Genomic DNA, 228,449 nt, shown 5'->3' on the forward strand with positions numbered 1-228,449 from the left:
TCCGAAAGAGGTCGCGTCATCCGATGCTGGCCTCCACTCCAGCCAGCATCTTGAATCACAAAACCGACTGATCCGGAATCCCCTTCGATTCCGTCAAATCAGGAACCGCTCTAGGCGGCTTCTACTTCGGAGTACGGAACCTCGCCAGGTTCCGTACTTTTCAACGCTTCGTGCAGGTCGAGGCGGTAAAGGCGCCGTCTGGCTGCTTCATGATGATGTCGAAGGACGGGGTGGTTCCGCTTTCCAGCGTCGCTTGCGTAAGCGAGATCGAGTTGCCACCGCTGGTGTAGCCGCCCAGCGGACCCAGCCAGGTAATCACGCCGTCTGCATCCATCTGGTAGTTATAACTCTGCGGCGCGGTGCCGAAGCTAACCGGACCGCTATAGACGTTTCCCTCGATGGCGATGTCGCCGAGGCTGAGGAACATGCCTAGCAGATAGACTTCGCAATGATAGGAGCCGTCCGGCAGCTTGCCGTCGCTGAAGCCGGCGCGCGCTACGGTCGTCGTCGCCAGCAGAAGCATGGTGATGAAAATGCAAGACGTTCGGAAGGCCATGGCGTCGCTCGTTTAAGGGTTCGAACTTGCCCCATTTCGCTGCGGCGCTGCAATCCTCGCCAGCGCTCATATGATACTGCTCAAAATTCGGGCATTGGCCTGTATATGAGTAAAACTTAGGCTGATACGAGTGATCTTTTCTCATTTCAAACCTGGCAGGCGAGGTTCATCTCCTGCGGCTAATACATTAACCGACTGACAGGGCTGGGAAATCTCAAACCCTCCGATCTTTCGCCGGTGATTGGCACAGCCGTTGCATGGTCTGTTCCGATGCAGTTAACCAGCTTGGGAGTTTAAAAGTATGAGGGGCAGTTTCTCGACAATAACAAAAATGTTTTCGGCCGGCGTGGTCACCGCCGGCCTGCTGATGAGCGTTCCCGCCAAGGCGGCCGACGACACCATCAAGGTCGGCATCCTCCATTCGCTGTCGGGAACCATGGCGATCTCGGAGACAACGCTGAAGGACGCCATGCTGATGCTCATCGAAGAGCAGAATGCCAAGGGCGGCCTGCTCGGCAAGAAGCTCGAGGCGGTCGTCGTCGATCCGGCTTCCAACTGGCCGCTGTTCGCAGAAAAAGCGCGCGAGCTGATCTCGAAGGACAAGGTCGCGGCGGTGTTCGGCTGCTGGACCTCGGTCTCGCGCAAATCGGTGCTGCCGGTGTTCAGCGAGCTCGACAACATCCTGTTCTACCCGGTCCAGTATGAGGGCGAGGAGAGCGAGCGCAACGTGTTCTACACCGGTGCGGCGCCGAACCAGCAAGCCATTCCCGCGGTCGACTATCTGATGAGCGAGGATGGCGGTTCGGTGAAGCGCTGGGTTCTCGAAGGCACCGACTACGTCTACCCGCGCACCACCAACAAAATCCTCGAGGCCTATCTGAAGGCGAAGGGCGTTGCCGCCGAAGACATCATGGTCAACTACACGCCGTTCGGTTTCTCCGACTGGCAGACCGAAGTCTCGGCGATCAAGAAATTCGGTTCGGCCGGCAAGAAGACCGCCGTCGTCTCGACCGTCAACGGTGACGCCAATGTGCCGTTCTACAAGGAACTCGGCAACCAGGGCATCAAGGCCGAGGATATTCCGGTCATGGCCTTCTCGGTTGGTGAGGAAGAGCTTGCCGGTCTCGACACCGCGCCGCTGGTCGGCCATCTCGCCGCCTGGAATTATTTCGAGAGCGTCGACACGCCCGAGAACGCGAAGTTTATCGCCGACTGGCACAAATTCATCAAGAACGACAAGCGCACCACCAACGACCCGATGGAAGCCCACTATATCGGCTTCAACATGTGGGTGAAGGCGGTCGAGAAGGCCGGCACCACCGATCCGGACAAGGTCATCGACGCTATGGTCGGCGTCTCGGTGCCGAACCTGACCGGCGGTTATTCGACGATGATGCCGAACCATCACATCACCAAGCCGGTGCTGATCGGCGAAATCCAGGCCGATGGCCAGTTCGAAACCGTCTCGCAGACGCCAGGCCTGGTGATGGGCGACGAGTGGTCCGACTACCTGCCTGACTCCAAGGACCTGATCTCCGATTGGCGCGCGCCTCTGTCCTGCGGCAACTTCAACGTTGCCACCGGCAAATGCGGCGGCAAGGGAACCAACTGATCCTCCCGGTCTGTCCTCCCAGACCCGCAAGCCTCCGGGCAGGCTCCTCCTCCAGCCTGCCCGGAGGCGACATTCAACCTTCAAGAGCCACCAGAAACCAATGATCCTGATCCGCGCGATTGGCCTGATGCTGCTCCTTCTCCTTGGGAAGCCGCTGCCGTCGAACGCCAGCGAAGCAGATCTGCGCGTGGTCATCGCCAAATTCGCCACCGCCGCCAATTTTCCGGCGATAGAAGCCGTGGTGCGGGAGCTTGCGGCTTCCGGCGATCCGGCCGTAGAACGGCCGCTTGCCGCGCTTGCGGAGGGCAGCCTTTACGTGCGCAAGGCCGATTCCCTGGTTTTTGTCGGCAAGGAGAGCGGCGACGGCATCGAGCTGCTCGATGCGCTTACCGGCGAAGGATCGGGCGAAGCTGCCAAGGCCGACATCACCAAGATCAAGGTCAACAACACGCTGCGCCGCGTCATTCGCGATGCATTGGGCACACTGACGCTTGGCTCTAAGGATCCGGCCGTGCGCATTGCCGCCGCCGACACAATGTTCAAGACGCCGGACGCGGCAAACATCGAGCCGCTCGACACCGCGATCGCAAATGAGAGCGTGGCAAGCGTCAAGGCGCTGCTAGAACAGGCCCGCGCCGCATCGATTCTCGTTTCCGACGGGCCAGAGGCCGACAAACTGGCGGCGATCGCGCTCATCGGTGCGCGCGGCGACCGCGATGCGGTGTCGCTGCTCACGTCGGTAGAGGCCAATTCCGAAGGTGCGGTGAAGGACGCGGCGACCGCGGCGATATCCAACATCAATTCGACGCTGGCGCTGTGGGATGCCGGCCAGAATATCTGGTATGGCATATCGCTTGGATCGGTGCTGCTGCTGGCGGCGATTGGCCTTGCCATCACCTTCGGCGTCATGGGCGTCATCAACATGGCGCATGGCGAGATGGTCATGCTCGGCGCCTACACGACCTTCGTCGTGCAGGAGGTTATCCGCAATTCCTTTCCCGGCCTGTTCGACTGGTCGCTGGTCATCGCCCTGCCGCTGGCCTTCCTGGTGGCGGCGCTCGTCGGCCTTGTCATCGAGCGCGGGCTGATCCGCTTCCTCTATGGACGGCCGCTGGAAACGCTGCTGGCGACATGGGGTGTGTCGCTGATCCTGCAACAGGCCGTACGCACCATCTTCGGGCCGACCAACCAGGAGGTAGGCAACCCGTCATGGATGTCCGGCTCGTTCAATATCGGCCAGCTTGCCGTGACCTGGAACCGGCTCTGGATCCTGGTATTCGCGCTCGGCGTGTTCGCGGTGCTGCTCTACGTGATGAAACGCACGCCCTGGGGGCTGCAGATGCGTGCCGTCACCGCCAATCGTCGCATGGCCGCCTCGATGGGCATCAGGACGCCTTGGGTCGATGCGCTAACGTTTGCACTCGGCTCCGGCATTGCCGGCATCGCCGGTGTCGCGCTCAGCCAGATCGACAACGTCTCGCCCAATCTCGGCCGCGGCTACATCATCGACAGCTTCATGGTCGTCGTTTTCGGCGGTGTCGGCAATCTCTGGGGCACGCTGGTCGGCGCTTTCTCGCTCGGCATCGTCAACAAGTTCCTCGAGCCTTATGCCGGAGCAGTGCTCGGCAAGATTGTCGTCCTGGTGCTGATCATCCTGTTCATCCAGAAACGCCCGCGCGGTCTGTTCGCGCTAAAGGGCAGGTCGGTGGAAGCATGATCACGGGACGCTTCTTTGCCGCCGGCGCCGACCGCCGTGTCGCCATCACCATCTTCATCCTGCTGGCGGTCGCCATCATCGTGCCGCTGCTCAATCTTGCGGTCTCGCCGACAAGTGCGTTTTACGTGCCGTCCTATATCGTTGCGCTCACCGGCAAATACCTCTGCTATGCACTGCTCGCCTTGGCGCTCGATCTCGTCTGGGGCTATTGCGGCATCCTCTCGCTCGGCCACGGCGCCTTCTTCGCACTCGGCGGCTATGCGATGGGCATGTATCTGATGCGCCAGATCGGCTCGCGCGGCGTCTACGGCAATCCACTGCTGCCGGATTTCATGGTGTTCCTTAACTACAAGGAATTGCCATGGTTCTGGTATGGTTTCGACCATTTCTGGTTTGCCGCGATCATGGTGCTTGCGGTGCCCGGCCTGCTCGCCTTCGTCTTCGGCTGGTTTGCCTTCCGCAGCCGCGTCACCGGCGTCTATCTGTCGATCATCACCCAGGCGATGACCTATGCGCTGCTGCTTGCCTTTTTCCGCAACGACATGGGTTTCGGCGGCAATAACGGCCTGACTGATTTCAAGGACATTTTAGGCTTCAACGTGCAGGCCGACATGACGCGGTCGGCGCTGTTCGCTGTCAGCGCCGTCATGCTGGCGCTCGCCGTCTTCGTCACCTGGGCAATCGTCGGTTCCAAATATGGCAAGCTTTTAATGGCGGTGCGCGACGCCGAAAGCCGTACGCGCTTCCTCGGCTGGCGGGCGGAGAACGTCAAACTGTTCGCGTTCACCGTGTCGGCGGTGATGGCCGGCATCGCCGGTGCGCTTTACGTGCCGCAGGTCGGCATCATCAACCCTGGCGAATTCGAGCCGTCCAATTCGATCGAGGTGGTGGTGTGGGCGGCCGTCGGCGGGCGCGGCACCATCGTCGGGCCGATCATCGGCGCGCTTCTGGTCAATGCCGGTAAATCCTGGTTCACCGGCGTGCTGCCTGAATTCTGGCTGTTTGCGCTGGGCGGACTGTTTGTCGCCGTCACGCTGTTCCTGCCCAAGGGCATCATCGGCATGTGGGATTCTTGGCGCGGCAACGCCAAGGCGCTGCGGGCGGCCTCGGTTGCCGAGGAAGTCGGCATCGATCCCGATGCGCCGGTGCCGCCGAAAACCGATCGCTCGGCGGCGAGAAGGCCGGGCGACTGGTCGGCCTCCGGCGCCGAACCGCAGCCGGCGGAGTGATGGCCTGATGTCGAAGAGCAACACCATCCTCTATCTCGACGGCGTGTCGGTTTCCTTCGACGGGTTTCGCGCCATCAACAACCTTTCGCTGGTGCTCGACAAGGGCGAGATGCGGGCGATCATCGGCCCCAACGGCGCCGGAAAGACGACGATGATGGACATCGTCACCGGCAAGACGCGGCCCGACGCGGGTGAAGTTTTCTTCAACGGTGAGGTCGACCTGACCAAACACGACGAGGCCGAAATCGCCATGATGGGCATCGGCCGTAAATTCCAGAAGCCGACCGTCTTCGAAAGCCACACGATCGAGGACAATCTGATGCTGGCGCTGAAAGGCCCGCGCTCGATCTTCCCGGCACTGTTCCATCGTCGCTCGGCCGCGGACGTGCGGCAGATCGACGACATCCTCGGCATCATCCGGCTTGGCGACAAGCGTGACGAACTCGCCGCCAATCTGAGCCACGGCCAAAAGCAATGGCTCGAGATCGGCATGCTTCTGGCGCAGGATCCGAAGCTATTGCTGGTCGACGAACCGGTTGCCGGCATGACCGACGCCGAGACCGAGGAAACCGCGCGGCTGCTCAGGGACATCGCGCGCGACCATTCTGTCATCGTCGTCGAGCACGACATGCATTTCGTGCGCGAGCTCGGCGTCAAGGTCACCTGCCTGCACGAAGGCTCGGTGCTTTCCGAGGGCAGTCTCGACTTCGTTTCGGCCGACGAGCGCGTCGTCGAAGTCTATCTGGGGAGATGAACATGGTCTGGCGCGTTCCGTTCCATCATTTCGACCTTTCGTTCTTCACGCGTTGGAGAAAGCGCTGACCATGCTCGAAGTCTCCAATGCCACGCTGCACTACGGCGCTGCCCAGGCGCTGCGCGGCGTCTCGCTGAAGGCCGGCGCCGGCAAGATCACCTGCGTGCTCGGCCGCAACGGCGTCGGCAAGACCAGTTTGATGAGATCGATCGTCGGCCATCACCGGCTGACGAGCGGAAGCGTTGCCTTCGAGGGGAAGGCGCTCGACCGGAGCGCGGCGTATGATCGCGCCCGGTCGGGCATCGCATTCGTGCCGCAGGGCAGGGAGATATTTCCGCTGCTTACGGTGCGGGAAAATCTCGAATCCGGTTTTGCGCCGTTGAAGCGCGCCGATCGCAACATTCCCGCTCACGTCTTCGAATTGTTTCCGGTGCTGAAGCAGATGCTCGCGCGCCGCGGCGGCGATCTTTCCGGCGGCCAGCAGCAGCAGCTTGCCATCGGCAGGGCGCTGGTGATGCGGCCGAAGCTGCTGGTGCTCGACGAGCCGACCGAAGGCATCCAGCCGTCGATCATCAAGGACATCGGCCGCGCCGTCCGCTATCTGCGCGACCAGGCCGGCATTGCGGTGCTTTTGGTCGAACAATATCTCGATTTCTGCCGGGAATTGGCCGACGAGGTCAATATCATGGACCGCGGCCAGATCGTCCATACCGGCCCCGCCGAGGATCTCGACCGGGCGGACGTCCGCAAATTCCTGACTGTCTGAATTCTTATTGATTCCATTGGTTTGCAACTCTGGCGCGCCGAAGATTGCGTGCTAGATTTTGCTTGGCCTTGGTGAGTCGGCCGCTTTCCGTACCAGTTCCAATTTGGCAGATCAGGGGAAGGCGCGGGCCGCGCCGGCACGCTTGCGCGCAAGCCGTTCCCTTCCAGCGATCTGTTGTCGTCCAACATTTCGGGTGCTTGGGAGCCAGGGCCAGACGATGGAGCGCTATGTCGAGGACTACCAGAAACGACGGCTCACGGAGCGCGTCGATATCCTGACAGCCATCAACATTCTGAAATCGCAGGGGTATGACCACGACGAATTCATCGCGGAGATCACCAAGGTCTTCTATGTCGATCTCGATGCTTTCAACGAGATCGTCAGGGTTGATCGGCGTCCGGACGAACGCGCCGCATAGCCGGTAATTGAGGACCCGGCCAGGCAGACCACCGACAGCGGGGGCGTCAGCCTGCGACCCGCTTCATCAGCGCGATGGCGCCGAATGGAGCGCGGACCTTGCCCCCTGTGATGAAGTAGACGAACACATCGCGTGGCTTGACCGGCGCGTCGGTTGAAGGATCGGCGCGCGACAGGTCGGCCGGCACCTTGCCTTCCGCCCAGGTTTTTGCGCGCTCCGCCCATTCGTCGAGCGCCTTTGGCGTATAGCAATCGGGATTGTCGTCGCTGCCGGTCTGCAGCCGCGCATAGATGAAATCGCCGGTAACGTCGGCAATCCCCGGATATTTGGCGTGGTCGGCATAGACGATGGCAGCCTTGTGCTTTCGCGCCAAGGCGGCGAACTCCGGCACGATGAAGCTGTCGTTGCGCACCTCGACCGCGTGGCGCAGCGCAACGCCGTCCTGCTTTTCCGGCAACAGCTTGAGGAAGGCCTCGAAATCGTCCGGGTCGAATTTCTTGGTCGGCGCGAACTGCCACAGGATCGGCCCGAGCTTGTCGCCAAGTGCCGCGACGCCCGACCCGAGGAAGCGCATGATCGATTCCCCGGCCTCGCCGAGCACGCGGCGGTTGGTGACGAAGCGGTTGCCCTTCAGCGAATAGACGAAACCATCCGGCGCCTCGTTGGCCCATTTGACGAAGGTCGGCTCCTTGAAGCTCGAATAATAGGTGCCGTTGACCTCGATAGTGAGCACCTGCCGGCTGGCATAATGCAGTTGCTTGGCCTTCGACAATTTGTCCGGGTAGAAGGACGTGTCCCACGGCTCGAAGGTCCAGCCGCCCATGCCGGCGCGGATTGTTCCTGATTGAGTCATGGTTGTCCTCCCGGTTTGCAGAAAAGGATCACGCGATGGCGGTCGTCTCGACGGCTTTCGCCATGTCGACGATCGTCCATCCTGGCCGATATGGATTGGGCCGGCGACCCGTTTCGCGAAAGCCGTAGGCCTTATACAACGAAACGTTCCGTTCCATTCTGGCATTGGTGTAGAGTCGGATTTCCGGCAAGCTCCACAAGCGCGTCTGTCGCTCAGCCCAATTGAGCAGCGCGACACCGAAACCCTTGCCTTGAAAGGCCGGCGCAACGGCGACGCTGAAGATCATCGTGTGGTCATCGTGCCGTTCGAGAACGATCACGCCGGCCGTCTGTCCATCGTGCTCCAAAAGCCAGACCTCGCCGCGTTCGATGCGCGGCGCATAATCCTCGGTGACAGGGATCGGCGGTGCGCCGAGCAGGGCAGTGTAGGGCGCGTAGGCGTCGGTGGTGAGCCAGATCACCATGGGGAGATCATCGGCCCGAGCGGCTCTCATGATCAAAACTGGCCCGCGCCGGCAGCGGCCGCAATCACCTTGTCCATGCCGGCCGCTATCGCGGCGACGGCATTGCGACTGGCGTCGCCCAAGCCGTGGCGCTCGGCGAGCCAGTGCGCGTCATTGTAGGAGAGCCAGACCTTGCCTTGCTCGTCCTCCCAGGCCAGTGCCTTGACCGGCAGATCGATGCCGGCAAGCTGCCGGTCCTGCATCAGCGGCGTGCCGCCTTTCGGGTTGCCAAAAATCAGAAGCTGGGTCGGACGCAGGGAAGCTTCGACACTGCGCGCACCGGCGGCGTGGTCAATGTGGGCGAAGACCAGCAATCCTGCACGTTCCACAGTCCCGACCAGGCGATCGATCGTTTCGGCCACACCAAAGCGGCTTTGGAGCGTGATGAGACCGTTCTTTACCATCACTCCGCCGCTTCGCGCTTGCCTCCGGGGCGCCGCTCCAGCAATTCCCTCAGGAACTGCCCGGTATAGCTGCGTTTTTCGCGAACGATGTCCTCAGGCGTGCCGGACGCTACCAACTCGCCGCCGCCGTCACCACCTTCGGGGCCAAGATCGAGAACCCAGTCAGCGGTCTTGATCACCTCTAGATTGTGCTCGATGACGACCACCGTGTTGCCCTGGTCGACCAGCTCGTGCAGCACTTCAAGCAGCTTGGCCACGTCGTGGAAATGCAGGCCGGTGGTTGGCTCATCGAGAATGTAGAGCGTCTTGCCGGTCGCCTTGCGCGACAGTTCCTTGGCAAGCTTGATGCGCTGCGCCTCGCCGCCCGACAAAGTCGTTGCCTGCTGGCCAACATGGATGTAGCCGAGGCCGACCCGTTTCAGCGTCTCCAGCTTGTCGCGCACGCCGGGCACGGCGGCGAAGAAATCGACGCCTTCCTCGACCGTCATGTCGAGAACGTCGGCGATGGACTTGCCCTTGAACAGGACGTCGAGCGTTTCGCGGTTGTAGCGCTTGCCGTGGCAGACGTCGCAGGTGACGTAGACGTCGGGCAGGAAGTGCATCTCGATCTTGATGACGCCGTCGCCCTGGCAGGCCTCGCAGCGGCCGCCCTTGACGTTGAACGAGAAGCGCCCCGGCTGGTAGCCGCGCGCCTTGGCCTCCGGCAGGCCGGCGAACCAGTCGCGAATCGGCGTGAAGGCGCCGGTATAGGTGGCAGGGTTGGAGCGCGGGGTGCGCCCGATCGGCGACTGGTCGATATCGATGACCTTGTCGAGGAATTCCAGCCCCTCGATGCGGTCGTGCTCGGCCGGATGCTCGCGCGAGCCCATGATGCGGCGCGACGCCGCCTTGAACAGGGTCTCGATCAGGAAGGTCGACTTGCCGCCGCCAGATACGCCGGTGACGGCGGTAAACGTGCCGATCGGGATTTCGGCGGTGACGTTCTTCAGGTTGTTGCCGCGCGCGCCGACGACCTTCAGCCGGCGGTTCTTCTTGGCCTCGCGCCGCGCTGCCGGCGTCGCCACTTCAAGCTCGCCCGACAGGTATTTGCCGGTGATCGAAGCGGGCGTCGCCATGATCTGCTGCGGCGTGCCCTGGGCGATGATGTGGCCGCCATGGATGCCGGCCGCCGGGCCGATATCGACGACGTAGTCGGCATGCAGGATGGCGTCCTCGTCGTGCTCGACGACGATGACCGTGTTGCCGATGTCGCGCAGATGCTTCAGCGTGTCGAGCAGGCGGGCGTTGTCGCGCTGGTGCAGACCGATCGACGGCTCGTCCAGCACGTAAAGTACGCCGGTCAGGCCGGAGCCGATCTGCGAGGCAAGACGGATGCGCTGGCTCTCACCGCCTGAAAGCGTGCCGGAGTTGCGCGACAGCGTCAGATAGTCGAGACCGACATCGTTGAGGAAGCGCAGCCGCTCGCGGATTTCCTTGAGCACGCGCACCGCAATCTCGTTCTGCTTGTCGTTGAGCGAAGCGGGCAGATCGGTGAACCACTGGTCGGCCTTGCGGATCGACAGCTCGGTGACTTCGCCAATGTGCTTGCCGGCGATCTTGACCGCGAGCGCCTCGGGCTTCAGCCGATAGCCGCGGCAGGCCGGGCAGGGCGTGGCCGACATGAAGCGCTCGATCTCCTCGCGCATCCAGGCGGATTCCGTTTCCTTCCAGCGGCGCTCGAGGTTGGGGATGACGCCCTCGAAGGTTTTCGTCGTCTTGTAGGAGCGCAGGCCGTCATCGTAATGGAAGGTGATTTCGCGCTCGCCGGTGCCGTGCAGGACGGCTTGCTTTGCCTCCTCGCTCAAATCCTTGAACTTGTCGCCGAGCTTGAAGCCATAGGCAACGCCCAGCGCTTCCAGCGTCTGCGCATAGTAGGGCGAACTCGACTTCGCCCAAGGGCTGACGGCGCCGGCCCGCAGCGAGACATTCTCGTCGGGCACGACCAGGCTGGCATCAATGGCGCGTTGGCTGCCGAGCCCGTCGCAGGTCGGGCAGGCGCCGAACGGATTGTTGAAGGAGAACAGCCTGGGCTCGATCTCGGGAATGGTGAAGCCGGACACCGGGCAGGCGAACTTTTCCGAGAACAGCATGCGTTCATGCGTCTCGTTCTTCGATTTGTTGACCGAATCCTCGCCGGTCTGGCTGGCGTCGAGCGGCTTGTCGGCAAATTCCGCCACTGCCAGCCCGTCGGCCAGCTTCAGCGCGGTCTCGATGGAATCGGCGAGCCGCGTCGCCAGATCGCCGCGCACGACGATGCGGTCGACGACGACGTCGATGTCGTGCTTGTACTTCTTGTCCAGCGCCGGCACGTCGGCGATCTCATAGAAGACGCCATCGACTTTGACGCGCTGAAAACCCTTCTTCTGCAGCTCCAGCAGTTCCTTGCGGTACTCGCCTTTGCGGCCGCGCACCATCGGCGCCAGAATGAACAGCCGGGTGCCTTCCTCGACAGCAAGCACCCGGTCGACCATCTGCGAGACCGTCTGGCTCTCGATCGGCAGGCCGGTGGCCGGCGAATAGGGTACACCGACGCGGGCGAACAAAAGCCGCATATAATCGTAGATCTCGGTGACGGTGCCGACCGTCGAACGAGGGTTCTTCGAGGTGGTCTTCTGCTCGATGGAGATGGCTGGCGACAGGCCGTCGATCTGGTCGACGTCCGGCTTCTGCATCATTTCGAGGAATTGCCGTGCATAGGCCGAAAGGCTCTCGACATAGCGGCGCTGGCCCTCGGCGTAGATGGTGTCGAAGGCAAGCGACGACTTGCCCGACCCCGACAGGCCGGTCATGACGATCAGGCTGTCACGCGGCAGGTCGAGATCGACATTCTTCAGATTGTGTTCGCGTGCCCCGCGAATGGAGAGATATTTATGGTCGGCCATCGCCGGTCGCCGCCTCAGAATCTGGAATTCGTGGGATGGGCGGGTTTTCCCGACCACCCCCTATGTAGGTAATTTCGCCGCCTTTTCGAGAGACGCCACAACTCTCGACCAAAGCGTTTAACCGCCTTTCGCGCGAACGGGCAAGCGGAAAGAACAAAGGCCGAACACGCTCCTGACAAAAGCTGCCCGTGAGGCCGGCTTCCCAAAGCGTCTCGCGATCACATTTTTCGGCAAATCGGCTATTCAAGGTTGACGTCCCTGTGTCATGGGGGCAGACTCCACACGTCAACGAAGCCGGCCGTCTTTCGATGGCCTCGCGGCCTGGGGCTAGCCTGCGAGACGCCGCGGGTTATGCGATGAGCGCTTCGACGACAGTCGCAACGAACAGAAGGAGAGCAGAGGCATGACTCCACCGGATTGTTCCTTGAGGCTCCACGTGTCGCTGGAGCCGCGGCAGGTATAAGTGGCCAGGGTCAGGCGTTTTCGCTGCCCGCCAAACGGACCTGCTGATCCCCATAAAATCAGAGACTGCTAGTCGGATCGTCGGCTGAATGCCGCGAAGCATCCGAAATAAAAAGCCGGCAGTACACTCCCGGCAATTTGGATTTCAGATCCAAGAAGCCCCGTCAGTTGCAAAGGCAATGGCGGGGCTGTTCGTTTGAAGCGCAATATTTGTGGTTCACACCAGGCGAACTTAGCGGCTGGAGGGCCTGATCCCGCCGGTAGCGACATCGATGGTGATGCTACCGGAAATCCGAACGTCGGTATCGCCGATCTTGAAGGTGCCGTTGCCGCTGCCTGGAGCCACATCGTCAGGCTCAGGCCGCGGCGCTGGCTCGGCGATGCGATAATCGCTGGTCACACCGGGCAGGGCGCCCTTTTGCGAAGACGTTGAATTATCTTGGGCAAGTGCCATACCCACCAGCATGTTCGTGCCGGCAACGGTAGCGATGGCAAGGCATAACAGGCTGGATGAGCGGCTGGCGGTCATCGCCGGACTATAGTGCCGCGATAGCGTCAAGACCAGACCGATGGCGCTGAAATTGCGGGCGCTCAATCGCCTCAGTTCCGTCCGCCGGCCCGGCACGTTCATGCGGCCTGCTTGCGAGTGTCGAAAACATGGTCGACGAGGCCCCAATCCTTGGCCTCCTGCGCGGTCATGAAAAAGTCGCGGTCGAGCGTGCGTTCCACTTCTTCGTAGGTGCGGCCGCAATGGTGGGCGTAAAGATCGGTCATGCGCCGCTTGGTGCGAAGGATGCCCTCGGCATGGCGCTGGATATCGGAGGCTTGGCCCTGGAAACCGCCGAGAGGCTGATGCAGCACGATGCTGGTGTTGGGTAGCGCGATGCGCCGCCCCGGTGTGCCGGCCATCAAAAGGAACGAGGCCATCGAGGCGGCGAAGCCCATACAAACCGTGGAGACCGGGCAGCTGATATACTGCATCGTATCGTAGATGGCGAAACCGCTGGTCACCACGCCGCCCGGCGAGTTGATGTAGAGCGAGACCTCCTTGTCGGGATTGTCGGATTCCAACGACAGAAGCTGGGCGCAGACCAGCGCCGAGGTGCCGTCGTCGATCGCCCCGTTGATGAAGACGATGCGCTCGCGCAGCAGCCGCGAAAATATGTCGAAGGCACGTTCGCCGCGGCTCGACTGCTCGATCACCATCGGCACCAGATTGGCAAGGCCGCTCATCGGTTGTCTCCGTTGACTGTTGTCGTTCAGGCCGCGCGCAGGAAGAGGCGCGGGGTGTTTGCGGCGATCTGCTTGTGCCTGGGAGTGCGCGCTTCAAAGGAAAGCCGGCAACCGGCGCCTGCCATCGCGATCTCCGGCACTGCTGCCCGAGCAAAACCATCATGGACGATGCGTAGATGCGTGCCGCCGGAAACGGTGCGGTCGAGCGTAAAGGTGACGATGCTGTCCACTGGGCTGTCGTTCATTGCGCTGTCCAGGGGACCGCCGGGCGGCACCTGCGTATCGCCGGGCGCCGGCCGCTCCCGCCAGGAATAGCGCAGCAGCCGTCCGGGATCCGCGTCGAGGATTTCGCACTCGATCGGCGCATTCGGCGCTTTAAAGGCAAAACGGTTGCCGATTTCGGGCTTGATGTCGTTCGGCATCATCCAGGCCGCGAGCAGGTCCGGCACCGTCAGCGCCCGCCACACCTTTTCCGGCGGTTCGGGCAGCTCGCACTCGAACTCGATCTTGTCTGCGGCCATTTCGGCGCGTTCTTTGCCTCGGCTGGTCATTGGTCCATGTCCTTCAAAACCGTCTTGAGCCTTTCGATGCGCTCTGGCCAGAACGCACGGTAGCGTTCGATCCAGCCGAGCAGTGGCGCAAGCCCCTTCGGATCGACGCGGTAATAGGCGTTGCGACCGGCCCGGCGCTCGACCACGAGGCCGGCGCCGCGCAGCACTGCGAGATGTTGCGATACCGCCGGCTGCGATACCGGTATGCCAGTGCGCAGTTCCGACACCGTCATCTCGCCGTCGGCGAGCCGCTCATAGACGGCGCGACGCGTTGGATCCGCCAGTGCCCGAAAAATGTCTGCTTCGATCATGTCGAAAGCATAAGTCAATACTTATCGGTTTGGCAAGCCGTGTTTTTTAAGACAGGCGGTGTTTTTTAAGACAGGCGAGGTTTTACAAACTCGCTGGAAGCCAGCGTCTCACCATGTCGGGGGATCCGTTGAACGTCGCCTCGAAAACTGGTGACGCGAGCACAGCATGAATATGAAGCAATTCGGAGCCGACGTTTCGGAAGCCATGTTGCCTGTGCGCGGCAACAACTAGCGACTGTCCGGCAGTCAAGACGAGATGCTCGTCATCGATCCACATCTCGGCTCTGCCAGCGATGACGGTAAGCACTTCCTCGACCGGGTGCCAATGTGTCGGGGCGCCAACCGCGGGTTCGACCCATTGTTCAAATATGCAAAGTTGAGTTGCGCCGTTGCAGGCCGAGACATGCATGCGGGTCTTTACTCCCGTCCGCCATTCTTCTTGCGGCTGATCGTCATGCGCAACCATCTTCATGCGTTCGCCTCGATCCCATGGTCTGTGGAAATTCGACGCCAAGATACTACTTCTTACTGACAACTATTGACAGTGCAGGGCCTCTCCTATAGAACGAAAAGAGAACAAAAACCTTGTGGGAAAAGGCAGCGACGGCAGGCAGGGATTGTCCATAGCCTGTAAGGTGCGGCGACAAAAATTCGGTTTCGGATGAGCGCGGAGAAGTATCATGGCGGGTAGCGTCAACAAGGTCATTCTGGTGGGCAACCTCGGGGCGGACCCTGAAATCCGCCGCCTGAATTCGGGTGACCCGGTCGTCAACATCCGCATCGCGACGTCGGAAAGCTGGCGCGACAAGACATCCGGAGAGCGCAAGGAAAAGACCGAGTGGCACAATGTCGTGATCTTCAACGACCAGATCGCCAAGGTGGCCGAGCAGTATCTGAAGAAGGGCATGAAGGTCTATGTCGAGGGCCAGCTGCAGACGCGCAAATGGCAGGACCAGACCGGCAATGACCGCTATACGACCGAAATCGTGTTGCAGAAATTCCGCGGCGAGCTGCAGATGCTCGATGCGCGGGGCGAGGGCGGCGGCCAGGTCGGCAACTATGCCGGTGGTGGTGCGAGCCGCGGTTCCGATTTCGGCCAGTCCGGCCCGGGCGAAAGTTTCAATCGCGGTGGCGCCAACAAGGGCGGCGGCGGTGGTTCGTCGCGCGAGCTGGACGACGAAATCCCGTTCTGATTTCTCGGGGCGGACTGCCCTTGCGGCGAAAAGCGCCGGCACCTTGGCCACGAAATGGCGTCCCGAAAATCTGTCTTGGATTTTCGGGACGTTGTGCGTTTGAGCGGTGAAAGGACGTATCAGGTGAAGGCAAGGGTCAAATGGGTCGAGGAGCGCACTTTCGTTGGCGAGTCCGCCAGTGGGCACAAGCTGGTGCTAGGCACTGCGTTCGGGCCGGAGGGCAAGACGCCGGGGCCGAGCCCAATGGAACTGGTGCTGATCGGCACTGGCGGCTGCTCGGCCTATGACGTGGTCCATATCCTCGAAAAGGGGCGCGAGGCGGTCGAAGATTGCGTGGTCGAACTCGATGCCGACCGAGCAGAAGCCGATCCCAGGGTGTTCACCCGCATTCACATGCATTTTGTCGTCAAGGGCCGGGCGCTATCACACGACAAGGTGAAGCGGGCGATCGGGCTTTCGATCGAGAAATACTGCTCGGCCTCGGCAATGATGGCCAAGACTGCCGAGATTACCCACGACTTCGAAGTCATTGAAACGACAGCGAAGTAGGGCTGTTCCTACGTCGCCATCAGCGCCTTGATGCCGTCGGCGACGAACTGTACGGCGAGCGCCGCCAGGATGACGCCGAGCAGCCTTGTCAGGATCGAACGGCCGGTTTGGCCGAGGATACGGTCGATGCGCTCTGACAGCACGAACACCAGGTAGGTGATGACGAGGCAGATGGCGATGATGCCGACAAGGGCTGTCTGCGCGCCCAAACCCTGAAACGAGCTTGAGAGCAGGACGGTCGCCGAAATCGCGCCGGGACCGGCAATGAGCGGGATCGCCAGCGGAAAGGCGGCGATGTTGTGGATCATGTCCCTGGTGATGGCGACGTCGCCGATCTTCTCCTTGCGGTCCTGCCGGCGCTCGAACACCATTTCGAAGGCGATGAAGAACAGCAGAAAGCCGCCGGCGACGCGGAAGGCCGGCAGAGTGATGCCGAAGACTAACAGGATCGACGCGCCGGCGATTGCGAACAACGCCATTACCAGGAAGGCGATGACCGAGGCGCGCACGGAGACCTGGTTGCGCTCCTCGCGGTTCATGCCGCGGGTCACGGCGAGGAAGAGCGGCGCCAGGCCGGGCGGATCGATCGTCACCAGTATGGTGACGAAGGCGTTGAACAGGCTGTCGAAGCTCGGCATGCTGACCCTCCCCGCCGGCAAAGCCGGATAACGGGATTGGTAGAGCAAAGCGAAGCCAGTGGAAACCGTGCGGATCAGGGGCTGGCGGCCCGGCGCGCCAGAAACTCGACTTCGAGACGCCAGGTGGCGCCGTCGTCCTGTGAGCGTTCGCCCAGCCAGCGGAACGAATTTTCGGTGATGCGCGAAAAGCTCCAGCGCACAGCAGATCCGGTGCCGTCTGCGCCTTGCTGGATGATGGTGTCGCCCTCGGCACGGCCGAGCTGGCGGCTGTAGTACTGATTGCGCGGATCGCTCCAGAAGATGTGCCAGGCGTCAACGCCGGGATCGTAGACGCGCAACGTCGTGCCATAGAAGGTCCATTTGCCGAGCGAGGGCGAGGGGCCGGCGTCACGGGCAGGCAGGATCCATACGTCCTGGATCGCGCGGCCTTCGAGCACCCAGCCGAAATGCACTTCGCCGCGCCCGGTCAGCACCTGACCGTCCTCGAGATGGCGCGTGGCGTCGAACGTCCAGGCGCCGACGAAGCGGCCATAAAGATTCAGTTTCTCGGCAAGGGCCGGTACGGGCCCATCGCTGTGCAGGACCTTGGCAAAGGAATTGGACATGGCTTCGCTCTCATCTTGTCAGGAGACCGGCAAGCATAGAGGCCGACAGGGGTTCTGCGCTTGGGAAAAGTTGCTATGTTTCGGCGATGACGACGAGCGCGCACAGGCTGGCGTCGGGCCGAGGCTGGCAGGTGTCGGATGTCATCTGCACCGCCAGCGCCGCTGACAGGCCATTCGAGGAGGAGCATCGGGATTTCTGCGTTGCCGCCGTAACCAACGGCACCTTCCGCTATCGTGCACGCGAGGGCACGGCGATGCTCGCGCCGGGCGCGCTCCTGCTCGGCAATCCCGGCACATGCTACGAATGCGGGCACGAGCATGGCGCCGGCGACCGTTGCCTCTCCTTCCATTTCGGACCGGCCTATATGGAGCGGATCGTCGCCGACGTGCCGGGCGCGAAGACGCTCGATTTCGGCACGCCGCGCCTGCCGCCCTTGCCGGCGCTGGTGCCGCTGCTTGCCGAAGCGGAGGCGGCGCGCGAGATGGCCGACACCGGCGCGTTCGAGGAACTCGCCCTGCGCATTGCCGGTGCCGCGGTAACAGCGGCTTGCAGCGCCACGGATCGGGGACGGACGCCGAGCCGCCGTGACCAGAAGCGTGTTGCCGAAGCGGTGCGGCGCATCGAAGTCGATGCCGACCGGCCGATCTCGCTTGCCGAACTCGCCGACGAGACCGCCACCAGCCCTTACCATTTCCTGCGCACCTTCCGGCACGTCGCCGGCATGACGCCCTACCAGTTCCTGCTGAGAGCGCGGCTGCACAGGGCAGCCGTGCGGCTGCGGACGTCGGATCAGACGATTTCGGCGATTGCCTTTTCGGCGGGATTCAACGATCTATCAACCTTCAATCGCCGTTTCCGGCGGCTGATGGGCGAGGCGCCGGGTACTTATCGCGCCCGCCGGCGACGCCCGTGAAAGGGTGCACGGCCATATCGTCGCAATTGGTTTATCCTTTTGAATTTGCCGCTAAAAACCACACTGGAAAACTGCCGCGATTGTTGGAGTTTCAGGCTGGCTTCCTATATAAGCAGCAAGTGATTCCTGATTAGATTGTGATCCGATTTGACCGACCAAAAGACACCGCGCGGCGCCGACGGCGGCCCCACCGGCATCGAGCCGATATCCATCATCGAGGAGATGCAGCGCTCCTATCTCGATTACGCCATGAGCGTGATCGTCAGCCGCGCGCTGCCGGACGTGCGCGACGGCCTCAAGCCGGTGCATCGCCGCATCCTCTACGCCGCCTATGAGAGCGGCTATCACTGGAACCGCAAATATGTGAAATCGGCACGCCCGGTCGCCGACGTGATGGGTAAATACCATCCGCATGGCGACGCCTCTATCTACGACGCTTTGGTGCGCATGGCGCAGGATTGGTCGCTGCGCGTGCCGCTGATCGACGGGCAGGGCAATTTCGGCTCGATCGACGGCGATCCGCCGGCGGCGATGCGCTACACGGAATCGCGGCTGACCAAGGTCGCGCATGAGTTGCTGGAAGACATCGACAAGGACACCGTCGATTTCCAGGACACTTACGATGCGTCGGGCAGCGAACCGAAAGTCCTGCCGGCGCGCTTTCCGAACCTGTTGGTCAACGGCTCCGGCGGTATCGCCGTCGGCATGGCCACCAACATCCCGCCGCACAATCTGGGCGAGGTCTGCAACGGCGCCATTGCCCTCATCGATAATCCAGCGATCGACCTTCCGGCACTGATGGAGATCATTCCGGGGCCGGATTTCCCGACCGGCGGCATCGTGCTCGGCCGCTCCGGTATCTACAGCGCCTATTCGACCGGCCGTGGCTCCATCGTCATGCGCGGCCGCGTCAACGTCGAGGCGCGCGGCAACGATCGTGAATCGATCGTCATCACCGAGGTTCCCTATCAGGTGAACAAGGCGTCGATGATCGAGAAGATGGCCGAGCTGGTGCGCGACAAGCGCATCGAAGGCATTTCCGACATTCGCGACGAGAGCGACCGGCAGGGCTACCGCGTCGTCATCGAACTGAAGCGCGACGCGGTCGCCGATGTCATCCTCAACCAGCTTTACCGCTTCACCCCGCTGCAGACGTCCTTCGGCGCCAACATGGTGGCACTGAACGGCGGCAAGCCGGAATTGCTGACGCTGACCGACATGCTGAAGGCGTTCGTCGCCTTCCGTGAGGAGGTGATCAGCCGGCGCACGAAATTCCTGCTGCGCAAGGCGCGCGACCGCGCCCATGTGCTGGTCGGCCTTGCCATCGCTGTTGCCAACATCGATGAAGTCATCAAGCTGATCCGCAGCGCTCCGGACCCGCAGACGGCGCGCGAGCAGTTGATGGAGCGGCGCTGGCCTTCGGGCGACGTGGAATCGCTGATTCTTCTGATCGACGACCCGCGCCATCGCATCAACGAGGACGGTACCTACAATCTCTCCGAGGAGCAGGCGCGCGCCATCCTCGAACTGCGCCTGCAGCGCCTGACCGCGCTCGGCCGCGACGAGATCGCCGACGAGCTGAACACGATCGGCGACGAGATCAAGGACTACCTGGACATCCTCTCGTCCCGCGCCCGCGTCCAGCAGATCGTCAAGGACGAGCTCATCGCCGTGCGCGACGAGTTCGGCACGCCGCGCCGCACCGAGCTTGCCGAGGGCGGGGCGGACATGGAAGACGAGGACCTGATCCAGCGCGAGGACATGGTCGTCACGGTCAGCCATTCCGGCTACATCAAGCGCGTGCCGCTGTCGCTCTACCGGGCGCAGCGCCGCGGCGGCAAGGGCCGCTCCGGCATGTCGACCAAGGAAGAGGATTTCGTCACCCGGCTGTTCGTCGCCAACACGCACACGCCGGTGCTGTTCTTCTCCTCGCGCGGCATCGTCTACAAGGAAAAGGTCTGGCGCCTGCCGATCGGCAACCCGCAATCGCGCGGCAAGGCGCTGATCAATATGCTGCCGCTCGAACAGGGCGAGCGCATCACCACGATCATGCCGCTGCCGGAGGATGAGACGAGTTGGGGCGAACTCGACGTCATGTTTGCCACCACGCGCGGCACCGTGCGTCGCAACAAGCTGTCGGACTTCGTCCAGGTCAACCGCAACGGCAAGATCGCCATGAAGCTGGACGAGGAGGGCGACGAGATCCTCGGCGTCGAGACCTGCACCGACAATGACGACGTGCTTTTGACGGCAAGTTCCGGCCAGTGCATCCGCTTTCCGGTCAGCGACGTACGCGTCTTCCAGAGCCGCAATTCGGTCGGCGTGCGCGGCATTGCGATGGCCGATGGCGACCGGGTGATCTCGATGGCGGTGATCGAGCATGTCGATGCGCCGCCGGCGGAACGTGCCGCCTACCTCAAGCGGGTGGTGGCCGAACGCCGGCTCGCTGCTGACATCGCGGCCGGCGAGGAGGAAGAAATCCAGCTCACCAATGAAGAGGTCGGCGAAGAGGCGGAGCTTTCCGACGACCGCTATGAGTTCCTCAAGGCGCACGAGCAGTTCGTGTTGACGGTGACGGAATATGGCTACGGCAAGCGTTCATCGTCCTACGATTTCCGCCTGACTGGCCGTGGCGGCAAGGGTATTCGCGCCACCGACGTCTCGAAAACGGCCGAAATCGGCCGCCTGGTGGCGACCTTCCCGGTCGGCAATGACGATCAGATCATGCTGGTTTCGGATGGCGGCACCGTTATCCGTGTTCCAGTGAACGGCATTCGTTTCGCCAGCCGCGCCACCAAGGGCGTTACCATCTTCAATACCGCAGAGGGCGAGAAGGTCGTTTCGGTGGAGCGAATTTCAGAACCGCAAGCGGATGAAGAGATCGAAGAGAGTGTCGATGCTGAAAGCGGCGCTGTTGCCGATGCCGAAGGTAGGGAGCCCGATACTTCCGTCGAGTGAGTTTGCCACGACGACGCCAGCCCTATGAGCCGACGTGTGAAGACACCCCGCAATCTAGAAGTGGCGATAAGGCTTGCGGTTGCCGAAGCCTTCGAACCGCTTGGTATTCGCCTTGGCGCGGACGCGCTGTGCTTCCTGATGCAACCCGAATACGGTAGCGATCAGCATGGCGACGGTCATTGCGGTGGCGAGGATGTAGATCAGCATGTGCGTGTTCTCCTGCGCCTAACAACGATTAGATGGGTGTTTGGTTTCATCTTCTGCAGCGGCAACTTAGTGAACACGGCGTGAAGCTGTTGTGAGCGGCACATTCATCTGTCGTTCACGTCGGCCAAAAGGTTCACGGGGCGGGCTGGCGATCGGATTTGCCTTTAGGGGAGAGGCTCGCTAGAAGCACCTGCCATGACCGAACGCATCGCCCTTTATGCCGGCTCTTTCGACCCGCTGACCAACGGCCATCTCGACGTGCTGAAGGCATCGCTGGCCGTGGCGGATACAATCTATGCCGCGATCGGCATCCATCCCGGCAAGAAGCCGTTGTTTTCCTTCGAGGAACGGGTTGGCCTGATCGAAACGGCCGCGAAGGCGGAATTCGGCAGCGACGGTGCGCGTATCAAAGTAGTCGCCTTCGACGGGCTGGTCATCGATGCGGCCAGGAAGCATGGCGCCTCGATCATGATCCGCGGCCTGCGTGACGGCACCGATCTCGACTACGAGATGCAGATGGCCGGCATGAACGAGACCATGGCGCCGGAGCTGCAGACGGTGTTCCTACCCGCCAGCCCTTCAGTGCGCACCATTACCGCCACACTTGTGCGCCAGATAGCTTCGATGGGAGGCGACATCCGCCCCTTCGTGCCGGCGGCCGTGGCCGGCGCGCTCACCGCCAAATTCGCGAAATAAATGCATGTCACCCAAAAGTGGAACCCGGCTTTGGGTAACGACATGCATGAACGAAGATATTCGGAGAAAGATCCCATGCAGCTGAAAAAGCTTGCCTTCTTGCTTGCCGTGCTTGCCGGTCTTGTGACCGCATCCGTGTCGGCCTTTGCCGCCGATCCGGAAAACACCATGATCGTAACGCTGAAGGACGGCGACGTGACCATCGCGCTGAGGCCCGACCTTGCGCCGAAGCACGTCGCGCAGATCAAAAAGCTGGTGCGCCAGGGCGCCTACGACAACGTCGCCTTTCACCGCGTCATCGACGGCTTCATGGCGCAGACCGGCGACGTCAAGTTCGGCAACATGAAGAGCGGCTTCAATGCCGACGCTGTCGGCACCGGCGGCTCCGATCTTCCTGACCTGCCGGCCGAATTCTCCAGCACCGAGCACTACCAGCGCGGCGTGGTCGGCATGGCCCGCTCCGACGATCCGAATTCCGCCAATTCGCAATTCTTCATCATGTTCGCGCCGGCACCGCCGCTCGATGGCCAGTACACCATCGTTGGCAATGTCGTCGGCGGCATGGAGCTGGTGGACCACATCAAGAAAGGCGACGAGGCGCAGAACGGGACGGTGACCGACCCCGATCGCATGATCAAGGTGCGCATCGCCGCGGACGGCAAGTAACCCCAATTGTTCAAAAGGATATTTCTGACATGGCCGAAATCAAGGACCGCGAGAACGCGCTTATCATGGACACGACCAAGGGCAAGGTCGTCATCGAATTGTTTCCAGATCTGGCGCCCGGCCATGTCGGCCGTATCAAGGAGCTGGCGCGCGAAGGCGCCTATGACGGCGTGGTCTTCCACCGCGTCATCGACGGCTTCATGGCGCAGACCGGCGACGTGAAGTTCGGCAATTCCAACAAGCCGTCTTTCGCGCCATCGCGCGCCGGCACTGGCGGTTCCGACAAACCCGATCTGAAGGCCGAGTTCTCCAACGCCAACCACGGCCGCGGCACCTGCTCGATGGCGCGCTCGCAGAACCCGAATTCGGCCAATTCGCAGTTCTTCATCTGCTTCGACGATGCCGCCTTCCTCAACCGCCAGTACACGGTATGGGGCCAGGTCGTCGAAGGCATGGACAACGTCGACAAGATCAAGCGCGGCGAACCGGTGCAGGATCCTGACAAGATCGTGTCGCTCAAGGTCGCGGCCGACGTGAAATGACCGGCCGGGCTGTCGCGGCCATCGCATTTGTGCTCGTCGCGGCGGCCACTCCGGCGCTGGCGACGGAATCGATCGTCTGCAGCGCCGACGGCGGTGCGGCATCGATTGATGTTTTGATGGGACACACGGCCGTCATTGCGGTGGCGCGTGTGTGGCTGGATGCCGGCGGCAAGACATGGACCACGGACGGACAGCCAGGCTCAACGAAAGTCATCGTTGGACAGGCATTCGAAGACGACGAGCGTATGCTTATCGACCTCACCGACGAAGGCATCAGCTCGATCGTCGCCAGATTGCGGCTGGTCAAGGCCAGCGAGCAGTCCAGTTTCGCGATGGGCGGCACATTGAGCATAGACGGTGTTGGCGCCTGGGCGGTGACCTGCCCGGAACCTTGAGGCGGGGATCTCTTGCGCGTCGACCTTTTCGACTTCGATCTGCCGGAGGAGCGCATCGCGCTTCGCCCAGCCGAGCCGCGCGACAGTGCCAGGATGCTGGTGGTCAGGCCGGGTGAGGGGCTCGAGGACCGGACAGTGCGCGACCTGCCGGCCCTGCTCAAGGCCGGTGATCTGCTGGTCTTCAACGACACCAAGGTCATTCCGGCACAATTGAAGGGCATCAGGCGGCGCGGCGAGGCGGCGGCGCAGGTCGAAGCCACGCTGCATATGCGGATGGCGCCCGACCGCTGGCTCGCCTTCATGCGTCCGGGCAAGCGCATCGCCGCCGGCGATCGCATCCATTTCGGTCATGACGCCAATTCCTGCTTTCTCGGCCAACTCGATGCGACCGTGATCGAGAAGGGAGAAGGTGGCGAGGTGCTGCTCGGCTTCGACCTGTCAGGTCCGTTCCTCGACGAGGCGCTGCATGCCGTCGGCCACATCCCGCTACCGCCCTACATCGCTTCCAAGCGTGACGACGACGAACGCGACCGCAGCGATTACCAGACCATTTATGCCAAGGAGGAGGGCGCCGTGGCCGCGCCGACGGCAGGGCTGCATTTCACGCCGGAGCTGTTTGCGACGCTCGACGCCAAGGGCATAGAGCGCCGTTTCGTCACGCTGCATGTCGGCGCCGGTACGTTCCTGCCGGTGAAGGCGGACGACACCGCCGACCACAAGATGCACGCCGAAACCGGTTCGGTCAGCCCGGAAACCGCCGAAGCGCTGAATGCGGCGAAGGCAAAAGGAGGGCGCATTATCGCCGTCGGCACGACATCGCTGCGCTTGTTGGAGAGCGCGGCCGGCGAGGACGGCAGGCTGGCCGCATGGTCAGGCCCGACAGACATCTTCATCACGCCCGGCTATCGCTTCAAGACCGCAGACATGCTGATGACCAATTTCCATCTGCCGCGTTCGACGCTGTTCATGCTGGTTTCGGCCTTCTGCGGTTTGCAGACGATGCGCGCGGCCTATGCGCATGCGATCGAGAACCGCTACAGGTTTTATTCTTATGGAGATGCAAGTCTTCTGTTCAGGGAGGATACCGATGGACGATGACCTGGAAACCTTCGACCGCGAAGCCTTGATCGCCGAGGTCAGGAAACTGCGCGCCGGCATCCGCCAACACCGCGACGCCACCGGCCATGATCTGTGCTGGCATCATCCCGACCTCTGGTCACTTTTGCCCGAAAAGACCGAGCCGGCGATTGCCGTGCCGCCGTGGCCGAAATTCATGCGCGGCTGCATCCGCTACCGGCAATCACTCGACAAGCAGGCCCCGGACGCGCCGGTATTCGACAAGGACTCGATGGCTAGGGAATTCGATGACTGACGCATTCACCTTCAAGGTGCTGGCGACCGACGGCAGGGCGCGGCGTGGTGCAATCACCATGCCGCGCGGGGAAATCCGCACGCCTGCCTTCATGCCGGTCGGTACCGGCGGCACGGTGAAGGCCATGTATATGGATCAGGTGCGCGGCGTCGGCTCGGACATTATCCTCGGCAACACCTACCACCTGATGCTAAGACCCGGCGCCGAGCGCGTGGCGCGGCTCGGCGGCCTGCATGAATTCGCCCGCTGGCAGCATCCAATCCTGACCGACAGCGGCGGCTTCCAGGTGATGTCGCTGTCGAAGCTGCGGAAACTGACCGAGAACGGCGTTACCTTCCGTTCGCATATCGACGGCGGCGCCTACGAGATGTCGCCGGAGCGTTCGATAGAGATCCAGGGGCTGCTCGATTCCGACATCCAGATGCAGCTCGACGAATGCACGGCGCTGCCGGCCAAGCAGAACGAGATCGAGCGTGCCATGGAGTTGTCGTTGCGTTGGGCCGAGCGTTGCAAGACGGCATTCGGCGAGCAGCCCGGCAAGGCGATGTTCGGCATTGTGCAAGGCGGCGACGTGCCGGATCTGCGGCTGCGCTCGGCGCAGGCGCTGAAGGCAATGGAGCTGAAGGGCTATGCGATCGGCGGGCTGGCTGTCGGCGAGCCGCAAGCGGTGATGCTGGAGATGCTCGACATCACTTGCCCGGAGCTGCCGGCTGACCGGCCGCGCTACCTGATGGGCGTCGGCACCCCGGACGACATTTTGAAGTCGGTGGCGCGCGGCATCGACATGTTCGACTGCGTGATGCCGACGCGGGCGGGGCGCCACGGCCTTGCATACACACGGCGCGGCAAGGTCAATCTGCGCAACGCCCGCCATGCCGACGATCCGCGTCCGCTCGATGAGGAAAGCGACTGCCCGGCCGCACGCGACTATTCGCGGGCCTATTTGCACCATCTGGTGCGCTCGCAAGAGGCGCTTGGGGCGATGCTCCTGACCTGGAACAATCTGTCCTATTACCAGCAGCTGATGCGCGACATTCGTGAAGCGATCGAGGCTGGCAGGTTCGCCGAACAAGCCGAGATCATCACGCAGCAATGGGCAAACGGTGACCTCGCCGTCCGGTAGGCATGCTCGCCAGGAATCCGGCTCCAGGGAGGAGTTGCCCCTGCCATGAACTGTTTTGAAACGACTGCCTAATAAGCATTGCCGGACGACATCGGGCGAGGATCAAGAACCTGTTCGTTTCGGGGCAAGTTTCAGTTCTTGGCACGACGGTGCGGACGAACGGCATCGCCGAGCCTTCGCCTTCGACCCCCATCGCGGTTCAGCGATGGACGGCTGGGTCGTTGCTTGCCATTCTGGCGATCGCAGTGACCGGCCTGGTCTTGCGCTTGCTTGGCGCGCGCGGCGACCTTTGGCTGGACGAGATCTGGAGCTTTGCGCTGATCGAGCCGCTTACCTCGATCGACCAGATATTCTGGCGCGTCAATCACGACAACAATCATTTCCTCAACTCGGTCTATCTCTATCTCATTGGCCCCGATGCTTCGCCGCTGATCCAGCGAGGTCTGTCGATAGCATTAGGTGTTGCCACGATCGGTGCGGCGGCAGCGAGCGCCGCATCGCGCGGACGACAGGCGATGATTGCCACAAGCCTGTTATTTGCCGTGAGCTACCCAATGATCCATTACGGCTCGGAGGCGCGCGGCTATGCCGGCCTTGTGCTGTTCACGCTGCTGTCGGTCGTTTTTCTGGAGCGCCGGCTCGACAGTAGACGGTGGTCTGGCGTGGCCTTGGCAGCGGCGATCCTTTTCGGCTTCCTGTGCCACCTCACCATGATCGGATTGGTGGCGGTCCTCGCAATATGGACCGCCTGGCTCGCCTGGCAGCGTACGGCGAAGGTCGGCCGTGTCGTTGCGGACCTGGCGTCGATCTTCCTGCCGGGCTTGCTTGCCGTGCTGCCGCTGGCTGTCGGCGTGTTTGTCGGCTGCAGGCTGTTCGGCTTCAGTGTCGGTGGTGTTTCGCCGTTCTCGATTGCCGCCTTCGCGCAGGGCTATGGCGGGATGATCCGCTCTCTGTTCGGGCTGCCACCCTGGTTCGGCGACAGGCCCTACATCGTTGCCGCCTGCGGTCTTGTCGGCCTCTCCGCCGGTGTCTGGCGCGGTCGTCGAGCCAGCCTTTATGCCATCGGGATTATCGGACTGCCTTTGCTCATGGCGGCGGCGCATCTGCCCAACCTCGAGTTCCCACGCTATTTCATCATCAGCGGAACATTGCTGCTGCTGTGGGCCGGCGAGATGATTGGCCGCGGCCTGGATGCTCGCGGGACTGCAAGGCTACTTGCGATGGGAGCGCTGGCGATCGTGGTGACTGGAAGCATTTCGTCGCTGCTTCAGTTCTATCAATATGGACGCGGCTCCTACGCCGCTATCGTTGATGAAATGACCAGGAACGGCGCAACCACCTATGCCAGCGACGGTAATTTCCGCACCCCCATTGTCGTCAACTATTTTGCGGCGCGAATGGATCGTCGGGCATTGCTGGTTCCAGACGACGGGATGTGCACCGAACGGCCCACCTGGCTGGTCCTCGAGGGGGACGTGGACAACCAAGCCGAACATGTCGAACCGACGGCCGCATGCGGTCTGGCGTATGAACGGGCCGATGCGTCGAGGCATTGGGGGTTTTCAGGCCTGAGCTGGACGCTCTACCGGCGACAGGATTGAAACACCCCTTTAGGTGCTGAGCGACGTGGACGCACGCAGGCTGCAGCCGGTGATCCGAAAGCTGCCGTCAGGCTGTAGTTCGAGCGTGTAGACCGCCTCGTAGTCCTTGCCATCCGGGCCGACGATCAGCACTTGCTGGATGATCGACGTCGGGCTCGTCTCGCGAACCTTGCCGAAGGAGTAGGTCTGCGGTTGGCGCACCGGCGGATAGCCTTTTGTCACCATGTTCATGAAGGTATCGACGGTCGGAAAGATGCGTTTCACATTCGGTGCGGCAAAGCTGTAGGCCGTCATTCCGTCATTGGCGATGAAGGCCCTCAACTGCCCATCGATGACCGTCTGCGCCGCTTTGACTTCGGCGTCGCCAGCAAAGGCCTGGGATGCGAAAATGAATGGAACGACTGCGAATGCGAAAAACGCGCGGCGCATGGCCTGTCTCCGTTGTCCCTGAGAAATCGCTGCCTGAAGGTACATGATACCATACGCTTTGCAGTGCTTCAGGGTTTCAGCCGAGCGCAAACATTCGGCGTGGCAGTCCGTGTCCGAGCCGAGAAGCATTGTCGAGGCGAGAACAGCCTGAGCGATTGCCGATGCTTGAAAGGCGAACGGCAGTCTGCCACAAGGGCCGCTCGATTATACCTAGAGCGTGCGATGTGAGCAGGACCAGGCAATGAAGGCATTTTTCGTGCAGATAAAGTGCGATCTGGGCAAGGCCTACGACGTTGCCAGCGCCCTGGCCGATGCCGAGATTGCTTCGGAAATCTACTCGACAGCCGGAAACTACGACCTGCTCGCCAAATTCTATGTCGACGACGAGGAAGACATCGGCCACTTCGTCAACGAGAAAGTGCAGATTCTCCCGGGCATCAAGGACACGTTCACGGTCGTCACCTTTCGCGCTTTTTGATCCGCATCCGGCATCTGCCCGGACACCAGGCAAAGCCTGATCAAGGCCCTATTGGTGCTGCCTTAATTTTAGGCAAGTGCGATATACTGATCGCCGGCGCCCAACAAATCACCGATTGCGCTTGATTTTCTCCAGCGAGGCCAGTGAAATGGCGCCACAGGGGAGTATGCGATTGGCAGCGTTCGATGAAATGCTTCCGGAAGTTTCCGGGCTGAGAAAACCGTATTCGGCTTACGATCGCTGGCTGAAGGAACAGGACCCGGCCAGACTTACCGAGAAGATGCAGGACGCCGAACGCGTCTTTCGCAAGACAGGCATCACTTTCGCCGTCTACGGCGAGCAGGAAGCATCGGAGCGGCTGATACCCTTCGACATCGTTCCGCGCATCATTTCGGGCAATGAATGGCGACGGCTGACGCAAGGCATCGAGCAGCGCGTCCAGGCGCTGAACGCCTTTCTCGACGACATCTACCATCGCCAGGAGATCTTGCGCGCCGGCCGGGTGCCGAAGGAGTTGATCGCCAAGAACGAGGCGTTCCTGCCCGAGATGATCGGGGTGCGGCCGCCGGCCGGCGTCTATACCCACATTATCGGCGTCGACATCGTACGCATTAGCGAGAACGAGTTCTACGTGCTGGAGGACAACGCGCGCACGCCGTCCGGCGTCTCCTACATGCTGGAGAATCGCGAGACGATGATGCAGCTCTTCCCCGAGTTGTTCCAGCAGATCAAGGTGCGGCCGGTTGAGAATTACCCGCAGCTCTTGCGCCAGTCGCTGGCGGCAGTGCGGCCGCAAAGCACCAAGGGCGCGCCGACCATTGCCGTGCTGACGCCGGGCAGCTTCAACTCAGCCTATTTCGAACATGCTTTCCTTGCCGACCAGATGGGCGTGCAGCTTGTCGAGGGGCAGGATCTGCGCGTCGTCGATGGCCATGTCGCGATGCGCACCACCGAGGGCTACAAGCAGATCGACGTGCTTTACCGGCGTGTCGACGACTCGTTCCTCGATCCGCTGACCTTCCGCCCCGACTCGGCACTTGGCGTGCCGGGCATTATGGACGTCTACCGCGCCGGCAACATCACGATCGCCAATGCGCCGGGAACCGGCATCGCCGACGACAAGGCGATCTATTCGTACATGCCCGAGATCGTCGAATTCTACACCGGCCGCAAGGCGATGCTCGGCAACATCCCGACCTGGCGCTGCTCGGAGCCGGACAGCCTGAAATACGTGCTCGAACACATCGACGAATTGGTGATCAAGGAAGTCCACGGCTCCGGCGGTTACGGCATGCTGGTCGGTCCGGCGGCGACCAAGAAGGAATGCGAGGAGTTTTCCAAAAAGCTCGCGGCAAAACCGTCGAACTACATCGCCCAGCCGACGCTGGCGCTGTCGACCTGTCCGATCCTGACGGACAAGGGGCTGGCGCCGCGCCATGTCGATCTGCGCCCCTATGTGCTGGTTTCCGACCGTATCCAGATCGTGCCCGGCGGGCTGACCCGAGTAGCGCTCAAGGAAGGCTCGCTGGTCGTCAATTCCTCGCAAGGCGGGGGCACGAAGGATACGTGGGTGTTGGATGATTAGAGTGGAAGTAGCGAGTAGTGAATAGTGAATAGTGAATAGTGAATAGTGAATAGTGAATAGGTAAGGATATGGGTCGTTGATGTTGGTGAAATGCCCTGAAGTGAAGCGCGCGGGATCGTGCCCTGGAATCTGGATAGTCACCATTCACCATTCACCTTTCACTATTCACCACAGGACCGCCTGACATGCTTCTCGGCCGCACCGCCAACGGGCTCTACTGGATGAACCGCTACATCGAGCGGGCGGAAAACATGGCGCGATTGGTGGATGCCGGCCTGCGCATGGCGCTGACTCGTACCCAGAACGCTTCGGAGGAGTGGAATTCGGTGCTGCTCAGCGCCGGTTCAGACGCCAGCTTCACGCAGAAATATTCCGACTACACCGCCGCCAATGTCGCCGACTATCTGCTGCGCGACACATCGAACCCGTCGAGCACGATGTCGTCTATCGAAACGGCCCGTAACAATGCCCGCATGGTGCGCACGGCATTGACGCGTGAAACCTGGGAAAGCATCAACGAAGCCTGGATGTCGCTGAAGCGGATGCTGGCCAAGCCGATCGACGAGCGCGACCTGCCCAACGCGCTCGACGCAATCAAGCGCGAGACGGCGCTGATCCGCGGCTCGTTCTACGGCACGATGCTGCGCAACGAGATTTTCGATTTCTCGCAGCTCGGCACGTATGTCGAACGCGCCGACAACACCGCGCGCATCCTGGATGTGAAATACTACGTGCTGTTGCCGTCGATCTCCTGGGTCGGCTCGACGCTCGACAACTACCAGTGGGAATCGATCCTGCGCTCGGTGTCGGCGCACCGTTCCTATCGCTGGGTCTATGATGCCGACTACAAGCCGAGCAACATCGCCGATTATCTGATCCTCAACGTCCGCATGCCGCGCTCGCTGACCTTTTGCTACCGCTTCCTGACGGAGCATCTCAAATTCCTGGGTGACGACTATGGGGAGCGCCACGCCTGTCATGCAACGGCTTCCAAGACTCAGGCCATGCTGACGGCCGGGTCGATCAAGGATATTTTCGACGCCGGCCTGCACGAATTCCTGGCCAATTTCATCCGCGACAACACCAGGCTCGGCGACGAGATCGCGCAGGATTACAGGTTCTATTGAGCATGATCCAAAAAAGCGGAGATCGGTTTTCGGAAAAGCTCATGCTCCAGGGACGAGAGCGATGCGGCTGAAGATCACCCACCGAACCGAATACCGCTACGATGCGCCGGTGCACTATCTGTTGCAGCGTTTGCGGCTGCTCCCGGTGAACGGGCGCACCCAGACGGTACTGTCCTGGGCGCTGAAGATCGAAGGCGCACGCGAGGAAGTGCGCTTCACCGACCATTTCGGCAATGATACCCGGCTGTTGAGCGTCGAGGGCGAGCGCGACTTCATCACCGTCGAAGCAGCCGGCGAAGTGGTGACGCGCGACACCGCTGGCGTCTGCGGACCGCACCAGGGTTTCGCGCCGCTCTGGCTGTTCGGCCAGGAAACGCCGCTGACGACGATCGGCAGCGGCATTCGCGAGCTTGCTGCCTCGGTCGGCAAGGGTACCGACATCGAAAGGCTGCACCGGTTGATGGCGGTGATCGGCGAGCGCGTCGCTTATACGCCGGACACCACCAACGTGACGACGCCGGCCGAAGAGGCCCTGGCGCTCAAGACCGGCGTTTGCCAGGACCACAGCCACATCTTCGTTGCCGCGGCGCGTGCCATGGATTTTCCGGCCCGCTATATCAGCGGCTACCTGATGATGGATGCGGCCATCGAGCAGGTGGCAAGCCACGCCTGGGCCGAGGCGCATGTCTCGGGCCTCGGCTGGGTCGCCTTCGATGTCGCCAACGGCATTTCTCCGGACGAGCGTTATGTGAAGGTGGCGACCGGCCGCGATTATCGCGACGCCATGCCGGTATCTGGAATTCGGCTGGGACAGGCGGAAGAACAGCTTGCGGTCACCGTCACCGTGGAGCAGTAATCCCCGGCAAGATTGTTGCCAAAGAGATTCGATGACCTATTGCGTCGGCTTGAAGATCGATCGCGGGCTCGTGTTCATGTCGGACACGCGCACCAACGCCGGCATGGATTCGATCTCGACCTTCAGGAAGATGCATGTCTGGGAAGAGCCGGGCGAGCGCGTCATCGTTTTGATGTCGGCCGGCAATCTGGCGACGACGCAGGCCGTGGTCAGCCTGCTCGACGAACGCACCAAGGCAGTGGCGGAGCGCCGTGCCACACTGCTCGAAACGCCCTCCATGTACCAGACAGTCCGGTTGGTCGGAGACACCGTCAAGGAGGTCATCGCCAGTTCATCGCCGGCGGGCGAAAAGGCGGATTCCTACTTCAACGCCTCCTTCATCCTCGGCGGTCAGATCAAGGGCAGCGCGCCGCGCCTGTTCATGATCTATCCGGAAGGCAATTTCATCGAATCGACCGACGACACGCCGTTCTTCCAGATCGGTGAGACCAAATACGGCAAGCCTATCATTATCCGCGCTTATGAAAGGACGATGAGTTTCGCCGAGACGGTGAAGTTGCTGCTGGTGTCGTTCGACTCGACGCTGAAGTCGAACCTGTCGGTCGGCCTGCCGCTCGACCTGCTGTTCTATGAAAAGGACACGTTCAAGGTCGGCCTCAAAAAGCGAATAACCCAGGACGATCAATATTATCGTACGATCTCGGATAGCTGGTCGAATGCGCTGAAGACCGCCTTTGCCAGTCTGCCTGATTTTCCCGAATGAAAACCTTCGTTTTTCGTGCTCTTTGATCGCGGCTCGATGAGGCGCCACGGAGGCGAAGAAGATGAATAGCAACGAATTCCGCGAGTGGTCGCTGCGAGCGGCTGAATGGGGCGTCGACTACAGAAACAGCCTTCGCGAGAGACCGGTGCGGCCGCTTGTCGAGCCGGGCGAAATCTTCAAAAGCGTCGATGCCGCGCCGCCGGAAGACGGTGAAACGATGCAGGCAATCTTCGCCGATTTCGAACAAAAGATCCTGCCTGGCATGACGCACTGGCAGCATCCGCGTTTCTTCGCCTATTTCCCGGCCAATGCGGCACCGGTCTCCGTCGTGGCCGAGTATCTGGTTTCCGCGATGGCCGCGCAATGCATGCTCTGGCAGACCTCGCCGGCGGCAACCGAGCTCGAGACGCGTGTCGTCGACTGGATGCGGCAGGCGCTTGGTTTGCCGGAGGGATTCTCCGGCGTCATGCAGGATTCGGCTTCGTCGGCGACGCTTGCCGCCGTGCTGACCATGCGCGAGCGCGCGCTCGACTGGCAAGGCAACAAGAACGGCTTGCAGGGGCAGCCGGTCGTGCGGATCTATTCTTCCGACCAAGTCCATACTTCTATCGACCGGGCGATCTGGGTGTCGGGCATCGGCGAGGCGAACCTCGTGCGCATTCCGGTCGCCGGACGCTTCCGCGCCATGCAGACGGCGGCTCTGGAAGCCGCGATCGTTACCGACCGCGAAAACGGCATGCTGCCGGCGGGCATCATCGCCAGCGTCGGCGGCACAAGTACCGGCGGCACCGACAATGTGGCGGCTGTTGCCGAGGTGGCGAAGCGGCACGGGCTCTACCTGCATGTCGATGCCGCATGGGCCGGCTCCGCCATGATCTGCCCCGAGTTCCGGCATTTCTGGACCGGCGCCGAAAATGCCGATTCCATCGTCTTCAACCCGCATAAATGGTTGGGGGCACAGTTCGATTGCTCGATGCAGTTCATCCGCCAGCCGGAAGACCTGGTCCGCACGCTGGCGATCAAGCCCGAATTCCTCAAGACGCATGGCCGCGACGGGGTCATCAACTACTCCGAATGGTCGGTGCCGCTCGGCCGAAGATTCCGCGCGCTGAAACTTTGGTTCCTGCTGCGTGCGCATGGCTTGGAAAATCTGCGGACCATGATCCGCAACCATGTCGCCTGGAGCGAGAGCCTCGCCGCGCGGCTGGCTCGGGAACCGGATTTCGAGATCGTCACGGAACCGATGCTGTCGCTATTCTCATTCCGCCATCTCGCGGCTGCGGCCATCGACTCTGACGAGCGCAATTTGCGGTTGGTCAGCGCGATCAACGATGACGGCCGCATTTACCTGACGCAGACCCGGGTGGACGGGCAGGTGGCGATCCGCTTTCAGGTCGGGCAGTTCGAAACGACTGCGGCGGACGTCGATACTGCTTTCGAGGTCATCACTGAGATCGCGCGGGGGCTGAGTTGATACCCTCGTCGAGATTGCGCCGGAGCTTTTCTCTCTGCAGTCGCCCGATTTTCATTAGCCGGCCCATAGCTGTTCATGGCTTTCGTTTTCAGCTATAGACGAGAAAAACGAAAATGAGAGGTTGCTAGATGTATCTGTCGCCGCGTCATTCCGAAATCATCCAGATGGCCAAGGACCATGGCCGCGTACTGGTCGAGGAGCTGGCGACGCATTTCAACGTGACGCCGCAGACGATCCGCAAGGATCTCAACGATCTCTGCGACCAGCGGCTTTTGTCCCGCATCCATGGCGGGGCATTGTTCCCCTCCGGCATCGAGAACATGGAATATGAGGCTCGGCGCAAGATCGCCGCCGAGGAGAAGGAGGCGATCGGCCGCGCAGCAGCCCGGCTGATCCCCGACAACGCGTCTCTGTTCATCAATATCGGGACAACGACGGAAGCTGTCAGCAAGTCGCTGCTCGATCACAGCGGCCTGATGGTCATCACCAATAACATCAATGTTGCCAACAGGATGCGCATATATCCTTCGATCGAGGTGGTGATCGCCGGCGGTGTCGTGCGCGGTTCCGACGGCGGTGTGGTCGGCGAGGCCGCGGTCGATTTCATCAGGCAGTTCAAGGTCGATTTTGCGGTGATCGGCGCCTCGGCCATCGACCATGACGGCGCACTGCTCGACTTCGATTTTCGCGAGGTGAAGGTGGCTCAGGCGATCATCGCCAACGCCCGACATGTGATCCTGGTGTCGGACCAGACCAAATTCGAGCGCACCGCGCCCGTCCGCATCGGCCATCTGTCGCAGGTCAACACCTTTATCACCGATCGTTGCGACATCCCGTCGGTGCGTAAGATCTGCCAGGAGGCAGAAGTTCAGCTGATCGAAACGTCGCTCTCCTAGAGATGCCGTAGCGGCATCTTCCGCCTATCATATTTCGTTTGACATTCGTTATCATTTCGAAATAATTCCTCTACGGTTTCGCAAGAACCCAAAAATGCTGCAATGCGAAATCGAGGGAGGATTCTTTGAGCGCATCACCGATTCATGACATTTTCGTCATCGGTGGCGGCATCAATGGCTGCGGCATCGCCCGCGATGCCGTTGGACGTGGCTTTTCGGTTTTTCTTGCCGAGATGAACGATCTGGCCAGCGGGACCTCTTCCGGCTCGACCAAACTGATCCACGGCGGCTTGCGCTATCTCGAATTCTACGAATTCCGTCTGGTGCGCGAAGCGCTGATGGAACGCGAGGTCCTGTGGAGGAACGCGCCGCATATCATCTGGCCGATGCGCTTCGTGCTGCCATACGCCAAGGGACTGCGTCCGGCCTGGCTCATCCGGCTCGGGCTTTTCCTCTACGACCATATTGGCGGGCGCAAATTGCTGCCGCCGACGAAAACGCTGGACATGGCCAAGGATCCGGCCGGCAAGCCGCTGAAACCGCTGTTTCGAAAGGCGTTCGAATATTCGGACAGTTGGGTCAACGATGCCCGGCTGGTTGTGTTGAACGCCCGCGACGCTGCCGAGCGCGGCGCAACCATTCGAACCCGAACAAAGGTCGTCAGCGCACGCCGCGAAGGCAATCTCTGGACGGTCAGGCTTGAAAATGTGCGGACCGGCCATACCGAGGAGGTCAAGGCGCGGCTGCTGGTCAATGCCGCCGGCCCGTGGGTCGATCAGGTGCTGTCGGCCACCGTCGGCTTGAACGACGTGCACAATGTCCGCCTCGTACAAGGCAGCCATATCGTCGTGGGCAAGAAATTCGACGACCCACGCGCCTATTTCTTTCAGAACAAGGACGGGCGCATCATTTTCGCCATTCCTTACGAGGACGAATTCACGCTCATCGGCACCACCGACCGTGACTATCCCGGCGATCCGCACAACGTCAGGATCAATGACGCCGAGATCGACTATCTCTGCGCTGCGGCAAGCGAATATTTCGCGCAGCCGGTCAAGCCGTCGGATATCGTCTGGACCTATTCCGCGGTGCGACCGCTCTACGACGATGGCGCCTCAAAGGCGCAGGAAGCCACCCGAGACTATGTGCTGAAGGCCGATGGAGGCGAGGGTGCCGCCCCGATCGTCAACGCCTTTGGCGGCAAGATCACGACCTACCGCCGATTGTCGGAATCGATGCTCGAGAAGATCGAGGGTTTTCTCGGCAAGCGCGGCAAACCATGGACGGCAAACGCGCCGCTGCCCGGCGGTGACTTTCCCGTCACCGGCTTCGATGCCGAGGTGGCGAAACTGAAAACGGCGTACCCGTTCCTCGACGCCCGGCTGGCCCGCCGGTTGACCCGGCTCTACGGCACCCGCGCAAGGAAGCTGCTGGGCCTCGCCAAGTCGAACGTCGATCTTGGCCGCAACTTCGGCGCCGATCTCTACGAAGCCGAGGTGCGCTACCTCGTCGAAAACGAATGGGCGATGACTGCCGAGGATGTATTGTGGCGCCGGACCAAGCGCGGCCTGCGTCTCAGCCGTGAGCAGGCGGCAGTGCTCGACGAGTTCATGCGCGGAATAAGCCGGCAGCACGTAGCGGCTGCCGAATAGGAACGGCCGACTGATGCAGAAAGCCTGGGAGGAGGCATCATGCTTGAACTGAGAAACGTGACGAAGACGGTGGGTGCGGCGGAACATATCCGCGACGTCTCGCTGACGCTTCAGCACGGCTCGCTCAACGTCCTGCTCGGGCCGACGCTCTCCGGCAAGACCAGCCTGATGCGGCTGATGGCGGGCCTCGACGTGCCGACCTCGGGCTCGGTCTGGTTCGATGGCAAGGATGTCACCGGCATGCCGGTGCAAAGGCGCAACGTCGCCATGGTCTACCAGCAATTCATCAATTATCCGGCGATGACGGTCTACGAAAACATCGCCTCACCGCTGCGGGTGGCCGGCACGGATCAGGCAACGATCGACAGGGAGGTGCGCAATGCCGCCGCCCTTCTCAAACTAACGCCCTATCTCGACCGGACGCCTCTCAGTCTGTCGGGCGGCCAGCAGCAGCGCACCGCGCTGGCCCGCGCCATCGTCAAGAATGCCAGCCTCGTGCTGCTCGACGAGCCGCTCGCCAATCTCGACTACAAGCTGCGTGAAGAATTACGCGCGGAACTGCCGAAAGTCTTCGCGGCCGCCGGTACAATCTTTGTTTATGCCACGACCGAGCCGCACGAGGCCTTGCTGCTCGGCGGCAACACGGCAACGCTTTCCGAGGGCAGCATCACCCAGTTCGGGCCGACCATCGAAGTGTTCCGCAAACCGGTCGATCTGGTGACGGCGAGAACCTTCGCCGATCCGCCGCTCAACACCATCGTGCTTGCCAAGAAGGGCCTGGATTTCCTGCTCGAGGGCGGCGTGAAATTGCCGGTGCCGGCGGAACTCTTCGGCATTGCCGATGCGATCTATACGATCGGCTTCCAGCCGCATCATCTGTCCCTCGAACGGCCCAACGCCGCCGCAGTGCCGGTGCGCGCAAAGGTGACGATCACTGAGATCACCGGATCGGAAAGCTTCATCCATCTCGATTTTGCCGATGCGCGCTGGGTCATGCTGACCCACGGCATTCGCGACTTCGAGCCGGACGAGGAGGTCGAGGTGTTCATCGACCCGCGCCACATCATGGTCTTCGACGAGCACGGCCGCGCCGTGGCCGCGCCGAAGCTGGCGGCTTAGGAGGAAGCGATGGCGCGCATCGATGTCAATCATATCCGCCACTCCTATCTGCAGAACCCGCGCACGGATGCCGATTTCGCGCTGAAGGAAGTGCACCACACGTTCGAGGATGGCGGCGCTTATGCGCTGCTCGGCCCATCCGGCTGCGGCAAGACCACGCTGCTCAACATCATTTCGGGATTGCTGCATCCCTCGCATGGCCAGCTGCTGTTCAACGGCAGGGACGTGACCAATCTGTCGACCCAAGAGCGCAACATTGCCCAGGTCTTCCAGTTCCCGGTGATCTACGACACGATGACCGTCTACGACAATCTGGCGTTCCCGCTGCGCAATCGCGGCGTGCCGGAGGCCGACGTCGACCGCAAGGTGCGCGAGACGCTGGAGATGACCGGGCTGGCCGATATGGCCAAACGAAAGGCGCGCGGACTGACCGCCGACCAGAAGCAGAAAATCTCGCTCGGACGCGGGCTGGTGCGCTCCGACGTCAATGCCATCCTGTTCGACGAGCCTTTGACCGTCATCGACCCGCATATGAAATGGGTGCTGCGCTCGCAGTTGAAGCAGCTTCACCGCCGCTTCGGCTACACCATGGTCTATGTCACGCACGACCAGACCGAGGCCTTGACCTTCGCCGACAGGGTGGTCGTCATGTATGACGGCGAAATCGTGCAGATCGGCACACCGGCGGAGCTGTTCGAGCGCCCGCGCCACACCTTTGTCGGCTATTTCATCGGCTCGCCCGGCATGAATGTCATGCCGGTGGCGATCGACGGCAAGACAGCGAAGCTGGGCTCGCAGCAGATCGAACTGCCGGGCGTGCCCAAGGCGGGCGGCGGCGCCATCGAGCTCGGCATCCGTCCCGAATATGTGCGCCTGGGCAGCCAGGGCATGGCCGTCCGGGTCAGCAAGGTCGAGGACGTCGGCCGCCACAAGGTGGTCCGTGCCAATCTCGAAGGACGCGAGATCGCCGCCGTCATCGGCGAGGACGAGACAGTTCCGGCTGATCCGAAGGTGCGGTTCGACCCGGCCGGCATCAACATCTATGCCGATTCCTGGCGCGTCGAGATGGGAGCCTGAAGTGGAAAAGACCTGGAACAACAGAGCCTGGTTCCTGGTGCTGCCGGTGCTGCTGCTGGTGGCGTTCTCGGCGGTCATACCGCTGATGACGGTCGTCAATTATTCGGTGCAGGACACTTTCGGCAATAACGTCTTCTTCTGGGCCGGCACGGAATGGTTCGAGGAACTGCTTTCCTCCAGCCGCTTCTGGCAGGCGATGATCCGCAACCTTGTCTTCTCCTTCATCATCCTGGCGATCGAAGTGCCGCTCGGCATCTTCATTGCGCTCAATATGCCGAAGAAGGGTTGGGGCGTGCCTGTTTGCCTTGTTTTGATGGCGTTGCCGCTGCTGATCCCGTGGAACGTCGTCGGCACCATCTGGCAGGTGTTCGGGCGCAACGACATTGGCCTGCTCGGCTATTACGTCAACGCGCTCGGCATCGACTATAATTATGTGCAAGACCCATATGACGCCTGGGTCACGGTCATCATCATGGACGTCTGGCATTGGACCAGCCTCGTCGTTCTGCTCTGCTATGCCGGCCTGGTCTCGATCCCGGATGCCTTTTATCAGGCGGCCAAGATCGACGGTGCCTCGCGCTGGGCGGTGTTCCGTTACATCCAGCTGCCGAAGATGAACCGCGTGCTGCTGATCGCCGTGCTGCTGCGCTTTATGGATAGCTTCATGATCTACACCGAACCGTTCGTGGTGACCGGCGGCGGACCCGGCAACTCGACGACCTTTCTTTCGATCGATCTCGTCAAGACGGCGCTCGGCCAGTTCGACCTCGGCCCGGCGGCGGCGATGTCGCTGGTCTACTTCCTTATCGTCCTGTTGTTGTCATGGGTGTTCTACACCGTGATGACCAATTACGACGCGGAGCGCTGAGATGAGCCGCGCTGACGAAAGAGCCGACAGAGTGAGCGAGACGACAGCTTCGGAAGGGCTTGCCAGCCCGCTACGGCAGGACGAGATCGCACGGCTGATGCGCCGTCGCGGCGAGGAGTCGCGCTGGTGGTGGATCGTGCCGACGCTCTACATCATCGTTCTGCTTTTGCCGATCTACTGGCTCATCAATATGAGCTTCAAGACCAATGGCGAGATCGTCTCGTCGCTGACGCTCTACCCGCACGCACCGACATTGGCGAATTACCGCACCATCTTCACCGACGCGTCCTGGTACTCTGGCTACATCAACTCGATCACCTATGTGGTTATGAACATGGTGATTTCGGTGGCTGCGGCACTGCCTGCTGCCTATGCCTTTTCGCGCTATCGCTTCCTCGGCGACAAGCATCTGTTCTTCTGGCTGCTGACCAACCGTATGGCGCCGCCGGCGGTGTTCGCGCTGCCATTCTTCCAGCTTTATTCGGCCTTCGGCCTTATCGACACCCACATCGCCGTGGCTCTGGCGCATTGCCTGTTCAACGTGCCGCTGGCGGTGTGGATCCTCGAAGGCTTCATGTCGGGCGTACCCAAGGAGATCGACGAGACCGCCTATATTGACGGCTATTCGTTCCCACGCTTCTTCATCAAGATCTTCATGCCGCTGATTGCGAGCGGCATCGGCGTGGCGTGCTTCTTCTGCTTCATGTTCTCGTGGGTGGAGCTCTTGATCGCCCGTACGCTGACGACAACCGATGCCAAGCCGATCGCCGCGACCATGACCCGCACCGTTTCGGCCGCCGGCATGGATTGGGGGCTGCTCGCCGCAGCCGGCGTGCTGACGCTGATTCCCGGCGCGCTCGTCATCTGGTTTGTGCGCAACTACATCGCCAAGGGCTTTGCCCTGGGGAGGGTATGATGGAGCAGGTCGACAGAAGCCCATGGTGGTGGGCCGTGCTGCTTCTCGCCCTGGTCGTCGTGGCCTGGGTGGCACTTCAAATCGATTTCGTGGCAATAACGGTGGGCTTCAGCGATCCGGCCAATATCCGCCTGTGGGGATTTAACCTCTCGTCCAACCTCGATTTTTCGTGGATGGCCTGGACGTGGCCGACCGCGGCCTTCTTTGGAACCATCTTTCTGCTGCTTTGCGGCATGGCGGCGTGGGAATACGTCTCGCCGGGCGGCAATCCGCGCGTCGGCGTGCTGCGGTTCGAAACGACGCGTGGCGACCGCCTGTTCCTGTCGCTGCTTGGCAGCGCCTTTATCCATCTCGCTTGGCTGGGTCTAGTCGGACCCAATCTGTGGTGGGCTCTCGCTCTCTCCGTGGTCTACGCCGTCGGCGTGTTCCGCTACGTATAGAGGGGGAAACTGTTGGAACGGCGGCGTGCCGGCCGCCGATCCAGATCGCACTTTGAACTTTAACAGTGGAGGAAATACATGCGACGGCAATTCTTGACATCAACAACTGCGCTTGTCCTGTTGCTCGGGGCAAGCAATGCCTATGCCGGAATGGACGAGGCCAAGGCCTTCCTCGATAAGGAAATCGGGCCCCTTTCGACGCTTTCGCGCGCCGACCAGGAAGCCGAGATGCAATGGTTCATCGATGCCGCGAAACCTTTCGCCGGCATGGATATCAAGGTGGTTTCCGAAACCATCGCCACGCATCAGTATGAATCGCAGGTGCTGGCGCCGGCCTTTACGGCCATCACCGGCATCAAGGTTACGCATGACGTCATCCAGGAAGGCGACGTCGTCGAGAAGATCCAGACCCAGATGCAGACCGGCCAGAACCTCTATGACGGCTGGGTCAACGATTCCGATCTGATCGGCACGCACTGGCGCTACCAGCAGGTGCGCAACCTGACCGACTGGATGGCAGGCGACGGCAAGGATGTCACCAACCCGAATCTCGACCTGAAGGATTTCATCGGCACTTCGTTCACCACCGCGCCCGACAAGAAGCTCTACCAGCTTCCCGACCAGCAGTTCGCGAACCTCTACTGGTTCCGGTACGACTGGTTCAACGACGAGAAGAACAAGGCGGACTTCAAGGCCAAATACGGCTACGACCTCGGCGTGCCGGTCAATTGGTCGGCCTATGAGGACATCGCCGAGTTCTTCACCGGGCGTGAGATCGATGGCAAGAAGGTCTACGGCCATATGGATTATGGCAAGAAGGACCCGTCGCTCGGCTGGCGGTTCACCGACGCCTGGCTGTCGATGGCCGGCAATGGCGACAAGGGCATTCCGAACGGTCTGCCCGTCGACGAATGGGGCATCAAGGTCGACGAGAATTCGCGTCCGGTCGGTTCCTGCACGGCGCGCGGCGGCGACACCAATGGCCCGGCTTCCGTCTACGCCATCCAGAAGTACCTCGATTGGCTGAAGGCCTATGCACCGGCGGAAGCCCAAGGCATGACCTTCTCCGAATCGGGGCCGGTGCCGGCGCAGGGCGCGGTTGCCCAGCAGATCTTCTGGTATACCGCCTTCACCGCTAGCATGGTCGACGCCAGCGCCAAGGCGGTGCTGAACGACGACGGCACGCCGAAGTGGCGCATGGCGCCGTCGCCGCATGGCGTCTACTGGAAGGACGGCATGAAGCTTGGCTATCAGGACGTCGGTTCCTGGACGCTGATGAAGTCGACGCCGACCGACCGCGCCAAGGCCGCCTGGCTCTACGCGCAGTTCGTCACCTCGAAGACGGTCGACGTGAAGAAGAGCCATGTCGGTCTGACCTTCATCCGCGAGAGCACGATCCACGACAAGAGCTTCACCGAACGTGCGCCAAAGCTCGGCGGCTTGATCGAGTTCTACCGCTCGCCGGCGCGCGTCCAGTGGTCGCCGACCGGCACCAACGTGCCGGATTATCCGAAGCTGGCGCAGCTCTGGTGGCAGGCGATCGGCGATGCCTCGTCGGGTGCCAAGAGCGCGCAGGAAGCGATGGACTCGCTCTGCGCCGAGCAGGAAAAGGTGATGAGCCGCATCGAGAAGTCGGGCGTCCAGGGCGATATTGGCCCGAAGATGGCCGAAGAGCATGACCTCGCCTACTGGAATGCGGACGCGGTCAAGAAGGGCAATCTCGCTCCTCAGCTCAAGATCGAGAACGAGAAGGAAAAGCCGGTCACCATCAACTACGACGAGCTGGTGAAGAGCTGGCAGCAATAGGACCGTTTGATGCGGGCGTCCGCGCCCGCATCGCCATGCTCAGGGGAGGCGGCATGTTGCCGTCTCCCCTGTTTGCGTGAACGGCTCCGCGCCATCCGGGGTCGAGACATCGCAGCACCTTTGAACTCGCTTCGACGGGAGAGAGAATGACCGGATATATCCTTGCAATCGACCAAGGGACGACATCGAGCCGGGCGATCCTGTTCGACGACAAGATGATGGTCGTCGGCAGCGGGCAAAAGGAATTCACCCAATATTATCCGGCCTCCGGCTGGGTCGAGCACGATCCCGAGGAGATATGGGCAAGCGTCGTGGAAACGGTGAAGGCCGGGCTGAAGACAGCCGGCCGCAACGCAGCGGAAGTCGCCGCGATCGGCATCACCAACCAGCGCGAAACGGTCGTCATCTGGGACAAGGAGACCGGCAAGCCGATCCACAACGCGATTGTCTGGCAGGATCGTCGCACCGCGCCGCTATGCCAGAAACTGAAGAAGCTGGGGCTGGAGAAGAAATTCACGAAAAAGACCGGCCTGCTGCTCGATCCCTATTTCTCCGGCACCAAGATCGCCTGGATGCTGGACAAGGTGAAGGGCGCCAGAAAACGCGCCGAGAAGGGCGAACTGCTGGCCGGCACCATCGACAGTTTCCTGATTTGGCGCCTGACTGGCGGCAAGGTCCACGCCACTGACGCCACCAACGCCTCGCGCACACTGGTCTACAACATCGAACAAAACGCCTGGGACGACGAGCTGCTGGCCATTCTTGGCATACCTGCAAGAATGCTGCCGCAGGTGAAAGATTGTGCCGATGATTTTGGAATCACCGACAAAGGCCTGTTTGGTGCACAGATCAGAATCCTCGGTGTGGCCGGCGACCAGCATGCGGCGGCGATCGGCCAAGCCTGTTTCGAGCCAGGCATGATGAAATCCACCTACGGCACCGGTTGCTTCGCGCTGCTCAACACCGGCAGCGATCTGGTTCGTTCGAAGAACCGGCTTTTGACCACCATCGCCTACAGGCTGAACGGCAAGACCACCTACGCTCTGGAAGGCTCGATCTTTATCGCGGGCGCCGCCGTGCAATGGCTGCGCGACGGCATCAAGGTAATCGGCAAGGCCGAGCATAGCGGCAAATTGGCAGCGGAAGCCGATCCGACGCAGAACGTCTATCTGGTGCCTGCTTTCGTCGGGCTCGGCGCGCCCCATTGGGATGCCGAAGCGCGCGGCGCCATCTTCGGGCTGACCCGCAATTCGGGGCCGGCGGAATTTGCCCGCGCGGCACTGGAATCCGTTGCGTTCCAAACACGCGACCTGCTTGACGCCATGCGCAAGGACTGGAAGGCCGCCTCGGCCAAGACCGTGCTTAGGGTCGATGGCGGCATGGTGGCGTCGGACTGGACCATGCAGCGGCTGGCCGACATTCTCGATGCGCCGGTAGACCGGCCGACAATTCTCGAGACGACTGCGCTTGGTGCGGCATGGCTGGCCGGCTCGAAGGCCGGTGTCTGGCCGAAGGCGCGGGAATTCGCCAGGAGTTGGGCGCTCGAGCGCCGGTTCAAGCCGGACATGGATGCTTCGACACGTGCCGCCAAGCTGGCCGGTTGGCGCCACGCTGTGCGCAGGACGCTAAGTACGCAATAGGCAGGGATGCCCCGATGCCCCGGGATTCGCAGTAATGAAAAACCCGCGCCGTTTCGGGCGCGGGCTTGCAGCCTCTAATCTAGGACTCAGTAAGGCGACCGGCACTGCCGGCGCGGACCGTAGTTGGGCTGGTAAGTGTTGTCAGAAGCGCGATAGCTCCGATAACGGTTATAGCACCACTGCACGTGGGCATCGCCACGATAGACACGATTCTGGTTGACGATCGCGCCGGTAATCAGCGCTCCGGTAGCAAACGCAGCTAGCGGGAACCAGAAATCGCCGTGACGGCGATAGCCGCGACGATATTCGCGATAGCCGCGATGGCCGCGCCAATACATGCCGTCGTTACGCGCAAAACTGCGCCGGGAGAAATCGCGACGCGAGAAATCGCGATTGAAACTCCGGTGCCTCCGCCACGGCTCGTACTGGACGGTCTGGACATTCGAGGTGAGCCCCTGGGCCGGGGGCGCATAGCTGGGCTGAGCGTTGACTGGCACGATCTCCGCGGCAGCGAATGAGATCGAAAGAGTGGTCGCCAGCAGGCCCGACATGATCCTATTCATGGTCTTCTCCTTGAAACGCATGTCCCTTATCGCGGGAAACGGGCAGGCTGCGCAAATTGTTCCGCCAAAAATCCCAAGTTGCTGATCCGCAAAGGTTCTTCCGATTTGCTGCTTGCCTTTGTCGGCATAGAGGGCGAGCTTCGGTCTTGCGCGAGAACGAGGCCGTTCCGTCGACGCCGAAGCGCTCCGCAAGGCATGATGACACTGCAGGACAGTCCGGATTGAGAGCCGTCTTTTTCCGGTTGACCGGCAGAGGCACTCTCCCTATGTTCCGCGCAATTTCGAGGGCGGCCTTTCTGAGCCCGCGGGAGCGCGTAGCTCAGCCGGTAGAGCAACTGACTTTTAATCAGTAGGTCATGGGTTCGAATCCCATCGCGCTCACCAAAATCAAGATTGTACGGCCCGGAGACATGGGTAACAGTTTGTACCTAAGACATGGGTGACAACCTCGTGCCGAACGCATGCAGTGGCTTTAGCCGCCCGCTCCATCGTCCATCATCGTGCCGGTGAGCGCCTCATAGGCTCTGCTGCACAGCTGTGAATGCGGACAATCCTTCACGATAAGCACTAGCGCCACGGTGAGAACTGCTGCGGCAAGGATTTGTACACCGAGACGGGCAGTGCTTACCTTCCTGCCCAACACACCGGCCAAGAAAAGTAGAGACCCTGGGCCATGCAGGCTGCGGTCAGAATGCCCAAAAGCGTGCTGGTCGCTCTTGCGAAGGGCGTTATGTAGCCGTCGGGAAAACCCAGCATGCCGAGATCCATCGACCATTTCAGCGCCAGCATGACGCTCAACGCTGCCCAAACGAGGGCCGTCGTACGAGTGAACAGCGTCTGCTTTGGCTTCTCACCTAGATCAGTCATGGAATCACGTCGGAATTGCGTGCCGGGACATGCGCAAGCTCTCGGTCAAATCAGCGAGACATTACCGCCGGCATGGCGCTCGAGCCGTCCGGCGAGGTCGAGCTCCAGCAGCACCATGAACACTTGGGCGGGATGCAGGCCGGTGTGGCGGATGATCTCGTCTACCGCCACTGGCGTCGGGCCGAGCGCCTCGACGACGCGGTCGCGGTCGTCCTCGCGCGGCGGCGGCGTTGCCGAAAAGTCGGGCGGCTCCTCAAGCGGCGATGTCCTTGGGGCCCAGGCGCCGACCAGCGGCGCGACCGCGCTGGTGATATCGGCGGCCTCGGTGACAAGGGTTGCGCCGTCCTTGAGCAGGCCATTGGTGCCGGCGGCGCGCGGATCGAGCGGCGAACCGGGAACGGCAAAGACCAGCCGGCCCATCTCGCCGGCAAGCCGGGCGCTGATCAGTGAGCCGGAGCGCTGTGCGGCCTCGACCACCACCAATCCCAATGCAGCACCGGCGACGAGCCGGTTGCGGCGCGGAAAATCCTGTGCGCGCGGCTGCCAGCCAAACGGCATTTCGGAAATGATGGCGCCGCCGCGCTCGGCGATCTCGTCGCACAGGCCGGCATTTTCGGGCGGGTAGGGCAAATCGAGGCCGCCGGCGAGCACGCCGATTGTGCCAGTCGCAAGGCTGCCCTGGTGCGCGGCCGTATCGATGCCGCGCGCCAGGCCGGAGACGATGCCATAGCCGTCGCGGCCGAGATCCGCCGCCAGCATCCGCGCCATCTTGATGCCGGCCAGCGATGCGTTGCGAGCGCCGACGATGGCGACCGCTGGCAAGCGGAACACCGCGCTATTGCCCCTGACCGCGAGCAGCGGCGGCGGATGATCCATGCTTTTCATCAGCGGCGGATAATCCGCTTCGCCGATGCCGACGAAGCGGGCGCCAGCCCGCCGGGCGGTCTCCAGCTCCGCCTCGGTCTCGGCAATGGACGGGATGCGGACGATTTTTTTGGCGCCACCCGAAATCATCAGCTCGGGCAGCATCGATAGCGCTGCTTCGGCCGAACCGAACCGGTTGATCAGGTCGCGAAAGGAAGCCGGGCCGACATTCGGCGTGCGGATCAGACGAAGCCAGCTCAGCCGCTGCCGGTCGCTGAGGCGCGGCCCGGCGTCGGGCTCGCTCACTCCTTGGCCCCGATCTTACCCTCGGTGCCGGCAAGCAGCCGCGCAATGTTGGCGCGGTGCTTTACGATGACGATTAGGCTCATCGCCGCGAAAAGCCCGGCAATCTGCGGCGTGCTCAGGAAATACAGCGCCATGGGCACCACGACTGATGCCGTCAGTGCCGCAAGCGAGGAGAAGCGGAACAGGAAGGCCACCGCCAGCCAGACGACGGCGAAGATCAGCGCCGCCTGCCAGGCAAGGCCGATCAGCACGCCAAGGTAAGTGGCGACACCCTTGCCCCCCTTGAAGCCGAGCCAGACCGGAAAGAGATGACCTAAAAACGCGCCGAAGCCGGCCCAAAGTCCGAGCTCGGGCGCAAAGCGGCCTGCGATCAGCACCGCCGCGGTGCCTTTAAGGGCGTCGAGCAGAAGCGTGGCCGCGGCCAAGCTCTTGTTGCCGGTGCGCAGCACATTGGTGGCGCCGATGTTGCCGGAGCCGATGTTGCGCACGTCGCCGAGGCCGGCGGCACGGGTGATCAGCAGGCCAAACGGGATCGAGCCGAGAAGATAGCCGAACACCAATGCCAAGACGGGACTGTAAGCCATTGTTCCCCCGAACTTTCCTTGGCTGAGCGGATTTTAAGCCGTGACGCCTGTTTTCGTCCTAGGCCGAAAACACTGTGCGGCCCGCCACCATCGTTTGCAAGACCTTGCCTTGCAGTCGTGCGCCTTCGAAACAGGTGTTTTTCGAGCGTGAGCGGATGCCGCTCTCGCTGACGACCCATGGCTCGTCCAGATCGACGAGCGAAAGGTCGGCCAATACCCCCGGTTTCAGCGTGCCGCCGGGCAGGCCGAACAATCTTGCCGGCGCGGTCGACAGTGTCTCGACCAGCCGGAGCAGCGTCACGTCGCCATTGTGATAGAGCCGCAGCGCTGCGCCTAGCAGCGTTTCCAGGCCGATGGCGCCGGCCGCGGCATCGGCAAAGGGAAGGCGCTTGGTGTCGACGTCCTGCGGGTCGTGCGAGGAGACGATGAGATCGATGGTGCCGTCCTTGATCGCTTCGATCATCGCCAGCCGGTCTTCCTCGGCGCGCAGCGGCGGCGTCAGCCGGAAGAAGGTGCGGTACTCGCCGACATCATTCTCGTTGAGCGACAGATTGTGGATCGACACGCCTGATGTGACGTTGGCGCCATCGGCTTTTGCGCGCGCTACCGCGTTTGCCGCCATAGCCGTCGAAATCTTGGCAGCGTGATAGGCGCCGCCGGTCAGCCGAGCCAACGCGAGATCGCGCTCCAGGGGGATCGATTCGGCTTCGCGCGGAATGCCGGCAAGGCCAAGCCAGCTTGCGTAAAGGCCTTCGTTCATCACGCCGGCCGAAGCGAGGTCGGCGTCTTGGGTTTCATGCGCGATGACGCCACCGAAATCGCGCGCATAGGTCAGCGCGCGGCGCATCACCAGCGCGCTGGCAATAGAATGCTGGCCATCGGTGAAGGCGACCGCGCCGGCCTCGCGCAGCAGGCCGAATTCGGTCATCTCGCGGCCTTCCAGCCCCTTGGTGATCGCTGCTGCCGGCAAGATGTTGACGATTGCGGTGTCCTTGGCGGTGCGCAGCACGAACTCGACCAGTGCGACATTGTCGATCACCGGGTCGGTATCGGGCATCATGACGATTGAGGTGACGCCGCCGGCCGCCGCAGCGATGCTCGCCGAAGCAATGGTCTCCCGGTGTTCGCCGCCGGGTTCGCCGATGAAGACGCGCGCGTCGATCAATCCAGGAATGATAGTCTTGCCGGCGCAGTCGATGATGGTGGCGCCTTCGGGCGCGCCCTGGTTCAAAGCCGCCTTGCCGGCGGCAACGATTTTGCGGCCTTCGACGATGACGGTGCCGACCTCATCGATGCCGCGCGACGGGTCGACGATGTGGGCCCGGCTGAAGACCGTTATGCTCATCTGGCGCGGCCCTCGTGGTTTCGACGGGGGTCGAGCAGCGCTTCCATAACCGCCATGCGCACGGCGACGCCCATCTCAACCTGTTCCTGGATAACGCTTTGCGGGCCGTCGGCGATCTCGGAGGCGATCTCGACGCCGCGGTTCATCGGGCCGGGATGCATGACCAGCGCACCGTCCTTGGCCGCCTTCAGCTTCTCCGCGTCGAGGCCGAAATAGCGGAAATATTCGCGCACCGACGGTACGAAAGCGCCTTCCATGCGTTCGCGCTGCAGGCGCAGCATCATCACCACGTCGGCGTCCTTCAGACCCTCGGCCATGGAACGGGTGACGATGACGCCCATCTTCTCGATGCCGGCGGGCAAAAGCGTCGAAGGGGCGACGACCCTGACCTGGGCACCAAGCGCGTTGAGCAGGATGATGTTGGAGCGGGCCACGCGCGAATGCAGGATGTCGCCGCAGATCGCCACGATCAGCTTCGACAACGGACCCTTGACGCGGCGGATGGTCAGTGCGTCGAGCAGCGCCTGGGTAGGGTGCTCATGGGCGCCGTCGCCGGCATTGACCACCGAACAGCCGACTTTTTGGGCGAGAAGTGCTGCCGCGCCGGCCGATTGATGGCGGATGATCAATATGTCGGGACGCATGGCATTCAGCGTCATCGCCGTATCGATCAGCGTCTCGCCCTTTTTCACCGACGAACTCGCTACGGACATGTTCATGACATCGGCGCCGAGCCGTTTGCCGGCCAGCTCGAATGACGATTGCGTACGGGTCGAGGCTTCGTAGAAGAGATTGATCTGGGTGCGGCCGCGCAGCGTCGATGTCTTCTTGTCCGACTGCCGCGAGATGGCAACGGCCCTGTCCGCCCGGTCGAGCAGAAGCTCGATGTCGGCAGGGGAAAGATCGCGGATGCCCAGAAGATGGCGGTGGGGATAAAGCGGCAGGGACGATGCGTCGGTCATCTCAAGTCGCTGCTATAGGGGGGAGGCTCCGCGGCTGCAAGCACCGGCTTGGGATTGGATTGGTTCTCCCCGGTATTTTCGTCGCGCGCCGCTGGCCATAGGCTATAAACCGCCTTGGCTTTGGATTCGCAGCCTTCAGGTGATAAGGACGAAGCGTGACTGACGACGTGACCAACCAGCCGCCGCCGCTGGCCGGCGGCAACGCCTGGCGGGGCGATCCGTTGCTGATCCAGCTTGCCGAGCGCTTTTCCGATCCAGTGCGCAAGGACCTCGACGGGCTTGGCCGTTTCGTTCTGACTCATGAGGCGCAGGAACTGGCCCGTCTTGCCAATGTCGAGATGCCGAAGCTCAGGACCCATGACCGCCAGGGCCGGCGCATCGACCAGGTCGAGTTCCATCCCGCCTATCACGCGCTCATGCGCCGCTCTGTTGCCAACGGGCTGCATTCGTCGGTCTGGGAGAATGGCGACGCCGAGATCGGCCGCCGCCACCAGGTGCGCGCTGCACGCTTTTACCTCACGGCTGAGCTCGAGACCGGACATCTCTGCCCGATCACCATGACCAGCGCTTCGCTGGCAGCGCTGATGGCCAGCCCGAAGCTGTTTCGCGAATGGGCGCCTCGGGTGACGACGCGCAAATACGATCAAAGCCAAAAGCCTCCGGTCGAAAAAGCCGGGCTGACGCTCGGCATGGGCATGACCGAGAAGCAAGGCGGCACCGATGTCCGTGCCAACGTCACCAGGGCCGAGCGCGCCGGCAGCGGGTTTTATCGCCTGACCGGCCACAAATGGTTCATGTCGGCGCCGATGTCGGATGCCTTCCTGGTGCTCGGACAGGTGCCGGAGGGACTGTCGTGCTTTCTCGTTCCCCGCTTGCTCGGCGACGGATCCGGCAACGGTCTCCGTTTTCAACGGCTGAAGGACAAGCTCGGCAACCGATCCAATGCCTCGTCGGAGGTGGAATTCGTCAATGCCATCGGCGAGATGGTCGGTGAGCCCGGCGCGGGCGTGAAGACGATCATGGACATGGTGACCCTGACGCGGCTCGACTGTGCCGTCGCCTCGTCGGCGATCATGCGGGCCGGACTGGCCGAGGCCGTCCACCACACGCGGCACCGCAAGGTGTTTGGAACCAATCTGATCGAGCAGCCGCTGATGCAGCGTGTGCTGGCCGATATGGCGCTCGACGTTGCCGCCGCTACCGCGCTGTCGTTCCGGCTGGCGCGCTCCTTCGACGAGGCGGCCGGCGACCGCGGCGAGGCGGCCTTCGCGCGCGCCATGACGCCGGTCGTCAAATACTGGGTCTGCAAGATTGCGCCGCCGCTGCTCTATGAAGCGATGGAGTGCCTCGGCGGCAATGGCTATGTCGAGGAGGGGCCGCTCGCCCGCTACTATCGCGAAGCTCCGGTCAACGCGATCTGGGAGGGATCCGGCAACGTCATGGCGCTCGATGTGCTACGTGTGCTGGGGCGTGCACCCGGCCTGTTCGATGACGTGCTGGCCGGCATCGACCGCGATCTCGGCGCCGGCGGACGCGGCACCGTCGGCGTGCTCAAGGCGGCAATGCAGGTCGCTGCAACCGACGAGGGCTCGGCGCGGCTCTTGACCGAGCAATTGGCATTGTCGGCGGCGGCGGCAGAGCTTCGCAGGCTGGGGGCAGGGCGGATCGCCGACGCCTTCGTCGAAACGCGCCTCGCCGGCCAGTGGCGCAATACCTATGGCATGATCGATTCCCGCCATGATGCGCGCATGATCATCGATACGCTCTACCCGCCGATCAACTAAGGGCCGTCGCCCAATTCGCTGCCGCTCTCGCGACCCTGTGGATGGCCGTTAACCTTAACGAATGGTTTCCATTGCGGCGGCCGGTGGCAAAGCCCAGTGTTATGGTTAAGGCAAGGATTGTTCAGCTTGAGCGGCTTTGCCCTGCGAAGCAGGAGCGTCATGCGGCATATTCTGAGCTCTTTTCTGGCATTGCATTGGGCGGCCGTTTTCGCCCTGCTGGCGTTCATTTGCATCGACGGGAATCGAGGCGTGGCGACGGCCCTTGGCGTACTGGGCGTTCCCGTCCAGAACACTCGATTTGCCGATCTCGAAAACGCCGTCGTTGTGGCGCCGCTCGCCGTGGCACTGCTTGTCGTCGCGGTGCTGTTCTGCTGGGCCTTTGTTGAAGCACTGACCAGCGACAGGACCAACCCGGATCCCGCCGATAGCGTCATGCGAATCGCCTTCATTTCCGCCTTGGGCGTGCTGTCGCTGATCGTCATCGGCGGCGCCGCGCAAGGCATCAATGGGCTGTTCATGATTGTCGCGGTGCAATTGGCGGCACTTCTGGCGTCCTATGTCGCGATGCTCGCGGAGCGGCGGTCGACCGTTGCCGCGGCAGTTCCAGGGACCGGCGAAATCCGAGCGGCCGCGCATGTCATGGCCAAGGCAGCGGCGCATAATTCCTCGCTTGCCCGCATTTCCGGCCGGCTGGATTCGAGGGATGACCGCTGATGCGCACCTTGTTCGCGCTGTGGGCGGCTCCGCTCCTCTTGTTTTGGGGCTGGTTCTTTCTGTCGCTCAACGACATCAATTTCGGCTATGTCATCCTGAGCCGCCAATTACACGATCTCGTCTTCCAGCTCTATGGACAGATGCTCGGCGTTGATCCGGCGCTTATTCCGGGCATGGTGGCGAAAGCTTGCGTGTTCGATGGGCTGCTGCTGGTGGCGTTCTGGGCATTTCGCCGCCGCAAGGCGATAGGTGGCTGGATCACGGCGATGCGCAACCGCTATTTCGACCAGGCATCGACGCCGAGCGCCTGAAGCCGGTCGAGAACACCTTGGAGGATAAAAGCGGCCGCCGCAGAATCGATCTTGCCGGCGCGTTTCTTGCGGGAAAAATCCATCTCGATCAGCGTCCGCTCGGCCGCCACCGTCGACAGCCGTTCGTCCCAAAAGAGGAAGGGCAGATCGGTCAATCCAGCCATGTTGCGCACGAAAGCTCGGGATTTTTGGGCGCGCGGGCCTTCGGAGCCGTCCATGTTGATGGGGAGGCCGATCACCACGGCGCCGGCATTTTCCTTCTGTAGCAGAGCGAGCAGCACTGCGGCATCGAGCGAGAATTTCCTGCGCATGATGACAGGGCGCGGGTGGGCGAACGACAAGCCGCGGTCGGAAACCGCCACGCCGATTGTCTTGTCGCCGAGGTCGAGACCGGCCAGGGTCTTGCCGCCGCCAAGCCGGGCCGGCAACTCCTCGATGGTGATGATGCCCAACGGCTTTTCCTTTGACCGCGACGCCGCACGTCCTATACGCGCAAAGCGTGCGCGGCACTTTAATTTCGCCGTCGGCGTTCTATCCTCTACCGAAGCAAAAATCGAGGAAAGCATTGATGAAACTGACCTGGTACGGACATTCGGCATTCCGAATCGAAATCGAAGGCGCGAAAATCCTCATCGACCCCTATCTGGTCGGCAATCCGTCATGGACGGGCGGCTGGGAAGGGCCGGCCGAAGGGATCACGCACGTGTTGCTCACCCATGGCCACAGCGACCACATCAGCGGCGCCATCGAAGTGCTCAAGAAGAGCGGCGCGATGCTGGTCGCCAATTTCGAGATTTGCATGTACCTGGTCGGCAAGGGCGTCGGTGACAAGCAGATCAATCCCGGCAATATCGGCGGCACCGTCGATTGCGGCGGCTTCACCACCACCTTCGTTCAGGCTCTGCATTCATCGTCCTTTCCGGGCGAGGGTGGCCAGAATACCTATCTCGGCAATCCGGGTGGGCTCGTCCTGCACTTTCCCGAGGACAAGACGCTTTATCATATGGGCGACACCGACATTTTTTCCGACATGGCGCTGATCAACGAGTTGCACGAACCGAAGATCGGCATCGTGCCGATCGGCGACCGCTTCACCATGGGTGGCGCGGTAGCAGCCCTTGCCTGCCAGCGTTTCTTCAAGTTCGAGACGGTCGTTCCCGCTCACTTCGGCACATTTCCGATGATCGATCAGACCGCCGACAAATTCGTGGCCGGGCTGGATGGATCGGGTGTGAAAGTTGCGTTGCCGAAGATCGGCGAGACGATTACGGTGTAAAGAAAGCCGGCCCGGAACGATACGATGCGCTTGAGAAATTCTCTTTGCATTTCCATGCTGGTTGCCGCGTCGCCGACGCTGGCCGCGGAAAATTTCATCGAGGGCGTCTATCTGCAATCGGAGGACCTCTGCGCGCAGGCCAAAAAGGATACGCTGCAGACGGTGATCGAGGGCGGCAATATCGTGCTGTCGGCAAATGGCCTGGAAAGCATCGAATATAATTGTGAATTCCTGCAGATCACCAAAGCGACACGCTCACCAAGCTGGGCGGTGACCGCTATATGCCAGGAGCCGGGCTACGTCTTTCCCGATGTTCTCTCACTGACACAGATGAGCCCGAAGCAGATCGACCTGGTATCGGTTCGGCCTGCCGCCGACGAAGGCGAGCAGAGCGGCAACGGCGGCAGTTATTTCCTCTGCGACGGCGTGGCGATGCCATAGGGCAGTTGAAGGCACGATGCATGTTGCGCGGCACGCGCCGCGCCGCTATAGCGCTGGTTTTCCCCGAGGCACAAACATGTCCGTTGATATAAAAACCGTGAAGCGCGTCGCGCATCTTGCCCGTATTGCGGTGAGCGAGGAGGATGCAGAGCGCATGACCGGCGAATTGAACGCCATTTTGGGCTTTGTCGAGCAGTTGAACGAGGTCGATGTTTCCGGCGTCGAGCCGATGACCTCGGTCACGCCGATGGCAATGAAAAAGCGCCAGGACGTCGTCACCGACGGCGGCAAGGCAGCCGACATCGTCGCCAACGCGCCGGCGACCGAAGAGAATTTCTTCCTTGTGCCTAAGGTCGTGGAGTAGCTGGCCGATGGCAATCGAGATCGCCACGGAGACGCCGCTGCAGGACGATGTGCGTGGGCTGGTCGAGGAGCTCAACGCCACATTGCTGGAGCTGACGCCGCCGGAGCATTGCTACCATTTGACGGTCGAGCAGATGGCGGACCGCGACACGACCGTCTTCATCGCCCGCGACAACGGCCTTGCCATCGGTTGCGGCGCACTGAAGCGCCACGATGCTGTCGTAGGCGAGGTCAAGCGCATGTATACGCGACCTTCGCATCGCGGCCACAAGATCGGCGCGAAGATTGTCGAGCGTATCGAGGCGCTGGCGCGCCAAGAAGGGCTTAAGCGTCTGGTGCTGGAGACGGGCGACCGTCATCCCGCCGCCTGGACCGTCTACGAACGCGCCGGTTTTTCGCGTTGCGGCCCGGTACTGGATTATCCCGATTCCGAGTGGTCGGTGTTTTACGAAAAGAGCCTTGCCTGATGAGCGACCTTACCCAGCTGACGATTTCGCAGGCCCGCGCCAAATTGCGCTCCAGGGAGATCACCGCCACCGAAATCACCGAGGCTTATCTATCGGCGGTCGAGCGAGCCAATCCGGCGCTCAATGCCTACGTCGTGGTCACCGACGACAAGGCGCGCGACATGGCCAAGGCCTCCGACGCGAAACTGGCCAAGGGCGAGGGCGGGTCGCTCGAGGGTATCCCGCTCGGCATCAAGGATTTGTTCGGCACCGAAGGTGTCCACACCCAGGCCTGCAGCCATGTGCTGGATGGCTTCAAGCCGCGCTATGAATCGACTATCACCGCCAATCTTTGGGCGGATGGCGCCGTCATGCTCGGCAAGCTCAACATGGACGAGTTCGCCATGGGCTCGTCCAACGAGACCTCGTATTACGGGCCGGTCATCAACCCGTGGCGGCGTTCGCGCCTCGACACGGTGGTAATGCCGACGACGCATCAGGGCGAGGGTGGCTTCGTTTCGGCCGGCGGCACCAGGACCGCGCGCACGTTGGACAATGCCCAACTGGTGCCGGGCGGTTCGTCCGGAGGCTCCGCATCAGCGGTCTCGGCCTTCCTGTGCGCCGGCGCCACCGCCACCGACACCGGCGGCTCGATCCGCCAGCCCGCCGCCTTCACTGGCACAGTCGGCATCAAGCCGACCTATGGCCGCTGTTCGCGCTGGGGCATCGTTGCCTTCGCCTCATCGCTCGACCAGGCCGGGCCGATCGCGCGCGACGTACGCGACGCCGCGATCCTGTTGAAGTCGATGGCTTCGGTCGACGCGAAGGACACGACGTCCGTCGACCTGCCGGTGCCGGACTACGAGGCGGCGATCGGCCGCCCGATCAGGGGCATGAAGGTCGGCATTCCCAAGGAATATCGTGTCGACGACATGCCCGCGGAGATCGAGGCGCTGTGGCAGAAAGGCATTGCCTGGCTGCGGGATGCTGGTGCCGAGATCGTCGATATCTCACTGCCGCACACCAAATATGCGCTGCCGGCCTATTACATCGTGGCGCCGGCCGAAGCCTCGTCCAACCTCGCCCGTTACGACGGCGTCCGCTATGGCTTGCGCGTGGCCGGCAAGGACATTGTCGATATGTATGAAAAGACCCGCGCCGCTGGCTTCGGGCGGGAGGTCAAGCGCCGTATCATGATCGGCACCTATGTGCTTTCCGCCGGCTACTACGATGCCTACTATCTACAGGCGCAGAAGGTTCGAACCCTGATCAAGCGTGACTTCGAAAATGTGTTTGCCGCAGGCGTCGACGTCATCCTGACGCCGGCAACGCCTTCCGCCGCCTTCGGCATCGCCGACGAGGACATGGCCGCCGACCCGGTCAAGATGTATCTCAATGACATTTTTACGGTGACGGTGAACATGGCCGGCTTGCCCGGCATAGCGGTTCCAGCCGGGCTCGACGCCAAGGGGCTGCCGCTCGGCCTGCAGCTGATCGGCCGGCCCTTCGACGAGGAAACGCTGTTCCAGACCGCCCATGTCATCGAACAGGCGGCGGGCACATTTCAGCCGGAAAAATGGTGGTAGGATCGTTTCTCATCTTGAGGGGGTGAGGGATGTTCTTCTATGTCTCCAAGGTTCTCGGGTTGTTCGTCGAGCCGTTGAATCTCGCGATCTTCCTGCTGCTGGCGGGGCTGATCGCGGCGATGTTCGGGCGGCGACGGTTGGCGACCGCCGGCAGCGCTCTTGCCTTCCTCATTCTGGCGGTTTCGATATGGAGCCCGCTCGGCCCCATGATGCTCAATCGGCTGGAGGAACGCTTCCCCAGGCCGCCGCTGCCGGAAAAGGTTGACGGTATCATAGTGCTTGGCGGCAGTCTGGATGGCGCCGTCAATCTGGTGCGTGGCGGCTATGAAATGAACTCCAGCGGCGACCGGATGGTCGAGGCGGCCGTGCTGGCGCGGCGGTTCCCGACAGCGAAAGTCGTTATCTCCGGTGGCAGCATCGAAACGTTCCGCGGCGGCGAAGGCGATGCAGATACCGCGCCGCGTCTTTTTGCCGCTTTCGGCGTGGCGGCCGATCGGCTGATCCTCGAGAACAAATCCCACAACACCTACGAGAACGCTGTCTTTACCAGGGAACTGGTGACGCCGAAACCGGGCGAGACCTGGTTGCTGGTGACCTCGGCCTTCCACATGCCACGCGCCAAGGCGCTGTTCGACAAAGCCGGCTTTTTGACCGTTCCGTGGCCGGTCGACTATCGCACTTCCGGCAAGGAAAGCATCGGCACCTTGCCTTATCCCGGCGACTGGCTGGAGGTCACCACTGTTGCGATCCGCGAATGGATAGGGCTCACCGCCTATTGGCTGTCGGGCCGCATCGATCGGCCTTTCCCCGGACCGGGCGGCTGACCGAGCACCGCCTGCCGCGCCGCCGAGAAAAACTGGCGGCGCACCAGTACCGCCAGAAGCAGCAGCGTCGATAGCACGAAGACGGTGGGATCGACGAACCAACCAAGATAGCCGATCGAGAAGAACACGCCGCGCAGGCCCGAATTGAAATGCTTTCCGGCCAACATGTTCATGCGCGCGGCACGCCACACCGCCGTTTCGGTGACCGGATTGCGCGACGCCTCGCCATGCGGAATCGGCACGGCGCCGATCAGGATCGAGCAATAATTGAACAGCCGGTAAGCCCAGCCGAACTTGAAGAAGGAAAAGGCCAGGATCAGCACCAGCCCGAACACCTTCGTCTGGAAGGCCGCGCGTGAGGACGTGGCGCCAAACGGCAGGTCGCTCAGCACGGTCAGAACCTGATCGGAGGCGCCGAGCAGGGCAAAACAGCCGCCGATCGCAATCAGCGAACTGGAGGCAAAGAAGGCGGTCCCCTGTTGCAGCCCGCTCATGATAGCGGTGTCGACGATGCGGATCTCGCGTTCGGCCATGGTCCGCATCCAGGCCTCGCGCTGCGTGTTCATAGCCCTCGTCAGCGACATGCGGCTGACCAGCATTCCGTCGGCGGCGAGCGTATGCAGCACCCACGCGGTAAGGAAGAACCCCAGCGCCGCAAGGTCGGCCGTCGATACGTGAAAGGAATCGCTCATGCGTTGCTTTTACCACAGGCGGCAGTAACGCTTCGATGGCCGAAGCTGGAATGTCGCTGCCGGAGCAAACAAGGTCGGCAGGCGCAGCGCCGCAATCTTCAAAACAGCGGAAAACATCATGGGAATTCCTATATGTAGACCTCAACAGGGTCCCAGGAGAAAACGCCCACGTGTTCCTTTCGGTTTTCGACTTGTTCAAGATCGGCATCGGCCCATCGAGTTCGCACACGATGGGGCCGATGACGGCCGCGCGGCGGTTTCTCGACGAGATTGCGGGAGACGACTGGCCGCGCCCGGCCGGCGCCAAGGTCGACCGGATCGCTGCCAGCCTGCATGGCTCGCTCGCCTATACCGGCATCGGCCATGGCTCCGACCGTGCCGTGGTGCTCGGCCTCGCCGGCCAGACGCCGCAGACGGTGGATCCCGACCTAGCAGACGGCATCGTCGCTCGCATCGCCGCCGAGAAGCGGATTTCGCCGCCCGGCCATCCGTCCTACCGTTTCGACCCGGCAACGGATCTGGTGCTGGATCGCAAGACGCCGCTGCTGGGTCACGCCAACGGCATGGCCTTCTCTGCCCATGATGCCGGCGACCGGTTGCTGCTGAGGCGCGTCTATTATTCGATTGGCGGCGGCTTCGTAGTGTCCGAGGAAGAACTGCAGCGGATGAAAACAAGGGGCTCGGCGACAACCGAAGGCAAGAAGGTTCCGTATCCGTTCAAGAACGCCGTCGAAATGCTATCGATGGCAGCAAAAAGCGGGCTTTCCATTGCCGAGATGAAGCGCGTCAACGAGGAGACGCAGATGTCGCGCGAGAAGCTCGACGCCGGCCTCGACGGCATCTGGAGCGCGATGAAGGGGTGCATCGAGCGCGGCCTGTCGCAAGACGGCATCATGCCGGGCGGACTCAAGGTGCGCCGCCGTGCCCGGATGCTGCACGATAAGCTGCAGGAGCAATGGCAGCAGAACCGGCCCAACCCGCTGCTCGCCAACGACTGGCTGTCGATCTATGCGATGGCGGTCAATGAGGAGAACGCTGCCGGCGGCCGTGTCGTCACCGCGCCAACCAATGGGGCGGCCGGCACTCTGCCCGCAGTGCTGCGCTACTGGTTGCATTTCCATCCCGAAGCCGACCAGCCCAGCATCCGCGATTTCCTGCTGACGGCGGCGGCGGTCGGCGGCATCATCAAAACCAATGCTTCGATCTCGGGGGCGGAAGTCGGCTGCCAGGGCGAGGTCGGTTCGGCTTCGGCAATGGCTGCGGCGGGATTGTGCGCCGTCATGGGCGGCACGCCCGAGCAGGTCGAGAATGCTGCCGAGATCGCGCTGGAACATCATCTCGGCATGACCTGCGATCCGGTCGGCGGCCTGGTGCAGGTGCCGTGTATCGAGCGCAACGCGCTTGGTGCCGTCAAGGCGGTGACCGCCGCTTCGCTGGCCATCAAGGGCGACGGCGTTCATTTCGTGCCGCTCGATGCCGCGATCGAGACGATGCGCCAGACCGGTCTCGACATGAACGAAAAGTACAAGGAAACCAGCCTTGGCGGATTGGCCGTCAATGTCGTGGAGTGTTGAGCGCCAATCTGGCGGCATGGACCACCACTGTGGAGAAGTCGATCAGGCCGTTGACGCGTTCGCGTGCTGGACTAAACCTTAAACGATGTCTCTCAATCTCATAAAGCTTTGCGTCGGCTGTGACAGCGTCGAGGATCTGGAAGAGTGGATTGCCTTCCGTCTCGACGAGCGGCGCCGCGCCGGCGAACCGGCCGAGCACTACCACACCACCCGCATGGTGCCGACGCGTGGCGCCGAGATTACCGACGGCGGCTCGCTCTACTGGGTGATCAAGGGCAATGTCCAATGCCGCCAGCTGATCACCGAAATCCGGCCCTTCACCGATGACGAGGGCATCGGCCGTTGCCATCTGATCCTCGATCCCGAGGTCGTGCGCACTGACTGGCAACCGCGCCGTGCATTCCAGGGGTGGCGCTACCTGAAGCCGGCGGACGCGCCGGCCGATCTCGGCAAGGGCAAAGCCGGGCTGATCGAGATGCCGCCGAAGCTCAGGCGTGAGCTTGCCGATCTCGGCCTGCTCTGACGCCGAGAAACGCAACGCCAAGACCACCAGCCGAAGCGTTGTCCGCAGGTGCCATCATCACAGGTCCTCCAGGTCGCCTCATCTGGGCTTGCAAGCCGGGGAACAACGCCACATCTTGAATGTTATGAGCGACAAGAAGCAGCCCGTGCCTGCAAGGGCCAATCCTGCGCCGGTCGAGTCTCAATCGAGCACCGGCGAGATCGACGCGTTTCTCCGTCAGGCAAGGACGCTCGCTGCATCCGCCACCGGTTCAGGCAGGCTGATCCTGTCCCTCGACGCGACAATGAGCCGCCAGCCGACCTGGGATCTCGCCTGTGCGCTGCAGGCCGAGATGTTCGACGCCGTCGGCAAGGCCGGGGCGCTCAAGGTTCAACTTGTCTATTTTCGCGGCCTTGGCGAGTGCCGCTCATCCGCATTCGTCACCGATACCGCAGCTCTGAAACAGCTGATGACGCGCATCAACTGCCGCAGCGGCCATACCCAGATCGGCAAGGTGCTCGCCCACGCGCTGAAACAGACGGCGGCGGCCAAGGTCAACGCGCTGGTCTATATCGGCGACGCGATGGAAGAAAACATAGATGATCTGGCCGAAAAGGCCGGCAGCCTCGGTCTGCACGGCGTTCCTGTCTTCGTCTTTCAGGAGGGCCATGATGCCGCTGCGGAAAAGGCGTTCAAGGAAATTGCGCGGCTGTCGAAAGGGGCCTGGTTCCGGTTCGATCGGCGGGCTGCCGCGACGTTGGCCGGCCTGCTTTCGTCCGTCGCCGTGTTTGCGACCGGCGGGCTGAAGGCACTGGAGGCCCGGGGCAGGCCGGAGGACCGGCTGATGATCGAGCATATGCGGGGCGGCGGAAACTGATGGGCGCGATTATCGCTTTCGTAGCATTGCTTCTGGTGTTTCTCGGCATGCTCACCATCTTCCTGCGCGCCGATCCGGCGAAGCTTGCAGGCGGCATGAGGACGCTTGGACCTGTGCTGCTCGGGCTGGTCGGCGTCGCCGTGCTGCTGGTCGGGCGCGAGGGCATCGGCGGCTTGATCCTGTCGGCTGCGCTCGCCTGGTACGGCTCCATGCGCATGAATCGGCCGGCAGCCAAACTGGCGGCAGGCAAGCGTTCGACAGTTCGTACGGCGGCGCTTGAGATGGAACTCGATCACGATACCGGCGGCCTCGAAGGCCTTGTGCTGGCCGGGCGCCATGAAGGCAAGATGCTTGGCTCGATGGGGCTTGCCGAATTGCAGCAACTCTATCGCGAACTCTCCGGCGATCCGGAGAGCCGCCAATTGCTAGAGACGTATCTTGACGGCCGATTTCCCATCTGGCGCAAAGACGCTGATGCGAATGGTGGCGAAGGGCTGGGTGTTGCGCCAGGTTCTGGCGCCATGACTAAGGAGGAGGCCTACAAGATCCTTGGTCTTGAAGCGGGGGCTGCCGCGGCGGATGTCCGCAAGGCGCACCGCCGCCTGATGCAGCGCCTGCACCCCGATATCGGTGGCACGTCTTTCCTGGCGGCGCGGATCAATGAAGCCAAGGACGTCTTGCTCTCCAATCACAACTAGTCTCCTTCGACGCAGAACTTCGGGAAAGATATCGTTTCGCGCGCCGCTTACTGCTGGACGGCGTAGCACTCGATCTTCTTCTTTTTCAAAGCGTTGCAGGCTTTCCAGGCAGCCGTCTTCGAACCGAAACCACCGAACCGGGCGCGGTAGTAGGTGACACCGTCCTTGTCGAAGGCGACGGTGAAACCGGAGGCATCGGTCAGAACGGAGGGCGCCTGCTTCGTCGCCTTGTCGAGGAAAGCCTTCGCTTCGGCCTGTTTTGGCGAAGAGGCGACCTGTATTGCCCAGCCGGATGGCACCGACGCCGTGCTGACAGGATCGACCTCTGCCGCCGGTTCGGCATAGGCTGCGGCGACCCGGGCTGTCGCCACGTCGTCCACCGTCGACACAGCCGTCGTCTTGACCCTCTTGGCCTGAACGACCGGAGCGGTCTCTTCAACGACGGGCGCATTTTCCTCGACAAGAGAGGCAACGGCATCGTCGTCCGGCTTACTGTCCGGTGTCGGCGCGTCATGCTTCGGTAGAAGCACCTTGGCCAAGGCTGAAATCGGATTGCCGCCGCCGGCCTTGGCAATCAGCACGCCGCCGCCGCGCGACGACGCCTGCGGCATGTAGGCATTGATCAACCCGGCCATCTGGCTGTCGCGGCTGCCGCCGGACCTGCCGCCCATGACCACCGCTACGATGCGCCGATCGCCATCCGAGACCGAGGAGACCAGATTGTAACCGGAGGCGCGGGTGTAACCGGTCTTGATGCCGTCGACGCCCTTGATGCGTCCGAGCAGACGATTGTGGCCGTTGATGCGCTGCCGCCCGTAAAGAAAGGAGCGCTGCGAGAAATAGCCGTAATATTGCGGGAAATGCTCTCTCAGGGCGATGCCGAGCATCGCCATGTCGCGCGCGGTCGTGAACTGGCCGGGATCAGGCAAGCCGTTGGCGTTGCGGAAAACGGTTCCCCTCATGCCCAGCGCCCGCGCCTTGGCGGTCATCATGCGGGCGAAATTGGCTTCGTTGCCGCCGAGCATCTCGCCAAGCGCTGTTGCGGAATCGTTTGCCGATTTGGTCACCATCGACAGGATCGCGGTCTCGACCGTGACCGAGCCGCCCCGCTTGACGCCGAGCTTCGTCGGCGGTTCGGCAGCGGCATTGGCCGAGAACACGAGCGGGGAATTCTTGCTGATCCTGCCCTTCGCCAACGCCTCGAACGTCAGATAGAGCGTCATCATCTTGGTAAGCGACGCCGGATAGCGCCGGCCATCGGCGTCCGACGAATAAAGCACCTTGCCGGTCTTGGCATCGATGACGATGGCCGCCGACTTGGCCGCCATGGATGAGGCCGCGTCCGCGACGACGAAGCTCATCGCCATAGCGAGGATCATGATCGTTTTGAGGGGGGACGCGGATTTGGAAACGAAGCCCGACAACGCCTTACGCACTGATAGTTCCTTTGAATTTCCGTTGCCTTGGAGGCGGCAAAGGGTCCTGCCTCACCTCCGGCCACGCTAACGCGGGCAGCGTTACCAATCCGTTTATGGTAACCGCCGCGTTCACCATTTTCTGTGTGATTGAGCTTCTCTTTATTCGAATCTTAGCGATTGCCGGCAGCTCACGATGCGCATTGCCGCGGGAATCTTGACTTTTGTGCACTGCACAATATATTTACACGCATTGCACAACGCGGCCCGGACAAGCCGCGTCTATCGTCCAAGGCAACCGTTCAAGGAATGCGTGAAATGACCCAGACCTATGAAGATTTCAGCAAATACGGCAAGGAATTTGCGGACACCGGATTGAAGAGCTTCGCCTCGCTGTCCAAGGGTGCGCAGGCTATCGCCGCCGAGGCGGGCGAGTACACCAAGAAAAGCTTCGAAGCCGGTAGCGCCGCTGTCGAGAAGCTCTTTTCCGCCAAGTCGCTGGACAAGGCGATCGATATCCAGTCCGACTATGCCAAGCAGTCCTATGAGAGCTTCGTCACCGAGGCCACCAAGCTTGGCGATCTCTATGCCGAACTCGCCAAGGAAGCTTACAAGCCGTTCGAATCGATCGTCGCCAAGGCGAAGTAAATTCGACGAACATTCCGAGCCGGCCCCTGGGCTTGCAAAGACAGACCCGGTCGCGAACGCGCGGCCGGGTTTTTTCATGCCAGCTCGAAATCGGGGGCCTGCGGTCTTCACGATTTGAAAAATCGGTCAAGTTTGGCCACCTAGCCATATTGTCAGCTAAACAGAAGGGCTTAAAATCGTCCATCGAACACCTACATGTCGAGCATGCATGAGGATTCGAAAGAGGCAGGACTACGTGACTACAGGTTTGACTGCCACGAGCTACGTGGTGCGAATGCAGAACGGCAGCAACGGCAATGAGGCCGGTCGCGGCACGGCCGTCATCACGCGCACAAAAACCAAGACCAAGAAGCCCAGTCTGTATCGGGTCCTCATTCTTAACGACGACTACACACCCATGGAATTCGTGGTCCACGTGCTGGAGCGCTTTTTCCAGAAGGACCGCGAAGCCGCCACACGCATAATGCTTCATGTTCACAATCATGGGGTGGGCGAGTGCGGGGTCTATACATTCGAGGTGGCCGAGACCAAAGTGGCTCAGGTCATGGATTTCGCCCGACAGAATCAGCATCCGCTGCAATGCGTGATGGAGAAGAAGTGAGGTAACATGCCGGCTTTCTCCCAAGGCCTGGAAAAGGCGCTTCACCAAGCGCTGACGCTCGCCAATGAGCGGCACCATGAATATGCAACCCTTGAACATTTGCTGCTCGCCCTGATCGACGACACCGAGGCGGCGGCCGTCATGCGTGCCTGCAACGTCGATCTCGACGAGTTGAAGCATACGGTCCTCACCTATATCGACACCGAGCTCGACAACCTCGTCACCGGCTACGATGAAGATTCCAAGCCGACTGCCGGTTTCCAGCGCGTCATCCAGCGCGCGGTGATCCATGTGCAGTCGTCAGGCCGCGAGGAGGTGTCCGGCGCCAACGTGCTCGTTGCCATCTTCGCTGAGCGCGAGAGCCACGCCGCTTACTTCCTGCAGGAACAGCAGATGACCCGCTACGACGCGGTCAACTACATCTCGCATGGCATCGCCAAGCGCCCCGGCGCTTCCGAGACGCGGACGCCGCGCGGCGCCGACGACGAGCAAGGCAGCCAGAGCGGGGCCGAGCCGCAAGAGGAAGGCGGCAAGAAGAAGCAGCAGCAGGACGCGCTGACTGCCTATTGCGTCAACCTGAACAACAAGGCCAAGGCCGGCAAGATCGATCCATTGATCGGTCGCGAGAGCGAGATCAACCGGACCATCCAGGTGCTGTGCCGCCGCTCCAAGAACAACCCGCTCTATGTCGGTGATCCCGGCGTCGGCAAGACGGCGATCGCCGAAGGCCTCGCCAAGCGCATCGTCGAGGGCGACGTTCCCGAAGTGCTGCACAATGCCACCATCTTCGCGCTCGACATGGGCACGCTGCTGGCCGGCACCCGTTATCGCGGCGATTTCGAGGAGCGACTGAAGCAGGTCGTCAAGGAGCTCGAAGACTATCCCGGCGCCGTGCTGTTCATTGATGAGATCCACACCGTGATCGGGGCAGGGGCCACCTCTGGCGGCGCCATGGATGCGTCGAACCTGTTGAAGCCGGCGCTGTCGTCCGGCGCGATCCGCTGCATCGGCTCGACCACCTACAAGGAGTTCCGGCAGTTCTTCGAGAAGGACCGCGCGCTGGTGCGGCGCTTCCAGAAGATTGACGTCAACGAGCCGACCGTCGAGGACGCCATCGAGATCATGAAGGGCCTCAAGCCCTATTTCGAGGAGTTCCACAAGGTTCGCTACACGAGCGAGGCGATCAAGGCTTCGGTCGAGCTCTCGGCGCGTTACATCAATGACCGCAAGCTGCCGGACAAGGCGATCGACGTGATCGACGAGACCGGCGCCTCGCAGATGCTCGTGCCGGAAGCCAAGCGCAAGAAGACCATCGGCATCAAGGAGATCGAAGCGACGATCGCCACGATGGCGCGCATCCCGCCGAAGACAGTTTCCGCCGACGACGAGAAGGTGCTGCAAGGCCTCGACATCGAGTTGAAGCGCGTCGTTTACGGCCAGGACACCGCGATCACCGCGCTGACCTCGGCCATCAAGCTGGCGCGGGCCGGCCTGCGCGAACCGGAAAAGCCGATCGGCTCGTACCTGTTCTCGGGTCCGACCGGTGTCGGCAAGACGGAAGTGGCCAAGCAGCTCGCCGCCTCGCTCGGCGTGGAGCTGATCCGCTTCGACATGTCGGAATATATGGAACGCCACACCGTTTCACGGCTGATCGGCGCGCCTCCCGGCTATGTCGGCTTCGACCAGGGCGGCCTTCTGACCGACGGCGTCGACCAGCATCCGCATTGCGTGCTGTTGCTGGACGAAGTGGAGAAGGCGCATCCCGATCTGTTCAACATCCTGTTGCAGGTCATGGATCACGGCAAGCTGACCGACCACAACGGCAAGCAGATCGACTTCCGCAATGTCATCCTGATCATGACCACCAATGCGGGCGCGTCCGACGCGCAGCGCGCGGCCATCGGTTTCGGTTCGACCAAGCGCGAAGGCGACGATGTCGAGGCGATCAACCGGCTGTTCACGCCGGAGTTCCGCAACCGTCTCGATGCGATCATTCCGTTCGGCTCGCTGCCGGTGCCGGTCATCCATCAGGTGGTGCAGAAGTTCGTCATGCAGCTGGAAGCACAGCTTTCCGAGCGTGGCGTGACCTTCGACCTGTCGCAGGATGCAATCGCATGGCTGGCCGACAAGGGCTATGACGAGCGCATGGGCGCCCGGCCGCTTGGCCGTGTCATCCAGGAGCACATCAAGAAGCCGCTGGCCGACGAGGTGCTGTTCGGCAAGCTCAAGAAGGGCGGCACGGTGCGTGTCACCGTCGAGAAGAAGGAAACCGGCGAGACCGGCCTGAAGCTCGAATCGCTCGCCGATGAGGCGCCGGTGAAGCCGAAGAAGGAAGAGCCGGACGACGTGCCGAAGGCCAAGAAGGCCGTGGCGAAGAAGCCCGCCGCGAAAAAGGCGGTGGCGCAGAAGCCGGAGCCGAAAGGCAAGGACGGTGGCAAGCGCAGCCTTGTGCCGCAACTGCCGCGTAAGAACTGACGAATCCGCAAGTCAAAAAAGCCCCGGCAACGGGGCTTTTTTTATGACATTTTCCGGTTAACCGCCCGGCGTCCGCCAGAGCGGTTGCGCCGGTTCAGCTTGCCAGCGCCATCCGTATCTTGCCGGCGTTTTCGGCCAGGACTTCAGGCTTTTCCATCTGTCCGCTGTGCGGCTTCAAGGGAATGCCGTCGAAGCGCGGAATGACATGGACATGGAGGTGGAAAACGGTCTGCCCCGAAGCTGGTTCGTTGAACTGCATAACCGTGACGCCATCGGCATCGAAGGCCTTCTTTACGGCCCGCGCAACTTTCTGGACGTGAACGAAGAGCGGGCCAAGCACCACCGGATCCGCGTCAAGCAGGTTGCGCGACGGCGCTTTCGGCACCACCAGCGTGTGACCCTGTCCTTGCGGCATCACATCCATGAAGACGATGACCGCGTCATCCTCGTAGACGCGGTGCGAAGGGATTTCTCCGCGCAGGATTTTTGCGAAGATGTTGCTGCTGTCGTAGGTTGCTTCGGCCATGGCGCGCGCTCCGGTTCTTGGCTCGCTGTCTCGTGTAGCGAAGGTATTCCGGGCGGGCAAGACGATCGGCCGACATCGGCCATGCGGCCCGCGTGGCTGAGCGAGTGGGTCTCGCTGCTCTACTCCGCCATGTCCTTGCGGAACGGGGTGTGCTCTTCCAGATATTCGCTCATCCGCTCGACTTCGCGCCGCTCGCGCTGGAGGTAGTCGGCCACTGCATTGCGCAGACCTGGATGGGCGATGTAGTGCGCCGAATGCATCGTCACGGGCCGGTAGCCGCGCGCCAGCTTATGCTCGCCCTGCGCACCGGCTTCAACCACCTTCAGCTTGCGCGAGATGGCGAAATCGATCGCCTGATGGTAGCAGACCTCGAAATGCAGGAACGGGTGGTCCTCGATGCAGCCCCAATTGCGGCCGTAGAGCGCGTCTGAACCGATGAAGTTGATGGCACCTGCAATGTAGCGCCCGTTGCGTTTGGCCATGACCAGCAGGATGTCGTCGGCCATGCGTTCGCCGATCAGCGAGAAGAAATCGCGGTTGAGGTAGGGCCGGCCCCATTTCCTGCTGCCGGTATCCATGTAGAACGCGAAAAAGTCGTCCCAGGCCTTTTCGGTCAGATCCTTGCCGGTCAGCCAGTCGATCGAGATGCCGTCGACGAGGGCCTCGCGCCGCTCCTTCTTCATTGCCTTGCGCTTGCGCGAGGCTAACGTTGCGAGAAAATCGTCGTAGCTCGAAAAGCCTTCGTTGAAGAAGTGAAACTGCTGGTCGGTGCGATGCAGGAAGCCGGCCGCCGCCAATACCTGGACGTCGTCCTCCGGCGCGAAAGTAACATGCGCGGAAGACACGCCGAGCCTATCCGTCACCGCCTTCAGGCCGGCCGCAAGACCAGCCTTGACGGTGGGGCTGTCCTCGCCCCTGCCGACCAGCAGGCGAGGGCCGGTGACGGGCGTGAACGGCACCGCGCATTGCAGCTTCGGATAGTAGCGCCCGCCGGCGCGTTCGAATGCGTCCGACCAGCCATGGTCGAAGACATATTCGCCCTGGCTGTGCGACTTCAGATAGCAGGGGACGGCCCCGAGCAGCTTGCCTCGCGCGGTTTCCAGCCTGAGGTGATGGCCTTGCCAGCCGGTGCGCCGAACAGCGCATCCGGAATCTTCCAGCGCGCTCAAAAAAGCGAATGAAACAAGCGGGTTGTAGCCGTATTCTGCATCGCCGCGTGTAGCGCCGCCGAGGCTGTCCCATTCAGCGCTGGTAAAGGCGCCGATGCCCGCGGCGATGCGGATCGACAGCTCCGCATTCGCCGTTTGTCTTTCGCAGTCGTCCCCTTGATCCATGAGGCTTACTTAAGCTCGCTGCGGACCCATACAAGCCCGCTCAGGCGAGCCGTACCAGATCGGGCTCGAATCCTTCGAACGTCATCTGGTCGGCATATTTGAAGGTCAGGTCGACGGCAGGCTGGTCGTGCACGGTCCAGGTGATCACCGGCATGCCGAGTCTCTCTCGCACGAAGGAGACGAACCGGTTCGGCAGGTCGCCGGCAGCGTAGGAGGTGAAGGCGATGTCATGCGCCAGCATGGCGAAATGCGCCTCGATCAGGTGGTTGTCGTTGCCGTAGGCGATCAACCCGCCGGGTATGCCGGGTGCATATTTCGGGAACTCGCGGATCAGCCAATGGTCGAACGACATGATCGCGGTCTTGCCCTTGTAATGCTTGAGCATCTTGCCGACGCTTTCGACCAGGCCTTCGTCGTGCCCGGCAGCACCTTTCAGCTCGACAACCATCGGCACACGGCCGTCGACCAGATCAAGCGCCTGCTGCAGCGTCGGCAAATGGTCGGCGGTGCCGCCGACCTTCAGCGCCGTGATCTCTGCAGCCGTACGCTGCCAGACGAAGCCGTCCTCGCCGGTCAGCCGCCGCAGATCGCCATCGTGGATGATGACGGGGACGCCGTCGGATGATAGGTGCACATCGCATTCGATCGCGTAGCCGCGCTCGGCCGCCGCAGCGAAGGCGGAAAGGGTGTTCTCCCAGCGCGTCTTGTTCATGTCGTGGAGGCCGCGATGGGCGACGGGCCGGGCGGTCAGCCAGGAAAGATCGGTCATGGTTGCAGTCCCGGTCATTCGACTTCGAAGATCGCTTCGATTTCCACTGCGGCATTAAGCGGCAGGGAGGCGGTGCCGACGGCGGAGCGAGCGTGCTTGCCACGATCGCCGAGCACGGCGGCGAGAAAATCCGAGGCGCCGTTGGCAACCAGATGCTGTTCGACAAAATCCGGTGCCGAGGCGACGAAGACGGTGATCTTCACCAAGCGACGGATTTTCTCGAGATCGCCAAGTGCCGCCTGAGCCTGGGCCAATATGTTGATCGCACAGTATTTTGCGGCTTCCTTGCCGGTCGCGGTGTCGACATCGCGGCCAAGCAGTCCGCTCGCCTGGAGCTTGCCCTCCTTGAGCGGCAACTGCCCGGCGGTGAACAGCAGATTGCCGGTCCGGCAATAGGGCACGTAATTGGCGGCGGGCGCTGCGGCGGCCGGCAGCGTCACGCCGAGATCGCTTAGCCGCTTTTCGATTGTTTCGCTCATGCTATTTCCCTATTGCTTGAAGGTGCCGCGCAGGCCGGGCCGAAATTGCTATTTTTGCCTCGCTTCCGCCACGACTTTTTTTAAGCTGGACCATCTTTCCATGCGGCTTGCCACTAGCCGCGATGATCGGAGCACCCCATGCGCGCAACGCGCCTCGCATTCAACGCCGTTCTCTTGACAGCGGCTTCCTGGGCGGCTCCCGCTTTTGCGGTGCCTGCGCTGCAGGCGCATCGTGCTGTTTACGACATTTCACTCGACAAGGCCTCAGACCGTTCCGGCATCACCGGCATCACCGGCCGCATGGTCTACGAGTTCAACGGCTCGCCTTGCGAGGGCTATACGGTAAAGTTCCGTTTGGTGACCCAGATCGTAACCAGCGACAACACCAGGCTGACCGACCAGCAGATGACCACCTTCGAGGATGCCGAGGGCAAGACCTTCTCCTTCGTGAACAAATCCTTTGTCGACCAGAACCTCGACAAGGAGGTCAAGGGTACCGCAACGAAGGAGGCCAACGGTCTCAAGGTCGATATCGACAAGCCCGAGAAGAACAGCCTGGAACTCGCGCCGACCCAGTTCCCGACCCAGCAAATGGTCGAAATGATCGGCAAGGCGGAAAAGGGCGAGCGTTTCTACGAAACCAACCTGTTCGACGGCTCTGAGGATGCCGACAAGGTGGTGACCACCACCGTCGTCGTCGGCAAGCAAGCCGATGCCGACAACGCCGATCCGGAAGCGCCGGCGCTGGCCAAGCTCGCCACCGACAAATACTGGCCGGTCGACATCGCCTATTTCGATGATGCCGACAAAGGCGGCGAGGAGGTGCCGGAATACCGGATCAGCTTCAAGCTGCACAAGAACGGCATCACGCGCGATCTCGTCATGGACTATGGCGAGTTCTCGATGACCGGCAAATTGGTCAATCTGTCGCTGTTCGATCAGCCAAAGACCTGTCCGTCTAAATAAGCTCGAGTGAACGGCAAGCCGCCGGCCGCTATCCGGGATAGTAGCGCTTAATCTTGCGGGGCAAGTCGCATCGACTTGAGCATGCCGCAATTGCCTTTCAACGCCTTATGACGGTATGCGCCGCGGGGGAGCAGGTTGAGCAGGATCGACGTTTTTGTGGCGCCGCGGCCCAATGCGACGCTGATCAACGCTATGACATTCGTCAACCGGATTGTCATGCTGCACGGCGTTCCGGGGTTTCGCGACCTGTTGCCATTCAACCGTCTGGCCGGTTTGCGCGGCGTCGCCAATGTCCGCCACATCGATTTTCCGGAGAATGACCGGCAAAGGCTGAAGGCTTGTTGCGGCGCGGGCAAGGCGACGTTCATCACGCCCAACCATCCCGAATTTTTTACCGACTGGATGATCGACAAGGAGGTCGTCTCGCGGGTAAGCCCGCTGGCGGCATCCTGGGCCACGCACGGCGTCGTCAACGGGCTTGGCCGGCTGATGCAGAAATTCTGGTTGGCCAACAATCTGATCGCGCAAATCCCGGGCAACAGCGCGGCCGCCAAGGAACATTCGGTGGCCTGGGCGCTGAAGGGGCACGGCGTGCTCCTGCATCCCGAAGGCGGTGTCGGCTGGCATGCCAACATCATTGCCCCGCTGCTGCCGGGCGCGGTCGAAATGGGGTTCGAGGCGCTGAAGCGCGGCCGCCTGACGGATCCGGACTTCAAGGTTTGGATCGCGCCCGTGATCTGGAAGCTTGCTTTCACGGGGAATGTCGAGGCAGCGCTGGCAAAGGAATGCGCCTATGTCGAGCACAGCCTGAAGATCGAACGCCGTGCCGCCGATTCGCTGCCGGAGCGCATCCATCATATCTATGCGACCTTGCTGTCGCGCGATGAGGCTGCATATGGCCTGCGGTCCGATGAGCGGGCTTCGTACGACGCACGTCAAAAGGACCTGCTGACCGAACTCGGCCGTCGCCTTGCCGAACTTGTCTCGGTCGACGCCGGCACGCTCGACACTGCCGAGCTTTTGCGCCGGTCGCGGCGCTGGCTGCGGGAGAACATGGACGGCACCGAAAACCAGAAGCAGGTCCGAACGCTGGCAGATACAATCCAGCGCCTGCAGCGTGTCGGGCCGTGGGCTTCAGCCAATCCGCGCATCACGCAGGAGGAGATCGCCGAACATTTGAAGCGGATCCGCAACGACTATTGCAAGGGTACGCTGCGCGATACGATCAACCGTTTCGTGCCGCAGCCGGCAGGCCCACGCCGCGCCTATGTCCGGGTACCGGAGCCGCTAGGCTTGCACGCCTATCAAGGCTCCGTCGAGGAGGCACTCGCCGAACTGCACGACCGGATGCAGGAGACCGTCACCAGGACGATGACGCAACTCGAGGCCGGCGGCGGCTTCATTTTCTATGCCAATCCCTTCTATCATCGTTAGCGGCGTGTTGGTCGGCGCAAGATGAAGGAGTGCGGCAAATCTCATGGCGGTCTATGTCGATGCGGCGATCTGGAAATGGATCGGCCACCGCTGGTGTCATCTGCTGGCAGACGATACTGACGAGCTGCATCGCTTCGCCGCGCAGCTCGGCATCAAGCGCTCGTCCTATCAAGGGCCGCCCAAGACATCGGCGCCGCATTATGACATAACCGGGTTCGAGCGTGACCGCGCAGTGCGGTTAGGCGCCATCGAATGCAGCCGCGAGGAGATCGTCGCCGTTTTCCGGCGTGTGCGGGTGCCGAAGGGGAAGATGCGGCGATGATACCGGTGCGCTGATAGCCGCACGCTGAGCCGCAAGACGCCACAGCGCTTGCGTTTGTCGCGCTTCCCCTCTATATGCGCGCTCATTCCACACACGGACTTTGGTGTCTGCCCGGGAGAAATCCGGCTGAAACCTCCGGTGGCGTTCGAGGACAAAGTCCAAAAATGCCTGTGTCCGTGGAGGCTAACCGGAAAGGAAATAAGAATGGCTCTGCCTGATTTCAGCATGCGCCAGCTATTGGAAGCTGGCATTCACTTCGGCCACCAGACCCACCGCTGGAACCCAAAAATGGCGCCCTATATCTACGGCGCCCGCAACAACATACACATCATCGACCTCTCGCAGACGGTGCCTTTGCTGCACCAGGCGCTGAAGCAGGTTTCCGACACTGTTGCCAAGGGCGGCCGCGTGCTGTTCGTCGGCACCAAGCGCCAGGCCTCCGACATCGTCGCCGATGCCGCGCAGCGCTCGGCCCAGTACTATGTCAACTCGCGCTGGCTCGGCGGCATGCTGACCAACTGGAAGACGATCTCGAATTCCATCCAGCGCCTGCGCAAGCTCGACGAAATGCTGGCCGGCGAGGCTCAGGGCCTGACCAAGAAGGAGCGCCTCAACCTCGACCGCGAGCGTGAGAAGCTCGACAAGGCGCTGGGCGGCATCAAGGATATGGGTTCGACGCCCGATTTGATGTTCGTGATCGACACCAACAAGGAAGCGATCGCCATTCTCGAGGCCAAGCGTCTCGGCATCCCGGTCGTTGCCATCATCGATTCCAACTGCGACCCGGACAAGATCGACTTCCCGATCCCCGGCAATGACGACGCGGCCCGCGCCATCCAGCTGTATTGCGATTTGATCGCCAAGGCAGCTATCGACGGCATCGCCCGTCAGCAGGGCGCGCTCGGTGTCGATATCGGCGCATCGGTCGAGGCTCCGGTCGAGCCGGCGCTCGATCAGACCCCGGCCGCCGAGAGCCCGGCAGCCCAGACCCCGGAAGCATAGTAGCGAAGGCCGGCTGCGGCCTTCATCTTTCCAATATGTTGGCGCGGTAAGCGCTACCGGCACCAGGCGCATCATCGAAAATCGATGGTGCGTCAGTGCATTTAGACAAAGAGGCGACAATGAGCATTTCGGCTGCACAGGTCAAAGAACTCCGCGACTTGACCGGCGCGGGCATGATGGACTGCAAGGCGGCGTTGAACGAGACCAACGGCAATATGGAAGAAGCCATCGACTGGCTGCGCAAGAAGGGCATTTCCAAGGCCGACAAGAAGGCTGGCCGTACCGCTGCCGAAGGCCTGATCGGCGTAGATTCCGGGGTCCGCGAAGCAACGATCGTCGAGGTCAATTCCGAGACGGACTTCGTTGCCCGCAATGCTGCGTTCCAGGAGATCGTCGCCAATGTCGCGAAGGTCGCGCTTGCCTATGGCGGCAAGACCGAGGCCGTTGCCGCCGCTCCCTATCCGGGCTCGGGCAAGTCGGTCGCCGAGACCATCAAGGACGCTGTCGGCACCATCGGCGAGAATCTGGGCTTCCGCCGCTCGGCCAAGCTCACCGTCGAGCACGGCGCTGTCGCAACCTACGTTCACAATGCGGTCGCCGACGGCCTTGGCAAGCTCGGCGTGCTGGTGGCCATCGAGACGACAGGCAACGCGCATGCCGCCAACGCCTTCGCCCGTCAAGTTGCCATGCATGTCGCTGCCACCAATCCGATGGCCCTGACCACCGAAGAGCTCGATCCGGCCGCAGTGGAACGCGAGAAGGCGATCTTCGCCGACCAGGCGCGCCAGTCCGGCAAGCCGGAAGCGATCATCGAGAAGATGGTCGAAGGCCGTTTGCGCAAGTTCTATGAAGAGGTCGTGCTGCTCAAGCAGGCTTTCGTGCTCAATCCCGACATTACCGTCGAGAAGGCGCTGAAGGATGCCGAAAGCGAAATCGGCGCGCCAGCCAAAATCGCTGCCTATCTGCGCTTCGCGCTCGGCGAGGGCATCGAGAAGGAAGAGACCGATTTCGCGGCGGAAGTCGCGGCAGCGGTCAAGAAGTAACTATTCGTTTGAAAGGCTTTTTCGGCCGGGTATCCGCGAGGATGCCCGGCCGATTTCTTGCGCGGTGTCGATGAAGGCGCGGAGCTTCGGGGCCATTGCGGCGCGGCGCGGGAAATAGAGGAACAGTCCCGGTTCCTCGATCGATGCCTCGCCAAGGACTTCGACCAGCCGGCCTGCCTCGATGTCGGGCTTGACAAGCGGCTCGAACAGATAGGCGAGGCCGATGCCGGCAAGCGCCATTTCCCTTGCCGACAGCGGATCGCTGACGACCACGCTGCCGCGTGTCTCGACGCTGATATCCTTGCCCTGATCGGACAGATCCCAGCGATAGAGCGCACGTGATCGCAACAGCCGATAGCCGATGCAGTTGTGCGCGGCGAGATCGGCCAACGCCCATGGCCGCCCGCGCCGGCCGACATAGGCCGGCGAAGCAACGATGATGCTGCGGAAAGGCCCTGTCAGTCGCACCGTCACCATATCCTCGGCGATCATCTCGCCCAGCCGGATGCCGGCGTCGAAACCCTCGCCGACGATATCGCTCAGACGTTCGTCGGTGACGATCTCCACCGTCACGTCAGGGTAACGTTCCGCCATCGCCGTCAGGATGGGCATCAGCGCCAGAGGCAGCGCCAAACGCGGCGCGTTGATCCTGAGCAGTCCGCTTGCCCGGCCTTTGACAGAGCGGATACGTTCGATCTGGTCGGCAATGTCTTCCAGCGCCGGCTCCGCCGCAGCGACAAGCGCGGTGCCAGCCTCGGTCAGCGAGACGCTGCGCGTGGTGCGGGCAAACAACGGCTGGCCGATTCGCTCCTCTACCAGCCGAACCGCATGGCTGACCGCTGACGGGCTCATGCCGAGCTCGGCGGCTGCCGGCGCGAAGCCGCCACGCCGCGCGACGGCAACGATTACAGGTAGGTGGCTAAGCAGATCGCGGTCCATTCATGCATGATATCGCATAGTCCATTCGGATAATGCAATCTTATCGGCGGGGAAAGGAGGGCGCATCTTTGGCTGCATCACACGGCAATCGCCGAGCAGCCAAGGAGACGTCTAATGACCGACCTCGATTCCGAACGAACCCGTAATCTCGAGACCGTGCGTAAATTCTTTGATCTGATGCACAGCAAGGACATTGAGGCATGGGGCGACCTTTGGGCTGAAGATGGCCGGATACTTGTCTTCTACCCGCCGGCAGGATTTGGAAACAGCATCGATGGTAAGGCCGCGATCCTGGCGGCCTTCCGAGGCCTCTTCGGTAATTTCGAATCCTTCGATTCGCAGCTGACAGCCATCTATCCGGCAGCGGATTCGGACGCGATCGTCGTTGAGTACAAGAACCGCGCGGTGCTGATCGGCGGCACTGAATACACCAACAGCAATATCGCGATTTTCCACTTCAAGAGCGGTCTGATCAGCGCCTACCACGATTATTTCGATCCGCGCCGCTTCCAGGTGGTGGTCGATGCGCTGGCCAAGGCCTGACTGCGTATCCCAGGCAAGACCTCAATCCCGCTTTTCAAACTTCAGGAGAAAATCCATGACCATGTCCTACTACACGCTCGGCAACAGCGGGCTGCGTGTCACCCGCCTGGCGCTCGGCACCATGACGTTCGGCACGGAATGGGGCTGGGGCGCGGAGAAGGAGACCGCGCGCGCCTTGGTTGATGCCTATGTCGAAGCCGATGGCAATTTCTTCGATACCGCCGATCTCTATACCGGTGGCACGGCCGAAACCTGGCTCGGCGAATTCATCGCCGAGCGTGGGCTGCGCGACAAGGCGGTGATCAGTACCAAATTCACCTACAACGCCGAACCGGGCAACCCGAACGCCGGGGGCAACGGCCGCAAGAACATCCTGCGGGCGATAGACGGTTCGCTGAAGCGGCTCGGCACCGACTACATCGACCTCTACATCCTCCATACCTGGGACAGGCTGACGCCGCCGGAGGAGGTGATGCGGACGCTGGACGATCTGGTGCGCGCCGGAAAGATCCGGCATGTCGGTCTGTCCGACGTGCCGGCCTGGTACGCAAGCCGGGCGCAGGCCGTCGCCGAGCATCGCGGCTATGAACCGGTTTCGGCGCTTCAGCTCGAATATTCGCTGGCCGAGCGCAACATCGAGCACGAGTTCGTGCCGTTCGGCACGCGCTATGGCGCCGGAATCATGGTCTGGAGTCCATTGGCCAGCGGCCTGCTCAGCGGAAAATACCGTTTCGATACAATCGTCGAGGATGGTGGCCGGCTGGAGACAATGCGTGGTTCGACCAATCCCGGTTTCCAGAAATTCACCGATCGCAACTGGCAAATCGTCGCCGAACTGGAGAGGGTTGCCGGCCAGCTCGGCCGCAGCATGGCGCAGGTCGCCCTGAACTGGACGGCAAACAGGCCAGGCATTGCGTCCGTCATCGTCGGCGCCACTAGGCTTGACCAGCTCAAGGACAATCTCGGCGCGCTTGATTTCGACATTCCCGAAGATCTTCGGGCACGGCTCGATGCGGTGAGCCGGCCGGTCACGCCCTTTCCGTATTCGTTCTTCGGCCCTGAAATACAAGGCGGCCTGACCGGTGGGCAGGCGGTTGGCGGTAAGCCGGCAAGCTATCTGCCGGATCTGCTCATGCGAGGCACTTTTGCCGGCGTGAGCTGACGGCTATCCCGGTCCACGATCTCAACTTTCCGGCTCGGGCGCCGGGGGACAGCGCGGCGCCCTTCGTGTATCGGAACGCCCAGTGTTTCGGGGCGCACCGAAACGCGTCACACGCACGATGACGAGGACCAGATGACGGTGAAGCCCCTCTACCGACGTGTCTTGCTGAAAGCGTCGGGCGAAGCGTTGATGGGCGAGCAGCATTTCGGCATCGACGTATCGGTGGTCGACCGCATCGCCGCCGACATCGCCGAGGCCCGCGCATTGGGCATCGAAGTCGGTGTCGTCATAGGCGGCGGCAACATCTTCCGTGGCGTCGCGGTTGCGTCAAAAGGCGGAGACCGCGTCACCGGCGACCATATGGGCATGCTTGCCACGGTTATCAATTCGCTGGCGCTGCGCACCTCGCTCAACAAGATCGGCGTCGACGCCGTGGTGCTGTCGGCGATCGCCATGCCCGAGCTTTGCGAAAGTTTTTCGCAGCGTCAGGCGACCGCCTACATGAACCAGGGCAAGGTCGTCATCTTCGCCGGCGGCACCGGCAATCCGTTCTTCACCACCGATTCGGCTGCAGCCCTTCGCGCCGCCGAGATCGGCGCCGATGCTCTGTTCAAGGGCACCCAGGTCGATGGTGTCTATTCGGCTGATCCCAAGAAGGACCCGCATGCGACACGTTTCGAGCGGATCAGCCATGACGAAGTCATCAAACGCGGGCTTTCGATCATGGATACGGCGGCGATTGCACTTGCGCGCGAAAACAACATTCCGATAATCGTCTATTCGATCCACGAGAAGGGTGGCTTCGGCGATATCCTGAGGGGCGGCGGCCGTTGCACGGTTGTCGCAGACGATTGACCGGACCATGAACCCGAAAGGGACCGGTTGCGGATGAGGCTCGAACAGGGCCTAAGCAGTGAACCCGGGTTAACGGGTCGAGGAGACGATGATGAGTGGCGAGTACGACGATCTCAAACGGCGCATGGACGGGGCGATCGCCGCGTTCAAGCATGATCTGGCTTCGCTGCGCACCGGCCGCGCGTCGAGCAACCTGCTCGATGCCGTCCAGGTGCAGGCCTATGGCACCACCATGCCGATCAACCAGGTGGCAACAGTGTCGGTGCCGGAACCGCGCATGATTTCGGTTTCGGTTTGGGACAAGTCGATGGTCAGCGCAGTCGACCGCGCCATCCGTGAAGCCAATCTCGGCTTCAATCCTATCGTCGACGGTACCAATCTCAGGATTCCGCTGCCCGAGCTCAACGAACAGCGCCGCAAGGAACTGGTCAAGATCTCGCACGGTTATGCCGAGAATGCCCGCGTCGCCGCACGCCACGTTCGCCGGGACGGCATGGACTTTCTGAAAAAGGCGGAAAAGGACGGCGACATCAGTGAGGACGACCACCGCAAACGGGCCGACCAGGTTCAGAAACTGACCGACGAGACAATCAGCACCATCGACCACCTGCTTTCCGACAAGGAAGCGGAAATCATGCAGGTCTAGGGTCTGGCCACGCCTGGCCCGGAAGCGAGAATATGGCAACGCCCGCGCATGTCGCGATCATCATGGACGGAAACGGACGCTGGGCCAAGGCGCGCGGCTTACCGCGGCTGGCCGGTCACCGCGCCGGCGTCGAGGCGCTGCGCAAGACAGTGCGCGCCGCCCCCGGCCTCGGCATCTCCTTCCTGACCGTCTACGCTTTTTCGTCGGAAAACTGGTCACGGCCGAAATCCGAAGTCAGCGACCTCATGGGCCTGCTTAAGCTTTTCATCCGACGTGACCTCGCCGAGCTGCACCAGAGTGGGGTGCGGATCAGGGTCATCGGTGACAGGGCAGGGCTGCAGCCCGACATAAGGGGGCTGCTCGAGGAAGCCGAAACGCTCACTCTCGGCAACGAGGCGCTGACACTGGTCATTGCCTTCAATTACGGCGGGCGCGACGAGATCGTGCGCACCGCGCGCAAGCTCGCAGCGGCGGTGGCGCGCGGTGAGATCGAGAGCGAGGCGATCACGGCCGATTCCTTTGCCAGCTCGCTCGATACAGAGGGCATTCCGGACCCGGAACTGGTCATCCGCACCAGCGGCGAGCTTCGGCTATCCAACTTCCTGTTATGGCAGGCCGCCTATAGCGAACTCGTTTTCCTGCCTTGCTACTGGCCCGACTTCAGTCGCGAGCACCTGTCCGATGCACTGCGCGATTTCGCCGGCCGCGAGCGCCGCTTCGGCGGACTTGCCGCCCAAGATGTCGCCTCAGGCTGAGGAATGAGCAACCTCCAACTCCGGGTCATTTCGGCCGTCGTGCTTGCCATCGTCACGCTTGCCCTGACCTGGCTCGGCGGACTGTCCTTCCGGTTGCTTTGCGCCGCCATGGCGGCGGTGATCTTCTACGAGTGGACGCGGATGAGCCGCCCCGTTGCCCCGGCAGGTGCTGGTGCTACGGCAGGTCTCGGCTTTCTGCCCGAGGCGCTGATCGTGGTCTTTATTGGTGCCCTCGTCGCCGGCCTGCCTGCGTCTTTGCTGCTGCCGCTCGTCGCGGCTCTGGTTGCTGTCACTGCCGTCGCTTCTTCCATGCGCAGGGCAGGACCGTGGGAAGCATCCGGCCTTGCCTATGCGGCCGTGTCCGGCTTGTCGCTGGCCTTCTTGCGTGACGGCGACCATTCAGGGCTGCTGGCCATTCTGTTCCTATTCGCCGTGGTTTGGGCGACCGATATCTTTGCCTATTTCGTCGGCCGCTCCATCGGTGGTCCAAGGCTGGCGCCGTCGATCTCGCCGGGCAAGACGCGGAGCGGGGCGCTCGGTGGGTTGGTCGGCGGCGTAGTGGCCGGGCTGCTTCTGGCCGCCGTAGCCGGAACGGGCAACCTCGTCGTGCTTGGCGTGGTCGCACTGGTGCTTTCGATTGTCGCGCAGGCCGGCGACCTGTTCGAATCATGGGTCAAGCGACGCCACGGCCGTAAAGATTCCAGCACGCTGATACCCGGCCATGGCGGCATCATGGATCGGGTAGATGGGCTTGTCGCGGCGGCTTTCGCCCTATACGTCATCGGCTGGATTTCCGCGACCGCCGACCATCCGGCACAGGGGCTGTTTCCGGTTTGAACAGCATCGTCGGTGGGCCGGCGCGGGCTGCGTCATGGATTCGCCTGGATTGATGTCACAGTCGCGGCGTGATCTGTGCCGTGGATGAATTTGAGGGCATGAATTGAACGAGATTTTTCACGCGGTTTTCAGCACAGAGGGCTTTGTCCTCGGCACGCTGGTGCCTTTCCTGTTCGTGCTGACTGTCGTCGTTTTTGTCCACGAAATGGGCCATTACCTCGTCGGGCGTTGGTGCGGTATCGGCGCAAAAGCCTTTTCGATCGGTTTCGGCCCAGAGATCATCGGCTTCAACGATAGCCGCGGCACGCGCTGGAAGCTTTGCGCCATACCGCTCGGCGGCTACGTCAAGTTCGTCGGCGATATGAACGCGACGTCGAGCCAGCCCAGCTCGGGGGAGATCGAGGCGCTGAGCGACGAAGAACGCAAGGTTGCCTTCCACACGCAGCCGATCTGGAAGCGGGCGGCGACCGTCGTGGCGGGGCCGCTGTTCAACTTCCTGCTGACGATCGCCGTCTTTGCCGTGCTGTTTTCCGTCCATGGCCGGCCCGTGCTGGAGCCGATGGTGGCTGAGGTCACCGTCGGCAGTCCGGCCGCCGCGGCCGGCATCATGCCCGGCGACCGATTCGTCAGCGTCGACGGCAGCAAGGTCGAGACCTTTGCCGACGTCCAGCGTCTGGTCTCTGGCCGCGCCGGCGACAGCATCACCTTCGTCATGCTACGCGCCGGCAAGGAAATCACCGTCACGGCGACGCCGCGCTTGATGGAACAACAAGACGCACTGGGCAACAAGGTCCAGGTGGCCGTGATCGGCGTCGTCAACAACAAGGAACTCGGCCAGCCACGGCTGATCACCTATAGTCCGGCCGGGGCGGTCGGGGCAGCGGTCCAGGAAACCGGACACGTCATCCAGCGTACCGGCCAGTTCCTGCAACGTTTCGTTGTCGGTCGCGAGGACAAGTGCCAGCTGGGCGGCCCCATCAAGATCGCCAAGATGTCGGGTCAGGCGGCAAAGCTCGGCTTTGAATGGCTCGTGCAGCTTGTTGCATTCCTGTCAGTCGGGATAGGGATTCTCAACCTTTTGCCGATTCCCCCCCTCGACGGAGGGCATCTTCTGTTCTACGGCGTGGAGGCTGTCATCCGGCGGCCGGTGTCCGAACGCATGATGGAAATGGCTTACCGAAGCGGCCTCATATTGGTGCTCGGGTTCATGGGCTTTGTTTTCTGGAACGATCTGTTTGGGTGCTGAAATCATGAAGGAATTTGGCTTCGGCACGAGCAATGTTGAGACGCCGTTTACCATGCGTGGGGATATGCGTGACGCGAAAGCCACGCCGCAGGGTTAAGTAAATACAAATTAACCAGAAGCCTTGCGTGTAGGGAAAATCCGGTTAATACGGTAGGGGAAATTACCGCACGTCCGGTTTTCTCGCCGTGGGGACTTCGAGAAAAGGTACAAAAGCCCGATGAAGGCAGCATCCAAGTTTCTGAGCGCCGCGTCCGCGGTGGCTATGTCCGCCGCTCTGGTTGTACCAGGCGCGCTCGCAGTGCAGTTCGTTGCCACATCGGCCGCCGAGGCGGCTGTCGTCTCCAGAGTCGAAGTCACCGGCAATCAGCGTGTCGACGCGGACACCATCCGCAATTACGTGACGATCAAGCCCGGCAAGGCGTTTTCCAGTTCGGATATCGACGATGCGGTCAAGGCGCTGTTTGGCACCGGGCTGTTTTCGGATGTGCAGATCAACCAGGTCGGATCGACGCTGGTCATCAAGGTGTCCGAATACCAGGTCGTCAACCAGGTGCTGTTCCAGGGCAACAAGAAGCTCAAGGACAACGCGCTTGAGGCCGCGGTGCAATTGAAGCCGCGCGGCACCTTCTCGCAACAGCAGCTCGATGCCGATGTCGAGGCGGTCAAGGCCGCATACCGGCGTATCGGCCGCGACGATGCCGCCGTGACCACCCAGATCATGGATCTCGGCGACAACCGGGTAAACGTGGTCTTCAACATCAACGAAGGCGGCCGCACCCAGATCGCAGCGATCAATTTCGTCGGCAACAGCGCCTATTCGAGCCGCCGGCTGTCGGACATCATTTCCACCAAGCGTTCGTCCTTCCTGTCGTTCGTGCTGCGCGACGACGTTTATGACGAGGACAAGCTGCGCGCCGACCAGGAGCTGCTGCGCCGCTTCTATTATAATCACGGCTATGCCGACTTCCAGGTCGTCTCGGCTGTCGGCGAACTCGACGACACCACCAACAAATACACCGTCACCATCACGGTACAGGAGGGCGAGCGTTATACGTTCGGGGATGTCAGCGTCGAAAGCACGATCCCCGAGGTCGACGCCAAGTCGCTTGAATCGGTGGTCGAGACCCACAAGGGCGATGTCTACAACGCCAAGAACGTCGAGGACACGATCATCGCCTTGACCGAAAAGGTCGCTGGATCCGGCTATGCCTTCGCCCAGGTGACGCCGCGCGGTGACCGCAACTTCGAGAACCACACGATCTCGGTCGTCTATACGGTCGATCAGGGGACCAAGGCCTATATCGAGCGCATCGAGATTCGCGGCAACGATCGGACGCGCGACTACGTCATTCGCCGCGAGTTCGATGTCAGCGAAGGCGACGCTTTCAATCAGGTCCTCATCCAGCGCGCGAAGAGGCGGCTGGAAGCGCTCGATTATTTTGAAAAAGTCGAAATTTCCACTGTTCCGGGTTCTGAGCCGGACCAGGTTGTGCTGGTGGTGGATGTGGTCGAGAAATCGACCGGTGAGTTCACGGTCGGCGCCGGTTATTCGAGCGGCGGTGAAACGTCAGGTCCGTCCGTCGAAGGTTCCGTCAGTGAGCGCAACTTCCTCGGTCGCGGCCAATTCATCAAGGTGGCGGCCGGCGGTGGCAAGAACTCGCGCGACTACAGCTTCTCTTTCACCGAACCCTATTTCCTCGGGCGCCGTATCGCGGCCGGCTTCGACATCTACAAGCAGAGCCGAAACTACGACCATTACGACAGCGACACGACGGGCGCAACCGTTCGCTTCGGCCTGCCGATCACCGACAATATCTCGACGCAACTCGCTTATAATATTGCGCAAGAGAAGTACGAGTTCGACGAGGGCTGTGACCCAAGCGCCGGTTGCAACGTCTCGCAAGCGATTGTAAACGGCGTTGAAGAGAGCCCGTGGCTCAAATCGTCGGTCAGCCTCGGCCTGGTCTACAACACCATCGACGACATGAAGAACCCGCATGACGGCCTCTATGCCAATGTCGGCACGGAAGTAGCCGGTCTCGGCGGCGACGCCAAATTCATCAAGGTCACAGCGCGAGGCAGCGTCTATCAGACGCTGTCCGAACAATTGGATCTGGTGGGCCTCATTTCTGGAGGCGCCGGCCATGTCCAGGGATATGGCAGCGGTGACCTGCGCGTCTTTGACCATTTCCAGAGCAGCGACCGCATGATCCGCGGTTTCGAATATGGCGGCATCGGCCCGGTGGCTTCTGGCCCCAGCGGTGATCACCTCGGCGGCACCACCTACTTCAATGCCTCGGCGGAAGCCCAGTTCCCGCTGCCGGTCATCCCGGAAAGCTTCGGCTTGCGCGGCGCGGTCTTCGCCGATGCGGCGACGCTCTATGGCAGCAAGCTCGCTAGTGGCCTTGTCAATTCTTCGACAACCGGCATGGAATGGCGCGCTTCCGTCGGTGTCGGTTTGATGTGGGCATCGCCTTTCGGTCCGATCCGCATCGACTATGCGATCCCGGTCAAGAAGGAAAAGACCGACGACGTGCAGGAATTCAACTTCGGCATATCGACCCGCTTCTGATGTGCGGGCAATGATGCTTCCGGCTCGTTTGGATCCGGATGGCAGTGATCCGACACTACAGCGCAGCGCGTCCTATCGGACGCGCAAAGGACGTTGTAACACTTTGATTTGCGCATGATCCTTTCCGAGGGTCGATTTCCGATTTTCGGGGTCATGCGCTAGCTGGATATTGCTTCTGGAATGACCGATCCGGTGTTCTTCGCGCCCTCACGCCGGTATACGGCCGGCGAAGTCGCGAATCTGACCGGCTCGACGCTTGTTGATTCCGGTCTCTCCGATGTATCGATCGAGGCTCTGGCGCCCGCCAACGAAGGCGGCGAGAACGCCCTTGTCTTCGTCGATGGCAGGCGCAATTTCGCCCTGATGCAGTCACTGCGGGCGGCGGCGGTTCTCTGCCCTGCCGAATTTGCCGGCAAGGCGCCGGCGGGCATCGCGGTGCTGGTGCATCCGCGCCCGCAGCAGGCCTTCGCAATGGTCGGGCGTCTGCTTTTTCCGGCGGCTGCAACGCCTGGACCGATGACCGGCGAAACCGGTATCTCGCCGCACGCCCATATCGATGCGACCGCCCATGTCGAGGCCGGTGCGATCATCGAAGCGGGTGCGATCATCGGACCTCGCGCTGCCATCGGCAGCGGGACCGTCATTGCCCCGCATGCGGTCATCGGTCCGTCCTCGCAGATTGGCCGCGACGGCTATGTCGGTCCAGGTGCCAGCGTGCAATATGCGTTGATTGGCAATCGCGTCATCATCCATGGCGGTGCCAGGATCGGCCAGGATGGCTTCGGTTTCGTGGCCGGCGCCAAGGGTCCGGAGCGGGTTCCGCAGATCGGCCGCGTCATCATCCAGGACGACGTCGAGATCGGGTCGAATACGACCGTCGATCGCGGCGCCATGTCCGACACGATCATCGGCCAGGGCACCAAGATCGACAATCTGGTGCAGATCGCGCACAACGTTCGCATCGGCCGCAATTGCATAATAGCCGGGCTTTCGGGTATTTCCGGTTCCGTGACGGTAGGCGACAACGTCACCATGGGTGGCGGTGTCGGCCTTGCGGATCATTTGACCATCGGGTCCGGGGCCAAGCTTGCGGCAAGAAGCGGGTTTATGAGCAATGTGCCTGCCGGTGAGATTTGGGGAGGATATCCGGCGCAGCCGATGGCGGAAGCCATGCGCGAGATAGCGGCCTTGCGCAGACTTGCACGGACGCGCAAACAGGGTGAGGGGGGAAATGGCTGACATCGCAGCGGCGACGCTCGAAGCGGTTGACATAATGCGGCTGATGAAGCTCCTGCCGCACCGCTATCCGTTCTTGATGATCGACCGTATTGTCGACATAGATGGCGACGAATCCGCCATCGGCATCAAGAACGTCACCATAAACGAGCCGCATTTCCAAGGTCATTTCCCCGACCAGCCGGTCATGCCCGGCGTGCTGATCATCGAGGCGATGGCGCAGACGGCCGGCGCCATCTGCATCCGCAGCCTTGGTACGGAAAAGCCGTCGCTGGTCTATTTCCTGACCATCGACAATGCCAAGTTCCGCAAGCCGGTCGTTCCAGGCGACCAGCTGAAAATTCATGTGAAGAAAATCAAGAAACGCGGCAATCTTCTCAAATTCGCTTGCGAGGCCCTCGTCGATGGCGCCAAGGCGGCGGAAGCCGAGATCTCGGCGATGATGGTCGCAAGCGGCTGACAAACGAATGCTAATGAAAATCCAGACAGTCATCCATCCATCCTCGGTCATCGAGGCAGGCGCCCAAATCGGCGAAGGCGCCCGCATCGGGCCCTTCTGTCACGTCGGCCCCGACGCCGTAATCGGCGACCGCGTCGAACTGGTCAGCCATGTCTCGGTGATTGGCGCGACCACCATCGGTGCATCGACTAAGGTCTATCCGATGGCGATACTTGGCGGGCCGCCGCAGAACACCAAGCACAAGGGCGGCCGTACTACGCTGGTGATCGGCGAGAACTGCACGATCCGCGAAGGTGTCACCATGCATGTCGGCACCGATTCCAGCCGCGGCGAGACGACGATCGGCGACAACGGCAATTTCCTTGCCTATGCCCATATTGCCCATGACTGCGTGGTCGGCAAGAACGCCACCTTCGCCAATCAAGCGACGTTAGGCGGGCATTGCGAAGTCGGTGACAATGTCTACATCGGCGGCCTTACCGCGGTTCATCAGTTTGTCCGCATCGGCGATAACGCCTTTCTCGGCGGTTGCTCGGCGATCGTCGGCGACGTCATTCCTTACGCCATCGCCGTTGGCAACCGCGCCAGCCTTCGCGGCCTCAACATCATTGGCCTGAAGCGCGCCGGCCTGCCGCGTTCGGAGATCCACTTGCTGCGCAAAGCCTACAAGACGATCTTCGATCGCTCCCGGACCGTCGGCGAAAACATCGAATTCGCCAAGGCGGAATTCGCCTCGTCGCCGACTGCCATGAAGATCGTCGACTTCATCGCCGGTCGCGGCAAGCGGCACTACGCCGTGCCGTCGCTCAAGGGTAGCGACGGGGACGATACCGATGATGAAGACTGAGGGCAGATGACGAAGATTGAGGCTGCCGGAAAGGGCCTTGATCTCGCGCCAGATGCCAAGGTCGGCATCATCGCCGGCGGCGGCAGTCTCCCGGTCGAAATTGCTCGAGCGCTCGCCCGGGAAGGCAAATTGCCCTTCGTCGTGATGGCGGCCGGCGAGGTCGATCGCATAGCCGATTTCGAGCCCTATGAGCAGGCAACCTTGAGGCTGGAAGACGTCGGCTCGCTGCTGCCGATCCTTAAGCGGCATCACGTTACGCATCTCGTAACCGCGGGTCATATCACGCGCCGCCCCAGGCTGAGCGCCATGCGCCTCAATTTGGGCCTGCTCGCGTGGCTACCCAGCCTCTTCGTCGGTGTAACCCGGGGGGACGATACGGTGCTGAAACTGTTCGTGCGCAGGATCGAGCGCAGCGGCATCAAGGTCGTCGGCGCTCACGAGATCGTGCCGGAGTTGGTCGCCGCCGAAGGCCTGCTGACCAAGGCGGCGCCACGCAAATCCGACTGGCGCGACATCGAGGCGGCGCACGCGGCGGCAAAAGCCATCGGCGCGCTGGATATCGGCCAAGCGGCTGTTGCGGTCGGCGGCCGCGCCATTGCGTTGGAAGGCGTCGAAGGCACCGACGGGCTGCTCGAGCGGACAAGGGAGTTGCGCGGGCACGGCAGGCTGGCCGGCGGGAGCCGCGGTGTTCTGGTCAAATGCGCCAAGCCCGGTCAGGAACTGCGTGCCGATCTGCCCTCCATCGGCCCGCTGACCGTCGAGGCGGCGCATGCCGCCGGACTGGCCGGCATTGCCGTCGAAGCCGGTCGCTCGCTAGTGCTCGAAGGTCCCGCCACCATCGGACGTGCCAATGCGCTCGGCCTGTTCGTAATCGGCCTGCCTGCTGCGGAGCCGGCGCATGGCGAATGAGCGGCCGTTGAAGATAGCCGTCGTCGCCGGCGAGGAGTCCGGCGACCTGCTTGGCGCCGACCTTGTGCAGGCGCTCAAGCGCATGACCGGGCGCGAAGTTCGGCTTGTCGGCATCGGCGGCCGCCATTTGCAGGCGCTCGGCCTGGCGCCATTGTTCGACGGCAGCGAGATCGCACTGATGGGGCTTAGCGCCATCCTGCGCGACCTGCCGCGGCTGATGCGGCGGATCGGCCAGACGGCAAACGCGATTGCAGGTGAAACGCCCGATTGCCTTATCACCATCGACAGCCCGGATTTCTCGCTGCGCGTCGCCAAGAAGGTGCGTGCCGCCGATCCGACTATCCCGATCGTCCACTATGTCTGCCCGAGCGTGTGGGCTTGGCGGCCGGGCAGGGCGGCGGCGATGAAGCCATATGTCGATCACATTCTTTGCATCCTGCCGTTCGAGGTGAAGGAACTCGCTCGCCTGGGCGGGCCGCCCGGCACCTATGTCGGGCATCGCCTTGCACACGATCCGGGCATAATCAGTGCCGCCAGGGCGCAGGCGCAGCCGCGTGACCTGTCCGCAGATCACGTCAAAACGTTGCTTGTACTGCCTGGTTCGCGTCGTGGTGAGGTGCGACGCATGGTCGGGCCGTTCGGCGAGACGGTGTCGATCCTGCGGGCGCGCGGGCACCGTTTGCGCCTGCTGTTGCCGACGGTGCCGCACGTCGCCGACCTGGTCAGGACCTCGGTCGCGAGCTGGGACGAGAAGCCGGAGATCATACTTGATGCCGAACGCAAATGGCAGGCCTTCGGCAAGGCGGATGCGGCGCTGATCGCGTCGGGGACGGTATCGCTGGAACTGGCACTGGCGGGTGTGCCGATGATCTCCTGCTACCGGCTCGATCCGGTCATGCGCATGGCGCAGCCGCTGATCAAAGTATGGAGCGCAGCCTTGCCCAATCTCATTGCCGACCGGCCGGTCGTGCCGGAACACTACAATCAATATGTGCGGCCGCATTATCTGGCGCGGCAGTTGGAAGCGCTGTTCTCCGATACCGCCTACCGCACCTGGCAGAAGCACGGTTTTGCCGACATTGCCGGGCGTATGGCAACCGCCAAGCCGTCAGGCGAGATTGCCGCGGGTGTGGTGATGGGGATGGTGAGGAAGTGAGTGAATTGTGAATAGTGAATTGTGAATAGTGGTTTCTATGGACAGGGAGCGACGCTTCGCTACTCCCATTCACCATTCACCACCTTCACCGCTTCGCGATTGGCACGTAGTCCCGTTCCGGCGCGCCGGTATAGAGCTGGCGCGGGCGACCGATCTTCTGGTGCGGGTCCTCGATCATCTCCTTCCACTGCGCGATCCAGCCGACAGTGCGGGCGACCGCGAACAGCACGGTGAACATGGTGGTGGGAAAGCCCAGCGCCTTCAGCGTGATGCCGGAATAGAAATCGACGTTCGGATAGAGCTTCTTCTCGATGAAATAGGAATCGGTCAGTGCGATCCTTTCCAGCTCCATGGCGATGTCGAGCAGTGGATCGTCCTTGATGCCGAGCTCGCCCAGGACCTCGTGCGCGGTCTTCTGCATGATCTTGGCGCGCGGATCGTAATTCTTGTAAACGCGGTGGCCAAATCCCATCAATCGGAACGGATCGTTCTTATCCTTGGCGCGCGCAATGAATTCCGGGATGTGATCGACATGACCGATCTCGCCCAGCATGTTCAGGGCTGCCTCGTTGGCGCCGCCATGTGCGGGACCCCACAGGCAGGCGATGCCGGCAGCGATACAGGCAAAAGGATTGGCGCCCGACGAGCCGGCCAGGCGGACGGTCGAAGTCGAGGCGTTCTGTTCGTGATCGGCGTGCAGGATGAAGATGCGCTCCATCGCGCGGGCCAGCACCGGATTGATCTTGTATTCCTCGCAAGGCACGGCGAAGCACATATGCAGGAAGTTGGCTGCGAAATTCAGCTCGTTCTTCGGGTAAATGAATGGCTGGCCGATGTGGTATTTATAGGCCATCGCCGCGATCGTCGGCATCTTGGCGATCAGCCGCATTGACGCGACCATGCGTTGATAGGGGTCCGAGATATCGGTGGAATCGTGATAGAAGGCCGACAGCGCGCCGACCACGCCGCACATCACCGCCATCGGATGCGCATCACGGCGGAAGCCGGTGAAAAAGCGCGACATCTGCTCATGCACCATGGTGTGGCGCGTCACCCGATAGTCGAAATCGTCCTTCTGCGCCTTGGTCGGGAGTTCACCATAGAGCAAGAGATAGCAGACTTCGAGGAAGTCGCCGTGCTCGGCCAATTGGTCGATCGGGTAGCCGCGGTGCAAAAGAATGCCGGCATCGCCATCGATGAAGGTGATTTCCGATTCGCAGCTCGCCGTCGACGTAAAACCGGGATCGTAGGTAAAGACGCCGGCGGTGTTGTAGAGCGAACCGATGTCGATGACGTCAGGTCCTACCGAACCACTTCGTATCTTGAATTCATGGGTTTTGCCGCCGAGTTCCAGCTTGGCCGTCGATGCCTGGGTTTTGCCGCCAAATTCCATTTTTGTCGCAGGTTCGGTCATAGCAAACTCCTTTTTGTTTCCTCAGGCCGGCAAAGGCAAAATATCTGAACCCAACACGTCAAAAGCATCGGAATACGCACATTTGCGCCCGCAATTGAATCTGCGCGGCAGATTAGGCCAAGACCCAATGTTGCACTGCGAAACACACCTTTCAATGCCAATCTTCTTGGGCCAGTTTGCTAATCGATTTGATCAGCGATCCGCGCCAGGCTTTCCTCGCGGCCAAGCACGGCCAGCACGTCGAAGACACCTGGCGAGGTACTTTTGCCGGTGAGCGCGGCGCGCAAAGGTTGGGCCACGGCGCCGAGTTTATGGCCGGCGGCCTGCGCATAGTCGCGGATCGCGGCTTCGGCTGAGGCGGCAGACCACTCCGAAACCGTGGCTAGTGCCGCATGAGCGCCCCGCAGGATCGCGCGCGCCTCACCGCTGAGCAGCGCCGCCGCCTTCTCGTCGACCGGCAGCGGCCGCTCGACGAAAAGGAATGCAGCCCCTTCAACAAGTTCGACCAGCGTCTTGGCGCGCTCCTTCAGGCCCGGCAATGCGGCAAGCAGTTGCGCCCTGCGTCTGTCGTCGAGGCGCGCCGCGATTGCCGGGCCGCCTTCAAGATAGGGCAGAGTGGCGATGAAGATGTCGAGCAGCGCCGCGTCGTTCATCCGGCGCATATGCACGCCGTTAAGCGCCTCGAGCTTGGCGAAATCGAAACGGGCGGCGCCCTTGTTGACGTCGCCAATGTCGAACCATGCAATCATGTCGGCGATCGACATGATCTCATCGTCGCCGTGGCTCCAGCCAAGCCTCGCCAGATAGTTGAGCAGCGCCACCGGCAGGTAGCCCATGGCGCGATAGGCTTCGACGCCAAGCGCGCCGTGCCGCTTCGACAGCTTGGCGCCGTCGGCACCGTGGATCAGCGGGATATGCGACATCGACGGCACCTCCCAGCCCATGGCCTGATAGATTACGGTCTGGCGTGCGGCGTTGGTCAAATGATCGTCGCCGCGGATGATGTGGGTGATGCCCATGTCGTGATCGTCGACGACGACGGCATGCATGTAGGTGGGATTGCCGTCCGAGCGCAGAATAATGAAATCGTCGAGATCCTTGTTGGGAAAGCGCACGTCGCCCTGGACGCGGTCATGCACCACCGTCTCGCCGTCTGTCGGCGCCTTGATGCGGATCGCCCCCTTGGCGCCGGGCGGCGCCTCCGACGGGTCGCGGTCGCGCCAGCGTCCATCATAGCGGGGAGGCAGCCCCTTGGCCCGTGCGCTCTCGCGCATTGCCTCTAGCTCGGCAGGCGTCGCATGACAATAATAGGCCTTGCCCATACGAACGAGCTCCTCGGCCACCTCGCGATGGCGCGGCGCGCGCTCGAACTGCGAGACAGGCGCGCCGTCCCAGGTGAGTCCGAGCCAGGAAAGTCCGTCGAGAATGGCTGCCGTCGCCGCATCCGTCGACCGCTCACGGTCGGTATCCTCTATACGCAGCAGCATCGTGCCGCCCGTATGCTTGGCGTACAGCCAGTTGAACAGCGCCGTGCGCGCGCCGCCAATGTGCAGATAGCCGGTGGGCGAGGGGGCAAAACGGGTGACGACCTTATCGGGCATGGAACTCTCAGGCGGGCGAAGGAAGTGGGTTTGCGGACTTTCGCGCGTTGCGCGTTCATGTAGCATAGGAGGTCGAGGGCGCAAGGGGCAGACCCGATGGCTGTGCGAGGCCGAGGTGCGGGCGAGGGCGAGGACGCGGTCAACGGCGTCAGCGAACGCTTGCTGTTTGCTGCTCCCCCGCCTGTCCTGCCGGCACCGGCATTGCTACCCGCTCCGCGCTTCGATGCTCCGTCGCTGCCGGCCAGCGACCCAGCAACGGTTCTCGTGCCCGCGGGCGAGCCCATCGTACGCCTGCCCAGGCGTTTCCGCCTCCCGTCACCGTCCCGTATCCGCAACAGCGTAACCTCGGCAGCCGGCCTGGAACTCGACCGCGGCATCGCCTTCCTGCTGGTGCCGGTGTTCCTCGCATGCGGGGTGGTCGTATATTTCGGGCTGTCGGTGGAGCCGGCCTTTCCACAGCCGATCGCAATCGCGCTCCTCGCGGCCCTTTGTGCCGTCGTCTCGCGGTCATGGCCCAGGACGCGCCTGTGCTTCATGGTGGCGCTGCTCTGCGCGCTTGGCGTACTTGCCGCCAAGTTCGAGACATGGCGTGTCGGAACGCATATGCTCGGTTCCGAAATCTCGACGCGGCTGACGGGTCGCGTCGTATCGTACGAGCCCATGGCGAGCGGCCGCATCAGGCTGACAATCGATGTGATCTCAACCGCCAGGCCGACACTGCGCTACATGCCGGAACGGGTCCGCGTTTCGGCGATGAAGATACCGGCTGCGCTGACCGCCGGTTCCGAGATCACCGGCTATGTGCGGCTGCTGCCGCCGACCGGCCCGGTGCGGCCCGACAGCTATGATTTCTCCTTCGACAGCTATTTCGCCGGTATCGGCGGCAGCGGCTTTTTTCTCGGCAATCCGAAAGTCGTGTCGTCGGGCAGCATGCCGCTTGCCGCGCAGCTTTCTTCCGCGATCGAAGACGCGCGCGAATCCATCGCCGACCATATCCGCAGCCGCATCGGCGGCGCCGAGGGCGAGATTGCTGCTGCGCTGATCGTTGGCGTGCGCGCCGGCATTCCCGAGGAGATCAACGAAGCGATGCGGCGCACCGGCATCTACCACATCATCTCCATCTCGGGGCTGCATATGGCGTTGGTCGCCGGCACCATCATGGCGCTGCTGCGGGGTGCCTTTGCGCTGTTTCCCGATTTCTCATCGCGACGGCCGGTCAAGAAATATGCCGCGGCCGCCGCGCTTTTTTCGATTGCGGCCTACCTCGTCTTTTCCGGCATTGTCGTGGCGGCCGAACGCAGCTTCATCATGCTGGCGGTGATGCTTATCGCCGTGCTGTTCGACCGGGCCGCGCTCACCATGCGCAACCTGGCGATCTCGGCCATCGCGGTCATCCTGGTGTCGCCGCACGAGGTGGTCGGTCCGAGTTTCCAGATGTCCTTCGCCGCGACGGCGGCCCTTGTCGGCGCCTATGCAGGCTGGTCCGATTACCGCGCCGGCAGGGCCACCACGCCGCCGCCGCGGCGGTCGCCGCTACGCTTTGCCACTCGAAAGGTCCTGCTGGGCATGTGCGGTCTGGCGATGACCTCGATCATTGCAGGGAGCGCCACGGCGCTTTTCGCCATATGGCATTTCCAGCGCGTGGCGCCGCTCAGCCTGTTCGCCAATCTGGCCATCATGCCCATCGTCTCACTGGTCGTCATGCCTTTCGCCGTGCTCAGTGCGCTGGCGATGCCGTTCGGCGCGGATGGCCCTTTCCTCTATGTCATGGGCAAGGGGCTGACGGCGATGATCGCCCTGTCCGGGTGGATCTCGGAGCGCTCGCCGATCGATGCGGTCGGGCTGATTTCGCTGAGATCCGTCCTTCTGGTGACGATCGCCCTCGTCATTGCCAGCATGGCGACGACCTGGTTGCGGCTGGCGGCACTTCCTTTTGCGCTCGCCGGCTTGCTGACGACAACGCAGACACGCATACCCGACGTATTGGTCTCGGAGGACGCACGGCTGGTCGCGCTGCCGATCGGCAGCGGTGAACTCGCGGTCAACCGGGCACGCCCGAATGAGTTCACCATCGACAACTGGAAACGCGCGCTCACATCAGAGGCTATCGTCGCGCCGGAAACACCTGGAAAGAACGACCCGCAATTCGACATTGCCGATCCGGCCGACCTACCGCCGGGCATGCCGTTCATTTGCACGGACGGCCTCTGCCTTGCCAGGCATCCATCCGGCGCGATCATCGCGCAAGCCAAGGACCGCGATACTGCGCGGCCAGCCTGCGCCTTTGCCAGCTTGATCGTCATCGACGACGCCACCGCCCATAACCCCTGCTACTACGACCGGCTGGTCCTCGTCGTCACCAAACGGCAACTGGCGCGCGCGGGAAGTGCCGCCGTCTACTTCGATCCACAAGCGGCAACGCGCGCCGAAATCCGTTTCGCGGTCGAAAAATCATACCGGCCCTGGCACGTGCAGCGGAAATTTTCACGCGCGACGCGCGGCCTGCCCCCATACCGCAGGGCCGACAATCCAAAAGCCGGCGCCAAGGGCGCAACTCAGTAGCGGCGGATCAGCCCAACGAGCTTGCCCTGCACCTTGACCCTGTCTGGTCCGAAGATGCGCGTCTCGTAGGCTGGATTGGCGGCTTCCAGGGCGATCGAGGCGCCCTTGCGGCGGAACCGCTTCAGCGTCGCTTCCTCCTCGTCGACCAGTGCCACCACGATCTCACCGGGGCTCGCCGTATCGGCATTGCGGATGATCACCGTGTCGCCGTCGAAAATGCCGGCCTCGATCATCGAGTCGCCTTTGACCTCGAGCGCATAATGCTCGCCGCCCATGATCATATCCGGCGGCACCGAAATCGAATGCGTCTGGTGCTGGATGGCGTCGATCGGCACACCGGCGGCGATGCGGCCCATCACCGGGATCGAAACGGCGGCGACGACATCGTCGTCATTTCCGGCTGCGGGCACGCGCGACGATGTCGGCTTGCCTTGCCGAGGACCGCCTTGCCCAAGACTGCCCTGGATGACACTCGGCGAGAACTTGCGTGCCGCATTGAGGCCGGGGGCGATCGAGTCAGGCAGGCGCAGCACCTCCAGCGCACGGGCCCGGTTGGGCAAACGGCGAATGAAGCCGCGCTCCTCCAGCGCCGTAATCAGCCGGTGGATTCCGGATTTGGAAGCCAGGTCGAGCGCTTCCTTCATCTCGTCGAAGGAAGGCGGGATACCGCTTTCCTTCAACCTTTCGTGGATGAACATAAGCAGTTCGTGTTGTTTGCGTGTCAGCATAGCGACCCCCAACAGAATCAGAAAAACAAACCCAGAACAAACACTATCTGTTCCAGTTGTGTTCCGCAACTGTTTAAAGTTTAATGAATGCGTTAAGGCTCGGGAAACAAACGACGTCCCCTACCGGCGTACCGCATTTTCATCGCCGCGAGCCTCATCGCCTTGATTCTGCTTTCGTTTTGCGCCCTTCTGGCCTCCTAGAAGGCGGCACTGGCATCGGCCGTCGGTCGGCAAATGGCACGGAAGTGAACCCGTATCGACTGTGCGGTTTGGTCAATGCACCGTGAACGAAACGAACTCAAAACGCCAACCTCGGGTTAAGTCCCGGTTTCCATCGCCTGGTCAGGCTGCTTCTCGCCGGTGGAGCCTTGCTGCGCGCAACCAGGTAATGGAAGAACAGTCGATGCGTGTCCGGCGTTGCGTTGGATCTTGGCGGAGCAGACAAATCATGACAGGAATTCCCGATCTCGTGGCCATAAAGGCGATGGATGCCGCGGATCCGCTGCGCGCGATGCGCGACCGCTTTGTGTTGCCGCAAGGAGTGATCTATCTCGACGGCAATTCGCTAGGAGCTGCTTCACGTGCCGCTTTCGATGAACTGCACAAGGCCGCGACCGAAGAATGGTCGCATGATCTCATCCGCGCATGGAACACGGCCGGCTGGTTCAACATGCCGCTTGAACTTGGCGACCAGCTCGGGCGCCTGATCGGTGCCGCGGCCGGCCAGACGGTGGTCTGCGACACGACATCGGTCAACATCTACAAGCTGCTGCACGCCGCCATGGCCATGCGACCGGAGCGGCAGGTCATCGTCGCCGAGGGCGATAGTTTTCCGACGGACCTCTACATGGCTGAGGGTGTGGTTTCGACGCGAAAAGATACGCTGCTGCGCCTCTCGGGGGTCGACGCGCCGACCATCGAAGAGCTGATCGACGAACGCACCGCCGTGGTGCTGGTCAACCACGTCAACTATAAGTCGGGCGAACTGCGCGACATGCCGGCGCTGACGCGCAGGGCTCAGGAAGCCGGGGCGATGATCGTCTGGGATCTCTGCCACACCGCCGGCGCGATGCCAGTCGAGCTCGACAAGGCAAACGCCGATTTTGCCGTTGGCTGCACCTACAAATATCTGAATGGCGGCCCGGGCGCGCCTGCCTTCATCTATGCGGCTGAGCGGCATCTTTCCGACATCCAGCAGCCGCTCACCGGCTGGTGGGGCCATGCACGGCCCTTCGCCTTCGAGCCAGGCTATGCGGCCGGCACCGGCATCCGCCGGTTTCTGTGCGGCACGCAGCCGGTCTTGTCGATGCGCACGCTGAAGGGCGCGCTCGACATCTGGAACGATGTCGACATGACGGCGGTGCGCAAGAAGAGCATCGCGCTGGCGGATCTGTTCATCGAGCTTGTCGAGGCAAAGTGCGGCACTTACGGGCTCACGCTCGAAAGCACGCGCGATGGGGAAAAACGCGGCAGCCAGATTTCATTCATGCATGAGCATGGCTACCAGGTCATGCGCGCGCTGATCGAACGTGGCGTGATCGGCGATTTTCGCGCGCCATCGACCATGCGCTTCGGCTTCACCCCGCTCTATGTCGGCTATGCCGATGTCTGGCAGGCCGTCAAAGTGCTTGAGGATATCCTGCGCACCGGTGCGTGGAAGGATGCGCGCTTCGCCATCAAAGCAGCTGTCACTTGAGATTGATGCGAGAGCTGGAATCGTGAGGCTGGCGACGACGCGCCGCGCGATGCTCACGGCTACGTTGCAAGGCCATATTGCCAGGGAGGGCGCAGGGTGTTCGAACGTCACATTGCCGATTGGGACAACGCCTATGCCAACGGCGCCAACGTAGCCGGCAGCGATCGCTGGCCGGCGGCCTGGATCGAGCCCGCGCGGGTTTTCCGCGACGTGCTTTCGACCGAGGGCAGGGCGCGGCTCGACATGGCCTATGGCGACAACCCACGCAACCGGCTCGATCTTTTCCTGCCGGCCATCAAGCCCAAGGGACTCGTGGTGTTCGTTCATGGCGGCTACTGGATGGCATTCGACAAGAATTTCTGGTCGCATCTTGCCGCTGGCCCTGTTGATCGCGGCTATGCGGTGGCGATGCCGTCCTACACGCTCTGTCCGCAGATACGCATTGGCGGCATCGTCAAGGAAGTCGGCGCGGCGATCGGCAAGGCGGCGGCGATGGTCCCAGGGCCGCTGATGCTGACCGGGCACTCGGCCGGCGGCCATCTTGTTAGCCGGATGGTTACGGCGACGACGCCGCTGGCGCCCGAAGTCGTCCGGCGCGTTCGTCACGTGGTGTCGATCTCGGGGGTGCATGATTTGCGCCCGATCATGCGCACCGGCATGAACAAGACGATCGCGATCGATGAGGCCGAGGCGCAGGCCGAAAGCCCGGTGCTGCTGCGCCCGATGGACAAGGCCCGCCTGACCTGCTGGGCCGGCGGCGGCGAGCGCGCCGAATTCCTGCGTCAGAGCGCGTTGCTGGCCAACATCTGGATCGGCCTGGGTACCGCGACCAGCTCGGTCGTCGAGCCTGACCGGCATCATTTCAACATCATCGACGGTTTGGCCGATCCAGACCATCCGCTGACCCGGACCTTGATCTCGGAGTGAGGCAGGTTCAGCGTAGCATCAGCACGTCGCAGGGGGAGCCCGCCGCCGCGGCAGGCGCGAACGGCGCGCGAACGATCAGCCCGTTGGCATCGGCCAGCATTTTCAGCATCGAGGAGTCCTGGATGCCGAACGGCGTCGCCACGAGCGTACCGGCGTCATCTATGACAACAGCCCGCACATAATCTTGCCTGAGATCGTTGGCCGGCATGGCGGCACCGAGCCGTGCCCGACGTATATCCTGCTGAAAGGCGCGGCCGCCGAGCCGCGCCAGCAGCGGCTTCAGGAAGAGCTGAGTGCAGACCAGGCTTGCCACCGGATTGCCGGGCAGGCCGATGCAGCGAATGTCTCCCAGCCGCCCGAACATCAGTGGCTTGCCCGGCCGCATGGCGATCTTCCAGAAATCGAGCGTCATGCCTTGCCCGGTCAGTACGTCATGAACGAAGTCGTGGTCACCGACCGAGGCACCGCCCAGCGTGACGATGACGTTCGCGCCAGCCTTCACGGCCTTTTCAACCAGCGCAGCGATCGCCTCCCTGCGGTCCGGCGCGATGCCAAGGTCGAGCGCGCGCGCACCGACCGACTGTGCGGCAGCGGCGACACCATAGGCGTTGGAGGAGATGATCTGGTCGGGGCCAAGATCGCTGCCCGGCGGCAGCAATTCGTCGCCGGTGGCGATGATGGCGACCAGCGGCCGTTTGACCACGCGCACCTCGGGGTGATTGGCCGATGCCGCCAGCGACAAGGCCGCCGGGTCGAGCAGGCGGCCTTTGGGCAGCAGGACATCGCCCTTGGCGAAATCGAGCCCGAGGCGGCGGATGTTGCGCCCCTGCACCGTCGGTTCCGTCACTTCGACGCTGCCGCCACCGAGATCGCGGACGTTCTCCTGGATGACGATAGTGTCGGCGCCTTCGGGAAGCGGCGCGCCGGTAAAGATGCGCACGGCCTGCCGCTGCTGCACCGTTCCGGCAAAGCCGCGTCCGGCCGGCGCCATGCCGACCACCGAGAGCCTTGCCGGTACGGACGCGATATCGGCCGCCCGCACGGCATAGCCGTCCATGGCGGAGGCGTTGAACGGCGGCTGGGTGCGGAGCGCCACAACCGGCTCCGCCAGCACGCGGTCGGCGGCATCCAGCAGTGCAACGCGTTCCCCCGGCAGCGCTGCTGCGCCGTCCAGCAGGCGCTCGAGCGCCTCGGCAACTGGGACCAGCGCCATTATCGGCCTGCCTCGGTGGCCTCATCTCCGGTGATCTTGTAGTCGCCGGATTTGCCGCCGGTCTTTTCAACCAGCCTGATGCCGGAGATGACCATGGCGCGGTCGACCGCCTTGGCCATGTCGTAGATGGTCAGGCAAGCGACCGAGACGGCACTCAGAGCCTCCATCTCAACGCCGGTCTTGCCGGTGACGCGGGTCAATGCTGTCACCTTCAGGCCGGGCAGCGCGGCGTCCGCCTCGATATCGACAGATATCCTGGTCAGCAGCAGCGGATGGCAAAGCGGGATCAGTTCATGCGTCTTCTTGGCCGCCATGATGCCGGCAATGCGCGCGGTGCCCAGCACGTCGCCCTTCTTGGCGTCGCCGGCGAGGATCATGTCCAGCGTCTCGGGCCGCATCGCGACAAAACCTTCTGCGACTGCAGTGCGCACCGTCTCAGCCTTGTCGCCGACATCGACCATGTTGGCTTCGCCCTGCGCGCCAAGATGGGTGAGGGCGGCCGCCATCCTCAAACGGCCTCTGCCGGCGCCTTGCCCGTCAACAGCAAGCGCGTTGCCGCGGCCACGTCCTGCTGGCGCATCAGGCTCTCGCCGACCAGGAAAGTCGCAATGCCGCTCTGCTCCAGCCGGCGGCAATCGTCGTGCGAAAAGATACCGCTCTCGCTGACCAGATGGCGGTCGGCCGGCACCATCGCTACCAGCCGCTCCGAGGTCTGCAGGCTGGTTTCGAAGGTCCGGAGATTGCGGTTGTTGATTCCGATCAGCCGCGACGACAGCTGCAGCGCGCGTTCCATTTCAGCCTCGTCATGCACTTCGACCAGCGCGTCCATGCCGAGACCGAACGCTGTCGCTTCGAGTTCTCTTGCCAACGCGTCGTCGACGCTGGCCATGATGATCAGGATGGCATCGGCGCCCCATGCCCTGGCCTCGTAGACCTGATAGGGGTCGAACAGGAAATCCTTGCGCAATGCAGGCAGCTCGACGGCAGCGCGCGCAGCGGTGAGGAATTCGGGCGCGCCTTGGAAGGAGGGTGCGTCGGTCAGCACCGAAAGGCAGGCGGCACCGCCCTTCGCATAGGCCCTGGCCAGCGTCGGCGGATCGAAATCGGCGCGGATCAGGCCTTTGGATGGGCTAGCCTTCTTGATTTCGGCAATCAGCGCGAACCTGCCGGATTTGCGCTTTGCTTCAAGGGCAGAAAGAAAGCCGCGCGGCGCGTCGGCATCCGTCGCCCGTGCCTTGATCTCGGCGAGCGGCACGCGCGCCTTGGCCGCCGCGATCTCGTCGCGCTTGTAAGCCTCGATCTTGCGCAGGATGTCGGACATGGTTTTAACCGTTCGAAATCTCGATCAGCCTGTCGAGCACTTTCAGCGCGCGGCCGCTGTCGATGGCCTGCGCCGCCGTTACCATGCCGTCGGCGAGGGTCGTCGCTTTGCCGGCCACCACCAGCCCGGCGCCGGCATTCATCAGCACCGTATCGCGAAAGGCGCCGGCTGCGCCGCCCAGCATGTCGCGCAGTGCCTGGGCGTTGTGGGCGGCGTCGCCGCCGCGCAACTCGTCCTTGGTGTGCCGCTTCAGTCCGACGGCTTCCGGGGTCAGCGTAAAGCTGCGGATCTCGCCGCCGGCCAGTTCGGCGACAAGTGTCTCGCCGGTGGTGGTGATCTCGTCATAGCCGTCGCCATGGACGATCCAGGCATGGTCGGCACCAAGTTCCTTCAACGTTTCTGCCACCGGCATGATCCATTCGGGCAGGAACACGCCGACCATCTGCCGTCTGACACTCGCCGGATTGGAAAGCGGGCCCAGCAGGTTGAAGATGGTGCGGGTGCCGAGCTCGACCCGGGTCGGGCCGACATGCTTCATCGCCGGGTGATGCGCCGGCGCGAACATGAAGCCAACGCCGGCCTCGTGAATGCAGCGGCCGATCGTCTCCGGAGGGATGTCGATCTTGACGCCCAATGCGATCAGCACATCGGCGGCGCCGGTCAGCGAGGACAGTCCGCGATTGCCGTGCTTGGCGACGGGCACGCCGCTGCCGGCGATGACGAAAGCGGATGCGGTCGAAATGTTGACGCTGTGCGAATTGTCGCCGCCGGTGCCGACAATGTCGATGGCGCCCTCGGGGGCTTCGACACGCAGCATCTTGGCGCGCATGGTGGCGACGGCGCCGGCGATCTCGCTGACGGTCTCACCGCGCACGCGCAATGCCATCAAGAAGCCGCCGATCTGGCCAGGGGTAGCATCGCCGGACATGATGATGTCGAAGGCCTCGCGCGCCTCCTCGAAGGAAAGAGCGCTGCCGGCGGCGACCTTGGCGATGTGGATCTTCAGCGCGCTCATCTGGCCAGGGCTTGTGTTACGGCCGCCTGATCGATGCGCACGTCATATTGCGTCTGCAACTGCGCCACCAACTGGTCGAGCAGGTCGTCGGACATGCCGGAGGTGAAGGACTTCTGTGCGGCCTCGGGTACTGAGCTGGCATCGGCCCCGGCAGGCTCGAACACCTCGGCAACCTTGAACAGGATCTGTCCGTCGCCCGTAGGTGAGGGGATCAGCCCGGTGCCGCCTTCGCCGACGCCGAACATCGCGGCGGCGCCTTCCTTGCCGAAATCGACGTCGTCCGCATCGCGCTTGACGCCGCGCTTGGTCTGCTTTTCGAGCTTGAGCTCACCGGCGATCACCTCGAGCGTGGCGCCAGCCTTGAGACGCTTCTCGAGCTCCTGTGCTTTTGCGGTGAGCCGTTTGGTGGTCTCCGCCGCGGTCCAGTCGGCCACGACCTTCTGGCGGACTTCGTCCAATGTGCGGTCGCGGGCAGGCGTGATCGCGCTCACGTCGTAGAAGACGAAGCCGTTATCGGCGGTGGTGAGGCCTTCATTGTCGGTTCCGGGTTCGGATTCGAACACCGCCTTGATGAGTGCCGGCGATTCCGGCAGGTCTTTGACGATGCTTCCATCCGGCCGTTGGCCGGTGCGATCGATGGCATCGATGGTGACGACCTTCAGCTTCAATTTGGCGGCTGCCTCGGCGAGCGAACTGCCCGAGGCGCGCGTATCCTCGTAATTGTCGTGCACGTCCAGCAAGATGCGGCTTGCCTCGCCCAGTGCCAGGTCCTTGCGGATCTGCTCGGATACTTCGGCCAGCGGCTTCACCACTTCCGGCTTGATTTCGGTGACGCGCAGCAGAACGGGACCAAATGCGCCTTGTACGACCGGGCTGACCTCATTGACGTTGAGCTTGAAGGCAGCGTCGGCGACCGCCTTGTCGGCGATCTTGTCCTTGGCCAGCGTGCCGAGCAGCGTGTCGGCCGGCGTCTTGCCTTCGGCAGCGACGATCTTGTCGAAGGTCGCGCCGGTCCTGAGCGAATCGAGCGCCGCCTTTGCGGCATCAGGTGTCTTGAACACAAGCTGCTCGATGGTGCGCATCTCCGGCGTGGTGTAGCGCGCCTTGTTCTTATTGTAGTCGTCGCTGACCTGTTGGTCGGTCACCGCGCTCAAATCCATGATGTCTTCCGGTTCGAGCCTGACATAGGAGAACTTACGGTATTCGGGCGCGGCGTAGGTTTTCTTGTTTTCCTCGAAATAGGCCGAAAGCGCGCTGTCGGACGGCGCTTCTATCGGCTCGACAAGCGATTTCGGCAAGGTCAGGTAGTCGATGGTGCGATCTTCGCCGCGATAGAGCGCGACCGCCTTGAAGAATGTATCCGGGGCCTTGAGGCCGTCCGAAACCGCCTCGACGATCTGCTGGCGGACCGCGACCTGGGCGCGGTTCTTCAAATAGTCTTCCGGCCGCATGCCGATCTGCCGAAGCAGGTACTCGAAGGTTCTCCTGTCGAAGCTTCCGGCAGGCCCTTTGAACGCCGGGTCTTCACGCGTCAGTTCGGCGAGCCGGTCCTTTGACAGGCCGAGTCCGAGCTTGCGGGCCTGCTCGTCGAGGACAGCGCCCGACACGAGTTGCGCCAGCACCTGGTTGTCGATGCCGAGCGCCGTCGCTTGCTCACGGCTGATGCGCTGGCCGAATTGCTGCGACATGACGCTGAGCTGGCGATCGTAGGCGAGGCGGTATTCGTTGATCGAGACCTTGGTGCCTCCGGCCGTGATCACGGCATCATGGCCGGCAAGACCGCCCATCAGGCGGCCCGAGATGCCCCAGACGGCGAAGCTCAACACCAACAATGACAGCAGCAGTTTAGCGACCCAGGTCCCCGCCGCGCTTCTCAACATACCAAGCATGAGTACTTCCGATTTTTGCGCATTTCGCATGCGCCGAGTCTGAAACAAGCGCAATAGCGCCCTTCCTGCCCACTGTCGATTGCTTTGTGGCCTGATTTTGATAGTGAGGGCCAGCTGGAAATTGCCCGGAGAAACAAATCCCATGACGCCTGGAATCCGCCCGCTCGTCGCCGGCAACTGGAAAATGAACGGCACTAGCGCCTCGCTCAACGAGCTCAGGATGATCGGCAACGGCTTCATGAGTGGGCTCGACGCCGAGACCGAAGCGGTGGTCTGCGTGCCGGCGACCTTGCTTGCGCACGCCGCCGAGATTCTGTCGCGCACGCCGGTGCGGGCCGGCGGAGAGGATTGCCACACCGAGGAAAGCGGCGCCTATACCGGCTGCATTTCGGCCGAGATGCTGAAGGACGCAGGTGCCAGCCATGTCATCGTCGGCCATTCCGAATGCCGCGCCGATCGCAAGGAGGACGATGCCTTGGTCCAGGCCAAGGCCTCCGCCGCATGGCGCGCCGGGCTGGTGGCCATCATCTGCATTGGTGAGACAAGAGCCGAACGAGAAGCAGGAGCCACGCTCGACGTGCTGTCGCGCCAGGTCGCTGGCTCGGTCCCGCCAAACGCCACGGCTTCCAACACCGTCATTGCCTATGAGCCAATATGGGCGATTGGGACGGGCTTGACCCCGACCGCCGCCGACGTCGCCGAGGCACATGCGCATATCCGCGAAGAACTGGCACGGAAGCTCGGCAATACGGCGGCCAAGATGCGCATTCTCTACGGCGGCTCGGTCAAGCCGTCCAACGCCGTCGAGTTGCTCGGCGTCAGGAATGTCGATGGCGCGCTGGTCGGCGGCGCCAGCCTAAAAGCGGCGGACTTCCTCGGCATCGCGGAAGCCTATCGAAACATCGCTTGATACAAGGGCTGCTTGCTGCATTTGAGCGGACGGCCGGCGCCGAAATCGTTGCAAAGGACGCATTGCTCCCCATATTCCGGCCACGGGCTTGGAAATGCCGTCAAAGCATTGTATTGAGCCGCCTCCAAATCAGCGGCCGCACAAGGCCTTGCCAGGGTAAATTATGGAAACCGTACTGATCGTCGTCCACCTCATGGTCGTGCTCGCGCTTGTCGGCGTGGTGCTGCTGCAGCGCTCCGAAGGCGGCGGCCTCGGCATCGGCGGCGGATCGGGCTTCATGACCGCGCGTGGCGCCGCCAATGCGCTGACGCGGGCGACGGCGATCCTGGCTGCCGCTTTCTTCGTCACTTCGCTGACACTGTCGATCGTTGCGCGCTATGGAGAGAAGCCGATCGACATTCTCGATCGCGTGCCGGCGACCTCAGACGGAGCAGGCAAGGGCGTACTCAACCAATTGCCTGGAACCACGACGCCGACGCCGCCTTCGGGCACCACGGCGCCGACCCCGCCGTCCGGCAATGGCGCGGCAACGACGCCGCCGGCAACCGCTCCGGCGACGCCGCCAGCGACAAACGGCGCCACCGCGCCGGCCACGCCGCAGGTCCCCAACCAGTAATAGGGCAACTTATGCCGCGATCTGTTGTCGTTTGAACACAGTCGCGGCAAATGCCGCACGATCACGAAGATTCGACTGCGCCTCACGCTTGAGGCGCTTCCGGCTAATCGATTATACGTTGCACGCGGCATTCTCGGCGTCCTTGGGGGGCGCCGGGCGACGCCGTGGGCAACAAGCATTGAACGATCGGATCTTCCCCATGCAGCTTCGCAGCTTCATTTTTGCCGGCCTTTGTGCCGTGCTCAGCCTAGGTGCGCCCGCTTACGCGGCCATGCCGACGGCAAACTCGGCCCACAAAGCCGCAACAACAACCGACGTCGTCAAGGTCGCTGCCAAAAGCGATGCAGCGCAATTGAAGCTTCTCAAGAAGAAGAAAGATCCGACGCCGGACGACCTTGCGCAGATCCGCAAGATCGAAGCCAAGATCGCAGCCGACAAGGAAGCCGCTCGCGCCAAGGCACTCGAAGCCAGGAAGCTGGCGATGCGCGAGGAGGCGAAAGCCAAAGCCGATGCGGAACGGCAGGCGTTCCTTGCCAAGAAGAGCCAGCCGCTCGCAACGGCCAAGGTGGCTGACGCCACGCCGGCCAAGAAGAAGACCGTCAACATCATCGAACCGATTACGCCCATTGCGCCGATCCAGTCGGCCGAGCCGATCCCGGCCGAGGCCATGAACGTTGCGCTGACCGGCAACAATGGCGAGTTGCGCAGCGAACCGGTCGGGCAGAAGCCGCAGAGCGTCGGGCTGTTCGCGGGACTGTTCGGCGGCACATCCTCTTCGTCGATGTCGCTGCTTCCGGAAACACGCGCGCTCGACGCCGCGCTCGAAAGGAAGCAGGCCAAGCGGCAGTTCAAGGTCAAGGCGGAATTCGTGCCGCAGGAGGTCGAATTCACCGGCTACAACCCCGGCACCATCGTCATCGATACCAGCGCCCGTCGTCTCTACCTCGTCGAATCATCGTCAACCGCCCGCCGTTATGCCATCGCGGTCGGCCGGGAAGGCCTGCAGTTCAAGGGTACGGTTGCCGTCGGGGACAAGCAGGAATGGCCGCGCTGGATTCCGACGCTGGATATGCAAAAGCGCGAACCCAAGCACTATGGCCAGTACAAGGACGGCATGCCCGGCGGCGGCGACAATCCGCTCGGTGCGCGCGCCATCTATCTTTACGACGGCAAGAAAGATACCCACCTGCGCATTCACGGCACCATCGCGCCGCAGTCGATCGGAACCAGCGCCTCCAATGGCTGCTTCCGCATGATCAACGAGCACGTCATGGACCTTTACCGCCGGGTGAAAGTAGGCACCAAAGTCGTCATCATCTGACGCTTTTACAGATCGTGCCAAAAGGGCCGGCCTCGCCGGCCCTTTTGTTTTGATACGCCAACGACCAGAGCGCCTTCTTGGGAAAAAGCCTTCGCGGCGGTTTTTTCTCTGGCGGAATCAATTCGGCCGCGTTAAGCGATGACTCCCATGGCGCGATATGTATTCATCACAGGCGGCGTGGTTTCCTCACTTGGAAAAGGCATTGCTGCAGCGGCCCTTGGGGCTCTCTTGCAGGCGCGGGGCTATCGCGCACGCATCAAAAAGCTCGATCCCTATCTCAATGTCGATCCCGGCACGATGTCGCCCTATCAGCACGGCGAAGTCTTCGTGACCGATGACGGGGCCGAGACCGATCTCGATCTTGGCCATTATGAGCGCTTCACCGGCCGCTCGGCCAACCAGCAAGACAACATCACCACCGGCCGGATCTATAAGAACATCATCGAGCGCGAGCGGCGCGGCGACTATCTCGGCGCTACCGTGCAGGTCATTCCGCACGTCACCGACGAGATCAAGAATTTCGTCCTCAACGGCAATGACGACTACGATTTCGTGCTGTGCGAGATCGGCGGCACCGTCGGCGACATCGAAGCGATGCCGTTCCTGGAGGCGATCCGCCAGCTCGGCAACGACCTGCCGCGCAACAACGCCGTCTACGTCCACCTGACCTTGATGCCTTACATTCCGACGGCAGGCGAACTGAAGACCAAGCCGACGCAGCATTCGGTCAAGGAGTTGCGCGGCATCGGCATTGCACCCGACATACTGCTGGTCCGCGCCGACCGGCCGATCCCCAAGGAAGAGCGCAGAAAGCTGTCGCTGTTCTGCAATGTCCGCGAAAGCGCCGTCATCCAGGCGCTCGACGTCCCGCATATCTACGACGTGCCGATGGCCTATCACAATGAAGGGCTGGATTCGGAAGTGCTGGCCGCCTTCGGCATCGATCCGGCGCCGAAGCCCCGCATGGAACGGTGGCAAGCGGTGTCCAACCGCATCCACAATCCGGAAGGCGAAGTGACCATTGCCGTCGTCGGCAAATATACCGGCCTCAAGGACGCCTACAAATCGCTGATCGAGGCGCTGTCGCATGGCGGCCTCGCCAACCGGGTCAAGGTCAAGCTCGACTGGATCGAAAGCGAGATATTCGAGAAGGAAGACCCGGCGCCGTGGCTGGAGAAGGTCCATGGCATTCTCGTCCCCGGCGGTTTTGGCGAGCGCGGCTCGGAGGGCAAGATCCTGGCGGCGAAGTTCGCGCGCGAGCGCAAGGTGCCGTATTTCGGCATCTGCTTCGGCATGCAGATGGCCTGCATCGAGGCGGCGCGTTCGCTGGCCGGCGTCGAGCGCGCATCATCGACCGAGTTCGGTCCAACCGAGGAGCCGGTCGTCGGCTTGATGACCGAATGGCTGAAGGGCAACATGCTGGAAAAGCGCAGGGAAACCGGCGACCTTGGTGGTACCATGCGGCTCGGTGCCTACCAGGCCGACCTCGCCAAGGGATCGAAGATCGCCGAGATCTATGGCGATACCCAGATTTCCGAACGCCATCGCCACCGCTACGAGGTCAATGTCGACTACAAGGGACGGCTCGAGGATTGCGGCCTGGTGTTTGCCGGCATGTCGCCGGACGGCGTGCTACCGGAAACGGTCGAATATCCCGACCACCCCTGGTTCATCGGCGTGCAGTACCATCCCGAGTTGAAAAGCCGGCCGCTCGATCCGCACCCGCTGTTTGCCAGCTTCATCGAGGCGGCGGTAGAGCAGTCGCGGCTGGTCTAGACTAGCCGCCCATGCAAACTTACGTCGCGCTGCTCTACAGCATTGTCCTGGGCGAGGGGCGGCGGGTCGTCATGTCCGATCTGAAGGCGATGGCCGAAGGCCTGGGTCTGAATAACCCGCGAACACTGGTGGCGACCGGCAATCTGGTCTTTGAGGCGCAAGAAACAGAACTTGCGGCGTTGGAGCAGCGGCTGGAGGCGGCGTTCGCAAAGACTTTCGGCCGCCACGTCGACATCATCGTGCGCCGCGCCGACGGCTGGCTAAGGCTGGCGGCCGGCAATCCGTTCCCAGCTGAATCGGCTGAGACCGCGGACCAGGTGGCGGTGCGCGTGATGCGAGCGCCCGTTCCCGCCGAGACCGCCGCGGCGCTTGAGGCATATGCCGGCAAGGACGAGAAGCTGCGGATTGTCGGCGGCGACATCTGGATCGTCTTTTCGCGCGAGACGCCGAGTTCGCGGCTGCTTGCGGCGGTGAGCCACAAACGCCTCGGCATCGGCACGTCGCGCAACTGGAACACCGTGCGCCGCCTGGCCGAAATGGTCGCAGAATGAACGGGGCGGCTTGCGCCGCCCCGAATCCGTTTAGGCCTTGGCCATCCTGGCTTCGGCACCGAGTGCCATCGTGCGCAGCACGTAATAGATGACGCCGGCAATTGCCACGCCGAAGAACCAGCCATAGACGCCCCACCATGACGGCAGCAGGCTGGTGAAGTTGGGCAGGATCGAGGAGAAGACCGCGCCGATACCGGCGGCGATGAAGGCATTAACATGCCAGCCGCCCTGAAAGCGGAATTCGCCATTCTCCCTGTAGAGCGCCTCGACGTCGACCTCGCCCTTCCGGATCAGGTAATAGTCGACCATCATCACGCCGAAGATAGGCCCCATCGTCGCGCCAATGATGTTGACGAAGGAGGCGGCACTGCCTTCCCAGGGCGCGAATGGATAGAGCACCAGCGCGATCAGCGCCGCGATGTAGCCGCCCTTCTTGAAGTCGATCTGGCGTGGAAAGACATTGGAGAAGTCGAAGGCCGGCGACACGAAGTTCGCCACCACATTGATGCCGAGCGTCGCCACCGCAAAGGTCAGGGCCGCGAGCGCCGCCAGGAACCAGCTGTCGAATTTCGCCGAAATCTGGTCGGGATGCAGCAGCACCTCGCCATAGACGTCGAAGGCGGCGATCGTGGTAACGCCGGCGACCAGCGAGAACAGGATAAGATTGACCGGCAGGCCCCAGATGTTGCCCTTGCGCAGCGATGCCTTGTCCGGGGCGTAGCGCGCGAAATCGCAGAAGTTGAGATAGAGCGCGGAGAAATAGGTCACCCAGATCGCCGCCACCGCAAACAGCGAGGTCCAGGAGCCCGGCGTGCCCGGCACGCCCGCGTCCTTTGTCTTTTCCAGCAGCACATCCATCGGGATATCGCTGGTGAAAGCGAAGGTGCCTGCCTTGATGCAAAGATAGATCGCCAGGATCAGCATCATCACCCACACCGCCGGTCCGGCCCAATCCTGGAAGCGGCGCACCGTTTCCATGCCCCTCTGGATGATCAGGAGCTGCAGCGCCCAGATGACGGCGAAGCAGATCACCTCGAGCCCGGAGTGGCCGAGGAAATGGGTGCTCTGGTTGAAGTCGGCGACCCATTGCGAGCGGATCAGCAGGGCTACGATCGCCCCGGAGGCCGCCGCCGTCTGCGCGCCGTACCAGAAGCAGGCGACGATGGCGCGCACCAGCGCCGGTATGTTGGCGCCCCAGATGCCGAAGGAGGCACGCGCCAGGACAGGGTAGGGCACCCCGGTCTTCACGCCGGCATAGCCGACCATGTTCATTAACGCATAGATGATCAGCGAGCCGATACCGATGGCGATGATGAAGTTGACGAAGCCGCCGCAGAACAGGAACAGGCTGGCAGCGAGATAGTAGCCCCACAGGCTGTGGACGTCCGACGTCCAGACGTTGAAGATCGAGAACGGTCCCCAGTTTCGAACCTTCGCCGGAGCGAGATCCTCATTGTACAGGTCCGGTGATGCGCCTTGTATTGTCATTGCTATGTCCTCCCCTTGCAATCGCACGCACCTCCACGCATGGCACGCAGGTTAAGCCTGACGCAGGGGAACCGGCAAGCAGACGATTTGCCGGCTTTGGCCTTAAAGTCATTCAATGAGAAACGCGCTTATCGGCGTGGCGTCGTTGAGCTTCTAGCGCCGGCGATTCGTGGGGTGACACCGATCGCTCGACCTAAGCTCCCGAGTCCACCTTGTGCGTGATCAGGGCGGCAAGCTTTTTGGGCGCTTGTGCGCGATAACTCTCATCGAGCCATGACTTCAGTTGTCCCATCGGTGGCAGTTCGTCCGGTGCTGGTTCGAACGTCACCCATCCGCTCTTGCCAAGGCCATACTCCGTCGGCGACGCATAGTGGAGCTTTCTCGCCTCGTCGCCGCTGTAGGGGAGTTTGAGGGAGATGCTGAACGGTTCGCCCTCCAGGCTCAAATAAGCAAAGGTCTTGCCTTTCACCGCGAGATCGTCGTGACCAGGCCACGGACTCTTTGTCTCTGCGCCCGGATAGGTGAGGCCGAAGGCGCGCAGTTCCTTGAGAACGGCATCGGTCGAAGCACGCGATTTCCTACTCATCAACTCTCCTCCATCGCTGTCAGCGGCTTACGGTCCGGCTTCGAGAAAAGCCCGGGCAAAACCGGGCTGCACGGCTTCTATCGTTCCATCGGGCAACTTCAAAAGCCGGTCGATTGCGATGCCGCAGAGCCGCAATCGGCCCTCGAGCAGCCGCGCTGCTTCGTCGATATTACCCTGTTCGGCCTGTAGCAGGGCGCGGTGCATCACGTCCCGAAAGGTCAGCCGGAGTTGCAGGAACATCTCGGCAAAAGCTTGCGGGTCGGGCACGTCGAGAATGCCTTCCTCGCTTCCTTTCCTGAGCAGATTTGTGATTATCGGCTCGGCCAGTTCCCTGGCCGCCTGGTCGACCCGATGGAAGAGGGCAAGGTTCTCGGGCCGGAATACGACGAAGAACGTTTTTCGCAATTGCGGGGCAAGCTCGACGTTCAGCCGTCGCGAGCCGGCAAAGAGTGCATTGAGCCGGCCAATCCCATCGAGTGAAGGGTCGTCGAGGAGGGGTTGCAGCTCGGCAAGGCTGTCACGTGCGAGACGTCTAGCGAGCGCCTCCAGCAGGGCCTCCTTCGACGCGAAATAGTGATAGAACGCACCCTTCGACAAGCCGGCCTCGCGGATGATGTCGTTCACCGTCGTGTTGTCGTAGCCATGCTCGAAGAAAAGCCGCTGGGCACAGTCGAGGAGCTCGGCGGATCGTATCTCCGGCGGCTTTATCACTCGGGGCAAAATCAACCTCGCAAAGTACAGGGGCAAGAGGAGCACGAACCGTTTCTTTATGCAACTTTTATAGACCGACGGTCGGTCTAATGCTATGTCTGCCACCGCTCCGACGTTCGCATTCGATGGTGGAAGGAGAGCTTCTTGCGACGGATACGTTGGACTGTCGGCATCGTTCTTGTCGCGGCGACTGCTGCTTTCGGTGCTTGGTATGTGTTGCAGCCGGCCAAGGTTTCGGTCGTGACGCCACAACGCGGCGACGCGGCGGAGATCGTTTACGCGAGTGGCTCGGTCGAGCCGCGAACCTGGGCCAAGGTGACTCCCGTGGTCCGCGAGAGGATCGTCGAGCAGTGCAATTGCGAGGGGTCGAGGGTTGCACAAGGCGATGTGCTCGCCAAGCTCGACGACAGCGAGGCCCGGGCCGTGCTTGGCGAGATCGAAGCGCGTCAAGCACTTGCTCAGGAAGAGCTCCGGAGGCTGACCGTGCTTGCCGAAAGGCGTGCGGCAAGCCAGCAGGCGCTCGATCGCGCGCAAAGCGAGCTTGGCCAGATCGAAGCGCTGGTTGCCGGACAGAAAGCGCGGCTCGACACCTACGTCTTACGAGCGCCGAGCGCCGGTATCGTGCTCAGGCAGGACGGCGAGGTGGGTGAGATCGCCGAACTCGGCGCCGTGTTGTTCTGGGTCGGCGAGCCGAAGCCGCTCCTGGTGGTCGCCGAGGTGAACGAGGAGGACATTCCACGGGTCGAGATCGGCCAGCGCGCGCTGCTTAAATCCGATGCGTTCCCTCGGCAGAATCTGGAAGCGGTGGTCGACAGCATCACGCCCAAGGGAGATCCGGTGACGAAGACCTATCGCGTCCGCTTCCGCCTGCCGGACAATACGCCGCTTCGTATAGGCATGTCGACCGACGTGAACATCGTCATCCGCGTTTCGAAAAATGCGCTGTTGATCCCGTCGGTTGCGGTGGATGGGAACAAGGTGTTCGTAGTCGAAGGCGACAAGGCCTGGCGGCGTGAAATCCGCACGGGCATTCGTGGCACCAATGGCGTCGAGGTACGGTCAGGCATCGACGAGAAGGCCAGCATCGTCTCGCCCTATCCCGCTGACCTCGGCGACGGTGCGCGCGTGAGCATCGCCGCCGCGCAGGAGAGATAGGCAACGATGGCGCTGATCGTCGACATTGCCGTAACGCATATCGCCGGCCGCGGCCGCCAGACGCTGGTCGCCATAGTCGGCGTCGCGGTGGGTGTCGGCTTCTCAATTGCGATGGCGGCGCTGATGCAGGGCGGGCAGGACGATTTCGTCAGGCAGCTCGTCGACACGATGCCGCATGTCGACATCACCGACGAGCAGCGCACCGCCCGCCGGCAGCCGGCCGAGGACTACTTCGAGACCGCCGCCATCTCGGGGCTCCGGCCACGCGACGATCGGCGCGGCATCATCAACCCGACGGCCGCGACCTCCTGGCTCGAGAGCTGGGTTCCCGGCCGCTTCGCGGCAAGCCTAAAGACGCAGGGCGTGATCCGCTATTCCAGCCGCGAAGTGGGCGCAGCTATCATCGGGGTCGATCCGCAGCGCGAGACCGGCGTTTCACCGATCGTCGGAGAGTTCGTCGAAGGCAGCTTTTCGGCACTTGCCGCGGGCGGCAACAACGTGCTGATCGGCAACACGATGGCGAGCCGGCTCGGTGCCGGGTTCGGCGATACGATAACGGCGGTCTCCTCGGAAGGGCTGACGCGCAATTTCAAGATCGCCGGCCTTTTCCACACCGGCACCACCGCGCGCGACGAAGGCGAAGCTTATGTGCTTTTGAAGAACGCGCAGATTCTCTCAGCGCGGCCAAACGCCATCAACGAGATACGCATCAAGCTCGACGATCCAAATCGCGCCCCAGCGGTGGCGCGCCGTGCCGAGGCTGAACTGGGCTACAAGGCCGTGGCGTGGCAAGAAGCCAACGAATCGATTCTCGAAGCGCTCGTTGTGCGCAACGTCATCATGTACACGGTGGTCGGCGCGATCATGCTGGTTGCTGGCTTCGGCATCTACAACATCATCTCCACCATCACGCATGAGAAGGCGCGCGACATCGCCATCATGAAATCGCTCGGCTTCCCAGAGTCCGACATGCGCCGGCTCTTTCTGCTCGAAGGCCTGGTGATCGGCGCTGCCGGTTCCGCTCTCGGCGGGCTGCTTGGCTTCTCCATGACCTATGCACTGTCGCTGGTGCGTTTCGAGATCGCCGCGACCGGCCAGGAGATGACCCGGCTGCCGATAGCCTGGAGCCTGACCCACTATATCATCGCCTCGGCCTTCGCACTGGGCTCGGCGGCGGTGGCTGGCTACCTGCCGGCGCGCCGTGCAGCGCGCCTGAATCCGGTCGACATAATAAGAGGCGCGACATGAGCGCACTCATCGAGACCGAGAGACTGACCCGCATCTTGCCAGAGACGGTCCCCGTTACGCTGGTCAAGGACATCACGCTCACGATCAACGACAACGAATTCGTCGCCGTGACCGGTCCCTCCGGCTCCGGTAAGTCCTCGCTGCTCTATCTGCTTGGGTTGCTCGACCGGCCGACAGGCGGGACCTTGAGGATAGGCGGACGCGATAGCGAGCCTATGAATGAAAGGGAGCGGGCGCAGACACGGCTTTCGACGCTGGGCTTCGTCTTCCAGTTTCATTTCCTTCTGCCGGAGTTCACGGCGCGCGAAAATGTAGAAATTCCAATGCGCAAGCTTGGTCGGCTGGCCCGACCCGTGATGCGCGAACGGGCTGGCGAGTTGCTGTCATCGCTGGGGCTCGGCGAACATCTCGACAAGCGGCCGGACCAGCTTTCGGGAGGCCAGCGTCAGCGCGTCGCGGTGGCACGCTCGCTCGCCAACGACCCGCCGCTTATCCTGGCAGACGAGCCGACGGGGAGCCTCGACAGCAAGAGCTCGGAGCAGGTGTTCACAATCCTGCAGAATCTGGTGCGCGAACGCGGCAAGACGGTCGTGGCAGTCACGCATGACCTCGACATGGCCGCACGCATGGATCGCCGCATTCACATGGTGGACGGGAAGATCAGCTGAACCGGGCCACGGCGCGATCAGGCCACCGCCGACGTCTCGAAACTGGCCTCGAGCCAGGCTATTGCGCCGGTCACGTCGTCGAGGGCATAGTTTGCGGCCGTCGGTCCGTTCGGCTTCACGCGGATGGAGATGCCGCCAATTTCATTGATCGCCTCGAAACCGTGTTCGTCCGACGTATCGTCTCCGAGGAATATCGACCGCCGGCCGACAAACGGCGGAATGTCCATGAAACGCCGGATGGCAGCACCTTTGACGGCTTCCAAAGGCATGAGCTCGACGCCGGCGTTTCCCGGAAGCACCCGATAACCCTTCGGAAGCCGGGCCAATGCCTGTTCGACGAGCTGGATTGCGGGTGCAAGCAGTTGCGGTGCTGCTCTTGTATGAACGGCAAGGACCGGCCCCTTGCGCTCGACATAGACCTTGCCGCTGCCCAGTTCGGCCTCGATCTCGTCCGCAAGGGCGGCGATGTCGGCCGGCGCGTCGGCGGCATCGATCGGACCGCTCGGCGTCAGCCGGTGCTCCAGCCCATACAGTCCGGCAATCCGCAGCTTCAGCGGATGGAACAGCTTGTCCACGGCGGGAATCGATCGGCCGGTGATGAAGGCGACCGCACCATCCAGCCGCCGCTCGATGCGTTCGAGCAGATTGCGCAATTCCTCGCCGACGAACACCGCGTCGGGATGGGCAGCGTGTTCCAGCAGGGTTCCGTCGATGTCGAGGAAGAGCGCCCATTGCCCTTCCGACAGGTTCAACGCCGGTGGTTGTTCAAAGCTTTTCACGACGCTGCCTTCCGAGCCCGCTCGAACATCGAGATGACGTTGTTGGTGTTCGATGGCGGGCGCTCGCCGGTTCCGGTCACCCTGTCGAGATCGCCGCGTTTGCGCAGGCGCGCGGCGTCCAGCAGCATACTGCCGGCCCAGCGGTAGACATTGTTGTCGCGGACCATCTCGCGCATCGGCCGCAAACGTTCGCGCTGCTCTTCCGGCGTCATCGTCAGCGCCTGCAACAGCGCCTCGCTCATCATGGCCGCATCGTAGGGGTTGACGATCAGCGCTTCCAGCAGTTCGCGCGATGCACCGGCGAAGGTGCTGAGCAAAAGCACGCCCTGTTCGTCGTCGCGCGCTGCGACGAATTCCTTGGCGACAAGGTTCATGCCGTCATGCAGACTGGTGACCATACAGATATCGGCGGCGCGATAGACCTCGTAGACCTGCTCCTGCCGATGATGTTCGGCGACCATCAGGATAGGGCTGTATGTCTCGCTGCCATAGCGCCGGTTGAGCTCCTCGGCACAGCGGCGGCATTCGTCGTGGAGTTGCTGGTAGGCGGGCAATGTCCCCCGGCTCGGCGCGGCGATCTGCAGGAAAACCACCTTGCCTATCCATTCGGGATATCTCGTGAACAATTCGTCCAAGGCATGGAAGCGATCGAGAATGCCTTTCGTGTAGTCGAGGCGCTCGACGCCAACGCATAGTTTGGTATCCGCAGACAGGCCGAATCTGTCGCGCACGCTGGCGCGGCACTCCTCCACAGACGGCAGTTTTGCCAGCAATTGGGCCGGCCATTCTATGGAAATGGGATAGGCGTGGACCAATGTGGTCTGCCCACCATAGGAGATTGCCGCGTCTGCCCGTTCGATCCGGCTCTCCAGAAAGCGGTCGACACTTTCGGTGAAGTTGTTGGCATGGAATTGGGTATGAAAGCCGATGATCGAACTGCCGAGCAGTCCTTCCAGGATCCGCTCACGCCACGGACAGATGCTGAACACTTCCGAATTGGGCCAAGGGATGTGCCAGAAGGTGATGACTATCGCGTCCGGCAGGCGCTGGCGAATCATGCGTGGCAGCAGCGCAAAATGGTAGTCCTGCACCAGCACGATCGGCCGTTCGTTGCGGGCTTCGGCAACCACCGTATCGGCGAATTTGCGGTTGACGGCCTCGTAGGCGTCCCAGTCCGAGGCGCGAAACACGGGGCGGGTGAAGGCGATATGGCAAAGCGGCCATAGGCCCTCATTAGCGAAGCCCAGATAATAGCCCTGATATTCCTCCTCCGTCAGCCAGACCCTGCGCAGCGTGTAGGACGGATTGCCTGGCGGCACCTGCACCCGGTCGTCCTTGTCGACGGTGAGGCGGTCTGCCGTGCCGCCGCCATAGGCGATCCAGGTGCCGGCACAGGCGCGGGTGATGGGCTCGAGTGCCGAAACCAGCCCGCTGGCCGGCACCAAAAGTTGGACCCCGTCATCCTTGATGTTGTGGATGTAGGGTTCGCGGTTGGACACCACGATGACCTGTGCGTCCGGCAGGTCGTCGGCCAGGATCTTGCGCAAAGTGTCGGGCGACCATGTGACCAGTGCCGCATCGGCCGACTGGCCGTTCTTTTCGAACTCGCGCAGCACCTTGCGTGCCGCTTCCGACGCGACATCCTCGCTCGGCGTGTATGCGGCCGCCGTTGCGCGGCCGCGACGCTGGCGGGATATCGACAGGAGAATGGCAAAAGCGGAAAAGCCAAAACTTGCAATCAGCAAAACCCAGAGCAGGTTTACAGTATAATCTGACATGGAATGTGATCTCGCCTCCGGCCGGCCGATAGCCGTTTTTTTGTTTGTTTTCTGGTTCGCCGCCGTATCACAACGACAGCGTCCCCCCGCCGCCCATTTTTGCAACGCACAAAGAGGCTATCGGTTCCGGACGATTGCAATGCCGCGCGTCATTTTCGATGCGCCGCAGCGCGGCGGCATCAAGTGCGCACGATGAGCGGAACCATCCCCTCATACCGATCGGCGAGAAAGGCGACGACCCGGTCGCCGACACGCTGGAATGTGAGGTCGACCACTGTCGAGCCGACACCTAGATGCCGCAATGTCAGCGTGTCGATGCCGATCGGCAGCCTTGGGCGGGTGACCCGGATTTCGCTGTTCCAGCCGTCGATTTCGAGCCCAAGGCAGGCCTGCATCAGCATGAAGGCCGATCCCGCCGACCAGGCCTGCGGCAGGCACGCGACGGGATAGGCGATGGGCGCTTCGCCCGGCGACCGGGTAAAGCCGCAGAACAGTTCCGGCAGCCGCATGTTGAAATGGACAGCCGATTCGAACGTGCCGCTCATCAGCCTGACTACGCTCTCGCGCACGCCATAACGTGCCAGGCCGGCACCGCACATGGCGGTGTCGTGCGGCCAGATCGAACCATTGTGGTAGGACATCGGATTGAAGAATATCGCATCGTCGGCCAGCGTCCTCACTCCCCAACCAGAGTGGAACGACGCAGAGAGCAGCTGATCGGCGACCATCTGCGCCCGTTCCGGCTCGGGCAGCCCGACAAAGAGAAGGTGGCCGGCATTCGACGTCCGTACCTTGCAGAGCTCGCCTGCACCATCGATCGCCAGTGCATAGAAATTGAGATCGTCCATCCAGAAATGGCGTTCCACCGCGGCGCGCATGGTTTCGGCGCGTTCCTCCCAATGATCGGCCTTGTCGTCCTCGCCGCGGCGGCGGGCGAGCGCCGCCAGCCCACGGAACGCGGCAAAGACGTAGCCTTGCACCTCGACCAGGGCGATCGGCCCCTTGGGCATGCGGCCATCGGCATGGAAGACGGAATCGAAACTGTCCTTCCAGCCCTGGTTGGCAAGGCCGGTCTCGGCGCCGCGCTGGTAGGTAACGAAGCCGGTCGCGCGGCTTGTCTCCTCCGTCCATTCGGCCGCTGCACAGAGCGATGGCCACAGGCTGTCGACGAACGCCATGTCGCCGGTACGATCCGCATACGCGCAAGCGAGATGAATGTAGAGCGGCGTGGTATCGACGCCGCCGTAATAGCGGCCGAACGGGAGCTCCCGCAGTGCCGCCATCTCGCCCTTGCGGGTCTCGTGCATGATCTTGCCCGGCTGCGAATCGCTGAACGGCGACGTTTCGGTCGCCTGATGCTGGGCGAGAAAGGCGAGTACGCCGCGCGCCAGCCCAGGATTCAACCACAGCATCTGCAGTGCGGAAATCACCCCGTCACGGCCAAATGCCGTCGAGAACCAGGGTATGCCGGCATAGGGGTAAGGTCCGGTTGAAAGCTCAGTGGTCAGCAGCGCCACGTCCGCGCGCGCGCGTTCGATCCAGTCGTTGAAGACGCGGCCGGAGCTGTGCACCGTCGCGCCGTGGCGGCGTTTGGCGCGCATGCCGAAGCGAGCGCGGGCGGCGGCAGCCCGAAAACGGTCGCGGTCGGGTGTCTCCGCCACTTCCGGGCCAACCTCGATATAGAGGACCTCGCTGCTGCGCTTCGTCACCGCAACCAGGAAATCCGCGCGGCTGGCGGTCAAATTGTCCGGCGCCTGCGAGAACGAGATCGTCGACAGGCGCACGAGCTGGTCCAGCCCGTCATATCGAAGCACCACGGATGTCGGACTGGTCTCGGCGGCGTGGGCTATTCCGCGCTTGAGCCGGGTCGAACCGCGCACCTCGAACATGTCGCGGAAATCTGCTGCGAAATGCAAGGAAACCCGAATGGCCGACGATTCCTGGCTGTAGTTGGAAAGGGTGATGCGCTCGAACAGCCGGTCCTGCCAAAGCAGCCTGACGCGTTCTATGTGGATCGCGCCCTGCGGAATGTCGCGACCACCGACACTCTGGATCGGCAGATTGGTCAGGTTCGAGGTGAAAAGCACATTGTCCTGGCTGAGCGAGGCGCCGAGCAACGACATTTGCCGGCCACCGACCGTCAGCCGGAATTCCGAAAGCACACGCGTGTCGTCTCGGAAAAAGCCATCGCCGGCGCCGCGGATGTCGCCATAGGCGTCGGCCACCGCGAAGCAGTCGCCTTGCTTGAGGGCGAACAGCCGGTGCGGCTCCCGGGGCGCAACCTCGTCGAGGGAGGCAAGGGCTACGGCGGGATCAAGCTTACGCTCGTCGAGTTGATTCATACGTCACAAGCTCTGTCGTTTCGTTCCAACGTCCACAATGACGCCGATCAGGACGCTCTCGCTTCACCGGGAGTACCGATCAGGCGCGCATAGGCAGCCACATAGTCGTGGGCCATTCTCGTGGCAGAAAAACGGTTTTCGAACACGGCTCTCACCTGTCGCCTGTCGAGGCGCAGCAATTCCGGTATCGAGGTGACTGCGGCATCGACCGTATCGACAAGGAAACCGGTCACACCGTGGTCGATGATCTCCGGCAGGGCACCGCATTTCCAGGCGATTACCGGCGTGCCACAGGCCATAGCCTCTATCGCGGCAAGACCGAACGGCTCCGGCCAATCGATCGGAAACAGCAGGCCGGCCGCCTTGCCGAGGAATTCCGCTTTTCTGTCCTCTTCGATCTCGCCGATATAGTCGACACGGTCGCCGTCGATCAGCGGCTCGACCGTGTCGTGGAAAAAAGGGCGGTCGTCGTCGCCGATCTTTGCTGCAAGCTTCAGTTTCAGCCCGGAGCGCAAGGCGATCTCAATGGCACGCTCCGGGCGCTTGTCGCGCGACAGCCGGCCCAGAAAGGCCAGATACGGCTCGTCCACCTCCGTCTCGAAAGTCGGCTTGTACATGTTGATCGGTAGCCCGTGATGGATGGTCGCCAGCCAATTGGCCCTGGGTAGCCCGGTTCTCTGGCTGCGCGAAATCGAGATCATCGGAAAGCGCGGAAAATGTTCGTAGGCCGGGGCCAGGTCGACATAGTCGAGCCTGCCATGCGGTGTCGTCACCGTCCGGTCGGGCATGTGTTCGAAGAAAGGAAAATGCAGGAAGTGGCTGAGATGGAAATGGATGATGTCGAACTGTTGCGCACGGCTCCTCACCTCGGCGAGCATCGAGAGATGCGCCGCGGTTTCGGATTTGTGCGGGCGCGGATCGAGACGGAGCGCGCGCTCGCGACACGCCACCAATTTCGCCGACGTCTTGGTATCGCCACTGGCGAACAGGGTCACGTCATGGCCAAGCTCGACCAATCCTTCGGTCAGATAGGAGACGATGCGCTCCGTCCCTCCATAGAACCGGGGTGGCACGGATTCATGGAGCGGCGCCACATGGGCTATTCTCATGTTTTGGCATTTCCCTCAAAAAGACTGCTCGTGGCATCGAAATGCATCAGCCGCGCTAACGTTCCCGTACAATGGCAAGATGTCACCCAATTGGGGCAAGATGTCACCCAATTGGAGCTGCCGGGCGCGTCCACCGCTGCTCGTCTCGTGCAGCCAACATTTTTCAGGCCAAGCCCTCTTTTGCCGGGAACCAAAGTCGGGTTCGCGAGTTTAGTGGGGTTCGATCGCACGCATCCGGTCGACGGGGAGGAAATGATGGACCGCTTGCAATTCTTTTCGCCCGTGCGGGTTTTGCGCGGACAGGGACAGCCTGTGGAGGAGATCGACAGCGTTGCCGAAGCAATGGCATTCTTGCGAAAATGGCCGGCGGGGCGGCGCGGGCCGGTTTACCAGTGCGCCGTGAATTGCTGCGCTGCGGCCATGGCCGGCCGGATGTCGGCCGAGGAAGCGAGAAAGGCTTTTGCCGGCTTCGCCCGGATCACCCGCCTGCTCGAGGGCGATCGGCCGTTGCCGATGAGCGGCGAGGATCGGCATCGCGATCACGCCTTGAGGCGATAGCGCCGACTGCCGCAGATGGTCCGAGCAAGGGTGGCATTCAGCCGGAGCGCCCGATCGGCGACCGACGAGCAGCGCCGGCAAGGTGTCGTAGAGCGCTGCCCAGTAGGGGGCGTAAAACTCACGCCGGTATTCCGGCACTATCCAGTAGACTGCGGCAATGGTCGTGAGCGTAACGATGAAGCCGATGAGCTTGCGCACGACACGCTCGACTTCAAGCGCTCGCATCGGCTTCGCCTGCAATCCCGTTGAACGCCTTCGAAACGTCTGGAAATAAGCCGTGTCGACCGCGATCATTGCTGCAGTAGTAGCTGCAATGACAGTCATGGCCTGCAAATGCACAGGCCAGCTTCTGTCGGCGAGCATCGCGACGGTGAGCGCAAGACCAAGCAATCCTGCAAGGCCGGTGAGGGGCGCGGTCGCCGATTTCGGTCGGAGCGTCATACTACTACTCCCGTTGTCGTGAGGATCGATCGTCGTTGCCGGCCGCGTGGTCGCCGCCACGGTTCAACTCGAGTGGCGCCGCCACCGGAGCCGCTTGAGCAGCCGCTACACTCCGCCGCTGCCGTTAGACCCGCCGCTGCTTGTTCCGTCGTTGCCGCCACTGGATCCGCTGCTGCCGCTCGAACCGCTGCTGCCGCTCGAACTGGTGGTGCCGCTTGAGCTGCTGGCGCCGCTCGATCCGCTGCTGCTGCTTGAGCCGCCGATGGGCCCCTTGTTGACATTGTGCGGGGAGGGATGGTTGTTAGCGCCCTCGCTTACATTTTCGCAGGTGCATTTGCGCTGATATTTGGCGCCGAAGGCACTGCCTTCATTGCTCGCCTTCTGGCAGACCAACCCATGGCAAATCAAAGTCGCTTCGGTTGTCTCGGGGGTAAGCCCGGTGATGACTATTGCGGTTGTCGTGGCCGCCATGGCCATGATCGAGAACCGGAGTAAATTCCGAAAATTTTGCATAGATACCTCGCTTTCTGACGCCTCGCTTCTCGGGCCCGCGCCCAAGCTTCCTGATTGTCGAGTGGGTGTTTGCAACAAGGCCGCACACGGATCGCTTACGCCTCAGTGATCGGGGCTCAGGGGCGGCATAAAAAGTTGGACGAAGCGCAGACAATGGTGCCGCATTGCGGTATTTCGACCGGAAAAGGCCAAAGATGCACTTTTGGGGGAATGGATAATGTCGAAACGGCTTAGACTGGTGCTGGGAACGGCCGGCGCGATTGCCGTCGCCATTGTCTGGGGGATCATCGCCACGTTAATGGGTGTGCCATCGATTCTGATCACTGTAGGAGCGGTCGCGATCGGCGCGGGCATCTACACCTATGTCGATCGAAGCCGAAGCTGATCCGGTTATCAGGCTACGGGCATAGCGCAAAAATCCCACGGTCGCAGACTGTCTGTGGCAATGCTCAGTGTACGAAAATTACCAACGACAGCGTTCTGTGGAACGAGTGGCCTGCCGAAGCTATTGTGGTGGCGGTCCGAGACACCCCCGCCTCGGGTCATTGGCTCACCCAGCCGAGTGGTCCGCTGCTACCCAATGGCAGCGGACCTTCATCCGGAGGACAGACCCGGAAGACGGACATTGTGCCGAATCGAGGGCTAACGATGGTCGTTGACGAGATTGCCGCGCGGCGCCTGAAAATTCTGCTCGAGCAATACATGGAGACCAGGAAGAGGCGCCACGATGCGGTTTCCACCGCAGCGGCTGAGATCGCGATCAGGGCTGTCATGCCGAATTGCCCGGTCTCCGGAAAAGCCCTGGACGACATGATTGCGGCATGTGCGTTCGAACACGGGCTGGGGGTGCTGTTCGATCGACCTGACGCATGAGGGCCTAAACGCCATGAATCCCAACGCCAAAATCGCACGGTGCTGTCGTGCACAAATCCGACGCTGTTCCTGAGGCGCTCGCCACTAATGCGCATCGCGTCGATCGGCCTCATGCGACGCGCTTTAAGTGCTTGTTTTTGTGCATGTCGTTGTCGCAAAACCGCTGCACAGTTTTGCGCGACATGCATTAGAGAAACCGACCGACCGGAGCAGCCATGCCGAGATATTTTTTCCATTTCCGAAACGATGAGGGCCGCTTGACGGAAGATTTCGAGGGTCAGGAGTTGGACGGTTTGTCCGCGGCTCAGGATAACGCAATGGCTTCGGCCAAGGAAATCCTGGCCGAGGGCCTGCTCAGCGGCAGCCCGGTCCTGACAGGTCTTTCCTTCGAAGTCTGCGACGAGAACCGGAAGCTGCTTTTCCGATTTCCATTCTCGGAAGCTGCCGAAAAGGCCGGCGCTCGACCGTGATTGGCCAAAAGCCCCGCGATGCGGGCGAGCTTTGATCGAGCCTGGCTGAAAAACCGCATGTCGCGGCAAGACGGTCGTTGGTGCAATCAGCACCATAGGCAAATTAATAGCATAGCTGCCGGCACAAAGCAAGAACAAATATGGCTTGCCTTGCCGACGGGGCATTACTTATGTCCCTGCGTGTGCCGGCCCGGGCTATCGTGCGTTTCAGGAACTCGAGGGCAGGCACGGGTAGGGGGCGCCAAGCGACGTTGCCATTTCCAACCAATATGTCGATTTGTCGGGCCGGGTGTTCGTCACCTTACCGAAACGTCTTCGCAGGATGCTGTGATCAGGAGTTCCTTTCTCCCGCGGTTGCGTTTACAGGACGCTCAGGACGGTGTCGTTTGCGCGCCAGCAACAGGACCGAGTTAGGCCGGGCGCACAGTCCCCCTCCGTCAAGGAAACCAGTCCGGCGCCGTTTTTGGAGAACAATGATTTGTGGTGGTCAAATAAGCAAAAGAGATTCAAGGGAACGTGGGACGACCGACTGGACGGCCTATTCTCAGCAGAGGTCGACTACGCCGGGAAATCCATTCTCGATGTTGGCTGCAACATGGGTGTTGTCGCCTATGAGATATCCAAGCTAGGACCGAGTTCGATCCATGGGATCGACATTCTCAAGCCGCATATCGAGACGGCCAGGATGATCTTCCTGGGTTGTCCGGTCCAAAGCCGGTTCGATTGTCTCGATCTTGGCAGCCGGAAGCTGCAAAATGTTCTCCAACCGCAGTACGACATCGTCATGCTGCTGGCGGTCTACCATCACATGCAGTGGAGCCTCGGCGCGGACAAGGCGCGACGCGTGCTGTGCGATATCGCCGGGCGTGCTCAAACGATCGTTGCCCGCGTCCCTCCTGGCAAGGATAAGGAGATGATCGCGGTGCTTTCGGATGTGGGCTTTTCAATCAAAAGCAATCACACATCGCCTCTTGGAAGCCATCTCATGGTCCTCGCGAAACACTGACCAGGCATAGCGCGGCCGACGACGAATGGCGCAAGAGCCGCGTGGCTGGGGTCCGCAATGCTCGCATGCGAGGAACCGACGGTCATAAGCCGATGACGTGCAAGGATCCGGTTCGGCATTGACTGCGGTCGGGAACGAAGCCACAGACAGGTGATCGAAACCGTCTCGCGCTTCAAGATAACGCGAAGACCGGACGGGATCGCAACGGGCGGCGACGAGATGATTACAAAGAAACGAGTGTCAACGGCCCCAGCATATCCGCTGATCAAGCGTCTGATTGGCGAAAATCTGCCGCCGCACAAGATGCTGTATGTGACAGGTTTGCTGTGCTCGATCGCCGCTGCTGCGGCGACCGGCGCGGCGGCCTGGATCATGAAAGTCATGATCAACACCATCTATGTCGAGCGAGACGCTGCCGCTGTATCGGGTATCAGCGCCGTCATCATCGGCATTTTCCTGGTCAAGGGCATAGCTGCCTACTGCCAGACCGTCACGACGGGAAAGATTCGCCGGGCTATCGTTTCGGACCTGCAAAACCGGCAATTTTCCCGAATGGTGTATTTCGACATCAGCCGTTTCGCGAACCAGCATCCGGCAAAATTCATCTCCAAAATCATGTTCAACGCGCGCGCCGGGGCGACCGTTATTCTCACCCTCACGAGCAGCGCCGTCTCTGATCTGCTGACCCTGATTGCCTTGGCCAGCGTCATGGTCAAGCAGGACCCGGTGATGTCGCTGATATCCGTGGCGGTTCTGCCGATGCTGTTCCTGTCAGTCGGCGCGATAACCAGGAAGCTCAAGGCGCTGGCGAGGGGCGAGACGGAATTGGCCGCACAAGTCCAGTCGATCGGCACGGAAGCCGTCGAAGGCATCCGCACCATCAAGTCCTTCCAGCTCGAGGACAAGGCCGTCGCCAGCTTTGCAAAGGCCGTCCGCAAGATGGAAAGACGTGGCATCCAGATCAACCGGACGTCAGCATTGATGAGCCCATTGATGGAGACCGGCGGCGGTGTGATCATCGGGCTTTTCGTTATGTACGCCAGCTGGCAGACCCTCGGCAACGGCAAGACGCCCGGCGAATTCATGGCCTTCATTACCGCGTTCCTGCTTGCCTATGAGCCTGCCAAGCGGTTGGCCCGGGTCAATGTCGACATCCAGAAGCAAATGGTCGCCGTCGAGCAGATGTATGATTTGATCGACACGCCCGAGCAGCGGCGACTCGCGATCGCGGGCGAGCGTCTGACCGACGTCGATGGTGGTATCCGCTTTGAAGATGTGGCCTTTTCCTATGACGGCAACAGCCCCGCGCTCGAGGGTGTTTCCTTCGACGTGCGACCTCGTGAGAAGCTGGCGATCGTCGGCCGCTCCGGCGCCGGCAAGACCACCATCGTCAATCTGATCCTGCGCCTGATGGAGCCGGACAAGGGCAGGATCCTGATCGACGGAAAGGACATTTCGAAGATCAGCCTGGCCGACGTTCGCGATAACATCGCACTGGTATCCCAGGACGTCTTCCTGTTCGAAGGCTCGATCCGCGACAACATTCGCGACGGCCGCCCGAATGCCACGGATCAGGAAATCGAGTCCGCTGCGAACCTCGCCCGGGTCACCAGCTTTGCTTCGGCGCTCGAAAACGGGCTCGACACGCTTGTCGGGCCAAGCGGCACCAACCTGTCCGGCGGCCAGAAACAACGCGTTGCCATCGCGCGCGCCCTGCTCAAGAATGCTGCGGTAATCGTCTATGACGAAGCGACATCCGCGCTTGACGGTGAAAACGAACGGGCGGTTATGGAGGCAGCCTTCGACAACACATTTCAGCGCACGGTGATCTGCATTGCGCACAGGCTGTCTACAATCAAGGCGGCCGATCGTATTCTCGTGTTTGACGCCGGACAGCTTGTCGATGCTGGAACGCATGACCAGCTTGCCAAGCACAGCGAGATATATCGTTCGATATTCCACCTGGAGACGCCCGATCCGATGGTCGAAAGCGGCAAAAAGCTGCGGCAGAGCGTATTGCGCTGAAGGCCGATGACCAGCTTTTATCACGGTTCCTATGTCCGGTATGTGATTGGTGGACTGGGCCTTCAGGTGCGCCGGTACAAAAAGGCGGTGCGCAGGTTGTTTTTCAGTCCCAAGCAGCCTCGTTCCATTCTTGAGCTGCAGGCCAAGGTTGAGGCCCTGATCGTGCGCAGGGACTGGAAAGGCCTTGAAGCCGGTACCAATGAGATGGCTGTCACGGCCGATCATAATCGCGACCCGGAGCTGATGCAGAAGGCGGGCCAGGCGTTCGAACGCCTTGGCAACTTTGCGCGGGCAGCTGAGCTTCGGCTTTCCGCTCGCCGGCTGCGGAAAGGGAAAAGCGCCAACGAGTGGACCGGCGAGAATCTCGGATCGGATACACTGCTGATCGATCTTGTGGAGGATGACCCGCGCAGCCTTGGCCGGGTTATCCGCCACGCGCGACTGGCCGGCGCTGCCGCTGCCTATGCCCAAAGCGCAACAATTCGGGTCGAGCCGCGCCTGGTATCAATTCTGCAGCGAACGTTCCCGAAGGCGACCGTGGTCCCGGCGCAGCAGGATGTGGTCGGCAACAAACGTGCGACGTTCGAAGATCTCGCCTGGGTGTTCGGACGCGATGCCGAAAAACTTGCTGCCGACTTCGTGCCGCTGCGGGCAGATCCTGAACTCGTCGAGACATTCCGCAAGCGCTATCGCTCGATGACGGATCTGCCGCTGGCAGGTCTTTCCTGGGGCAGCAAATCCCACACCAAGGACGTGCCTGATTTTTCTGAATGGGCACGGTTCATCGCCCAGACACAAGCGACATTCGTTTCGCTCCAGTACGGACAGATCAAGCCGGCGTTGCGGCGCCTTCGCAACGGCAACGACGCGCGTCTGATCTTTGACGACAGCGTCGACCAGATGGTCGACATGGACCGTTTCGCCGCACAGCTCGCTGCACTCGATGCTGTCGTGACGATCAGCAATACGGCGGCCCATCTTGCCGGAGCCCTTGGCGTGCCGACTGTTTTCCTCATCGACGATAATTTTCAGACGGCATGGCCAGTGACCGGCGACCGGACACCCTGGTATCCGAAGGGCATTGTCATTCGCAAGGAGGGGCGCCCTTGGTCGCTGGTGCTCGACGAGGCCGGCCGGCGGCTCTCGCCGATCCTGACGACGCTTTCCGACGCTCCCCGGGGACGATAGAACATCGCCGTGCAGAACAGACGAACCATCCTTCAGAAGGCAAAAACCGCCGATCTGCGCCCGCAGGGCGCCGTCGGCAAGCGGCTGCAGAAGGTCCTCGAGCGGGCAAAGGAACTTCTTAGACGTCCCTCGCGCCACGCCGACGAAAGCGCCGAACGGCATATGAGGCTGATGGAGGAAAGCGTGCAGCGTGGTGATTGGCAAACTGCTCGCGACCATGCACTGGCGCTTGGCGTGCTTGGTGAGCAGCTTGGCGATCTCGGCCTGATCAAGAAAGCGGGGCGTGGACTGAGGCGTCTCGACGGAGGAAATCGCATCTGGCAGTTGATGGCGGCGAGCAAGCAGCTGCGCGGCAGGCCCGATTGGGATGGCAGTGATCTTGCGGGTCGCACGCTTCTCGTCGATCGTCGCGAAGGCGACCTGGCGATCTTTTTCCAGTTCGCGTCTTTGCTTGGTCCAGCAGCTGCGGCTGCCGGTCGATGCATCGTCTTCGTCGAGCCGCGACTGGCACCGCTTTATCGCAGAACATATCCTGCGCTCGATGTCAGGATTGAAGGGGAAGAGGACATGGCGGCGGTGGACGCCGATGTCGTTGCCGGTTTCGAGACACTCGCAAAGCATTTCTGGCCGGACGACCCGGCGGCACGCGCGCCCTTCGTTCCGCTGGAGCCGGACCGCCGACTGGTTGCCGAGCTGCGCGGCACCTATCTCGATGGCGGCCCAGGTCCCCTGATCGGATTTGCCTGGGGAAGCCTCAACAAGAGCAAGGATCTGCCGGCCCTGGACGATTGGCGGACGCTGTTCAGCAGCCTGCCGGGGCGCCTCGTCAGCTTGCAATATGGCGATGTCGGGCCGGCCCTCTCCGAGTTCGAGCGCCACGCGCCGGGGCGCATCATCCATGACGCTTCCGTCGACCAGTTGACGGACATGGACCGCTTTGCCGCCCAAATTGCGGCGCTCGACGCGGTGGTGACGATCAGCAATACCGGCGCCAACCTGGCCGGAGCGCTCGGCGTGCCGACGATTGTCATGCTCGACGATGGATTTCGGCTGTCCTGGCCTGCTTTCGGTGAGACCGTCGCCGCATATCCGAGCGTTCGACTGGTCCGAAAAGGCGGCCGAGCCTGGGCGTCGGCAGTGCAGGAAGCAGGCGGACGGGTCATGCAAATCATCAGCGGAGCTGGCGATGGAAGGTAGCCTACTTCTCGGCCGGTTGCGCCGCGCTGTCGCGCTTGCAGGCTACAAATACAAGGTCTGGTTCCGACGTCACCGCCGGCAGCTCTTCCTTCGCTGGCGCGACGGCGACATTGCCGATCAGATGGCGGATTATCGGCGAAGCGTCGAGTCCCGCGATTGGCCGGCGGCACTGCCGAAAGCCCTGGCTCTTGGATCCATTGCGAAGTCGAGGGGCGAGGTCCACCTGATCGACGAGCTCAGCAAGGCGCTGATGCGGATGGGCGCTTATGGCGCAGCCGCCGAACTCAGGATCGCCCGACGCCACATCGTCAACGGCCGCGTCGATGGCGAGTGGCTGGGCCAGGATATTTCTGGCCAGACACTGCTGATCGATCTGATGGAAACCGAAAAGCAGGGTCTGGCCACCGCGATCCATCATGCGAGTTCCGTCGGCTGTGCCCTGGCGCGCGCCGCCCGCTCGATCGTGCTGGTCGAGCGCCGCCTGGTACCGCTCTTTCAGCGCACTTTTCCGACCGCCGATGTGCGGCCGGTCGGCGCTGGCGGCAAGGCCGCCTATGCCGAGGCGCAGGCCTTCGCCGGCGTCCAGCATCTGACTGCCGTTTTCGAAACCGACGAGGCGACGATCCGCGAGCATTTCGTGCCCCTTAAGCCGGATCCGGCCCGGGTCGCTGAACTTCGCGCCCGCTACCGGAAGGAAGGACGGCCGTTGGTCGGTATCGCATGGGGCAGCTCCAATCCCGGCAAAGACCTGCCGCCGCTTGCCGCCTGGCGAAACCTGATCGGCCGACCGGACCTCCGGTTCGTCTCGCTGCAGTACGGCCAGATCGAGACCGATCTGAAGATCCTGACCGACGGTGAGCCGGAGCGCATTCTTCATGACAGATCGGTCGATCAGCTCGTCGACATGGATCTTTTCGCCGCGCAGGTTGCCGCGATGGACGCCGTGGTGACCATCAGCAATACCGGAGCGCATCTGGCCGGCGCGCTCGGCATCCCCTCGGTTTTCATTCTGGGCGACGGCTTCAAACGCTCCTGGCCGGTCGAGGGCGACCGCACGCCCTACTATCCATCGGCCGTGCTGGTCTCGAAACGGGAACGCCCCTGGTCCGTGGTGATGGGCGAGGCCGAGTCCATTCTGGCGCCATGGCTCACAAAAGTGAGTGGCTAATGCATGTCGTCCAAAAGCGCGTCACTGAATACGCTTCGACGCGATGCGCATTAAGGAGTTCGGCCGACGGACCGCGGAATGGAGCGCCCGTGTCGAACAGTCGTCGCAACAGGCCAAAAAACATAAGGCATTCCGAACCGGGATATAGTAAAGGCCAATTCGCCCCGCAGAGGATCGCAATTCTTGCTGGCATTTCTGCCTTGTGTTCGAATCAGCCGTAGGCTTAGGCGCCCAGTAATGGGGTTGGTCTGGCCGGCAGCGGTTCGGGCGCCAGCTCTGATAATCTAAAGGAGGTCTCTCCATGTCCTTTCTAAACATGTCCTTTCTAAAATTTTTCCAGGCCAAAGCGCCGCCTCTTCCTCTTATCGTATCCTTTCCAAAATCCGGGCGCACGTGGCTACGTGTCATGCTGGACGATCTCGGAGTTGAAGTTCAATACATTCACGACGGAACCGACCACAAGTTACTTCGACCGATATCGGGCCTAAAGGAGAATAAATCTCGATACAAGAAGAGAAGAACAATAATGCTTGTTCGCGATCCAAGAGATACGGTGGTCTCAGGGTACTTTCAGGTTCAGAAGCGCCACATGCTTCCAGCGGGATCGTTCAGCGATTTTATCAGAAGCGACAATCATGGGATTGAAAAGATCATCAGATTTAATCTGCATTGGTTCGCGGCCATGCCCCGGATGCGCGAAATCCGGTATCTTCAATATGAAGATATGCATCGGGATACGGCTGGTGTCCTTCGCGCGATCCTTGGATTCCTGAACCAGCAGGCTGACGATCGGACGCTTGTCGAGGTGGCGAACAACCGAACGTTCGACAAGATGAAAGTGAGTGAATCGACCGGTGATCTGTCCGATCGATACGGCAAGATATTACAGCCGCGCGATGCGAATGATCCCGAAAGCTTCAAGGTGCGCAAGGGCAAGATAGGCGGTTACGGCGAATATCTTTCCGAGGACGACGTGGCCTATTGTGACGAGCAGTTGGCTAAGTTCGAATATTGGGAGAAGCTGGACAAGGTTTTTAGCACGAACGGCTTGTGCTACGCTCGCGTCGATAACCGCGCCCGGGTCGCCTTGGGTTAGGGAGCATTGCCGACATGGTGATGCGGACCGGATTCATTTGCGGCTGCGGCCATAGCGGGACGACGTTGATTGCGACGATCCTTGCGTCGCATCCCGACGTCTACCTGCCGCTCCAGGAAACCAACATTTTCTTCAAGTGGACGCCACTGGCGATGTTCCGCTTCTGGAAACTGAAGCGGGCGGCGCTCGATGCTGGAAAGAACGTGCTGCTTGAAAAGACACCGCGGCATATCCGCCGTGTCGCCCGCATTCGCCGGCTCGTGCCCGGCGCGCGTTTCGTCATGCCGGTGCGAGATGGGCGCGACGTCGTAGCGTCCCTGATCAAACGACTTGGCGACCCAACGGAGGCTCTCGACCGCTGGATCAACGACAACGCGCTGGTTCTTGCGGAACGGGGAAAGCCGGATGTGCTGATCTATCGCTATGAGGACCTGGTCGAGAATCCGGCCAAAGTCGTCGAGCAGATATGCGGCTTTCTCGATGTAACCTTCAGCCCGGATCTCCTCGACTATCACAAGAACCCGCAGCAGTGGTTCAAGCCGACCGACGCCAGCGGCGAGACGCCACATGCGGTGCTCCGGAACCAACAGGTCAATCAGCCGATCTATGACGGGAGCGGAAGATGGCGCTCCGAACTTGGAAACGCCGAGCTACAGGACCTGGTACAAGGACGAGGTGCCCAGCTTATGAAAGCATTCGGTTATGCATGATGTCGGTTCGGCATCTGCTTGAAATGCCGTCTACCAATCAATTTTGTCGATCAAACCCGTTTTGAACAGGCTGTGAGCGCCTTCGTACCGCATTGACTGTTCGCTCATCGCGCTGAGAGCGGCTTTACCGCTCGATACCTCATGATACTGGCGATATTTGGAAGCGCCGTTCCAATACTGACCTTCCGCCACCGCGACCTGCGCCTTGTCGTTGAAATCGGCGAAGAACTTGAAATGAAGCAGGCCAGCCAATCCCTTTATATAGTTTCGCCAGTAGGGCAGCGGTGAGTGAATCGACGTAAAAATCGTCTGGCGATCAACATATATCAGAGGAAACTTGGTCAACTTGTGCTGCCTGGCGAAAAGCCGGGTTCTCGGGCCGCCTGTGATCTTGAGATGCCGGGGGCTCCTCGTCACCTCATAGCCGCTGCCGTCGAAATGGTCCGCAACTTGCCATGGCGGCACGATGGGATCGAAGGGTACGTCCCAGATGTTTCCGCTCGGATACATGTCGATCATCGGCGCCAGCAGGCGTGTCATTCCGCGCCGCTTGAGCCAGTCGGCCATCGCACCGAGCGGATGCTGATCCATACCGTCATAGACAAGATATTCGTCGGCATCCACGGTCAGATACCAGCGAGGCTGACCATAGATCTGCACAATCCCCTGACGCCAAAGGTTTCCCAGGTCCGACTGCGAATAGGTGATCGGCGAGCTGAATAGATCGACATCTGGCTGCTCGGCCAGAAGCTCAGCTGTTCCGTCTGTCGAGCGATCATCGAGGACGGCGAATCTGGTGACGCCGAGTTCGCGATAGTGCTTCAGGAACGGGCGTAGCCTGTCCGCCTCGTTGCGGATCACGAGGATCAAAGGCAGGTCATTCGCTTTAAGGGGCGTTATCGGCCGCAGCGATGACACTTCTGCCCGTCTTCCGAAAGTGTGTCTCAGCCGATATATGGCGGTGTCGGTAATCGTCCGGCGGACAATGGCGGGCCAGGTTGCTTTGCTCAAGCCATCGATTCCCCTCATGGCGGTCACCGCCCGGCTGGAGCTGGCGCTGATCCGCTGTTTGCAGTTAATTTCTACATGCAGCACCGTTAGGCAAATCGCAAGCAGTTGCGGACAATGGACACAGGCCTGTTCTGAGTTCCGGCGGGTGAGCTTTCCAACTGTTGCCGATGCGCGCTGGCCTCTATAGACATCGTCAGATGGCAACAAGGCCGGAGCCCAGACCCCATGCACGCCGGCATTCGTGGCACCGAAAATCAATTCGACAGGCCGATCCTGTTCGTGCGCCAGCGTTATGCGCCTTTTGGCGGAGGCGAGATCATGCTGGAAAACATCATGGCCGCATTCGCCGCGCGTCAGCGGCCGGTGGCCGTGCTCTCCGGCGACTGGCCGCGCTATGAAGGCATAGAATTCATCCATTGTGCCGGCCGCCGCTTTCCGCGTTCGCTGCGGGCGGCGTCCTTTGCTCAAGCCGCCTGCCGCAAGATCGCCGAGATGCCACCGGCGCTGGTGCAGAGCAACGATCGCCTCCCGTGCTGCGATGTTTTCCGGGCCGGGGAGGGCGTTCATGCCGCCTATCTTGCCGAGCGGCGGCGTTTCGAGACGCGGCTTGGCAGGGCGGCAATGGCGCTGAGCCCCTTTCACCGCCAGACGCTGCGCCTTGAACGTGCAACCTACGCCAGCCCGAGGCTCAAAGCTGTCATTGCCATTTCGAAGATGGTGGCAGAGGACATTGTCCGTCACTACGATTATCCGGCGGAAAATGTGCACCATATTCCCAACGGGGTGGATCTCGACCGCTTCAACCCGCAGCTGCGCCAGCAGCATCGGGCGACAATCCGCGCGCGGCTCGACGTTGACGAAAACAGGCCGGTCGTCCTGTTTGTCGGCTCGGGCTTTGCGCGAAAAGGACTTCTTGCACTGATGAAGGCGGTCGCCAGGCTCGATGGCGAGCCTGAATTGTGGGTCATCGGCCATGATTCGCGCGCCAACGCCTTCAGGCAGGTCGGTGACAGGCTCGGTCTCGGCGCACGGCTCAAGATGCTGGGGCCGCAGAAAGACATGCTGCCGTGGTACGGCGCGGCCGATATTGCCGTGCTGCCTTCCATCTATGATCCTTTCGGCACAGTGGTCATCGAAGCGATGGCCAGCGGCTTGCCCGCCCTGGTAAGCACCGGCTGTGGAGCGCGCGAGCTTGTCGAGCGGTTCGAGCCGACGCTCGTTTGCGATGCGGCCAGCGAAAGCGACCTCGCTGCAGCGCTCGCGCACGCGCTGCAGTTGTCGTCACGACCTGAGACCGCAGCCCGGGTGAGAGCGGCAGCCGAACACTATGATTTCAATGTCATGATCAAGCGAATGATGGCGCTGTATGAAAGCCTTGATCTGAAATGATTTTCGACTTTGTTAGATCAAGTTAGTACCCTCAGTGTGCCAACGGAGCGGGAGCCGATGCTGCAGATGCATTCGAATGACAGTGGCAGCTTTGATGCCGGAACATTCTGACCGTGCCGGCGCTCTCGGTTATTATCATCACCCGCAACGAGGAGGCATCCATCGCGCAATGCCTTCGGTCGGTCCATTTTGCCGATGAGATCGTCGTTCTCGACAACAACAGCAGCGACAGGACCAGGGAGATTGCCGGTGCTCTGGGGGCCAAGGTCCTGATGACCGTTGATTGGCCCGGTTTTGGCGCGCAAAAAAACCGTGCGCTGGCCGCGGCAACGGGGGATTGGATCCTCTCGCTGGATGCCGATGAGTGGGTGGAGGCGCCGCTCGGCGCGGAAATAAGGGCCGCAATCGCCGACCCAAAAGCCAATGACGGCTTCGAAATACCGAGAAGATCGCGCTTTTGCGGGCACATTGTCCGCCATAGCGGCTGGTCGCCCGATCTGGTGCTCAGGCTCTTCCGTCGCCGCTCCGGGCGGTTCAGCGACGACACCGTGCACGAGAAGGTATTGGTGAACGGGAAGGTCAGCCGATTGTCCCAGCCGATCGAGCACGATTCCATTACCGACTTGGCAGATGCCCACGACAAGATCGGCCGGTACGCAGAAGCGTCCGCCGCGCAACTGCTTGCCGAGGGCAAAAAAAGCTCGATAGGCAAGGCGGTTTTGCGCTCGGTCTGGGCCTATGTGCGCAGCTATATTTTCCGGCTGGGATTTCTGGACGGTTCCATTGGTGCGATGGTGGCCGCGTATTCGGCCAGCTACACCTATCAGAAATGGGCCCGTGTCGCATTGGGAATGCGAGGCCCGGTCCACCCAAAAAAGCAACACTGAGGCCAGGACAAATCTGTGAGAAACCGGCTTGGTTGACCGCAATTGTTGCCGAGCCATCGCCAACTAGTTAGTGTACGACCGTAAAAATCGAAAGCCAGGGTAGTGAATATGACTGATGCGTTTAGGGTATTTATCGGATGGGACAGCCGTGAGCCGATCGCGTACGACGTCGCGCGACACTCGCTGCTCAAACATGCGTCGGCGCCTGTCTCCGTCATTCCGATCAAACAGGACGAGATGCGTGCCCGCGGGCTGTATTGGCGGGAAAAAGATCCGCTCGCCTCAACGGAGTTCACCTACACGCGCTTCCTCACGCCCTTTCTCGCCGACTACACGGGTTGGGCCCTGTTTTGCGATTGCGATTTCCTGTGGCTTGGTGACGTCGCAGGCCTGCTGAAATATACGGACTCGGACAAGGCGGTCTATTGCGTCCAGCATGACTATACGCCGAAGGCCACAACCAAGATGGATGGTGTGGTCCAGACGTCCTATCCTCGGAAAAACTGGTCGTCGCTGATGCTGTTCAATTGCGCGCATCCTTCGGTCAGATCGCTCACGCCAGAGGTCGTGAATCAGGAAAGTGGCGCCTATCTTCACCGAATGCAGTGGGTTGCCGACAAAGATTTGGGCTCATTGCCGGTAGAGTGGAATTGGCTCGAAGGTTGGAATGAAAAGCCTGCGGTCGGCACACCTAAGGCGGTCCACTATACCAGCGGCGGCCCATGGTTTGCCGAATGGCAGAATGTCGACTACGCCGATTTGTGGATAGCAGAACGCGACGAGTTCCTGGCTTCCGATCAAGCGGAATCTTCTCAGAGCGCCGTTCGATAAGAACATCGTGTTTGGCAGGTGACCTGGGCGCTTCCGAAAGTGGCATTGATTTTCGTGTCGCCAAGGGCGCAGCAACCAGCCGTCAGGCGCTGGGCGTCGACAACAATGCGTGTTGCCGCCTGGGGGCGGGACCGGGGCAGATTGCGCCTACGAATCTGGCGGCTCCGGCCGGGTAAACATGCCGCGCTGAGATAAGGATCAGCTCGCGGCAATATGATCGGTTTGGGGTCCGTCAGCTCTTTCATCGGCCTAGCCGGCACGCGAAAGTCGACCATGCCGTCACTGCGAAGACGCCTCGATCGTTTCCTGGAGAACCGCGGGCCTAAAATACCGCGGCTGCAGCTGAACCATGTCGAGCGCCTGGCGCTGGTCCGTCGCCATGGTGATTTTTCCCTTGCCTATTCGACCGCCGTGCAGAAGGGGCTTCACTACTTCGGCGATGCCCAGGGCTACATCGCTTACGGCAGCAAAACGCGACATCATTTCGCGCTCGGTGATCCAGTGGCTGCCCCGGCCGATTGGCGCGACTATATCAGACGTTTCATCGAGGTTGCCGGCAGCCCGTGGTTCGTGCAGATCGGCGACCAGACGGCGCGCGTGCTTGCCGGGCTTGGCTATCAGGTCAACCGCCTCGGCGTCGACACCAGGCTTGTCCTGCCCAGACACGACTTTTCCGGAAAGCGCAATGAGACAGTGCGCTATTCCGAACGCTGGCTCTTGAAGAAGGGTTTTTCCTTCGCAGAGGACAACGGGGCTGTCTTCCTCGACGAGATTGCCAGGCTCTCCCAGAATTGGCGGGCCGACCGCATCGTCAAGCGCTGGGAGATGAGATTTCTCAACAGGCCCTTTGCCGATCACCTTGGCGTCGATATGCGCCGTTTCGTCCTGCACGGTCCGGATGGGGAGCTCGTGGCCTTGCTGGATTTCGATCCGCTGTTCAGCGACGGCAAGGTCATCGGCTACACCACCTCGTTCAAGCGCAAGCACATTGATGCCTCGGCGCATGCCGAGATCGGCCTGACCAAATTCGCGGTCGACCGCTTTCGCGATGAAGGTGTTTCCGTCGTCACCCTAGGCCTGTCGCCGCTTGTCGAAATCGGACCTAGCGGGTTTGCCGAAAGCGATTTCTGGCGGCACGCCTTCCAGCGTGCCTATGACTCCCCCTGGGTCAATCGCACCCGCTTCAATCTGCAGGGGCAGGCGGCCTTCAAGCGCCGGTTCCATGGTGTCGAAGAGCCGACCTATCTCGCCTTTCGCAAGGGAACCTTTTTCGAAGCGCTTTCTCTGCTCCGGCTGATCAGGGCCGTCTAGCGCCTAGTGGCTGGGCGCTCGTCGTCTCCTAGTATGGTCGACCTCACACCGGTCAGGCTTGGTTGTTTAGGTGGGAAAGGAATGCCGCGGCGGGAAGCAAAAGACCGGCTGCGAACCGCCGGCCCATTCTGCGGCGTCCCCCAGTCCCGCCGGGGCACTTTTGGCAGCCTGAGAACGGCTCCGCGTCAGCGCCAAGGGGTCGGATTCACGGTTGCTGCAGCGTACCGCCAGGAATAACGAGGGTACCCTGGCCTGGCCTTGAGTATCTGAAGCCTATGAAGAACAAAGCAACGATGATCAAACAAATGACGATGACCGCGACGACGCTGCCAGGATGGTGTCCGGTATCTGGCGGTTGGACCATTGCCTTCCCGTATGGCTATCGCCGCTGACCTTCTTCATCTTCCAACCGAGCATGACGACTGTCAATGGATACGGGAGTTGCGCCCGCCATCCAATCAGCCGACTGCAGCGTCGATCACGTTGCGCGCTTGCTGACCGAAGCTGATGATGGACCTAACCACAGCTTGTTCCCAAGCACGCTTCCATCGCTGCGAAGCGTTGAAGAGCGGCGATCCACCGCGGCTTAGTCAGGCCGGAAACAGGAATGCAGCAGCGGGATCGAAAAAGACCTGCCGGCTGCAGGGCCACACATCCTGCGATTGCATGGCGGCAGAGGTCGGCCTGATGTCAACCTCCTGTCCAGCGGCGATGCGCGCGACGATCCGCCGGCGCTCGCCGTAAAATGCGATGTCGACGATCTCGACATTCAGTTCCGCGCTCGCCGGGCTCCGCTCCATGCTAAAGGCTTCGGGCCGGATCATCAGCCTGGTCTTCTGGCCTTTGCCGAACGTGCCGTTGGCCCTGACTCCGGATATGACCGAACCGTCTGTCATGCGGATCGTTGTCGTGCCGTTGGTGGTGCCGAGATGTTCGGCGGCGAGGAAATTCGAATTGCCGATGAAGCTGGCGACGAAATCGGTCGCCGGCCTGAGATAGAGATCCTCGCCGGTGCCGGTCTGCTCGATGCGGCCATCCTTGAACAGGGCGATGCGGTCCGACAGATGCAGCGCCTCTTCCTGATCGTGGGTGACGTAGAGAATGGTGACGCCGGTCTGGCGATGGATGCGGCGGATTTCGCCCTGGATTTCCTCGCGCAGCTTCTTGTCGAGCGCCGACAATGGCTCGTCCATCAAAAGGATCGGAGGATCGTAGGCCAGCGCCCGGGCCAGCGCGACGCGCTGCTGCTGGCCGCCCGACAGCGCACCGGGTAAGCGTCCGGCAAAGCTTTCGAGCCGCACCAGGGCCAGCATGTCGGCGACCTTTTTCTTCACCTCGGCGTCCGGCCGGCGGCGAACCCGCAGCGGAAAAGCGACGTTTTCGGCCACCGTCAGATGCGGAAACAGCGTGTAGCGCTGGAAGACCATGCCGATGTTGCGCTTATGCGGGGGCACTGCAAGCAGCGACTTTCCTTCCAGCAAGACATCGCCGGAAGTCGGGTCCTGAAAGCCGGCGATCGCGTAGAGCGTCGTCGATTTTCCCGAACCGGAGGGCCCGAGGAAGGTCAGGAACTCGCCCCTGGGAATGTCCAGCGTGACGTCGTGCACGGCGACGATCGCCCCGAACGCCTTGCGCAGATTGCGGATGGAGAGGAAAGGGTGGGTCATGTCCGGAACTTTCGCTGCAGCAGCGCCGTCATCACCATCAGGGCAAGCGTCAGCCCGACCAGCAGGCTGGAGGCAGCGGCGATCACCGGACTGAGGTCCGACCGCAGACTGCCCCAGATCTTGACGGGCAAGGTTTGCAAGCTGGGGCTGGCCATGAAGATCGCCACCACGACTTCGTCCCACGAGGCGAGGAAGGAAAAGATCGCGGCGGAGAAGATGCCGATCCGGATCGACGGCAAGGTGATCCTGAGCCTGGCCTCGAGCGGGCTTGCCCCGCAGACGATTGCCGCGTCCTCGATCGACTTGTCGAACCCTTCGAGCGCGGTGGCGATCGGAATGATGGCGAAGGGCAGCGCCAGCACGGTGTGGGCGGTTACGAAGCCGATGGTGGTGCCGCCGAGGCCAAGGCGAAGGAAGAAGGCGTAGATGGCGATGGCGAAGACAACGACGGGCAGCACCATCGGCGTCAGCAGCAGGCCGCGCAGGATCTCACGTCCGGCAAACCTTCCGCGAACCAGGGCAAAGGAGGCGAGCAGGCCGATCGCTACTGCCAGGATCGCCGTCATGGTGGCGATCCGAGCGCTGGTCAGCGCGGCGTCGAGCCAGGCCGGATCGGCAAAAAGCTCCTGGTACCATTTGAGCGTCCAGCCGGGCGGCGGAAAAGCCAGCCAGCGCGACGAGCCGAAGGAGAGCAGGACAATGAAGACCACCGGCAACAGAAGAAAGCCAGCGACCAGCGCGGTGAAGCCGAGCAGGGCAACCCGTAGTCCACCCATGCGGTCATAGTCGAGCAGCATCTCAGATGCCTCCGCTCGTGCGCCTGGCACCGACAAGGCGCAGCTGCAGTGCGTAGAGAGCCATGGTGACGACAAGCAGGATGAAGGCTGCGGCGCTGCCGAGCCCCCAGTTGAGCAGCGACTGGACCATCTGCGCGATCATTTCGGCAAGCATCATGTTCGACGTGCCGCCGAGCAGTGCCGGTGTTACGAAGTAGCCGAGCGACATCACGAAGACCATCAGGCCACCGGCGGCGACGCCGGGCAGCGACAGCGGCACGAGGATGCGGCGGAACGCCTGGAAAGGGCTTGCGCCGCACAGCGACGCCGCACGCAGCGTCATCGGATCGATCGCCCGTAACGTGCCGACCAGCGGCAGGATCATGAAGGGCAGCATGATATAGACCATGCCGATGGTGACGCCGGTGAGATTGTTGATGAGCGGCAGCGGCTGGTCGATGACGCCGATGGTCATCAGCATCCGGTTGATGACCCCGGTACGCTGCAGGAGCACCATCCAGGCATAGGTGCGGGTGAGCAGGTTCGTCCACATCGACAGAATGATGATGCCAAAGATGATCGAGGCCAGTCCCGAAGGCATGATCGCCAGCATCCAGGCGACCGGAAAGGCGACAAGGACCGTGACGATGGTGACCAACGTCGCGACCAGGAATGTGTTGAAGAACACCCGCGCATAGGTGCCGTCACCAAGCAGGGCAGCATAGTTCTGCAAGCCTGGCTCGGGCTCCGTGACGCTGCGCAAAAGCAGCGCCAGCACGGGGACGACGAAGAACAGCATAATCAGAATCAGGGCCGGCAGCAGGCCATTGAGGCCTGCCGGCACCCGCACCGTTCCAAAGTTCCGGCGTGTTTCGACCGACATGACAGCGACCCGGCTACGGGGACGAGACGGCGCGAACCGTCTCGTCCATTGCGGTTCAAGGGCGGGCTTATTTCGCCTGCCAGGCATACCAGCGCGCGGCGATGGTGTCCCGATTGGCGGCCCAGTAGTTCATGTCGAGATTGATCTGTCCGTCGACATGAGCGTCCGGCAGCGATTTCAGGGCATCGGCCGGCATCTCTGCCTTGGCCTTGGTGTTGATCGGCGCATAGCCGCTGGCTTCGGCAAATTTGGCCTGGCCGGCGGGGCTGCTCGCCGCGGCGAGGAATTTCATCGCCGTATCCTTGTTCTTGGCACCCTTCGGTACCACCAGAACGTCGGCTGCGGTCAGGTTCTGGTTCCAGGAGACGCCGACATCGGCGCCATCCTTGTCCAGTGCGAAGACGCGGCCGTTCCACAGCTGGCCGAACGTTGCTTCGCCGGATGCGATCAATTGCTGCGACTCCGCCCCGCCGCCCCACCAGACGATGTCCGACTTGATCGTGTCGAGTTTCTTGAAGGCGCGATCGAGATCCAGCGGATAGAGCTTGTCCGCCGGAACACCATCGGCCAGCAGCGCGATCTCGATGACACCGGGCGCCGACCATTTGTAGAAGGTCCGCTTGCCCGGGAACTTCGTCAGGTCGAACATGTCGGCCCAGCCGGCCGGTTCACCCGAAACGGCGCCCTTGTTCCAGGCGAGCACGAAGGAATAGTAGAAACTGCCGACGGCGTGATCGGTGGTGAAGCGCGGATCGAGGTCGGCCTTCGGCACGGTCTTGAAGTCGATCGGCTCGAGCAGACCGTCCTTGGCCGCCTTGATGGCGAAATCCATCTCGACGTCGACGACGTCCCAGTTGACACTGCCGCTGTCGATCATCGCCTTCAGCTTGCCGTAGTCGGTCGGGCCGTCCTGCATGACCTTGATGCCGGATGCAGCGGTGAACGGCTCGGCCCAGGATTTGGTCTGCGCTTCCTGGGTCGTCCCGCCCCAACTGGTGAACACCATGTCCTCGGCCTTTGCCGCCGTCGTTGCCAGAACTGTCGTTGCAATAAATCCGGCAAGGAAGCCGGTGATGATCAGTTTCATGTCGTTCTCCTCTGTTGTTCGTTGTTGTCCGTTCGCGATCGGTCGTTTTCGCCTTGATCGCGCATCTCCGGCCAGCGGCGGCTACCGCATGACAAAAGGATCGGGAATCGGGTCGTCGGAGGTGCGTATCCACACCGATTTCGAACGCGTGTAGTCGCGGATCGCATCGAGGCCCCCCTCGCGGCCGAGCCCGGATTGGCCGTAGCCGCCAAACGGAACCAGCGGCGAGACCGCCCGATAGGTGTTGATCCAGACCACGCCGGCATGGATGCCGCGCGCCATGCGGTGGGCTTTTGCCAGATTGGTGGTGAACACGCCGGACGCCAGGCCGAACTTCGTGTCGTTGGCGAGCGAAAGCGCTTCAGCTTCGCCGTCGAAGGCTAGCACACAGAGCACCGGGCCGAAGAGCTCTTCGCGCACGCAGGCAAGGGTCTGATCAGGCGCGTCGATAATCGTCGGCGCGTAATAGAAGCCGTCCGCCATGCCCGCGGGGCGAATGCCGCCGGTGACCAGTTGCCCGCCCGCGGCCAGGCTTTCAGCAATGATCTTCTCTATCCATTCGCGCTGGCGCGAGGTGGCGAGCGGTCCCATTTCGATCGCGGGATCCTGCGGATCGCCAATCCTGATCGCCTCGGCCTTGCGCTTGAGCCGGGCGAGGAATTCGTCCTTCGCGGAGCGCTGGACCAGCAGCCGCGAGCCGGCGACGCAGCTCTGGCCGGTGGCAGCGAAGATGCCGGCAACGACCGCGTTGGCGGCGCTGTCCAGATCGGCATCGGCAAACACCACGACCGGGCTTTTGCCGCCGAGCTCGAGCGTCGTGAAGGCGAGGTTTTCCGCCGTATTCCTGACGATCTGCCGAGCGGTCGAGGGACCGCCGGTGAAGGCGACGCGGGCGACGAGCGGATGACTGGTCAGCCGGTGACCGCAATCGTGGCCGAAGCCGGTCAGGATGTTCACGGTCCCGGCGGGAAATCCCGCCTCATGGACGAGTTCGGCGAAGGCCAGCAACGGGGCAGGGCCGTCTTCCGATGCTTTCAGAACGATGGTGCAGCCGGCCGCCAGCGCCGGCCCGAGCTTGACGGCGGACAGGAAGAGCTGCGAGTTCCACGGCACAATGGCGGCTACGACGCCAATTGGCTCCGGCCGGATGGTCACTTCCATGTCGGCCTTGTCGATGGGAACAAACGAGCCCTCGTGCTTGTCCGCCAGCCCGCCATAATAGCGGTAATAGTCGCCGACATAGGCGATCTGGGCGCGGGTCTCGCGTATGATCTTGCCGGTATCGCGCGTCTCGAGTTCCGCCAGCCGGTCGGCATTGGCGACCACCAGATCGCCGAGCCGCACCAGAAGCTTGCCGCGTGCCGTTGCCGTCATTGCCGGCCACGTGCCGGAGCCAAGCGCCCGGTGAGCAGCTTCGACGGCGCGGTCGACGTCATCAGACGACGCAGCGGGCATCTTCGCCCATGGCGCGCCCGTCGAGGGATCGATGCTGTCGAAGGTCGCCACCACTTCGACGAAGCTGCCGTCAATATAATTCCTGAATTGAGTGGTGCTCATCGCAATCCAGCTTTCGGCTCGGAAAAGGCCGGCATCACCCTGTCGATGAAGAGCTGCAGCGATTTCTTCTTGCGCCGATGGGAAAGGCCGCTGTCGATCCAGATCGAATACTGATCGTAGCCGAGCGCTTCGTAGGCCTTCAGCCTGGCGGTCACCTCGTCGGCTTCGCCAATGACCAGGTTCTGCTTGATCTTGTCAGGCGCATATTGCGGCATGGCCGCGATCTCGTCTTCGGTCAGCGCTTCCATTATGCCCTGGTGCACCGGCTTCTTGTTCTGGAACCAGGCGCCGAACTGGCAGTAGAACTGCGACAGATCCTGCGCGAGCCGGTCAGCCTCCGCGGCATCCTCGGCGACGAAAGTATGCATCAGCAGCATGATCTCCGGCCTTGGTACGTCGGGGTGGGCATTGCACGCTGCATTGAAACGCTCCATCAGGCTGGCCACTTCGCCATCGCCCGAGGCGAGCGGCGTCACCTGGACGTTGCATTTGCTGGAAACCGCAAAGTCGTGCGAGTTCGGATCGCGCGCGGCCACCCAGATCGGCGGATAAGGCTTTTGCAGCGGCTTGGGCGACGAGGTGGTTGAAGGAAACGACCAGAACTCGCCGGCGAGTTCGAAATCACCATCCCAAAGGCCCCGGATCGCCGGTACCATCTCGCGCATACGCTGGCCGGCACCCCAGGCCTCGAGGCCTGGGAAAAGTCGCTGGTATTCGTAAGCGTAGGCGCCGCGCGCAATGCCGATGTCGAGACGGCCGCCGGTGATGACGTCGGCCATCGCCGCTTCGCCGGCAAGCTTGATCGGGTGCCAGAACGGCGCGACGATGGTTCCGGTGCCGAGCCGGATGCGCCTGGTTTTGGCGGCGAGCCAGGCGATGTTGATGAACGGGTTCGGCGAGATGGTGAATTCCATGCCGTGATGCTCGCCGATCCAGGCAGTCTCGAACCCTGCCTCTTCGGCCTGGACGACCAGGTCCTCCAGCTCGCCGACAAGCTCGGAATGCGGCTTGGCCGGATCCGATCGCTCCATGTGGACGAAAAGCGAAAATTTCATCGGCTTCACCCGCGGCCGGAAAGAGAAATTTGAGAAGGCGAGGGCTTGGCGAGCGGCCGGACTTCGCCTTCGACCTCGTTGCCGACATAGACGCCGAATGCATCTTCCGTACGTTCGCGCGCATAGCGGGCAAGCATCGAACGCACTGCGGGATCGGCGATCTTCAGATCCGCGATCTTCTCGATGTCGACAAGCCGCATCTGGCGATCGTCGGAATAGGATCCCTCGACCGTTCCGCGATAATAAACATGCGTGCGCCAGGGTTCGGCGGCATCGTCCCACACCGCGAACAGGAAGCCGAGCTGGGCGTCTATGGCCTTGGCGGCAAGGCGCCCCTTGAGGCTGCGCGCATCGTTGGGCGTGCCCAGTCCGCGCCCCGCAGGCAATTCATAAATCCCGTCGGCCGTTTCGACGAACAGCACACGGCCCTCGTTCTCGAGAATGGCGCCGACCTCCGTATCGGGGGGCGCCGCCGCCAGCGCCTCCTGGCTGAGGCCAGGCGTGACGTAGGTGCCTCTGCAATAACCGAGGGGCTGGGCTCCGTTGTGGCTGAAGTCGCGGACGCGGCCGATGAGGATCGAGTGATCGCCAGCATCGACCAGCTGCTCCATGCCGCAATCGAACATCGCAACGGAGCCGTCGATCAGCGGATTGCCGGTCCGGCCCGGTTGCCAGCTCACGGCCGCGAACTTGTCCGCTGCTTTGGAAGCGAAGATGCCGGAATGGGCCTTCTGGTCCTCTGACAGGATGTTGATGGCGAAACCTCTCGACGTCGAAAAAGCACTGTGCCCCAGCGCCCTCTTGGCGATGCAGACAAGCACCAGCGGCGGCTCGAGCGAGACCGAGGTGAAGGAGTTGGCGGTGAAGCCGCGCGGCTCGCCTGCCGCGCTGATCGTTGTGACGATGGTGACGCCGGTCAGGAACGAGCCGAGTGCGCGCCGGAATTCGCCGCTGTCAAAGACTGCATCCGTCTCCGGCTTCACGCCAGCGTCTCCTGCCGTGTCGAGAAACTCCATGATGTGTTTGGTCACTTTTTCAGGAGAAGCCATTGCCATCATGTGTCTTTCTCCATTAAGCACGAGGCATTGGCCGTGCGGCGCTAGCCTCGCCATCGCCGCCGACATGGCCGGGGTCGAATTGCTGTCCTGCGACCCGGTCATGAACAGGGCCGGCGCGGCAAGACCGGGGAGAGCACCGGCGTGCTCGGCATCGGCATGGGCAAAGAGGCGATAGGTGCGCGCGTAGCCTTCGGGGTCGACCCTTTCAAGGGCGGCGCGCGCTGTGGTGGCCGCCCCGATAAGGTTCGCCGGCAGCGGGTCGCCGAACCAGCGAGCAAGCGTAGCCGCAATGGCGGAAGGGTTGCCATGGGTGCCGAGCGCGGCCGCACGCTGGCGTACGGCCTGCGCCAAGGCCGCGGGGCGGCGGAATACCGCATTGAGACAGACGATGGAGCGAACGCGCGAAGGGGTGCGAAGGGCGATTTCCAGTGCGACCAGCGCGCCCATCGAATGGCCAACGATCGACACCGACGCCACGCCAAGATGGTCGAGAAGGCGAACCGCCTGATCGGCGAAATCCGACAGGCTGGCTTCTTCCGGCGGCAGCGGTGAAACGCCGTGGCCGAGCATGTCGATGGCGATCAGGTCATGATGGTCTTTCATCGCCGCGATCTGATCGTGCCAGATTGCGGCGTTCATGCCGACACCGTGAATGAGCAGAACCGGTGCGCCGGAGCCGGCGCGGATGAAGCCGGTGCCGTCCGGAGCCGTGTCCCGGACCCATGCGGTGGCAGCGACGTCAGCCATGCAGGTCTCCGACCTCCTTGAGGTCCTGATAGCGGTCGCCGATACGATGGTGCGGGCGGCCGCCAATCGAAGCGCCAAGCGCCACCACCAGCTCGTCGGGCGCGGGCGCGTCGCCGATTTGGAAATGTACGGTCAAATAGTGGGAGCGGCGGCCTTCGTCGTTCTTGTCCATCAGCGGGATCATGATCGGGGTGTTCGGCCCTCCGCGCAGATTGGTGAAGGCGAGATAGGTCTTGGCGCCGACCGCGCGACGGTAATGGTTGCCGAAATGCAGCGTATGGATCAGCGCCGATGCATGCTCGATCTCGCCCGCCGTGCCGCAGACCGCGGCCTTGCCATAACCCTCTATCGCCTCGCCGGAACCGGCAACGGCGATAATCTCGCGGGTCAGCAGTTCACCGAGGACGGGAGCAATGGCGCGGATCTCCGGCGACAGGTCGTCGGTGAAACCGCGGCCCGCCCAAGGATTTGTCAGCACGGCGGCGACACCGATCAGACGCAGCGGTTTTGGGGCTTCCTTGCCGCCCTCGATTAACGTGTTCTCGATGTAGGTGACGATCTTTCGAATGGCTGGTTTCATCAAAGTCCTCGGTCGCCACGGCGCTGTGCAACGCCGAAATCTTTACATCATCTTATGGTATACCATACTATGGAGCACCAGAAGCCTTGTCAATCGGCTATGGAATCTGCTTTGTGGCCGGATCGGGGTAAGGAGAGAAAATGTCAGGCGATACGCTGCGGATCGACCGCTCTGCCAAGACGCTGAGGACGCTGGCGCTGGAGCGCATGCGTGAAGCGATCATGGGCTTCCATTTCCAGCCTGGTGAAAGGCTGGTCGAGCGGCCGCTATGCGATCAGCTCGGGGTGAGCCGTTCCGTCGTGCGCGAGGTGCTGCGGCAGTTGGAGGCGGAAGGCCTGGTGCAGATGATACCGGGCCACGGACCCGCCGTGGCCAAGCCGGATCTCGGCCGCACCGACGAAATCTATGAATTGCGGGCGCTGCTCGAGGGCATCGCGGCGCGGGCTTGCGCCCTGACGGCCACGGACGCGCAGGTCGCTTTGCTCGATGCCGCCTTGACGAACCTGCTTGAGGCGTGGGCGTCCGGTGCGCCTGTCGAGGTGATGCGGGCAACGACCAAGTTCTACGAAACGCTGTTCGAGGCGGCGGACAAGCGCATTGCCTGGGAAATCGTGACGGGGCTGAATGTCCGCATCAACCAGCTCCGCTCAATGACGATCGCGTCGGAGAACCGCCGCGAGCCGGCGATCGCCGAAATGACCGAAATCATGGATGCAATCCGGTCGCGCAAGCCGGACGAGGCGGAGGAGGCGGCGCGGCGGCATGTCGAATCCGCGTGGCAGATCGCCCGCAACACGCTTCGCCTTGGCTGACTGGTATGCCGCCGGCGGTCCATCGTTCCACGGCAGGCATCTAACTGGTGCGTACAGTGACATTTGTGACATGCCAATTTGCTTTCAGTTGCGGCGGCAAAATCGTATATCGGGTCAGTTAGGTGTGCATCTCTTGCCAAATTGCTCTGTCATTCGAACGGAGTATCGGGCGGACTGAGACAGAAAAAACAGTAAAATGAATATGTTACGCCACAAAGTTGCCGTGGCGCCGATGATGGATTGGACGGACGTCGCGAAAAGCAACGTCTATTCAAAAACTTAAGGGGCGTCACCTCCTCGAAGTTGTACTGCTGTCGTACTCGTCAACAGCGCTTGGGCACAAATGGGTCGCGTTTCAGAGTGCGTGACTATCAGGATTTGAACCTGTGAACTTCAGGGGGGTGAGTTTTCGAGCCGGAATGCTGGTGCACTGGCGCCTAAGTATCTCCCGTTTCCGCTTACGCTTACGCTTACGCCTACAGGGTCTTCCTTGCCTACATGCGCGGAGAACCTGGGGGACGGGTTGATCGCCGTCTTCGAGCTCACCAATCATCCCGAAATCGACTGTGTCGAGACCATAGAGGCGGTCCTGACGGCCTATGACGCGCTGATTGCTGGTCAGCCACGACGAGACGTTTCCTTGCGAATGTCGGCGCGCCAACCGGCGGAATGATCTCGGAAACTTTGCCTATTGACGCCTCGCGAAAACCGTATCGTGAGGAAGACCGGATGGCTCAGGGGATGAGCAGAAGCTTTCCCGTGGTGCCACGGCTTTCCATATCGGCATGTGCGCGTGCTGCTTCGGCGAGCGGGTAAACGCCGCCGATCCGGATCTTCAGATCGCCGCTGGCGATCCAGTCGAATAGTTGTCCGGTGCGGGCGCGAAGCAGTGCCGGCGTGTGGATATGATCGAAGAACCTTGCGTAGCCGATCTTGATGCTTTTCGGCAGGCTCATGATGTCCAGCGGTCCGGGACCGCCCAGCACCGGGCCGTACCAGCAGAAGGTGCCGGAGCGACGCAGGGAGTCGAGCGAAGCCTGAAAGGTCTTCGGGCCGGAACCGTCGAAGACGACGTGGACGCCTTCACCGGACATTCGAACGACTTCCTCGGCGAATCGCCCCTCAGTGTCCACGATCACATGGTCTGCTCCGGCCTCTCTTGCCACGGCGGTTTTGTTTGCGGACGAGACGCGGCCGATCACGTGCCCGCCCCTCAGCTTTATGATCTGGGTGAGCAGCAATCCGACGCCGCCCGCCGCCGCATGGACCAGCGCCACGTCGCCGGGCTGGACGGGATAGAAGTCGGTGGCGAAGTGGCTGGCAGTCAGCCCCTGCATCATCACGGACGCGGCCGTGCGATCATCGATCCCGTCCGGAATCGGCACGAGCGCATCCGCCGGTACCATCGCCCGATCTGTGTAGCTTCCAGGCGCGTACACTCTGGCAACCCGTTGTCCGGGCCGGAAATGCTCGACTCCATCGCCGACGGCGAGTACCCGCCCGGCACCCTCTACGCCCAGAACCTTGGGATTGGGCGTTTCCGTCCAGGCCATGCCCTGGCGGACGCCGATGTCCATGAAGTTCACGCCCGCCGCGGCGACCTCGACCAGAACTTGTCCGCTCGCGGGCGCAGTTTCGGGGCGCTCGACGATTTCGAGCGCATCAGGTCCCCCGGTGCGGTTCATGACGACGGCTTTCATCGCGATATCTCCCTGGCGGCATTCTCGATCAGCCGCGCTACGGGCCCAGGATTCGACACCATCACCACATGCGAAGCACCCTTAATCGCGATCGTTTCGCGGGCGTGAGCCCGTTCAGCCATGTAGGCAGATGCTCGCGGCGGGATGTTCTTGTCCGCGTCGCCGTAGATGAACCAGCTTGGAATGCTCTTCCAAGCAGCCTTGGCCTGGGCTTCGTTGAGGGCGGCTTCCGCGATCGGCCGCTGCGTTGCGGCCATCAGTCTGGCTTGCGCTTCGGGAGCGTCGGCGGCAAACTGATCGTGGAACTTGTCCTGCTGAATGTAGAGATCCTTTCCACCGCCTGACAGCGCGACAGGAGGAGCGAGTGTCGGACCCAGCGTGCTGCCTGGAAACTTTCCTGCAAGTTGCGCAGCGGTTTCACCCGCCTCCGGCGCAAATGCGGCGACATAGACCAGCGCCTTCACATTGGCATGACCATCGGCAGCGTCGCTGATCACCGACCCGCCATAGGAATGGCCGACGAGAACGACCGGGCTTTTTATCGAGGAAAGCACGCCGGCGACATAGTCTCCGTCGCTTCTGACGCCTCGCAGCGGATTGGCTGCCGCCACGACGGAAAAGCCGTCCTTTTCAAGAATCTCAACGACACCGTTCCAACTCGAAGAGTCGGCGAAGGCGCCGTGAACCAGGACGATGGTGGGTTTGTCAGGCTGCGCTTGGGCGTTACCGAGCGTGGCCGCGATAATTGCGAGGCCTGCGAACAAGATTTTCATTGGAACATCCTTTCGTTGTGGGGTGCGGTCTTTACCGCGTCGAGCGCAGGTGAGGGGCGGGGATGCCGCCAACTCGCCCTCGTGCCCTGCGTTTCTCTGCGTGGGAACCGAGTTACGGCGCGTAGTGGGTAAAGACGTAGTCATGTCCCTGGACACGCGCCTCGTGGCAGGCGAAGCATGTTTCGTGCTGCGCTTCGTCGACTGGCTTGCCATTAATGAACCGGCCAAAACCCCAGCCGCCGCTCGACGCGTATTTCTTCGAATCCTTGACCATGACCTGCACCGTTGTGGCCGCGCCAGGAACCGAAGCGGGTTCGAACTCGGCCGACTGCATGCGCTTCCAAGCGAGCTTGACCAGGACGGAACCGTCCGGGAACGGCAGCGTGCTATTTCGATAGGCATCCATTGCGACTGTATTTCCCACGACAGCGCGAAGCTCGTTCAGCGGATCGCCTTCCAGGGCTGGCGCGATGAGCTCCCACCTGCGGTAACCGTCCGGGATCGTCACGCCATAGATCGGCGAGGCTTCCGTGTTGTTCTGAGCTCGAACGATGTCGATCTCCATGCAGCCGATAGCGAGAGCGATCGACACGGTGATGACGGCTGCAATTACAAGATTGCGTCTCATGCGCTCGCTCCGTCCGCACTCAGAACTTGTCGACGTCGGTGACGGCCTTTGCGAACGCCTCGGGCGCTTCCTGCGGCAGGTCGTGCCCGATGCCGCCCGTGATCAGCCGATGCTCGTATTTGCCGGAGAATTTTTTCGCATAGGCCGTGGGAACGGGATGTGGGGCGCCGTTCGCGTCGCCCTCCAGCGTGATAGTTGGCACATCGATCACCGGGCCTTTGGCGAGCTTTTCCTCTAGCTCGTCATAGCGGCGCTCGCCTTCTGCAAGGCCGAGCCGCCAACGGTAGTTGTGGATAACGATATCGACGTGGTCGGGATTCCGGAACGCGGCGGCGCTTCTGGCGAAGGTCGCGTCGTCGAAGTTCCAGTGCGGCGAGGCGAGTTTCCAGATCAGCCTGGCGAAGTCATCCGTGTATTTCGCATAGCCGGCGCGGCCGCGGTCTGTCGAGAAGTAGAATTGATACCACCATTGCAGTTCGGCCTGCGGCGGCAACGGCGCCTTGTTGGCCGTCTGGCTGCCGATCAGATAGCCGCTGACCGACACCATGGCCGTGCAGCGCTCGGGCCAGAGCGCGGCAAGGATATTTGCCGTCCGTGCGCCCCAGTCGTAGCCGGCGACGATCGCCTTTTCGACGCCCAGGGCATCCATTAGGTCGATGATATCGACCGCCAGCGCGGCCTGCTGCCCGTTGCGAAGCGTGGCATCCGACAGGAACCGCGTCGTTCCGTGGCCGCGCAGATAAGGGATGATTACCCGATAGCCGGCTCCCGCAAGCAGTGGCGCGACATCGACATAACTGTAGATGTCGTATGGCCAGCCATGCAGCAGTATGACGGGAGGCCCATCCGCTGGGCCATCCTCGGCATATCCGACGTTCAGCAGACCAGCATCGATCTGCTTTAGCGGCGCGAACGCGGTGCGCGATCCCGTTGCGCTGGCTACAGCGGCCTGCTCTCCGTCCTGAGCATTCGAGCTTCGAACCGCCCCTAGCTCAGCTAGGGCGACGGTAGCCGCAGCGATGCCGAACAGGCGCCGGCGGTGATGGTCTATGACTTCCGGAATCTTGATTGCGTTCATGGGAGTATTTCCTTTGCTTACGGGGCAGTCGCGGCAGCGCGATTGCCAAGACCGAGGGACTAGATCAGGTTGATTTCGACTTCGATGTTGCCACGCGTGGCCTTTGAATAGGGACATGTCTGATGCGCTGCATCGACGACCGCCCTGGCGTCATTGGGATCCATCCCTGGCAGGCTCACATTGAGCCGGGCGCTGAGAAAGAAGCCGCCTTCGTTGCTGTTGAGATCGACCTCCGCATCGATCGCAAGATCCGCAGGCAACACGATGTTCGTCTTGCGCGCGGCGATCGCCATCGCGCCTTCGAAGCATGCCGACCAACTCGCAGCAAAAAGCTGCTCGGGATTGGTGCCGCTGCCCGCACCGCCAGGCGTCGAGAGCCTGATGTCCAAGCGGCCGTCGGAGCTGCGTGCGGCACCGTCCCGGCCTCCTGTGGTACGCACTTTCCCCGTGTAGAGTCGATTCGCTTGAGTAGTCATGGCATGCATTCCCGTTATGAAATCGGATGTTCGATCAGCGCAGTGATCTGAAGGCCGCGCGGACTTCCTCCGTGAAGAGCCGGGGCTGCTCCCATGCCGCAAAGTGGCCTCCATTGTCGGCTTCGTGGAAGTAGATAAGGTTGTGGTAGCAGCGCTCGGCCCAGCTTCGCGGCGCGCAGTAGATTTCGCCTGGAAACACCGTCACGGCGACGGGGAGATCGGCAATGTCCACGGCATTGAAATTGTTGGAGTGGTCTTCCCAGTAGATCTGCGCCGCCGACGCTCCGGATTCAGTGAGCCAGTAGAGCGAGATGTCATCGAGCATCTCGTCCTTGCTCAGAACCCGCTCGGGCTCCCCGCCGCTGTAGGTCCACTGCTCGAGCTTCTCGTAGATCCAAGCCGCCAGGCCGACCGGCGAATCCACTAGGGAGTAGCCGATGGTCTGCGGCCGTGTGACCATCATGGCGGCATAGCCGGAACTGTCCTTGTAAAAGGTGTCGAGCGCATCGAATGCCGCGCTTTCCTTCTCGGTCAGATCACTTGGCGCTGGCCCGCCGGCAGTGAGGATCGCCGCGATCTCTTTCGGAACGGTGCCTGGCATGTTGACGTGTATGCCAATGAGCCCATGCACCTTCTGCAGCGCCATTCGATGAGAGATGACCGAACCGCAGTCGCCGCCCTGTGAGACATAGCGGTCGTAACCCAGCCGCCCCATCAGCACGCCCCAGGCACGGCCGATATGGTCTGAGCCCCAGCCGGTCTCCGTCGGCTTCCCGGAAAAGCCGAAGCCGGGGATTGACGGTACCACGAGATGGAAGGCGTCCCCGGCAGCACCGCCATGGGCGGTGGGATCGGTCAGTGGACCGATGACCTTCATGAATTCTAGGATCGAGCCGGGCCAACCATGCGTCATGATCATCGGCATAGCATTCTCATGGCGGGACCGGACGTGGATGAAGTGGATAGCAACGCCGTCGATTTCGGTGACGAACATAGGCAGAGCGTTGAGCTTCGCTTCGACCTTCCGCCAGTTATAATCGGTCATCCAATACCGAAGGAGATTCTGGAGCTTTGCGAGTTGCACCCCCTGCGACTGATCCGTGACGGTTTCCCGCAGGGGCCAGCGCGTCGTTGCCAGACGTCGACGAAGATCGACGATTGCCTCTTCCGGAATGTCGGCGCGAAAGGGATGGACGGCTTCGATGTCGGCGCTCGCGCGCGCCATTGCTGGAAGCAGACTCAAGGCGCCTGTGGCCGCTGATGCGGCAAGCAGGCTTCGCCGCGTGAGCGATGGCGATGATGCGGGCATGGTCGTTCTCCTTGGCCTGTCGGCAGAAAGGTTCTTGCTGCTTTCGACACATAGAAGGAGATCGCCCGAGGCGCCCGTTATGCATTATGATGCAACGTTAGCGCTCGTCGGCGAATGCAGGCTTGCAGCGAAACCCCCATTTTTGTTCTTCTCATGGGTGAGTGGTCGCCTGCATGAGCGGGCCGCGAAGGGAGTGTCATGATAGGTCCTGCAAGCGACACGATATCGTTTGGTCCCTTTACACTTGCCGTCCGCGAACGGCTGCTCTTGCGGCGAGGCACCACCGTCGATCTGGGCGGGCGCGCTTTCGATATCCTGGCGACGTTGGCTGCCCGCGCCAACGAGGTGATCAGCAAGAAGGATTTGTTGGCGCACGTCTGGCCCGACGTCACCGTCGAGGAGGGCAGTCTGCGCTTTCACATGGCCAATCTCAGAAAGGCGTTGGGCGACGGCAAGGACGGCGCGCGCTACATCGCTACCTTGAAGGGCCGGGGCTATTGTTTCGTGGCGCCGGTCTCGCGATCGGGCGGTCGGGACGATGCGCGAAGCGAGGCCGCCGCCAGCTACCCGCAGGCCAACCTCCCGAGCCGACTGGCCCGCATGGTTGGGCGAACCGACGACACGGCCGCGCTCTCCGCGGCTTTGGCTGCCGCGCGCTTCGTCACGATCGTCGGCACGGGTGGGGTCGGCAAGACCACCGTTGCGGTTGCGGCGGGGCATCAAGTGGTCGATGCGTTCGCTGGCGCCGTGCATTTCGTCGATCTTGGGGCGCTGAATGATCCCAACCTGGTTGCGCCGACTGTAGCCTCGATGCTGGGGCTGTCGCTTCAGTCTGACGACGCCACGTCCGCTCTCATCACATACCTGGCTGACAAGAGAATCCTCCTGATCCTGGATACCTGCGAGCGTGTCATATTCGCGGCGGCGGACCTGGCGGCCCGTATCTTCGCTTCCGCGCCGCAGGCCCACATCCTGGCGACGAGCCGGGAGGCTCTCCAGGTCGAAGGCGAGCACGTCTACAAGCTTACGCCGCTTGCTTACCCGCCGGACGATCTTGAACCCACCGCGGCAGTCGCGCAGGCGTTCCCTGCGACCGAGCTGTTCTTGGAGCGCGCAGCGGCGAGCGGTGCTCGTCTTGACCTCGACGATTCGGATGCCGGGGTCGTGGCGCACATCTGCCGGAAGCTCGATGGCGTACCGCTCGCCATCGAACTGGCAGCAGGACGGGTTGCGAGCTACGGCCTGCAGAAGACTGCGATGCTTCTCGACGAGCGCCTGGCCCTCATGTGGCCGGGTCAACGTACTGCACCGCCGCGTCAGAAAAACCTTCAGGCTACTTTGGACTGGAGCTTCGGGCTGCTGTCGGAATTCGAGCGCCTAGTGCTTCGCCGGCTTGCCGTGTTCGTTGGGCATATTTCGATTGAGGCGGCGTTGGCAATAGTGACGAGCCCCACCGTCGACGAGGCGCTGGTATTTGGCGCCATCGACAGTCTCGTAGCGAAGTCGATGGTCGCAGCAAGGCCGGCTGGGGCTACAATGCGCTACCGGCTGCTCGATACGACGCGAGCCTATGTCCTCCAATTCGATTCCCAAGATGCCGAACTCACGGATTTGGCCTCCCGGCACGCGACCTATTGTCTGCGATGGTTGGAGGAGACGGGGGCTGAGTGGCCAACCTTGTCAAGCGCAGCGCAACGGTCACTTCACCTTGCCGGCCTAGCCAATGTGCGTGCGGCTCTGGAATGGTGCTTCGGACCCAACGGGGATGCTCGGCTTGGCATTCGCCTTGCCGCCGCCGCCGCTCCTGTCTTCCTGTCGATGTCCTTGCTCACCGAATGCCATCGGTGGACGGCTCAAGCGGTTCTTGCGCTCGACGACACCACACGCGGAGGACGGGACGAGATGCTCCTTCAGGCGGCCCTCGGTGTCTCCCTGATGTTCACGCGCGGGGGAAGGGACGCAGCGTATGTGGCGCTGAACAGAAGCTTCGCCATTGCCGAGGAGCGCGGCGATGCGCTCGATCAGATTCAGGTTCTCGGGCCGTTGCAGATGTTCCATTTGCGTACAGGAGATTTCAGGACGGCTCTCACCTACGCGGAACGCTGTTTCGCTGTTGCCGACGCGCTGGAGGATTCCGTCTCCACGACATTGGCGCATTCGTTGATGGGAATTTCGCTACACCTCAATGGTGAATTAGGCCGCGCACAGACCGCGCTCCAAGCCGCATTGCGATACGGGCCGCGCTCTGGCCGGACTACGACCAACTATCTCGGCTTCGACGGGAGAGTCCTCGCCGGCGCGATCCTGGCAAGGACACTTTGGCTGCAAGGCTATCCGGATCGGGCCGTGGAACGCGCGCTGCTTACAATCAAGGACGCCGAGATCCTGAACCATCCGCTGACGCTCTCGATCGCTCTTGTCTGGGCCGTTTCCGTGTTCCTTTGGGTCGGCGATCTCGACCGCGCGGACGAGCATATAGACCGTCTCTTCTTGCGTGCGGAACCCCACTCTCTCGGACCGTATCTGGCGCTAGGACGAGGCTTCAAGGGAGAACTGGCCATTCGCCGAGGCGATGCGGAGAAGGGAATCGAGAGCCTGCAACGCGGTCTCGCGGAGCTCAACGCCGCACCTTACGAACTGCTCACCACCCCGCTCAATATCGCGCTCGTTCAAGGTCTTGCCGCCACGGGCCGGCTCACAGAGGCCCTCGCGCTGCTCGACGACACGACCCTGTCGGTCGAGGCAAACGGGGACCTCTGCTATATGCCGGAATTGCTGCGCGTGAATGGCAGCCTTGTTTTGGCGTCACTGCGGTCTGGCACCAACAAGGCTGAAACCTACTTCAGGCGGTCACTCGAAATGAGCCAAGGTCAGGGCGCGTGCGGGTGGGAGCTGCGCGCCGCGATCGACCTGGCTACCCTTCTGATCGATCGCAGAGAACACGAAACCGCCCGAGCGCATCTCCAGCCGCGGTTCGAGCGCTTCGTTGAGGGTTTGGAAACTGCTGATCTGAAGTCAGCTGCACGTCTGCTCGCAACGCAGCGTTAGTTTGGTTCCGCTACGTCAGCCAAGTGCCGCCGGCTAGACGGTCTGCGGCAGGAGTGCTTTTGTCGGAGCAATGCGGCTATCGGCGATGTTTCGGTGGCAATCTTGCAGAACATCGCCCCGTAGCACGCAATCAGCGGGGTTCGCGGACCAGAGGGTCTCAAACTTCGACGTTGAGGCATCACGCTCGTCGCCCAATTTCCGCTAAACCGGAAGATGAAGCTGTTCACGGCAGAGCACCGAAAGATCGCTCCTTGGAACAACCTCGACCTACAGCTTCGCCATCGGCGATGCCTGCATTTGAGCCGTGAAAAGACGAACTCAGGGGCGACGTGCGGTGCATTGCTACCCGGCAGACTATTGGGCCGATTCCGGACTAAGCTTCAGGCGACGAATCTTCATAGCGGACATTCAAGTCGGCACGGGCCATAGTCGTGATGCGATCCGTTCCAGTCGTTCTCGGCACACCTGATGAACGACTGCTGTGCGCCCAATCCTCGACGTTCAATTGGCAAAAGCGGACGTAGCATTAGGACGCTTTCTCCCGTGTCTGCGAACGTCACGCATTCCCGCGGTGACATGATGGCACCGTTTGCGGTTGGGCGATCGCAAATACATGCTTGTAAAAGATTCCGAGGACGCCCGATGCGACGGGCCATGCCGCACGTGCAATGAACTCCACTCCGGCACCTTCGAAGTTTCGGGTAGGCGTGGCGCAGCGAGCTGCTCGGTGTAAGATGACGTCGCGGCCCGGCACGGGCTTTTGCCGTTGTCGCATATCCAACGCACCGGCTGACTTTATGTTGGCGAAGATCGACGGCCAGAAGGGCAGTCCAGCGAATGTCGCGAAAACATGGCGAAGTGGCAGCAAACGGTGGAACGCGAAAGATGGCTTTCCGACGAAGAGCTTGGGCTTCATCACCTAAGTCCAATATTCCCCGCAGGCGGTGTGATCGGAGCCCGGAAACGCATGTGAACCGTCTTACCGAGTTATCAATTGCATTCGGGGCGCTTCCGGCGAGCTTCTGCATCCTTGATTTGGTTTGACATGATCTCGACAAACGTTCTGACGGTCGGGCGGCTCTTCCAATCCTCCGTGGTGGCGATCTGAAACTTGGCCTTATACGAAAAGATGTCCGGGCGAATTGGCCTGATGCGTCCGGCTTGCACGAAGGGCGCCGCATAGTGGTCCGGGAGGTAACCCAAATAACATCCCGACAGGATCAAGAACGCCTCGGCCTCCATGTTCGACACCGTGGCGTGCGGGGTCGAGATCGCAAAAATCTTGATGTCGCGGGCCGCCCAATAGCTGCGTGCGATAATCCGGTGCATGCGCACCCGATCAATGTCGATGCTTTGGTCTGGAAAGGAAAATAGCGGATGTCCTGCGCCGCAATAGAAGTTCTGCGTTTCCTCGTAAAGATCGATATAGGCAAGTCCAAGCGCCATACGCGGGAAACTGCCGACGACAAGATCGAGCTTCTGGGCAACCACATCCCGCAACAACTCTCCTGGCGCCCTGGTCTCGATGAGAAGATGCAGCGCCGGGGCAACCTCGACCAGCTTTGAAATGGTCGCTGCAACAGGCGAACTGGGGTCCGTAATGATGTTGTCGAGGAGGCCAATGGAGAGGCTGCCGCCAAGATTGGAGCGCAAGCCCGCGACCTTGCGGCTGAATTGATCGAGAGAGCCGAACAGCCGCTGGCATTCATCGAATGCCAGACGGCCACTTTCCGTCAGCTGAAAGCCGCCGCGACCGCGTTTGCAAAGGGTAACCCCCAAGCGCTGCTCAAGTGCGGCTATCTTTTCTGAGATGGTCGAGAGCGAAAGGTTCAGATCCGCCTGCGCTGCCGAAAGCCCGCCCGCTTCCACGACCCGGATGAAAATGCGGATGAGACGGATGTCGGCATTGTCGACGGAGGTCGCACTGCGCGTATTGCTGTCCGACTTGCGCAATTTTCCTCCTCCGCCACGCTCCGGGTCGTTTTGCCGTCCCACGTCAGCGACCCGTGGATCTTGAAGACTTCACGCAGGCTATGGGCGCCATTTGCGAGATGCAAGGAGGCCCCAACTTCAGCAGTTGTTAAGCCTCAGGGCACGAGCTTATGAATCCGTGCCTCAATCCAATTGATCGATCGGCAATCGGAAATACCGAACCTATGCGGCATAAGTCACTTGGCCCGCGCAGATCGTGTAAAGCGCCGCCACGTTTACGATTGCATCCAGGTCTAGGGTTTCAAGATTGCTGTTCCAGATGACGATGTCGGCGGCGAAGCCCGGCTTCAGTTGGCCTTTCCAGGTCTCCGCAAACTCGGCATAGGCGCCCCGCACCGTATAGGCGTCGAGAACTTCCATAAGCGTCTGCCGATTGTCCGGAAGGTCGTCTTTCCACGGCATGCGTGTCATCGCCGAATGCATCGACAGGATTGGGGAGACGGGAGAGACCGGCCAGTCGGTAGAGAAGATGAGATCGATGCCAGCATCGCGGATGGCGCGCCAGGCGTAAGCGCGCGCCCAGTTCCCGGCTCCGATGCGCGAGAGTGTCGGCTCCAGCGGCAAGCCCATCTGCCCGGGTGGAACGGTCGGTTGCATGGACGCGACGATTTTCGTCTCAGCCATGCGGCCGATGTCGCTGTCGCGCACCACTTCGATGTGCTCGATGCGATGGCGGCTGTCGCGCGCTCCATTGGCGCGCCGCGCGGCAGCAAACCCGTCAATGACGCTCGAGACCGCGCCGTCGCCGATGGCGTGGACTGCGATCTGCAAGCCACGCTTATCCGCTTCGATGCAGATGTGATCGAAGGTCGGCTGGTCGAAGCGCGGCTCGCCTTTCCACCCGGGGCGATCGTCGTAATCGTCGTACATGACTGCCGTGTGGGAATCGAGCACGCCATCCATGAACACCTTCACCGTGCCGGAATTCAGCCACTCTCCGCTGAACTCAGCGCGCATCTGTACAGCTTTTTCCATCTGTTCAACGATGTCACCGCTCACATAGTGCAGAGGTATGCGGCCGCGGCAGATCAGGGCGCCCTCCGCCTGAATCTCGGACAGCAATTCAAGCTGATAGCGGTTGCCATCCATGTTCTGGAAGCTGGTGATACCGTGGGCTGCCAGATGCTGGAGACCGCGCTTCAGCAGCCCGCGATCGTATGCCCGGTCAGCGGCTGAAGGCGCCGATTTCGGTTCGTCGCCGGTGCTCAAGCCCAGCATATCGCGCCCACCGTTGGCGCTAAGTGCGATCACGTCATCAAAAGCATAGTGTTCGCGCAACTCGCCATTGGCCAAGCCGTCCCGGCCCATCACGATCTCGTTGCCGGAGGGAAGGCGGCGGCCTTCCAGAAGTCCCGCCTTGGTCAGGGCGATCGTATTGGCCCAGACAGTATGGTGGTCCGGCGACATCACGGCGAGCGGCCGATCGGCCAGGATGGAGTCCAGAACGTGCCGGTCGACGCTGCGGCTGTCCCCAAGAATGGTGTAGTCACAACCATTCGCCATCAAGAGCGGCTCAGTAGGTCTTGATGCCGCATAAGCCAGAACGGCCGCCTTCATCGCATCATAGCCCTTGACGTTAAAGAGCAGGAGCTGGTCGAGCTCCGCCGAGCCGCCGAATAGATGAATATGGCTTTCGTTGATGCCCGGCGTCACTGTTCCGCCCTCCGCGTCGACCATTCGAGTCCCGGTCGTGCGATAGGCAGTGATCTCGCTATTGCTGCCGACGGCCAGAATGCGACCGCCGGCAATTGCAACCGCTTCTGCATGCGGCTGATCCGGATTCATTGAAATTGCCCGGCCATTGATAATGATCAAATCTGCTGAAACGCCCATGCGTGTTTCCTCTTTCAGGCGCCTCTGTTCCCTGGCGCCGTGCCTGTTGCTCAATGATGCAGTAGGATTTGCGGCGGGTCTCGATCACTTCGAAGTGGCCGCTGAATCCCTTCTGCGTGAGTAGGTGTCGCCGGGCTCAAAAATCCTGGCGCCTCCCTTGTCCGGGGTGATCGCGACCTGGCCCGAGGATGTGCGCGCTGTCGGGCGCGAGCGGAATGTCAAACCAGAAGGGATAGCGTGTCGCACGGCCGATGCCCTGCGAATTGCACTCATTTTGTGTGTGCTCCGAGCAGTTTCGGGAGGTTGCCGAGCCGGGCGACCAGCGAGAAGATGACAACGGTGACGACAACGAAGAAAATCGATGCTGAGGCCATGACCGGCGTGTAGCCATAGCGTAGCGAGTTGAAGATCTTCATCGGCAGCGTTTCGAGAACGGGGCCGACGGTCATGTAGGCCACCAGATATTCATTCAGCGACACAACAAACGCGAAGGCAAATCCGGAAATCACATAAGGGCGGACCAGTGGCAGGACTACCGTCCGTAGGATGGTGCGATCATCCGCACCCATCGTCGCGGCTGCCTCCGACAGGCTGTCATCGAGCGAGCCGAAACCGAGTAGCAAAGAGACAAGCGGCAGGGAAACGAGGAAGATTCCGTGGCTGACGACAACGGTCCAGTATTGTCCGTACAGGCCGGTCTGCGTCCAGAAAGACAGGAAGCCCATTGCCGTGATGACCGGCGGCAGGAGGAAGGGGATCAGGCCGATCGCCAGGATGACCTTGACCCATCCGATCCGGTAGCGCCAATTGAACCAGGCAAGCGGAAAGGCGATTGCCACTGCAAAGCTTGCCGAAAAGAGCGCGATGATCGTGCTGTTGAGCAAGGCTCCCGACCAATCCGGCATCCGGAACAGATCCAGATACCAACCCATGTTGAAACCCTGCGGCGGGAAGGTGAGCGACTTCTTCAAATTGATGGAGACGCCCAGGACGACGAGCAGCGGCGCCGCCATGATCAGCGCCAAGACGCTGAAGAAGCTGCGGCGAACGAGGGCCTGGGTCATCAGTCGCGCTCCTTGCGGCGGAACAGGACGACAGTGCCGACCATGAGCAAGGTCACGATCACCAGGACAACCGCGAGTGCCGCTGCAAACGGAATGTTCGACTGCATGAGAGCCTGATCACTGATGACCACCGAGAGTGTCCAGTGTTGGGGTCGACCCAGGATCTGAGGCATCAGATACGTGCCGAGCGTAAAGACCATGATCATCAGGAAGGTCGTAATGATCGTGTTTCGCTGCATGGGCAGGACGACAACGAAGAATGTGCGAAGCGGCGACGTGCCAAGCGTCTGGGCGGCCTCTTCGATGTGCGGGTCCACCCGCGACAGGATAGGGTAGAGTACGAGAACCGCATACGGGAACGCCGTGTAGACGACGCCTGACACAAGCGCGCCCAGCCCAGGCGCATAGGACGCCGGTTTGTCAAGGAGCCCTATAAACACGAGCAGGTTGCTGATGCCGGCTGTCCGGGACAGAAGCGTTGACCAGGCAAAGCCGATGATCGATTCCGAGAGCGACAGCACCGACAACAGAAAGATCAGCCAGAACACCTGCGTCGAACGAGGCGCATTGACCAACAGATAAGAAAACGGAAAGGCGATCAGGATGGAGATGGCTGCAACGGCCAGCGCCAGACCGAAGGATGCTGTGAGCAGCCCGACAAAGAACGGGCTGATCAGACGCTGATAGTTTTCCAAGGTAAACATGGCCTCGGTGAGGCCTCCACCGGCGTTCCTATAGAAAGAAACCAGGATCATCGAGCCAAAGGGCACGACGAAAAACAGGATCAGCAGAGCTGCGGGAATGGCAAGCGGGAGGTATTCTGCCATCGACTGAGGTTTGGCGACGCTCATGCTTCCCTCAGAACGACGCAGGCGGCGCCAGGAACATGAACATGCACCGCCTGCCCGACGGCCAGCCTGCTCTCCTTCCGCGGAGAGAGTGCCACGATCAGATCCTTGGACATGCCCTGGACAGCGACATTCACCTCGATTGCTGCCCCCAGATGGCGGGTGAAGGCGATGCGCCCGGACATGCTGCTATCGCTTGCCTCCTCGCGTAGCTCAAGTTCTTCGGGCCGAACCGAGAAGGTGAGGGTGCCTGATGAGGGGGCATCCATAATCGCGACCTCCCCGCCGGGAACGCTGACGCGTCCGTTGGCGACGACGTTGCCCTCGATAAGATTTGCGGCACCGATGAAATCCGCGACGAAGGCATTCGCCGGCTTACGATAGATCTCCAGCGGCGGCGCTACCTGCTGGATGACGCCGCCCGACATTACGACCACGAGGTCTGCGGTCGTCATCGCCTCTCTCTGGTCGTGGGTGACCAGGAAGGTCGTGATGCCAAGCTCCTGCTGCAGACGTTTTAGTTCGACCTGCATGGCCTCGCGCAACTTGGCATCCAGCGCCGACATTGGCTCGTCGAGGAGAAAGAGTTTTGGCTTCAACGCCAGCGCTCGCGCCATCGCGATGCGCTGGCGCTGTCCGCCCGAAAGCTGAGTAATGGCCCGGTCGGCAACGCCTGGCAGATGCACAAGATTGAGAAGCCGCTCGACTTCCGCCTTCTGGATGTCCTTCGACGCGCCACGGATGCGCAAGGGATAGGCGATGTTTTCGCCGACGGAGAGATGGGGAAATAGCGCGAGTGACTGGAACACCATGCCAAAGTCCCTCAGATGGGCTGGGACCTTGGTAATATCGCTCCCATCGAGAATGATCCTGCCGTCGGAGGCACTTTCCAGCCCGGCGATAATCCGTAGGAGGGTGGACTTGCCGCAGCCGGACGGACCTAAGAGGCACAGGAATTTTCCGTTTTCCACGTTGAGTGAGATGTTGCTCAGGGCGTTGACTGGACCATACGCCTTGTTAATCTTGTGGATGGCCAGTCCAGACATGTGCTTAGCTCCCGGCAAGCGAGCGGTGCGCAGCACCTCGTCGCGATCGTGTTCCTCTGATGCAAAGGCGGATCAGCCCTGCAGCATCTCGGTCCAGACCTGATTGATGAAGTCCGTCTTCAGCGCCTGCATCTCATAATGTGGCCTGATGGGCTCGATATCCGAGGAAACGGCATTGAACTCCTTGTCGGTGAGACCTGTCAGCGCACGATCGACGACCGGGGCGCTTCCAAGCTTCCGGGCTAGTTTTGCCTGGATGGAGGGCTGCGACATGTAGTCGATATAGACATGTACCAGGTCCAGTGCAGACGACTTCGTGGCTGCCCAGGAGCCGTAATCGTAAATGCCCCCTTCGATAGGCATGGTGGAGCGGACCGGGAAACCGTCCTTGATCGCCAGGCCCGTCACGTCGTGGTAGTACTGTCCCATCGGAATTTCGCCGGACTTGAGCGCCTGTTCGAACTGCGCTTCGTCCCGGTACCAAAGACGGACATTGGGCTTCAATTCGCCCACTTTGGCGGCCGCCTGGCGGATTCCCTCATCGGTGTCGAGATGCTTGATGCCGCCAAAGTAGACCCTGGAAGCAACTTCAAGAAGATATGAATTGCCGACGTTGGCAAGCAGTCCGAGGCTGTCCTTGTATTTTGGATCCCAGATATCCTTCCAGGAGGTCGGGGCTTCCTTGTAAACCTCCGTGTTTGAAACCAAGGTGATGTACCAACTGGTGGCTGCGACGGCGACGACCTCGCCGGAGGCCGTCGAACTGACCAGGTTTTGTTTGACGTGTTTCATATTGGGCATCTTTTTCGGGTCGAGCGGCGCCCAAAGCCCTGAATTGATGCCGCGAATTACCGGCACCCCTGCCATCATCGAAACATCCACCGGTGACTTGCCAGCCTTTTCCGCCTGCTGGAGCTGGATCAGCCAGACTTCGCCGGTCGGCTCGGCCACGCTCTCGACCTCGATGCCAGTGGCGGCGGTGAAATCCGGAAAAATCTCGGCATCGAATGTGTCCTTGAAATATCCGCCATACACGCCAATGCGCAACTTCTTCTCTTGCGCGCGAGATATGTTTGGAAACCCACCGATCATGGGCGCCAGCCCCAGAGCGGAAAGCCCCGTCAGAAGCTGACGGCGCCGGATAGGACCGTTGATGATGCTGCCGTTAAACATGGTGCTCCCCTTTTTTGCATCCATTAAAAACGGAGGCTCAACGATCGCATTCCGAAAGTAAATCGGGATATGCCCCCCGATGACTACGGAAAAACCCGAACTAAGCCTTGATCTCCGCTCATTAAAGTCGGGCTGCTTAATCAGGAGTGTTTCGCCCATGATCGACCAAGCGCATCTCCAGGCCCTTCGTGAGAAGTACGGCAACGCCTCGGGGGGCGATATATTCGATCCGCATTTCCGGGAGGTCGCCATGGCTCAGTTCACTGGTGGCGACAAGCGTAAATGGCCGTTTGCAGGCATTCCGACACTGCTGGATGCGCCCTGCATGCCGGAGGCGGCAAATTCCGACGATTTCGGTGGACTGGATATCGCCCTGGTCGGTGTGCCGATGGATTTGGGCGTCACCAATCGGAACGGCACCCGCTTCGGGCCGCGCGCGCTACGCGGTGTAGAGCGGGTCGGTCCCTATGACCATGTCCTTCGGATTTCTCCCATGAGCAAGGCCAGGGTGGCCGATATCGGCGATGTGCCGATGCAGAGCCGCTACGATCTTGCCCGATGCCACGCCGACATCGAAGCCTTTTATCGCCGCCTCGTTGGCGCCGGCGTGCGCCCGCTCAGTGTTGGCGGCGACCACTCCATCACCTCGTCGATCCTGAAGGCGATCGGTGCCAACGAGCCTGTGGGCATGATCCACATCGATGCGCATTGCGATACGGCAGGTCCTTACGAAGGAACCAAGTTTCAGCATGGCGGTCCTTTCCGGCTGGCCGTTCTCGACGGTGTTCTCGACCCCCGCCGTACGATTCAGATCGGCATTCGCGGACCGGCCGAATACCTATGGGAGTTCTCCTATGAGAGCGGCATGACGGTGGTGCATGCGGAAGAAGTCAGTGAGGCCAGCTTGCCGCGTCTGATCGAGAAAGCGCGCGAAATCGTTGGTCCTGGCCCGACCTACATCTCCTTCGACATTGACAGCGTGGATCCGGGTTTTGCGCCCGGCACAGGAACGCCGGAGGTCGGCGGCCTCCGGCCTCGCGAAGTTCTTCAAATCCTGCGCGGCCTGGATGGCCTCAATATTGTCGGGGGAGACGTGGTCGAGGTCGCGCCTCAGTATGATTCCACCACCAATACGGCACAAATCGCCGCGCAGGTGCTGCACACGATCCTTTGCCTTATGGTCAAAAATGGCCAATAGAACCCAACGGGAAGAGCATGTTGGCTTAAGGGGTTTGGAATGAGCACAGATGCTCTGCTGCTTCGCAATCTTCCCAATTTTTCGCTGGAAGCGGCAAGGCGCGTCATCGCAAGCCGTTACGGGATTGAAGGCCCATACAAACAACTGGCTTCCGAGCGCGATCTATCCTGGCGGATTGAAGGCGTCGACGGTCGAACCGTCGTCGTCAAGATATCGAATGCAAGCGAACCTGCAGGCGTCGTCGATATGCAGGTCAAGGCGCTCAACCATGTCTTTGAGCGGGATCCGGCTCTTCCCGTGCCCCGCGTCATTCCCTCCCTAGAGGGCTCTGCCTATGAATGGATCGAGGACGGGCGCGGAAACCGGCATATGATCCGTGTTCTCACTTTCCTTTCGGGGGAAGTCATGGAGCAGGTTGAGGAAGCGTTTTCCGCCGAGACCCGCTACAATATCGGCGCGATGGTTGGGCGGCTTGCCCATGCGCTGAGGGATTTCTTTGACCCCTATGCCTGCAGCAATGTGCATCTCTGGGACATTTCGCGCCCCTTGGCCTTGCGCCCGCAGATAGAAAAGGTTTCTGACGTAAAGCTTCGGCAGTTGTGCGCGGAAATCTTCGATCGCGCTGAGCGCTTTACCCTTCCCCGATTGCTGAAGACGCGCCGGCAAGTCGTGCATCAGGATTCGCATGGCGGCAATATCCTTATCGATCCCCGGAATAGTGCGTTACCGGTGGGTATCATCGACTTCGGCGATATGGGCTATAATTCGATTGTCGCGGACATTGTGACCGCCTCCGAAACATTCTCAAAATATGATGACGATCCGATCGCTTACCTTTGCGACGTGACATCAGGCTTCGATTCGACGTACCCGCTCGAAGAAAATGAGATTGATCTCATTTTCGATGCAATGCTCCTGCGTCTCGCGATGGCCACTGTCATCCTGGAAGCGAGAGAAGCCACGGATGAATCCGGGATCCGCCATATCCAGGACGCCAGTCACTATCCTCGAATGATGACGTTGCTGAGCGGTCAGGGGCGCGCGCAGGCGGTCCGCAGGCTTCGTCAGGCATGCCGGTTTCCGGTCTATGGCGCTATGGGTAACAATGGCGAGCGCCTCGCAGATGACTATGACTTGCTCAGGCATGAGCGAGAAGCGCACCTGGGACCGATATGGCATTTTTACAAGAAGCCGCTGCACATCACACGCGCTGACGGCGCCTGGATGTATGCCGCCGATGGCACCGCCTATCTGGATGTCTACAACAACGTCCCCCAGATTGGTCATTGCCATCCGCATGTGGCGAAAGCGATCTACCGCCAGGCCAACGCGCTGAACACCAATACGCGCTACATATGCGACGTGACCGTCGAGTATGCAGCGCGTCTGACTGCCGACCTGCCCGAACACCTCGACACCTGCATCTTCGTGAATTCGGGCAGCGAAGCCAACGACCTGGCGATGCAGATAGCCATGTCGCTCAGCAAACATGATGGCGGCTTGATCATCGATCAGGCCTACCATGGATGCACCGAACTGACGACGGCGCTCTCCAATGAAAGCTGGCGTCATCTTCCTGCAGAAGAGCATCCCAAACGGATTGAAGCCTTGATGGCACCGGATATGTACAGGGGGCCTTACGCCAGCGACCCGCAAGCCGCTGAAAGGTACGCAGCAGACGCCGACAGGGCGATAGCCACCTTGCGCGAAAGAGGCCACAGGCCCGCAGCATTCATGGTCGACACCGCCTTGTGCTCGAGCGGGGTTTTGCAGGCGCCTGAAAGCTATTTCAATCTCGTTGCGGAGAAGGTTCGCTCCGCGGGCGGCTTCGTCATTGCGGACGAGGTACAGGCCGGCTGCGGCCGCATGGGAACATTCTGGGGGTTCAGGGCAAACGGGCTAAAGGACGACAATGTCGACTTCATAACGATGGGCAAACCGGTCGGAAACGGCCACCCTCTCGGCGTTGTTATTCTCAGCTCGGCCCTCATGAAGCGGTTTCTCAATGGCACATATCCGCTTCTGTTCAGCACCTTTGGCGGCAATACCGTCGCATGCGCGGCCGGCATGGCCGTGCTTGATGTCATCGAGCGAGAAGACTTGGTAAGGCGAAGCGCCGAGACAGGTGAGTATCTGCGGCATGAGCTGCGCCGCCTGGCTGAGCGCCACGAAATCATCGGCGACATACGCGGCCGTGGGATGATGACCGGCGTCGAACTGGTGACCGATCGTCTCACCAAAGAACCGGCAATTCAGCAAACCGATCGCCTTATAGAAGACATGCTTGCCCGGAACATCCTCATCGGCAAAGGGACGCCCAACACCCTCAAGCTCCGTCCACCACTGATCTGGTCGCGTAAAGAAGTGGACGTTTTCATCAGCGCTTTTGACGACGGCTTGAGAGCGCAGCGATGACGGTATCAGTAGCGCACCTGTCATAATTTCTTGTGCTGAAGGCCCTTAGCGAACTTGCACTAAGTCCCTCGAACCTCGCGCTATGCTGATGACAATTTGTTTATGCACCGCTCGAGGCGGAGCGTCCACGGTTGCGGCCGAGCAACTGCTTCAAAGCGAGCGCAGTGTGCGGTCGATTCTTGAACAGGTTGAGGGCGTCCTGCTTGGCGGGCGCTCGTTCGATCCGACCGAAAGCACTCGGCAATTCGTGGTCGGTCTCTCCGATTTTGCCACTTTCGTGCTGCTACCGCGTCTGACCGCACGGCTCGATCGCGAAGCACCAGACGTTTCTCTGGTGATCCGCAACACGAGTCGCAGCGTCGGTTTGCCGATGCTGGACGACGGCGCAATCGAACTCATCGCAGGCAACTTCCCGCAGCTTCGCCATCTTCAGGTTTCGATGACGGGCAATCCGAGCGGCTATGTCGATGCTGGCTCACCGAGAAAGGATTGAAGAGGAATGTCGTCGTGAAGGTCGGCCACTTCTCGATGGCGCCGATGCTGGTCGATGCCTCCGACCTCGTGGCAACGGAACCCCGTCGCCTCTTCGCACCGTTGGTCTGGCGGCTACCGCTCCAGCTTTTTCCGCCGCCACTGGATATTCCTACATTCCGAGTGGCGCAGACTTGGCACACACGACACGATGCCGACCAGGACATCAATGGCTACGTCGGGTGCTTAGTGAAGTTGATCAATCGGTTTGAGGGGCTAAAGCCCCAATCCCCGCTGCCGCTCCGACTGCCAAGAATTGATTTGTGCCGATTCGTTCGCGGATTGCGATGCATTTGCCACAGGTTGCTTTTTGCGCGAGGGTTTAAGGATGGGCGAGGGTGCTGTGGGGAACACTCTATTGGACGATGACAGGCCTAATACGGTGCAGAATATTTCTACGGCTGCCAGTTGGTACACGGTCATCGTTCTGTGCCTTGCCTTGCTGATTTCCTTCACCGACCGACTTGTAATCAATCTCGTGGTCGATCCTATCCGAGCAGATCTGATTTTGACGGACTTTGAGGTCAGTCTGCTGCAGGGCGCCGGATTTGCCGTGATCTTCGCGCTGGCAGGTTTACCGTGCGGCCGGCTCGCCGATTGGGCTAACCGCCGCAATGTAATCATGACCGGCATTGCGCTCTGGTCTGTAGCGACGATTGCCTGCGGGTTGGCTGGCGACTTCTGGAGCTTTTTTGCCGCCAGGGTCGCGGTGGGCCTCGGCGAGGCGGCGCTGGTCCCGGCAGCTTCGGCGCTGATCTTCGATAGCTTTTCTTCCCGACGGCGCGGCATTGCGCTCGGTATATTTTCGCTCGGCGCCACGTTCGGCACAGGCGTCGCGATGTTCGTTGGGGGTCTAGTGCTGGCTTTCGCCTCGCTTGAGCCGATTGCGTTGATCGGGCCGCTGGCGCCGTGGCGGCAGATGTTCGTGCTGGTTGGGATGCCGGGTCTGTTGCTGCTGCCGCTGCTTCTGCTCATCCGCGAGCCGCAGCGGCGGCACCTCTCGGGTCTGCTGCCACTCGGGGGGGTGCTCCGCCAACTGGGTGCCGACAACGGCGCAGTGCTCAGGTTGTGTCTGAGCAAAGGGGCGCTCGGGATCGGCAACTACGCTTTCCTCTCCTGGTTGCCGACACTCCTGCAGCGCACGCATGGTATGACCCCACTTGAGGCGGGCGGCCTTATCGCGTTGTCGATCACGACCAGCGGGGTCGTTGCATCGCTTGCCGGCGGCGCGCTCTCGGACTGGATCGTGCGGCGCTGGGGCCTGGCTGCCCGCATCGTCCCGCTTCTTGGATGCTGCACGTTGGCGATCGCAGGAGCCTCAACGACGTTTTTCGCCGCTACTGAGCAGCAGATGACGCTCTCCTTCGCCATCTGGGCCTTTGGTTCGATAAGCGGCTATGTGATTGGGCACGTCGTCATGCAGGAAAACGTGCCGAACGAGATGCGCGCCACAACGATTGCGCTTTCTCTCACCATTACGGCGCTGCTCGGCATCGGCCTCGGGCCGACGCTCGTGCCATTGGTGGCCGAACATGTCTTCGGCGACGAGGCGAACATGCAACCGGCCATGGCGACGGTGAGCCTGGGCGCGGCGCTGCTTTCCTTTGTCGTGATCTGGCCTTCGGTACGCAAAGGGTTGAGAGCGATGGGTGGGTAGGCCAGCGCCGGTTTGTGGAACTGCAGATCATTCTGCCGCCTCCGATTTCATGAGGGCGCGAGCCCGCAGGAGGTTGCCGGTCCAGCATTCCCTCCAGCAGTTTGCGGCGGTGTTCAGCTCTTTCGGAGCCTCATTGAATCTGGCTGCTTTCCATGGCATCGTTTATTGGATTTCGGCTAACCCGTTTATTCAACATAGCCAGGGAGGGACGCTTCCGGCGGCCTATGCTAAACGATCTTGCCAAGCTTTAACCGCGCGTCTGGTTCGCGTTCATCGGGCGCCATTGTGTCGTTCGGCAGCTTCCGCTTGGATATTGCCCGCCGGCTGCTGTTGCGGAATGGCGAGCCGGTGCGGATCGGATCCCGTGCGCTGGATCTCTTGATCGCCCTGGTTGAGCGTGCCGGCGACATCGTCAGCCGGCACGAGTTGCTTGATCTCGTATGGCAAGGCGTGGTCGTCGATGAAGCGGGCGTCAGGGTCCACATGGCAGCGCTGCGCCGGGCCCTTGAGGACGGCCAGGACGGAGCGCGGTATATCATCAATGTCGCGGGCCGCGGCTACAGCTTCGTCGCCCCGATTGTGCGAGACGACATGGATGCGGCGCCTCCGGCGGTACCGGCTCAAGCGTCCAGGTCGCTTGGCCATGCGCCGCCGCCGCCCCGTTCGCTCATTGGCCGCGAGGCCGTTATCGACAGCTTGAGCGAACTCCTTCTGGAGCGCCGTTTTGTCAGCATTGTCGGATCGGCAGGCATTGGCAAAACGACGGTAGCGGCCGCGATCGCGTTGCGCATGCAATCAGAATTCGCAGATGACAACATTGCCTTTGTCGACCTTGGAGCGGTCTCGGAAACCGGCGTGGTGCCAGGAGCCGTCATCTCGGCGTTGGGGTGTAAACTCGAAGGCACCGACCTTGTCGAAGAGCTTCTATCCTACGTCCGCGACAAGCGCATGCTGGTTGTCTTCGACAACTGCGAGCACCTGATCGATGCGACGGCTTTCCTGGCGGAGCAGCTCGTTCGTGGTGCCCCAGGTCTGCATCTGCTGGCGACCTCTCGGGAATCGTTGCGTGCCGAGGGAGAGACCGTTCACCTGCTGAGCCCCCTTCCGGTTCCCGACAACGAGCTTCCGACCGCAGCGGAGGCGTTGTCGACGGCAGCCGTGCAGCTCTTCATGGATCGGGCGATCGCGAGTGGATTTGAAGGCGGACTGACCGACATCGACGCGCCGGTGGTAGCCGAGATATGTCGGCGGACCGATGGCATTGCGCTGGCGATTGAGATGGCTGGCAGCCGCGTCGGCGCCTATGGCATCCGTGGCGTGGCAGACTTGCTTGCGAGTAATGTGGAACTGCATTTGCCTGGACGGCGAAACGCCGCTCCGCGGCATCAAACGCTCGAAACGATGCTCGACTGGAGCTTCAATCTGCTCACCGAGAACGAGCAGATCGTCCTGGCCCGCCTTTCCGCTTTTGTAGGCTTTTTTACAATGGACGCCGCGCGTTCAATTTCGGATGACCACGACAGGGCGGCGGTGGCGCCGACGGTGGGGAGCCTGGTTGATAAAAGCCTGGTTTGGGTGCATCCGGTAGACAATGCTGTCTTTTACCGTCTTCCTCACACGACGCGTGCCTATGCGGCTACCAAGCTCAGGGAAATCGGAGACCCTGAGCAGATTTCCCGGCGCCACGCCCGCTATTTCGCGAATCTGTTCAAGGCGGTTGCGCTCAAGCCAGGCTTATACGCCAACATAGAGCGTCATGCGCTGCATATCGGCAATGTGCGCAAGGCGCTGGAGTGGAGTTTTTCCGACAAGGAATCTTATGCCATCGGCATCGAACTTGCCGCGGATTCATCTCCGTTGTTTATTGGTCTCTGGCTGCTCGCCGAATGCCGCCATTGGTCCCATCTGGCGCTGGGCATAATTGAAGGTTACAGCCGCGGATCCCAACAGGAGGTGCGCCTGCAAGAAGCCCTGGCGATTTCATCAATGCATACACAAGGCAATCCGCAAGAAGTTCGTGAAGCCATAGAACGCGGACTGGATCTTTCCCAGGCGGATGAAAGTGGGGTGCCGCAGATTCGTCTACTAGCCGGTCTCAGCGTCTTCTTGAGCAGGCTCGGTGATTTCGACGGTGGTTTGGACGCAGCCAGACGATGCATGGTTCTTGCAACGCGCAATGGATCGCTTGCCGAAAAAGTAATTTCTGAGTGGATGGTCGGCACCGCCTACCATCTCGCCGGCGATCAGGCAGCGGCCGTTGAGCACTGTCGACGCGGTTTCAAGCTCGAAGCCACTGTTGGGCGTGTCGACGTCAATATCTTCGGATATGATCATCATCTGCGCGCCGAAATCGCGCTGGCACGCTGCCTATGGCTCCGGGGCTTCCCCAAGACCGCCAACGGGATGGCGCTCAGACTCATGAACGAAGCAGAGGGGTCTAGTCTCCCGGGTAATTACAGCATTGCCGCCGTTGCCTCTATTCCTATCCTGCTTTGGGGTGGCGATACGCAGAACTCACGAGAGTACATCGAGCGGGTGATTGCTCATACTGAGAAACATTCTTTGAGGAGCACCGCGGCTGCGGCATGGGCGCTGAAAGGAGAATGGCTCCTGATGACGGGAGAGGCTGCGGCTGCCGTAGACGTGCTGCGACAAGCCCTCCGCATACTTCACCTAGACCCATTTCGCCTGGTCATTCCCCCAGCGTCCCGCGCCTTGGCGGCGGCACTCGTCCATTGTGGCGAACATGACGAAGCTCGTGCATCCATCGCCGAGGCGATTTCTTCGGCCGAAGAAATGGGCCAAAGGCTGTGGGTACCTTCTCTTTACCGGACGCAAGCCGAGATTGCCCTCAAAGCGCCTTGCCCGGATATCGATGCAGCGGAAACGGCCTTGCGAAGATCCATCAAGCTTGCGACAGCTCAGGCTGCCGTCGGTTGGCAATTGAAAGCCGCCGTTCCATTGGCCCGGCTGTTGATAGACAGCGAACGCAGCGCGGAGGCGTTAGGCATTCTGCAACCGATCTTCGAGGAATTTTCGGAGAGAACCGGCACAAGGGACCTCGTGGATGCCGAACGCATTCTGGCATCTCTGAAATAGTTGAAAATTACCCCAGTTCGACGGCTTGCAATGCGGTCTCGAGGTTAAGATGGCGCGACAATCGGCTGAAGACCCCAGCCCAAGCGGGCGATTGTTTACACCGACCTTTGAGCAGGGATTAGAGGGGTGGTGGTGCGCAGTGACTTGGGCCGCCCAGGAGTCTAGGCTGGCACGACTTCTGTCAGCAGGAAGACCGCCGCATGCCCCGCTATCTTGCCGTCTACACCATGAAGCCCGAAGACCTTGCTCGCTTTCGGAGCCTGCCTAAGCCAGAGCAGGATGCGATTGATGCCGTTGGGATGCAGCAGTGGGCGGACTGGGAGGAGAGAAATGCCGCATTCTTCTCTGATCGCGGCGGTATGGTCGGCAGGACGACGCGCGTTACAAAGGACGGCATCGCCGACGCCGTGAACCCTTTCTGTGGCTACATTGTCATCGAGGCCGATACCATCGAGACTGCCGCCCGCCTGTTCGAGACCCACGCGCATTTCACCGTCTTCCGGGAGACGGCGTAGATATCATGCCCTTCCTCACCGACCCTGCGCCGACTTGAACATCCGCTAGTCGCGTGCTGGTGCCAGAAGCCATCTGACAGCTATCGGCAGCTGACCGTCGCGCTGTCGGGAGGCGGACCGTCGCAAGGATGAGAATAGCCGCCTGTGACAGACAGCGCAGGATCGAACATTTGATCGCAGGCGCGATGGCCATGAGATAGGGCGAAGAGAGATGCAGATCGCCTAAAGCGGAAAAAGCAACGTTATGACTGTTGTCAGCGTGACGATGCTGAAAAGGGTGCTCGCTATGACCATCGAGCCGGTTGCCGCTGAGTCCAGGCGATAGTCCACGGCAAAGAGAATGCCGAAGAAACCCGACGGCATCGCGGAGATCAGAATGGCTATGTTCGCCGTCTCGGTCGATATCGGCAACGCAAACACGACCACGGCAGTCAAGATGGGTCGGCCGATATCGGCAAGCCCTGTTGCAGCAAATACGCTCCAATTCAAGCGAAACGGTTGCGACGAGAGAATGAGACCTGTCAGGAACAGCGCCACACTGGGGGCGGCGACTCCGATGAGCATAAGGCTCGCCTTGGCGAGAGAGGGCAGCTCCAATCCGGCGAGGCAATACAGAATGCCGACTGCGGGAGCCAGAACGACGGGTTTCGTCACTGAGCCGAGGAATGCCTTCCGAACCTGTCCTGCGGGGCCAGTCGCGATTTCTTCCTTCTGTTTCCTGGAATTCAGTTCGACGAAAATCAAAGACATGGGGCTCACGATGATCGAGCCAGCGGCAAGCGCGACAGCGATGGGGACTGTGCCACCTGGTCCGATAACGGCAGCCGCTACGGGAAGGCCAACGCCGGCCAAATTCGGGAAAGATACAGTCAGGGCCTGAAGGGCCGCGTCCGCCTTCGAAACGTCCGAGGAAGCACGGACAAAAAAATACCATGCAAGATGAATGAGCAGCATCACGAAACCGAGCGTTAGGAAAAGTGGCACTTGCTCGAGCATCTCGCTTCGCGGTGCGGATGCGGTCGCCACGAACAGCGAGGCAGGCAGGGCGAAGTTCATCACGAATGCATTGAGGCCGTCCACATGGTGGTTTTCGACGATGCGGAGCCTACCGGCGCCGTAGCCAACAAGAATCACGAAAAAGATCGGGACAAGTGCAGGAAGGATTGTATTGGCCGTCATGTCGGAGGCGTCCTGCAGATGCAATTCGCCTCGTGGGTATCGCCCAGGATGCTCCACACGCGTTTTGCACTCTTTATGATGTGTCGGACCGACAGATCCAGCTCGGCCCCAGCCGAGCTTGCAACCGCATTTCCCAACCGGATTGCTTCGGCTTGGAAAAGGATGGCGGTGAGGGCATCCGCTATCTGCGATCGCGCGCAGTGTGGGGCGGCCTGCGCGCCACAGTGCCAGTCGTGGGTTCCGCCGTTTGGCCCGGATCCGCGACTGGCACTGTCGACATTAAGTAAAGCGCTGTTCGGCGACCGCATTTGGGTGAGTCCTCAGCGTCACGGCGATATCGGTTCGTCATCAGAAGCTCAGGCTTGCACAGGCTCGCGCTTGCCGCGCGTAAATTGTTGGAAAGTGTTGTTGAGGGCCGATGGCAGAGCGCTCGGCCAATGCGTCTCTCGGTACCGGGCTGAGACGGATTAGATCGTCGGCGAGCCTCGACGATTCTGATAGGTGAACCGACGATACAAAGGGCGCAGTTTCTGCTTTGGAGCACTGAGCAAGCCTTCCGATTGTTGGCTTGCGATTATTTACTCATCTTAACGCGCGCTCGGTTCATATGCATGCCAGCATCTGATCGTTCACGATTTTCTGAAACGTCATTTTCTGAACGTCAACCCAACCGCCGAGGTGCTGCCATGCCATTTCGCCGTATCTGTTCCGCCGCCTTACTTGCGTCTTCTCTTGCCCTGATCGCCCCCGCTGCGGCGATGGCCGAACCCATCAAGAACATTGTCCTGGTGCATGGTGCCTGGGTCGATGGGTCCGGCTGGAAACCGATCTATGACATTCTGGTGAAGAAGGGTTTCCGTGTATCGATGGTCCAAGAACCCGAAACGTCGTTCCAGGATGACGTCGCCGCAGCAAAGCGCGTGCTCGACATGCAGGAAGGCTCGGCCATCCTGGTAGGCCACTCCTACGGCGGCTCGATCGTCACCGAGGCGGGGGTGCATCCAAAGGTGGCCGGCCTCGTCTATGTTGCCGCCCACGCTCCGGACGTGGGCGAGGACGAGGGCGAACTTGGCAAGAAGATGCCGAGCGTGCTGGCCAAGACCGAAGGGGCGATCAAAGCGACACCGGACGGCTATACCTATCTGGATCCGGAACTGTTCCCGAAGCTGTTCGCCCCTGACCTCCCTCGCGAACAAGCCGAGTTCGCTGCCCGCTCGCAGGTGCTGGCCAAGGCCGAGGTATTCAACACGCCGCTGACTGCGGCTGCCTGGAAGACCAAGCCGAGTTGGGGCATCGTCGCCGGCAACGACCAGATCATCAATCCCGACCTCGAACGCTTCTATTATGAACGCGCCAAGGCGCCTTTCATCGTCGTCAAAGGCGCCAGCCATTCGGTCTACGAATCCCATCCAGAGCGCGTTGCCGATGTGATCGTGGAGGCCGCTCGGAAAGTCGGAGAGAAGACGAACTGAACGCAGACCGAAGCCGTCGCACAGCGCCAGCATGCGACGGCTTTCTTTCAGTGCACGAGGTCCGTCCATGACTGTCCTTTCGAACATCTCGTCGACCAGAATCTGGGACGCATCACGTCGGTCACGCGAGCAGCGCATTGCCGCCGCCAGCGCCTATGCCCGTGGCAAGCAGGTCGCACCCGGAGATACGACGAAGCTGCTGGAGGCGGTGACACGGCCGGGCGACCGGGTCTGCCTCGAAGGCGATAACCAGAAGCAGGCCGACTTCCTCGCCGCCCGGCTCGCTGAAGTCGACCCCTCGGTGGTGAAGGACCTGCACATCGTGCAGTCGGGCGTGGTGCTGGCCGAGCATCTCGACCTGTTCGAGGCCGGCATCGCGAAGAGGCTCGACTTCTCCTATTCCGGCCCGCAGGGAGCGGCGATCGCGCGCGCACTCAAGGCTGGCAAGATCGAACTCGGCGCCGTTCACACCTATCTCGAGCTGTTCTCGCGCTATTTCATCGATCTTACCCCGCATGTCGCGCTTACCGTGGCGCGTAGCGCGGATCGCGACGGCAATCTCTATATGGGTCCGAACACCGAGGACTCGCCCGTTGTCATTGAGGCGACCGCCTTCAAGCAGGGAATCGTCATCGCGCAGGTGAACCAGCTGGTCGACAAGGTGCCGCGCGTCGACGTGCCGGGCGACCGGGTCGACTTCGTGGTGGTGACGCCCGAGGCCTTCTATGTCGAGCCGCTGTTCACCCGCGACCCGGCACAGATCACCGAAAATCAAATCCTCGGCGCCATGCTGGCGATCAAGGGCATCTACGCGCCCTACGGCGTGAAGCGGCTGAACCATGGCATCGGCTTCAACACCGCCGCTATCGAGCTGATCCTGCCGACCTATGCCGAGCGGCTTGGGCTTAAAGGCAAGATCGCCACGCACTTCGCCCTCAACCCGCACCCCACCCTCATTCCCGCCATAGAGTCGGGCTGGGTCGAACAGGTGCACAGCTTCGGCTCGGAAGTCGGCATGGACGATTATATGAAGGCGCGACCGGACATCTTCTTCATTGGCCGCGACGGTTCGATGGCGTCCAACCGCATGTACTGCCAGTCGGCCGGGCTTTACGCGACCGACTTGTTCATCGGCTCGACTCTGCAGATCGATCTTCAGGGCAACTCCTCGACCTTCACCCGCGACCGCATCGCCGGCTTCGGCGGAGCGCCCAACATGGGCTCGGACCCGCATGGACGGCGCCATGCCAGCGAGGCCTGGTTGAAGGCGGGCCGTGAAGCAGCCGGGGAGGCGACGAGCCTGCCGCGCGGGCGAAAGCTGGTGGTGCAGATCGTCGAGACCTTCGGCGACAAGCTCGACCCCACCTTCGTTGAGAGCCTCGACAGTGTCGAACTGGCCAAGTCGCTCGATCTCGCGCTTCCACCGGTGATGATCTATGGCGACGACGTCAGCCACATCGTTACAGAAGAGGGCATCGCCAACCTTCTGCTCTGCCGCACAGCATATGAGCGCGAGCAGGCGATCCGCGGCGTCGCCGGCTATACCGATGTCGGCCGTGCCCGCGACCGTAAGGCTGTGGAGGATCTGCGCGCCCGCAAGGTCATCCAGCGGCCGGAAGACCTTGGAATCGATCCGCTCGAGGCCAACAAGAGCCTGCTCGCCGCGCGCTCTATCAAGGAGCTCATGCACTGGTCGGGCAATCTCTACGATCCGCCGGCCAAGTTCCGCAATTGGTGAGGAGGCGGCACATGGAAATCCTCAAAGTCCACCACAAAACCCGCAGTCCAGCCGCCGGCACTGTCGGCAGCGCTCTCGTCGGCGTCGTCGCCTCCGGCAATCTCGAGGTGCTGCTGGAACGCACGCTTGCCGATACTGAATGCACCGTCGAAATCGGCACCCCGGTGCGCGGTTATGACGATGTCTGGAGGGCCGTCGTCGCCGACTTTGTCGAGCGCGCCTCGCCGGGCGGCCTGCGCATCTCCATCAATGACAGCGGCGCCCGACCCGACACGGTGATGCTGCGGCTGTTGCAGGGCGTGCGGACCATGGAGGCTGGCCATGACTGACCCGAGGCATCCCTCTGCCGATACCGCAAGCTGGTTCCTCTCGACCGCGCGCGAGCGTCTCGCGGGGCTGCTCGATCCGGGCAGCTTCACGGAGTTCCTGCCGCCGACGGAACGCGTGCAGAGCCCCCATCTCGCCTTGTTCGACCTACCCGCCGCCTTCGATGACGGCATGGTTGTCGGGCGCGGCTGGCTCGGGAGACGTGCCGTTCTTGTCGCGGCACAGGAAGGCCAGTTCATGGGCGGTACCTTCGCCGAGGTGAGCGGGGCCAAACTCGTAGGCCTGCTACGCGCCGCACGCGACGATGCGAAGCTGCCGCGCATCGTCCTCTTGCTGCTCGACAGCGGCGGAGTGCGATTACAGGAAGCCAATGCCGGCGAGCTCGCAGTGGCCGAAGTGATGCGCGCCATCGTCGAGGCGCGCGGCTACGGCGTGACTGTCATCGCCCTCGTCGGCGGGAGAGCGGGCGCCTTCGGCGGCGCGGGCCTCACCGCCGCCACGTGCTCGCGGATCGCCATTTCGGAACAAGGGCGCACCGGCGTGTCAGGCCCGGAGGTGATCGAGACCAACAAAGGCGTCGAGGAATTCGACTCGCAGGACAAAGCGCTGGTTTGGAGCGTGACCGGAGGACGCAATCGCCGCCTGCTCGGGGGCGCCGACGCATATGCCGGGGACACTGTGGCGGGCTTCCGCGACGCCGTGCTCGCATTGATCGACCGAGCGCCGCCTTTCGATCTCGCGACCCTGCGCGCCGAGCAACGACGGCTCACTGACCGGATAGAGCGCCTTGGTGCGTGCAACTCCGCGGTCGAGATGTGGGTAGCGCTCGGCATTGCCGAACCGCAAACCATACGGAACTTGGATGACGCGGCCTTTGCGGAGATCGTCAAAGACCTGAGAGGAGGTGCTTATGACGCTCGATGAGATCCTCTCAAGCCTCTTCCCCAAGGGCCACGACATCGATCCCCGGCCCGATCATCTGATCCTTGGCACGGGAAAGCGGGCCAATGGTGGCACGGTCGAGGTGGTCGGCATCGCCGACGGCGAGGCATTGGGGATCGAGGGCGTGCTGCCGCTGGCCCGACGCGTGCTCGACATCGTCGCGACCGGCAGCAAGACACCGATCCTCGTCATTGTCGACACGCAGGGCCAACTCATGTCCCGCCGCGACGAGATGCTCGGCCTCAACGAGTATCTCGCCCACCTGGCGAAATGCCTGCTGCTGGCGAGCCGCAGCGGCCATGCCACCGTCGGGTTGAATTACGGCAAGGCCGTCGCCGGCGCGTTCCTCGCTACTGCGCTAGCCACCGACGTCCTTGTCGCGCTTCCAGACGCCGCGCCAGCGGTGATGGACCTGCCCTCCATGGCGCGCGTGACCAAGCTGCCGGAGGAGAAGCTGAAAGAGCTGTCGCAAACCACCCCGGTTTTCGCACCCGGCCTTGCCTTTATGAGCGCCGTCGGCGCAATCGCGCAGATTTGGGATCCCGCGAAATCGCTCGCCGATCAACTCGAGGCGACGCTAGCGGCTGTCCCCGAACTCGATAAGCGAGACGTGCTCGGCGCCGAACGTGGTGGGCGCGCTGTCGCCGCGCAGATCGCGCGGCGCGTGGCACACCAAGCGTCCGGTGACGACTATGTCTAACAATGCCTATCGCCGCCACGATCTGCTGCGCGTAGAGCCAGGGGCGTGGAGGGAGATGCTCCTCGCTGCCGGCAGCCTCGACCGTCTGGCCGATGAGCCCCGGCCGTTGGTCGAAGGCTGGGCCGAACGCGGCTTGCCGGTGATCGTGCGGCGGGGCGCCGTAGGTGACGACGAGAGCGCGATCGCCATCGGCCTCCCGCTGCCGCCCACACTCGGCAAGCTGAGGCTGGGCTTTTTCATCGCTCCCAAGCACGTGGCGGCAAGTGTCGCGGCGCATTCCGTGGCCGAGGCAACGCGGTCGGCCCCCGCGCACCTGCGCCCACAGCTGGAAGCTGCTGACGCTCTCGCGATGCGGCTGGGGTTACGGCCGTTCGTCTTCGGCGCGCTGCTTTGGCAGCATCTGACAGGGCTTACCTATCTGCGGGCCGGCTCGGACATCGACCTCATCTGGCCGGTATCACGCCGAGACGACCTGGATGAACTGCTTGACGGTCTCGCCACGCTCGACGCCGCAGGCCCGGCCCGACTCGACGGCGAGATCATCCTGAGCACAGGCGAAGGCGCGAACTGGCGCGAACTGCGCAACGCACTGACCCGCCCTGGCGGCACAGTCCTGATCAAATCGATGCACGGAGCGGAATTTAGATGCGCACGACATCTCTTCGTGTGACCGCGACTTTACCGAAGCGCGACCCGGCGCACGGGCGGGCACCGCTCGCACCTGTCGACGCCGATCGGTTCGGCGGCATGGCGGCAGATGCGCTGCTCGCCGAACTTGACACCTGGCCGAAGCCCGGCCTCGTCAGCCCGCTCGACAACGGCAGCCATGACGACATGGACTATGGTACCTTCCTGAGCAGCATAAACGTCATTCGACCCTTCTATGCCGAGCTTGCCGCAGCCGGCGGGGCGGGCGCCGATATGGCGGAGTTGCGGCGAATAGGTGCGCTCGCAGAAGACGCCATGCTCGCTGCCACCGGAGGGGTGAACACCCATCGCGGCGCAATCTTCGCGCTGGGCCTGCTCTGCGCGGCAGCCGGTGCGGCATGCGCCGAGCGACTCCGTCTTTCGGCAAAGCGGCTGACGCGGATAGTCGGAGAGCGCTGGGGTCGAGAAATCACGCGCCGCCCGATCCCGCTGAACAGCCACGGCAGCGGCGCGCTGCGGCGCTTTGGCGCCGGCGGTGCGCGCGCGGAGGCGGCTGCCGGCTTTCCGCACGCGCGGACCATCGGCCTTCCGGCGATGCTGGCCGGACGGGTGCTCACTGGCGACGAAGAGGCGGCGCGGGTGCATGCCTTCTTCGCATTGCTGGCGGTGATGGAGGACACCAACCTGCTCCACCGCGGCGGGACGGAAGGGCTGCGGGACGCACGCCGCGCGGCATGCGACTTCCTTCTCGCCGGAGGCGTCGGCCGGACGGACTGGCTTGCCCATGCCATGGCCGTGCACCGCGCATTTGTGGCGCGGCGCCTCAGCCCGGGTGGATCGGCCGATATGCTGGCCGTCACGGTCTTCCTCGATCACGTCGAGAATGCGCCGTGAGCGGCATCGCGATATTGTGCTCGGGCCAAGGCAGTCAGAGCGCGGCCATGTTCGATCTCGTCGCCTCCGAGCCGGCGGCGGCCGCCGTTTTCGAGTTCGCCACCGGGACGCTTGGCGGCCGCGATCCGCGCGACCTTGCCCACCAGGGCGGCGACATCATTCACCGCAACGACGTTGCGCAGGTGCTTTGCTGCGCGGCGGCGCTCGCCGTATGGGCGGCGGTCGGCTCGTCAGCTCCGCGCCCGCTTACAATCGCCGGCTACAGTGCCGGCGAAGTGCCGGCCTGGTCGGTCGCCGGCGTGATGGACGTATCGAGCGCCTTCGACGTCGTGGCGTGCCGCGCCGCCCTCATGGACGAGGCTACGCACGAGCCTTCCGGACTTGCCGCCATTATCGGCTTGCCGCGCGATGTGGTCGACGGAATTTGTCGCGCCCATGGGCTCGACGTCGCCATCGTCAACGGTCCGCTGCACCTCATCGTCGGCGGACGCGCGGCGGGCCTCCGGCTGGCGCTCGCGGACGCCACGGCGCGTGGCGCCACCCGCGCGACGGTGCTGCCGATCCACGTCGCATCCCACACACCGGCTCTCAAAGCCGTGAGCGAGCGGCTCGGCAGGCTGGTGAGCGAAACCTTCACGGACGTCCGTTTGCCGAGCGATGTCCGACTGGTCAGCGGTATCGACGGGGTGCCTATTCGCAGCGTCGCCGATGGTCTCGTCAAGCTCGCGGCTCAGGTCTCGACAACCATCGATTGGACGGCCTGCATGGATGCTTGTCGCGCCTCCCGTCCCGCCCGCGTGCTCGAACTCGGACCTGGCAACGCGCTGTCGCGGATGATGACCGAGTTCGAGCCCGACATACCAGCGCGCAGCGCCGCCGATTTCCGCTCCGTAGCTGGCCTGCGCCGGTGGATGGAAGTGTCGTCCTAAGCATCCGGCACAGATGCGGGACCGAACCGCTCATGAAGGGAGATAACGCATGACTATTCTCTACTCGACCAAGGTAACCGCAACGGGCGGCCGCAAGGGAACGATCCGCAGCGAGGACGGCATTCTCAATCTCAAACTAGCCATCCCCAAGGAACTGGGTGGCATGGGCGGCGCCACCAATCCCGAACAGCTCTTTGCCGGCGGTTATGCGGCGTGTTTTGAAAACGCGCTGTTGCGTGTTGCTCGGCAGTCGGGGCATCGCTTCGCCGACGGCGACGTGATCGTCGTCGCTGAAATCGGCCTCAGCCGCAACGAAGCCGATGCCTTCGTGCTGCACGCCTCTCTCGCCGTCACCGTGTCCGGCGTCGATCAAACGACAGCCGACGAGTTGGTGAGAAATGCCGACGCCATTTGCCCCTATTCCAATGCCGTCCGAGGAAACGTCGATGTCGCGAAGGCAGTGATTGCCATATGACGATCGGCCAGGAACAGGTGATGATAGCCTTCGGCAAGTCGCACGTCAGACCGACTTTTTTCTCGGGCCGAATGTCAGTTGCTTTCAGACAGGTCTTTCGTTCCCTTCAAAATGCTAGTCTAACTGCGGCGCAGGGCGGGGAGCGATGACAGGTCAAGCGATGGCCCGGACGGACAAGGTCTTGCTTGTCCCGCCGCATGTCGAAGTTAGCGCGCACGCTCCGATATCGTTCGGCAGCTTTCGCCTGGATCGGGCGCAGCGGCTACTCCTGCAGGATGGCGAGCCTGTTCGGATCGGCTCGCGCGCCCTTGATTTGCTGATTGCCCTTATTGACCGTGCCGGCGACATCGTCAGCAGGCATGAGTTGCTGGAACTCGTATGGCGAAACGTTGTCGTCGACGAGGCGGGGGTGAGGGTCCACATGGCTTCGCTTCGCCGGGCTCTAGGTGACGGGCGAGATGGGGCACGATACATCGTGAATATCGCCGGCAGGGGCTATAGTTTTGTCGCTCCAATAGCACCCACCGAACCGGATCCGCAGCCGCCTCCACCGGCGGCGTCTTTGGCACCCCGATCCACAGGCCGTGTGCCACCGCCACCTCGTTCGCTGATCGGCCGGGAAGCCGTCATCACCAGCCTGAGCGAACTCCTTTTGGCGCGCCGTTTCATCAGCATCGTCGGACCGGGAGGCATCGGCAAGACGACAGTGGCTGCGGCCATTGTCCAGAGGCTGCAAAGTGCATTCGACGACACGAACGTCATATTTGTCGATTTCGGCGCCATGACCGAGGGCCGCCTGGTTCCCGGGGCCGTTATCGCGGCGGTCGGCTGTGCAATTGGAGGCGCGGATCCAGTCACCGAACTGGTGACCTTCCTCGCGGACAAACGCGTGCTGATCATCTTCGACAGTTGCGAGCATTTGGTCGATCCGACGTCACTCTTGGCCGGCGAGCTCTTTCAGCGCTCGCCAGGCGTGCATCTGCTGGTAACTTCCCGTGAATCACTGCGTGTCGATGGAGAGACCGTCCATCTCTTGAGCCCTCTGGCCTATCCGGCCGACGAGTTTCCGACAGCGCCCGAGGCGCTGGCGACACCGGCGGTGCAACTCTTCATGGATCGGGCAGCGTACAGCGGGTTCCACGGAGAGTTAACTGACAGCGATGCGCCCGTCGTCGGTGAGATCTGCCGCCGCACCGATGGCATCGCGCTTGCAATCGAATTGGCAGCCAGTCGAGTCGGAACTTACGGCATCCGCGGCGTCGCCAATCTTCTGGCCGGCAATGCGAAATTGCGCTTGGCCGGCCGGCGCAATGTCGTCCCACGACACCAGACGCTCGAAGCGATGCTCGACTGGAGCTTCGAGCTGCTTGCAGAACTCGAGCAGCGGGTCCTCTCCCGCCTCTCCGTCTTCGTCGGACTCTTCTCGATAGAAGCGGCGTGCTCCGTTGCTGGCTCGGCCGGGGATGACGGTAAGGCGACAATGGTGTCGATAGCAAGCCTCGTCGACAAATCCATGGTCTGGGTCCAGCCGGTAGGTAAGGTCGTCTTCTATCGCCTTGCCGATGTGACCCGCGCATATGCAGCGACGAAATTGCAGGAGGTCGAAGAGCTTGAACCTATTTCCCGGCGCCACGCTCGTTACTTTGCCAGCCTGCTCAAGGGGGTTGCGCTCGAACATGGCGCCTATGCCGATATGCGACCATATGCACCACACATCAGCAATGTCCGAAAGGCACTCGAGTGGAGCTTTTCAGACCCGGAATCGCATGCTGTAGCGGTCGAGCTGGCAGCCGATGCTGTACCTCTATTTCTCGGGCTTTGGCTACTTTCCGAAGGTCGGCATTGGTCGCGTTTCGCATTGAGCGCGAGCGATGAAATCAAAGAACTCCCTCGGCGCGAATTGCGACTGCCGGAGGCACCGGCAGATTCTGCCCAGAACACACAAAACGATGCGCAGGAATTTCCTGACGCGATCGAGCCGGGACCGAATCTATTAGAGGCTGACGGCGGCGAAATGACGCGATTTCGTCTTTTGGCTGGTCTTAATAGCTTCCTGACGACGCTCGGTGACTTCGAAGGTGGGTTGGCTGCTGCAAAGAGGTGCGGCATCATCGCAGAGCGGATCGGAGCGCTCAGCGACCGAGTCATTGCCGAATGGATGCTCGCCGCAGCCTACCACCTCGGAGGCGACCAGGCCGCCGCCATGACACATTGCGAGCGCGGCTTCGCGCTTGAGGCCGAGATCGGCCACCCGGAGTTCCGTCTATTCGGCTACGATCATCATTTGCGTGCCGAACTTGCTTTGTCGCGCATCCTTTGGCTCAGGGGATCTCCCGCGCGTGCTTGCAGGCTGGTCCTGGAAGCCATGGAGGGCGCCGCGCTGTCGTCCCTGCACAGTAACTACAGCATGGCCGCTGCTAACGGCGTCGCGGTTCTGCTCTGGAGCGGCAATAGCCGGGAGTCGGGCACCCACATCGACCGCTTGATAGCGCATGTAGAGACACATCCCTTCAAGTTAAACGCAGCTGCTGCCTTGGCGTTGAAAGGAGAATGGCTCGTGATGGTTGGAGAACCTCTGGCAGGCATCGCCGCACTGCAAGAAGCGCTCAAGATGCTTAACCGGGAGCAGTTTCAAATGGTTGTGCCAGGCGCAGCCAGGGCTCTGGCCGACGGGCTCGCTCAAAGCGGCCAGTATCGCGAGGCGCAAACGATGATCGATGAGGTTACTTCTTCCGCGGAACGAATGGGGCAAAAATTCTGGCTGCCCGATCTGTATCGGACAAAAGGTGAGATCAACCTGAAAGCACCTTCCCCTGATGTCGAGGCGGCCGAGCAGGCTTTCCTCGTGTCTATCAAGCTTGCGGGAGAACAGGGAGCCATCGGCTGGGAACTAAAAGCTGCGATTCCGTTGGCGCGCCTATTAATAGGCCGGGAACGCGCCGCCGACGCAATCGCGCTACTCACCCCGATCTATGAGGCGCATTCGGAGAGAACCGGCACCACTGATCTCGCGGATGCCAAGAGCCTACTGGAATCTTTGCGATGATCGTCCCCGATCCGGCGCGGCGCACAAGGCCGGATCGAGAAGCGGAAGTTAAGGACGCCGGCTCCTAATGCCGGTCGACTGACAGTAGAGAAGCATTTCAAACGATGGTAGGCGTGGCGCCCGCCATCGATGACGGTGGCTAGATCGCCAAACCGCCGGATACCTCGATGACCTGCGCGGTGACCCAGCGATTGTCGTCGGAGAGCAGCGAAGCGATCATCGGCCCGACATCGTCGGGAACTCCTGCTCGGCCGAATGCTGTCATTCCGGCGACCTGCTTGTTGAGTTCCGGGTTGTCACGAACCATGCCTCCGCTGAAATCCGTCTGGATCGACCCCGGCGCTACTGCGTTCACGGCGATACGGCGCGAACCGAGTTCCTTGGCCTGATAGCGGGTGAGAACCTCGATGGCTCCCTTGAGCGCACCATATGGGGCGCTGCCGGGAATGATGATGCGTGCGAGGCCGCTCGAAAGGTTCACGATCCGCCCACCATCGTTAATCAGCGGCAACAGTTTTTGGGTGAGAAAGAACACACCTTTGAAGTTCACCCGATAGAGCGTGTCCAGTTCGTCCTCGGTCGTCTTCTCCACTGAATTGTGATGCGAAATGCCGGCGTTGTTGACGAGATAGTCAAAGCGTTGGGCGCCAAGCCTCACCAGCGTGTCGCGAACTTTCTCTGCGAAGGCATCGAAGGTCGACGCTTGTCCGACGTCGAGCTGCAAGGCGATGGCCTTGCGTCCGATCGCGGCAACCTCTGCCGCTACAGCTTCCGCTTCAGCCCGGGCCGAATTGTAGGTGAAGATGCTGTCAACACCGCGGTGCGCGAGGCTGACCACTGTGTTGCGGCCAAGACCGCGGCTTCCTCCTGTTACAAGCGCAATTTTGTTTTCAGGTTGCATCATTCGCCTCCACAATCGAGAGCCGGATCCGTTCCAGCGTTTTGCCCTGCGAGCCTAATTTCGATGGTTATGGCGGCGCCAGTAAATATTTGAAAAAAATGGCAAAGAAGAGAGCGATTTGCCAAAGAATCAACCTTTATAACGACGAAGAGATTTCAGTATTTTTCAATATATACGTTTTGGATTGATACAAAAGCTGTACATATATTCGCATTTGGCAGCAACGGGAGAAACACCATGAGCCTGCAGGAAAAAGTCGCGCTGGTAACCGGCTCGGGTCGCGGCATCGGTCGCGCAATTGCGGAACGCTACGCCGCGCGCGGCGCAAGAGTTGTGGTAAATTATGCGAACAACAGCGCGCTGGCCGAGGACGCCGTCGCAAAAATTGTGAGCGCGGGAGGCAAGGCCATTGCCGTCCAGGCGGATGTCGCCCGCGTCGATGACATTAAACACCTCTTCGATACGGTGCTGGACACCTATGGGCGGCTCGACATCGTCGTCGCCAACGCGGGTATCGAGCTGGTCGCCCAATCCGTCATCGACTTCACCGAGGCAGACTTCGATCGGCTATTCGCGGTAAACGCCAAAGGCGCGTTCTTTACGCTTCAGCAGGCTGCGCGCCACGTCGCCGACAACGGCAGGATCATCTACATAGGCACGAGCAATACAGCGTTCCCCCTGCCTGGCCGCGCACTGTATGGTGGGAGTAAGATCGCAGCTCAGTTTCTCGTCCAGGTGCTGGCCAAGGAGCTCGGCCACCGCGGCGTCGCGGTTAACTCGATCTTGCCAACCGCCATCGAGGGAGCCGGCGTTTTCACAGACGGCGTGCGTTCTGAAGTCCGTGAGTTCGTGAAGTCATTCCGGCCGATGCAACGGATGGGTACCGTCGAGGACGTCGCAGACGCTGCCGAATACCTGGCCGGTGATTTGTCGGGTTTCGTCAGCGGTCAACATCTAATGGTTAGCGGCGGCGGACCGGCGTGAACTGAGAACCTGCTGCTGACATCTGAGTGATCGATTAAGCTCGGGTTGTCCGCGATCGTATGAGCCACCGCAAGGTGGAGCAGCGGCTCCGATATACCGCTCGTTGAATCCAGCATTCGCAAAACGCGCTTTACAGCCTTTTGCAACGTTAAACTGGCGCCTTGATCGATACGGGTCGATGCTGAGGCCTGAATACAGATAGCAACAACTCCGCAGAAAGTGGGGATGATGTACAGGCTGGGCGAAACTGCGCGATATTTCGAGCACGAGTTAAGGCAGCCACTTGTTTCGGCACCGCCCGCTCCGGCCAGCCTCCTTGCAACCGATCAAAAGGCATCCAGCCTGGCAAGTCATTTTGCGCACATCCGGGCGAGCAGGAGTGTTGGCGTGCACGTTGGCGATTCTGCGGTGAGAATAAAGCTGCCCTTCATGGACGTCGTGCTCTCACTGTCCGCATGTGCCTCCAATGGGGCAATGGACGTCCAAGAGTTCGCCATGCCCGCGACCTCGGATGCCATTTCGACCGACCCGGTTTTGCAGCAGTTACTCGAGCAGTTCCGCCGCTCCGAGAGCGACGATGAGGATGGGCTTTATTCTGATGCCATCCGGCTTGCTCTCGCCGCCCGATGGCTTCGTCTGCGTTCAAACGGGCAGAACCAGCCTGTCGATGGATTGCAGCAGTGGCGGTTAAAGCGCGTGACGGCTTACATCGACCAGCATATTAACGAGGCCATCTCGCTTGCCGACTTGGCTCAAACAGCTGGCCTTAGCCGAATGTACTTTGCCGCGCGGTTTCGTGCAGCGACGGGCCTGCGTCCTCACGACTATATCTTGCGGCGGCGAATCGAGCGAGCCAAGGAACTGCTTCTACAAAACGAACAGTCCCTGGTCGACGTCGCCCTAGACGTTGGGTTTCAGACGCAAGCCCATTTCACGACTGTCTTCAAGCGCCTGGAGGGAACGACGCCGGGCCGTTGGCGGGTTGCAAACTATCAGCCCGTTCAATAGACGCGCAGTGTCCGTAGGATAAGTGGGGCTTCCGATTTGGAAGTACCAGGAGCAGAGAAACTGACGACCAGGCTGCGCACTTGAGGCCCGGCCAGGCGCGATTTGCCCGACAGCCGAACTATATGAGATCGGCGATGTCAACATGCGATTAGGCGCGCGCAAGGTCCTTAGTACTCTCCTGGAGAACTCCGTCGTCGCGGTGAAGGCTCGCGAGCTTTCCAGGTGGTTCACTGAACCGAAATTCCGGGGCATGCAGTTCCCAGCCTTCGGCCAAGCGTCGCGCAATGGCTCTCGTTGGTGAGCGAGGGTTTGCAGATCTTTACAACGGCTGTCGGCGGAGAACTCGCGCAGTAAGGAATCTGCTGCAATCCTTCGGGCAGTGCTTCGATGATCAGGACGGCGTCGTGAGGACGCCTCCGGTTGATTTCGGGCGCCTGCATGGTCCTGGATTTCTACCTCGGCCCAGGCCGGTGCAGATGTCAGCCGGGTCAGCGTTGAGGTTAATTCGATGATGCAGCAATAGGTGCTCGTGATCGCTGGACATAGCGAGGATTCAACAGTCATCCAGACAGACAAAAACAGGTGCCTACAGGAAATACGTTGGCCTGATCGATGTATATTTTATAGGTGTGCCAACGTGGTTGTCGTTGGGGATATCGCTTAACTCAGAAGGAACATGTCCAATGAACATCAAAGCTATCTGTCTCGGCGTAACATTTGCTCTTTCCGCTTTTGGTGGTCAGGCGTCGGCCGGCGCACTGGATGAGCCGGACACCATGGAACCATTCTTCACCGATTCCAGCATGAAAACGATGAAGCCCATGGAGGAATTCAAAGCGGTCTTCTTTGCCATGCCGGCTGAAAAGCAGGCACAAATGAAGGGTGAATGCGCACGTCAAGTTCAGCAGCCGTACACGGACTTCTGCGCGAATGTAAACACGCTCGGTGGTCACAGCTAAGACAGCGTTTGAGCCACCGGAATAAAGGTGCGGCTGAGAAAATCGGAAAAATCGCCGTACAGCAAATAACTGCAACGAGATGGGCACCCATCTCGTTGCTGACTTAGGTCGACGATGGCGACTGTTTCGATGATCCTTTGGGTGTCGCTGGCGGTTGAAGGGCGGCTATGTCCCGCTTGCGGGAAGGTGTCGCGCTTACGCTGCGGTCCGCGTCGTCTCGTAAAGAAACCAGCTTCGGCGTTCGGTCTCGTCGATCCAGACTTCTAGGAGGCTCGTCGAGGCGACGTCGTTATAGGTTTCGCATACGGCATGCGCTGCCCGGAGGAACCCAGTCAGCCTGCGGTTGTCGTTGGCAAGCTCTGCCAGCATGTCCTGCGGCGTCACGTAGTCGGCGTCGTTGTCGAGCAGCCGCTGGATGCGGGCAATGTGTCCGATCGACCGCAATGTCGTGCCGCCGACCTTGCGGGCGCGCTCGGCCAGGGCGTCAGTCATCGCGAAGATCTGATCGCTCTGCTCGTCAAGCATGATGTGATAGTCGCGAAAATGTGGCCCCGACAGGTGCCAATGGAAATTCTTGGTCTTGAGGTAGAGGGCAAAAGTATCTGCGAGCACGCCGGTCAGTGCGGCGGCGATGTCTGTCGTTGCCTGTGCCCCGAGATCGGTGGGCGAATGCAATGCGGCTGCGTTGCGGGTTTGGAACAGAATGTCCTGCATGGGTCTCTCCTTACATTGCGTACAGGGCCGGCGCCGCCGGATTCTGTATCGACGTGACGCAATAAACAATACTAGCCGCCAGCAGCCACAGATATCGGTACAGAGTTTATGTGGTTCATACATGAGGATGACAGCCTCGGCCGTCACCAACCCAACGTATGATTTTCGTAGCATTCATCTCCACATAGCGTGCCTAGCCAAATGCAGGACAGGTGCGGAGAGACGGTATGTCTAAGGCAGATGCAGACGATGCAACAGCGCTGGCCAACATGTCGCTTCTCGCAATGTCCAGGATCATGGCGGTTGCAGGCCATGACCTGAAGCAACCCCTCCACGTGGCCATGCTGTCGATGGCGCGTGCAGTCGAGGAAGGCGTGCCGGCAGCTGCCGCCTATCGGCTGCGCGTCGCACTCGACGCGATGATGCGTCTGAACAGCGAACTCAGCGACATAGCCCGGCTGTCGCAGATGGACGGCGCTCTGCAGCCAAACCACCGGGTGGTGCGGGTGGCTGATATTCTGTCACGAGTCGATCGAGACTGGCGTTTTTACGCGGAGGCGTGCGGGATCGATCTGCAGGTGTGCGCGTCCGATCTCCTCGTGGAAACCGATCCGGACATGGTGCACAGCATAATACGGAACTTTATCGGCAACGCCTTGAAATACAGCGGGCCAGGTGGCCATGTCCGCGTAGACTGCCGGCTCCAGCACGATCGGCTCAACATCGATGTGGAGGACGACGGCTGTGGCATTTCGGCTGCGCGGTTCGAAAGCATCTTCAACGCGTTTGACCGGGGCGACCAAGCCGGCCGAACCGAAGGTCTCGGCCTTGGCCTGACGATCGTGCGTCAGACCGCAGACTTGCTGCGTCACCAAGTCACTGTGCGGTCGGTCGAGAATAAGGGCTCGATCTTTTCGATCGAGCTGCCCCGTCACCTTCCGGACACCTGCGAGCTCGACCGTACGGAAACGATCTAAGGAGATGCGGCCCCTACTCTTCATTCGCGATCGCATTCCTCAACAGGCAGAATCCATACGCAATCCTCACTGGATATTTCGTCCGTGTCCGGCAACGGGCGACACATGAGCACGAGCGCGTACCGCTTGGCGGCCGCCTTGCTGGCGCTGTGCATCTTCCTGTTCGACGTGCTGTCGCCGCTCCAAGGAGCGGTCGCGGTGCTTTACGTGCTGGTGGTGCTCATTGCGGCCCGCACCTCGTGGCGAAAAGATCTGTTCGCCGCTGCCGCCGGCGCCATCGTTCTGACGCTTGTTGCCTATGCCATTTCCCATGGCTTAGAGAATTACGGATCTCCGGTGCTGCGTGCGATCGTCAGCATCGCGGCAATTGCCATCGCCACGATGCTTGCCTTGCAAAACCAGTCCGCCATGGCGACCTTGGCAGCGCAGGCCCGATTGCTGAACCTGTCGCACGACATGATCTTCGTGCGCGACATTGAGGGCGGGATCGACTTCTGGAACCATGCCGCCGAGCAGGTATACGGCTGGTCGGCCGCAGAAGCCTTCGGCCGCGTCGCGGACGAACTGCTTCGTACAAGATATCCGGTGGAACGCGCGACGGTTGAGGCCGAGCTCCTCCAGAACGGGCGATGGGAAGGGGTGCTCGAGCAGGAGACGCGATCCGGCGCTCGCCTCGTCCTGGACAGTCGTTGGGCGGTGCAGCGGGACCGGCTCGGGAAGCCCACGGGCGTGCTCGAAATCCATACTGACATAACGGAGCGCCAGGCTGCCCATGCGGCGCTAGTCAAGAGCGAGCACCGCTATCGCCGTATGTTCGATTCAAGCCGGATCGGTGTCCTCGAGGAAGATTGGAGCGAGGTCAGAAGGGAACTTGCAAGCATCCAGGAGAAAGGGATTCCGGTTTCCGACTATCTCGCCGGCAATCCGGATTTCGTCGCCCGAGCCCGGCGGCTCATCAGGATCGTCGACGTCAATCCAGCCCTCTTGTCCATGGTTTTCGTGGAAGATCCCAAGCAGTTTCTGACCACCGTGGACGATGTCCTGAGCATTACCGACAGGACCTTCGTCGGTGCGCTGGCTGCCTTCGCGCGCGACGATGCGTTCTACGAGGGCGAGACTGAGATGGTCGGCAGCGATGGTGAGGTCATACCCGTGTTTTTCGCCATAACCTTTCCACCCTCGGCGGACGACGGCGACAATGTTCTCATATACGTGGTGGACATCACCGAGCGCAGACACGCGCAGGATGCGATCCAGCAGGCGCAGGCGGAACTCGCGCATGCCGCCCGGGTCGCCACGCTTGGCGAATTGACCGCCTCGATTGCGCATGAGGTCAGCCAGCCGCTGATGGCAATTGTTACGAACGGCGAGGCGGGGATGCGCTGGCTCCGGCGCGATCCGCCTAACCTCGAGGAAGTCGAAACGGCGCTCGGACGCGCGGTGGCGGAGGGACGCAGGGCAAGCGGTATCGTCAAGCGCATCAGGGCCTTCCTGAAGAAGGCGCCGTCACACCGTGGCGAACTCGTCCTTTCGGCGCTGGTCGAGGACGCTACGGCGCTCGTCCAGCGTGAGCTTGCGAGAGCCAATGTTCAGCTGCAGGTCGATATTCAGGCCGGCATTCCGAATGTGCACGGCGACCGCATTCAACTGCAGCAGGTCCTGGTAAATCTCATGATCAACGCCGCGCACGCAATGTCTGCGCAGACGAGACCGCGGCTGCTTTTCATCGGTGTTGTGCAGAACTCCTCGAAGAACATCGAGATTACTGTACGGGATACCGGACCAGGGGTATCGGAGGAGCATCTGCAACGGGTCTTCGAACCATTCTTCTCGACCAAGCAAGATGGCATGGGCATGGGTCTTGCGATATGCAGGACGACGGTCGAGGCCCATGGCGGACAGCTGGCGATCGAAACCCAGCCCGGCGTGGGCGCGACCTTTCGAGTGACGCTTCCGGTGACTGAAGGAAGCGCGGCAGGATAACCGCTACGATCAGGGCAATTGGATGAAAGCTGGTTCGACCCCCGCAGAACTTCCGCCGTTCGTCGCCATCGTCGACGATGACCCGGGCGTGCGCGACGCGCTCGACAGCCTGTTCCGCTCCGTGGGAATGACGACCCGTGCGTTCGGCAGCGCGGCGGAAATGCTTCAGGCCGATCTGCCACAATCGTCAGGTTGCCTGATCCTGGATGTCCGGCTGCCCGGACTGAGTGGACTGGACTTCCAGATGCAACTCGCGAGCCATGGCATCGATCTCCCCGTCGTGTTCATGACTGGACACGGTGACATTCCCATGACCGTGCGCGCCATGAAGGCGGGCGCGGTCGACTTTTTGTCGAAGCCGTTCCGCGATCAGGACATGCTCGACGCCGTTACCAGCGCGATCGAGCGCGATCGCCTGAGACGGATTGAGCGCGCCGCGGCGGACGGCCTGCGTGCCGACTATGACACGCTGAGCCCGCGCGAGCGCGAGGTAATGCGCCATGTCGTTGCCGGGCTGATGAACAAGCAGGTCGCGGGTGTGATCGGCCTGTCGGAGATCACGGTCAAGATCCACCGAGGCAATGTCATGCGCAAGATGGGTGTTCGGACGCTTGCCGATCTCGTCCGCAAGGCCGAGGCGTTGGGGATGTCCAAGCGTTGACGGCTGGGCAGCAAACCTCCGTATGATTTCCTTTCGGCTCAATCTCCCCCATTTAGAGGGGGAGCCTCGCATTGGAGATACCCTGCCGTGAGCAGACCGGCACGAACGCCTTTCACCATGTCCAAGATACCCGCGATTGCGATCGTCGATGACGATGAGGGAGTCCGAAGCGCTCTCACCAGCCTGCTCAGGTCCCTGGGCTACGAAGTCCGCAGCTATGCCTCGGCGCTGGAGTTCCTCAGCGACGACGCGGCCGGCGATCCCGGCTGTATGATAACTGACATTCAAATGCCCAGCATGAGCGGCGACGAACTCCAAGCGGAACTGATCGCACGAGGCCGGGTGTTTCCGATGATCTTCATGACCGCTTTCCCGACCGAGGCGACGCGCGCCCGGGTAATGGCAGCTGGCGCTCTCGCCTATCTGGACAAGCCGGCCGATGGCGATGCAATCGCGCGCTTCACCGAACGCGCCTTCTCATAATTCGTCTCGGACCAGGCGGCGGCGCGAGCCGCCGCTTAGGCAGGCCTTGGAATGGCAGATCCCGCAAGGCAGGTCGCATTGCGGCCTGAGACATACGCCAGGGATGCTGTTTCAAACCTTGGTATAAGCCGCCGAACCAAGCGTACGATTTTCCCGCGCCGCGCCTCTCCTTAGCTTCCCTCCTAAACAAGCACACCAACTGGAGGCAGCTACGAACGCAGGCGTGCTCGAACCAGCGTTTCGGCTGAACCGTCGCGAACTGGTCGCGGGGGCCGCATGGATGACAATCGCGGCACTGCTTCCGGCCGTCGCATCGGCACAAATGACACCTCGGCTTTCGAAAGGAGAATTCGACATGGGCAGCGGTTACATCGCCACCAAGGACGGCCCTCAGATTTTCTACAAGGACTGGGGTGACAAGGGTGCCCAGCCCATTGTGTTCCATCACGGCTGGCCGCTCAGCTCCGACGACTGGGATGCGCAGATGCTGTTCTTCCTTGCGAACGGTTATCGCGTCGTCGCGCACGATCGTCGCGGCCACGGCCGATCGACTCAGGTCGATACCGGAAATGACATGGACCACTACGCCGCCGACGCCTCGGCCGTCGCCGAGCATCTCGACCTCAGGAACGCGGTCCATATTGGCCATTCAACCGGCGGCGGCGAGGTGGCGCGCTATGTCGCCAAATTCGGCGAACCGCAGGGACGCGTTGCCAAAGCGGTGCTCGTCAGCTCCGTTCCTCCGCTCATGCTCAAGACCAAGGAGAACCCCAGCGGTACGCCGATCGAGGTCTTCGACGGCTTTCGCAAGGCGCTCGCAGCCAACCGGGCGCAGTTCTATGTCGACGTGGCGTCAGGTCCCTTCTACGGCTTCAATCGGCCGGGCGCTAAGGTTTCACAGGGCATCATCGACAACTGGTGGCGTCAGGGCATGATCGGTGGTGCGGTGGCGCATTACGAAGGCATCAAGGCCTTCTCCGAAACCGACCAGACAGACGACTTGAAGGCGATCACCGTGCCGACCCTCATCCTGCAGGGCGACGATGACCAGGTCGTGCCGTACAAGGACGCCTCGCTGCTCCAAGCCAAGCTGATCAAGAACAGCACGTTAAAGATCTATCCCGGCTTCCCGCACGGAATGTTGACCACCCATGCCGACGTGATCAACGCGGACCTGCTCGCCTTCATCAGAAGCTGAGTCGACGGCGGGACGGATGCAATCATCCAAGCGTCCGTCCCGCGACAACGCGTTGCGCCGCTTCCGTTACACAGCAACACGGCGATCGGGGGAACCAACCATGAGTACTGCCAAGCAGAAATCCCAACATGTCGCATCTCTCGCGCGGCAGACGCCGCGTTTCGAAAGTCCCGAGGGCTCTGTCAGCCACGTGGATTCCAGCGATCTGCCGGTCCTGCGCCGGCTTTCGATCCGACGTCTGCTTCTCGGCGTGCATGGCGTGCGCGAGCCCCATTGGCATGCCAATGCCCATGAACTCGGATACTGCCTGCACGGCGAGGCGCTGGTCACAATCGCCGGCAGTCATGCGCAGCGCGAAAGCTTCATCCTGGCCGCCGGCGAGATGTTCTTCATCCCCTCCGGCGCCATGCACAGCATCGAGAACATCGGCGAGCACGCCGTGGAATTCATTTTGGCCTTTTCACATGAAAAACCCGAGGACTTTGGCATGAAAGCCGCCTTCGGTGTGATGTCAGATGCCGTGCTCGGCAATACCTACGATCTGGCTTCTGCCGCGTTTTCCAGCTTCGACCGATCTGCGAGAGCTAGCGAAATCCTCAGCATTCCCCGTCGGGCAAGCGTCGAGGACCAGGACCGCCACCTAAACGCCTATAAATACAGCATTGAGGCGACGCCGCCGCAGATCGATTTTCCCGCCGGCACTGCACGCACCGCCAAGGCTGCCCTCTGGCCGGTCCTGCGCGACATCGCGATGTATTCGGTGACCATCAGCCAAGAGGGAATGCGCGAACCCCACTGGCATCCGGAAACGGCCGAGTTGGGCTACATCGCATCGGGCACGGCTCGCATGACCGTCCTCGATCCCGACGGAAGCACCGACACCTATATCATCAGCCCTGGCGATACCTATTTCGTCCCGCGCGCCTATCCCCATCACATCGAGAATGTCGGCGAGGAGACGGTTCATCTCCTTATCTTCTTCGACCAGGCTTCGCCTGCCGACGTCGGCTACAGATCGCTGATCAACGTGTTTCCCAGGAGCCAGATCGCCGCGGATTTCGGAATGAAGAGATCTGAGTTGCCGGACTTTCCCTTCACCGAGATCGACCCGCTGCTGGTGCCCCGCCGCAATCCAATAGATCCGGTGCCTTGAAATTTTAACGCGCCCGCAGGCGAGCTTGGAGATTGCCTTGGAGAACAGGAACCATCGGGCAAGAAACCCTACGGAGAGATCAATGAATGTCGTCGTTCATCCCGCAAGCTTGAAAGCGGATGCTTCGAGCCCCGCCACTTTGCCGTCGGAAAAGCCGAGCATGTCGCCCGTGCGTCGCGTGTTGTTCGGCGTCGCCGTGGTCGCGGCGCTCGGCGTTGGGGCAGGGCTCGGCTGGGAATACTGGACCGTCTGGAGCTTCGAGGAAACGACAGACGACGCCTATGTTCAGGCTGACATCATCGCCATCGCGCCACAGGTTGCAGGATATCTTGCGAGCGTCGCTGTTTCCGATAACCAGCATGTCAAAGCTGGCGATATCCTGGCGACGATTGATTCTCGCGACTATCAGGCAGCCGTCGACCAGGCCAAGGCCAACGTTGCCGGAGCCGAAGCCACCATCGAGAGCATTGAGGCGCAACTCGGAGAACAGCAGGCCCTGATCGAAGAGGCGAGTGCCACGCTCGATGCCGACCGGGCGACCGAGACCTATGCCGGGCAGAACAACAAGCGCTTCGGTACGCTCGCTGGCACCGGATATGGCTCGGTGCAGAATGCCGAGCAGGCGGCCTCCCAGATAGCTACGGCCTCGGCGGTGGTCGCCAAGGACAAGGCAGCGCTCGACGCCGCGCATGCTCAGGTCGGCACGCTCACTGCGCAGCTCGCAGGCGCCAGAGCCACGCTGCAACACAGCAAGGCCGTGCAGGCACAGGCCGAATTGAACCTTGGTTATACGGTGTTGCGGGCGCCTGCCGACGGGGTGGTCGGAATGCGCGAGCTGAGGGTGGGCCTTTACGTGCAACCTGGAACGCAGCTGCTCGCGGTCGTGCCGCTCGCAAAAATCTATATTATCGCCAACTACGAGGAGACACAGCTTGCCAACGTAAAGCCGGGCCAGCCCGTAAGGGTCGACGTCGATACATTCGCGGGCACTCCGGTGCGCGGCACCGTCGACAGCATTGCGCCGGCGAGCGGACAGGAATTCGCGCTGCTGCCACCCGACAATGCGACAGGCAATTTCACCAAGATCGTGCAGCGCATCCCGGTGCGGATTGCGATCGACCGGACCGATCCGCTGGCTGGACGCCTCCTGCCCGGCATGTCGGTCACCACTACGATCGATGTTCGACAGACCCAGCGGGCGAAATAACCGGAGGACGGTATGGCTGGGTCGGATCAGGCAGATGCATTACAGGCGGTGACGCAGAAAGAGCGTGACGCCAGCTTCCGCGAATGGGTATCCGTTTTTGGTTGCATGGTCGGCGCGTTGATCGCCGTCCTCGACATCCAGATTACCAACTCGTCGCTGCCCGAGATAGAAGGTGGCATCGGCACCGGTTCCGACAACGGAACCTGGATATCGACCGCCTATCTGATCGGCGAGATCATCATGATTCCGCTGACCGACTATTTCAGCCGCGTCTTCACCGTTCGCCGCTTCCTGTTGACGAGCGTCTGGCTTTTCCTCGCCTTTTCCGTCGCCTGCGCCTTCGCGACGAACCTGCCGCAGATGATTGTGCTGCGCGGCTTACAGGGATTCTGGGGCGGCGTGATGATCCCCATGGCGTTCGCGCGCGTCCTTACGACGTTGCCGAAGCGCCAGCAGCCGGTCGGGCTTGCCGCGTTTGCGCTGACGGCGACATTCGGACCATCGATCGGCCCGACCATCGGCGGATACCTGACTGAGAACTACGGCTGGCAGTACATCTTCTTCATCAATCTTGTTCCGGGCGCCTTGATGCTGGCGCTGCTCTATCCGACGCTCGAGCACCAGAAGATGAATCTCGGCCTGCTGAAGCACGGCGACTGGTGGGGTATAGCCTTCATGAGCGTCGGCCTCGCCTGCCTGCAGACCGTCCTCGACGAAGGCAACCAGGACGGCTGGTTCGGCTCCCCATTCATCGTCAGGCTGTCGATCATCGCCGCGGTGGCGCTTGCGATCTTCGTCGCAATTGAGCTGAAAGGCCGTAATCCCGCAGTCCAGCTAAGGCTCCTCGCGCACCGCAATTTTGCACTTGGCACGCTTGCCAATATCGGGCTCGGTATTGCGCTGTTTGGTTCGGTCTATGTGCTCCCCGCCTATTTGCAACAGGTGCAAGGCTACAACGCTGAGCAGGTCGGCTTCGTGCTCGCCTGGGCAGGCCTGCCGCAGCTTCTGATCATCCCTTTCGTTCCTCGGCTGCAGAAGCATTTCGACGCGCGCGCCATTGTCTGCACCGGGCTCGTGATCTTCGCCGTCAGTTGCTTCATGAACGCCCATCTCAGTGCGGACAGCGGTGCGGATCAGTTCATGTCGTCCAACATAGTTCGCTCGCTTGGCCAGGCGATCGTGCTTGCCCCGCTAGCGGGTATTGCTGTGATCGGCATCCCGAAGGAGATGTCAGGCGCGGCGTCGGGCGTCTTCAACATGATGCGGAGTTTGGGCGGTGCGATCGGCACGGCGGCGCTCGCTACAGTCATCACCAAACGCGAACAGTATCATTCAAACATCATCGGTCAGTCCGTCACGGCTTATGACGCTACCGTTGAGCAATTCCTCGCGGAAGCGCAACATAGGCTCCAGCAGCAAGGAACGGGCGATCCTGCCCTTGCCCGTCATCAGGCCGAGGCTCTGCTGGGCAGCCTGGTCGAGCAGCAATCCCTTGTCATGGCGTTTTCGGACACATTTCTCGTGCTGGGATGCATTTTGCTCGCAGCGGCGGTAGCGGTGGTCTTCACGCGCACCCGCGAAACAGTCAACTCAACCTGATGATCGTGCAACTCCGAATATTCCCGCCGCGTGAAGCAGGTGGGGCGGATACGGGCCTTGTCGACACCTTCGGCAATTGGGCGTCCATGCAACTCACGTTTGCCGCATGCCTTTTGCGCGCTTGTGGCGACCTACCAGCTTAGCTCATGCACCGCCACCTCGTTGAGCAATTGCGCCTGCGTCCGCATTGCCATGAACGGGCCGTGTGAACATGAAGCGAGGGGCTCTTCGTTTGGACGATTCCAGGCAGGCAGCGGTATCTCACTTCTGCGCTTGCACCAGTGCTGGACCTGATGCCGCAATCTCACCCTGCAATAATGAAATGGCAGCGGTGTTCTCAAAAGACATGCTCGTCTCCTACGTCGAATATCGGGCAGCCCAGGCATCGGCATGGTCCACGCCGGAGTGCCCCAACGCATTGCCGTCCATCCCCAACGGCAAGAGCGATCCCCGCAGGAGCGCATCGCATTCCCCTCCCAATGCGAGTCTCCGTCTGACGGATGTGATCGGCCGATGCCTGAGCTACCGCTGACGGGTTGCGGCCTAGCCTTGAAACCAGACAAGCTAGCCCGAGAAGAGCGTCGCCCATGCGGCTGATCTCGCGTCAAATCTCCTCGCCCCAGGAGCCGCCGGGCTCTCGCGCTTGCATCGGCGGCGCTGGCGGCCAGATTCCGCAATCCCGGACGCGACGACCGAAGGCGCAATCAACGCAATTCACGTCGCTCTAAGATCCAGGTCCCAAGAACCCCGGTTTCCGTCCTTTCACCTGTGCGCAGTCGTGGAGAGTCTCGAACATGACGACATCGAGCGCGCTCGAGTTCCTTAAGGGTCGTCCCGAATGTGGCGCTCATAATCCCGGCGCCGAAAACCAACATATATTCAACAACTAAGAGGTATCAATTCCTCTAAGTTGTACTGTTGTTGTACTCGTACCGGAGCGCTTGGGCGAAAGCGGGCGCATTTCGGGGAAGGGAGCACGAATGGGCGACGGGAGGTAGCATCCTGTCGGTGATCTAGGGATTGCTGAACTCCAAGCGCAAAGAGGCCACGGGCGCGCTAGCTACCTCGGAAGGCGCGCACTTCAGATAGTGCGATTTCACGCCGCTTATCGAGGTATGAAGCTAGGTCTTGGAGATGAACGCCTTTGGCACTCTTCTGGCTTCTTTCTGCTCTGGTTAGCGGAAGCTCAATTTCTCCAATGCTCACTTTGCGTAAGAACTTGGTGAGCGTCAGGTGGGAAAAATAATCCTTGCACACGGTCTCAGCGGGGACAATCACGCGTCCCTCATATTGCGCCATGAGTAGGAAGAGGGTGTTCAATTTCTTCGCTCGCCGCCAGCCATCCGAGGATAGTCAACGGGGTTGCAGCGAAGTTCAATTGAAGCAATCGACGCCAAACGGATAGGGCGGCCGTCCAAAGCGTGTGCAAGGAAAGTACGGCGTGCAAGTTCGCAGTGAAAAATGTGATTTGTGCGGAGTGACGCCGCAGCATTCTGGTATGGATAACTCATAACCTGAAGGTTGTACGTTCTAAACCTAACCCCGCAAACAAAATCACGCCGCTAACTCAATGAGTTGCGGCATTTTGATTCCTGAAGCGGTTATCCTTGTTCCTACCCCGACTTCCGCCGCGGCCCCTCCGTCGGCAGCGTCGGCGACAGCTACGACAACGCTCTCGCCGAGACGATCAACGGTCTCTACAAGGCAGAGGTCATTCACCGCCGCGGACCGTGGCGCAGCTTCGAGGCCGTCGAGTTCGCGACGCTGACCTGGGTCGACCGGTTCAACAATCGCCGGCTGGCCCATCGGCAACATCCCGCCGGCAGAAGCCGAGGAACGCTACTACGCCATGCTAGAAGACCCGGCCATGGCTGCATGACTCAAACCAAATGTCCTCCGGCAACCCCGGGGCGGTTCACCCGGTGGCGGTAGCTGTCGTGGTGTATTTCACGTCTACGGGCACGGTCTTTCTCCTTGGAAATGTTGGCATTTGGGTAATGGCGAGTGCGAAGCGGACAAGACTTCGCGTTGGCCGGCAGAGAGCGTTCGACCAGCGTGGTGTCATTCGTTCTTCAGGTTTCGGTGTTCAGACGTCCCCGGAAATGGCGTTCCGGTCTGTTCGCCCAACCCGTCGCCTCAAGGTGCGCGTTGGGAACAAGACGGCAAGAGGCCTGCCATCGTCGCTACAAAGGCAATTCCTACCGCAATCAGGCTGGGCAGGTGGAAGGGAATGTCCCGCCAGTCCGGAATGACCAGCGAGGCCGTATTGAAGGTCTCGCCGCTGAACTGACACATGACGAACGACGCGCGTTTCCGCACCATGTCTGCGTCGATCCGTGATATCAGCGCCTCGATGGTCGGTTTATCTGCCGACATGTCGCGAAGATGCGTCAGCGCTGCCTGCATCGCTGACAGATAGGCATGGCTGCATTCATTGAAGGGGCTTGTCTCATCTCCAATGCTGCCGGGCAGCAGCCCCCAAAACAGGCGGCATACTGCAGGTTGGCGAAGTTCAACAGCCTGCGAAACGTTTCGTCCGTGCGGTTTTGTTTGGCCGCCAGGTCGAGAATTTCGCTGCGATAGTCAGCGATCACGGCCATCTGGCCGTGTGTCAATGCAGGTATTTGTAGACCTGAGCTGTTCAGGTCCGATTTCTGCCCATGCGCCTGCGCCGATCCCGCCATCATCGAGAGCAGCGAAAGACAGAACCACCATGACGCGGCGCGCTTAGACATCCCGATGCTGTGCGGCGTCATGGAATGGCCTAGCGAGCAGCTACGCTCTTGACAGGGCGACTGTTGCGACGATCGACCATCCTGCGTTCAGCGACCGCCCCGAACAGCACGCCGACCGCAGTCCACAGAACCATCTGGATACCGAGTGACGCAAGGCGGAAATCCCACAATACAACAGCGGAAAACTGCTCGGGCACTTCGTTGATCGGCGGCAGCGCATATTCGGCAATCGCCATCACGACAAGATAGGCAGCCACCGCCACTATCCAGGAATTCCAAATCCCGTACTGCGACGCCAGGCGTTTGGCGAGACCGATCGAGGCGACTGCCGCCAACAACGACACCGTCAGCAGCACAAAGAAGAGCTGGGTGCGCGCCTGGATCGTTTCGGGATCACCCACCGCCGGTGGGTTGGCCGGATACTTGAACTGAGGCACCAGTATGATCGTGACGAATCCGGCCAGCGCGATCAGCGCCGCCGTGCCGCGCGGTCCAAAGCCGCTGACCCTTCCCTGGACATAGGAGAAGAACAGCGCGAAAAGCCCGCCAATGGACGCGCCATAGACGAGAATGCCGGTCAGCAGTCCGATGCCGGCCTGGGTGGAGCGGTTGACGAGTTCGGGCTCCGGCGCCTCGCCCGCGGCCTGCGCCTGGTGTTCCTCGAAGGCGATAGCATGATCCACCTGCGGCTCGCCGAAGACACGGGCGAAACCGAAGGCCAGCAGGCCGGCCATGATCCCGACCAGCATGCCGCGCAACAAAAGACTGCCAACCATCATCTTGATCCTTTGTTAGTGGCAAGGAAAGCCGAGCAGATGGCGGCCGTCGTGGACGAATTCGTGGACGTACATGCCACGCATCAGCGACGTCGCGCCTTCTTCGGCACCGATGAAATAGATCGCCAGCAACAGCATCAGCCCGCCAAAGACGGCCCAGGGCAGAAGCTCGCGAACGGGGATAGGCGCCGGAAGGGCAACCGGACTAAGAGCGATTTCGGACACGGAGGTTCTCCTGAAAAGTGTTCATTGGATCGGTTTGGCGGCAAGACCTTCGTTCGCCGTCATTTTGCGATTGCGCCGCGCTGCCGCCGGCATGTGGTTCACGCGAGCCGGCTCGCCGGCGCGCGACAAGCATGATCGTCGTCATGGTCATGGGCATGGCCGTGATGATGATGGTGGTGGTGGTGGTGGTGGGAATGACCATCACCATCAAGTCTGAGCGGTTCGCCAAAGCCGCGATGCTCGTCGGCGTGACGCCATTGTTCCTTGCGCGCCATCAGCTCGTCGAAGCTTGACAGCTTCTTGTCGGTTACCAATTTCTCAAGCGCGGCAAGCCATTGATGATAGTAGATCCCGTTATGGTCCTCCGGATCGAGATCATAGGTCTTGCCGAGTTCGATTTCCGAGCTGATGTAGTTGACCCACTCACGCCATTGGATGTGGCCATTGCGGTGAAGTTGGAGCACGATCCCGAAGGCGGTGAGTTGCCAGGGCTCGGCAAACAGCGGTCCGGCTTCATTGCGCGGAAGACCGGGAAGCTGCTCGAGACTGCTATTCTGGTTCATGGGAAAATCCTAACGAAGCCGAAGTGTTGAGCAGTGGGGCGGAGCGCTAGCCGGCGCTCTCGAGGTAGTCGTCCCAGGCGTCGACATACATCCGATCCCGCGGATGACCGGCATCGCCCCACAACTCGCGGGCCGTGAACACCACCGTGTAGACGCGCTGCGGCTTGGGTCCCTGGCGGTGGGCGCTCGTATCGGGGAAAACGAACACGCCGTGATCGAAGGTGACGGTACCGACCTTGCCCCTGATATAGGCCGGCAGGCGGTTGTGAGCGACCTGGTTCAGGTTGACGACCGTAACCTTGTCTCCGGCCTTGAACTTCGGTGCGACCTCGACATCGACGCGCGCTGGATCTCCGGTGGCTAAAACCGTTGGCACCATATCGGTGGTGAGCATGTTCATGCTGCTTTTCCTTTCATGAGCTGGGCGTGACGGGCATCGACTTCCTCGCGGGTAACGATGCCGGCATCGATGCAATTCTGTTCGACGGTGCAGAGCCATTTTTCGTAGTAGCTCGACATCAGATAGTGGCGCGGATCCATCTTCTCGATCGGATGCCGGAACTGATCCACGTTGTATATGCCGGCGGCGAAGCAGGCGATCATCATCGACAGCATCCGACCCTCCCATTCCTCATGGAAATACGGCTCGTTTTGTTCAACCAGCACCGGGCCGAAGCCGTGCTTGCCGCCGACGTCATGAATTCCATTCATGGCTTTGATCCTTTTGCCAGAGGCTAGTGCGAGGGTGATTGTGCGACGCCGGTTCCGATCATGGAATCCCGGGTAACGAGAGCAGCCAGTTCTTGTTCGGTCAGGTTTTCAGTGCCGGAGGGGCGCATCGGAAGCACCAGATAGCGAAGCTCGGCCGTGCTGTCCCAGACACGCACCTCGACATCGTCGGCGACATCGAGGCCGAATTCCTTCAGGACGCTTCGCGGCTCGATAACCACCCGGGCCCGATAGGGTGCGGACTTGAACCAGATGGGAGGCAAGCCTAGCGTCGGCCAAGGATAACAGGAGCAGAGCGTGCACACGACGACGTTGTGCACCGTGGGAGTGTTCTCCAGGGCGACCATGTTCTCGCCCTGCACTCCGATATAGCCGAGGCTTTTGATGGCGGCAGTGCCATCTTCCAGCAGCCAGCTCCTGTATTTGGGATCGGTCCAGGCCTTGGCGACGACTTTCGCGCCGTTCTTCGGACCCATCTGCGTCTCGAAGGTCTCGATGATCAAATCAAGCGCGGCGGGATCGATGGCCTTCTTCTCGGCCAGAAGCGACTCCAGCGCTTTTACACGCAGACCCACCTCGGGGATGAGTACGTTGGCGTGGGAATGGTTATCGGTTGTCATGACTTGCCTCATTGATGTTGTCTGAAATGACTTGGAGCGCGGACGGCCGAACATACCGACCAGCGATCAGGCGACGGCCAGGGTCGGTTTGGTCAACGCACCGGCGAGCTTGGCCGAAGCGAACCCGAACAGAGCGCCTGCCACCATCGAAACCGGGACAACGACCAGCGAGTTGTCGAAGGACGCCGAAAGCAGCTTCGGCAGGGCGAGCCGGTCGGGAGTCTGCAGCAGGAACGCAAACGTACAGGCATAGCCGAACGTTGTGCCCGGAACGGAGGCCAGGGCGGGAATCTGTGATGCGAGGATGTAGATCACGACCGTGATGAACACCACCGTGGCAGACCATATCTGAGGCCCAACCAGATCGCCGATGGGCAGGCCGAGGATCATGACCGCGCCGAGCCAGCCCATGAAACAGCCGAAGATGTTCGAGATGATCGTGCTCTTGAGCGCAGCATTATCGCCGCCTGATTGGAAGAAGCAGGCCCACGCGACGAATGCCGCCCAGACCAGGACCGTGCCGATCGAGAGAAATGCCCAAGTGCAGATTGCACCAAGGATGCCTACGCTTAGAGCTGTGGCGGTGACAGGTTTCATTGTCAGATTCCCCATTGTCTTTTTTCAGAACTAAAAAGGCCCGCCACCGTCGCCGGTGAGCGGGCCTCATCGCCATAAGCTCGCATTTTCACGAGCTTTATCTGATCATGCTGCGCCTCTTTTTGGGCGCTCGCTTTTTTGTTCCTATTTAGCGTCGCTGAGGAGTTTTCCTTTGTCAACCATTATTCATGAGAAACTCGTAAAATTTGCAAAATCAGCAAATAGCCTAATTTTTACGAAACAAACCAGATGCTTAACCTATCTGCGCAACGCCTCGACCAGTCAGGGGAAATAGAATTTGACATTCTTGCCGAGATGACGGACGATTTAATCGAACATGCCGGCTAGCCGGTTTGAACTGAAAATTGAGGGATCGGGACGATCCTTCGCGGCAACGAAGCCCTGACGCCTTCCAAGGCCTCAGGGCTTATTTTTTGGGACTGAGCTACCTTGGGTGAAAAAGCGAAAATCCCGATCGGCGTGCTTTTTTCCACGACAGGGCCCTACGCCACCGTGGGCGAGGCGATGCTCAATGGAACGCTGCTCGCTGTCGAGGAAGTCAACGGATCGCCGGACTTCGATTTCGAACTGGCACCACTTGTTCGAAACCCTGGAGGGGAAACGGCCGATTACGCTTCAATCTGCCGGGATCTGATCATCAATTCCGGTGTTGCGCACATCGTCGGCTGCTACACCTCTTCCAGCCGCAAGGCGATCGTGCCCGTCGTTGAGAAATATGACGCACTGCTTTGGTATCCATCGCACTACGAAGGCTTCGAAAGCAGCGACAATGTCGTCTATCTCGGCGCATCGCCGAACCAGCACATAGTACCTTTGGCCCAGTACATGGCCTCAAGGTTCGGCGCTCGCGTCTATTGTTGCGGGTCTGACTATATCTGGCCGTGGGAAAGCAACCGCGTCATGCGCGAAATCGTCGAGAATTTCGGCGGCGAGGTGCTCGCGGAGCGCTACCTGGCTGTCGGATCGATCGAGGTCACCGGGCTAGTAGAGGAAATCCGTCAGTTGCGGCCCGATTTCGTGTTCAACACGCTTATCGGCGAATCCAGCTACGCATTCCTGCGTGCTTTTCGCGAAGCGGGACTAGGCACCCAATCTCCAGGCGACGTCTCCATTCCTATTGCCAGTTGCACACTCTCCGAACCGGAACTTCGCACGATCGGCGATCCCGCAGCGCTCGGCCACATCACCTCGAGTGTCTATTTCCAGTCGCTAGACAATCCGCAAAATCACGCCTTTGTCGAAAATTACAGAACGCGTTTCGGCCAGCAAAAGGTGACCTCGGCAGACGCCGAAGCTTCGTACAATTCCGTTCACATGCTTGCACTCGCGCTCCGGTCTGCAGCCTCGACGAAAGCATCCGACATACTCGCCGTGCTCGGCGACTGTGTTTACGATGCACCGCAGGGACGGATCCGCATCGACACGGAAAACAACCATTGTTACCTGACGCCGCGCATCGGCGTATCGGGCGCCGGCGCGGAATTCACCATCATCGCGGCCGCGCAAAAGCCGATCAAGCCCGATCCGTTTCTCGCTTCCCTGAAAGGGGCGGCTTTCATGCTGGATTCTCGCGACCAGGATCAGCCACCAGGTGACCGACAGCAGCTGAGGCTGAGGGTCGTGTCGTGAGCAAGCAAGTGATCCCTAATTTCAGCAACAAACAGGCGCTGATCATCCACAGGGCGGATAACAACGTTGATGCCCTGCTGAGCCAGCTCCGCAGGTTCAACATCGAAGCCGTATGCCAATGGCCGCCGCGGGCCAAGGATTTTGGGCCCGTCGACATTGTGTTCTTCGACGTCGACAACGGGTTCGACGGCATGTTCCCGTGGTCCCAGGCTCCGATCCCGCTTATCGCGATCATAGGATCAGAGACACCCGGTCGCCTGGCTTGGGCTATAAGCCAGAATCCGAGCGCCTATCTCACTACGCCCATAGGTTCGAAAGGTGTGTTTCAGGCGCTTGTCACGGCCTTCCACAACCATACCGACCGTGCCGACCTTCAGCGCGAAGTCGCCGATCTGCGCGAGCGGCTGCGATGCCGACCGCTGGTGGTCCACACGATCCTGCGCGTCATGAGTGTGTTGGGCATCGATGACGACGCAGCATTTCACCTGATTAGGGATGAGAGTATGCGCCGGCGCATTTCGGTCGAAGCATGCTGCCAGGAACTCGAAGCACAAGCAGACAGCTTTTTGTCGACAATTCCGGAACTCAGCAGATCCGTCGCCCGCAAATAAGCGCTGCGGCTGAGCCTCGATATCGAAATTGAATACGCACAGCGCCGTGCGAACGCTAGCGAACGCTGCGCTCGCGCGGCCTTTTATTTTTTGGAGGAAACAAGCATGAACAAGTTCGATGTCGCAATCCCTTTCACGCATCGATGGGTCGCGGACTCGATCATGGCGACGCGCGGGGTTGGTCGTGGTTCGGCTCGCCAAACGCATCATCTGACAGAGGAACGACAAGGGACCTTCCACTATACAATGGGCCCCTACTCGGAGCCCGTCCTTAAGATTTCACCCGGCGACAGGATCGTCATCGAAACCCGGGACGCCTTCGAGGGCGCCATTCAGCACGAAACCGACAAGCCTTCGCAGCTCTTGCGGATGCCGTTTCTCAATCCTCAGAACGGGCCGATCATGGTCGAAGGAGCAGAGAAGGGCGACACCGTTGCGGTCTACATCGAGTCGATGGTCCCGCGCGGCCAGAACCCGCGCGGCACATGTTGCATGATCGAGGAATTCGGCGGACTGACCGGTACGACCTATACCGCCATGCTCAACGACCCGCTGCCCGAGGTGGTTCGCAAGATCAACCTCGACGAAGAAAACGTCTACTGGAGCGACCGGGTCACGCTTCCTTACAAGCCGCATATCGGGACACTGAGCTGCTCGCCAGAGATCGATTCCATCAATTCGCTGACGCCTGACAACCATGGCGGCAACATGGACCTGCCGGACATGGGACCTGGCAGCGTGACCTACCTGCCCGTCCGCTCGCCCGGCGCGCGCGTGTTTATAGGTGATGCGCATGCCTGCCAGGGCGACGGCGAGGTTTGCGGTGTGGCGGTCGAGTATTCGGCGACCGTCACCATCCGTGTTGACTTGATCAAGGGCTGGACAATCGATTGGCCTCGGCTCGAGACCGCCGATCTCATTATGGCGATCGGCAGTGCCAGACCCCTTGAGGATGCAACCCGCATCGCTTACCGCGAATTGATCCGCTGGATGGTCGCGGAGTTCGGTTTCGACAAGTGGGACGCATACATGCTGCTCAGCCAATGCGGCATAGTGCGGTTGGGAAACTTCGTGGACCCGAAATATTCCGTCGCGGCGGCGGTGAGGAAGACGATCATTAACAGGTAGGCTGTCGCCGCAGGCTTTCACCGCGAGAGATAGGTAGCATCGAACCGAAAAGGCAGACTCTGACAGCATGAGAGCGACACGCTTGACGCTTGTTTGCAGCGGTATCACGCATCAAATGCGCAGCGCTGGATTTCCCCTCGACGAGCCACTGGAAAGGCGCTCGATCGAGCTGGCGCTCGCTCTTGGACAGCATCTTTCAAAGACAGATCGCGTGTTTGTGGCTCCATCGCTGCGCGCCCGGGAGACAGCCCAGCTACTAGGGCTTCGTGCAACGGTGATCGACAGCCTGCGAGACCAGAACTACGGCTTTTGGGAAGGCAAGACGTTAGAGAAGATCGAGGCAGAGCAGCCTGGGGCACTTGCCGCATTTCGAACTGATCCTGCCTATGTTCCTGGAGGCGGTGAATCACTGACTCAAGTTGCCAGCCGAACGGCAGGATTCCTGGATGCAATGCGGTCGGCAGGTGGACACCTGATAGCGGTCACCCACCCAGTGGTGGTGCGGACCGCCATGATCCATATATTGGCAGCGCCTCTGACGTCGTGCTGGCAAATCGACGTCCCTCCACTTTCTATGACTAGTTTCTATTCGGATGGCACGCGTTGGACTCTCCGCGCTTGTGGTGCGCAGCGACGTGCTGCTGGTAAAGATCCACCAGACTGAATGGCGGAAATTCGCACCAGCTGCCACGCCAAGAGGCGACATTGCTCGCGCGCCCGAGGAGGTGGTTGAGGAGAATCGCGAGCGCTTATCCATCGCCGAGGCGCTGTCAAAAACTCACTCTGAGTGAAGGTTGGTTGGCGTTGTAGATTTGCCATGGCAGTGCAAACTGGAAATAAAATCCTGAGCTTGTGGCCGCTTTGTCCCTCGGTGGCTGGATGTTGGGCATGTCGAGCCTCTACGCCATACGCTGGCGATCGCGGCGCCCATCGATCCAGCTGCCATGCGAGATGCGAACTATGCGGCATTTTGGATCCGCGCCTTAACAGCTTTGATGTCGCGAGCCGGCGGCAGTCCGAACATCCGGGCATACTCGCGCGTGAACTGAGGGATGCTTTCGTATCCCACCGCATAGGCGGCGTTACTAATCATCTCGCCATTCGCCAACATCATCCGGCGCGCCTCGATCAGCCTGACCTGTTTCTGGAATTGGAGCGGTGTGAGCGATGTGATGGCGCGGAAGTGCTCATGAAAAGACGACGCACTCATGCCCGCTGCTCCAGCAAGACATTCAACCCTGAGCGGCGTGGCGAAATTCGCACGAATAAGCCCGACGGCGCGCGCCACTCGCTGTGCATGGCTTCCCGCCACGCCGAGGCTGCGGATCGCTCCGCCATGCCGACCTGACAGCAGCCAGAAATGCAACTCTCGGATCAACTGGGTCTGCAGGACCGGCAGTGACGCCGGCCTGTCGAGAAGACGCACTAGACGCAGCGCAGCGTCTGCAACTTCGCTCTCCATAGGATCGATGCGGACGGGCGTGTTCGCGGCATAGGGGGCGGAGCCGATCTCGACGACCAGGCCTTCAATCACCGCGGGATCGAGATCGAAGACGAGCGAGAGGTAGGGCTTGCTGATGTTGGCGCGTGTGATCTGGCTGACAGTAGGCACGTCTGCGGTAATCAGGAGGGATTCTCCGGCGCCAAAATCGAATGTCCGGCTGCCCATAGTCACCCGCTTGCTGCCCTGCAGCACCAGGGCGACCAGCGGTTTGTAGATCGCGTAATGCAGCGCAGTCGGCGTGGTTTCGCGAATGAGGGTCAATCCCGGGACAGGCGTCTGGGCAATGCCGTTATCATCTGCATGTGCCTCAGTGTAGCGGCGGACGGTGTCGAGCAAGGGTTGGGTCATTTGGGAGTTTTAATTCACAATTTTCGGGGCCGCAACACCAGTGTAGGAATAGGCAAGAACTTACTAGTTTCGGGCAAATGCCGCTGCCGTTTCAGCCGAATATGGAAACGACGCTAATTGGCGATTCGCCACGTCGCCATCAGAAACGAAGGTGTCTGCCATGAACCATGATTTTCAGCTTCTGATCAACGGGAGCAGCCGTGCTGGCTCGACTGGACAAAGCCAGCCTGTTGTGAACCCCGCAACGGGGGAGGGCATCGGCCGGGTTGCGTATGCTTCACCCGAAGATCTCAGCGAAACCGTCGAGACTGCTGCACGCGGATTGCGCGAATGGCAAGCCGTGCCGCCATGGGAGCGCGGCCGCATTCTGAAGAGGGCCGCCGATCTTTTGCGGGCCGACATCGAGGCCGCCGCCCTGACGATGACACTCGAACAGGGCAAACCGCTCGCCGAAGCCAGGGATGAGGTTGACCGATCGGCAGATTTCCTGGAGTGGGGTGGCGAGCAAGCCCGGCGCATTTCGAACCGGATTGTGCCCGGCCGGGTGGCGGGGAGCCGGATCGAAATCCAGAGCCATCCGATTGGTGTGGTGGCTGCGTTCACGCCCTGGAATTTCCCGATGGCGCTTGCGGCCAAGAAGTTCGCCGGCGCTCTTGGGGCGGGCTGTTCGATCATCTGCAAACCTTCGCAGGAGACGCCGGGGTCTGTCCTCGTGATGGCCAAGGCTCTGCTACAGGCGGGCGTCACGCCATCGGCACTCGCCGTGATCTTCGGCCATGCTGACGCGGTTTCGGACCATCTCATAGCAGCGCGCGAGGTTGCAAAGGTCACGTTCACGGGTTCCACTGCAATTGGAAAGAGTCTAGCCGCCGCCGCAGGCGCGGTGATGAAGCCGGTTACGATGGAATTGGGCGGCCACGCTCCGGTGATCGTGTGTGGCGATGTCGATCCGGAACAGGCTGCCGACATGCTGGTACGAGCGAAATTCACCAATGCCGGCCAGATATGCCTTTGTCCTTCCCGCTTCTTCGTCGAGGAAGGTATCGTGGAACGCTTTACGGCACGGTTTATCGAGCACGCGAAGGCTTGGCGCGTCGGCTCCGGAACCGACCCGGCAACACAGATGGGGCCGCTCGCCAATGCCCGTCGTCTTGAGGCCGTCTCGCGGCTCGTTGACGACGCGCGTGCGCGGGGCGCGGCGGTTCTCGTCGGTGGGCAGCGTATCGGCAACCAGGGATTCTTCTACGCACCGACCGTGATTGTTGATTTGCCGGACGATGCGGCGATGCTGCATGAAGAGCCTTTCGGTCCGCTCGCACCGATCATCGCGTTCAGCAACGAGAAGAGCATGTTGGAGAAGGCCAACGGTCTAGAGTTCGGCCTTGCGTCCTACATTGTTACGAATGATGTTCACCGGCAGCAACGGTTTGCCGATGCGCTGGAGTACGGCGTTGTCGGAGTGAACGGCCCCCTGACGCACCGGCCCGAGGCCCCGTTGGGAGGCTGGAAGGAAAGCGGTATCGACACCGAAGGAGGGATCGAGATCCTAGATCCCTACCATAGAACCAAGCATGTCAGTCTTCACTGACGTAGTGAACGAGCGGCAGGTCAGGTCGCAGGGACTGGCGTGCCGTTGACCGGCATTTGCCCACACATTCGAGAGTTCCCACAATGAACCCCCTTTCCTTTGTCGATTCACCCTTCTCCGGTGCCGGCTTCGTGCCGGTTGACATGCGCGCGATCTTCGGGTCGGAGGCCTACCTCAGGCGTTGCGTCGAGGTGGAGGTCGCATTGGCCTTGGCCGAGGCGGGCCTTGGCATAATTCCTGATGCGGCGGCTAAGGGCATCGCGGCAACCGCGGAAACATATCGGTTCGATATGGACCGGCTGATCCGTGAGACTGACATCGTCGGCTATCCCATTCTTCCAATGGTCGAACAACTGGCGGATGCCGCCGGGGAGGCGGGGCGGCACCTGCACTGGGGTGCGACCACGCAGGACATCATGGATACGGCGACTGTGCTGCAGGTCCGGGATGCAATCGACGTGATCGAGCGGCGCCTCGAAGAGACAATAGAGGCGCTGTGGGTTTTGGCGAAGCTCCACCGCGATACGCCGATGGCCGGGCGTACCCATCTCCAGCATGCCCTGCCGATAACGTTTGGATATAAGGCGGCGGTCTGGCTTTCGGCGCTTCAGCGTCATCGCGAGCGCATCGACCAGATGAAGCCGCGCATTCTAGTGGTCGAGTTTTCGGGTGCGTCTGGTACGTTGGCCTCGCTTGACGACAAGGGCCTGCAGTTGCAGGCGGCCGTTGCCACCGAGCTCGGCCTCGGTGTGCCAACGATCACTTGGCATTCCTGCCGCGACGGACTCGCAGAAGCCGTCCAGATCCTCGCTTTGATAACCGGGAGCCTCGCCAAGATCGCCGTCGACGTTTCGATCATGATGACCACGGAGATAGGCGAGGTGGCGGAACCGTTCGTCCGTCATCGGGGTGCATCCAGCACCATGCCCCAGAAGCGGAATCCGATCTCTTGCGAGCTTATTATCGCGGCGGCCAAGATGGTGCGCCAGCACGCGGGACTGATGCTCGACGCTATGGCGCATGACTTCGAGCGCGCGACCGGGCCCTGGCATCTCGAATGGGCCGCAGTGCCGGAGAGTTTCGCTTTGACGGCCGGCGCCCTGGCGCAGGCTTCCTTCATGCTGACCGGGCTGGAGGTGCACCCTGACCGGATGCGCGAGAATCTCGCCGCATCGCGCGGATTGATCGTGGCGGAAGCGGTCATGATGGCGCTGGCGCCGATCACGGGCCGGCAAACCGCGCATGATTTAGTCTATGTCGGATGCCGGAAAGCCGCGGATACCGGCAAATCGCTGTTCGAAGTTCTCGCCACGGTTAAAGATGTTGCCACTCCGCTTGGATTGGAACGGCTGGAGGAATTGACCGATCCCAAGAACTATCTCGGCGTGGCGCGAAAGATGGTTGATCGGGTCCTTGCCGACCGACTAACGGCGGCACGACCTTGACGAATATTGGCGAAAGTCCGCGGCGATTTCTGAAAAAGATGCATTAGATCAGGCACGTGGCCTTCATTGCGTTTTACCCGGCTGCTGCATCGGGGCACCTTTGACACGGGTCACCGAGTCGCGCTGAGGCGTCGGTATCTCAGCCTGCCGTCCACTGCCTCCATCCCCCTCCTTCTACTCGCGGCCTCGCCCAGATCCTACGCGGCATGTACCGGATAGGCAGGATCTACCTCAACCTTGCCACCTATGTGCCCCTCGCGCTCAGCTCTGGCGATTTCCGACCCCCAATAAAGAGCCGATCAGTGGTTCGACGTTGGTCTTAAACACGCCGTGAACTCTTGGCCAACGGGATGCTTCGGCCCAAGATAACTTGGAGGAATAGGCAAGAACGGCCGAGAATCCGGCAACACCGATGGGGAGCTGGCGACGATTGTGTGTTGAGCGAAACGCTCATTCCAAAGGAGTTACCGATGACCACCATCTCAATCGTCACCGGCGGCAGCCGCGGCCTTGGCCGCAATACCGCCATCAACATCGCCCGCCACGGCGGCGACGTTATCCTGACCTATAACAATGGCGCCGACGATGCGAAGGCCGTCGTGGCTGAGATCGAGGCACTGGGCCGCAAGGCGGTCGCGCTGCGGCTAGACGTAAGCAATGTCTCGACCTTCCCGGCTTTCGTCGAGAGCGTGCGTGCGGCGCTGAGGTCGACCTGGGGCGGTGACAAGTTCGACCACCTGATCAACAACGCCGGTCACGGCGAAATGGCGGGCATCGCAGAGACGACCGAACCGCAGTTCGACAAACTGTTCAATGTTCACGTCAAGGGCGTGTTCTTCCTGACACAGGGGCTGCTGCCTCTCCTGGCCGATGGCGGCCGCATTGTGAACTTTTCGACGGGTCTGACCCGCGTCTCCTATCCTGGCTTCTCGGCCTATTCCGCTGCCAAAGGCGCGGTCGAGATCCTCACGCTTTACATGGCCAAGGAACTGGGAGGCCGCGGCATTACCGCTAACACGATCGCGCCCGGCGCCATCGAGACTGATTTCCTGGGAGGCGCTGTGCGCGATACGCCGGCCTACAACGACGCATTCGCCGCTATGATCGCTCTCGGGCGCGTCGGCCTGCCTGATGACATCGGGCCGGCGGTCGCCAGCCTGCTCGGCCCGGATAACCGCTGGATTACGGCTCAGCGCATCGAGGTGTCCGGCGGTCAAAATATCTAATCGCTTACAGCCCTAACGGCGTGATGAGACTCTTGTCGCGGGAGGCCGCCGCGATTTTCAGCGGCGGCTCTCTATCATCCTGCATGATCCACTGCGTCAAGATCCCCGGTCACACATATCCGATGACGCTTTGACTGCGGGCAGGGGGTGTGACCACGCTGAGACAAGCAAGAATTTCTGAATTTCGCGCAACATCGGCAGGGCTTTCCGATGACAATCGAGTTTTATCGCAGTGGTAGTCCAGCATTTTTGCCGGCGACAGTGAACAAAAATAGGAGAGAATTGATGCCCAACGTTTTAATTGTTCTTTCTGCAGCGGACACATGGACTCGCGCGGACGGCACTGCTTACGAGAGCGGTGTGTGGGCGGAGGAGTTCGTGGTATTGGATGAGAAGTTCATTAAAGCCGGTTTCCACGTTGATATCGCTACGCCGGGCGGAGTCACGCCGACAATGGATGCGCGTAGTATGGACCCTGCTGTCGTCGGTCAGGATCATGTGGATCATTTCCGCAGCTATTTGAACAATAACGCAGACCGGGTGGAAGCGCCGCTGATTCTCGGTGATGTTGACGTAAGCCGTTATGACGCCATCGTCATCCCAGGCGGGCACGGCCCGGTCGAAGATCTCTACAAGGATCCCGACATGGGTCGCATACTGGTCGAGGCCAATCGTGCGTCGAAAATTATCGCGCCTGTTTGCCATGGTCAGGCGGCGTTGCTTGCTGCCAAGGACGAGAATGGTCAATGGCCATTCTCCGGACGCAAGATGACGTCCTTCAGCGACGAGGAAGAGATTGAATTCGGTACGGCTGCTAATGCGCCGTGGCTGCTTGCCGACATATTACGCAAGTCTGGGGCGCTGTACGAGAAGGGTCCGAATTGGGGCGCCTTCATTGTCAAGGACGGCAACCTCATGACCGGCCAGAACCCCGCCTCAACGGCGCCACTGGCGGATGCGGTCATAGCTGCGCTTGGTTGAAACAACATGCTCGGCCGGGTTCACTGATGTGAAACCGGCCAGGTCTTCAGAACCATCGGTCAGAGCCGGGGGTCACGACAAAGCACAAGGCAACTCGTCTTCCGACACGGTTTCGGCCGATCTGGACCATCGCATCGACAGCAGCGACAATCGATGCGATCGCCGAGGAGTCCGGCATTTCGGGAATGCTCTGGTCGTTTCCCGATTTCGTGCAGGGGGTGCGCGATTTCGGCACGGAGATCATGCCGCGTCTTGCATGTGTCAACAAGGATCTGCGCGTCAAAGCCTAAGTCGTGCCGAACTCAAAAAGAGCAGAGACCTGGCTGATCTGATGCTATGAGCTACGGGACGGGTTCCTCTCCATGCTGGGAGATCCCGCCTATGCCGGTCAACGCCTAGGATAGCCCCAAGCATCAACGCGGCCAGTCAGTGGCATCAGAGCATCCGTCAGCGCTGGCTGACGAATTTGGTCTTCTGGTAAGGCTCCAGGATGGTCTGGCCGCCTTCCGTCCCGTATCCACTTTCCTTCCAGCCGCCCAGCGGCACTTCAGGGATATGGGTCGGAATGTCGTTTATGCCGATCGTGCCGACCTGCAGGCTGTCCGACAGACGCCGTTGGCGTTTCGCGTCGTTCGTGAACAGATATCCAGAAAGGCCATATTCCAACCCGTTCGCCTGTCGCAGCATTTCGGCCTCGTCATCGAAGCGGATGATGGGAGCAAGCGGTCCGAAAGGTTCTTCCCGCAAGATCCTGGCGTCGGCGGGAACGTCCTTGAGGACAGTCGGGGCATAAAAGTTGCCGATGTTGCCGATGCGCTCTCCGCCGGTGAGAATCGCGGCGCCTCGCGCACGGGCATCTTCCACCAAGTCGGAGATTGCCTCCCGGCGCTTGGGGCTCGCCAACGGACCCATCTGCGTATCGTCAAGCGTGCCGTCGCCGACCCGAAGCTTTTTGGTGTTTTCGACGAAGCGGTCGACGAAGCGGTCGTGCACCTCGCTTTCGACGAAGAAACGCGTCGGGCAGATGCAGATCTGACCCGCGTTGAAGAATTTCTTCGGAACGAGATAGTCGGCCAGCGCCTCCGGATCCGTGTCCTTGCATACAATCACAGGGGCATGTCCGCCCAACTCCATCGTGACGGGCTTCATTGCTTTTCCGGCTGCCGCCGCGAGAAGCTTTCCAACCGGAATGGAGCCGGTGAAGGTGATCTTCGCAATCTCGGGCGCCGGAATAAGATAGGATGAGACTTCGGACGGTACGCCGAAGACGACGCCGACGGCAGCAGGCGTTACGCCGGCGTCCAGCAGCGCGCGCACTAGACCGAGCACGGAAGCCGGGGTTTCCTCCGAAGGCTTGCAGAGGATCGCGCACCCCGCTCCCAGTGCGCCGGCGAACTTCTTGGCGGCAAGGGCCATCGGAAAATTCCAAGGCGTGAACGCCGCAACGACACCGATCGGGTGCCGCTCGATGGTGATGCGGTTCGACGGGTCCCGACCGATCAGACCCTCGGCAATGACTCGACGGGCCTGTTCTCCAGCCCATTCCATGAAATCCGCCGAGCGGTCGACCTCGGCCATCGCCTCTCGGAGAGGCTTACCCTGTTCCAGAGTCATTGCCAGGCCCAGTTCGTCCTTGCGGGCTCTAAGAAGGTCGGCTGATTTTTTGAGGATCGCGCCCCGCTCCCATGGCGTCTTGGCGCTCCATTCGGAGAGGCCACGAACAGCCGTGCTGAGCGCAAGGTCGAGATCGGCAGTCGACGCATGTGCCACGGCGCCGATCACCTGTCCGGTCGCGGGATTGAATACGTCTTCACAAAGCCCGGTGCTGCCTTCTCTTTCTTGGCCGTCGATCAAGAGCCTGAAATTGGACATGTTGGCGAAGTCCTTCATTTTGCGTTGAACTGTGCGTGGGGCTTGGCGACTTCGGACGGGGGAGTCGACAATTGGCCAGCAGCCAGTGTGTCCGAAATCAGAACGCGTGCGAGATGCCGATCGAACTCGGAGACATCCATTTCACCGTCGCGTTCAAACACTTCACGGATCGGCAGGCCCGTGGCAACAGCCGACTGTATTAGCCGAGCCGCTACATCATAGCCTACCATCGGCGCGAGAACGGCACCTAGCACCGGGGAGTGGTCGAGAGCACGCCTGAGATTGTCGGGATCGGCTCTCAAGCCGGATATACATCCCGATGCCAGAACAAGCTGTGCGTCCGAAAGAAGCCTGATTGAGTTTAGGACCTCATGCAGAATAAGCGGCTTGCAGGTATTCAGTTGCAGCGTCCCAGATGCGTTGGCTGCAACGACGGCCGCCGAGCTGCCAAGCACCCTCATACAGACCTGGATGACAGCCTCGCAGACCGTGGCGTTGCGTTTGGACGGCATGATCGAGGACGACAACCCATCATCCGGCAGCGTCAGCGATGGCGTGCCGCTTAGGCTCGAAGTGAGAAGTCTTATATCGTTGCAGATCTTCAGTATGGCCGTGGCAAGAACGTTGAGCTCTCCGCAGATGGCCGCGAAGGAATCGTGAGCGGCCATGAATTGCGATGGGTGCGAGCTTGGGCGCAACGCTCTTCCTACAAAGGCGCTAAGCTCTTCGCAGACCAATCCGGCGAAACCCGGCGTGCCGTTGACGCCACTGCCGCTTGCGGTTCCTCCTTGCGGTAGTTCGCTAAGCCTTTCGGCATGCAACTCGATCCCAGCCCAAGCTGCATCGATCTGTCGTTCCCAGGTCCGAAACTCACTGCCCAAAGTAATAGGCAAAGCATCCTGCAGATGGGTCATGCCCAGCTTGATGAAGGCGTGAAACTCCTCGGCCCGTGCTGAGAGCGTTGATTTCAGTCCGTCCATCGCCGGCGCCAGCGATCCGAAAACCGCGCGCAGCGTGCAAATATGCATAATCGTAGGGAACGTGTCGTTTGAAGACTGACCCAGATTGACGTGATCATTGGGGTGGACAGGGAAGCGCGCGCCAAGAGAATGTCCCAGCATTTCGTTCGCGCGATTGGCGATAACCTCATTGGCGTTCATGTTGGTTTGGGTGCCAGATCCGGTCTGCCAGAGCGAGATTGGGAACTGATCATCGAACAAGCCTTCCTGCATTTCCTGCGCAGATAGGATGATTACCTTGGCAAGGTCTTCAGGAAGCTTTCCAAGCTTTAGGTTCGCGCAAGCTGCCGCCGCCTTTTGCGCGCCAAAACACCGGACTACGTCTTTCGGTAGCCGTTCATCGCCAATCGCGAAGAGAATTCTTGAGCGCTCAGTTTGGGGTCCCCAATAGGCTCCATCAGGGATCGAAATTGCGCCATAGGCGTCCGTTTCGGTTCGAGTGCCCATAGAACCTCACCTTCCATTTTCAATGAGTTATTGTACGATTGTTCGTACAAAGTCAAGATTGGTTAGCTTGCCTCTGGGACTCGCGAAAGCTAACGTCGAAAATCATTGGATGAAGGAATTATTGCAGGTGGCGCGCCATCAAAGTCAGCCCAAGTACCGAATCGTAGAGGACTATCTCAGGGGTCAATTGGCCGATGGCCATTTCCCGGTGGATGCGCTCCTTCCAACTGAGGAAGTCCTGCGCACCAGGTTCGGCGTCAGCAGAGCGACGGTGCGGGCGGCACTGAACAATCTGCAAGCCGATGGGATGATTGCAAGGACCCCTGCCATTGGTTCGCGCGTACTTGCACCAAAGCAACGCAGGGCGTTTCAAACGGGTTGGAACTCGGTAGAGGACTTGCTGCAGCACACCAAGGTTGTGCAACTTCACGTGCAGTCCATCGAGGAATTGGTTCTTGATCCGGCGCTTGCGGAAGAGATTGGTTTCGGCAGCGGACGCGGCGTCGTCAAAGTCCAGGGCGTACGGTGGAACAAGGACGACACAAACGCCCCTCTCTGTCTCGTCGAAATTTTCTTCGACGCACTTTATAGCGGGATTGTCGACCAGATTCGCTCGGCGAATAGGCCGATCGCAGATCTGATCGAGGATCGCTATCAAGTCAGGATAGAGCACATTCGCCAGGAAATATCGGCGGGAGAGTTGCCGCCGGACATTGCAGGTGCGTTGTCCGCTACCGAGAAGGGCCCTGCGCTGATCATTAAGCGCTGGTACTCGGACAGGGACAATCAGATGTTCCAAATGACGCGAAGCCAATATCCGGCCGAACGGTTTCGCTATGTGGTCGAATTCGGACGATCACACAACTAGCGCTACTGAACCCGGATAGGACAAAAATTCGGATGGTAATGCAATTTAGACACGTTCGACGCACTCGCGTCGGCTGGTCATTCCTGACAATTCGACAATTTATTTTGTGAGATCCGCGCCAGCTCTGGCTCGCCGGCGCGGAAGCCTCGCGACCCAGACTCCGGCTGATCACTATGGTGCAGCGGTGTGGCGAGGACGCATGCCTGAGGCGCATTTTCAGGCCGACTTTTGTATGAATACGCTTCATTCCGCAAACGGAAAGAATGCAATTGACTTTGTACGAACATTCATACAAATAAGCCCGCAGACAAAAGCGGGTTGGCCTATGGCAGACCCAGGAGAGGCTGGAGTTCATGCTGCAGGCGCGTGGCGTCACGATCCGGTTCGGCGGGGTTGTTGCCGTCAACCGCATGGATATCGATGTGCGTCCCGGCGAAATCGTCGGTCTGATCGGCCCCAATGGCGCCGGCAAGACCACATTCGTGAACGCCATCTCCGGCATGTACGCCCCGTCGGAAGGGACCATCAAATGGCGCGACGAGACAATCGGCGGCAATTCGCCGACCAAACTGGCGCGATTGGGAATTGGCCGAACGTTCCAGAACGTCGCGTCGCTTAGTGATCTGACTGTGCTGGACATCGTCAAGCTGGGGCACTCTGTTCGTTCGACCAAGAGTGGCTTGCGGGGTTTCTTCCGGACCGACCGGCGTGAAGATGATGCGCTCGTCGACGGGCTCCTTAAGCCGCTTGGGTTGGCGGAGCATAGCCAGCAGCCGTTGCAGACACTGTCCTATGGCCATCGCAAGGCCGTCGACATTGCCCGCGCACTGGCCGGCAATCCCGATCTTCTGCTCTTGGACGAACCCGTGGCCGGCGTGGCTCCTGTAGAGGCCGCCAGGCTGGCGGACTTCGTCAAGCAGATCAGGGACCGGCTGGGATGTGCCGTCGTCATGGTGGAGCACAAGATGGATATCGTCATGAGCACCTGCGACCGCATTGTCGTCATGGCCGGCGGCGCGAGGATATTCGACGGTTCCGGAGAGGCGGTTCGATCCGATCCGGAAGTTCGCCGCGTCTATCTTGGAGAAGCCTGATGGTCGCCCTGCAGCTCGCCATCGCAGGCGTCGCGGTTGGAAGCGTGTATGCGCTCATCGCGCTTGGCATCGTGCTTATCTACAAGTGCTCCGGCGTGGTGAATTTCGCACAGGGCGGATATGCCATGCTCGGCGCTTTCTTCACCTATGCGCTGGCGTCGGCCGGTCTCCATCCGATGCTCGCATTGCTGCTTTCCGTCATTCTGATGGGCGGCGTGGGTGCCTTGACGCAGATCCTGGTGCTGCGGCCGATGCTGAAAGCACCGGTGGTGGCTGTGATGATGGCCACCTTGGGCATCCTGATTGTCTTCCGCGCCGTCTGTTTGCTGATCTGGGGCCCCGATCAACTGGCGTTTCCGTCCGTCTTTCCGCCCGGCGTGATCCAGATGGGCGGGATATTCATGACGTACAATTACATAGCCGCCTTTTCGTTGTCGTTGATGCTCTGTGCGGCCTTTCTGGCCTTTTACCAGTATACACCTCTTGGTCTCATGCAGCGATGCGCGGCTGACAACATGCGCGCCGCGCTGGCCATCGGAATTCACGTCGATCGGCAGGTGACGATCGCCTGGACGACCTCGGCAATGCTCGCTGGCCTCGGCGGATCATTGCTCGCATCCCTCAACGGGCTTTCCATAGGGTTGTCGAATATCGGGCTCGTGGCCTTTCCGGTCATCGTGCTTGGCGGGATGACGAGCCTGCCGGGTGCCATCGTTGGTGGACTGGCGCTCGGCGTCCTACAGGCGATGACCGACGGCCTGCTGACGCCACTGATCGAACGGGCGCTGCGGGAATACACCACCATCTATTCCATCGGCGCGCTGCAGCAAGTCATTCCCTATGCGTTGCTCGTCCTTGTCCTGCTGGTCCGTCCGCAGGGCATCTTCGGAAGCAAAGGCACGGAAAGGGTGTAATCATGAGCATTCGACAGATTGTTCTGCTGCTGGCCGCAGCTCTCGTGATGCTGCTGATCCTGCCGGTTCTCGGCCGGTATGGAGCCTATATCGTCTATGTGGTCGCCATCGCCTCCATCGGAGCGCTCGCACTGAATCTGCTGACCGGCTACTGCGGTCAGATTTCTTTCTGCCATGGCGCTTTGCTCGGTGTGGGCGCCTACACGGCCGGCAATCTCGGCAACGCGGGCCTCGATATGTCCATGGCTCTCGCCTGCGCCGCCATGATGACGGCGTCCGTAAGCGTGCTGGTCGGCCTGCCGGCGCTGCGTCTTCAAGGCCTTTATTTCGCGATGGCGACGTTGGCGGCCCAATTCATCCTCGAATATCTCTTCCGGCTTCTGGAGCCGCTGACACACGGTGTTTCCGGCCTCATGGTCCAGCCGGCGCACTTCCTCGGCATGGACCTGTCGAACGATCGTGGTTATGCCGCGATCGCAATCGGCTTGCTGGTGCTTTCCCTGATCGCGGTCTCGCGGATCCTGCGTACGGACGTCGGCCGCAGATTCATCCTGATAAGAGACAGCGAAATCGTTGCCCGCGGCATGGGCATCAACGTCGCACGCACCAAGCTATGGGCTTTTGCGTTCTCGGGCGCCCTGGCAGGCCTTGCCGGCGGACTCCTCGCCTTCACCACGCGCATTGCGGCGCCGGAGGCATTCGAGATCGCGCTGTCGGTAGACTATGTCGCGATGATAATCGTGGGCGGACTCGGTTCCCTGACCGGCTCGGTGATCGGAGCCTGCTTCGTCGTCCTGCTGCCGGAGATCGCCCAACGGCTTGGCGAGGCCCTGGGAGCCGAAGCGGAGACCGCCGCCATTCGCGAGATGGTGTTCGGACTGCTGGTGATCGTCTTCCTCATCTACGAGCCGCGCGGCCTGCATTCGCTGTTAGGCCGCGCCATCCGACGCCTTCGGCAGGGGGCGACGGGATGGAGGAGGGCTGGGGCCGATCCCGCAGCCTGGCAATCCACGGCCCAGCACAAGAACTGAAATCAACTGATCGGAAAAGGGAGGAATCTATGAAGAGCTTAATCGTAAAACTGGCGCTTGCGGCGCTTTTTGCCGGCACCCCGGCAGCGCATGCCGCGGATATCACGGTGTGCATGTGGGGCACGATCACCGGTCCGGATGCGCTGCTCAACGGGATGACCTACGGCACGCGCGATCACTTCGAATATCTGAACCAGGCCGAAGGCGGGATCGAGGGAAACCACATCAAGACCATCGTGCTTGATGGCCGCTACAAGCTCGATGAAGAACAGAAGATCTATCGCCGCTGCGTTGGCGAGGAAAACGCCGTCTTCGTGAAAGGATGGTCGACGGGCGCGGTCAAATCTCTTCGCGACCAGATCCAGGCCGACGCAGTGCCGTTCATGACCGACTCCCATTCGAGCGAAGTGCATGATCCCCAGAAGCTGCCCTACATCTTCATTCCCGGTCCCACCTATGAACAGCAGATTCTGATCGGCCTGCGGTCCGCCGCGCAAGCAGGCGCCAAGCGGGTTGTCATCATGCACGCCAACAACGAATACGGCCGTGCCCCGGTCGAGGTCGTCCGCAAGTCGGGCGCCATCGAGAAGATGGGCCTCGAACTCGTCGACCAGGTCGAATTTCCGTTCGATGCGCAGGATCTGACCGGACAAGTTCTGCGGATCAAGAACGAGAGTCCCGACCTCGTTTTCGTGCAGGCCTCAACGCCGCAGATGCTCGTCATCCTGCGCGACGCCGCCAAGGTCGGCATGCCCGCGAGCCTGTTCATGGGCAATATGTACAACATAGCGTCGGCAATTCCCGAACAATTGGGCGAGGGCGCGGAAGGGTTCCGCACAATCCAGATCTACGCCGATTTCGGGGAGAAGATTCCGGCGATGGATACGATCAACAAATACGGGGAAAATAACAAGATCGAGAAGCGCGACACCTACTATCTGAAAGGCTGGTACGAAGGCGTCGTCATGGCTGCGGCCATCCGCAATGCGGTCAAGAAGGCGGGCGGCGCGCCCGACGACCTTGCAGCATTCAGGAAGTCGGTTCGCGACGAGATGGAAGCCCTGATGGGCGTGGACACCGGTGGAATTACGCCGCCGGTGGACTATGCCAACCACCAGGGCACGACGCAGGCGCGAATCTCCCAAATCAAACAGGGCAAATATGTCGCGATCAGCGACTGGATAAACGCCGAGTAGCGGCTGACGGGACATCCCCATGCTTGAAATCCAGAATCTGAGCGCACGCTACGACGCTGTCATCTCTGCCCTCGAGAAGCTCGATTTCGAGGTGCCGGCGGGCCGTATCGTGGCAGTGCTGGGACCAAACGGCGCCGGCAAGTCGACGTTGCTGAAGGCAGTGGCTGGAATGCTGCCCTTCGAGCAGGGAGAAATCTGCGAAGGCCGGGTGATTTTCGATGGGTTCTTGCTCAACGGAAAGCATCCCGCGACCATCACGCGCACGGGAATCGCCCTGGTCCAGGATGGGCGGCAATGTTTCCGGAACCTCACGGTGGGAGAAAACCTCAAGGCAGCATCGTTCCAGAGCCCGAAAGGCAATGCGGAACGGCTGAAGCTCGTGTTGTCCTATTTTCCCATCCTTGAAGAGTTCTTCGATCGCCCGGCGGGCCTCATGTCGGGGGGGCAGTTGCAGATGCTCGTCATCGGCATGGCTCTCATGCTGCAGCCAAAGCTTCTGATGTTGGATGAGCCGAGCCTCGGCTTATCTCCCGTAATGGTCGAGACGGTGTTCGAGGTCGTGGAGCGGCTGCACCGCGACCTCGGCATGTCCGTCGTCGTCGCGGAGCAGACCGTCCCGCGCCTGATGGAGATAGCGCATGACGTCTACGTCCTTTCGCGCAGCCGCCTGGCCCTCCACGCGCCGCCCCACGAGGTAAGCCCAGAGAGGTTGCACGCTCTCTATCTGAGCTGATCGGCCAAAGATCCACCACCCGGCCCAAATGGTCGAAAGCGTCCATGGGCAACAGAACAGGAGCACCAACAAGATGCAATTGAGCGAGCTGGACGCCAGCAAGGGCGCGGGACGTTTGGCCGGCAAGGTGGCGATCGTCACCGGAGGCGGCAGCGGCTTCGGCGAGGCGACCGCCAGACTGTTCACGAAACAGGGCGCCAAGGTAGTGATAGCCGACCTTCGCGCCGATGCCGGCGAGCGTGTCGCTTCAGATATCGGCGATGCCGCCGATGCCGTCTCGGGCGATGTCAGTTCGGCCAAGGATGTCGGATCAATCGTATCGGAGACGCTCAGGCACTTCGGCAAAGTGGATATCGTCGTCAACAATGCCGGTATCACCCATATCAATCAGCCGCTGCTGGAGACCGACGAGGCATCTTTCGATCGAGTGTTCCGGGTCAACGTCAAATCGGTGTACCTCTTCGTGCAGGCTGTGGTTCCGCACATGCGCGATGCCGGCGGCGGCGTCATCTTGAACATCGGCTCGACGGCCGGACTCCGTCCCCGTCCCGGACTGACCTGGTACAATGCCTCGAAGGGGGCGGTGAACCTGATGTCCAAGTCGCTCGCCGTCGAACTCGCGCCGTGGAAGATTCGGGTCAATGCGCTGTGTCCCGTGGCAGGCGACACGCCCCTGCTTGCCGACCTGATGGGTGTCCCGGATACGCCAGCCAACCGCCAGAAGTTCACCGACAGCATCCCGCTCGGTCGGCTGTGCAGGCCATCGGATGTCGCGGCCGCCGCGCTCTACCTCGCATCGGATGAAGCGGATTTCATCACGGGCGTGGAGTTCCCGATCGATGGCGGGCGAACGATCTAAACCTTTGCCGACAAAACAGGACGCAAAAGCCGCTTGCCCCTGCGGGTCGACCCTCCTGGCATCGGACGCCTCCGCCTGGTGACCGGTACGGCTCAAATGGTCGATGGCGGCTGGACGGCGGACTGGGCTAGCGGCTGTACTTGGGCTTGAATGGTAGTTGGGCGTCGCTAGTCCGAGCGAAGATACGACGCGAGGACGAAACCGCTCGGGCAAATAGCTTCTTGGCAACCTTGGATCCTCGTCTATTCCAACTTTTGAGGCGCTTGTAGCGTCTAGGGTTGACTGGCCAGTTGTCGAAAGCCGTTAATCCTCAGGGCCGGCTATGGGGAAACCGTGCATCGTCAAGAGAAGCTGGGTCCGGTCAAGCGGGAGCGGTTGAGCTCCCATCCAGCAAGCATATCCAAGTTTGATGCTGTCAAACCGTGGTTCTACTCAAATCACTTTAGGAAATTTAGGGCGAGCGTAGACAAGGTGCCGCATGTGCGTCCGCCGAATTATTGATTGCTGGACGACTTGAGACACATGGGGTGCGCGTTTTGAACGGACGATCCAGGCATTTTTTTCGGACTGCCCCGGTTAAGTTCGATGTGGAAGCTTTTCTTTGTGGCCGACATCATTGGCATGAGTTCCAGAATTCTGAAGCGTTTCAGCGAGACCGGTCCGACGATGATGGTCAACTCAACCGCAGCCAAGCTTCCACAACCAGGGTATCAGTAGCAAATATAAGCGTGGCTAATTCTCAGAGGTTTCCGGGCAGCCTTTGGTATGTGGTCCTCGCGGGGTCTGTTTGTGCGGCGTTTGCATTGGTGTTGGTCCTCGTTTCATCAACGGAATCCCTGCCTCTGCACACGACCTATGTGAAATATGGATGCATTCCCGACGATCCTTCGAAGCGCGAATGGGACCAATATCTCGGCCTGTCGACCTGTAAATGAGCAGCGTGCCGATGCTAGCTCAGGCCAGGCTTGGTCCAGTTCTCTCCGCCCAGGCTCGATAAATCGGCCTTGCCCTGAAAGACGTCGCCGGGCGATGCGGGCGCCGCATCTGTCTGTTGATTAACCCGTCGCCTGGCAACGGTGGTGTCGAAGGCAGCAGCGACTGACTTGGCAAGGTCCTCGTGGAACCCGATACGGAAATTGCGAGTGAAGCGTGACGGATCGAGCAGGTTTCCTTAATTTTGCAGAGGCGCGAAAAATCGCA

220 protein-coding genes, 1 tRNA gene and 2 pseudogenes (1 of these 223 running past the window's edge) are annotated in these 228,449 nt (G+C 61.4%); 142 read left to right on the plus strand and 81 right to left on the minus strand.

All coding sequences use genetic code 11. From position 1 onward, the window contains the following. Positions 1-160: 160 nt before the first annotated feature. Positions 161-556, minus strand: coding sequence for a hypothetical protein (locus NKI18_RS06555; RefSeq protein ID WP_352620087.1), 396 nt, complete (start codon positions 554-556; stop codon positions 161-163). A 301-nt stretch (positions 557-857) separates the two neighbouring features. Between NKI18_RS06555 and urtA the strand changes: the two genes are divergently transcribed. From urtA to NKI18_RS06585, 6 genes are all read left to right on the plus strand, one after another. Next, positions 858-2,168, plus strand: coding sequence for an urea ABC transporter substrate-binding protein (urtA, locus tag NKI18_RS06560; RefSeq protein WP_352455694.1), 1,311 nt, complete (start codon positions 858-860; stop codon positions 2,166-2,168). Between the two features lie 100 nt (positions 2,169-2,268). Then, positions 2,269-3,885 (plus strand): urea ABC transporter permease subunit UrtB, encoded by a 1,617-nt coding sequence (gene urtB, locus NKI18_RS06565; protein ID WP_352620086.1) that lies wholly within the window; start codon positions 2,269-2,271, stop codon positions 3,883-3,885. Next, positions 3,882-5,114: an urea ABC transporter permease subunit UrtC gene (gene urtC / locus NKI18_RS06570; protein WP_352620085.1), complete on the plus strand. Its 1,233-nt coding sequence runs from the start codon at positions 3,882-3,884 to the stop codon at positions 5,112-5,114. The genes urtB and urtC overlap by 4 nt, the downstream gene beginning before the upstream one ends. A 7-nt stretch (positions 5,115-5,121) precedes the next feature. Then, the gene (gene urtD / locus NKI18_RS06575) at positions 5,122-5,868 is read left to right on the plus strand and encodes an urea ABC transporter ATP-binding protein UrtD (protein ID WP_023674855.1); all 747 of its coding nucleotides are present in this window, start codon (positions 5,122-5,124) and stop codon (positions 5,866-5,868) included. A 70-nt stretch (positions 5,869-5,938) separates the two neighbouring features. Further along, on the plus strand, positions 5,939-6,634 hold the full coding sequence (gene urtE / locus NKI18_RS06580; protein WP_023674856.1) for an urea ABC transporter ATP-binding subunit UrtE: 696 nt from the start codon (positions 5,939-5,941) through the stop codon (positions 6,632-6,634). Positions 6,635-6,851: 217 nt separating this feature from the next. Further along, on the plus strand, positions 6,852-7,052 hold the full coding sequence (locus tag NKI18_RS06585) for a hypothetical protein (RefSeq protein WP_352620084.1): 201 nt from the start codon (positions 6,852-6,854) through the stop codon (positions 7,050-7,052). A gap of 46 nt (positions 7,053-7,098) precedes the next feature. On the opposite strand, the gene NKI18_RS06590 is transcribed toward NKI18_RS06585, so the two are convergent. From NKI18_RS06590 to NKI18_RS06630, 9 genes are all read right to left on the minus strand, one after another. Further along, entirely contained in the window at positions 7,099-7,905 is an 807-nt protein-coding gene (locus tag NKI18_RS06590; protein WP_352620083.1) for a DUF72 domain-containing protein, read from the minus strand. 28 nt (positions 7,906-7,933) lie between these two features. Further along, positions 7,934-8,404 carry a GNAT family N-acetyltransferase gene (locus NKI18_RS06595; RefSeq protein ID WP_352620082.1) on the minus strand — a complete coding sequence of 157 codons (471 nt, stop codon included), beginning with the start codon at positions 8,402-8,404 and terminating at the stop codon, positions 7,934-7,936. After that, positions 8,401-8,811 carry a DUF302 domain-containing protein gene (locus NKI18_RS06600; RefSeq protein WP_352620081.1) on the minus strand — a complete coding sequence of 137 codons (411 nt, stop codon included), beginning with the start codon at positions 8,809-8,811 and terminating at the stop codon, positions 8,401-8,403. Before NKI18_RS06600 ends, NKI18_RS06595 begins: the two co-directional genes overlap by 4 nt. Further along, positions 8,811-11,732: an excinuclease ABC subunit UvrA gene (uvrA, locus tag NKI18_RS06605; protein ID WP_352620080.1), complete on the minus strand. Its 2,922-nt coding sequence runs from the start codon at positions 11,730-11,732 to the stop codon at positions 8,811-8,813. Before uvrA ends, NKI18_RS06600 begins: the two co-directional genes overlap by 1 nt. A 694-nt stretch (positions 11,733-12,426) precedes the next feature. Further along, positions 12,427-12,825 (minus strand): hypothetical protein, encoded by a 399-nt coding sequence (locus NKI18_RS06610; RefSeq protein ID WP_353019193.1) that lies wholly within the window; start codon positions 12,823-12,825, stop codon positions 12,427-12,429. Further along, positions 12,822-13,427, minus strand: a complete 606-nt coding sequence (locus tag NKI18_RS06615; protein ID WP_352620078.1) for an ATP-dependent Clp protease proteolytic subunit — start codon at positions 13,425-13,427, stop codon at positions 12,822-12,824. Before NKI18_RS06615 ends, NKI18_RS06610 begins: the two co-directional genes overlap by 4 nt. Before the next feature lie 26 nt (positions 13,428-13,453). Then, positions 13,454-13,978 carry an SRPBCC family protein gene (locus tag NKI18_RS06620; RefSeq protein ID WP_352620077.1) on the minus strand — a complete coding sequence of 175 codons (525 nt, stop codon included), beginning with the start codon at positions 13,976-13,978 and terminating at the stop codon, positions 13,454-13,456. Beyond that, the gene (locus NKI18_RS06625) at positions 13,975-14,289 is read right to left on the minus strand and encodes an ArsR/SmtB family transcription factor (RefSeq protein ID WP_352448759.1); all 315 of its coding nucleotides are present in this window, start codon (positions 14,287-14,289) and stop codon (positions 13,975-13,977) included. The genes NKI18_RS06620 and NKI18_RS06625 overlap by 4 nt, the downstream gene beginning before the upstream one ends. An 82-nt stretch (positions 14,290-14,371) precedes the next feature. Then, complete coding sequence (locus NKI18_RS06630; protein ID WP_352620076.1) at positions 14,372-14,761, minus strand: cupin domain-containing protein; 390 nt, start codon at positions 14,759-14,761, stop codon at positions 14,372-14,374. A gap of 208 nt (positions 14,762-14,969) precedes the next feature. On the opposite strand from NKI18_RS06630, the gene NKI18_RS06635 reads away from it, so the two are divergent. Continuing rightward, the gene (locus NKI18_RS06635) at positions 14,970-15,482 is read left to right on the plus strand and encodes a single-stranded DNA-binding protein (RefSeq protein ID WP_352448761.1); all 513 of its coding nucleotides are present in this window, start codon (positions 14,970-14,972) and stop codon (positions 15,480-15,482) included. Between the two features lie 123 nt (positions 15,483-15,605). Continuing rightward, on the plus strand, positions 15,606-16,031 hold the full coding sequence (locus tag NKI18_RS06640; RefSeq protein WP_352455706.1) for an OsmC family protein: 426 nt from the start codon (positions 15,606-15,608) through the stop codon (positions 16,029-16,031). A gap of 8 nt (positions 16,032-16,039) precedes the next feature. Here NKI18_RS06640 and NKI18_RS06645 read toward each other — a convergent pair whose 3' ends face one another. Both NKI18_RS06645 and NKI18_RS06650 read right to left on the minus strand, forming a co-directional pair. Further along, on the minus strand, positions 16,040-16,669 hold the full coding sequence (locus tag NKI18_RS06645; RefSeq protein ID WP_352620075.1) for a MarC family protein: 630 nt from the start codon (positions 16,667-16,669) through the stop codon (positions 16,040-16,042). Between the two features lie 74 nt (positions 16,670-16,743). Continuing rightward, on the minus strand, positions 16,744-17,274 hold the full coding sequence (locus NKI18_RS06650; RefSeq protein ID WP_352620074.1) for a hypothetical protein: 531 nt from the start codon (positions 17,272-17,274) through the stop codon (positions 16,744-16,746). 86 nt (positions 17,275-17,360) lie between these two features. Here NKI18_RS06650 and NKI18_RS06655 point away from each other — a divergent pair, with 86 nt between their 5' ends. Both NKI18_RS06655 and gyrA read left to right on the plus strand, forming a co-directional pair. Beyond that, entirely contained in the window at positions 17,361-18,188 is an 828-nt protein-coding gene (locus NKI18_RS06655; RefSeq protein WP_352620073.1) for a helix-turn-helix transcriptional regulator, read from the plus strand. A gap of 147 nt (positions 18,189-18,335) precedes the next feature. Continuing rightward, positions 18,336-21,146 (plus strand): DNA gyrase subunit A, encoded by a 2,811-nt coding sequence (gene gyrA / locus NKI18_RS06660; protein WP_352620072.1) that lies wholly within the window; start codon positions 18,336-18,338, stop codon positions 21,144-21,146. A 54-nt stretch (positions 21,147-21,200) separates the two neighbouring features. Here gyrA and NKI18_RS06665 read toward each other — a convergent pair whose 3' ends face one another. Next, positions 21,201-21,353 carry a hypothetical protein gene (locus tag NKI18_RS06665; RefSeq protein ID WP_352455711.1) on the minus strand — a complete coding sequence of 51 codons (153 nt, stop codon included), beginning with the start codon at positions 21,351-21,353 and terminating at the stop codon, positions 21,201-21,203. A gap of 195 nt (positions 21,354-21,548) precedes the next feature. Here NKI18_RS06665 and coaD point away from each other — a divergent pair, with 195 nt between their 5' ends. From coaD to NKI18_RS06705, 8 genes are all read left to right on the plus strand, one after another. Further along, the gene (coaD, locus tag NKI18_RS06670) at positions 21,549-22,049 is read left to right on the plus strand and encodes a pantetheine-phosphate adenylyltransferase (protein ID WP_352448768.1); all 501 of its coding nucleotides are present in this window, start codon (positions 21,549-21,551) and stop codon (positions 22,047-22,049) included. A 75-nt stretch (positions 22,050-22,124) separates the two neighbouring features. After that, entirely contained in the window at positions 22,125-22,715 is a 591-nt protein-coding gene (locus NKI18_RS06675) for a peptidylprolyl isomerase (protein ID WP_352620071.1), read from the plus strand. A 29-nt stretch (positions 22,716-22,744) separates the two neighbouring features. Continuing rightward, the gene (locus NKI18_RS06680) at positions 22,745-23,257 is read left to right on the plus strand and encodes a peptidylprolyl isomerase (protein ID WP_352455712.1); all 513 of its coding nucleotides are present in this window, start codon (positions 22,745-22,747) and stop codon (positions 23,255-23,257) included. After that, positions 23,254-23,652, plus strand: a complete 399-nt coding sequence (locus tag NKI18_RS06685; protein WP_352455713.1) for a hypothetical protein — start codon at positions 23,254-23,256, stop codon at positions 23,650-23,652. The genes NKI18_RS06680 and NKI18_RS06685 overlap by 4 nt, the downstream gene beginning before the upstream one ends. Positions 23,653-23,664: 12 nt before the next feature. Next, complete coding sequence (gene queA / locus NKI18_RS06690) at positions 23,665-24,750, plus strand: tRNA preQ1(34) S-adenosylmethionine ribosyltransferase-isomerase QueA (protein ID WP_352455714.1); 1,086 nt, start codon at positions 23,665-23,667, stop codon at positions 24,748-24,750. Further along, positions 24,740-25,024 (plus strand): hypothetical protein, encoded by a 285-nt coding sequence (locus NKI18_RS06695; RefSeq protein ID WP_352455715.1) that lies wholly within the window; start codon positions 24,740-24,742, stop codon positions 25,022-25,024. The genes queA and NKI18_RS06695 overlap by 11 nt, the downstream gene beginning before the upstream one ends. Further along, a complete protein-coding gene (tgt, locus tag NKI18_RS06700) occupies positions 25,017-26,147 on the plus strand; it encodes a tRNA guanosine(34) transglycosylase Tgt (RefSeq protein WP_023674880.1) in 1,131 nt (376 codons plus the stop codon). Before NKI18_RS06695 ends, tgt begins: the two co-directional genes overlap by 8 nt. A gap of 221 nt (positions 26,148-26,368) precedes the next feature. Then, on the plus strand, positions 26,369-27,748 hold the full coding sequence (locus NKI18_RS06705; RefSeq protein WP_352455716.1) for a glycosyltransferase family protein: 1,380 nt from the start codon (positions 26,369-26,371) through the stop codon (positions 27,746-27,748). A gap of 9 nt (positions 27,749-27,757) precedes the next feature. Here NKI18_RS06705 and NKI18_RS06710 read toward each other — a convergent pair whose 3' ends face one another. Then, positions 27,758-28,177 (minus strand): DUF4864 domain-containing protein, encoded by a 420-nt coding sequence (locus NKI18_RS06710; RefSeq protein WP_352455762.1) that lies wholly within the window; start codon positions 28,175-28,177, stop codon positions 27,758-27,760. Positions 28,178-28,418: 241 nt separating this feature from the next. Between NKI18_RS06710 and NKI18_RS06715 the strand changes: the two genes are divergently transcribed. The 15 genes from NKI18_RS06715 (at position 28,419) to glpK (ending at position 44,874) form a co-directional block, all read left to right on the plus strand. Beyond that, positions 28,419-28,655: an Lrp/AsnC ligand binding domain-containing protein gene (locus tag NKI18_RS06715; protein ID WP_023674883.1), complete on the plus strand. Its 237-nt coding sequence runs from the start codon at positions 28,419-28,421 to the stop codon at positions 28,653-28,655. Positions 28,656-28,827: 172 nt separating this feature from the next. After that, on the plus strand, positions 28,828-30,240 hold the full coding sequence (locus NKI18_RS06720; protein WP_023674884.1) for a circularly permuted type 2 ATP-grasp protein: 1,413 nt from the start codon (positions 28,828-28,830) through the stop codon (positions 30,238-30,240). A 185-nt stretch (positions 30,241-30,425) separates the two neighbouring features. Beyond that, the gene (locus NKI18_RS06725; protein WP_352593481.1) at positions 30,426-31,367 is read left to right on the plus strand and encodes an alpha-E domain-containing protein; all 942 of its coding nucleotides are present in this window, start codon (positions 30,426-30,428) and stop codon (positions 31,365-31,367) included. A 61-nt stretch (positions 31,368-31,428) separates the two neighbouring features. After that, positions 31,429-32,223, plus strand: a complete 795-nt coding sequence (locus tag NKI18_RS06730) for a transglutaminase family protein (RefSeq protein ID WP_352620070.1) — start codon at positions 31,429-31,431, stop codon at positions 32,221-32,223. Positions 32,224-32,254: 31 nt separating this feature from the next. Further along, positions 32,255-32,986: a proteasome-type protease gene (locus NKI18_RS06735; RefSeq protein ID WP_254817354.1), complete on the plus strand. Its 732-nt coding sequence runs from the start codon at positions 32,255-32,257 to the stop codon at positions 32,984-32,986. 61 nt (positions 32,987-33,047) lie between these two features. After that, on the plus strand, positions 33,048-34,460 hold the full coding sequence (locus NKI18_RS06740) for a pyridoxal phosphate-dependent decarboxylase family protein (protein WP_352455719.1): 1,413 nt from the start codon (positions 33,048-33,050) through the stop codon (positions 34,458-34,460). A 128-nt stretch (positions 34,461-34,588) separates the two neighbouring features. Then, entirely contained in the window at positions 34,589-35,356 is a 768-nt protein-coding gene (locus NKI18_RS06745) for a DeoR/GlpR family DNA-binding transcription regulator (RefSeq protein WP_023674889.1), read from the plus strand. A 125-nt stretch (positions 35,357-35,481) separates the two neighbouring features. Then, positions 35,482-37,008 carry a glycerol-3-phosphate dehydrogenase gene (gene glpD, locus NKI18_RS06750; protein WP_352620069.1) on the plus strand — a complete coding sequence of 509 codons (1,527 nt, stop codon included), beginning with the start codon at positions 35,482-35,484 and terminating at the stop codon, positions 37,006-37,008. Between the two features lie 39 nt (positions 37,009-37,047). Continuing rightward, the gene (locus NKI18_RS06755; RefSeq protein ID WP_352575008.1) at positions 37,048-38,127 is read left to right on the plus strand and encodes an ABC transporter ATP-binding protein; all 1,080 of its coding nucleotides are present in this window, start codon (positions 37,048-37,050) and stop codon (positions 38,125-38,127) included. A gap of 9 nt (positions 38,128-38,136) precedes the next feature. After that, positions 38,137-39,204 (plus strand): ABC transporter ATP-binding protein, encoded by a 1,068-nt coding sequence (locus tag NKI18_RS06760; RefSeq protein ID WP_352455722.1) that lies wholly within the window; start codon positions 38,137-38,139, stop codon positions 39,202-39,204. A 1-nt stretch (position 39,205) separates the two neighbouring features. Beyond that, the gene (locus tag NKI18_RS06765) at positions 39,206-40,072 is read left to right on the plus strand and encodes a carbohydrate ABC transporter permease (RefSeq protein ID WP_023674893.1); all 867 of its coding nucleotides are present in this window, start codon (positions 39,206-39,208) and stop codon (positions 40,070-40,072) included. 1 nt (position 40,073) lies between these two features. Beyond that, entirely contained in the window at positions 40,074-40,988 is a 915-nt protein-coding gene (locus NKI18_RS06770; RefSeq protein ID WP_352455723.1) for a carbohydrate ABC transporter permease, read from the plus strand. A 173-nt stretch (positions 40,989-41,161) separates the two neighbouring features. After that, positions 41,162-41,428, plus strand: a complete 267-nt coding sequence (locus tag NKI18_RS06775) for a DUF2160 domain-containing protein (RefSeq protein ID WP_031211283.1) — start codon at positions 41,162-41,164, stop codon at positions 41,426-41,428. 78 nt (positions 41,429-41,506) lie between these two features. Further along, the gene (locus tag NKI18_RS06780) at positions 41,507-43,234 is read left to right on the plus strand and encodes an ABC transporter substrate-binding protein (RefSeq protein WP_352471681.1); all 1,728 of its coding nucleotides are present in this window, start codon (positions 41,507-41,509) and stop codon (positions 43,232-43,234) included. A 146-nt stretch (positions 43,235-43,380) separates the two neighbouring features. Continuing rightward, the gene (glpK, locus tag NKI18_RS06785) at positions 43,381-44,874 is read left to right on the plus strand and encodes a glycerol kinase GlpK (protein WP_352620068.1); all 1,494 of its coding nucleotides are present in this window, start codon (positions 43,381-43,383) and stop codon (positions 44,872-44,874) included. Positions 44,875-44,960: 86 nt separating this feature from the next. On the opposite strand, the gene NKI18_RS06790 is transcribed toward glpK, so the two are convergent. Then, positions 44,961-45,437 (minus strand): BA14K family protein, encoded by a 477-nt coding sequence (locus NKI18_RS06790; protein WP_353019200.1) that lies wholly within the window; start codon positions 45,435-45,437, stop codon positions 44,961-44,963. A 308-nt stretch (positions 45,438-45,745) separates the two neighbouring features. Here NKI18_RS06790 and NKI18_RS06795 point away from each other — a divergent pair. Beyond that, positions 45,746-45,821 (plus strand) — tRNA-Lys (locus NKI18_RS06795). A 240-nt stretch (positions 45,822-46,061) separates the two neighbouring features. Here NKI18_RS06795 and NKI18_RS06800 read toward each other — a convergent pair. Genes NKI18_RS06800 through NKI18_RS06820 form a run of 5 tightly spaced genes read right to left on the minus strand, consistent with a single transcriptional unit; the run spans position 46,062 to position 50,365 of the window. Then, the gene (locus NKI18_RS06800; protein ID WP_352620067.1) at positions 46,062-46,304 is read right to left on the minus strand and encodes a hypothetical protein; all 243 of its coding nucleotides are present in this window, start codon (positions 46,302-46,304) and stop codon (positions 46,062-46,064) included. A gap of 45 nt (positions 46,305-46,349) precedes the next feature. After that, positions 46,350-47,474 (minus strand): DNA-processing protein DprA, encoded by a 1,125-nt coding sequence (dprA, locus tag NKI18_RS06805; protein ID WP_352620066.1) that lies wholly within the window; start codon positions 47,472-47,474, stop codon positions 46,350-46,352. Further along, a complete protein-coding gene (plsY, locus tag NKI18_RS06810) occupies positions 47,471-48,058 on the minus strand; it encodes a glycerol-3-phosphate 1-O-acyltransferase PlsY (protein WP_352620065.1) in 588 nt (195 codons plus the stop codon). The genes dprA and plsY overlap by 4 nt, the downstream gene beginning before the upstream one ends. Before the next feature lie 58 nt (positions 48,059-48,116). Next, positions 48,117-49,403, minus strand: a complete 1,287-nt coding sequence (locus NKI18_RS06815; RefSeq protein WP_352620064.1) for a dihydroorotase — start codon at positions 49,401-49,403, stop codon at positions 48,117-48,119. Then, positions 49,400-50,365, minus strand: coding sequence for an aspartate carbamoyltransferase catalytic subunit (locus NKI18_RS06820; RefSeq protein WP_352620063.1), 966 nt, complete (start codon positions 50,363-50,365; stop codon positions 49,400-49,402). The genes NKI18_RS06815 and NKI18_RS06820 overlap by 4 nt, the downstream gene beginning before the upstream one ends. A 155-nt stretch (positions 50,366-50,520) precedes the next feature. On the opposite strand from NKI18_RS06820, the gene NKI18_RS06825 reads away from it, so the two are divergent. The 3 genes from NKI18_RS06825 to NKI18_RS06835 all read left to right on the plus strand — a co-directional run bounded on the left by NKI18_RS06825 (position 50,521) and on the right by NKI18_RS06835 (position 53,174). Next, on the plus strand, positions 50,521-52,149 hold the full coding sequence (locus NKI18_RS06825) for a DNA alkylation response protein (protein WP_352620062.1): 1,629 nt from the start codon (positions 50,521-50,523) through the stop codon (positions 52,147-52,149). A 159-nt stretch (positions 52,150-52,308) separates the two neighbouring features. After that, on the plus strand, positions 52,309-52,863 hold the full coding sequence (locus tag NKI18_RS06830; RefSeq protein WP_352620061.1) for a hypothetical protein: 555 nt from the start codon (positions 52,309-52,311) through the stop codon (positions 52,861-52,863). Beyond that, positions 52,863-53,174, plus strand: coding sequence for a DUF6105 family protein (locus tag NKI18_RS06835; RefSeq protein WP_352448794.1), 312 nt, complete (start codon positions 52,863-52,865; stop codon positions 53,172-53,174). Before NKI18_RS06830 ends, NKI18_RS06835 begins: the two co-directional genes overlap by 1 nt. On the opposite strand, the gene ruvX is transcribed toward NKI18_RS06835, so the two are convergent. Then, positions 53,141-53,626, minus strand: coding sequence for a Holliday junction resolvase RuvX (gene ruvX / locus NKI18_RS06840; protein ID WP_023674907.1), 486 nt, complete (start codon positions 53,624-53,626; stop codon positions 53,141-53,143). The two genes, NKI18_RS06835 and ruvX, sit on opposite strands and share 34 nt — an antisense overlap. A gap of 116 nt (positions 53,627-53,742) precedes the next feature. On the opposite strand from ruvX, the gene NKI18_RS06845 reads away from it, so the two are divergent. The 6 genes from NKI18_RS06845 (at position 53,743) to NKI18_RS06870 (ending at position 58,110) form a co-directional block, all read left to right on the plus strand. Then, complete coding sequence (locus NKI18_RS06845) at positions 53,743-54,450, plus strand: metal-dependent hydrolase (RefSeq protein ID WP_352620060.1); 708 nt, start codon at positions 53,743-53,745, stop codon at positions 54,448-54,450. A 24-nt stretch (positions 54,451-54,474) separates the two neighbouring features. After that, positions 54,475-54,891, plus strand: coding sequence for a hypothetical protein (locus NKI18_RS06850; RefSeq protein WP_352471669.1), 417 nt, complete (start codon positions 54,475-54,477; stop codon positions 54,889-54,891). A gap of 76 nt (positions 54,892-54,967) precedes the next feature. Further along, positions 54,968-55,255, plus strand: coding sequence for an Asp-tRNA(Asn)/Glu-tRNA(Gln) amidotransferase subunit GatC (gatC, locus tag NKI18_RS06855; RefSeq protein WP_023674910.1), 288 nt, complete (start codon positions 54,968-54,970; stop codon positions 55,253-55,255). 7 nt (positions 55,256-55,262) lie between these two features. Further along, a complete protein-coding gene (locus NKI18_RS06860) occupies positions 55,263-55,721 on the plus strand; it encodes a GNAT family N-acetyltransferase (RefSeq protein WP_352620059.1) in 459 nt (152 codons plus the stop codon). Further along, entirely contained in the window at positions 55,721-57,286 is a 1,566-nt protein-coding gene (locus NKI18_RS06865) for an amidase family protein (RefSeq protein WP_352620058.1), read from the plus strand. The genes NKI18_RS06860 and NKI18_RS06865 overlap by 1 nt, the downstream gene beginning before the upstream one ends. A 29-nt stretch (positions 57,287-57,315) precedes the next feature. Next, positions 57,316-58,110 carry a YdcF family protein gene (locus NKI18_RS06870; RefSeq protein ID WP_353019203.1) on the plus strand — a complete coding sequence of 265 codons (795 nt, stop codon included), beginning with the start codon at positions 57,316-57,318 and terminating at the stop codon, positions 58,108-58,110. On the opposite strand, the gene NKI18_RS06875 is transcribed toward NKI18_RS06870, so the two are convergent. Next, a complete protein-coding gene (locus NKI18_RS06875; protein ID WP_352620056.1) occupies positions 58,059-58,802 on the minus strand; it encodes a DUF599 domain-containing protein in 744 nt (247 codons plus the stop codon). The genes NKI18_RS06870 and NKI18_RS06875 overlap by 52 nt on opposite strands. 170 nt (positions 58,803-58,972) lie before the next feature. Here NKI18_RS06875 and NKI18_RS06880 point away from each other — a divergent pair, with 170 nt between their 5' ends. The 4 genes from NKI18_RS06880 (at position 58,973) to NKI18_RS06895 (ending at position 62,453) form a co-directional block, all read left to right on the plus strand. Beyond that, entirely contained in the window at positions 58,973-60,376 is a 1,404-nt protein-coding gene (locus NKI18_RS06880) for an L-serine ammonia-lyase (RefSeq protein ID WP_352620055.1), read from the plus strand. Positions 60,377-60,461: 85 nt separating this feature from the next. Further along, positions 60,462-60,899 (plus strand): DUF1489 family protein, encoded by a 438-nt coding sequence (locus NKI18_RS06885; protein WP_352466463.1) that lies wholly within the window; start codon positions 60,462-60,464, stop codon positions 60,897-60,899. Between the two features lie 124 nt (positions 60,900-61,023). Beyond that, the gene (locus NKI18_RS06890; RefSeq protein WP_352471664.1) at positions 61,024-61,755 is read left to right on the plus strand and encodes a vWA domain-containing protein; all 732 of its coding nucleotides are present in this window, start codon (positions 61,024-61,026) and stop codon (positions 61,753-61,755) included. Continuing rightward, on the plus strand, positions 61,755-62,453 hold the full coding sequence (locus tag NKI18_RS06895) for a DnaJ domain-containing protein (protein WP_352448805.1): 699 nt from the start codon (positions 61,755-61,757) through the stop codon (positions 62,451-62,453). The genes NKI18_RS06890 and NKI18_RS06895 overlap by 1 nt, the downstream gene beginning before the upstream one ends. Before the next feature lie 47 nt (positions 62,454-62,500). Here NKI18_RS06895 and NKI18_RS06900 read toward each other — a convergent pair whose 3' ends face one another. Next, positions 62,501-63,889 carry an SPOR domain-containing protein gene (locus tag NKI18_RS06900; protein WP_352620054.1) on the minus strand — a complete coding sequence of 463 codons (1,389 nt, stop codon included), beginning with the start codon at positions 63,887-63,889 and terminating at the stop codon, positions 62,501-62,503. A gap of 297 nt (positions 63,890-64,186) precedes the next feature. Here NKI18_RS06900 and NKI18_RS06905 point away from each other — a divergent pair, with 297 nt between their 5' ends. From NKI18_RS06905 to clpA, 3 genes are all read left to right on the plus strand, one after another. After that, complete coding sequence (locus NKI18_RS06905) at positions 64,187-64,516, plus strand: phasin family protein (RefSeq protein WP_352471661.1); 330 nt, start codon at positions 64,187-64,189, stop codon at positions 64,514-64,516. A 274-nt stretch (positions 64,517-64,790) separates the two neighbouring features. Then, positions 64,791-65,117 (plus strand): ATP-dependent Clp protease adapter ClpS, encoded by a 327-nt coding sequence (clpS, locus tag NKI18_RS06910; RefSeq protein WP_023674921.1) that lies wholly within the window; start codon positions 64,791-64,793, stop codon positions 65,115-65,117. A gap of 6 nt (positions 65,118-65,123) precedes the next feature. Then, positions 65,124-67,592 carry an ATP-dependent Clp protease ATP-binding subunit ClpA gene (gene clpA / locus NKI18_RS06915; RefSeq protein WP_023674922.1) on the plus strand — a complete coding sequence of 823 codons (2,469 nt, stop codon included), beginning with the start codon at positions 65,124-65,126 and terminating at the stop codon, positions 67,590-67,592. 94 nt (positions 67,593-67,686) lie between these two features. Here the strand turns inward: clpA and NKI18_RS06920 are convergent, their stop codons facing one another. The 4 genes from NKI18_RS06920 to NKI18_RS06935 all read right to left on the minus strand — a co-directional run bounded on the left by NKI18_RS06920 (position 67,687) and on the right by NKI18_RS06935 (position 70,700). Then, complete coding sequence (locus tag NKI18_RS06920) at positions 67,687-68,118, minus strand: HIT family protein (RefSeq protein WP_352620053.1); 432 nt, start codon at positions 68,116-68,118, stop codon at positions 67,687-67,689. A gap of 119 nt (positions 68,119-68,237) precedes the next feature. Next, entirely contained in the window at positions 68,238-69,452 is a 1,215-nt protein-coding gene (locus NKI18_RS06925; protein WP_352620052.1) for a GNAT family N-acetyltransferase, read from the minus strand. 40 nt (positions 69,453-69,492) lie between these two features. Further along, positions 69,493-70,221, minus strand: coding sequence for a glycerophosphodiester phosphodiesterase (locus NKI18_RS06930; protein ID WP_352620051.1), 729 nt, complete (start codon positions 70,219-70,221; stop codon positions 69,493-69,495). Positions 70,222-70,235: 14 nt separating this feature from the next. Further along, a complete protein-coding gene (locus NKI18_RS06935; protein ID WP_352448812.1) occupies positions 70,236-70,700 on the minus strand; it encodes a RidA family protein in 465 nt (154 codons plus the stop codon). Positions 70,701-70,838: 138 nt separating this feature from the next. On the opposite strand from NKI18_RS06935, the gene NKI18_RS06940 reads away from it, so the two are divergent. The 5 genes from NKI18_RS06940 (at position 70,839) to tsf (ending at position 75,467) form a co-directional block, all read left to right on the plus strand. Then, positions 70,839-71,666 (plus strand): cell envelope integrity EipB family protein, encoded by an 828-nt coding sequence (locus NKI18_RS06940; protein WP_352620050.1) that lies wholly within the window; start codon positions 70,839-70,841, stop codon positions 71,664-71,666. A 135-nt stretch (positions 71,667-71,801) separates the two neighbouring features. Further along, complete coding sequence (locus NKI18_RS06945) at positions 71,802-73,100, plus strand: lysophospholipid acyltransferase family protein (protein WP_352455746.1); 1,299 nt, start codon at positions 71,802-71,804, stop codon at positions 73,098-73,100. Between the two features lie 43 nt (positions 73,101-73,143). After that, positions 73,144-73,422, plus strand: a complete 279-nt coding sequence (locus NKI18_RS06950) for a DUF4031 domain-containing protein (protein WP_352620049.1) — start codon at positions 73,144-73,146, stop codon at positions 73,420-73,422. 204 nt (positions 73,423-73,626) lie between these two features. After that, the gene (rpsB, locus tag NKI18_RS06955; RefSeq protein ID WP_031211288.1) at positions 73,627-74,424 is read left to right on the plus strand and encodes a 30S ribosomal protein S2; all 798 of its coding nucleotides are present in this window, start codon (positions 73,627-73,629) and stop codon (positions 74,422-74,424) included. A 119-nt stretch (positions 74,425-74,543) separates the two neighbouring features. Continuing rightward, the gene (tsf, locus tag NKI18_RS06960; RefSeq protein ID WP_353019209.1) at positions 74,544-75,467 is read left to right on the plus strand and encodes a translation elongation factor Ts; all 924 of its coding nucleotides are present in this window, start codon (positions 74,544-74,546) and stop codon (positions 75,465-75,467) included. On the opposite strand, the gene NKI18_RS06965 is transcribed toward tsf, so the two are convergent. Continuing rightward, positions 75,468-76,406: a LysR family transcriptional regulator gene (locus NKI18_RS06965; RefSeq protein ID WP_352620047.1), complete on the minus strand. Its 939-nt coding sequence runs from the start codon at positions 76,404-76,406 to the stop codon at positions 75,468-75,470. It abuts the gene before it with no gap. A 114-nt stretch (positions 76,407-76,520) separates the two neighbouring features. Here NKI18_RS06965 and NKI18_RS06970 point away from each other — a divergent pair, with 114 nt between their 5' ends. The 13 genes from NKI18_RS06970 (at position 76,521) to lpxB (ending at position 89,630) form a co-directional block, all read left to right on the plus strand. Then, a complete protein-coding gene (locus NKI18_RS06970) occupies positions 76,521-76,949 on the plus strand; it encodes a nuclear transport factor 2 family protein (protein ID WP_352540566.1) in 429 nt (142 codons plus the stop codon). Positions 76,950-77,004: 55 nt separating this feature from the next. Beyond that, complete coding sequence (locus NKI18_RS06975; protein WP_352620046.1) at positions 77,005-78,111, plus strand: aldo/keto reductase; 1,107 nt, start codon at positions 77,005-77,007, stop codon at positions 78,109-78,111. A 132-nt stretch (positions 78,112-78,243) separates the two neighbouring features. Continuing rightward, on the plus strand, positions 78,244-78,966 hold the full coding sequence (pyrH, locus tag NKI18_RS06980; protein WP_023674934.1) for a UMP kinase: 723 nt from the start codon (positions 78,244-78,246) through the stop codon (positions 78,964-78,966). 91 nt (positions 78,967-79,057) lie between these two features. After that, positions 79,058-79,612, plus strand: a complete 555-nt coding sequence (gene frr, locus NKI18_RS06985) for a ribosome recycling factor (protein ID WP_084640965.1) — start codon at positions 79,058-79,060, stop codon at positions 79,610-79,612. A gap of 32 nt (positions 79,613-79,644) precedes the next feature. Next, positions 79,645-80,367: an isoprenyl transferase gene (locus NKI18_RS06990; protein WP_352448819.1), complete on the plus strand. Its 723-nt coding sequence runs from the start codon at positions 79,645-79,647 to the stop codon at positions 80,365-80,367. Between the two features lie 3 nt (positions 80,368-80,370). Beyond that, on the plus strand, positions 80,371-81,204 hold the full coding sequence (locus NKI18_RS06995; RefSeq protein WP_352616164.1) for a phosphatidate cytidylyltransferase: 834 nt from the start codon (positions 80,371-80,373) through the stop codon (positions 81,202-81,204). Between the two features lie 103 nt (positions 81,205-81,307). After that, positions 81,308-82,450: an RIP metalloprotease RseP gene (gene rseP, locus NKI18_RS07000; RefSeq protein ID WP_352616162.1), complete on the plus strand. Its 1,143-nt coding sequence runs from the start codon at positions 81,308-81,310 to the stop codon at positions 82,448-82,450. Positions 82,451-82,667: 217 nt separating this feature from the next. Beyond that, positions 82,668-85,022 (plus strand): outer membrane protein assembly factor BamA, encoded by a 2,355-nt coding sequence (bamA, locus tag NKI18_RS07005; RefSeq protein ID WP_352616160.1) that lies wholly within the window; start codon positions 82,668-82,670, stop codon positions 85,020-85,022. A 180-nt stretch (positions 85,023-85,202) separates the two neighbouring features. Then, positions 85,203-86,261, plus strand: a complete 1,059-nt coding sequence (lpxD, locus tag NKI18_RS07010; protein WP_352448823.1) for a UDP-3-O-(3-hydroxymyristoyl)glucosamine N-acyltransferase — start codon at positions 85,203-85,205, stop codon at positions 86,259-86,261. Further along, positions 86,254-86,718, plus strand: coding sequence for a 3-hydroxyacyl-ACP dehydratase FabZ (fabZ, locus tag NKI18_RS07015; RefSeq protein ID WP_023674942.1), 465 nt, complete (start codon positions 86,254-86,256; stop codon positions 86,716-86,718). The genes lpxD and fabZ overlap by 8 nt, the downstream gene beginning before the upstream one ends. Positions 86,719-86,731: 13 nt before the next feature. Further along, positions 86,732-87,565: an acyl-ACP--UDP-N-acetylglucosamine O-acyltransferase gene (gene lpxA / locus NKI18_RS07020; protein WP_352474276.1), complete on the plus strand. Its 834-nt coding sequence runs from the start codon at positions 86,732-86,734 to the stop codon at positions 87,563-87,565. A gap of 6 nt (positions 87,566-87,571) precedes the next feature. After that, positions 87,572-88,474: an LpxI family protein gene (locus NKI18_RS07025; protein WP_352616155.1), complete on the plus strand. Its 903-nt coding sequence runs from the start codon at positions 87,572-87,574 to the stop codon at positions 88,472-88,474. Then, positions 88,464-89,630, plus strand: coding sequence for a lipid-A-disaccharide synthase (lpxB, locus tag NKI18_RS07030; protein ID WP_353019216.1), 1,167 nt, complete (start codon positions 88,464-88,466; stop codon positions 89,628-89,630). Before NKI18_RS07025 ends, lpxB begins: the two co-directional genes overlap by 11 nt. 85 nt (positions 89,631-89,715) lie before the next feature. On the opposite strand, the gene gltA is transcribed toward lpxB, so the two are convergent. Both gltA and gltX read right to left on the minus strand, forming a co-directional pair. Continuing rightward, the gene (gene gltA / locus NKI18_RS07035; RefSeq protein ID WP_023674946.1) at positions 89,716-91,044 is read right to left on the minus strand and encodes a citrate synthase; all 1,329 of its coding nucleotides are present in this window, start codon (positions 91,042-91,044) and stop codon (positions 89,716-89,718) included. Positions 91,045-91,223: 179 nt separating this feature from the next. Beyond that, the gene (gene gltX, locus NKI18_RS07040; protein ID WP_352458109.1) at positions 91,224-92,645 is read right to left on the minus strand and encodes a glutamate--tRNA ligase; all 1,422 of its coding nucleotides are present in this window, start codon (positions 92,643-92,645) and stop codon (positions 91,224-91,226) included. Positions 92,646-92,741: 96 nt separating this feature from the next. Here gltX and NKI18_RS07045 point away from each other — a divergent pair, with 96 nt between their 5' ends. Continuing rightward, positions 92,742-95,207 carry a ComEC/Rec2 family competence protein gene (locus tag NKI18_RS07045; RefSeq protein WP_352575020.1) on the plus strand — a complete coding sequence of 822 codons (2,466 nt, stop codon included), beginning with the start codon at positions 92,742-92,744 and terminating at the stop codon, positions 95,205-95,207. Here NKI18_RS07045 and lexA read toward each other — a convergent pair. Then, on the minus strand, positions 95,201-95,935 hold the full coding sequence (lexA, locus tag NKI18_RS07050; RefSeq protein WP_352448829.1) for a transcriptional repressor LexA: 735 nt from the start codon (positions 95,933-95,935) through the stop codon (positions 95,201-95,203). The two genes, NKI18_RS07045 and lexA, sit on opposite strands and share 7 nt — an antisense overlap. A 448-nt stretch (positions 95,936-96,383) precedes the next feature. Here lexA and kynU point away from each other — a divergent pair, with 448 nt between their 5' ends. Together kynU and NKI18_RS07060 are read left to right on the plus strand one after the other, a co-directional pair. Further along, the gene (gene kynU / locus NKI18_RS07055) at positions 96,384-97,631 is read left to right on the plus strand and encodes a kynureninase (protein ID WP_352616149.1); all 1,248 of its coding nucleotides are present in this window, start codon (positions 96,384-96,386) and stop codon (positions 97,629-97,631) included. A gap of 96 nt (positions 97,632-97,727) precedes the next feature. Beyond that, positions 97,728-98,558: a hormone-sensitive lipase gene (locus tag NKI18_RS07060; protein WP_352616146.1), complete on the plus strand. Its 831-nt coding sequence runs from the start codon at positions 97,728-97,730 to the stop codon at positions 98,556-98,558. Between the two features lie 7 nt (positions 98,559-98,565). Here NKI18_RS07060 and NKI18_RS07065 read toward each other — a convergent pair whose 3' ends face one another. The 5 genes from NKI18_RS07065 to NKI18_RS07085 are packed head-to-tail and all read right to left on the minus strand — an operon-like array spanning position 98,566 to position 103,996. Beyond that, a complete protein-coding gene (locus NKI18_RS07065; RefSeq protein ID WP_352458113.1) occupies positions 98,566-99,771 on the minus strand; it encodes a molybdopterin molybdotransferase MoeA in 1,206 nt (401 codons plus the stop codon). Beyond that, positions 99,771-100,277: a cyclic pyranopterin monophosphate synthase MoaC gene (gene moaC / locus NKI18_RS07070; RefSeq protein WP_352616142.1), complete on the minus strand. Its 507-nt coding sequence runs from the start codon at positions 100,275-100,277 to the stop codon at positions 99,771-99,773. Before moaC ends, NKI18_RS07065 begins: the two co-directional genes overlap by 1 nt. Positions 100,278-100,279: 2 nt before the next feature. After that, positions 100,280-101,092 carry an indole-3-glycerol phosphate synthase TrpC gene (trpC, locus tag NKI18_RS07075; protein ID WP_352616140.1) on the minus strand — a complete coding sequence of 271 codons (813 nt, stop codon included), beginning with the start codon at positions 101,090-101,092 and terminating at the stop codon, positions 100,280-100,282. A gap of 4 nt (positions 101,093-101,096) precedes the next feature. Further along, positions 101,097-102,107: an anthranilate phosphoribosyltransferase gene (gene trpD / locus NKI18_RS07080; RefSeq protein ID WP_352616138.1), complete on the minus strand. Its 1,011-nt coding sequence runs from the start codon at positions 102,105-102,107 to the stop codon at positions 101,097-101,099. Beyond that, the gene (locus NKI18_RS07085; RefSeq protein WP_352616136.1) at positions 102,104-103,996 is read right to left on the minus strand and encodes a SurA N-terminal domain-containing protein; all 1,893 of its coding nucleotides are present in this window, start codon (positions 103,994-103,996) and stop codon (positions 102,104-102,106) included. The genes trpD and NKI18_RS07085 overlap by 4 nt, the downstream gene beginning before the upstream one ends. Positions 103,997-104,138: 142 nt before the next feature. Here NKI18_RS07085 and tpiA point away from each other — a divergent pair, with 142 nt between their 5' ends. From tpiA to NKI18_RS07110, 5 genes are all read left to right on the plus strand, one after another. After that, on the plus strand, positions 104,139-104,906 hold the full coding sequence (gene tpiA / locus NKI18_RS07090; protein ID WP_023674957.1) for a triose-phosphate isomerase: 768 nt from the start codon (positions 104,139-104,141) through the stop codon (positions 104,904-104,906). Between the two features lie 163 nt (positions 104,907-105,069). After that, entirely contained in the window at positions 105,070-105,522 is a 453-nt protein-coding gene (secG, locus tag NKI18_RS07095) for a preprotein translocase subunit SecG (RefSeq protein ID WP_254817294.1), read from the plus strand. Between the two features lie 199 nt (positions 105,523-105,721). After that, positions 105,722-106,843: a L,D-transpeptidase family protein gene (locus NKI18_RS07100; RefSeq protein ID WP_352616134.1), complete on the plus strand. Its 1,122-nt coding sequence runs from the start codon at positions 105,722-105,724 to the stop codon at positions 106,841-106,843. A 147-nt stretch (positions 106,844-106,990) separates the two neighbouring features. Further along, complete coding sequence (gene pyrG, locus NKI18_RS07105; protein ID WP_352616131.1) at positions 106,991-108,619, plus strand: CTP synthase; 1,629 nt, start codon at positions 106,991-106,993, stop codon at positions 108,617-108,619. An 11-nt stretch (positions 108,620-108,630) separates the two neighbouring features. Beyond that, positions 108,631-109,170, plus strand: a complete 540-nt coding sequence (locus tag NKI18_RS07110) for a DUF1697 domain-containing protein (protein ID WP_352616129.1) — start codon at positions 108,631-108,633, stop codon at positions 109,168-109,170. A 30-nt stretch (positions 109,171-109,200) separates the two neighbouring features. Here NKI18_RS07110 and NKI18_RS07115 read toward each other — a convergent pair whose 3' ends face one another. The 3 genes from NKI18_RS07115 to NKI18_RS07125 form a co-directional block, all read right to left on the minus strand. Further along, positions 109,201-110,658 (minus strand): NCS1 family nucleobase:cation symporter-1, encoded by a 1,458-nt coding sequence (locus NKI18_RS07115; protein ID WP_352616126.1) that lies wholly within the window; start codon positions 110,656-110,658, stop codon positions 109,201-109,203. A 193-nt stretch (positions 110,659-110,851) separates the two neighbouring features. Further along, positions 110,852-111,244 (minus strand): MmcQ/YjbR family DNA-binding protein, encoded by a 393-nt coding sequence (locus tag NKI18_RS07120; RefSeq protein WP_352474256.1) that lies wholly within the window; start codon positions 111,242-111,244, stop codon positions 110,852-110,854. 27 nt (positions 111,245-111,271) lie between these two features. Beyond that, positions 111,272-111,955 carry a TetR/AcrR family transcriptional regulator gene (locus NKI18_RS07125; protein WP_352616185.1) on the minus strand — a complete coding sequence of 228 codons (684 nt, stop codon included), beginning with the start codon at positions 111,953-111,955 and terminating at the stop codon, positions 111,272-111,274. Between the two features lie 144 nt (positions 111,956-112,099). On the opposite strand from NKI18_RS07125, the gene NKI18_RS07130 reads away from it, so the two are divergent. Genes NKI18_RS07130 through NKI18_RS07140 form a run of 3 tightly spaced genes read left to right on the plus strand, consistent with a single transcriptional unit; the run spans position 112,100 to position 115,026 of the window. Continuing rightward, positions 112,100-113,110: an efflux RND transporter periplasmic adaptor subunit gene (locus NKI18_RS07130; RefSeq protein ID WP_502896933.1), complete on the plus strand. Its 1,011-nt coding sequence runs from the start codon at positions 112,100-112,102 to the stop codon at positions 113,108-113,110. Positions 113,111-113,116: 6 nt separating this feature from the next. Then, the gene (locus tag NKI18_RS07135; RefSeq protein ID WP_352616123.1) at positions 113,117-114,358 is read left to right on the plus strand and encodes an ABC transporter permease; all 1,242 of its coding nucleotides are present in this window, start codon (positions 113,117-113,119) and stop codon (positions 114,356-114,358) included. Next, entirely contained in the window at positions 114,355-115,026 is a 672-nt protein-coding gene (locus NKI18_RS07140; RefSeq protein ID WP_352616120.1) for an ABC transporter ATP-binding protein, read from the plus strand. The genes NKI18_RS07135 and NKI18_RS07140 overlap by 4 nt, the downstream gene beginning before the upstream one ends. 17 nt (positions 115,027-115,043) lie before the next feature. Here the strand turns inward: NKI18_RS07140 and otsB are convergent, their stop codons facing one another. The 4 genes from otsB to NKI18_RS07160 all read right to left on the minus strand — a co-directional run bounded on the left by otsB (position 115,044) and on the right by NKI18_RS07160 (position 121,034). Then, complete coding sequence (otsB, locus tag NKI18_RS07145; RefSeq protein WP_352616117.1) at positions 115,044-115,805, minus strand: trehalose-phosphatase; 762 nt, start codon at positions 115,803-115,805, stop codon at positions 115,044-115,046. Continuing rightward, positions 115,802-117,583 (minus strand): alpha,alpha-trehalose-phosphate synthase (UDP-forming), encoded by a 1,782-nt coding sequence (locus NKI18_RS07150; RefSeq protein ID WP_023674969.1) that lies wholly within the window; start codon positions 117,581-117,583, stop codon positions 115,802-115,804. Before NKI18_RS07150 ends, otsB begins: the two co-directional genes overlap by 4 nt. Before the next feature lie 179 nt (positions 117,584-117,762). After that, positions 117,763-119,925 (minus strand): amylo-alpha-1,6-glucosidase, encoded by a 2,163-nt coding sequence (locus tag NKI18_RS07155; protein WP_352616114.1) that lies wholly within the window; start codon positions 119,923-119,925, stop codon positions 117,763-117,765. A gap of 47 nt (positions 119,926-119,972) precedes the next feature. Then, a complete protein-coding gene (locus NKI18_RS07160) occupies positions 119,973-121,034 on the minus strand; it encodes a glycosyltransferase family 4 protein (RefSeq protein ID WP_352616111.1) in 1,062 nt (353 codons plus the stop codon). Positions 121,035-121,289: 255 nt separating this feature from the next. Here NKI18_RS07160 and NKI18_RS07165 point away from each other — a divergent pair, with 255 nt between their 5' ends. The 12 genes from NKI18_RS07165 (at position 121,290) to NKI18_RS07220 (ending at position 132,279) form a co-directional block, all read left to right on the plus strand. Next, entirely contained in the window at positions 121,290-121,592 is a 303-nt protein-coding gene (locus tag NKI18_RS07165) for a DUF982 domain-containing protein (protein ID WP_084640966.1), read from the plus strand. A gap of 535 nt (positions 121,593-122,127) precedes the next feature. After that, positions 122,128-122,376, plus strand: coding sequence for a hypothetical protein (locus NKI18_RS07170; protein WP_156937288.1), 249 nt, complete (start codon positions 122,128-122,130; stop codon positions 122,374-122,376). Positions 122,377-122,763: 387 nt separating this feature from the next. Beyond that, complete coding sequence (locus tag NKI18_RS07175; RefSeq protein ID WP_352466251.1) at positions 122,764-122,931, plus strand: hypothetical protein; 168 nt, start codon at positions 122,764-122,766, stop codon at positions 122,929-122,931. A gap of 263 nt (positions 122,932-123,194) precedes the next feature. After that, positions 123,195-123,419: a hypothetical protein gene (locus NKI18_RS07180; protein WP_352616108.1), complete on the plus strand. Its 225-nt coding sequence runs from the start codon at positions 123,195-123,197 to the stop codon at positions 123,417-123,419. Between the two features lie 215 nt (positions 123,420-123,634). After that, positions 123,635-123,889 (plus strand): DUF6894 family protein, encoded by a 255-nt coding sequence (locus tag NKI18_RS33375; protein ID WP_502900664.1) that lies wholly within the window; start codon positions 123,635-123,637, stop codon positions 123,887-123,889. Positions 123,890-124,352: 463 nt separating this feature from the next. Beyond that, positions 124,353-124,895: a class I SAM-dependent methyltransferase gene (locus tag NKI18_RS07190; protein ID WP_352568671.1), complete on the plus strand. Its 543-nt coding sequence runs from the start codon at positions 124,353-124,355 to the stop codon at positions 124,893-124,895. Between the two features lie 237 nt (positions 124,896-125,132). Then, on the plus strand, positions 125,133-126,920 hold the full coding sequence (locus NKI18_RS07195) for an ABC transporter ATP-binding protein (RefSeq protein WP_352616102.1): 1,788 nt from the start codon (positions 125,133-125,135) through the stop codon (positions 126,918-126,920). A gap of 6 nt (positions 126,921-126,926) precedes the next feature. After that, complete coding sequence (locus NKI18_RS07200; RefSeq protein ID WP_352616100.1) at positions 126,927-128,108, plus strand: glycosyltransferase family 9 protein; 1,182 nt, start codon at positions 126,927-126,929, stop codon at positions 128,106-128,108. Between the two features lie 9 nt (positions 128,109-128,117). After that, the gene (locus tag NKI18_RS07205) at positions 128,118-129,305 is read left to right on the plus strand and encodes a glycosyltransferase family 9 protein (RefSeq protein ID WP_352616098.1); all 1,188 of its coding nucleotides are present in this window, start codon (positions 128,118-128,120) and stop codon (positions 129,303-129,305) included. Continuing rightward, a complete protein-coding gene (locus NKI18_RS07210; RefSeq protein ID WP_352568667.1) occupies positions 129,295-130,473 on the plus strand; it encodes a glycosyltransferase family 9 protein in 1,179 nt (392 codons plus the stop codon). Before NKI18_RS07205 ends, NKI18_RS07210 begins: the two co-directional genes overlap by 11 nt. 301 nt (positions 130,474-130,774) lie before the next feature. Then, a complete protein-coding gene (locus NKI18_RS07215; protein WP_352616093.1) occupies positions 130,775-131,569 on the plus strand; it encodes a sulfotransferase domain-containing protein in 795 nt (264 codons plus the stop codon). Between the two features lie 14 nt (positions 131,570-131,583). Next, positions 131,584-132,279, plus strand: coding sequence for a sulfotransferase family protein (locus NKI18_RS07220; protein ID WP_352502415.1), 696 nt, complete (start codon positions 131,584-131,586; stop codon positions 132,277-132,279). A 30-nt stretch (positions 132,280-132,309) separates the two neighbouring features. Here the strand turns inward: NKI18_RS07220 and NKI18_RS07225 are convergent, their stop codons facing one another. Then, a complete protein-coding gene (locus NKI18_RS07225) occupies positions 132,310-133,548 on the minus strand; it encodes a glycosyltransferase family 2 protein (protein ID WP_352616090.1) in 1,239 nt (412 codons plus the stop codon). On the opposite strand from NKI18_RS07225, the gene NKI18_RS07230 reads away from it, so the two are divergent. The 4 genes from NKI18_RS07230 (at position 133,516) to NKI18_RS07245 (ending at position 137,708) form a co-directional block, all read left to right on the plus strand. Next, positions 133,516-134,679: a glycosyltransferase family 4 protein gene (locus NKI18_RS07230; protein WP_352616087.1), complete on the plus strand. Its 1,164-nt coding sequence runs from the start codon at positions 133,516-133,518 to the stop codon at positions 134,677-134,679. The two genes, NKI18_RS07225 and NKI18_RS07230, sit on opposite strands and share 33 nt — an antisense overlap. Positions 134,680-134,792: 113 nt before the next feature. Then, entirely contained in the window at positions 134,793-135,566 is a 774-nt protein-coding gene (locus NKI18_RS07235; RefSeq protein WP_352616084.1) for a glycosyltransferase family 2 protein, read from the plus strand. 108 nt (positions 135,567-135,674) lie between these two features. After that, positions 135,675-136,397, plus strand: a complete 723-nt coding sequence (locus NKI18_RS07240; protein ID WP_352448862.1) for a glycosyltransferase — start codon at positions 135,675-135,677, stop codon at positions 136,395-136,397. 273 nt (positions 136,398-136,670) lie between these two features. Then, entirely contained in the window at positions 136,671-137,708 is a 1,038-nt protein-coding gene (locus NKI18_RS07245) for a phosphatidylglycerol lysyltransferase domain-containing protein (protein WP_352616081.1), read from the plus strand. A 590-nt stretch (positions 137,709-138,298) separates the two neighbouring features. Here NKI18_RS07245 and NKI18_RS07250 read toward each other — a convergent pair. From NKI18_RS07250 to NKI18_RS07285, 8 genes are all read right to left on the minus strand, one after another. Continuing rightward, positions 138,299-139,375, minus strand: coding sequence for an ABC transporter ATP-binding protein (locus NKI18_RS07250; RefSeq protein WP_352616078.1), 1,077 nt, complete (start codon positions 139,373-139,375; stop codon positions 138,299-138,301). After that, a complete protein-coding gene (locus NKI18_RS07255; protein ID WP_352616075.1) occupies positions 139,372-140,172 on the minus strand; it encodes an ABC transporter permease in 801 nt (266 codons plus the stop codon). Before NKI18_RS07255 ends, NKI18_RS07250 begins: the two co-directional genes overlap by 4 nt. A gap of 1 nt (position 140,173) precedes the next feature. Beyond that, positions 140,174-141,034, minus strand: a complete 861-nt coding sequence (locus NKI18_RS07260) for an ABC transporter permease (protein WP_352616072.1) — start codon at positions 141,032-141,034, stop codon at positions 140,174-140,176. Between the two features lie 67 nt (positions 141,035-141,101). Then, on the minus strand, positions 141,102-142,121 hold the full coding sequence (locus NKI18_RS07265) for an ABC transporter substrate-binding protein (protein ID WP_353019235.1): 1,020 nt from the start codon (positions 142,119-142,121) through the stop codon (positions 141,102-141,104). Positions 142,122-142,202: 81 nt separating this feature from the next. After that, complete coding sequence (locus NKI18_RS07270; RefSeq protein WP_352616068.1) at positions 142,203-143,678, minus strand: aldehyde dehydrogenase; 1,476 nt, start codon at positions 143,676-143,678, stop codon at positions 142,203-142,205. Beyond that, positions 143,675-144,733 carry an LLM class flavin-dependent oxidoreductase gene (locus NKI18_RS07275; protein ID WP_352616065.1) on the minus strand — a complete coding sequence of 353 codons (1,059 nt, stop codon included), beginning with the start codon at positions 144,731-144,733 and terminating at the stop codon, positions 143,675-143,677. Before NKI18_RS07275 ends, NKI18_RS07270 begins: the two co-directional genes overlap by 4 nt. Before the next feature lie 5 nt (positions 144,734-144,738). After that, positions 144,739-146,538 carry an alpha/beta fold hydrolase gene (locus NKI18_RS07280; RefSeq protein WP_352616062.1) on the minus strand — a complete coding sequence of 600 codons (1,800 nt, stop codon included), beginning with the start codon at positions 146,536-146,538 and terminating at the stop codon, positions 144,739-144,741. Further along, positions 146,531-147,118 carry an amino acid synthesis family protein gene (locus tag NKI18_RS07285; RefSeq protein ID WP_023674996.1) on the minus strand — a complete coding sequence of 196 codons (588 nt, stop codon included), beginning with the start codon at positions 147,116-147,118 and terminating at the stop codon, positions 146,531-146,533. The genes NKI18_RS07280 and NKI18_RS07285 overlap by 8 nt, the downstream gene beginning before the upstream one ends. A gap of 140 nt (positions 147,119-147,258) precedes the next feature. Here NKI18_RS07285 and NKI18_RS07290 point away from each other — a divergent pair, with 140 nt between their 5' ends. Both NKI18_RS07290 and NKI18_RS07295 read left to right on the plus strand, forming a co-directional pair. Continuing rightward, on the plus strand, positions 147,259-147,930 hold the full coding sequence (locus NKI18_RS07290) for a GntR family transcriptional regulator (RefSeq protein WP_352616059.1): 672 nt from the start codon (positions 147,259-147,261) through the stop codon (positions 147,928-147,930). A gap of 523 nt (positions 147,931-148,453) precedes the next feature. Beyond that, on the plus strand, positions 148,454-148,603 hold the full coding sequence (locus tag NKI18_RS07295) for a hypothetical protein (protein ID WP_352616057.1): 150 nt from the start codon (positions 148,454-148,456) through the stop codon (positions 148,601-148,603). Positions 148,604-148,664: 61 nt separating this feature from the next. On the opposite strand, the gene NKI18_RS07300 is transcribed toward NKI18_RS07295, so the two are convergent. From NKI18_RS07300 to NKI18_RS07325, 6 genes are all read right to left on the minus strand, one after another. Continuing rightward, complete coding sequence (locus NKI18_RS07300) at positions 148,665-149,630, minus strand: quinone oxidoreductase family protein (protein ID WP_352616054.1); 966 nt, start codon at positions 149,628-149,630, stop codon at positions 148,665-148,667. Continuing rightward, on the minus strand, positions 149,627-150,403 hold the full coding sequence (locus NKI18_RS07305) for an alpha/beta fold hydrolase (protein WP_352616052.1): 777 nt from the start codon (positions 150,401-150,403) through the stop codon (positions 149,627-149,629). Before NKI18_RS07305 ends, NKI18_RS07300 begins: the two co-directional genes overlap by 4 nt. A gap of 112 nt (positions 150,404-150,515) precedes the next feature. Next, entirely contained in the window at positions 150,516-150,968 is a 453-nt protein-coding gene (locus NKI18_RS07310; protein WP_352616181.1) for a cytochrome P460 family protein, read from the minus strand. Positions 150,969-151,050: 82 nt separating this feature from the next. After that, the gene (locus tag NKI18_RS07315; RefSeq protein ID WP_352616178.1) at positions 151,051-152,094 is read right to left on the minus strand and encodes an alpha/beta fold hydrolase; all 1,044 of its coding nucleotides are present in this window, start codon (positions 152,092-152,094) and stop codon (positions 151,051-151,053) included. A 74-nt stretch (positions 152,095-152,168) separates the two neighbouring features. After that, entirely contained in the window at positions 152,169-152,585 is a 417-nt protein-coding gene (locus NKI18_RS07320) for an organic hydroperoxide resistance protein (RefSeq protein ID WP_352616176.1), read from the minus strand. 34 nt (positions 152,586-152,619) lie between these two features. Beyond that, positions 152,620-153,894, minus strand: a complete 1,275-nt coding sequence (locus NKI18_RS07325) for an epoxide hydrolase family protein (RefSeq protein WP_352616049.1) — start codon at positions 153,892-153,894, stop codon at positions 152,620-152,622. A 198-nt stretch (positions 153,895-154,092) separates the two neighbouring features. Between NKI18_RS07325 and NKI18_RS07330 the strand changes: the two genes are divergently transcribed. Next, the gene (locus NKI18_RS07330; RefSeq protein WP_352616046.1) at positions 154,093-156,942 is read left to right on the plus strand and encodes an ATP-binding protein; all 2,850 of its coding nucleotides are present in this window, start codon (positions 154,093-154,095) and stop codon (positions 156,940-156,942) included. A gap of 990 nt (positions 156,943-157,932) precedes the next feature. On the opposite strand, the gene NKI18_RS07335 is transcribed toward NKI18_RS07330, so the two are convergent. The 6 genes from NKI18_RS07335 to NKI18_RS07360 form a co-directional block, all read right to left on the minus strand. After that, the gene (locus NKI18_RS07335; protein WP_352616043.1) at positions 157,933-158,895 is read right to left on the minus strand and encodes a LysR family transcriptional regulator; all 963 of its coding nucleotides are present in this window, start codon (positions 158,893-158,895) and stop codon (positions 157,933-157,935) included. Positions 158,896-159,096: 201 nt separating this feature from the next. Next, positions 159,097-160,767 carry an amidohydrolase gene (locus NKI18_RS07340; protein WP_352616040.1) on the minus strand — a complete coding sequence of 557 codons (1,671 nt, stop codon included), beginning with the start codon at positions 160,765-160,767 and terminating at the stop codon, positions 159,097-159,099. A gap of 269 nt (positions 160,768-161,036) precedes the next feature. After that, positions 161,037-161,831, minus strand: coding sequence for an ABC transporter permease (locus NKI18_RS07345; RefSeq protein WP_352616037.1), 795 nt, complete (start codon positions 161,829-161,831; stop codon positions 161,037-161,039). Then, entirely contained in the window at positions 161,831-162,682 is an 852-nt protein-coding gene (locus NKI18_RS07350) for an ABC transporter permease (RefSeq protein WP_352616035.1), read from the minus strand. Before NKI18_RS07350 ends, NKI18_RS07345 begins: the two co-directional genes overlap by 1 nt. Further along, positions 162,679-163,725: an ABC transporter ATP-binding protein gene (locus NKI18_RS07355; protein ID WP_352616032.1), complete on the minus strand. Its 1,047-nt coding sequence runs from the start codon at positions 163,723-163,725 to the stop codon at positions 162,679-162,681. Before NKI18_RS07355 ends, NKI18_RS07350 begins: the two co-directional genes overlap by 4 nt. 72 nt (positions 163,726-163,797) lie before the next feature. Continuing rightward, on the minus strand, positions 163,798-164,922 hold the full coding sequence (locus NKI18_RS07360; RefSeq protein ID WP_352616029.1) for an ABC transporter substrate-binding protein: 1,125 nt from the start codon (positions 164,920-164,922) through the stop codon (positions 163,798-163,800). 133 nt (positions 164,923-165,055) lie between these two features. Between NKI18_RS07360 and speB the strand changes: the two genes are divergently transcribed. From speB to NKI18_RS07390, 6 genes and pseudogenes are all read left to right on the plus strand, one after another. After that, on the plus strand, positions 165,056-166,096 hold the full coding sequence (gene speB / locus NKI18_RS07365; protein WP_352616174.1) for an agmatinase: 1,041 nt from the start codon (positions 165,056-165,058) through the stop codon (positions 166,094-166,096). 39 nt (positions 166,097-166,135) lie between these two features. Beyond that, a complete protein-coding gene (locus tag NKI18_RS07370) occupies positions 166,136-168,511 on the plus strand; it encodes an aminotransferase class III-fold pyridoxal phosphate-dependent enzyme (protein WP_352616026.1) in 2,376 nt (791 codons plus the stop codon). 82 nt (positions 168,512-168,593) lie between these two features. Beyond that, the gene (locus NKI18_RS07375; RefSeq protein ID WP_352616023.1) at positions 168,594-169,004 is read left to right on the plus strand and encodes a type 2 periplasmic-binding domain-containing protein; all 411 of its coding nucleotides are present in this window, start codon (positions 168,594-168,596) and stop codon (positions 169,002-169,004) included. Between the two features lie 396 nt (positions 169,005-169,400). Further along, positions 169,401-170,699 (plus strand): MFS transporter, encoded by a 1,299-nt coding sequence (locus tag NKI18_RS07380; RefSeq protein ID WP_352616020.1) that lies wholly within the window; start codon positions 169,401-169,403, stop codon positions 170,697-170,699. 306 nt (positions 170,700-171,005) lie between these two features. Next, complete coding sequence (locus NKI18_RS07385) at positions 171,006-173,798, plus strand: ATP-binding protein (protein WP_352616017.1); 2,793 nt, start codon at positions 171,006-171,008, stop codon at positions 173,796-173,798. 200 nt (positions 173,799-173,998) lie between these two features. Next, a pseudogene (locus tag NKI18_RS07390) lies at positions 173,999-174,351 on the plus strand (hypothetical protein). 184 nt (positions 174,352-174,535) lie between these two features. On the opposite strand, the gene NKI18_RS07395 reads toward NKI18_RS07390, so the two are convergent. Beyond that, positions 174,536-175,492 carry an AEC family transporter gene (locus tag NKI18_RS07395; protein ID WP_352616014.1) on the minus strand — a complete coding sequence of 319 codons (957 nt, stop codon included), beginning with the start codon at positions 175,490-175,492 and terminating at the stop codon, positions 174,536-174,538. A gap of 686 nt (positions 175,493-176,178) precedes the next feature. On the opposite strand from NKI18_RS07395, the gene NKI18_RS07400 reads away from it, so the two are divergent. The 10 genes from NKI18_RS07400 to NKI18_RS07445 all read left to right on the plus strand — a co-directional run bounded on the left by NKI18_RS07400 (position 176,179) and on the right by NKI18_RS07445 (position 186,663). Then, a complete protein-coding gene (locus NKI18_RS07400; protein ID WP_352616011.1) occupies positions 176,179-176,964 on the plus strand; it encodes an alpha/beta hydrolase in 786 nt (261 codons plus the stop codon). A 67-nt stretch (positions 176,965-177,031) separates the two neighbouring features. Continuing rightward, on the plus strand, positions 177,032-178,702 hold the full coding sequence (gene mdcA / locus NKI18_RS07405) for a malonate decarboxylase subunit alpha (protein WP_352616008.1): 1,671 nt from the start codon (positions 177,032-177,034) through the stop codon (positions 178,700-178,702). An 11-nt stretch (positions 178,703-178,713) separates the two neighbouring features. Beyond that, on the plus strand, positions 178,714-179,031 hold the full coding sequence (mdcC, locus tag NKI18_RS07410; RefSeq protein WP_352616005.1) for a malonate decarboxylase acyl carrier protein: 318 nt from the start codon (positions 178,714-178,716) through the stop codon (positions 179,029-179,031). Next, positions 179,024-179,953, plus strand: a complete 930-nt coding sequence (locus NKI18_RS07415) for a biotin-independent malonate decarboxylase subunit beta (RefSeq protein ID WP_352616002.1) — start codon at positions 179,024-179,026, stop codon at positions 179,951-179,953. Before mdcC ends, NKI18_RS07415 begins: the two co-directional genes overlap by 8 nt. Beyond that, a complete protein-coding gene (mdcE, locus tag NKI18_RS07420) occupies positions 179,940-180,671 on the plus strand; it encodes a biotin-independent malonate decarboxylase subunit gamma (protein WP_352615999.1) in 732 nt (243 codons plus the stop codon). The genes NKI18_RS07415 and mdcE overlap by 14 nt, the downstream gene beginning before the upstream one ends. Then, entirely contained in the window at positions 180,664-181,341 is a 678-nt protein-coding gene (gene mdcG, locus NKI18_RS07425; protein WP_352615996.1) for a malonate decarboxylase holo-[acyl-carrier-protein] synthase, read from the plus strand. Before mdcE ends, mdcG begins: the two co-directional genes overlap by 8 nt. Then, positions 181,317-182,213, plus strand: a complete 897-nt coding sequence (gene mdcB / locus NKI18_RS07430) for a triphosphoribosyl-dephospho-CoA synthase MdcB (RefSeq protein WP_352615993.1) — start codon at positions 181,317-181,319, stop codon at positions 182,211-182,213. The genes mdcG and mdcB overlap by 25 nt, the downstream gene beginning before the upstream one ends. Beyond that, the gene (locus NKI18_RS07435; RefSeq protein ID WP_353019251.1) at positions 182,210-183,142 is read left to right on the plus strand and encodes an acyltransferase domain-containing protein; all 933 of its coding nucleotides are present in this window, start codon (positions 182,210-182,212) and stop codon (positions 183,140-183,142) included. The genes mdcB and NKI18_RS07435 overlap by 4 nt, the downstream gene beginning before the upstream one ends. 49 nt (positions 183,143-183,191) lie before the next feature. Next, positions 183,192-183,617: an organic hydroperoxide resistance protein gene (locus NKI18_RS07440; protein WP_352615989.1), complete on the plus strand. Its 426-nt coding sequence runs from the start codon at positions 183,192-183,194 to the stop codon at positions 183,615-183,617. A 145-nt stretch (positions 183,618-183,762) separates the two neighbouring features. Then, positions 183,763-186,663 carry an ATP-binding protein gene (locus NKI18_RS07445; RefSeq protein WP_352615987.1) on the plus strand — a complete coding sequence of 967 codons (2,901 nt, stop codon included), beginning with the start codon at positions 183,763-183,765 and terminating at the stop codon, positions 186,661-186,663. A gap of 139 nt (positions 186,664-186,802) precedes the next feature. On the opposite strand, the gene NKI18_RS07450 is transcribed toward NKI18_RS07445, so the two are convergent. Further along, positions 186,803-187,567 (minus strand): SDR family NAD(P)-dependent oxidoreductase, encoded by a 765-nt coding sequence (locus tag NKI18_RS07450; protein WP_502900666.1) that lies wholly within the window; start codon positions 187,565-187,567, stop codon positions 186,803-186,805. Between the two features lie 234 nt (positions 187,568-187,801). On the opposite strand from NKI18_RS07450, the gene NKI18_RS07455 reads away from it, so the two are divergent. The 3 genes from NKI18_RS07455 to NKI18_RS07465 all read left to right on the plus strand — a co-directional run bounded on the left by NKI18_RS07455 (position 187,802) and on the right by NKI18_RS07465 (position 190,515). Next, complete coding sequence (locus NKI18_RS07455) at positions 187,802-188,548, plus strand: SDR family oxidoreductase (RefSeq protein ID WP_352615983.1); 747 nt, start codon at positions 187,802-187,804, stop codon at positions 188,546-188,548. 225 nt (positions 188,549-188,773) lie between these two features. Next, on the plus strand, positions 188,774-189,556 hold the full coding sequence (locus tag NKI18_RS07460; protein WP_352615981.1) for a helix-turn-helix domain-containing protein: 783 nt from the start codon (positions 188,774-188,776) through the stop codon (positions 189,554-189,556). Positions 189,557-190,239: 683 nt separating this feature from the next. Further along, positions 190,240-190,515, plus strand: coding sequence for a hypothetical protein (locus NKI18_RS07465; RefSeq protein WP_352615978.1), 276 nt, complete (start codon positions 190,240-190,242; stop codon positions 190,513-190,515). Positions 190,516-190,710: 195 nt separating this feature from the next. On the opposite strand, the gene NKI18_RS07470 is transcribed toward NKI18_RS07465, so the two are convergent. Next, positions 190,711-191,229 carry a Dps family protein gene (locus NKI18_RS07470; protein WP_352615976.1) on the minus strand — a complete coding sequence of 173 codons (519 nt, stop codon included), beginning with the start codon at positions 191,227-191,229 and terminating at the stop codon, positions 190,711-190,713. A gap of 296 nt (positions 191,230-191,525) precedes the next feature. On the opposite strand from NKI18_RS07470, the gene NKI18_RS07475 reads away from it, so the two are divergent. The 8 genes from NKI18_RS07475 (at position 191,526) to NKI18_RS07510 (ending at position 200,490) form a co-directional block, all read left to right on the plus strand. Then, positions 191,526-192,206 (plus strand): sensor histidine kinase, encoded by a 681-nt coding sequence (locus NKI18_RS07475; RefSeq protein ID WP_352615974.1) that lies wholly within the window; start codon positions 191,526-191,528, stop codon positions 192,204-192,206. Between the two features lie 84 nt (positions 192,207-192,290). Beyond that, positions 192,291-194,189, plus strand: coding sequence for a PAS domain-containing sensor histidine kinase (locus NKI18_RS07480; protein ID WP_353019256.1), 1,899 nt, complete (start codon positions 192,291-192,293; stop codon positions 194,187-194,189). Positions 194,190-194,211: 22 nt separating this feature from the next. Next, on the plus strand, positions 194,212-194,850 hold the full coding sequence (locus NKI18_RS07485) for a response regulator transcription factor (RefSeq protein WP_352615971.1): 639 nt from the start codon (positions 194,212-194,214) through the stop codon (positions 194,848-194,850). Positions 194,851-194,967: 117 nt separating this feature from the next. Then, entirely contained in the window at positions 194,968-195,333 is a 366-nt protein-coding gene (locus NKI18_RS07490) for a response regulator transcription factor (protein WP_352615970.1), read from the plus strand. A 322-nt stretch (positions 195,334-195,655) separates the two neighbouring features. Further along, complete coding sequence (locus tag NKI18_RS07495) at positions 195,656-196,531, plus strand: alpha/beta fold hydrolase (protein WP_502900670.1); 876 nt, start codon at positions 195,656-195,658, stop codon at positions 196,529-196,531. Positions 196,532-196,631: 100 nt separating this feature from the next. Beyond that, positions 196,632-197,684, plus strand: coding sequence for a cupin domain-containing protein (locus tag NKI18_RS07500; RefSeq protein WP_352615967.1), 1,053 nt, complete (start codon positions 196,632-196,634; stop codon positions 197,682-197,684). An 82-nt stretch (positions 197,685-197,766) separates the two neighbouring features. Then, entirely contained in the window at positions 197,767-198,891 is a 1,125-nt protein-coding gene (locus NKI18_RS07505) for an HlyD family secretion protein (RefSeq protein ID WP_352615965.1), read from the plus strand. Between the two features lie 12 nt (positions 198,892-198,903). Continuing rightward, positions 198,904-200,490: a DHA2 family efflux MFS transporter permease subunit gene (locus tag NKI18_RS07510; RefSeq protein WP_352615963.1), complete on the plus strand. Its 1,587-nt coding sequence runs from the start codon at positions 198,904-198,906 to the stop codon at positions 200,488-200,490. 1,056 nt (positions 200,491-201,546) lie between these two features. Here NKI18_RS07510 and NKI18_RS07515 read toward each other — a convergent pair. After that, on the minus strand, positions 201,547-201,810 hold the full coding sequence (locus NKI18_RS07515) for a pyocin activator PrtN family protein (protein WP_352615961.1): 264 nt from the start codon (positions 201,808-201,810) through the stop codon (positions 201,547-201,549). A 315-nt stretch (positions 201,811-202,125) separates the two neighbouring features. Here NKI18_RS07515 and NKI18_RS07520 point away from each other — a divergent pair. Beyond that, positions 202,126-202,369 (plus strand): annotated as a pseudogene (locus NKI18_RS07520) (integrase core domain-containing protein); the annotation flags it as partial. 257 nt (positions 202,370-202,626) lie between these two features. Here NKI18_RS07520 and NKI18_RS07525 read toward each other — a convergent pair. From NKI18_RS07525 to NKI18_RS07570, 10 genes are all read right to left on the minus strand, one after another. Then, the gene (locus NKI18_RS07525; protein ID WP_352615959.1) at positions 202,627-202,896 is read right to left on the minus strand and encodes a hypothetical protein; all 270 of its coding nucleotides are present in this window, start codon (positions 202,894-202,896) and stop codon (positions 202,627-202,629) included. Then, a complete protein-coding gene (locus NKI18_RS07530; RefSeq protein ID WP_352615957.1) occupies positions 202,881-203,246 on the minus strand; it encodes a hypothetical protein in 366 nt (121 codons plus the stop codon). Before NKI18_RS07530 ends, NKI18_RS07525 begins: the two co-directional genes overlap by 16 nt. Positions 203,247-203,254: 8 nt before the next feature. Further along, complete coding sequence (locus NKI18_RS07535; protein ID WP_352615955.1) at positions 203,255-204,001, minus strand: CbtA family protein; 747 nt, start codon at positions 203,999-204,001, stop codon at positions 203,255-203,257. Positions 204,002-204,016: 15 nt separating this feature from the next. Beyond that, on the minus strand, positions 204,017-204,226 hold the full coding sequence (locus NKI18_RS07540) for a CbtB domain-containing protein (RefSeq protein WP_352615953.1): 210 nt from the start codon (positions 204,224-204,226) through the stop codon (positions 204,017-204,019). A 98-nt stretch (positions 204,227-204,324) separates the two neighbouring features. After that, the gene (locus NKI18_RS07545; RefSeq protein WP_352615951.1) at positions 204,325-204,789 is read right to left on the minus strand and encodes a nitrile hydratase accessory protein; all 465 of its coding nucleotides are present in this window, start codon (positions 204,787-204,789) and stop codon (positions 204,325-204,327) included. Positions 204,790-204,835: 46 nt separating this feature from the next. Then, positions 204,836-205,189, minus strand: coding sequence for an SH3-like domain-containing protein (locus NKI18_RS07550; protein ID WP_352615948.1), 354 nt, complete (start codon positions 205,187-205,189; stop codon positions 204,836-204,838). After that, positions 205,186-205,500, minus strand: a complete 315-nt coding sequence (locus NKI18_RS07555; protein ID WP_269904301.1) for an SH3-like domain-containing protein — start codon at positions 205,498-205,500, stop codon at positions 205,186-205,188. The genes NKI18_RS07550 and NKI18_RS07555 overlap by 4 nt, the downstream gene beginning before the upstream one ends. A gap of 23 nt (positions 205,501-205,523) precedes the next feature. Next, positions 205,524-206,138: a nitrile hydratase subunit alpha gene (gene nthA, locus NKI18_RS07560; protein ID WP_352615945.1), complete on the minus strand. Its 615-nt coding sequence runs from the start codon at positions 206,136-206,138 to the stop codon at positions 205,524-205,526. Positions 206,139-206,204: 66 nt separating this feature from the next. Further along, positions 206,205-206,735 carry a DUF1097 domain-containing protein gene (locus NKI18_RS07565; RefSeq protein ID WP_352615942.1) on the minus strand — a complete coding sequence of 177 codons (531 nt, stop codon included), beginning with the start codon at positions 206,733-206,735 and terminating at the stop codon, positions 206,205-206,207. 2 nt (positions 206,736-206,737) lie between these two features. After that, positions 206,738-206,914: a hypothetical protein gene (locus NKI18_RS07570; protein ID WP_352844020.1), complete on the minus strand. Its 177-nt coding sequence runs from the start codon at positions 206,912-206,914 to the stop codon at positions 206,738-206,740. Between the two features lie 271 nt (positions 206,915-207,185). Here NKI18_RS07570 and NKI18_RS07575 point away from each other — a divergent pair, with 271 nt between their 5' ends. The 4 genes from NKI18_RS07575 (at position 207,186) to NKI18_RS07590 (ending at position 210,788) form a co-directional block, all read left to right on the plus strand. Continuing rightward, on the plus strand, positions 207,186-208,385 hold the full coding sequence (locus NKI18_RS07575; protein ID WP_352615940.1) for a transporter substrate-binding domain-containing protein: 1,200 nt from the start codon (positions 207,186-207,188) through the stop codon (positions 208,383-208,385). After that, on the plus strand, positions 208,382-208,996 hold the full coding sequence (locus NKI18_RS07580) for an ANTAR domain-containing response regulator (RefSeq protein WP_352615938.1): 615 nt from the start codon (positions 208,382-208,384) through the stop codon (positions 208,994-208,996). Before NKI18_RS07575 ends, NKI18_RS07580 begins: the two co-directional genes overlap by 4 nt. Before the next feature lie 105 nt (positions 208,997-209,101). Continuing rightward, on the plus strand, positions 209,102-210,124 hold the full coding sequence (locus NKI18_RS07585) for an acetamidase/formamidase family protein (RefSeq protein WP_352615936.1): 1,023 nt from the start codon (positions 209,102-209,104) through the stop codon (positions 210,122-210,124). 67 nt (positions 210,125-210,191) lie between these two features. Further along, a complete protein-coding gene (locus NKI18_RS07590) occupies positions 210,192-210,788 on the plus strand; it encodes a histidine phosphatase family protein (RefSeq protein ID WP_353019263.1) in 597 nt (198 codons plus the stop codon). 294 nt (positions 210,789-211,082) lie between these two features. On the opposite strand, the gene NKI18_RS07595 is transcribed toward NKI18_RS07590, so the two are convergent. Beyond that, positions 211,083-211,976, minus strand: a complete 894-nt coding sequence (locus NKI18_RS07595; RefSeq protein WP_352615931.1) for an AraC family transcriptional regulator — start codon at positions 211,974-211,976, stop codon at positions 211,083-211,085. 160 nt (positions 211,977-212,136) lie between these two features. Here NKI18_RS07595 and NKI18_RS07600 point away from each other — a divergent pair, with 160 nt between their 5' ends. The 4 genes from NKI18_RS07600 (at position 212,137) to NKI18_RS07615 (ending at position 217,216) form a co-directional block, all read left to right on the plus strand. Continuing rightward, complete coding sequence (locus NKI18_RS07600; protein WP_352615929.1) at positions 212,137-213,564, plus strand: NAD-dependent succinate-semialdehyde dehydrogenase; 1,428 nt, start codon at positions 212,137-212,139, stop codon at positions 213,562-213,564. Between the two features lie 83 nt (positions 213,565-213,647). Further along, the gene (locus NKI18_RS07605; RefSeq protein WP_353019267.1) at positions 213,648-215,009 is read left to right on the plus strand and encodes a class-II fumarase/aspartase family protein; all 1,362 of its coding nucleotides are present in this window, start codon (positions 213,648-213,650) and stop codon (positions 215,007-215,009) included. 470 nt (positions 215,010-215,479) lie between these two features. Then, positions 215,480-216,235 carry an SDR family NAD(P)-dependent oxidoreductase gene (locus NKI18_RS07610; RefSeq protein ID WP_352615923.1) on the plus strand — a complete coding sequence of 252 codons (756 nt, stop codon included), beginning with the start codon at positions 215,480-215,482 and terminating at the stop codon, positions 216,233-216,235. A 210-nt stretch (positions 216,236-216,445) separates the two neighbouring features. Further along, complete coding sequence (locus NKI18_RS07615; RefSeq protein WP_353019269.1) at positions 216,446-217,216, plus strand: type 1 glutamine amidotransferase domain-containing protein; 771 nt, start codon at positions 216,446-216,448, stop codon at positions 217,214-217,216. A gap of 447 nt (positions 217,217-217,663) precedes the next feature. Here the strand turns inward: NKI18_RS07615 and NKI18_RS07620 are convergent, their stop codons facing one another. Together NKI18_RS07620 and NKI18_RS07625 are read right to left on the minus strand one after the other, a co-directional pair. Continuing rightward, positions 217,664-219,088, minus strand: coding sequence for an NAD-dependent succinate-semialdehyde dehydrogenase (locus NKI18_RS07620; RefSeq protein WP_352615917.1), 1,425 nt, complete (start codon positions 219,086-219,088; stop codon positions 217,664-217,666). A gap of 14 nt (positions 219,089-219,102) precedes the next feature. Next, positions 219,103-220,554 carry a lyase family protein gene (locus NKI18_RS07625; protein WP_352615915.1) on the minus strand — a complete coding sequence of 484 codons (1,452 nt, stop codon included), beginning with the start codon at positions 220,552-220,554 and terminating at the stop codon, positions 219,103-219,105. Positions 220,555-220,663: 109 nt separating this feature from the next. Between NKI18_RS07625 and NKI18_RS07630 the strand changes: the two genes are divergently transcribed. The 8 genes from NKI18_RS07630 to NKI18_RS07665 all read left to right on the plus strand — a co-directional run. Then, a complete protein-coding gene (locus NKI18_RS07630; RefSeq protein WP_352615912.1) occupies positions 220,664-221,422 on the plus strand; it encodes a GntR family transcriptional regulator in 759 nt (252 codons plus the stop codon). A 353-nt stretch (positions 221,423-221,775) separates the two neighbouring features. After that, complete coding sequence (locus NKI18_RS07635) at positions 221,776-222,516, plus strand: ABC transporter ATP-binding protein (protein WP_352615909.1); 741 nt, start codon at positions 221,776-221,778, stop codon at positions 222,514-222,516. Then, complete coding sequence (locus NKI18_RS07640; protein WP_353004572.1) at positions 222,516-223,430, plus strand: branched-chain amino acid ABC transporter permease; 915 nt, start codon at positions 222,516-222,518, stop codon at positions 223,428-223,430. Before NKI18_RS07635 ends, NKI18_RS07640 begins: the two co-directional genes overlap by 1 nt. A 2-nt stretch (positions 223,431-223,432) precedes the next feature. After that, entirely contained in the window at positions 223,433-224,461 is a 1,029-nt protein-coding gene (locus NKI18_RS07645) for a branched-chain amino acid ABC transporter permease (RefSeq protein ID WP_352615904.1), read from the plus strand. 29 nt (positions 224,462-224,490) lie between these two features. Next, entirely contained in the window at positions 224,491-225,657 is a 1,167-nt protein-coding gene (locus NKI18_RS07650; protein WP_352615901.1) for an ABC transporter substrate-binding protein, read from the plus strand. Positions 225,658-225,676: 19 nt separating this feature from the next. Further along, on the plus strand, positions 225,677-226,390 hold the full coding sequence (locus NKI18_RS07655; protein WP_352615900.1) for an ABC transporter ATP-binding protein: 714 nt from the start codon (positions 225,677-225,679) through the stop codon (positions 226,388-226,390). A 73-nt stretch (positions 226,391-226,463) separates the two neighbouring features. Continuing rightward, a complete protein-coding gene (locus tag NKI18_RS07660) occupies positions 226,464-227,249 on the plus strand; it encodes a glucose 1-dehydrogenase (protein WP_352615897.1) in 786 nt (261 codons plus the stop codon). 1,149 nt (positions 227,250-228,398) lie between these two features. Continuing rightward, positions 228,399-228,449 carry the 5' end (the start) of an alpha-hydroxy acid oxidase gene (locus NKI18_RS07665; protein WP_352615894.1) on the plus strand. It continues 1,107 nt past the right edge of the window, so 51 of the gene's 1,158 nt are visible here — the first part of the coding sequence; the start codon lies at positions 228,399-228,401; its stop codon lies beyond the right edge, outside the window.

The organism is Mesorhizobium sp. M0800 (assembly GCF_040320095.1).
Lineage (GTDB): Bacteria > Pseudomonadota > Alphaproteobacteria > Rhizobiales > Rhizobiaceae > Mesorhizobium.

Coding starts and splice junctions, on each gene's coding strand:
- NKI18_RS06990 (WP_352448819.1), top strand. CDS start 79,645: ATGGCAACGCCCGCGCATGTCGCGATCATCATGGACGGAAACGGACGC.
- NKI18_RS07110 (WP_352616129.1), top strand. CDS start 108,631: ATGCAAACTTACGTCGCGCTGCTCTACAGCATTGTCCTGGGCGAGGGG.
- urtB (WP_352620086.1), top strand. CDS start 2,269: ATGATCCTGATCCGCGCGATTGGCCTGATGCTGCTCCTTCTCCTTGGG.
- plsY (WP_352620065.1), bottom strand. CDS start 48,058: ATGGCTTACAGTCCCGTCTTGGCATTGGTGTTCGGCTATCTTCTCGGC.
- NKI18_RS06730 (WP_352620070.1), top strand. CDS start 31,429: ATGCGGCTGAAGATCACCCACCGAACCGAATACCGCTACGATGCGCCG.
- NKI18_RS06845 (WP_352620060.1), top strand. CDS start 53,743: ATGAAACTGACCTGGTACGGACATTCGGCATTCCGAATCGAAATCGAA.
- NKI18_RS06975 (WP_352620046.1), top strand. CDS start 77,005: ATGACCATGTCCTACTACACGCTCGGCAACAGCGGGCTGCGTGTCACC.
- lpxD (WP_352448823.1), top strand. CDS start 85,203: ATGACCGATCCGGTGTTCTTCGCGCCCTCACGCCGGTATACGGCCGGC.
- NKI18_RS07200 (WP_352616100.1), top strand. CDS start 126,927: ATGACCAGCTTTTATCACGGTTCCTATGTCCGGTATGTGATTGGTGGA.
- NKI18_RS07400 (WP_352616011.1), top strand. CDS start 176,179: ATGCCATTTCGCCGTATCTGTTCCGCCGCCTTACTTGCGTCTTCTCTT.
- NKI18_RS07345 (WP_352616037.1), bottom strand. CDS start 161,831: ATGACCCAGGCCCTCGTTCGCCGCAGCTTCTTCAGCGTCTTGGCGCTG.
- NKI18_RS07590 (WP_353019263.1), top strand. CDS start 210,192: ATGAGAGCGACACGCTTGACGCTTGTTTGCAGCGGTATCACGCATCAA.
- NKI18_RS06995 (WP_352616164.1), top strand. CDS start 80,371: ATGAGCAACCTCCAACTCCGGGTCATTTCGGCCGTCGTGCTTGCCATC.
- NKI18_RS06885 (WP_352466463.1), top strand. CDS start 60,462: ATGTCTCTCAATCTCATAAAGCTTTGCGTCGGCTGTGACAGCGTCGAG.
- speB (WP_352616174.1), top strand. CDS start 165,056: ATGATCGACCAAGCGCATCTCCAGGCCCTTCGTGAGAAGTACGGCAAC.
- NKI18_RS07595 (WP_352615931.1), bottom strand. CDS start 211,976: ATGACCCAACCCTTGCTCGACACCGTCCGCCGCTACACTGAGGCACAT.
- NKI18_RS06755 (WP_352575008.1), top strand. CDS start 37,048: ATGCTTGAACTGAGAAACGTGACGAAGACGGTGGGTGCGGCGGAACAT.
- urtA (WP_352455694.1), top strand. CDS start 858: ATGAGGGGCAGTTTCTCGACAATAACAAAAATGTTTTCGGCCGGCGTG.
- NKI18_RS06830 (WP_352620061.1), top strand. CDS start 52,309: ATGCGGCATATTCTGAGCTCTTTTCTGGCATTGCATTGGGCGGCCGTT.
- NKI18_RS07445 (WP_352615987.1), top strand. CDS start 183,763: ATGACAGGTCAAGCGATGGCCCGGACGGACAAGGTCTTGCTTGTCCCG.
- NKI18_RS06935 (WP_352448812.1), bottom strand. CDS start 70,700: ATGAGCGAAACAATCGAAAAGCGGCTAAGCGATCTCGGCGTGACGCTG.
- gatC (WP_023674910.1), top strand. CDS start 54,968: ATGTCCGTTGATATAAAAACCGTGAAGCGCGTCGCGCATCTTGCCCGT.
- NKI18_RS07250 (WP_352616078.1), bottom strand. CDS start 139,375: ATGACCCACCCTTTCCTCTCCATCCGCAATCTGCGCAAGGCGTTCGGG.
- NKI18_RS07655 (WP_352615900.1), top strand. CDS start 225,677: ATGCTTGAAATCCAGAATCTGAGCGCACGCTACGACGCTGTCATCTCT.
- lpxB (WP_353019216.1), top strand. CDS start 88,464: ATGGCGAATGAGCGGCCGTTGAAGATAGCCGTCGTCGCCGGCGAGGAG.
- NKI18_RS07395 (WP_352616014.1), bottom strand. CDS start 175,492: ATGACGGCCAATACAATCCTTCCTGCACTTGTCCCGATCTTTTTCGTG.
- NKI18_RS07505 (WP_352615965.1), top strand. CDS start 197,767: ATGAATGTCGTCGTTCATCCCGCAAGCTTGAAAGCGGATGCTTCGAGC.
- NKI18_RS07085 (WP_352616136.1), bottom strand. CDS start 103,996: ATGCTTGGTATGTTGAGAAGCGCGGCGGGGACCTGGGTCGCTAAACTG.
- glpK (WP_352620068.1), top strand. CDS start 43,381: ATGACCGGATATATCCTTGCAATCGACCAAGGGACGACATCGAGCCGG.
- NKI18_RS06890 (WP_352471664.1), top strand. CDS start 61,024: ATGAGCGACAAGAAGCAGCCCGTGCCTGCAAGGGCCAATCCTGCGCCG.
- NKI18_RS07340 (WP_352616040.1), bottom strand. CDS start 160,767: ATGGGCGTTTCAGCAGATTTGATCATTATCAATGGCCGGGCAATTTCA.
- NKI18_RS06725 (WP_352593481.1), top strand. CDS start 30,426: ATGCTTCTCGGCCGCACCGCCAACGGGCTCTACTGGATGAACCGCTAC.
- NKI18_RS07475 (WP_352615974.1), top strand. CDS start 191,526: ATGGCGGTTGCAGGCCATGACCTGAAGCAACCCCTCCACGTGGCCATG.
- NKI18_RS06610 (WP_353019193.1), bottom strand. CDS start 12,825: ATGAACGTGCCGGGCCGGCGGACGGAACTGAGGCGATTGAGCGCCCGC.
- NKI18_RS07360 (WP_352616029.1), bottom strand. CDS start 164,922: ATGGATGCAAAAAAGGGGAGCACCATGTTTAACGGCAGCATCATCAAC.
- NKI18_RS07325 (WP_352616049.1), bottom strand. CDS start 153,894: ATGCCCGCATCATCGCCATCGCTCACGCGGCGAAGCCTGCTTGCCGCA.
- NKI18_RS06635 (WP_352448761.1), top strand. CDS start 14,970: ATGGCGGGTAGCGTCAACAAGGTCATTCTGGTGGGCAACCTCGGGGCG.
- NKI18_RS07165 (WP_084640966.1), top strand. CDS start 121,290: ATGGACCGCTTGCAATTCTTTTCGCCCGTGCGGGTTTTGCGCGGACAG.
- NKI18_RS06620 (WP_352620077.1), bottom strand. CDS start 13,978: ATGACCAGCCGAGGCAAAGAACGCGCCGAAATGGCCGCAGACAAGATC.
- nthA (WP_352615945.1), bottom strand. CDS start 206,138: ATGACAACCGATAACCATTCCCACGCCAACGTACTCATCCCCGAGGTG.
- NKI18_RS06665 (WP_352455711.1), bottom strand. CDS start 21,353: ATGCTGATCTACATCCTCGCCACCGCAATGACCGTCGCCATGCTGATC.
- mdcE (WP_352615999.1), top strand. CDS start 179,940: ATGACGCTCGATGAGATCCTCTCAAGCCTCTTCCCCAAGGGCCACGAC.
- NKI18_RS07320 (WP_352616176.1), bottom strand. CDS start 152,585: ATGACTACTCAAGCGAATCGACTCTACACGGGGAAAGTGCGTACCACA.
- clpA (WP_023674922.1), top strand. CDS start 65,124: ATGCCGGCTTTCTCCCAAGGCCTGGAAAAGGCGCTTCACCAAGCGCTG.
- NKI18_RS07635 (WP_352615909.1), top strand. CDS start 221,776: ATGCTGCAGGCGCGTGGCGTCACGATCCGGTTCGGCGGGGTTGTTGCC.
- NKI18_RS07355 (WP_352616032.1), bottom strand. CDS start 163,725: ATGTCTGGACTGGCCATCCACAAGATTAACAAGGCGTATGGTCCAGTC.
- NKI18_RS07600 (WP_352615929.1), top strand. CDS start 212,137: ATGAACCATGATTTTCAGCTTCTGATCAACGGGAGCAGCCGTGCTGGC.
- NKI18_RS06760 (WP_352455722.1), top strand. CDS start 38,137: ATGGCGCGCATCGATGTCAATCATATCCGCCACTCCTATCTGCAGAAC.
- NKI18_RS06630 (WP_352620076.1), bottom strand. CDS start 14,761: ATGAAGATGGTTGCGCATGACGATCAGCCGCAAGAAGAATGGCGGACG.
- NKI18_RS07100 (WP_352616134.1), top strand. CDS start 105,722: ATGCAGCTTCGCAGCTTCATTTTTGCCGGCCTTTGTGCCGTGCTCAGC.
- NKI18_RS07260 (WP_352616072.1), bottom strand. CDS start 141,034: ATGTCGGTCGAAACACGCCGGAACTTTGGAACGGTGCGGGTGCCGGCA.
- NKI18_RS07585 (WP_352615936.1), top strand. CDS start 209,102: ATGAACAAGTTCGATGTCGCAATCCCTTTCACGCATCGATGGGTCGCG.
- NKI18_RS07535 (WP_352615955.1), bottom strand. CDS start 204,001: ATGGTTGGCAGTCTTTTGTTGCGCGGCATGCTGGTCGGGATCATGGCC.
- NKI18_RS06800 (WP_352620067.1), bottom strand. CDS start 46,304: ATGACTGATCTAGGTGAGAAGCCAAAGCAGACGCTGTTCACTCGTACG.
- NKI18_RS07210 (WP_352568667.1), top strand. CDS start 129,295: ATGGAAGGTAGCCTACTTCTCGGCCGGTTGCGCCGCGCTGTCGCGCTT.
- NKI18_RS07525 (WP_352615959.1), bottom strand. CDS start 202,896: ATGCAGGCAGCGCTGACGCATCTTCGCGACATGTCGGCAGATAAACCG.
- NKI18_RS07140 (WP_352616120.1), top strand. CDS start 114,355: ATGAGCGCACTCATCGAGACCGAGAGACTGACCCGCATCTTGCCAGAG.
- NKI18_RS06600 (WP_352620081.1), bottom strand. CDS start 8,811: ATGGTAAAGAACGGTCTCATCACGCTCCAAAGCCGCTTTGGTGTGGCC.
- NKI18_RS07640 (WP_353004572.1), top strand. CDS start 222,516: ATGGTCGCCCTGCAGCTCGCCATCGCAGGCGTCGCGGTTGGAAGCGTG.
- NKI18_RS06905 (WP_352471661.1), top strand. CDS start 64,187: ATGACCCAGACCTATGAAGATTTCAGCAAATACGGCAAGGAATTTGCG.
- tgt (WP_023674880.1), top strand. CDS start 25,017: ATGACTGACGCATTCACCTTCAAGGTGCTGGCGACCGACGGCAGGGCG.
- NKI18_RS06775 (WP_031211283.1), top strand. CDS start 41,162: ATGGCCTGGACGTGGCCGACCGCGGCCTTCTTTGGAACCATCTTTCTG.
- NKI18_RS07455 (WP_352615983.1), top strand. CDS start 187,802: ATGAGCCTGCAGGAAAAAGTCGCGCTGGTAACCGGCTCGGGTCGCGGC.
- NKI18_RS07160 (WP_352616111.1), bottom strand. CDS start 121,034: ATGAGAATAGCCCATGTGGCGCCGCTCCATGAATCCGTGCCACCCCGG.
- NKI18_RS06920 (WP_352620053.1), bottom strand. CDS start 68,118: ATGGCCGAAGCAACCTACGACAGCAGCAACATCTTCGCAAAAATCCTG.
- NKI18_RS07650 (WP_352615901.1), top strand. CDS start 224,491: ATGAAGAGCTTAATCGTAAAACTGGCGCTTGCGGCGCTTTTTGCCGGC.
- NKI18_RS06970 (WP_352540566.1), top strand. CDS start 76,521: ATGACCGACCTCGATTCCGAACGAACCCGTAATCTCGAGACCGTGCGT.
- NKI18_RS07470 (WP_352615976.1), bottom strand. CDS start 191,229: ATGCAGGACATTCTGTTCCAAACCCGCAACGCAGCCGCATTGCATTCG.
- NKI18_RS06650 (WP_352620074.1), bottom strand. CDS start 17,274: ATGTCCAATTCCTTTGCCAAGGTCCTGCACAGCGATGGGCCCGTACCG.
- NKI18_RS06615 (WP_352620078.1), bottom strand. CDS start 13,427: ATGAGCGGCCTTGCCAATCTGGTGCCGATGGTGATCGAGCAGTCGAGC.
- NKI18_RS06940 (WP_352620050.1), top strand. CDS start 70,839: ATGCGCGCAACGCGCCTCGCATTCAACGCCGTTCTCTTGACAGCGGCT.
- NKI18_RS07510 (WP_352615963.1), top strand. CDS start 198,904: ATGGCTGGGTCGGATCAGGCAGATGCATTACAGGCGGTGACGCAGAAA.
- trpD (WP_352616138.1), bottom strand. CDS start 102,107: ATGAGCGCGCTGAAGATCCACATCGCCAAGGTCGCCGCCGGCAGCGCT.
- mdcA (WP_352616008.1), top strand. CDS start 177,032: ATGACTGTCCTTTCGAACATCTCGTCGACCAGAATCTGGGACGCATCA.
- NKI18_RS06925 (WP_352620052.1), bottom strand. CDS start 69,452: ATGGATCAAGGGGACGACTGCGAAAGACAAACGGCGAATGCGGAGCTG.
- NKI18_RS07440 (WP_352615989.1), top strand. CDS start 183,192: ATGACTATTCTCTACTCGACCAAGGTAACCGCAACGGGCGGCCGCAAG.
- NKI18_RS06680 (WP_352455712.1), top strand. CDS start 22,745: ATGGCCGAAATCAAGGACCGCGAGAACGCGCTTATCATGGACACGACC.
- NKI18_RS07310 (WP_352616181.1), bottom strand. CDS start 150,968: ATGGAGATCGACATCGTTCGAGCTCAGAACAACACGGAAGCCTCGCCG.
- NKI18_RS06745 (WP_023674889.1), top strand. CDS start 34,589: ATGTATCTGTCGCCGCGTCATTCCGAAATCATCCAGATGGCCAAGGAC.
- NKI18_RS06790 (WP_353019200.1), bottom strand. CDS start 45,437: ATGAATAGGATCATGTCGGGCCTGCTGGCGACCACTCTTTCGATCTCA.
- NKI18_RS07645 (WP_352615904.1), top strand. CDS start 223,433: ATGAGCATTCGACAGATTGTTCTGCTGCTGGCCGCAGCTCTCGTGATG.
- NKI18_RS07350 (WP_352616035.1), bottom strand. CDS start 162,682: ATGAGCGTCGCCAAACCTCAGTCGATGGCAGAATACCTCCCGCTTGCC.
- mdcC (WP_352616005.1), top strand. CDS start 178,714: ATGGAAATCCTCAAAGTCCACCACAAAACCCGCAGTCCAGCCGCCGGC.
- NKI18_RS07530 (WP_352615957.1), bottom strand. CDS start 203,246: ATGACGCCGCACAGCATCGGGATGTCTAAGCGCGCCGCGTCATGGTGG.
- NKI18_RS07375 (WP_352616023.1), top strand. CDS start 168,594: ATGCTGATGACAATTTGTTTATGCACCGCTCGAGGCGGAGCGTCCACG.
- NKI18_RS06965 (WP_352620047.1), bottom strand. CDS start 76,406: ATGGACCGCGATCTGCTTAGCCACCTACCTGTAATCGTTGCCGTCGCG.
- NKI18_RS07215 (WP_352616093.1), top strand. CDS start 130,775: ATGTCCTTTCTAAACATGTCCTTTCTAAAATTTTTCCAGGCCAAAGCG.
- NKI18_RS07630 (WP_352615912.1), top strand. CDS start 220,664: ATGAAGGAATTATTGCAGGTGGCGCGCCATCAAAGTCAGCCCAAGTAC.
- NKI18_RS07285 (WP_023674996.1), bottom strand. CDS start 147,118: ATGAAACCAGCCATTCGAAAGATCGTCACCTACATCGAGAACACGTTA.
- NKI18_RS07550 (WP_352615948.1), bottom strand. CDS start 205,189: ATGAACATGCTCACCACCGATATGGTGCCAACGGTTTTAGCCACCGGA.
- frr (WP_084640965.1), top strand. CDS start 79,058: ATGAGTGGCGAGTACGACGATCTCAAACGGCGCATGGACGGGGCGATC.
- NKI18_RS07065 (WP_352458113.1), bottom strand. CDS start 99,771: ATGGCGCTGGTCCCAGTTGCCGAGGCGCTCGAGCGCCTGCTGGACGGC.
- NKI18_RS07415 (WP_352616002.1), top strand. CDS start 179,024: ATGACTGACCCGAGGCATCCCTCTGCCGATACCGCAAGCTGGTTCCTC.
- NKI18_RS07500 (WP_352615967.1), top strand. CDS start 196,632: ATGAGTACTGCCAAGCAGAAATCCCAACATGTCGCATCTCTCGCGCGG.
- NKI18_RS06740 (WP_352455719.1), top strand. CDS start 33,048: ATGAATAGCAACGAATTCCGCGAGTGGTCGCTGCGAGCGGCTGAATGG.
- NKI18_RS06895 (WP_352448805.1), top strand. CDS start 61,755: ATGGGCGCGATTATCGCTTTCGTAGCATTGCTTCTGGTGTTTCTCGGC.
- coaD (WP_352448768.1), top strand. CDS start 21,549: ATGACCGAACGCATCGCCCTTTATGCCGGCTCTTTCGACCCGCTGACC.
- NKI18_RS07615 (WP_353019269.1), top strand. CDS start 216,446: ATGACAATCGAGTTTTATCGCAGTGGTAGTCCAGCATTTTTGCCGGCG.
- NKI18_RS07280 (WP_352616062.1), bottom strand. CDS start 146,538: ATGGCTGACGTCGCTGCCACCGCATGGGTCCGGGACACGGCTCCGGAC.
- urtE (WP_023674856.1), top strand. CDS start 5,939: ATGCTCGAAGTCTCCAATGCCACGCTGCACTACGGCGCTGCCCAGGCG.
- NKI18_RS07265 (WP_353019235.1), bottom strand. CDS start 142,121: ATGAAACTGATCATCACCGGCTTCCTTGCCGGATTTATTGCAACGACA.
- lexA (WP_352448829.1), bottom strand. CDS start 95,935: ATGCTGACACGCAAACAACACGAACTGCTTATGTTCATCCACGAAAGG.
- NKI18_RS07220 (WP_352502415.1), top strand. CDS start 131,584: ATGGTGATGCGGACCGGATTCATTTGCGGCTGCGGCCATAGCGGGACG.
- NKI18_RS07115 (WP_352616126.1), bottom strand. CDS start 110,658: ATGACAATACAAGGCGCATCACCGGACCTGTACAATGAGGATCTCGCT.
- NKI18_RS07180 (WP_352616108.1), top strand. CDS start 123,195: ATGGTCGTTGACGAGATTGCCGCGCGGCGCCTGAAAATTCTGCTCGAG.
- NKI18_RS07605 (WP_353019267.1), top strand. CDS start 213,648: ATGAACCCCCTTTCCTTTGTCGATTCACCCTTCTCCGGTGCCGGCTTC.
- NKI18_RS07610 (WP_352615923.1), top strand. CDS start 215,480: ATGACCACCATCTCAATCGTCACCGGCGGCAGCCGCGGCCTTGGCCGC.
- trpC (WP_352616140.1), bottom strand. CDS start 101,092: ATGTCCGACATCCTGCGCAAGATCGAGGCTTACAAGCGCGACGAGATC.
- NKI18_RS06715 (WP_023674883.1), top strand. CDS start 28,419: ATGAAGGCATTTTTCGTGCAGATAAAGTGCGATCTGGGCAAGGCCTAC.
- NKI18_RS07465 (WP_352615978.1), top strand. CDS start 190,240: ATGAACATCAAAGCTATCTGTCTCGGCGTAACATTTGCTCTTTCCGCT.
- NKI18_RS06875 (WP_352620056.1), bottom strand. CDS start 58,802: ATGAGCGATTCCTTTCACGTATCGACGGCCGACCTTGCGGCGCTGGGG.
- NKI18_RS07270 (WP_352616068.1), bottom strand. CDS start 143,678: ATGAGCACCACTCAATTCAGGAATTATATTGACGGCAGCTTCGTCGAA.
- NKI18_RS06555 (WP_352620087.1), bottom strand. CDS start 556: ATGGCCTTCCGAACGTCTTGCATTTTCATCACCATGCTTCTGCTGGCG.
- NKI18_RS33375 (WP_502900664.1), top strand. CDS start 123,635: ATGCCGAGATATTTTTTCCATTTCCGAAACGATGAGGGCCGCTTGACG.
- NKI18_RS06835 (WP_352448794.1), top strand. CDS start 52,863: ATGCGCACCTTGTTCGCGCTGTGGGCGGCTCCGCTCCTCTTGTTTTGG.
- NKI18_RS06625 (WP_352448759.1), bottom strand. CDS start 14,289: ATGATCGAAGCAGACATTTTTCGGGCACTGGCGGATCCAACGCGTCGC.
- kynU (WP_352616149.1), top strand. CDS start 96,384: ATGACAGGAATTCCCGATCTCGTGGCCATAAAGGCGATGGATGCCGCG.
- NKI18_RS07240 (WP_352448862.1), top strand. CDS start 135,675: ATGACTGATGCGTTTAGGGTATTTATCGGATGGGACAGCCGTGAGCCG.
- tsf (WP_353019209.1), top strand. CDS start 74,544: ATGAGCATTTCGGCTGCACAGGTCAAAGAACTCCGCGACTTGACCGGC.
- NKI18_RS07300 (WP_352616054.1), bottom strand. CDS start 149,630: ATGAAAGCCGTCGTCATGAACCGCACCGGGGGACCTGATGCGCTCGAA.
- NKI18_RS06950 (WP_352620049.1), top strand. CDS start 73,144: ATGGCGGTCTATGTCGATGCGGCGATCTGGAAATGGATCGGCCACCGC.
- NKI18_RS06815 (WP_352620064.1), bottom strand. CDS start 49,403: ATGAGCATAACGGTCTTCAGCCGGGCCCACATCGTCGACCCGTCGCGC.
- NKI18_RS06675 (WP_352620071.1), top strand. CDS start 22,125: ATGCAGCTGAAAAAGCTTGCCTTCTTGCTTGCCGTGCTTGCCGGTCTT.
- NKI18_RS07490 (WP_352615970.1), top strand. CDS start 194,968: ATGTCCAAGATACCCGCGATTGCGATCGTCGATGACGATGAGGGAGTC.
- NKI18_RS07450 (WP_502900666.1), bottom strand. CDS start 187,567: ATGATGCAACCTGAAAACAAAATTGCGCTTGTAACAGGAGGAAGCCGC.
- NKI18_RS06860 (WP_352620059.1), top strand. CDS start 55,263: ATGGCAATCGAGATCGCCACGGAGACGCCGCTGCAGGACGATGTGCGT.
- NKI18_RS07495 (WP_502900670.1), top strand. CDS start 195,656: ATGACACCTCGGCTTTCGAAAGGAGAATTCGACATGGGCAGCGGTTAC.
- NKI18_RS06850 (WP_352471669.1), top strand. CDS start 54,475: ATGCGCTTGAGAAATTCTCTTTGCATTTCCATGCTGGTTGCCGCGTCG.
- NKI18_RS07230 (WP_352616087.1), top strand. CDS start 133,516: ATGCACGCCGGCATTCGTGGCACCGAAAATCAATTCGACAGGCCGATC.
- NKI18_RS06655 (WP_352620073.1), top strand. CDS start 17,361: ATGACGACGAGCGCGCACAGGCTGGCGTCGGGCCGAGGCTGGCAGGTG.
- NKI18_RS07625 (WP_352615915.1), bottom strand. CDS start 220,554: ATGGGCACTCGAACCGAAACGGACGCCTATGGCGCAATTTCGATCCCT.
- moaC (WP_352616142.1), bottom strand. CDS start 100,277: ATGGCGGCCGCCCTCACCCATCTTGGCGCGCAGGGCGAAGCCAACATG.
- NKI18_RS07290 (WP_352616059.1), top strand. CDS start 147,259: ATGTCAGGCGATACGCTGCGGATCGACCGCTCTGCCAAGACGCTGAGG.
- gltA (WP_023674946.1), bottom strand. CDS start 91,044: ATGACCGAACCTGCGACAAAAATGGAATTTGGCGGCAAAACCCAGGCA.
- gltX (WP_352458109.1), bottom strand. CDS start 92,645: ATGCCCGATAAGGTCGTCACCCGTTTTGCCCCCTCGCCCACCGGCTAT.
- NKI18_RS07620 (WP_352615917.1), bottom strand. CDS start 219,088: ATGTCCAATTTCAGGCTCTTGATCGACGGCCAAGAAAGAGAAGGCAGC.
- NKI18_RS06820 (WP_352620063.1), bottom strand. CDS start 50,365: ATGACCGACGCATCGTCCCTGCCGCTTTATCCCCACCGCCATCTTCTG.
- NKI18_RS07150 (WP_023674969.1), bottom strand. CDS start 117,583: ATGTCAGATTATACTGTAAACCTGCTCTGGGTTTTGCTGATTGCAAGT.
- NKI18_RS07245 (WP_352616081.1), top strand. CDS start 136,671: ATGCCGTCACTGCGAAGACGCCTCGATCGTTTCCTGGAGAACCGCGGG.
- NKI18_RS06685 (WP_352455713.1), top strand. CDS start 23,254: ATGACCGGCCGGGCTGTCGCGGCCATCGCATTTGTGCTCGTCGCGGCG.
- NKI18_RS06735 (WP_254817354.1), top strand. CDS start 32,255: ATGACCTATTGCGTCGGCTTGAAGATCGATCGCGGGCTCGTGTTCATG.
- NKI18_RS07045 (WP_352575020.1), top strand. CDS start 92,742: ATGGCTGTGCGAGGCCGAGGTGCGGGCGAGGGCGAGGACGCGGTCAAC.
- NKI18_RS07175 (WP_352466251.1), top strand. CDS start 122,764: ATGTCGAAACGGCTTAGACTGGTGCTGGGAACGGCCGGCGCGATTGCC.
- NKI18_RS06865 (WP_352620058.1), top strand. CDS start 55,721: ATGAGCGACCTTACCCAGCTGACGATTTCGCAGGCCCGCGCCAAATTG.
- NKI18_RS06770 (WP_352455723.1), top strand. CDS start 40,074: ATGAGCCGCGCTGACGAAAGAGCCGACAGAGTGAGCGAGACGACAGCT.
- lpxA (WP_352474276.1), top strand. CDS start 86,732: ATGAAAATCCAGACAGTCATCCATCCATCCTCGGTCATCGAGGCAGGC.
- NKI18_RS07485 (WP_352615971.1), top strand. CDS start 194,212: ATGAAAGCTGGTTCGACCCCCGCAGAACTTCCGCCGTTCGTCGCCATC.
- NKI18_RS07370 (WP_352616026.1), top strand. CDS start 166,136: ATGAGCACAGATGCTCTGCTGCTTCGCAATCTTCCCAATTTTTCGCTG.
- NKI18_RS07275 (WP_352616065.1), bottom strand. CDS start 144,733: ATGAAATTTTCGCTTTTCGTCCACATGGAGCGATCGGATCCGGCCAAG.
- NKI18_RS07135 (WP_352616123.1), top strand. CDS start 113,117: ATGGCGCTGATCGTCGACATTGCCGTAACGCATATCGCCGGCCGCGGC.
- rpsB (WP_031211288.1), top strand. CDS start 73,627: ATGGCTCTGCCTGATTTCAGCATGCGCCAGCTATTGGAAGCTGGCATT.
- fabZ (WP_023674942.1), top strand. CDS start 86,254: ATGGCTGACATCGCAGCGGCGACGCTCGAAGCGGTTGACATAATGCGG.
- NKI18_RS06585 (WP_352620084.1), top strand. CDS start 6,852: ATGGAGCGCTATGTCGAGGACTACCAGAAACGACGGCTCACGGAGCGC.
- NKI18_RS07120 (WP_352474256.1), bottom strand. CDS start 111,244: ATGAGTAGGAAATCGCGTGCTTCGACCGATGCCGTTCTCAAGGAACTG.
- mdcB (WP_352615993.1), top strand. CDS start 181,317: ATGCGCACGACATCTCTTCGTGTGACCGCGACTTTACCGAAGCGCGAC.
- uvrA (WP_352620080.1), bottom strand. CDS start 11,732: ATGGCCGACCATAAATATCTCTCCATTCGCGGGGCACGCGAACACAAT.
- NKI18_RS07555 (WP_269904301.1), bottom strand. CDS start 205,500: ATGAATGGAATTCATGACGTCGGCGGCAAGCACGGCTTCGGCCCGGTG.
- NKI18_RS07545 (WP_352615951.1), bottom strand. CDS start 204,789: ATGAACCAGAATAGCAGTCTCGAGCAGCTTCCCGGTCTTCCGCGCAAT.
- NKI18_RS06930 (WP_352620051.1), bottom strand. CDS start 70,221: ATGACCGATCTTTCCTGGCTGACCGCCCGGCCCGTCGCCCATCGCGGC.
- NKI18_RS07330 (WP_352616046.1), top strand. CDS start 154,093: ATGATAGGTCCTGCAAGCGACACGATATCGTTTGGTCCCTTTACACTT.
- NKI18_RS07155 (WP_352616114.1), bottom strand. CDS start 119,925: ATGAATCAACTCGACGAGCGTAAGCTTGATCCCGCCGTAGCCCTTGCC.
- bamA (WP_352616160.1), top strand. CDS start 82,668: ATGAAGGCAGCATCCAAGTTTCTGAGCGCCGCGTCCGCGGTGGCTATG.
- NKI18_RS06780 (WP_352471681.1), top strand. CDS start 41,507: ATGCGACGGCAATTCTTGACATCAACAACTGCGCTTGTCCTGTTGCTC.
- NKI18_RS06590 (WP_352620083.1), bottom strand. CDS start 7,905: ATGACTCAATCAGGAACAATCCGCGCCGGCATGGGCGGCTGGACCTTC.
- NKI18_RS06870 (WP_353019203.1), top strand. CDS start 57,316: ATGTTCTTCTATGTCTCCAAGGTTCTCGGGTTGTTCGTCGAGCCGTTG.
- tpiA (WP_023674957.1), top strand. CDS start 104,139: ATGACGCCTGGAATCCGCCCGCTCGTCGCCGGCAACTGGAAAATGAAC.
- NKI18_RS07255 (WP_352616075.1), bottom strand. CDS start 140,172: ATGCTGCTCGACTATGACCGCATGGGTGGACTACGGGTTGCCCTGCTC.
- urtC (WP_352620085.1), top strand. CDS start 3,882: ATGATCACGGGACGCTTCTTTGCCGCCGGCGCCGACCGCCGTGTCGCC.
- mdcG (WP_352615996.1), top strand. CDS start 180,664: ATGTCTAACAATGCCTATCGCCGCCACGATCTGCTGCGCGTAGAGCCA.
- NKI18_RS07460 (WP_352615981.1), top strand. CDS start 188,774: ATGATGTACAGGCTGGGCGAAACTGCGCGATATTTCGAGCACGAGTTA.
- NKI18_RS06645 (WP_352620075.1), bottom strand. CDS start 16,669: ATGCCGAGCTTCGACAGCCTGTTCAACGCCTTCGTCACCATACTGGTG.
- NKI18_RS06695 (WP_352455715.1), top strand. CDS start 24,740: ATGGACGATGACCTGGAAACCTTCGACCGCGAAGCCTTGATCGCCGAG.
- NKI18_RS07565 (WP_352615942.1), bottom strand. CDS start 206,735: ATGAAACCTGTCACCGCCACAGCTCTAAGCGTAGGCATCCTTGGTGCA.
- secG (WP_254817294.1), top strand. CDS start 105,070: ATGGAAACCGTACTGATCGTCGTCCACCTCATGGTCGTGCTCGCGCTT.
- NKI18_RS06710 (WP_352455762.1), bottom strand. CDS start 28,177: ATGCGCCGCGCGTTTTTCGCATTCGCAGTCGTTCCATTCATTTTCGCA.
- urtD (WP_023674855.1), top strand. CDS start 5,122: ATGTCGAAGAGCAACACCATCCTCTATCTCGACGGCGTGTCGGTTTCC.
- clpS (WP_023674921.1), top strand. CDS start 64,791: ATGCAGAACGGCAGCAACGGCAATGAGGCCGGTCGCGGCACGGCCGTC.
- NKI18_RS07025 (WP_352616155.1), top strand. CDS start 87,572: ATGACGAAGATTGAGGCTGCCGGAAAGGGCCTTGATCTCGCGCCAGAT.
- pyrG (WP_352616131.1), top strand. CDS start 106,991: ATGGCGCGATATGTATTCATCACAGGCGGCGTGGTTTCCTCACTTGGA.
- NKI18_RS07305 (WP_352616052.1), bottom strand. CDS start 150,403: ATGAAAATCTTGTTCGCAGGCCTCGCAATTATCGCGGCCACGCTCGGT.
- NKI18_RS07660 (WP_352615897.1), top strand. CDS start 226,464: ATGCAATTGAGCGAGCTGGACGCCAGCAAGGGCGCGGGACGTTTGGCC.
- pyrH (WP_023674934.1), top strand. CDS start 78,244: ATGACGGTGAAGCCCCTCTACCGACGTGTCTTGCTGAAAGCGTCGGGC.